At 75.2% G+C, this 228,762-nt stretch carries 188 protein-coding genes and 2 pseudogenes (1 of these 190 only partly in view); 78 read left to right on the top strand and 112 right to left on the bottom strand.

Translation table 11 applies throughout. The features are described from left to right. On the top strand, positions 1-155 hold the final stretch of the coding sequence (locus ACFZBX_RS10580) for a cytochrome P450 (RefSeq protein WP_391532899.1). The gene continues 1,081 nt to the left of window position 1, outside the view; the window shows 155 of its 1,236 coding nt (coding positions 1,082-1,236); its start codon lies off the left edge, out of view; it ends in the stop codon at positions 153-155. 236 nt (positions 156-391) lie between these two features. On the opposite strand, the gene ACFZBX_RS10575 is transcribed toward ACFZBX_RS10580, so the two are convergent. Beyond that, positions 392-817: an organic hydroperoxide resistance protein gene (locus ACFZBX_RS10575; RefSeq protein ID WP_391532897.1), complete on the bottom strand. Its 426-nt coding sequence runs from the start codon at positions 815-817 to the stop codon at positions 392-394. A gap of 217 nt (positions 818-1,034) precedes the next feature. On the opposite strand from ACFZBX_RS10575, the gene ACFZBX_RS10570 reads away from it, so the two are divergent. Further along, entirely contained in the window at positions 1,035-3,839 is a 2,805-nt protein-coding gene (locus tag ACFZBX_RS10570) for an AAA family ATPase (RefSeq protein ID WP_391532895.1), read from the top strand. A 28-nt stretch (positions 3,840-3,867) separates the two neighbouring features. On the opposite strand, the gene ACFZBX_RS10565 is transcribed toward ACFZBX_RS10570, so the two are convergent. Next, positions 3,868-4,722 carry an alpha/beta hydrolase gene (locus ACFZBX_RS10565; RefSeq protein ID WP_391532894.1) on the bottom strand — a complete coding sequence of 285 codons (855 nt, stop codon included), beginning with the start codon at positions 4,720-4,722 and terminating at the stop codon, positions 3,868-3,870. Between the two features lie 159 nt (positions 4,723-4,881). Further along, positions 4,882-7,602 carry an ATP-binding protein gene (locus ACFZBX_RS10560; protein ID WP_391532893.1) on the bottom strand — a complete coding sequence of 907 codons (2,721 nt, stop codon included), beginning with the start codon at positions 7,600-7,602 and terminating at the stop codon, positions 4,882-4,884. Positions 7,603-7,947: 345 nt separating this feature from the next. On the opposite strand from ACFZBX_RS10560, the gene ACFZBX_RS10555 reads away from it, so the two are divergent. The 4 genes from ACFZBX_RS10555 (at position 7,948) to ACFZBX_RS10540 (ending at position 11,708) form a co-directional block, all read left to right on the top strand. Beyond that, the gene (locus tag ACFZBX_RS10555) at positions 7,948-8,754 is read left to right on the top strand and encodes a DUF2182 domain-containing protein (RefSeq protein WP_391532892.1); all 807 of its coding nucleotides are present in this window, start codon (positions 7,948-7,950) and stop codon (positions 8,752-8,754) included. Positions 8,755-8,934: 180 nt separating this feature from the next. Then, a complete protein-coding gene (locus ACFZBX_RS10550; protein ID WP_391532890.1) occupies positions 8,935-9,594 on the top strand; it encodes a DUF1326 domain-containing protein in 660 nt (219 codons plus the stop codon). Positions 9,595-9,879: 285 nt separating this feature from the next. Next, positions 9,880-11,214: a DUF6271 family protein gene (locus ACFZBX_RS10545; protein ID WP_391532888.1), complete on the top strand. Its 1,335-nt coding sequence runs from the start codon at positions 9,880-9,882 to the stop codon at positions 11,212-11,214. Beyond that, positions 11,211-11,708: a GNAT family N-acetyltransferase gene (locus ACFZBX_RS10540; RefSeq protein ID WP_391532886.1), complete on the top strand. Its 498-nt coding sequence runs from the start codon at positions 11,211-11,213 to the stop codon at positions 11,706-11,708. The genes ACFZBX_RS10545 and ACFZBX_RS10540 overlap by 4 nt, the downstream gene beginning before the upstream one ends. Positions 11,709-11,742: 34 nt before the next feature. Here the strand turns inward: ACFZBX_RS10540 and ACFZBX_RS10535 are convergent, their stop codons facing one another. Continuing rightward, on the bottom strand, positions 11,743-12,828 hold the full coding sequence (locus ACFZBX_RS10535; RefSeq protein ID WP_391532884.1) for a substrate-binding domain-containing protein: 1,086 nt from the start codon (positions 12,826-12,828) through the stop codon (positions 11,743-11,745). 129 nt (positions 12,829-12,957) lie between these two features. Beyond that, positions 12,958-14,757, bottom strand: coding sequence for a beta-galactosidase family protein (locus ACFZBX_RS10530; RefSeq protein ID WP_391532882.1), 1,800 nt, complete (start codon positions 14,755-14,757; stop codon positions 12,958-12,960). A gap of 272 nt (positions 14,758-15,029) precedes the next feature. On the opposite strand from ACFZBX_RS10530, the gene ACFZBX_RS10525 reads away from it, so the two are divergent. Continuing rightward, complete coding sequence (locus ACFZBX_RS10525; RefSeq protein WP_391532880.1) at positions 15,030-16,127, top strand: substrate-binding domain-containing protein; 1,098 nt, start codon at positions 15,030-15,032, stop codon at positions 16,125-16,127. A gap of 289 nt (positions 16,128-16,416) precedes the next feature. Further along, positions 16,417-16,695 (top strand): hypothetical protein, encoded by a 279-nt coding sequence (locus ACFZBX_RS10520; protein WP_391532878.1) that lies wholly within the window; start codon positions 16,417-16,419, stop codon positions 16,693-16,695. Between the two features lie 51 nt (positions 16,696-16,746). On the opposite strand, the gene ACFZBX_RS10515 is transcribed toward ACFZBX_RS10520, so the two are convergent. The 3 genes from ACFZBX_RS10515 to ACFZBX_RS10505 all read right to left on the bottom strand — a co-directional run bounded on the left by ACFZBX_RS10515 (position 16,747) and on the right by ACFZBX_RS10505 (position 20,273). Beyond that, the gene (locus ACFZBX_RS10515; RefSeq protein WP_391532876.1) at positions 16,747-17,124 is read right to left on the bottom strand and encodes a hypothetical protein; all 378 of its coding nucleotides are present in this window, start codon (positions 17,122-17,124) and stop codon (positions 16,747-16,749) included. Positions 17,125-17,230: 106 nt separating this feature from the next. Next, positions 17,231-18,043, bottom strand: a complete 813-nt coding sequence (locus ACFZBX_RS10510; protein ID WP_391532874.1) for a sugar phosphate isomerase/epimerase family protein — start codon at positions 18,041-18,043, stop codon at positions 17,231-17,233. Positions 18,044-18,341: 298 nt separating this feature from the next. After that, the gene (locus tag ACFZBX_RS10505; protein ID WP_391532872.1) at positions 18,342-20,273 is read right to left on the bottom strand and encodes a DUF2264 domain-containing protein; all 1,932 of its coding nucleotides are present in this window, start codon (positions 20,271-20,273) and stop codon (positions 18,342-18,344) included. Between the two features lie 329 nt (positions 20,274-20,602). Between ACFZBX_RS10505 and ACFZBX_RS10500 the strand changes: the two genes are divergently transcribed. The 10 genes from ACFZBX_RS10500 to ACFZBX_RS10455 all read left to right on the top strand — a co-directional run bounded on the left by ACFZBX_RS10500 (position 20,603) and on the right by ACFZBX_RS10455 (position 30,438). Continuing rightward, positions 20,603-21,961, top strand: a complete 1,359-nt coding sequence (locus ACFZBX_RS10500; protein WP_391532870.1) for an ABC transporter substrate-binding protein — start codon at positions 20,603-20,605, stop codon at positions 21,959-21,961. After that, positions 21,958-22,899 (top strand): carbohydrate ABC transporter permease, encoded by a 942-nt coding sequence (locus tag ACFZBX_RS10495; protein WP_391532868.1) that lies wholly within the window; start codon positions 21,958-21,960, stop codon positions 22,897-22,899. Before ACFZBX_RS10500 ends, ACFZBX_RS10495 begins: the two co-directional genes overlap by 4 nt. Continuing rightward, on the top strand, positions 22,896-23,801 hold the full coding sequence (locus ACFZBX_RS10490) for a carbohydrate ABC transporter permease (RefSeq protein WP_391532866.1): 906 nt from the start codon (positions 22,896-22,898) through the stop codon (positions 23,799-23,801). The genes ACFZBX_RS10495 and ACFZBX_RS10490 overlap by 4 nt, the downstream gene beginning before the upstream one ends. Positions 23,802-23,920: 119 nt before the next feature. Then, the gene (locus tag ACFZBX_RS10485) at positions 23,921-24,901 is read left to right on the top strand and encodes a hydroxyacid dehydrogenase (RefSeq protein ID WP_391533078.1); all 981 of its coding nucleotides are present in this window, start codon (positions 23,921-23,923) and stop codon (positions 24,899-24,901) included. Between the two features lie 100 nt (positions 24,902-25,001). Then, the gene (locus tag ACFZBX_RS10480; protein ID WP_391532864.1) at positions 25,002-26,153 is read left to right on the top strand and encodes a Gfo/Idh/MocA family protein; all 1,152 of its coding nucleotides are present in this window, start codon (positions 25,002-25,004) and stop codon (positions 26,151-26,153) included. 99 nt (positions 26,154-26,252) lie between these two features. Next, positions 26,253-27,413: a dihydrodipicolinate synthase family protein gene (locus ACFZBX_RS10475; RefSeq protein ID WP_391532862.1), complete on the top strand. Its 1,161-nt coding sequence runs from the start codon at positions 26,253-26,255 to the stop codon at positions 27,411-27,413. Then, positions 27,410-28,276, top strand: a complete 867-nt coding sequence (locus tag ACFZBX_RS10470) for a sugar phosphate isomerase/epimerase family protein (protein ID WP_391532860.1) — start codon at positions 27,410-27,412, stop codon at positions 28,274-28,276. The genes ACFZBX_RS10475 and ACFZBX_RS10470 overlap by 4 nt, the downstream gene beginning before the upstream one ends. Further along, the gene (locus tag ACFZBX_RS10465) at positions 28,273-29,355 is read left to right on the top strand and encodes a glycerate kinase (protein ID WP_391532858.1); all 1,083 of its coding nucleotides are present in this window, start codon (positions 28,273-28,275) and stop codon (positions 29,353-29,355) included. The genes ACFZBX_RS10470 and ACFZBX_RS10465 overlap by 4 nt, the downstream gene beginning before the upstream one ends. A gap of 159 nt (positions 29,356-29,514) precedes the next feature. After that, positions 29,515-29,667: a hypothetical protein gene (locus tag ACFZBX_RS10460; RefSeq protein WP_391532856.1), complete on the top strand. Its 153-nt coding sequence runs from the start codon at positions 29,515-29,517 to the stop codon at positions 29,665-29,667. Positions 29,668-29,868: 201 nt separating this feature from the next. After that, complete coding sequence (locus ACFZBX_RS10455) at positions 29,869-30,438, top strand: SUKH-4 family immunity protein (RefSeq protein WP_391532854.1); 570 nt, start codon at positions 29,869-29,871, stop codon at positions 30,436-30,438. A gap of 58 nt (positions 30,439-30,496) precedes the next feature. On the opposite strand, the gene ACFZBX_RS10450 is transcribed toward ACFZBX_RS10455, so the two are convergent. Together ACFZBX_RS10450 and ACFZBX_RS10445 are read right to left on the bottom strand one after the other, a co-directional pair. Then, a complete protein-coding gene (locus tag ACFZBX_RS10450; protein ID WP_391532852.1) occupies positions 30,497-31,267 on the bottom strand; it encodes a hypothetical protein in 771 nt (256 codons plus the stop codon). Positions 31,268-31,392: 125 nt separating this feature from the next. Continuing rightward, the gene (locus ACFZBX_RS10445) at positions 31,393-33,078 is read right to left on the bottom strand and encodes a serine/threonine-protein kinase (protein WP_391532850.1); all 1,686 of its coding nucleotides are present in this window, start codon (positions 33,076-33,078) and stop codon (positions 31,393-31,395) included. A 344-nt stretch (positions 33,079-33,422) separates the two neighbouring features. Between ACFZBX_RS10445 and ACFZBX_RS10440 the strand changes: the two genes are divergently transcribed. The 21 genes from ACFZBX_RS10440 to ACFZBX_RS10340 all read left to right on the top strand — a co-directional run bounded on the left by ACFZBX_RS10440 (position 33,423) and on the right by ACFZBX_RS10340 (position 65,858). Continuing rightward, positions 33,423-36,404, top strand: a complete 2,982-nt coding sequence (locus ACFZBX_RS10440; protein ID WP_391532848.1) for an N-acetylmuramoyl-L-alanine amidase — start codon at positions 33,423-33,425, stop codon at positions 36,402-36,404. Between the two features lie 424 nt (positions 36,405-36,828). Continuing rightward, positions 36,829-37,122 (top strand): hypothetical protein, encoded by a 294-nt coding sequence (locus ACFZBX_RS10435; protein ID WP_391532846.1) that lies wholly within the window; start codon positions 36,829-36,831, stop codon positions 37,120-37,122. A gap of 216 nt (positions 37,123-37,338) precedes the next feature. After that, positions 37,339-39,186, top strand: coding sequence for a phage tail sheath family protein (locus tag ACFZBX_RS10430; RefSeq protein ID WP_391532844.1), 1,848 nt, complete (start codon positions 37,339-37,341; stop codon positions 39,184-39,186). A gap of 7 nt (positions 39,187-39,193) precedes the next feature. Further along, complete coding sequence (locus tag ACFZBX_RS10425; RefSeq protein ID WP_344345620.1) at positions 39,194-39,718, top strand: phage tail protein; 525 nt, start codon at positions 39,194-39,196, stop codon at positions 39,716-39,718. Between the two features lie 10 nt (positions 39,719-39,728). Next, complete coding sequence (locus tag ACFZBX_RS10420) at positions 39,729-40,460, top strand: hypothetical protein (RefSeq protein ID WP_391532842.1); 732 nt, start codon at positions 39,729-39,731, stop codon at positions 40,458-40,460. Then, on the top strand, positions 40,453-41,166 hold the full coding sequence (locus ACFZBX_RS10415) for a hypothetical protein (RefSeq protein ID WP_391532840.1): 714 nt from the start codon (positions 40,453-40,455) through the stop codon (positions 41,164-41,166). Before ACFZBX_RS10420 ends, ACFZBX_RS10415 begins: the two co-directional genes overlap by 8 nt. Before the next feature lie 16 nt (positions 41,167-41,182). Beyond that, entirely contained in the window at positions 41,183-42,451 is a 1,269-nt protein-coding gene (locus ACFZBX_RS10410) for a DUF4255 domain-containing protein (protein WP_391532838.1), read from the top strand. Positions 42,452-42,470: 19 nt separating this feature from the next. Continuing rightward, positions 42,471-44,423 (top strand): ATP-binding protein, encoded by a 1,953-nt coding sequence (locus tag ACFZBX_RS10405; protein ID WP_391532836.1) that lies wholly within the window; start codon positions 42,471-42,473, stop codon positions 44,421-44,423. Continuing rightward, positions 44,414-44,863 (top strand): hypothetical protein, encoded by a 450-nt coding sequence (locus tag ACFZBX_RS10400; protein ID WP_391532834.1) that lies wholly within the window; start codon positions 44,414-44,416, stop codon positions 44,861-44,863. The genes ACFZBX_RS10405 and ACFZBX_RS10400 overlap by 10 nt, the downstream gene beginning before the upstream one ends. Further along, complete coding sequence (locus ACFZBX_RS10395) at positions 44,860-51,054, top strand: DUF4157 domain-containing protein (protein WP_391532832.1); 6,195 nt, start codon at positions 44,860-44,862, stop codon at positions 51,052-51,054. Before ACFZBX_RS10400 ends, ACFZBX_RS10395 begins: the two co-directional genes overlap by 4 nt. A gap of 30 nt (positions 51,055-51,084) precedes the next feature. Next, the gene (locus ACFZBX_RS10390) at positions 51,085-51,675 is read left to right on the top strand and encodes a HEAT repeat domain-containing protein (protein ID WP_391532830.1); all 591 of its coding nucleotides are present in this window, start codon (positions 51,085-51,087) and stop codon (positions 51,673-51,675) included. Next, a complete protein-coding gene (locus ACFZBX_RS10385) occupies positions 51,668-52,327 on the top strand; it encodes a hypothetical protein (protein WP_391532828.1) in 660 nt (219 codons plus the stop codon). The genes ACFZBX_RS10390 and ACFZBX_RS10385 overlap by 8 nt, the downstream gene beginning before the upstream one ends. Beyond that, entirely contained in the window at positions 52,324-52,692 is a 369-nt protein-coding gene (locus ACFZBX_RS10380) for a hypothetical protein (RefSeq protein WP_391532826.1), read from the top strand. The genes ACFZBX_RS10385 and ACFZBX_RS10380 overlap by 4 nt, the downstream gene beginning before the upstream one ends. Next, entirely contained in the window at positions 52,685-53,842 is a 1,158-nt protein-coding gene (locus ACFZBX_RS10375) for a hypothetical protein (RefSeq protein WP_391532824.1), read from the top strand. Before ACFZBX_RS10380 ends, ACFZBX_RS10375 begins: the two co-directional genes overlap by 8 nt. Positions 53,843-53,873: 31 nt before the next feature. Further along, positions 53,874-54,383, top strand: a complete 510-nt coding sequence (locus tag ACFZBX_RS10370) for a phage baseplate assembly protein V (RefSeq protein WP_391532822.1) — start codon at positions 53,874-53,876, stop codon at positions 54,381-54,383. Between the two features lie 40 nt (positions 54,384-54,423). Further along, positions 54,424-54,756 (top strand): hypothetical protein, encoded by a 333-nt coding sequence (locus ACFZBX_RS10365; RefSeq protein ID WP_380753918.1) that lies wholly within the window; start codon positions 54,424-54,426, stop codon positions 54,754-54,756. Then, on the top strand, positions 54,753-55,160 hold the full coding sequence (locus ACFZBX_RS10360; RefSeq protein WP_391532819.1) for a GPW/gp25 family protein: 408 nt from the start codon (positions 54,753-54,755) through the stop codon (positions 55,158-55,160). Before ACFZBX_RS10365 ends, ACFZBX_RS10360 begins: the two co-directional genes overlap by 4 nt. Continuing rightward, a complete protein-coding gene (locus ACFZBX_RS10355) occupies positions 55,157-58,369 on the top strand; it encodes a putative baseplate assembly protein (protein WP_391532817.1) in 3,213 nt (1,070 codons plus the stop codon). Before ACFZBX_RS10360 ends, ACFZBX_RS10355 begins: the two co-directional genes overlap by 4 nt. Continuing rightward, positions 58,366-62,112 carry a putative baseplate assembly protein gene (locus ACFZBX_RS10350; RefSeq protein WP_391532815.1) on the top strand — a complete coding sequence of 1,249 codons (3,747 nt, stop codon included), beginning with the start codon at positions 58,366-58,368 and terminating at the stop codon, positions 62,110-62,112. Before ACFZBX_RS10355 ends, ACFZBX_RS10350 begins: the two co-directional genes overlap by 4 nt. Then, complete coding sequence (locus ACFZBX_RS10345; protein WP_391532813.1) at positions 62,109-64,340, top strand: hypothetical protein; 2,232 nt, start codon at positions 62,109-62,111, stop codon at positions 64,338-64,340. The genes ACFZBX_RS10350 and ACFZBX_RS10345 overlap by 4 nt, the downstream gene beginning before the upstream one ends. Before the next feature lie 75 nt (positions 64,341-64,415). Continuing rightward, positions 64,416-65,858, top strand: a complete 1,443-nt coding sequence (locus ACFZBX_RS10340) for a DUF6519 domain-containing protein (protein ID WP_391532812.1) — start codon at positions 64,416-64,418, stop codon at positions 65,856-65,858. 65 nt (positions 65,859-65,923) lie between these two features. Here ACFZBX_RS10340 and ACFZBX_RS10335 read toward each other — a convergent pair whose 3' ends face one another. The 9 genes from ACFZBX_RS10335 to ACFZBX_RS10295 all read right to left on the bottom strand — a co-directional run bounded on the left by ACFZBX_RS10335 (position 65,924) and on the right by ACFZBX_RS10295 (position 75,248). Next, complete coding sequence (locus tag ACFZBX_RS10335) at positions 65,924-66,235, bottom strand: hypothetical protein (RefSeq protein WP_391532811.1); 312 nt, start codon at positions 66,233-66,235, stop codon at positions 65,924-65,926. A gap of 125 nt (positions 66,236-66,360) precedes the next feature. Further along, positions 66,361-66,633 (bottom strand): DUF202 domain-containing protein, encoded by a 273-nt coding sequence (locus tag ACFZBX_RS10330; protein ID WP_391532809.1) that lies wholly within the window; start codon positions 66,631-66,633, stop codon positions 66,361-66,363. After that, a complete protein-coding gene (locus ACFZBX_RS10325; RefSeq protein ID WP_391532807.1) occupies positions 66,630-67,010 on the bottom strand; it encodes a YidH family protein in 381 nt (126 codons plus the stop codon). Before ACFZBX_RS10325 ends, ACFZBX_RS10330 begins: the two co-directional genes overlap by 4 nt. Positions 67,011-67,016: 6 nt before the next feature. Then, positions 67,017-68,456: a sulfatase-like hydrolase/transferase gene (locus tag ACFZBX_RS10320; RefSeq protein WP_391532805.1), complete on the bottom strand. Its 1,440-nt coding sequence runs from the start codon at positions 68,454-68,456 to the stop codon at positions 67,017-67,019. 9 nt (positions 68,457-68,465) lie between these two features. Next, on the bottom strand, positions 68,466-69,842 hold the full coding sequence (locus ACFZBX_RS10315) for an MFS transporter (RefSeq protein WP_391532803.1): 1,377 nt from the start codon (positions 69,840-69,842) through the stop codon (positions 68,466-68,468). Positions 69,843-69,869: 27 nt separating this feature from the next. Then, a complete protein-coding gene (locus tag ACFZBX_RS10310) occupies positions 69,870-71,444 on the bottom strand; it encodes a sulfatase (protein WP_391532801.1) in 1,575 nt (524 codons plus the stop codon). Positions 71,445-71,641: 197 nt separating this feature from the next. After that, positions 71,642-72,208 (bottom strand): PadR family transcriptional regulator, encoded by a 567-nt coding sequence (locus ACFZBX_RS10305; protein WP_391532800.1) that lies wholly within the window; start codon positions 72,206-72,208, stop codon positions 71,642-71,644. An 83-nt stretch (positions 72,209-72,291) separates the two neighbouring features. Continuing rightward, positions 72,292-73,254, bottom strand: a complete 963-nt coding sequence (locus tag ACFZBX_RS10300) for a formylglycine-generating enzyme family protein (RefSeq protein WP_391532798.1) — start codon at positions 73,252-73,254, stop codon at positions 72,292-72,294. Positions 73,255-73,382: 128 nt separating this feature from the next. Beyond that, positions 73,383-75,248, bottom strand: a complete 1,866-nt coding sequence (locus tag ACFZBX_RS10295) for a peroxidase family protein (RefSeq protein ID WP_391532797.1) — start codon at positions 75,246-75,248, stop codon at positions 73,383-73,385. 210 nt (positions 75,249-75,458) lie between these two features. Here ACFZBX_RS10295 and ACFZBX_RS10290 point away from each other — a divergent pair, with 210 nt between their 5' ends. Next, positions 75,459-76,661: a CapA family protein gene (locus ACFZBX_RS10290; protein WP_391532795.1), complete on the top strand. Its 1,203-nt coding sequence runs from the start codon at positions 75,459-75,461 to the stop codon at positions 76,659-76,661. A gap of 88 nt (positions 76,662-76,749) precedes the next feature. After that, positions 76,750-77,616, top strand: coding sequence for an alpha/beta fold hydrolase (locus tag ACFZBX_RS10285; RefSeq protein ID WP_391532794.1), 867 nt, complete (start codon positions 76,750-76,752; stop codon positions 77,614-77,616). Between the two features lie 23 nt (positions 77,617-77,639). Here the strand turns inward: ACFZBX_RS10285 and ACFZBX_RS10280 are convergent, their stop codons facing one another. The 17 genes from ACFZBX_RS10280 to ACFZBX_RS10200 form a co-directional block, all read right to left on the bottom strand. After that, on the bottom strand, positions 77,640-78,461 hold the full coding sequence (locus ACFZBX_RS10280; RefSeq protein ID WP_391532793.1) for a lipase family protein: 822 nt from the start codon (positions 78,459-78,461) through the stop codon (positions 77,640-77,642). Between the two features lie 60 nt (positions 78,462-78,521). Further along, a complete protein-coding gene (hypE, locus tag ACFZBX_RS10275) occupies positions 78,522-79,598 on the bottom strand; it encodes a hydrogenase expression/formation protein HypE (RefSeq protein ID WP_391532792.1) in 1,077 nt (358 codons plus the stop codon). Continuing rightward, the gene (hypD, locus tag ACFZBX_RS10270) at positions 79,591-80,715 is read right to left on the bottom strand and encodes a hydrogenase formation protein HypD (protein WP_391532791.1); all 1,125 of its coding nucleotides are present in this window, start codon (positions 80,713-80,715) and stop codon (positions 79,591-79,593) included. Before hypD ends, hypE begins: the two co-directional genes overlap by 8 nt. After that, on the bottom strand, positions 80,712-81,002 hold the full coding sequence (locus ACFZBX_RS10265; protein ID WP_391532790.1) for a HypC/HybG/HupF family hydrogenase formation chaperone: 291 nt from the start codon (positions 81,000-81,002) through the stop codon (positions 80,712-80,714). The genes hypD and ACFZBX_RS10265 overlap by 4 nt, the downstream gene beginning before the upstream one ends. A 13-nt stretch (positions 81,003-81,015) precedes the next feature. After that, the gene (hypF, locus tag ACFZBX_RS10260) at positions 81,016-83,301 is read right to left on the bottom strand and encodes a carbamoyltransferase HypF (protein ID WP_391532789.1); all 2,286 of its coding nucleotides are present in this window, start codon (positions 83,299-83,301) and stop codon (positions 81,016-81,018) included. Next, complete coding sequence (gene hypB, locus ACFZBX_RS10255) at positions 83,298-84,062, bottom strand: hydrogenase nickel incorporation protein HypB (RefSeq protein WP_391532787.1); 765 nt, start codon at positions 84,060-84,062, stop codon at positions 83,298-83,300. The genes hypF and hypB overlap by 4 nt, the downstream gene beginning before the upstream one ends. A 4-nt stretch (positions 84,063-84,066) precedes the next feature. After that, complete coding sequence (hypA, locus tag ACFZBX_RS10250) at positions 84,067-84,453, bottom strand: hydrogenase maturation nickel metallochaperone HypA (protein WP_391532786.1); 387 nt, start codon at positions 84,451-84,453, stop codon at positions 84,067-84,069. A gap of 117 nt (positions 84,454-84,570) precedes the next feature. Beyond that, positions 84,571-84,672 carry a DUF6893 family small protein gene (locus ACFZBX_RS10245; protein ID WP_391532784.1) on the bottom strand — a complete coding sequence of 34 codons (102 nt, stop codon included), beginning with the start codon at positions 84,670-84,672 and terminating at the stop codon, positions 84,571-84,573. Continuing rightward, entirely contained in the window at positions 84,669-85,175 is a 507-nt protein-coding gene (locus ACFZBX_RS10240; protein ID WP_391532782.1) for a hydrogenase maturation protease, read from the bottom strand. Before ACFZBX_RS10240 ends, ACFZBX_RS10245 begins: the two co-directional genes overlap by 4 nt. Further along, positions 85,172-86,539: a hypothetical protein gene (locus ACFZBX_RS10235; protein WP_391532780.1), complete on the bottom strand. Its 1,368-nt coding sequence runs from the start codon at positions 86,537-86,539 to the stop codon at positions 85,172-85,174. Before ACFZBX_RS10235 ends, ACFZBX_RS10240 begins: the two co-directional genes overlap by 4 nt. Beyond that, positions 86,536-87,180: a DUF6084 family protein gene (locus ACFZBX_RS10230; RefSeq protein ID WP_391532779.1), complete on the bottom strand. Its 645-nt coding sequence runs from the start codon at positions 87,178-87,180 to the stop codon at positions 86,536-86,538. The genes ACFZBX_RS10235 and ACFZBX_RS10230 overlap by 4 nt, the downstream gene beginning before the upstream one ends. After that, positions 87,177-87,830, bottom strand: a complete 654-nt coding sequence (locus ACFZBX_RS10225) for a DUF5947 family protein (protein WP_391532778.1) — start codon at positions 87,828-87,830, stop codon at positions 87,177-87,179. Before ACFZBX_RS10225 ends, ACFZBX_RS10230 begins: the two co-directional genes overlap by 4 nt. Then, positions 87,827-88,318, bottom strand: coding sequence for a thioredoxin (locus ACFZBX_RS10220; RefSeq protein ID WP_391532776.1), 492 nt, complete (start codon positions 88,316-88,318; stop codon positions 87,827-87,829). Before ACFZBX_RS10220 ends, ACFZBX_RS10225 begins: the two co-directional genes overlap by 4 nt. Continuing rightward, complete coding sequence (locus ACFZBX_RS10215) at positions 88,315-90,099, bottom strand: nickel-dependent hydrogenase large subunit (protein ID WP_391532775.1); 1,785 nt, start codon at positions 90,097-90,099, stop codon at positions 88,315-88,317. The genes ACFZBX_RS10220 and ACFZBX_RS10215 overlap by 4 nt, the downstream gene beginning before the upstream one ends. A gap of 82 nt (positions 90,100-90,181) precedes the next feature. Further along, positions 90,182-91,237 (bottom strand): hydrogenase expression protein HypE, encoded by a 1,056-nt coding sequence (locus tag ACFZBX_RS10210; RefSeq protein WP_391532774.1) that lies wholly within the window; start codon positions 91,235-91,237, stop codon positions 90,182-90,184. 132 nt (positions 91,238-91,369) lie between these two features. After that, positions 91,370-93,049 carry a hydrogenase maturation protein gene (locus ACFZBX_RS10205; protein ID WP_391532772.1) on the bottom strand — a complete coding sequence of 560 codons (1,680 nt, stop codon included), beginning with the start codon at positions 93,047-93,049 and terminating at the stop codon, positions 91,370-91,372. Positions 93,050-93,164: 115 nt separating this feature from the next. Beyond that, entirely contained in the window at positions 93,165-93,359 is a 195-nt protein-coding gene (locus tag ACFZBX_RS10200) for a hypothetical protein (RefSeq protein WP_391532770.1), read from the bottom strand. Between the two features lie 220 nt (positions 93,360-93,579). Between ACFZBX_RS10200 and ACFZBX_RS10195 the strand changes: the two genes are divergently transcribed. The 5 genes from ACFZBX_RS10195 (at position 93,580) to ACFZBX_RS10175 (ending at position 100,190) form a co-directional block, all read left to right on the top strand. After that, the gene (locus tag ACFZBX_RS10195) at positions 93,580-93,936 is read left to right on the top strand and encodes a hypothetical protein (RefSeq protein WP_391532769.1); all 357 of its coding nucleotides are present in this window, start codon (positions 93,580-93,582) and stop codon (positions 93,934-93,936) included. A gap of 139 nt (positions 93,937-94,075) precedes the next feature. After that, on the top strand, positions 94,076-95,425 hold the full coding sequence (locus tag ACFZBX_RS10190; protein WP_391532767.1) for an amidase family protein: 1,350 nt from the start codon (positions 94,076-94,078) through the stop codon (positions 95,423-95,425). Positions 95,426-95,522: 97 nt separating this feature from the next. Continuing rightward, entirely contained in the window at positions 95,523-96,353 is an 831-nt protein-coding gene (locus ACFZBX_RS10185; RefSeq protein ID WP_391532766.1) for an alpha/beta fold hydrolase, read from the top strand. A gap of 238 nt (positions 96,354-96,591) precedes the next feature. Continuing rightward, positions 96,592-99,360: an AAA family ATPase gene (locus ACFZBX_RS10180; protein WP_391533076.1), complete on the top strand. Its 2,769-nt coding sequence runs from the start codon at positions 96,592-96,594 to the stop codon at positions 99,358-99,360. Positions 99,361-99,722: 362 nt separating this feature from the next. Next, the gene (locus ACFZBX_RS10175) at positions 99,723-100,190 is read left to right on the top strand and encodes an SsgA family sporulation/cell division regulator (protein ID WP_391532765.1); all 468 of its coding nucleotides are present in this window, start codon (positions 99,723-99,725) and stop codon (positions 100,188-100,190) included. A 49-nt stretch (positions 100,191-100,239) separates the two neighbouring features. Here ACFZBX_RS10175 and ACFZBX_RS10170 read toward each other — a convergent pair whose 3' ends face one another. Then, entirely contained in the window at positions 100,240-101,856 is a 1,617-nt protein-coding gene (locus ACFZBX_RS10170) for a tannase/feruloyl esterase family alpha/beta hydrolase (protein WP_391532763.1), read from the bottom strand. Positions 101,857-102,228: 372 nt separating this feature from the next. On the opposite strand from ACFZBX_RS10170, the gene ACFZBX_RS10165 reads away from it, so the two are divergent. The 3 genes from ACFZBX_RS10165 to ACFZBX_RS10155 all read left to right on the top strand — a co-directional run bounded on the left by ACFZBX_RS10165 (position 102,229) and on the right by ACFZBX_RS10155 (position 105,110). After that, positions 102,229-103,869 (top strand): ABC-F family ATP-binding cassette domain-containing protein, encoded by a 1,641-nt coding sequence (locus ACFZBX_RS10165; protein WP_391532762.1) that lies wholly within the window; start codon positions 102,229-102,231, stop codon positions 103,867-103,869. Between the two features lie 42 nt (positions 103,870-103,911). After that, positions 103,912-104,472, top strand: a complete 561-nt coding sequence (locus ACFZBX_RS10160) for a CGNR zinc finger domain-containing protein (protein ID WP_391532761.1) — start codon at positions 103,912-103,914, stop codon at positions 104,470-104,472. 77 nt (positions 104,473-104,549) lie between these two features. Continuing rightward, positions 104,550-105,110 (top strand): hypothetical protein, encoded by a 561-nt coding sequence (locus tag ACFZBX_RS10155; protein WP_391532760.1) that lies wholly within the window; start codon positions 104,550-104,552, stop codon positions 105,108-105,110. A gap of 63 nt (positions 105,111-105,173) precedes the next feature. Here ACFZBX_RS10155 and ACFZBX_RS10150 read toward each other — a convergent pair whose 3' ends face one another. Beyond that, complete coding sequence (locus tag ACFZBX_RS10150) at positions 105,174-105,608, bottom strand: Ohr family peroxiredoxin (protein ID WP_391532759.1); 435 nt, start codon at positions 105,606-105,608, stop codon at positions 105,174-105,176. A 257-nt stretch (positions 105,609-105,865) separates the two neighbouring features. Here ACFZBX_RS10150 and ACFZBX_RS10145 point away from each other — a divergent pair, with 257 nt between their 5' ends. The 3 genes from ACFZBX_RS10145 (at position 105,866) to ACFZBX_RS10135 (ending at position 107,510) form a co-directional block, all read left to right on the top strand. Next, positions 105,866-106,285, top strand: a complete 420-nt coding sequence (locus ACFZBX_RS10145) for an XRE family transcriptional regulator (RefSeq protein ID WP_391532758.1) — start codon at positions 105,866-105,868, stop codon at positions 106,283-106,285. Between the two features lie 144 nt (positions 106,286-106,429). Then, positions 106,430-106,927 (top strand): ParH-like protein, encoded by a 498-nt coding sequence (locus ACFZBX_RS10140; protein ID WP_391532757.1) that lies wholly within the window; start codon positions 106,430-106,432, stop codon positions 106,925-106,927. Then, positions 106,920-107,510 carry an MAB_1171c family putative transporter gene (locus ACFZBX_RS10135; RefSeq protein ID WP_391532756.1) on the top strand — a complete coding sequence of 197 codons (591 nt, stop codon included), beginning with the start codon at positions 106,920-106,922 and terminating at the stop codon, positions 107,508-107,510. Before ACFZBX_RS10140 ends, ACFZBX_RS10135 begins: the two co-directional genes overlap by 8 nt. A gap of 97 nt (positions 107,511-107,607) precedes the next feature. Here the strand turns inward: ACFZBX_RS10135 and ACFZBX_RS10130 are convergent, their stop codons facing one another. The 3 genes from ACFZBX_RS10130 to htpG form a co-directional block, all read right to left on the bottom strand. Next, positions 107,608-109,848, bottom strand: coding sequence for a tetratricopeptide repeat protein (locus tag ACFZBX_RS10130; protein WP_391532755.1), 2,241 nt, complete (start codon positions 109,846-109,848; stop codon positions 107,608-107,610). A 48-nt stretch (positions 109,849-109,896) separates the two neighbouring features. Continuing rightward, complete coding sequence (locus tag ACFZBX_RS10125; RefSeq protein ID WP_391532754.1) at positions 109,897-111,105, bottom strand: hypothetical protein; 1,209 nt, start codon at positions 111,103-111,105, stop codon at positions 109,897-109,899. Between the two features lie 472 nt (positions 111,106-111,577). Continuing rightward, positions 111,578-113,533 carry a molecular chaperone HtpG gene (gene htpG, locus ACFZBX_RS10120; protein ID WP_391532753.1) on the bottom strand — a complete coding sequence of 652 codons (1,956 nt, stop codon included), beginning with the start codon at positions 113,531-113,533 and terminating at the stop codon, positions 111,578-111,580. A 132-nt stretch (positions 113,534-113,665) separates the two neighbouring features. Here htpG and ACFZBX_RS10115 point away from each other — a divergent pair, with 132 nt between their 5' ends. Both ACFZBX_RS10115 and ACFZBX_RS10110 read left to right on the top strand, forming a co-directional pair. After that, positions 113,666-114,526 (top strand): glycerophosphodiester phosphodiesterase, encoded by an 861-nt coding sequence (locus tag ACFZBX_RS10115; RefSeq protein ID WP_391532752.1) that lies wholly within the window; start codon positions 113,666-113,668, stop codon positions 114,524-114,526. Beyond that, positions 114,523-115,911, top strand: coding sequence for an MFS transporter (locus ACFZBX_RS10110; protein WP_391532751.1), 1,389 nt, complete (start codon positions 114,523-114,525; stop codon positions 115,909-115,911). Before ACFZBX_RS10115 ends, ACFZBX_RS10110 begins: the two co-directional genes overlap by 4 nt. A gap of 12 nt (positions 115,912-115,923) precedes the next feature. Here the strand turns inward: ACFZBX_RS10110 and ACFZBX_RS10105 are convergent, their stop codons facing one another. From ACFZBX_RS10105 to ACFZBX_RS10085, 5 genes are all read right to left on the bottom strand, one after another. Next, positions 115,924-116,949: an LLM class flavin-dependent oxidoreductase gene (locus ACFZBX_RS10105; RefSeq protein WP_391532750.1), complete on the bottom strand. Its 1,026-nt coding sequence runs from the start codon at positions 116,947-116,949 to the stop codon at positions 115,924-115,926. A 167-nt stretch (positions 116,950-117,116) separates the two neighbouring features. Then, a complete protein-coding gene (gap, locus tag ACFZBX_RS10100; RefSeq protein WP_391532749.1) occupies positions 117,117-118,115 on the bottom strand; it encodes a type I glyceraldehyde-3-phosphate dehydrogenase in 999 nt (332 codons plus the stop codon). A gap of 207 nt (positions 118,116-118,322) precedes the next feature. Then, positions 118,323-119,282 (bottom strand): GlxA family transcriptional regulator, encoded by a 960-nt coding sequence (locus tag ACFZBX_RS10095; RefSeq protein WP_391532748.1) that lies wholly within the window; start codon positions 119,280-119,282, stop codon positions 118,323-118,325. Between the two features lie 169 nt (positions 119,283-119,451). Beyond that, complete coding sequence (locus ACFZBX_RS10090; protein WP_391532747.1) at positions 119,452-120,153, bottom strand: DUF998 domain-containing protein; 702 nt, start codon at positions 120,151-120,153, stop codon at positions 119,452-119,454. A gap of 148 nt (positions 120,154-120,301) precedes the next feature. After that, the gene (locus ACFZBX_RS10085) at positions 120,302-121,600 is read right to left on the bottom strand and encodes a diaminopimelate decarboxylase (RefSeq protein WP_391532746.1); all 1,299 of its coding nucleotides are present in this window, start codon (positions 121,598-121,600) and stop codon (positions 120,302-120,304) included. A gap of 278 nt (positions 121,601-121,878) precedes the next feature. Here ACFZBX_RS10085 and ACFZBX_RS10080 point away from each other — a divergent pair, with 278 nt between their 5' ends. Beyond that, entirely contained in the window at positions 121,879-122,139 is a 261-nt protein-coding gene (locus tag ACFZBX_RS10080) for a hypothetical protein (protein WP_391532744.1), read from the top strand. Positions 122,140-122,166: 27 nt separating this feature from the next. Here ACFZBX_RS10080 and ACFZBX_RS10075 read toward each other — a convergent pair whose 3' ends face one another. From ACFZBX_RS10075 to ACFZBX_RS10020, 12 genes are all read right to left on the bottom strand, one after another. Beyond that, positions 122,167-122,985, bottom strand: coding sequence for a HEAT repeat domain-containing protein (locus ACFZBX_RS10075; protein ID WP_391532743.1), 819 nt, complete (start codon positions 122,983-122,985; stop codon positions 122,167-122,169). 48 nt (positions 122,986-123,033) lie between these two features. Further along, positions 123,034-124,650 (bottom strand): PucR family transcriptional regulator, encoded by a 1,617-nt coding sequence (locus ACFZBX_RS10070; protein ID WP_391532741.1) that lies wholly within the window; start codon positions 124,648-124,650, stop codon positions 123,034-123,036. 78 nt (positions 124,651-124,728) lie between these two features. Then, a complete protein-coding gene (locus ACFZBX_RS10065; RefSeq protein WP_391532740.1) occupies positions 124,729-125,604 on the bottom strand; it encodes a nitroreductase/quinone reductase family protein in 876 nt (291 codons plus the stop codon). Between the two features lie 133 nt (positions 125,605-125,737). Beyond that, a complete protein-coding gene (locus tag ACFZBX_RS10060; RefSeq protein WP_391532738.1) occupies positions 125,738-127,345 on the bottom strand; it encodes an amylo-alpha-1,6-glucosidase in 1,608 nt (535 codons plus the stop codon). Then, positions 127,345-128,184, bottom strand: coding sequence for a carbohydrate ABC transporter permease (locus tag ACFZBX_RS10055; protein WP_391532737.1), 840 nt, complete (start codon positions 128,182-128,184; stop codon positions 127,345-127,347). The genes ACFZBX_RS10060 and ACFZBX_RS10055 overlap by 1 nt, the downstream gene beginning before the upstream one ends. Positions 128,185-128,193: 9 nt before the next feature. Beyond that, positions 128,194-129,168, bottom strand: a complete 975-nt coding sequence (locus ACFZBX_RS10050) for a carbohydrate ABC transporter permease (RefSeq protein WP_391532736.1) — start codon at positions 129,166-129,168, stop codon at positions 128,194-128,196. Next, positions 129,165-130,481 carry an ABC transporter substrate-binding protein gene (locus ACFZBX_RS10045; protein WP_391532734.1) on the bottom strand — a complete coding sequence of 439 codons (1,317 nt, stop codon included), beginning with the start codon at positions 130,479-130,481 and terminating at the stop codon, positions 129,165-129,167. Before ACFZBX_RS10045 ends, ACFZBX_RS10050 begins: the two co-directional genes overlap by 4 nt. A gap of 64 nt (positions 130,482-130,545) precedes the next feature. Further along, positions 130,546-131,307 (bottom strand): SDR family NAD(P)-dependent oxidoreductase, encoded by a 762-nt coding sequence (locus ACFZBX_RS10040; RefSeq protein WP_391532733.1) that lies wholly within the window; start codon positions 131,305-131,307, stop codon positions 130,546-130,548. Then, entirely contained in the window at positions 131,304-132,407 is a 1,104-nt protein-coding gene (locus ACFZBX_RS10035) for an ATP-NAD kinase family protein (protein WP_391532732.1), read from the bottom strand. Before ACFZBX_RS10035 ends, ACFZBX_RS10040 begins: the two co-directional genes overlap by 4 nt. After that, the gene (gene gcvPB / locus ACFZBX_RS10030) at positions 132,404-133,978 is read right to left on the bottom strand and encodes an aminomethyl-transferring glycine dehydrogenase subunit GcvPB (RefSeq protein ID WP_391532731.1); all 1,575 of its coding nucleotides are present in this window, start codon (positions 133,976-133,978) and stop codon (positions 132,404-132,406) included. Before gcvPB ends, ACFZBX_RS10035 begins: the two co-directional genes overlap by 4 nt. Then, on the bottom strand, positions 133,975-135,324 hold the full coding sequence (gene gcvPA / locus ACFZBX_RS10025) for an aminomethyl-transferring glycine dehydrogenase subunit GcvPA (RefSeq protein WP_391532730.1): 1,350 nt from the start codon (positions 135,322-135,324) through the stop codon (positions 133,975-133,977). The genes gcvPB and gcvPA overlap by 4 nt, the downstream gene beginning before the upstream one ends. Before the next feature lie 9 nt (positions 135,325-135,333). Then, on the bottom strand, positions 135,334-137,325 hold the full coding sequence (locus ACFZBX_RS10020) for a beta-galactosidase (RefSeq protein WP_391532729.1): 1,992 nt from the start codon (positions 137,323-137,325) through the stop codon (positions 135,334-135,336). 144 nt (positions 137,326-137,469) lie between these two features. Here ACFZBX_RS10020 and ACFZBX_RS10015 point away from each other — a divergent pair, with 144 nt between their 5' ends. Beyond that, positions 137,470-138,114, top strand: coding sequence for a GntR family transcriptional regulator (locus tag ACFZBX_RS10015; RefSeq protein ID WP_391532727.1), 645 nt, complete (start codon positions 137,470-137,472; stop codon positions 138,112-138,114). Positions 138,115-138,175: 61 nt separating this feature from the next. Here the strand turns inward: ACFZBX_RS10015 and ACFZBX_RS10010 are convergent, their stop codons facing one another. The 14 genes from ACFZBX_RS10010 to ACFZBX_RS09945 form a co-directional block, all read right to left on the bottom strand. After that, positions 138,176-138,952 carry a peptidoglycan-binding protein gene (locus ACFZBX_RS10010; RefSeq protein WP_391532725.1) on the bottom strand — a complete coding sequence of 259 codons (777 nt, stop codon included), beginning with the start codon at positions 138,950-138,952 and terminating at the stop codon, positions 138,176-138,178. A gap of 119 nt (positions 138,953-139,071) precedes the next feature. Next, positions 139,072-142,893, bottom strand: a complete 3,822-nt coding sequence (locus tag ACFZBX_RS10005) for a hypothetical protein (protein WP_391532724.1) — start codon at positions 142,891-142,893, stop codon at positions 139,072-139,074. Beyond that, the gene (locus ACFZBX_RS10000; RefSeq protein WP_391532722.1) at positions 142,890-143,222 is read right to left on the bottom strand and encodes a hypothetical protein; all 333 of its coding nucleotides are present in this window, start codon (positions 143,220-143,222) and stop codon (positions 142,890-142,892) included. The genes ACFZBX_RS10005 and ACFZBX_RS10000 overlap by 4 nt, the downstream gene beginning before the upstream one ends. Beyond that, positions 143,219-145,033, bottom strand: coding sequence for a hypothetical protein (locus ACFZBX_RS09995; protein ID WP_391532720.1), 1,815 nt, complete (start codon positions 145,031-145,033; stop codon positions 143,219-143,221). Before ACFZBX_RS09995 ends, ACFZBX_RS10000 begins: the two co-directional genes overlap by 4 nt. Continuing rightward, positions 145,030-147,504: a hypothetical protein gene (locus ACFZBX_RS09990; protein ID WP_391532719.1), complete on the bottom strand. Its 2,475-nt coding sequence runs from the start codon at positions 147,502-147,504 to the stop codon at positions 145,030-145,032. The genes ACFZBX_RS09995 and ACFZBX_RS09990 overlap by 4 nt, the downstream gene beginning before the upstream one ends. After that, complete coding sequence (locus ACFZBX_RS09985) at positions 147,501-148,859, bottom strand: hypothetical protein (RefSeq protein ID WP_391532717.1); 1,359 nt, start codon at positions 148,857-148,859, stop codon at positions 147,501-147,503. Before ACFZBX_RS09985 ends, ACFZBX_RS09990 begins: the two co-directional genes overlap by 4 nt. Beyond that, complete coding sequence (locus ACFZBX_RS09980) at positions 148,852-149,277, bottom strand: hypothetical protein (RefSeq protein WP_391532716.1); 426 nt, start codon at positions 149,275-149,277, stop codon at positions 148,852-148,854. Before ACFZBX_RS09980 ends, ACFZBX_RS09985 begins: the two co-directional genes overlap by 8 nt. Further along, positions 149,274-150,929, bottom strand: coding sequence for a hypothetical protein (locus ACFZBX_RS09975; RefSeq protein WP_391532715.1), 1,656 nt, complete (start codon positions 150,927-150,929; stop codon positions 149,274-149,276). Before ACFZBX_RS09975 ends, ACFZBX_RS09980 begins: the two co-directional genes overlap by 4 nt. Next, positions 150,926-151,366 (bottom strand): hypothetical protein, encoded by a 441-nt coding sequence (locus ACFZBX_RS09970; RefSeq protein WP_391532713.1) that lies wholly within the window; start codon positions 151,364-151,366, stop codon positions 150,926-150,928. The genes ACFZBX_RS09975 and ACFZBX_RS09970 overlap by 4 nt, the downstream gene beginning before the upstream one ends. A 61-nt stretch (positions 151,367-151,427) precedes the next feature. Further along, positions 151,428-151,928 (bottom strand): hypothetical protein, encoded by a 501-nt coding sequence (locus tag ACFZBX_RS09965; RefSeq protein ID WP_391532712.1) that lies wholly within the window; start codon positions 151,926-151,928, stop codon positions 151,428-151,430. A gap of 14 nt (positions 151,929-151,942) precedes the next feature. Next, a complete protein-coding gene (locus tag ACFZBX_RS09960; protein ID WP_350547294.1) occupies positions 151,943-152,089 on the bottom strand; it encodes a hypothetical protein in 147 nt (48 codons plus the stop codon). A gap of 86 nt (positions 152,090-152,175) precedes the next feature. After that, a complete protein-coding gene (locus ACFZBX_RS09955) occupies positions 152,176-152,607 on the bottom strand; it encodes a hypothetical protein (protein ID WP_380294759.1) in 432 nt (143 codons plus the stop codon). 45 nt (positions 152,608-152,652) lie between these two features. Further along, positions 152,653-153,792 (bottom strand): hypothetical protein, encoded by a 1,140-nt coding sequence (locus ACFZBX_RS09950; protein ID WP_391532709.1) that lies wholly within the window; start codon positions 153,790-153,792, stop codon positions 152,653-152,655. Positions 153,793-153,861: 69 nt separating this feature from the next. Further along, positions 153,862-154,596 carry a hypothetical protein gene (locus ACFZBX_RS09945; RefSeq protein WP_391532707.1) on the bottom strand — a complete coding sequence of 245 codons (735 nt, stop codon included), beginning with the start codon at positions 154,594-154,596 and terminating at the stop codon, positions 153,862-153,864. 305 nt (positions 154,597-154,901) lie between these two features. Here ACFZBX_RS09945 and ACFZBX_RS09940 point away from each other — a divergent pair, with 305 nt between their 5' ends. Next, positions 154,902-155,780, top strand: coding sequence for a BTAD domain-containing putative transcriptional regulator (locus tag ACFZBX_RS09940; RefSeq protein WP_391532705.1), 879 nt, complete (start codon positions 154,902-154,904; stop codon positions 155,778-155,780). 192 nt (positions 155,781-155,972) lie between these two features. Here ACFZBX_RS09940 and ACFZBX_RS09935 read toward each other — a convergent pair whose 3' ends face one another. The 10 genes from ACFZBX_RS09935 to ACFZBX_RS09890 form a co-directional block, all read right to left on the bottom strand. Further along, a complete protein-coding gene (locus ACFZBX_RS09935; RefSeq protein WP_391532704.1) occupies positions 155,973-156,461 on the bottom strand; it encodes a MarR family winged helix-turn-helix transcriptional regulator in 489 nt (162 codons plus the stop codon). 67 nt (positions 156,462-156,528) lie between these two features. Further along, positions 156,529-157,494 (bottom strand): RICIN domain-containing protein, encoded by a 966-nt coding sequence (locus ACFZBX_RS09930; RefSeq protein WP_391532702.1) that lies wholly within the window; start codon positions 157,492-157,494, stop codon positions 156,529-156,531. A gap of 684 nt (positions 157,495-158,178) precedes the next feature. Further along, positions 158,179-160,047, bottom strand: a complete 1,869-nt coding sequence (locus ACFZBX_RS09925) for a N,N-dimethylformamidase beta subunit family domain-containing protein (protein ID WP_391533075.1) — start codon at positions 160,045-160,047, stop codon at positions 158,179-158,181. 53 nt (positions 160,048-160,100) lie between these two features. Beyond that, the gene (locus tag ACFZBX_RS09920) at positions 160,101-161,528 is read right to left on the bottom strand and encodes a condensation domain-containing protein (protein ID WP_391532701.1); all 1,428 of its coding nucleotides are present in this window, start codon (positions 161,526-161,528) and stop codon (positions 160,101-160,103) included. Next, positions 161,525-161,788, bottom strand: a complete 264-nt coding sequence (locus ACFZBX_RS09915; RefSeq protein ID WP_391532700.1) for a phosphopantetheine-binding protein — start codon at positions 161,786-161,788, stop codon at positions 161,525-161,527. Before ACFZBX_RS09915 ends, ACFZBX_RS09920 begins: the two co-directional genes overlap by 4 nt. Beyond that, positions 161,785-162,024: an MbtH family protein gene (locus ACFZBX_RS09910; RefSeq protein ID WP_391532699.1), complete on the bottom strand. Its 240-nt coding sequence runs from the start codon at positions 162,022-162,024 to the stop codon at positions 161,785-161,787. The genes ACFZBX_RS09915 and ACFZBX_RS09910 overlap by 4 nt, the downstream gene beginning before the upstream one ends. Positions 162,025-162,029: 5 nt before the next feature. Further along, positions 162,030-165,050: an amino acid adenylation domain-containing protein gene (locus tag ACFZBX_RS09905; protein WP_391532697.1), complete on the bottom strand. Its 3,021-nt coding sequence runs from the start codon at positions 165,048-165,050 to the stop codon at positions 162,030-162,032. Continuing rightward, a complete protein-coding gene (locus ACFZBX_RS09900) occupies positions 165,047-166,606 on the bottom strand; it encodes a class I adenylate-forming enzyme family protein (protein ID WP_391532696.1) in 1,560 nt (519 codons plus the stop codon). Before ACFZBX_RS09900 ends, ACFZBX_RS09905 begins: the two co-directional genes overlap by 4 nt. Then, positions 166,603-172,161 carry an amino acid adenylation domain-containing protein gene (locus ACFZBX_RS09895; protein WP_391532695.1) on the bottom strand — a complete coding sequence of 1,853 codons (5,559 nt, stop codon included), beginning with the start codon at positions 172,159-172,161 and terminating at the stop codon, positions 166,603-166,605. Before ACFZBX_RS09895 ends, ACFZBX_RS09900 begins: the two co-directional genes overlap by 4 nt. Continuing rightward, positions 172,158-175,445, bottom strand: coding sequence for an amino acid adenylation domain-containing protein (locus tag ACFZBX_RS09890; RefSeq protein ID WP_391532694.1), 3,288 nt, complete (start codon positions 175,443-175,445; stop codon positions 172,158-172,160). The genes ACFZBX_RS09895 and ACFZBX_RS09890 overlap by 4 nt, the downstream gene beginning before the upstream one ends. A gap of 450 nt (positions 175,446-175,895) precedes the next feature. On the opposite strand from ACFZBX_RS09890, the gene ACFZBX_RS09885 reads away from it, so the two are divergent. Next, entirely contained in the window at positions 175,896-178,424 is a 2,529-nt protein-coding gene (locus tag ACFZBX_RS09885; protein ID WP_391532693.1) for an ABC transporter permease, read from the top strand. A gap of 27 nt (positions 178,425-178,451) precedes the next feature. Then, positions 178,452-179,102, top strand: a complete 651-nt coding sequence (locus ACFZBX_RS09880; protein ID WP_391532691.1) for a tetratricopeptide repeat protein — start codon at positions 178,452-178,454, stop codon at positions 179,100-179,102. A gap of 15 nt (positions 179,103-179,117) precedes the next feature. Here the strand turns inward: ACFZBX_RS09880 and ACFZBX_RS09875 are convergent, their stop codons facing one another. After that, positions 179,118-183,284 (bottom strand): CHAT domain-containing protein, encoded by a 4,167-nt coding sequence (locus ACFZBX_RS09875; RefSeq protein ID WP_391532689.1) that lies wholly within the window; start codon positions 183,282-183,284, stop codon positions 179,118-179,120. Between the two features lie 163 nt (positions 183,285-183,447). Between ACFZBX_RS09875 and ACFZBX_RS09870 the strand changes: the two genes are divergently transcribed. After that, positions 183,448-184,053, top strand: coding sequence for a hypothetical protein (locus ACFZBX_RS09870; RefSeq protein WP_391533073.1), 606 nt, complete (start codon positions 183,448-183,450; stop codon positions 184,051-184,053). Here ACFZBX_RS09870 and ACFZBX_RS09865 read toward each other — a convergent pair. Then, a complete protein-coding gene (locus tag ACFZBX_RS09865; protein ID WP_391532688.1) occupies positions 184,038-184,319 on the bottom strand; it encodes a hypothetical protein in 282 nt (93 codons plus the stop codon). The genes ACFZBX_RS09870 and ACFZBX_RS09865 overlap by 16 nt on opposite strands. Positions 184,320-184,726: 407 nt before the next feature. Here ACFZBX_RS09865 and ACFZBX_RS09860 point away from each other — a divergent pair, with 407 nt between their 5' ends. Together ACFZBX_RS09860 and ACFZBX_RS09855 are read left to right on the top strand one after the other, a co-directional pair. Next, complete coding sequence (locus ACFZBX_RS09860; protein WP_391532686.1) at positions 184,727-185,923, top strand: serine hydrolase domain-containing protein; 1,197 nt, start codon at positions 184,727-184,729, stop codon at positions 185,921-185,923. Between the two features lie 126 nt (positions 185,924-186,049). Next, entirely contained in the window at positions 186,050-187,039 is a 990-nt protein-coding gene (locus ACFZBX_RS09855; RefSeq protein WP_391532684.1) for an alpha/beta hydrolase, read from the top strand. 16 nt (positions 187,040-187,055) lie between these two features. On the opposite strand, the gene ACFZBX_RS09850 is transcribed toward ACFZBX_RS09855, so the two are convergent. Beyond that, the gene (locus ACFZBX_RS09850; RefSeq protein WP_391532683.1) at positions 187,056-187,505 is read right to left on the bottom strand and encodes a nuclear transport factor 2 family protein; all 450 of its coding nucleotides are present in this window, start codon (positions 187,503-187,505) and stop codon (positions 187,056-187,058) included. Positions 187,506-187,637: 132 nt separating this feature from the next. Here ACFZBX_RS09850 and ACFZBX_RS09845 point away from each other — a divergent pair, with 132 nt between their 5' ends. Then, positions 187,638-188,210, top strand: coding sequence for a TetR/AcrR family transcriptional regulator (locus ACFZBX_RS09845; protein WP_391532681.1), 573 nt, complete (start codon positions 187,638-187,640; stop codon positions 188,208-188,210). A gap of 527 nt (positions 188,211-188,737) precedes the next feature. Here the strand turns inward: ACFZBX_RS09845 and ACFZBX_RS09840 are convergent. The 5 genes from ACFZBX_RS09840 to ACFZBX_RS09820 are packed head-to-tail and all read right to left on the bottom strand — an operon-like array spanning position 188,738 to position 196,745. Further along, the gene (locus tag ACFZBX_RS09840) at positions 188,738-191,941 is read right to left on the bottom strand and encodes a hypothetical protein (RefSeq protein WP_391532680.1); all 3,204 of its coding nucleotides are present in this window, start codon (positions 191,939-191,941) and stop codon (positions 188,738-188,740) included. 29 nt (positions 191,942-191,970) lie between these two features. Further along, complete coding sequence (locus ACFZBX_RS09835; protein ID WP_391532678.1) at positions 191,971-192,525, bottom strand: FHA domain-containing protein; 555 nt, start codon at positions 192,523-192,525, stop codon at positions 191,971-191,973. Continuing rightward, positions 192,513-193,199, bottom strand: coding sequence for a 4Fe-4S cluster-binding domain-containing protein (locus tag ACFZBX_RS09830; RefSeq protein WP_391532677.1), 687 nt, complete (start codon positions 193,197-193,199; stop codon positions 192,513-192,515). The genes ACFZBX_RS09835 and ACFZBX_RS09830 overlap by 13 nt, the downstream gene beginning before the upstream one ends. Continuing rightward, entirely contained in the window at positions 193,187-195,361 is a 2,175-nt protein-coding gene (locus ACFZBX_RS09825; RefSeq protein WP_391532676.1) for an AAA family ATPase, read from the bottom strand. The genes ACFZBX_RS09830 and ACFZBX_RS09825 overlap by 13 nt, the downstream gene beginning before the upstream one ends. Then, positions 195,351-196,745, bottom strand: a complete 1,395-nt coding sequence (locus tag ACFZBX_RS09820; RefSeq protein ID WP_391532675.1) for a hypothetical protein — start codon at positions 196,743-196,745, stop codon at positions 195,351-195,353. Before ACFZBX_RS09820 ends, ACFZBX_RS09825 begins: the two co-directional genes overlap by 11 nt. A 300-nt stretch (positions 196,746-197,045) precedes the next feature. On the opposite strand from ACFZBX_RS09820, the gene ACFZBX_RS09815 reads away from it, so the two are divergent. After that, positions 197,046-197,705: a hypothetical protein gene (locus ACFZBX_RS09815; protein WP_391532674.1), complete on the top strand. Its 660-nt coding sequence runs from the start codon at positions 197,046-197,048 to the stop codon at positions 197,703-197,705. A 4-nt stretch (positions 197,706-197,709) separates the two neighbouring features. Next, positions 197,710-198,375, top strand: coding sequence for an RES family NAD+ phosphorylase (locus tag ACFZBX_RS09810; RefSeq protein ID WP_391532673.1), 666 nt, complete (start codon positions 197,710-197,712; stop codon positions 198,373-198,375). 226 nt (positions 198,376-198,601) lie between these two features. On the opposite strand, the gene ACFZBX_RS09805 is transcribed toward ACFZBX_RS09810, so the two are convergent. Continuing rightward, positions 198,602-199,144 carry a hypothetical protein gene (locus tag ACFZBX_RS09805; protein ID WP_391532671.1) on the bottom strand — a complete coding sequence of 181 codons (543 nt, stop codon included), beginning with the start codon at positions 199,142-199,144 and terminating at the stop codon, positions 198,602-198,604. Positions 199,145-199,299: 155 nt separating this feature from the next. Further along, positions 199,300-200,100 carry a siderophore-interacting protein gene (locus ACFZBX_RS09800; protein ID WP_391532670.1) on the bottom strand — a complete coding sequence of 267 codons (801 nt, stop codon included), beginning with the start codon at positions 200,098-200,100 and terminating at the stop codon, positions 199,300-199,302. Between the two features lie 188 nt (positions 200,101-200,288). Between ACFZBX_RS09800 and ACFZBX_RS09795 the strand changes: the two genes are divergently transcribed. The 4 genes from ACFZBX_RS09795 (at position 200,289) to ACFZBX_RS09780 (ending at position 202,265) form a co-directional block, all read left to right on the top strand. After that, entirely contained in the window at positions 200,289-200,687 is a 399-nt protein-coding gene (locus tag ACFZBX_RS09795; protein WP_391532668.1) for an ASCH domain-containing protein, read from the top strand. A gap of 6 nt (positions 200,688-200,693) precedes the next feature. Next, positions 200,694-201,149 (top strand): hypothetical protein, encoded by a 456-nt coding sequence (locus tag ACFZBX_RS09790; RefSeq protein ID WP_391532666.1) that lies wholly within the window; start codon positions 200,694-200,696, stop codon positions 201,147-201,149. A gap of 85 nt (positions 201,150-201,234) precedes the next feature. Beyond that, positions 201,235-202,005 (top strand): hypothetical protein, encoded by a 771-nt coding sequence (locus ACFZBX_RS09785; RefSeq protein ID WP_391532665.1) that lies wholly within the window; start codon positions 201,235-201,237, stop codon positions 202,003-202,005. After that, positions 202,005-202,265, top strand: coding sequence for a DUF397 domain-containing protein (locus tag ACFZBX_RS09780; RefSeq protein ID WP_391532664.1), 261 nt, complete (start codon positions 202,005-202,007; stop codon positions 202,263-202,265). Before ACFZBX_RS09785 ends, ACFZBX_RS09780 begins: the two co-directional genes overlap by 1 nt. On the opposite strand, the gene ACFZBX_RS09775 is transcribed toward ACFZBX_RS09780, so the two are convergent. Beyond that, positions 202,176-203,204, bottom strand: coding sequence for an erythromycin esterase family protein (locus tag ACFZBX_RS09775; RefSeq protein WP_391532663.1), 1,029 nt, complete (start codon positions 203,202-203,204; stop codon positions 202,176-202,178). The two genes, ACFZBX_RS09780 and ACFZBX_RS09775, sit on opposite strands and share 90 nt — an antisense overlap. A gap of 78 nt (positions 203,205-203,282) precedes the next feature. Between ACFZBX_RS09775 and ACFZBX_RS09770 the strand changes: the two genes are divergently transcribed. From ACFZBX_RS09770 to ACFZBX_RS09755, 4 genes and pseudogenes are all read left to right on the top strand, one after another. Beyond that, the gene (locus tag ACFZBX_RS09770) at positions 203,283-204,002 is read left to right on the top strand and encodes a TioE family transcriptional regulator (RefSeq protein WP_391532661.1); all 720 of its coding nucleotides are present in this window, start codon (positions 203,283-203,285) and stop codon (positions 204,000-204,002) included. 17 nt (positions 204,003-204,019) lie between these two features. Then, complete coding sequence (locus ACFZBX_RS09765; protein WP_391532659.1) at positions 204,020-204,496, top strand: hypothetical protein; 477 nt, start codon at positions 204,020-204,022, stop codon at positions 204,494-204,496. Between the two features lie 49 nt (positions 204,497-204,545). After that, positions 204,546-204,692 (top strand): hypothetical protein, encoded by a 147-nt coding sequence (locus ACFZBX_RS09760; RefSeq protein WP_391532657.1) that lies wholly within the window; start codon positions 204,546-204,548, stop codon positions 204,690-204,692. 91 nt (positions 204,693-204,783) lie between these two features. Further along, positions 204,784-205,065: pseudogene (locus ACFZBX_RS09755) on the top strand (ATP-grasp domain-containing protein); the annotation flags it as partial. A gap of 134 nt (positions 205,066-205,199) precedes the next feature. Here ACFZBX_RS09755 and ACFZBX_RS09750 read toward each other — a convergent pair. Further along, a complete protein-coding gene (locus tag ACFZBX_RS09750) occupies positions 205,200-205,742 on the bottom strand; it encodes an MOSC domain-containing protein (RefSeq protein WP_391532656.1) in 543 nt (180 codons plus the stop codon). A gap of 94 nt (positions 205,743-205,836) precedes the next feature. Between ACFZBX_RS09750 and ACFZBX_RS09745 the strand changes: the two genes are divergently transcribed. Continuing rightward, positions 205,837-206,487 (top strand): hypothetical protein, encoded by a 651-nt coding sequence (locus tag ACFZBX_RS09745; RefSeq protein WP_391532655.1) that lies wholly within the window; start codon positions 205,837-205,839, stop codon positions 206,485-206,487. 234 nt (positions 206,488-206,721) lie between these two features. On the opposite strand, the gene ACFZBX_RS09740 is transcribed toward ACFZBX_RS09745, so the two are convergent. The 8 genes from ACFZBX_RS09740 to ACFZBX_RS09705 all read right to left on the bottom strand — a co-directional run bounded on the left by ACFZBX_RS09740 (position 206,722) and on the right by ACFZBX_RS09705 (position 213,228). Further along, the gene (locus tag ACFZBX_RS09740; protein WP_391532653.1) at positions 206,722-207,477 is read right to left on the bottom strand and encodes a class I SAM-dependent methyltransferase; all 756 of its coding nucleotides are present in this window, start codon (positions 207,475-207,477) and stop codon (positions 206,722-206,724) included. Beyond that, on the bottom strand, positions 207,474-208,193 hold the full coding sequence (locus ACFZBX_RS09735) for a hypothetical protein (protein WP_391532652.1): 720 nt from the start codon (positions 208,191-208,193) through the stop codon (positions 207,474-207,476). Before ACFZBX_RS09735 ends, ACFZBX_RS09740 begins: the two co-directional genes overlap by 4 nt. 4 nt (positions 208,194-208,197) lie before the next feature. Then, on the bottom strand, positions 208,198-208,728 hold the full coding sequence (locus ACFZBX_RS09730) for a GNAT family N-acetyltransferase (protein ID WP_391532650.1): 531 nt from the start codon (positions 208,726-208,728) through the stop codon (positions 208,198-208,200). A 298-nt stretch (positions 208,729-209,026) separates the two neighbouring features. Next, positions 209,027-209,524, bottom strand: a complete 498-nt coding sequence (locus ACFZBX_RS09725; RefSeq protein WP_391532649.1) for a hypothetical protein — start codon at positions 209,522-209,524, stop codon at positions 209,027-209,029. 53 nt (positions 209,525-209,577) lie between these two features. Beyond that, the gene (locus tag ACFZBX_RS09720) at positions 209,578-210,966 is read right to left on the bottom strand and encodes a hypothetical protein (protein WP_391532647.1); all 1,389 of its coding nucleotides are present in this window, start codon (positions 210,964-210,966) and stop codon (positions 209,578-209,580) included. Next, positions 210,963-211,799: an ATP-binding cassette domain-containing protein gene (locus tag ACFZBX_RS09715; protein WP_391532646.1), complete on the bottom strand. Its 837-nt coding sequence runs from the start codon at positions 211,797-211,799 to the stop codon at positions 210,963-210,965. Before ACFZBX_RS09715 ends, ACFZBX_RS09720 begins: the two co-directional genes overlap by 4 nt. Beyond that, positions 211,796-212,644, bottom strand: coding sequence for a zf-HC2 domain-containing protein (locus ACFZBX_RS09710; protein WP_391532644.1), 849 nt, complete (start codon positions 212,642-212,644; stop codon positions 211,796-211,798). Before ACFZBX_RS09710 ends, ACFZBX_RS09715 begins: the two co-directional genes overlap by 4 nt. Further along, positions 212,641-213,228, bottom strand: a complete 588-nt coding sequence (locus ACFZBX_RS09705) for an RNA polymerase sigma factor (protein WP_391532642.1) — start codon at positions 213,226-213,228, stop codon at positions 212,641-212,643. Before ACFZBX_RS09705 ends, ACFZBX_RS09710 begins: the two co-directional genes overlap by 4 nt. Positions 213,229-213,355: 127 nt before the next feature. Between ACFZBX_RS09705 and ACFZBX_RS09700 the strand changes: the two genes are divergently transcribed. Genes ACFZBX_RS09700 through ACFZBX_RS09690 form a run of 3 tightly spaced genes read left to right on the top strand, consistent with a single transcriptional unit; the run spans position 213,356 to position 215,022 of the window. Continuing rightward, positions 213,356-213,586: a hypothetical protein gene (locus ACFZBX_RS09700; protein WP_391532640.1), complete on the top strand. Its 231-nt coding sequence runs from the start codon at positions 213,356-213,358 to the stop codon at positions 213,584-213,586. Positions 213,587-213,610: 24 nt separating this feature from the next. Further along, the gene (locus tag ACFZBX_RS09695) at positions 213,611-214,195 is read left to right on the top strand and encodes a MarR family winged helix-turn-helix transcriptional regulator (protein ID WP_391532639.1); all 585 of its coding nucleotides are present in this window, start codon (positions 213,611-213,613) and stop codon (positions 214,193-214,195) included. Continuing rightward, complete coding sequence (locus ACFZBX_RS09690; protein ID WP_391532638.1) at positions 214,192-215,022, top strand: alpha/beta fold hydrolase; 831 nt, start codon at positions 214,192-214,194, stop codon at positions 215,020-215,022. Before ACFZBX_RS09695 ends, ACFZBX_RS09690 begins: the two co-directional genes overlap by 4 nt. Positions 215,023-215,032: 10 nt before the next feature. Here ACFZBX_RS09690 and ACFZBX_RS09685 read toward each other — a convergent pair whose 3' ends face one another. The 10 genes and pseudogenes from ACFZBX_RS09685 to ACFZBX_RS09640 form a co-directional block, all read right to left on the bottom strand. After that, on the bottom strand, positions 215,033-215,695 hold the full coding sequence (locus ACFZBX_RS09685; protein ID WP_391532636.1) for an SGNH/GDSL hydrolase family protein: 663 nt from the start codon (positions 215,693-215,695) through the stop codon (positions 215,033-215,035). Between the two features lie 49 nt (positions 215,696-215,744). Then, positions 215,745-216,167 (bottom strand): hypothetical protein, encoded by a 423-nt coding sequence (locus ACFZBX_RS09680; protein ID WP_391532635.1) that lies wholly within the window; start codon positions 216,165-216,167, stop codon positions 215,745-215,747. Between the two features lie 68 nt (positions 216,168-216,235). Next, entirely contained in the window at positions 216,236-218,041 is a 1,806-nt protein-coding gene (locus ACFZBX_RS09675) for a dynamin family protein (protein ID WP_391532633.1), read from the bottom strand. Then, positions 218,038-220,017 (bottom strand): dynamin family protein, encoded by a 1,980-nt coding sequence (locus tag ACFZBX_RS09670; RefSeq protein ID WP_391532632.1) that lies wholly within the window; start codon positions 220,015-220,017, stop codon positions 218,038-218,040. The genes ACFZBX_RS09675 and ACFZBX_RS09670 overlap by 4 nt, the downstream gene beginning before the upstream one ends. Beyond that, positions 220,014-220,448: a hypothetical protein gene (locus tag ACFZBX_RS09665; RefSeq protein ID WP_391533087.1), complete on the bottom strand. Its 435-nt coding sequence runs from the start codon at positions 220,446-220,448 to the stop codon at positions 220,014-220,016. Before ACFZBX_RS09665 ends, ACFZBX_RS09670 begins: the two co-directional genes overlap by 4 nt. Then, on the bottom strand, positions 220,445-221,332 hold the full coding sequence (locus ACFZBX_RS09660) for an Hsp70 family protein (protein ID WP_391532630.1): 888 nt from the start codon (positions 221,330-221,332) through the stop codon (positions 220,445-220,447). The genes ACFZBX_RS09665 and ACFZBX_RS09660 overlap by 4 nt, the downstream gene beginning before the upstream one ends. Positions 221,333-221,426: 94 nt before the next feature. Next, positions 221,427-221,954, bottom strand: a pseudogene (locus tag ACFZBX_RS09655) (Hsp70 family protein); the annotation flags it as partial. Between the two features lie 508 nt (positions 221,955-222,462). After that, positions 222,463-222,768, bottom strand: coding sequence for a hypothetical protein (locus tag ACFZBX_RS09650; RefSeq protein WP_391532629.1), 306 nt, complete (start codon positions 222,766-222,768; stop codon positions 222,463-222,465). A gap of 232 nt (positions 222,769-223,000) precedes the next feature. Continuing rightward, positions 223,001-223,390: a hypothetical protein gene (locus tag ACFZBX_RS09645; protein ID WP_391532628.1), complete on the bottom strand. Its 390-nt coding sequence runs from the start codon at positions 223,388-223,390 to the stop codon at positions 223,001-223,003. A gap of 21 nt (positions 223,391-223,411) precedes the next feature. Then, complete coding sequence (locus ACFZBX_RS09640) at positions 223,412-224,830, bottom strand: helix-turn-helix domain-containing protein (RefSeq protein WP_391532626.1); 1,419 nt, start codon at positions 224,828-224,830, stop codon at positions 223,412-223,414. A gap of 452 nt (positions 224,831-225,282) precedes the next feature. Between ACFZBX_RS09640 and ACFZBX_RS09635 the strand changes: the two genes are divergently transcribed. Then, positions 225,283-228,474, top strand: coding sequence for a M28 family peptidase (locus tag ACFZBX_RS09635; RefSeq protein ID WP_391532625.1), 3,192 nt, complete (start codon positions 225,283-225,285; stop codon positions 228,472-228,474). Positions 228,475-228,762 lie beyond the last annotated feature (288 nt).

Genomic DNA, 228,762 nt, shown 5'->3' with positions numbered 1-228,762 from the left:
GCGCCCCGCTCGCCCGCGCGGAGACCACCGTCGCGCTGCGCCGCCTCCTCGAACGTCATCCGGCGATCGACTTCGCCACGGACCCGTCCCGGCTGACCTGGCGGACGAGCACGCTGCTGCGGGGCCTTGCGGAACTGCCGGTGCGTCTGGGGTGATCGCCGATCTCTGCCGGCCGGGACGCCGCGGAAGCGGGCCGGCCGTGCGGGGACGGGGGCGGGGCGGGTCAGCAGTCGATCCTCGAACCGTCCACGGCGGCCTCGGCGGAGGTCCGGAACGTTCCGTCAGCCTCCGCTCCCTGTGTGACGAACGTGATCGTCAGCGTCTCCCAGCCCAGTTCCGACTTCCTCGTGAAACACGTCCGCACGACTGTGCGGGACCTCCAGGGCCGCGCTCAGATGGCGGCGGCGGCGAGGGTGACGGGGATGTTGCCCCTGGTCGCCTTGGAGTAGGGGCAGGCCTGGTGGGCGGCCTCGGCGAGTTCGTCGGCGGTGCGCTGGTCGACGCCGCCGACGCGCGGGGCCAGCGTGGCCCGGAGCGAGAACCCGCCGTCGTCGGCGTGCTGGAGGGTGACCTCGGCGGTGACCGCGGTGCTGGTCGGCCTGATCCCGCGCCGGGCGGCGGCGTGGCGGAGGGCGCCGAGGAAGCAGGCGGCCCAGCCCGCGGCCAGGAGCTGTTCCGGGTTGGTGGCGTCGCCCGCTCCGCCCAGTTCCCCGGGGATGGACAGGCGGTGCCGGAGCAGGCCGTCGGTGGAGCGGACGGTGCCGCCGTTGCGGCCCTCGCCGGTGGCTTCGACCGTGGCGGTGTAGTTGACGGCCATGCGGCGCCCTTCCTGCGTGCGGATCGGGGGACGTGTGCTCGATCGCGTTGATCGTCTTCCCCGGCGCCGCCCCGTCGAGCCGGTGCCGGACCCTGGTCACCCCCCGGCCCGGGTACTGGCCAGGGTTCGGCACCGGCTCGACGGGGCGGCGGTCCCGGGATCGTGATCGGTGGACGCGCGGTGAGGGCGGCGTCGGAGGGGAAGGGGAAGGGCGGGCATGGAGTCCATCAGCACGACGATGGTGGGCCGCGAGGACGAGCAGGCCAAGCTGGCGGCGTTCGTGCGGTCCACCACCGGCCAGGCGCTGGTCCTGCGCGGGGAGACCGGGGTCGGCAAGAGCTCGCTGCTCCGCCACGCCGCCGCACTGGCGGAACGGAAGGGACACCTGGTCGTCCGGGCCTCCGGCGTCGAGGCGGAATCCGCGCTGCCCTACGCCGGGCTGCACCAGGCCCTCCACCCGCTGCTCGCCGACGTCGCACGGCTGGAGGACGGGACCAGGGCGGTGTTCGACGCCGTGTTCGGCGGGGTGCGGGGCGATCCGCCGTCGGTCATGGCGCTCGGCATCGCCGTCCTCACCCTGCTGTCGCTCCCCGCCACCGCGCAGCGGTCGCTGCTGCTGGTCCTCGACGACGGGCAGTGGCTGGACGATTCCAGCGCCGACGTCTGCGGCTTCGTGGGCCGACGCCTGAGCGGCGGCCAGGTGAAGCTGCTGGTCGCGGTCCGCACCGACCTCGCCTCGCGCTTCGACACCGCCGCGCTGCCCGAACTGCCGGTCGCCGCCCTCACCGACGAGGACGCGGCGCGCCTGCTGGACCAGCGCTACCCGGACCTCGGCCGGCAGACCCGCCGCATCGTCCTGGAGCAGGCGCAGGGCAACCCGCTGGCCCTGCTGGAGCTGCCCGCCCACTTCGCCGGCCGGTCGGACGACCTCCCGGCCGACGACCTCATCGGCCTCATCGGCCGGCACGGCGTGCCGCTGCCCCGCCGGCTGCAGCGGCTGTTCGGCGCCCGCATCGCCGGCCTCGACGAGCGGCTGCGGGCCGAACTGCTCATGGGCGCGCTCGACGGCGCCGGGACCGCGAGCGGCGCCGACGTTGTCCCCGGCACCCGCTACGCCATGCGCGACGCCGACCCGGCCGTGGCCGCCGGGCTGCTGGAGGTCGAGGCGGCCACCGGTGAGTTCGTCTTCCGCCACCCGCTGGTGCGTTCCGCCGTCGTGCGGACGGCCACGCCCAACCAGCGTCGCGCCGCGCACCTGGCGCTGGCGCGCGTCCACCGGGAGAACCTCGAACGCCGGGCGACGCACCTGGCGGCGGCGACGGTCGACCCCGACGAGGAGGTCGCCGGCGTCCTGGAGGCGGCGGCCGAGTCGGCGACCCGGCGCGGCGGCGCGCTGGCGGCGGTGACCTGGCTGACCCGGGCCGCCGAGCTCAGCGAGAACCGCACCCACCGGTCACGGCGGCTGGCGGACGCGGCCTTCGTCGCCGGTCACGCCGCCCGCCTCGGCCAGGCGCACCGCCTGGTCCGCGCGGACCTCGCGTCCGGATCGACGCAGTCGCCGGCCGCGGTGCTGGCGGCCTCCTACCAGGCGCTCTACCAGGACGGGGACGTCCGCTCCACCCACCGGCAGGTCTCGGCCGCGATCGAGCGGCTGCGGGACGACGGAACCGCCCGGCCCACCGCCGGCGGGACCGAGCGGGAGGACGTCCTCACCCGGCTGGTGGACCTCCTCCTGGCGATCAGCCAGTACGCCGGGGACCAGGCGGCCTGGGAGCGGACGCACGAACTCCTCGCCTCCCTGGGCGGCCTCGTCACCGAGCGCTCACGCCTCTACAGCGGCACCTGGAGCGATGTCACCAGGCACGGAGCCGGCTGGGCCGGGCCGGTGCGGGACGCTGCCGCGAACCTGCCGGGCCTGGAGCCCTGGCACGTCACGCGGTTGGGCGCGTCCGCGTACCACCTCGACATCCTGGGCTACTACCGTCCGCACCTGCAACGCGTGGTGGACCGCGAACTGGAGACCGGGGCCGTGGCCACCGGCATGGTGATGCTGCACCAGATCACGCTCGACCGGATCTCGGTCGGCGAATGGGCCGACGCCGAGGAGACCGGACGGCGCGGCCTGGACCTCGCGACCGAGCACGGCCACCACCTGTTCGCCGCCCAGAGCCGCGCGTACCTGGCCCAACTCGCCGCGCTGCGCGGCGATTGCGGGCGGGCGCGGGACCTCCAGGCCGAGGTGGACGCCTGGGCCCGGCCACGCGGACTGGGGTTCCTGACCCAGGTCGCCGACTCCGCCGGCGCGACCGCCGCGCTGGGCTCCGGCGACTACGAGGCCGCGTACCTCTACGCCATCGGCATCACCCGGCCGGGCACGTTCCGGCCCTACGCGTACCAGGCCTCGCGCACCCTGCTCGACCTCGTCGAGGCCGCCCGGCACACCGGACGCGTCGAGCAGGCCCGGGCGCACGCCCTCGCCGCCCGCGACGCCGGCCTGCCGGACGTCTCACCGCGCCTCGGGCTGGTCACCTACGGCGCGCTGGCGATGACCGCCGAGAGCGAGCGGGAGGCCGCCGGGATGTTCGCACGGGCCGAAGCCCAGCCGGACGCCGCCCGGTTCCCGTTCGAGCTCGCCCGGATCCGGCTGGCGCACGGCGTCCGGGTGCGCCACGTCCAGGGCCGGGCGGCGGCGCGGCAGCACCTGGTCCCGGCGGCCGAGGCGTTCGAACGGCTGGGGGCCGCCGGCTGGACCGAGCGGGCACGGGCCGAACTGCGCGCCACCGGCGCCCCGCCCCGGGCTTCGACGCTGAGCCTGGCCTCGCTGACCTGGCAGGAGCGCCGCATCGCCGATCTGGCCGCCAGCGGCCTGACCAACAAGGAGATCGGCGAGCGGATGCACCTGTCGCCGCGCACCGTCAGCTCGCACCTCTACCGGGTCTTCCCCAAGCTGGGCATCACGGCCCGGGCGGCGCTGCGCGACGCGCTGAGCCGCGCCGAGGAGGTGCCGCAGGCGCAGGCCTGACGTGCGATCAGGACGGCTCGGCGGGCGGTCAGTCCTGTTCCGCGGCCACGGCCTCGACGCCGTTGGCGGCCAGCCAGGCGAGGACGTGGTCGGCGACCGAGTGCCAGCCGCTGTCGAACACCAGGGAGTGCCCCCGGTCGACGAACTGCTTCAGCTCGGTCACGGCGGAGGAGTCGCCGTAGAGCTTGTAGACCGCGCGGGTCACGGCGTCCGGGACCATCCGGTCCTCCTGACCGGACACCAGCAGGAGCGGCCCGCGCGCCGGGTTGGCCGTGTCCACCACCGTGCCGCCCGACCCGGTGCCGGTTGACGCGGTGCCGGTGCCGTCGAGTCCGAGGTCCGCGAGCAGCCGGAACGGGGCCGGGACGGCGTACCGGTCGAAGAGCTTCGCGGACTCCGTCTCGCCGACCGCGTTGGCGACGACGTGCCGGAACCGGGTCCGGGGCAGCGGCTCGCAGGACGGGTACCGGATCGAGCCGGCCGGCAGCGGCGACCACAGCCGGGGACGGGGCCAGGGCCGGGGCCGGTCCTGGTCGTCCAGCGGCACACCGCCCGCCGGCAGCGGCGCGATGGCCACCGCCGCGCGGCCGTGGCCGGCGCCGAGGAGGTGCTGGGCGATCAGGCCGCCGGCCGAGTGCCCGATGAGGACCGGCGGTCGGTCGAAGGAACGCACGATCCGCTCGTAGTGCGCGGTGAGTTCGGCGAGCCCGAGGTCGCGCAGCGGGCCGGGATCGCGGCGGGCCAGGTCGGCGGTGTCGGCCTCGCCCGGCCAGGCCGGGACGGAGACCGCGTAGCCGTGCGAGGTAAACCGTTCGGCCCAGCCCGCCCAGGAGGACAGGTGGAACCACGCACCGTGGATGAGGACGACGGGGGTTTGCTTCACGGTCGGACCTTCCGGTTGCACACGACGAACCGCCGGCGTGGCGGCGCTTCATCGAGGATCGCCGGACGGTGGCGCGGCGGGAACAGTCGGATGACTGCATACGAAGGTGACCGTCACCGTACGGTGCGCCGGTGCGCCGCACGCCCGGCGGCCCCGGGCTCATCGGTCGGGGAGCGCTCCGACGATCTCGCGGCGCGAGGAGATCCCCAACTTGGCGAACACCTTGCGCAGATGCCACTCCACCGTGCGCGGGCTGAGGAACAGCTGCGCGCCGATCTCGGCGTTCGGGTGCCCGGTGGCCGCGAGCCGGGCGATCTGCGCCTCCTGCGGGGTGAGGACCGGCGCGCCGACGGTCCGCCTGCGGACGGTCTCACCGGTGGCGAGCAGCTCCCGGCGGGCCCGCTCGGCGAACGCCTCCATGCCCATCGCCGCGGCCGCCTCGTGCGCCGCGCGCAGCTCGGTGCGGGCCTGGGCCCGCCGGTTCTGGCGGCGCAGCCACTCGCCGAGCAGCAGCCTGGCCCTGGTCTCGAACACGCCGAGCGGGCCCCGGCCGAAGTGGTCGACGGCCTCCCTGAAGTGGTCCTCGGCCCGCTCGGGCGCCCCGGTCAGGGCGTCGGCGACCGCCAGCGCGCCGAGCGCCCAGGGCGTCCCGGCCCGGCCCCAGTCGGCCAGCCGCTCGCGCGCCCGCGCCGCCACCGCCCGGTCGCCGACCCGGGTCGCGGCCTCGACCAGCTCGCTGCACGTCCAGTTGTGGACGACCAGGTCGTGGTACTCCCCTCCCCTGAGCGCCGCCTCCACGGCGAGCGGATAGTTGCCCAGGCCGTTGTTGAGGACGGCCCGCGCGCACGCCGCCATGCCGGTGAGCCGGCCCAGGCCGCGCTGCTCGCCCTCCCGTTCCATCGCCTCGATCAGGTCCAGGGCAGGACGTTCCCGTCCCCGGTACGCGCTGATCAGGACGGTCGAGACCATGCGCGTCGCCACGCCCGCGGCCTCCTCGACGGCCTCGGCCTCGGCCAGCAGGTCCTCGGCCTCGGCGAAGCGCCCCGCGTAGCCGAGCGAGGCCGCCCGGTAGGGCAGCGCCGTCGAGAGGACCGACAGCGCGCCCGTCGTCCGGGCGAAGCGGACCGCCCGGTCGGTGATCTCCAACCAGGCTCCGAGATCGCCCAGCTCCACCGCGGCGTTGGCGGCCGGCCACAGCACGGCCAGGTCCTCGTCGTCGGTGAGGGAGCGCAGCGCCCGTGCCAGCAGGGGGAAGGCGGCGACCGGGCCGTCCGTGGTCCAGGTGACCAGGGCGCGGAGGAAGACGCCCGCCTTCTCGTCCCCGGGCGGCAGGTCGCGAACCGCCTCGGCGACCCGCCGCCGTCCGCCCTCGTCGTACCGGCCGGCCCAGATGGCCGCGCCGAACGCCGCGAGGTAGGTCTCCCGGGCGGCGGCCGGGTCGAGGTCCCTGAGCCGGCCCGCCGCGTCGAGCAACGGCTGCACCGCGCCGAGGCCCGGGTTGGTCATGGACGAGGCCTTCGCCCGCAGGCGGCTGGCGTTGGCCTGCTGCAGCGGGTCCAGCGGCCCGAGTTCGGCGGCGGCGAGCAGGTCGGGAACCCGCGCCGGCGCGCCCGCCGCGACGTGCGCCGCCGCGGCGGCCAGGGCGCGCCGTGCCCGCTCCCCCGGGCTGGGGGTGAGCGCGGCGGCCCGTTCCAGGAAGGAGGCGGCGGCCGCCCGCCCGCCGCGCGCCAGGGCCCGGTCGGCGGAGCGTTCCAGCGTGGCGGCGACCTCCTCGTCCGGGCCGACCGCGGCGTGGGCCAGGTGCCAGGCCCGCCGGTCGGGGTCGCGCCCGGCGTCGGTCGCCTCGGCCAGCGCCTGGTGCGCGGCGCGCAGTGCGGCGCCGTCCGCGCCGCGCCAGACGGCCGAGCGCACCAGCGGGTGCCGGAACCGCACCGGGGCGCCCAGCGTGATCAGGTTCGCGGTCTCGGCCGGTGCCGCGGCCTCGAACCCGATGCCCAGCAGGCGCAGCGCGTGCCACAAGAGCGGCCCGTCGCCGACCGGTTCGACCGCCGCGACCAGCAGCAGCGCGCGGGTGTCGGCGGGCAGCGCCTCGACGCGCCGGCGGAAGCCCTCCTCCACCCTGGTCGCCACCGGTCCCGCGCCGGGCCCCCCGAAGCCGAACGCCAGCTCCGCCGGTGACAGCCCCCGGGGCAGTTCCAGCAGCGCGAGCGGGTTCCCGCCGGTCTCGGCGACGATCCGGTCCCGCACCCGGGCGTCGACCGGCCCCGGCAGGACGCTGTCGAGCAGCGACCGGGCGTCGTCGTCGGCCAACCCGCGCAGCGGAAGGTCCGGCAGGCCGGCGAACCCCTCCTCCGGCTGCCCGTCCGCGACCCGCTCCGCGAACACCAGCGCCACCGATTCGGCGTCCAGCCGGCGCCCGACGAACGCCAGGATCCGCTGGGACATCAGGTCCAGCCACTGCGCGTCGTCGACCAGGCACACCAGCGGGGACTCGGCCGCGGCCTCCGCGAACAGACCGAGGACCGCCATCCCGACCAGCAGCATCTCGGGCGGATTGCCCGCGCTCAGGCCGAACGCGACGCGCAGCGCGTCCTGCTGCACGGGCGGCAGCCGGTCGAGGTGCGACAGCAGCGGGGCGCACAGACGCTGCAGGGCCGAGTAGGCGAAGTCGGACTCCGCCTCCACACCGGCCGCACGCACGGTCTGCAGCCGCGCCGCCCGCCCGGCCAGATGGTCGAGCAGCGCCGACTTCCCGACCCCCGCCTCGCCGCGCAGGACCAGCACCCGGCTGCGCCCGCCACGCACCTCGCGCAGCAGGCGCTCCAGTGCCTCCAGCTCCCGGTTCCGCCCGAGCAGCTGGTGTTTCGCGTGTTGCGGCATGTCCCCTCCGACACCGTCTCCCTCCCGGAGGAGCTGCGCCCATCCTACGAACAGCCAACCCGGTGAGCTGCACGGATTCCGCCCCTGGCTGCCCGTCGTCGACGCGGCGCCGGCCGGCCGGGACGCGTTGGACCCACCGCACGTGGAAGGCCGTGTTCACGACCGGCCGTTCACGTTCGCCGCCGTGGCGGCCAGTGGGCCGGTCCGCCTCGCGCACGCCCGGCGGGAGGGTGCCGGCGGACCTCCGCCGCACCCGTGCCGCAGGGCGGGGGAAGCGGCCCCGGTGCCGCTCGCCCCCGCGGCCGCCGCTGTGCTGTGCTGGAAGGGCCAGCCTGGGAGAGCACCATGCGTACCATCACGGTGGAGAAGCAGCCGCTGCGGACCGGCGTCCTGATGCCCGCGAGAGACCTGACGGTGGCGTGGGGCCTGATCGTGGTGATCGCCGCGCTCGCCTGGACGATCACGGTCGCGCAGGCCGGGGACATGGGGATCGGACCGGGAACGATGGGGATGGCGCTGCCGCTGTTCCTGCTGCTGTGGCTGGCGATGATGGCGGCGATGATGCTGCCCTCGGTCGCTCCGGTGGCGGTGACCTGGGCGAGGAGCATCGCCCGGCAGTCGGGCGGGGCCTCGCGGGCGGTGCGGACCACCGGGTTCCTCGGCGGGTACCTGCTGGTGTGGACGGCCTTCGGGCTGGTCGCGTACGGCGGGCTGACGGTCACCGGGCACTGGGTCGACCGTGAGCCGGAGGCCGGGAAGTGGATCGGCGCGGCGGCGTTCGCCCTGGCAGGGCTCTACCAGCTGGGTCCGCTGAAGTACGTGTGCCTGCGGCACTGCCGCAGCCCGATGGCACAGCTGCTGCACTACGCGAGCTGGCATCCGCCCGCGCGGGACCTGCGGGTGGGACTGCACCACGGCGGGTACTGCCTGGGCTGCTGCTGGGCACTCATGGTGGTGCTGGTGCCACTCGGGGTGATGAACGTGGCGGCGATGGCCGTCATCGCGGTGGTGGTCTTCCTGGAGAAGCTGTGGCAGCGCGGCCCGGCGCTCGCCCGGGTGGCGGGCGTGGTGTTCCTGGCACTGGCGGTCCTCGCGCCGTTCCAGGACTGGCTGTTGCCGGGTCTGACGCCGGACGCGATGGGCCCGATGTGATCGGCGCCGGTGCCGCTCGGGGCGCGTTCCGCCCGAAACCCGCCCGCCGGGGCTTTCGGTAACCGTGCGCGAGCGGCAGGCTGGAAGGGAGGCCGTTCGCGATCCCGGCCGAGGACTCGGGACAGCGGTCTCGCCCGCCGGTCGGCCGCGCGCACGGCCGACGGCAGGAGGTGAAGCGCGATGACTGGACAGACCGCCGCCGGGGACACCCACTGGCACCTGGCGGGCGACTGGTTCGACACCTGCAAGTGCGCCATCCCGTGCCCCTGTACGTTCGCCCAGCCGCCGACCTACGGCGACTGCGAGGGCGTCCTGGCCTGGCGGATACGTGAGGGGAACTACGGCGACGTACGCCTCGACGGCCTCAATGTGCTGATGCTCGGCTCCTTCGTCGGAAACGTGTGGGCCGGCGAGCACACGGAGCCGTACGCCGCCGTCTTCCTCGACGAACGCGCGGACGAACGGCAGCGGGCCGCGCTGGGAACGATCTTCGGCGGAGAGGCCGGCGGGTGGCCGGCGCAGTTCGGCGAGATGTTCGGGGCCGAGATGCGCGGGATGGAGTTCGCACCCGTCCACGTGAGCGTCGACGACGATCTGGCCACCTGGAGCGCCGAGGTGCCCGGACGGGTACGGGCGAGAGCCGAGGCGCTCACCGGCCCGACCACACCCGAGGGCGCACGGGTCCAGGTGCACAACGCACCGGGTTCCGAGGTCGGGCCCGGCCAGATCGCGACCTGGGGGCGGTCCACCGCCGACCACGCGGACGCCTTCGGCTTCAGCTGGGACCGCACGGGACGGTCGAGCAAGCACTTCCCGTTCGACTGGAGCGGCCCCTCCTGACGGGCCGACGGGCTCGGGCACGTGGCGGGGGCTCGGGCACGTGGCGGCCGCGGCGGGCCGTGGCGCCGGCGGTCCGTACGGGGCCGGTCGCGGCTGCCCGATCGGGCAGTGTCGGGGTGCGCCACCCGTTCCCCGAAAGCACACCGTTGACACCGAAGTTGGTCTAGTCCACCGTGAGTGAGATCAAGGTCGTCCGGGGCCGCCAGAGCGCCGTTCAGGATACCACCCGGCCGTCAATTGTACGCCGGTGCAACAAATCTGACGAACAGTTGGAGAATCCCGCACATGCAACGAGTCTGCCTCGCCCTGCCCACCATGCGTTCCTGCCCCGGCACCATCGTGGACCTCGCCGAGGAGGCGGCCTACGCCGTCGCGAACTTCGAGGTCGAGGTGCACCTCCTGATCCTCGACACCACCGACGCCACCGACCCCGCCGGCTTCGCCAGGAACGCGGACGCCGTGGCCTCGCTGACCCTCGCCCCGGGCGTGTTCGTCCACCACCTCGGCGAGGTGCGGCAGCGGGAGTTCTTCCGCCGGGTGGCCGAGCGCTCCGGTGCCGCCGACCCCGAGGTGCTGCTCGACATGATGGTCCCGCAGGAGGTCGCGTACGGCTCCTGCGTCAACCGGATCTTCCTGGGCGCGGCCGCCCTGGGCTGCACCTCGGCGCACCTGCGCAACGACGACGCCGACTTCCAGGTCCTCGACGGCCGGAAGATCTTCCCGATCCACCACGAGCTGCTCTCGATCGGCAAGCCGGCCGGCGAGGCGGTGGCCGGTGTGACCCGCTCCGAGCTCGACCCGGCCGACGCGGAAAAGCCGGTGATGCTGGTCAGCGGCTCCTTCATGGGCGAACTCAACGTGGACATCGGCGAGATCCGCGAGCTGGACCCCGAGGTCTACCGCGACGTGGTGCGGCTGTGGACCCCGCCGGTGTGGCCGGACGAGGACCGGGACGCGATGGTGGAGGTCTCCTTCAGGGGCACCGGCACCGAGCCGTTCACCGCCGACCACTCCGTCCTCGGCGTGCCGGACATCTGGGACGTCTTCATGTGCAACGTCGCCCTGGACCACCGGGGTTACGAGGTGCTGCCGCTGCTGCCCTCGGTCCGGACCCTGGGCTGCGACTACGCCCTGCTGCACTCCCTGGTCCACGCCCGGCTGCCCGGCGTCGTCCACAACCGCCACATCGTCAACTACTACACGCCCGAGCGCCGCACCGGCGCCGGTTTCATCCCCTACCAGATGGGGTTCGTCAAGCTCCTGCTCTCGATGCTGTACCTGTACCCGGTCTACGGCGGGATGATCGACCTCGGCCGCAAGCTGCTGGACGAGCGGCACGGGCTGAAGGCCGAGCCGATCCTCGACCTGGTGCGGGGCAGCGTCGACTGGGACCGGTCCGGCAACGAGCACTGCCTGGACGTCCTGGACCGCTCCTACCGCAAGCTGGGCGGCAAGTACGCCGAGCTCGCCGACGTGGTGGCCGAGCAGCGGCAGCAGCTCCTGGACGAGGCGCAGGAGGACGCCAGGCGCTGGGCGGTGCTGATCGAGGCCTGGGCGCCCCTGGTGGCCGCCGCCCGCGCCGAGGGCCTCCACTCCGGCGCGGCCGGGGACGCCGGGTGAGCGAGGACTTCCTGATCCGGCGGCTGGCCGACGACGACTGGGACGCCGTGGTCGCGCTGGAGCACGACGCCTACGCGGCCGACGGCCTGTCGGAGGGCCGGGAGGCGCTGCAGTCCCGCGCCCTCGGCTCGCCGGAGACCTGCTTCGTGCTGGAGCAGGGCGGCGCGGTCCGCGGCTACCTGCTGAGCCTGCCGTACCCGCCGCTGCGCTGCCCGGACCTCGCCCACGCGGAGGACGCCGCGTACGAGTCGGGCAACCTGCACGTGCACGACCTGGTGATCGCCGAGGACCTGCGCGGCCGGGAGGTCGCGCTGGGGTTCATGCGGTACTTCCGGGCGCGGGCGGAGGAGTTGGGCTTCGAGCGGATCTCGATGGTCGCGGTGCGCGGGGCGGACATCCTGCTGCGGCTCATCGGCTACCGCGCGCACCGGGAGGTGGCCGTGCCCGCGTCCTACGGGCGGCGGGCGGTCTACATGTCGATGCCGCTGAGCTGACTCCCGGGGCCCCGCCGGTGTCCTCCGGACCCGGTCAGCGTCCGGAGGACTCGCGCACCGTCAGGTCCGGCAGCAACTCCAGGTGGTGCACCGGCAGGCCGCCGCTCCCGGTGGCGGCCAGCCGTCGCACCAGGAGGTCCACCGCGGCGGCGCCGACGGCGCGCTTGGGCGGGGCCACCGCGGTCAGTGGCGGGGCGCCGAGGGCGGCGAACACGTCGTCGTAGCTGACCAGGGCGAGGTCCTCGGGGACCCGGACGCCCCGGGCCCGCAGCAGGGGCAGCAGTTGCAGGGCGTCCTGGTCGTTGTGCACGAGCGCGGCCCCGACCCCGTCGGCGACCGCCCCGGCGAGCCGGCCGGCGACGCCGTCGACGTCGGTGGCCGGGGTGCGGATGTCGATGACGGGCTCGGCGGGCAGGCCGAGCGTCCGGCAGGCCTCGGCGTAGCCCAGCCGGACCTGGTGGGCCGTCCAGGTGTCGGCGCGGGCCGCCAGCGCCACCCGCCGGTGGCCGAGGCCGGCGAGGTGGCGCAGCGCGAGCAGGACGCCGTACCGGTGGTCGGAGCCGACCGCGTCGAGGACGGCGGCGGGGCTGCCCGGGGCCGGGAGGCGTTCCAGCAGGACGGCGGGGACGGGGAGTCCGGCCATCCAGGCGTGCTCCTCGGGGCGGTCGTCGGCGGTCCAGTTGGGGGCGAGCAGCAGGCCCTGGACGCCGGAGGCGAGGAGCTGGTCGACCTGGACGCGGTCGGCACTGGCCTCGTAGGAGGAGATGCCGAGGACCAGGTGGACGCCGGCCTCGGCCGCGGCGGTGCGCGCGCCGGCGATCACCTCGTCGAAGTACTGCACCACCGCGGGGACGAGCAGGCCCAGGGTGGCCGCCTCGGCCGGGCGGACCGGCGCCGGGGCGGACGCGGGCGCGGCCGAGGGGCCGGACGCCGCGCCGGCGGACGAGACGGAACCGTGCGTGCGGCGGAGCAGACCGGACTCGGCGAGGGCGGCGACGTCCCGGCGGACCGTCACGGCCGGCAGGCCCAGCCGCTCGGCGAGGTCCACCACCCGGACGGTGCCCAGGCCGCGCACCGTGTCGAGGATGCGGGCGCGGCGATCGTCCGCCGGGATCGGCATGGCACTCCCTGTCGGTGGGCCGGTCTGTCGAAGTGGACAGAACCTACCACCCGGTCACCGGACGGCCGGACGGTGCCGGACCCCGGCGGCAGGAGGGTGCCGACCCCGGCGGAGGCGGACCGGGGTGGATCAGGAGCCGTACCGCTCCTCGGGAACGACCGGGCCCAGGTCGGGGCCCGCCACCAGGTCGACGTGGTCGCCCGGGCGGTGGAGTTCGAGGATCAGCACCTCGTTGGCACCGGCCCGCCAGAGCGGAGCCGGGGCGTAGAGGGTGCGCTGCGGGCCGATGTCCCAGTAGCGGCCGAGCGCGAACCCGTTCAGCCAGACCATGCCCTTGGTGAACCCGGGCAGGGCGAGGAAGCCGTCGGCGGGGGTGTCGACGGTCAGTTCGGCGCGGTGGAAGGCGGGCCCGTCGGCGGTGGAGGGCTCGCCGAGGGCGAGGGCCGTCGGGTCGTCGAGGGGCAGCGGGCGCACCTCCCAGCCGAACTGGTACTGCCGGTCGACCCGCACGCCGCCGGTGATGCCCTTGGGATCGTGCAGCAGCGGGCCGTAGTTGATCCGGCCCTGGTTCTCGACGAGCAGGTCGAGCACGGCGCCGCCCTCGGGCACCCGCACCGGCAGGGCCTGGTCGGGGTGGTCGCGGTCGAGGACGCCGAGGGGTTCGCCGTCGAGGAAGACCTGGGCGCGGTCGGCCAGGCCGTCCACCCGCAGTTCGCCGTGGGCGAGCGGGCCGCGCAGGCGGGTGCGGTAGTGGATGAGGCCGAGGTTCTGGCCGAGTTCCTCCATCGGACGGGGCTCGGGGAGGTGGTGCGCGGTGGAGAGTTCCCCGAGCGCGCCGTCGGCGCCGAGCAGCGGTCGGCTCGCGGTGACCGGGGCGGTGCGGGGGGCGAGGCGGGCGGGCAGCGGCGGCAGCGGGTGGGGGTTGGGGCCGAGGTGGCGTTCGATCACCTCGCGGAAGAGGTGGAACTTCCCGGTGAGTTCGCCGGCCTCGCCGACCGGGGCGTCGTAGTCGTAGCTGGTGACGTCCGGCTGGTAGGTGGTGCCGTCGTGGTTGGCGCCGTTCCACCAGCCGAAGTTGGTGCCGCCGTGGCCCATGTACAGGTTGACCGAGGCGCCGGCGGCGAGCTGGGCGTCGAGCACGGCGGCGGCGTCCGCGGCGTCGCGCACGTGGTGCGGCGTGCCCCAGTGGTCGAACCAGCCGCACCAGTACTCCATGGTGACCAGCGGGCCCACCGGCTGGTGGCGGCGCAGACAGGCGAGGGACTCCTCGGGGCGGGAGCCGAAGGTCCCGGTGGTGAGGAGTCCGGGCACCCGGCCGCCGAGCTGGAAGCCGTCCTCGGCGCCGTCGGCGGTGAACAGCAGGACGTCGACGCCGCGGGCGACCAGGGCGTCCCGCAGGTGTTCGAGGTAGGCGGTGTCGTTGCCGTAGCTGCCGTACTCGTTCTCCACGGCGACGGCGACCACCGGGCCGCCGTTCGAGGAGAGCAGGGGGAGCAGCACGGGCACCAGGTGGTCGAACCAGGCCTCCACGGCGGCGAGGAAGGGCGGGTCCAGGCGGCGCAGCCGCATCGCGGGGTCGGCGAGCAGCCAGCCGGGGAGGCCGCCGAACTCCCACTCGGCGCAGATGTACGGGCCCGGGCGGACGATGACGTCGAGGCCGAGGTCGCCGGCGGCGCGGACGAATCCGGCGAGGTCGCGGTCGCCGGTGAAGTCGGCGCGGTCGGGCGTGGGCTGGTGGAAGTTCCAGGCGACGTAGGTCTCGACGGTGTTGACGCCCATGGCGCGCAGCCGGGTGAGGCGGTCGGTCCACTGTTCGGGGCGGATGCGGAAGTAGTGGACGGCGGCGGAGACGATCCGGTGCGGACGTCCGTCGCGCAGGAAGGTGTCGCCGTCGGTGGTGAGGGCGGGGTGGGGGGCCTGATCGGCCATCGGGTCCTCCGCGGGAAGGGGCGGGAGTGAGGGGGCGGGACCTGGAACGGGTCCGGGCGCACGGCCGCACGGGTGGCTGCGGCAGGCCGGCGGCGGCGGATCGGCGGCGGCCACCGGGGACACCCTAGGAGTTCGGTGATCGCACGGTCAATCGATCGGCGATCATCGGCATTATTGATCAATTTTCGATCGAACGATACTCTTCGATCGGAATATCACCGGGGGACCGCTCCCGGACGACGCTTCGGCGGGCATGACATTGGGAGGCCAGGATGGCCATTTCGGGGGAAGAGCGCCGCAGGCTCATCGTGTCGGCCGTCGGCGAGCTCGGCGGGCGGGTCCGCCTCACCGAGCTGGCCGACCGGCTGGGCATCCCGGCCGTCACGGTCCGCCGCGACATCGCCGCACTCGCCGACGCCGGCCGGCTCTCCCGCTCGCACGGCTTCGTCTCCCTGGAACGCCCCGACGCCGCCGGACCACCGGCCGCCCCCGGCCCCGGAGCGGGCCGCGCCCTCGGCCTGCTGGTGCCCTCGGTCGGCTCCTACTTCGACGAGGTGATCGCTGGGGCCCGGGCCGCCGCCACCGCCGCCGGGGCCCGGCTGGTCCTCGGCATCGCCCCGTACGGGACCGGCGGCGACCGGTTGCAGGCCGAACGCCTGCTGGAGTCCGGCGCCGAGGGCCTGCTGCTGGCCCCGGGCCTGGTCCCCGGCCGGGCGGCCGAGGACTACGCCTGGCTGGACGCCCTGCCGGTGCCCGCCGTCCTGGTGGAACGCCGCTCCCCCGCCCCGGACGGCCCCGGCTCCGGGCTGGACACCGTGGCCTCCGACCACCGCCACGGCGTGCTGAGCGCCCTACGCCACCTGGCCGGACTCGGCCACGGGAGCGTGCTGCTCGCCGCCCGGGGCGACTCCTGGACGGCCGCCGAGGTCCGGGCCGGCTACCTGGAGGGCACCCGGCTGCTCGGGCTGCCCGCCCTCCCGGCACTCGACACCCTCGGGCCCGGCAACGTGCCGGCCGATCCCGAACTGCTGGTGACACGGATCGCCGAGGCCGTACGGTCCGGAACACGGGCGGTACTCGTCCACAACGACCAGGACGCCCTGCGACTGCCTCCCCTGCTGCGCGCGCAGGGCCTCACCGTGCCCGGTGACGTGGCGCTGGTCGCCTACGACGACGTCTTCGCCGCCCTCGCCGCGCCCCCGCTCACGGCCGTCGCCCCGCCCAAGCACGCGGTCGGCGCGGCAGCCGTCGACCTCCTGCTGCGCCGCCTCGCGGCCGGCACCGAGCTCCCGGTGCACCGCACGGCCCTGCTCCCGGCCCTGCACGTCCGCGCCTCCTGCGGCGCCGACCGGGCGACACCCCCGGCCTGACCCGCGCACACGGCCGCGCCGACAGGACGGCGGTCGACGCCCGCCCCCAGATGCAGAACCCATGCACGGGTCCAGGCACCGCGCCCCAGGCCCGCGGGGCGCGGTGGAGTTCCGTGGTCGACCCGTCGCCCGCGGGCGACGGCGCGCCCGCGCCGAGTGCCGGCGGGTCGAGCGAACCGGCCGGCCCCGCCGGGGCACGCGTCGCCACGAAACGGCCCGACCCCGGAGGCCGGGCCGGGCGGCACCGGGAGGCGGCGGCGGTGTCGTGGGGACCGGATAGGTTGCGCGGATGACTGACACGGACCCGCTGGTGCCCGTTCTCGCCGGACTGGTCGTCGACATCGTCCGGTTCCTCGACAGCTGCGGGGACGACGAGGTCGACCCCGACGCCGCGGTGCGGATGACCGAAAGCGTGGGCCGGGTCCTGGGGCGGCTGCCGCGCGACCGGCGCGACCGGTTCCTGACCGTGCTCGCGGACCTGGCCGAGGCGGAGACGGAGCCGGGTCGGCGGGAGTTCCTGGAGGCCTTCCCCTTCGCCTGCGGCCTGGCCGAGGACCAGGCACCCTGAGCGAGTCGGCGGGGGTGAGCCGACCCGCCCCGGCCCGCCCCGGCCCGCCGGCTACCGGGTGACCCAGATCGCCGCGGTTCCGCATACGGCAAGGGACACGAAGACCTGCGCCATCATGGCCGGAGGCCACGTGTTCTGCTCCGTCTCGCCCCGCCGCTCGGCCTCCGCCAGGCGCCGCGCGAACTCCCTGCGGTGGCCGATCATCCCCACCGGGAAGGACACCACCGCGAACGAGTACATGGCGAGCACCACGGCCGTGTCCAGGTGCTTCACGTAGTGGCTGCCGACGCCGAAGAGCGCCATCGCGGCCGGCGCCAGCGCCATGCTGATCCGGTGCGTGCGAGTGGGCATTCCCGGCACCAGGACCGCCCAGAACAACGCCGTCGCCAGGATCGCGATCCACCACCACGACACGACGCCGAGCCCCAACGGATACACCACGCGCCCCCTCGCCCCGGCCGTTGGCCCGTGTCGAACGCGGGCTCCACGGCACCGTTCCGTCGCGGCCGTTCGAACACGGCCGATCCCCCGCAGCCTAGCGGCGACCTTGATCCGGAAGAAGGGCTCGGCGTGGCCGCAGCGCCGACAGGTACCGCGCCCCCGGCCCCAGCCGCGGCGCGAGGGGCGCGGCGTTCGGGTGCCAGGGGGCCTCGTACTCCCAGGCCGCCCAGGCGCCCGGCGGCAGCAGGCGCAGGCAGTCGGCGATCGGCAGCACGCCCGCGCCGAGCGGGAGCGGGGTGAGGTCGTCCGCCGAGGCGACGTCCTTGACCTGCGCGTATCCCAGGTGGGGGCCGAGCGCCCGGTGGGTCTGCGCCGGGGTCTCGCCGGCCAGCCAGGTGTGCAGCAGGTCCCAGAGCGCGCCGACCGCCGGGTGGTCCACCTCGCGCAGCAGCGGCGCCAGTGCGGCGCCGGCGCGGTGCGAGTCGTGGGTCTCGACGAGGATCCGCACGCCGAGGGCCGCCGCCTGCGGGGCCGCCCGGCGCAGCCTGCGGACCGCGCGCCCGTCGGCCTCGGCCACCGGGCCGGGGCCGCCGTGCGGGAAGACCCGCAGGTGGCGGCAGCCCAGGTCGGCGGCCAGCCGCAGGTGGGCGGTCAGCCCGGCGAGCACCGGCGCGTCCGGTCCGGGGGCGGCGACGCCGACGTAGGAGGCGAGGGTCAGCGGGACCACCCCGGCCCGGGACAGCAGCCGGGCGGCGGCCCGGCGTTCGTCCGCGTCCATCCCCAGGCGGACCGGCTGGTCGTCGGCGCAGCGCAGTTCGAGGCCGTGCCAGCCGTACTCGGCGGCGAGGCCGGCGGCGCGGTCGAGCGGCAGCCCGGGCAGGCCGAGGGTGGCGAGGGCGAGGGGCATGACGGTTCAGTCCTGTTCAACGGGTCGGCCGACGACCACGCCCGGCGCCAACCGCCCCCGCAGGCGCCCAGCGGCCGCGAGGGCGAGCGGGCGGGCGGCGGTGCGGTCGGACGGCGGCCTCGGCGGGCCGACGGGGGAAGGGGCACCGCGGGACGGACAGTCAGCACAACAGCCGCCGCGCCCCGCCCGGCCGGCCGGGCCTCCACGGGCGCAGCCGTGCTCGTCGGCGAGGCCGGCGGGTGCGGTCGAGCGGCAGCCCGGGCAGGCCGAGGGTGGCGAGGGCGAGGCGCACGGCGGCTCAGCCCTCCTCCACGGCGCGGACGGTGACCGCGCCGGGCGCGAGCCGGATCCGCCGGCCCGGGGCGCCCGCGAGCCGCACGGTCAGCACGACCGCCCCCGGCTCCTCCTCGTCGGGCCGGGCCTCCAGGGTGACCGCGTCGGCGAGGGCGGACGGCCGGTCGGCGGCGGTGAGCCGGGCGGCGCAGGCGAACAGGGCGGGGCCGGCGGCGGGCAGTTCGCCGGTGAGCCGGGGCAGCGCCGCCTCGGGGCCGAAGGCGGTGCCGCCGGGGACCCGCTCGCTGTCGGCGGCGGTGAAGCCGTGCAGGGCGTGCAGCTCGGAGGCGAGCCGCCCGTCGGCCCGGACGCGCGCGCCGGCCCGGTGCTCGGTGTCCGCGCCCGCGACCGCCCACCCGGTCTGGGTGACCGGGGTGCCGGCCGGCCCGCCGGTGACCAGGTGGGCCCTGACCTCCTCGGCGCCGTGGGCGAGGGTGAGCGAGGTGACGGTGACGCCGGGCAGCTCGCGGCCGCCGGCCCGCGGGTGCCAGCGGGAGGCGGCCCAGCCGGGCCCGGTGCCGAGCGGGTGGACGCGGCCGCGTTCGGTGGGTCCGTCGTCGGTCAGCAGGGCGAGGTGGTTGTCGGCGGGGCCCTCGAAGGCGGGCCCGGTGGCGGTGGAGTGGGCGAGCCGCGCGTAGTACGGATCGTCGGGGCCCACCGCGTCCGCGGGCTGGTCGTCGCTGCCGTGGTTGTGCAGCCGGACCAGGCCGTCGGCGGCGGTGGACTGCACCAGCCAGCCGGGCCCGGGCAGGGCGAGGACGGTGTCGCGCTCCTCGACGGGGGCGGGCTCCTCGGGCGCGGTCCACACCGGGTGGCCGGGCGGGAGCAGCAGGCCGAGGAAGGCGCTGCCGGCCCAGTACGGGGAGGCGGGGCCGGAGTAGCCCTGGACGAGCCGCAGGTCGGGGCCGTGCCAGCCGAGGGTGAGCAGGCCCCGGTCGTCGACGGCGCCGCGGTCGAGGAAGTGGCGCAGGGCGCCGGAGGCGAGCCGGCGGGTGGTGCCGGGCGCGAGCGGGGTGTGGCCGGTGAGGGCTCCGGCCCACAGGGGCGCGGTGGCGGCGAAGCGGTAGGTGAGCGAGCGGCCCTGGTGGACGGGGGCGCCGTCGGCGCCGAAGGTGTGGGCGTAGCCGGCCAGGTGGGCGGCGAGGCGTTCCCCGTACCGGGCGCGCAGCTCCCGGTCGTCGGCGAGGTGGGCGTGCAGGACGGGGTAGAGGTGCAGGGCCCAGCCGTTGTAGTGGTCGAAGGCGCGCGGGCGGCCGTCGGTGTACCAGCCGTCGCCGAGGTACCAGCGGTCGATGTGCTCCAGCCCGCGCCGGACCGCCGCGCGGGCCTCGGCTTCGGCGATGCCGGCCTCGGCGAGGAAGCCGCCGACGGCCAGCGGGAAGAGCCGCCAGTTGTTGTCGTTGGGCGTGCGGCTGAGGGCGTCGGTGAGCCAGCGGCCGACCCGGTCGCGGACGGGTCCGGACAGCCGGTCCCAGAGCCAGGGGCGGGTGAGGCGCAGCGCGAAGGCGATGGAGGCGGCCTCGACCATGGCCTGGCCGCGGTCGGTGATCAGCGGCCAGGACTCGCGGTCGCCGTCGGCGAGGTCGCGTTCGCCGGTGGGGGTGCGGGTGCCGGCGTCGAGTCCGGCGGCGTAGTGCGCGAGCAGGCCGTGCGGGTCGGCGCCGCCCGCGCCGGCCACCCGCAGGGCGGCGGGCAGGAAGGTGCGGGCGAATCCCTCCAGGCCGTCGGAGCGGCGTCCGGAGCGGCTCGGGCGGGGGCCGGGCAGGTCGATCAGCGCCCCGGCGGGACTGGCGTACGGGCGGACCGCGGTCAGCAGGGCGTCGGCGGCCGCCTCCCAGTGCTCCCTGGTCCAGCCGGTGCGCGGGCTGAGGTCGCGGTCCTCCGGGGGCAGGCGCATGAGGTCCTCCGTGATCGGGTGATGAGCCGGAATCTAGGCAGCACCTGATCATTCGTCAAGCTGGAGCGATCAAATGAGCGGCTTGATCTGATTGTGACCTTGCCGCCCCGGCGGCCAGGAGCCCGTATTTTTCGGCATTTCCAGTGGTCAGAGGGGCTAGTCCGAGGGCCCGTCAGACCGATCAGGTCAGATCATTTGATCCAAATCTCTTGACTCCGATCGCCGACCTGCTCAGGATGACAGCCAATCGCCCCCACCCTCTGCGGGTCGCGGTCGAAGCCGACCGCCCCCCCCTGGCCCGCGCACCCTCGCCGTTAAGGAGCCCACCGATGCGCTCGACGACCCCCTTCTCCCGGCGCAGAGCCCTCCGCGTCGCCGCCGCGGCCACCTCGGCCGCGCTCTGTGTCACCGTGCTCGCCGCCTGCGGCAGCAGCGGGGACGGGTCCGGGAACGCCGCCGCCGCGGACGACGGCAAGCCGGTCACCCTGACCTTCTGGGGCTGGGCGAAGGGCACCAAGGACGTGGTCGCCGCGTTCAACGCGAGCCACCCGGACATCCAGGTCACCTTCGAGGAGATCCCGGCGGGCGCCGCCGGCGGCTACGCCAAGCTCTCCAACGCGGTCAAGGCCGGCAACGCGCCCGACGTCTTCAACGTCGAGTACCCGCAGCTGCCGGACTTCGTCAGCCAGGGCGCCGTCCAGGACATCAGCAAGCTCGTCGGCGGCGACCTCAAGGCCAAGTACCTGCCGCAGGCCGTCGAGCTCACCTCGCTCGGCGGCCGCACCTGGGCCCTGCCGCTGGACGCCGCGCCGCAGGTCTTCTACTACCGCAAGGACCTCTTCGCCAAGGCCGGCATCACCGTCCCCAGGACCTGGGACGAGTTCCGCACCGCGGCGCAGCAGCTGAAGGCCGCCCAGCCCGACACCCGGATCGCCACCTTCTTCCCGGACGACCCGACCACCTTCGAGGCGATGGCCTGGCAGAACGGCGCCCACTGGTTCGCCGCCGAGGGCGACGCCTGGAAGTCCGACCTGACCGGGGCGCAGACCCGCCAGGTCTCCGAGTACTGGCAGAAGCTGGCCGACGAGGACCTCGTGCGCGTCATGCCGTCCTTCAGCCAGCAGTGGACCGCGTCGCTCCAGAAGGGCGAGACGGCCGGTTACCTCGGCGCCACCTGGGGCGGCGGCGTCCTCAAGGCCAACGTCGGCACCACCCCCGAGGTGAACGGCACCTGGGCGGCCGCGCCGCTGCCCAGCTGGGACGGCTCCCCCGCCAGCGGCATGCTCGGCGGCACCACCTTCGCCGTCTCCAAGGACAGCAAGAAGGCCAAGGCCGCCGTCGAGTTCGCCACCTGGGCGACCACCACCGCCGACGGCTTCAAGGCCCGGATCTCCTCCGGCACCTCCTCCGCCTACCCGGCCGCAACCGAGCTGGTGCCGGTCGCCAAGCAGGCCTTCAACACCGACTTCTACGGCGGCCAGGACCTCTACGCCCTCTACGCCGACGCCGCCAAGTCGATCAAGCCGGGCTGGACCTGGGGCCCGGCGATGGGCCTCACCAACGGCTCGCTGAAGGACTCCTTCGGCAAGGTCGCCGACAAGAGCGGCACCATCGACCAGGCGCTCGACACCGCGCAGCAGGCCACCCTCGCCGAGTTCAAGAACCGCGGACTGAAGGTCGCCCAGTGACCACCGGCACCCATCCCGGCCGTACCGCCCGCGCCGCCGGCCGGCGGCGCGGGCGGTACGGGGCACCGGCCGTGCTGCTCGCCCCGTTCTTCCTGCTCTTCACCGCCTGCACGCTGATCCCGATCGGCTACGCGATCCGGCTGAGCCTGTTCACCGAACGCCGCGACGGCCTCGGCTTCGGCGACGCCGAGACGGTCTTCACCGGCCTCGGCAACTACACCCGGGCGCTGGGCGACGCGGCGTTCCGCGACGGCTTCCTGACCGCCGCGCAGTACTGCCTGCTCTACATCCCGCTGATGACCGGCCTGGCGCTCGTCCTGGCCCTGCTGCTGGACTCCACGCTGGCCCGCGCCCGGCGCTTCTTCCAGCTGACGCTGTTCATCCCGCACGCCGTGCCCGGCATCATCGCCGCCCTGCTGTGGATGTACCTGTACACCCCGGGCATCAGCCCCGTGCTGGACGCGCTGGAGGCGCTGGGCACCCAGCCCGACCCGCTCGGCCACCCGCTGCCCGCCGTCGTCAACATGGCGCTGTGGCAGTGGACCGGCTACAACCTGGTCATCTTCTACGCCGCCCTCCAGGCGATCGACCGCACCGTGCTGGAGGCCGCCGTGGTCGACGGCGCCGGACCGCTGCGCACCGCCCTGAGCATCAAGGTGCCGCTGATCCGCCCCTCGATCGCCATGGTCGGCCTGTTCACCGTGATCGGCTCGCTCCAGCTGTTCACCGAGCCGATGATCCTCTACGGCACCTCGCCGGGCGTCACCTCCTCCTGGACCCCCAACATGTACGCCTACACGGCCGCCTTCGAGCGCCACGACTACGGGCTCGCCGCCTCCGCCTCGGTGCTGCTGGCGCTCGCCGCGGCGGGACTCTCCTTCGCCGTCACCCGGCTCACCCGGGGCCGTTCCGAACGCCGGCGGGAGGCCGACGCATGACCACCACCGCCACCCGCCCCAGCAGCGCCCCGCCCCGCCGCCCGGCCGGCGGCGGCCGGCCGCGCCGCCCGTGGACGCTCTCCAAGGCCGCCGTCAACGGCACCCTGGTCCTGGCCCCCCTCTACACCCTGTGGCCGCTCGGCTGGCTGCTGACCGCCTCCGCCAAGAACACCGCCGACCTGCTCGGCGGGAACTCCCTGGGCGCCGACAACTTCCGGCTCGGCGAGAACCTGCACGACCTGGCCACCACCGGCGACGGCATCTACTTCCGCTGGTACCTCAACTCACTGCTGTACGCCGGCATCGGCTCCCTGCTCTGCGCGCTGGTGTGCGTCGCGGCCGGCTACGCCTTCCACGTCTACCGCTTCCCCGGCAAGGAGAAGCTGTTCGGCCTGGTGCTGCTGGGCGTGCTGGTGCCGACCACGGCGCTCGCCCTGCCGATGTACCTGCTGGCCTCCGAGCTCGGCATCGTCAACACCTTCTGGGCGGTCTTCCTGCCCTCGCTGGTCAACCCCTTCGGCGTCTACCTCGCCCGGGTGTTCTGCGCCGGCTACGTGCCGGAGGAGGTCCTGGAGGCCGCCCGGATGGACGGCGCCGGGGAGCTGCGGACCTTCTGGTCGATCGGCCTGCGGATGGTGGTGCCCGGCTTCGTCACCATCCTGCTGTTCCAGTTCACCGCGATCTGGAACAACTTCTTCCTGCCGCTGGTGATGCTCTCCGACAGCCGGCTCTTCCCGGTCAGCCTCGGCCTGTTCAGCTGGAACGCCCAGACCAAGGCGTTCCCCGAGTACTACCCGCTGGTCATCACCGGCTCGCTGCTCGCCGTCGTACCGCTGGTGCTCGCGTTCGTGCTGCTCCAGCGGCACTGGAAGGCCGGTCTGACCGCGGGGAGCGTCAAGTGACCCCGAACCCCGACACCGCCGCCGGCACCGCCGGTACCCCCGCCACCGCCCCTACGCCCGACCGGGAGACCACCGTGCCCGACGGCCGGCCCGCCCGCCGCCCCCGCGCCGTCCTCGCCATGCACCGCGAGCTCGCCGGGCGGCTGATCGACCCGCACACCCTGGCCCGGCTCACCGCGCTGGCCGACCTCGACCCCGCGCTCGTCCTGGACGACTTCACCACCCCCGAGGCCCGCGCCGCGCTCGCCGACGCCGAGGTGATCGTCTCCAGCTGGGGCTGCCCGCCGATCGACGAGGAGGTGCTGGCCGCCGCCCCGCGGCTGAGCGCCGTCATCCACGCCGCCGGCTCGGTCAAGCACCACGTCACCGAGGCCTGCTGGCGCCGCGGCCTCCAGGTCACCTCCGCGGCCTGGGCCAACGCCCTGCCGGTCGCCGAGTACACCGTCGCCGTCGTGCTGCTCGCCAACAAGCGGCTGCTGCCGATCCGCGAGGAGTACCGGCGCCGGCGCGCCCCGTACGACTGGCAGCTGGCGTACGCGACGGCCGGCAACTACCGGCGCACCGTCGGCATCGTCGGCGCCTCCCGGATCGGCCGGCGGGTGCTGGAACTGCTGCGCCCGCACGACCTCGACCTGCTGCTGCACGACCCCTACGTCGACCCCGCCGAGGCCGCCCGGCTCGGCGCGCGCTCCGTCGGCATGGACGAGCTCTGCGCGGCGTCCGACGTGGTCAGCGTGCACGCCCCCGAGCTCCCGGCCACCCGGCACCTGATCGACGGCCGCCGGCTCGCCCTGATGCGCGACGGCAGCACCCTGGTCAACACCTCCCGCGGCTCCCTGGTCGACCAGCAGGCGCTGGTGCGCGAGGTCGTCTCCGGGCGGCTCGACGCCGTCATCGACGTCACCGAGCCCGAGGTGCTGCCCGCCGACTCCCCGCTCTACGACCTGCCGAACGTCGTCCTCACCCCCCATGTGGCCGGCTCCCTCGGCGGCGAGCTGCACCGGATGGCGGCCGCCGCCGCGGACGAACTCGCCCGCTACACCGCCGGGCAGCCGTTCGCCCACCCCGTCCTCGCCGAGGACGTCCACCGCACCGCGTGATCCCCGGGGGCGGCCCCTCAGCGCCCCCTTCAACGCGCGCCCCCTTCAGCGCGCTCCCGCACTGCGCGCTCCCGCACCAGCAACGAATCGGAGAACCCCCATGTCCCGCAGGGTGATCGGCATCGTCATGAACGGCGTCACCGGCCGGATGGGCTACCGCCAGCACCTGGTCCGCTCCATCCTCGCCATCCGCGACCAGGGCGGCCTGCCGCTCGGCGACGGCGACACGCTGTGGCCCGAGCCGATCCTGGTCGGCCGCAACGCCGACAAGCTCAAGGAACTCGCTGACCGGCACATCCTCACCCACTGGACCACCTCCCTCGACGAGGCCCTCGCCCACCCGCTCGCCGAGGTCTACTTCGACGCCCAGGTCACCCCCGCCCGCGAGGCCGCGCTGCGCGCGGCGATCGCCGCCGGCAAGCACGTCTACACCGAGAAGCCCACCGCCGAGTCGCTGGAGGCCGCGCTCGACCTCGCCCGCCTCGCCCGCGACGCCGGAGTGTGCAACGGCGCCGTGCAGGACAAGCTCTTCCTCCCCGGCCTGCTCAAGCTCAAGCGGCTGGTGGACGGCGGCTTCTTCGGCAGGATCCTGTCCGTGCGCGGCGAGTTCGGCTACTGGGTCTTCGAGGGCGACTGGCAGCAGGCCCAGCGCCCGTCCTGGAACTACCGCGCCGAGGACGGCGGCGGCATGGTCCTCGACATGTTCCCGCACTGGCGCTACGTGCTGGACGGCATCATCGCCCCCGTCCGCTCGGTGTACGCGCACACCGCCACCCACGTCCCCGAGCGGATCGACGAGCACGGCAAGGCCTACCGGGCCACCGCCGACGACGCCGCGTACGGCGTCTTCGAGCTGGAGGGCGGCATCACCGCCCAGATCAACTCCTCCTGGGCCGTCCGGGTGGACCGCGACGAGCTGGTGGAGTTCCAGGTGGACGGCACCGAGGGCAGCGCCGTCGCCGGGCTGCGCGAGTGCCGCTTCCAGCACCGTGCCGCCACCCCCAAGCCGGTCTGGAACCCCGACCTCCCGGCGACCGAGCCGTTCCGCGCGCAGTGGCAGCGGGTGCCGGACAACGAGGAGTTCGACAACGGCTTCAAGGCGCAGTGGGAGCTGTTCCTGCGCCATGTGGCCACCGGCTCCCCGTACCACTGGGACCTGCTGGAGGGCGCCAAGGGCGTGCAGCTCGCCGAACTCGGCCTGCGCTCCGCACGCGAGGGACGCCGGCTGGACGTCCCCGAGCTGACCCTGTGACGGTCCGCCGGCCGCACCCCGGCCGGCCGCCGAACAGCAGGCCACCACGGACCCGGCCGCCGCGTACCCGGCCGCCGACGAGACGATTGCGCTGACACCATGACCGAGATCGACCTGCCCGGCCACGGCCGGATCCGGCTGCGCGAGCCCGCCGCCGCCCTGTCCGCCCTGCCCGGCTCACCCGGCCCCGCCCGCTCGCGGACGGCCTTCGCCGCCGCCCACGTGGTCGCCGACCCACTGGGCGAGAACGCCCCCGGCGCCCCCGCCGCCGTCGACTGGGACGCCACCCTCGCCTTCCGCCACCACCTGTGGTCGCTGGGCCTCGGCGTGGCCGACGCGATGGACACCGCCCAGCGCGGCATGGGCCTCGACTGGCCGGCCACCCGCGAGCTGATCACCCGCTCCGGGGCCGCCGCCCGCGCCTGCGGCGGCCGGCTGGCCTGCGGCGTCGGCACCGACCAGCTCGCCCCCGGCCCCCACCCGCTGGCCGCCGTCCGGGCCGCCTACCAGGAGCAGCTGGCCGTGGTCCAGGAGGCCGGCGCCCAGCCGATCCTGATGGCCAGCCGCGCCCTGGCCGCCGCCGCCCGCGGTCCGGAGGACTACCTGGAGGTGTACGGCGGACTGATCGCCGAGTCCGAGCGGCCCGTGCTGCTGCACTGGCTCGGCGAGATGTTCGACCCGGCGCTGGCCGGCTACTGGGGCTCCACCGACCTCGACACGGCCGCCGCCACCGTGCTGGAGCTGATCGGCGCGCACGCCGACCGGATCGAGGGCATCAAGGTCTCCCTGCTGGACGCCGACCGGGAGATCGCCCTGCGCCGCGCCCTGCCGGCCGGTGTGCGGATGTACACGGGTGACGACTTCCACTACCCCGAGCTGATCCGCGGCGACGAACTCGGCCACAGCCACGCCCTGCTGGGCGTCTTCGACCCGATCGCGGCCACCGCCGCGGCGGCGCTGCGGGCGCTCGACGAGGGCGACCTCGACCGCTACGACGAACTGTTCGCGCCGACCGTGCCGCTGGCCCGGCACCTGTTCGCCGCGCCGACCTTCCACTACAAGACCGGGGTGGTCCTCCTCGCCTGGCTGGCGGGCCACCAGGACCACTTCACCATGGTCGGCGGTGCGCAGAGCGGGCGCTCGGTGCCCCACCTGGTGGAGCTGTTCCGCCTCGCGGACGCGGCCGGGGTGCTCCCCGACCCGGACCTCGCGGCCGACCGGATGCGCCGGCTGCTCGCGGTCGCGGGGGTGACGGCATGAGCGGCGCCACGGGCACCACCGACACGCCGAACGGCCTCGCGAGGCTGTCCCTCAACCAGATCACCACCCGGGGCTGGAGCCTCCCGGAGGCCGTACGCGGCTGCGTGGACGCCGGCATCCCGGCCATCGGGCTGTGGCGCGACAAGGTCGCCGAGACCGGCCTGGCCCGCTCCGCGAAGCTGTGCCGGGACGCCGGGCTCGCCGTCAGCACCCTCTGCCGGGGCGGCTTCCTCACCGCCGACGGGCCCGAGGAGCGCCGGGCCGCGCTCGCCGACAACCTCCAGGCGATCGAGGAGGCCGCCGAACTCGGCACCGACACCCTGGTGCTGGTCGTCGGCGGTCTGCCGGCCGGCAGCCGCGACCTGGCCGGCGCCCGCGCCGCCGTCGCCGACCTGCTCGGCGAGCTCGCCCCGCACGCCGGTGACTTCGGCGTACGGCTGGCGATCGAGCCGCTGCACCCGATGTTCTGCGCCGACCGGGCGGTGGTCTCCACCCTGGGCCAGGCGCTCGACCTCGCCGCCCCGCACCCCGCCCGGCAGGTCGGCGTCGTGGTGGACAGCTACCACGTCTGGTGGGACCCGGCGCTGCCCGAGCAGATCGCCCGCGCCGGGCGGGAGGGCCGGATCGCCTCCTACCAGGTGTGCGACTGGACCCTGCCGCTGCCCGCCGACGCCCTGCTCGGCCGCGGCCACGTCGGCGACGGCCACATCGACTTCCGCGCCCTCACCGACCTGGTCACCGCCGCCGGGTACGACGGCTGGATCGAGGTCGAGATCTTCAACCAGGAGATCTGGGACACCCCGGGCGAACTGACGCTGCGCACCCTCATCGAGCGCCACCTCACCCACCTGGCCCGGCCGTGAGGGTCGTCGTCGCGCCCGACTCCTTCAAGGGCACCGTCAGCGCCCGGGACGCCGCGCTGGCCCTGGCCGCCGGCTGGCGCTCGGTGCGGCCGGACGACGAACTGCTGATCCGTCCGATGGCCGACGGCGGGGAGGGCACCCTCGACGCGCTCGCGGCGGCCCTCCCCGGCGCGGTCCTGCACCCGGTCCCCGGCTGCACCGGCCCCGACGGGCGGCCGGTCACCGGACGCTACGCGCTGCTGCCGGACGGCACCGCGCTGGTCGAACTGGCCGACACCGGCGGCCTGCCGCTGCTCGGCGGCGACCTCGCCCCGCTCACCGCCGGCACCCGCGGCACCGGCGAGACCATCGCCGCCGCACTGGACGCCGGCGCGCGGCGGGTGACCGTCGCGCTCGGCGGCTCCGCGTCCACCGACGGCGGCGCCGGACTGCTGGCCGCCCTCGGCCTGCGGCTGCTGGACGACACCGGCGCCCCGCTCCCGGACGGCGGCGGCGCCCTGCCCCGGGCCGACCGGCTGGACCGCACCGCCCTGCGCACCGCCCCGCCCGGCGGCGTCCGGCTGCTGACCGACGTCACCAACCCGCTGCTCGGCCCCACCGGAGCGGCCGCGGTCTACGGACCGCAGAAGGGCGCCGACCCGGCCGCGATCGCCCTCCTGGAGGCGGGGCTGCGACGCTTCGCCGGCCTACTCGGCGGCGACCCGTCCCTCCCCGGCTCGGGCGCGGCCGGCGGCACCGCCTACGGCCTGGTGGCCGCCTGGGGCGCCCGGGTGGTCCCCGGCGCGGCGGCCGTCGCCGAGCTGACCGGACTCGACAGCGCCCTCGCCGGCGCCGACCTGGTGATCACCGGCGAGGGCCGTTTCGACACCACCAGCCTGCTCGGCAAGGCGGTCGGCGAGGTCCTCGCCCGTGCCCACCGGGCCGCCGTCGCCACCAGGATCGTCGCAGGTGAGTCCACCGATCCCGGCGCCCTCACCCTCGTACACCTCGCCGGCGACCCCGCCGACGCCCGCGCCCGCGCACCCCACTGGCTCACCACCGCCGGCGCCCGCCTGGCCTGCGCCCATCCCACGGACTGACGATCAAATAGCCTTCAAACAGCAGGCCAACAACCCGCCACGACTGCGATTTGGCGACCACTCCTCAAATATTGATGTAGAATCATAGGCAGAAGGGGGCCTTGGGGCTGATGCTGAAGGCATCGGCAGGCCACCCACCGGCAGGGGGAGACAACCGCCATGGACTACCACCTCGACACCGCCCGCGCCCTCATCAACGAGCGCATGCGCGAGGCCGAGCAGCACCGCCTCGCCCACGCCCTGCGCCTGAAGACCCGCGCCGAAGCCAAGTCCCGCCGCGCCCGCCTCCTCCTCGCCCGCCTCGCCGCCTGACAGCCGCCGGCCCTTCCGGCCGGTGAACCGGCAACCTCCGCGCGAACGGACCGCCCTTGCCCGCCGACGGCCACACCCGGGCGGTCCGCGCGGTGTCCTCCACGACGGGCCTCCGGATCGCCACGGCCGCATGCCGGGCAACCGGCCCTCGGTAGGGTTCGGGGACGTCACCGTCTCCGACGACATGGAGGAACTCCCGGCATGAGCCCGCTGGTCGACCGCAGCATGATGGAGTCCGTGTTCGACGCCGGCGAACTCGTCACGCTCGACGAGGCCGCGCTCGCGGTGATTCCGCACGGGCCCACCCGGGCCTTCCTCCGGGACGTCGGCCTGCCGGACGAATACTGCAGGTGGCTGGAGTTGGACGAGGCACTCGCCGAGGGCGTCGTCACGCTCGTCGGCGAGGCGGGGGCGTCGGAGTTGGCGGCGAAGTACCCGAGGCTCACGGTGGACACGTCGACCTGGATGACGGTCGGCGGCATCGGCTACGACAACGTGGCGCTCGACGTGGTGGACGGCACGGTCTACTGCATCCCCGAGAGCGGTGCTCCCTGCATCCTCAACAGCGGCATCGACGTGTTCGCCCACTTCCTGCACGCGCTGGAGGTGGAGCGGCCCAACTACGACTTCGAGTCCGACGCCGACGGCTTCACGCCCCGCGCGGAGGACCGGCTCCGTACTTTCATGGAGGCCGCCGACCCGGTCGCCCTCGCCCACCCCGACTCCGCCTGGCACATCGTGCTGGAATGCGTCGAACGCAAGCTCCAGTAGTTCTCCGCCGGGATCAGCGGATTCCCGGCCGCCGGGGAACCGGCCCGCGCCGGGGCCCTCAGGACGGGTAGCGGATCGAGCCCAGTGGGGGGCAGGGGCCGAGGGTGGTGCCGGCGCCGGGGCGTTCGACGAAGGCGCGGGCCTCGGAGGCGCGCAGGCGTTGGGAGTCGAGGGCGTCGGCGCTCCAGGCGTCGCGCCTGGCGCGGGCGTAGTCCCAGGTGTCGTCGATGAGGCTGAGGCTGGTGTTGCCGGAGCTGCGCTGGAAGTCGGCCTTCAGGGCGGCCTGCTGGAGGGCGGTCTGGGCGGCCGCGAGGTCGATGCGGGTGATCAGGACGCCGACGGTGTCCGGCTCGCGGGTGGGCAGCGGGGCCTGCGGGAGCAGGGCGACGCCGGTGTCGTAGCGGCCCATGTTGTCGACGCTCGCCTGCTGGGCGTCCCTCATCATGATCTGCATCTCCTGGTGCATCCAGAAGAACTCGTCGAGGTCGGCCTCGGTGACGCGGATCCGCCGGTAGAGCGCCTGGAAGCGGGGGTCGTGGTGCAGCGGGAGCACGGGGGGCGTGTGGAGCGAGACGCAGTCGTTGAAGCCGCCGGACACCGCGGCCTCCAGGTGGAGGATCGCGAGGTCCGCCTGCCCCTGCATGCAGGCCAGCCCGGCGAGGCTCGCGTGGCCCGAGGCGACGAGCCAGTCGCCGTCGGGGCCGAGCGCGGTGGCGCGCGCCATGACGTCGTGGAGGCCCCTGGTCCCGGCCGCGGGGGCTCCCCTGGTCAGGAGATCCACCAGCACCTCGTGAAGACGGGCGGCGAGTGAGCTGACGGTGTCGGCCATGGATCTCCTCGGACCTCGGCGGTGAAGAGCGGAAGGGGTGTCGAGCCGGTGGCGGTCCCCGTGGGGATGACGGGCGGACGGGGTGATCGGTTCCGGATCGTCCGCACGGGGGTTCGAGGACGGCCTCAGCGCAGCTTCCGCAGGACCACGTACTGGTCCGACTTGATCAGGTCCATGTTGTAGTGGAGGGTGCCGTCCGGCTGCATCGTGATCCGGCGGTAGGTCGACCTGTCGGTGATGCACTCGGCGCCGGGCGAGGAGTCCGTCGTCCGGGACGCGTAGGAGACCTCGTCCTCCTCGACCGAACTGAGCTTCCACGCACCCTCGCACCAGATGCCGGTCTTCGGCGTCTCGGCGCGGATCGTGCTCCTCTCCTCGTTCTGCTCCGACTGGTTGATGGTGACGGTGACGGTGGTGACGTCACCGTTGGCGGCCGTGCGCTCGCCGACCCAGGTGCCGAGGAACTTCGCGGGGACGGCACCCCGCGCGGGGTTCGCGCTGCCGCCGTCCTTGTCGCGCAGCCGGTCGACGAGCAGGTAGCCGCCGCCGAGCAGGAGCACGAGGACCAGGACGGCCGCCGGCACGCCGTAGCCCCGGCGGTCGCGCGGCCGCCGGGCGTACGGCCCGTGGCCGGGCGGCGGGAACGCGGACGGGAGCGGGGTCGGGAGCGGGGTCGGGGCGTACGGTCCGGCAGGTCCGGCAGGTCCGGCAGGTCTGACGGGTCCGACAGGTCCGACAGGTCCCGCGAGCGGCGGGCCGAAGCCCTGCGGGGCGGGCGGTCCGAACCCGGGCGCGCCGCCGGCGGGTGCGGGCCTCGCCGCCTCGGCGACCGTCCAGCCCCCGCCGGGTGCCCCGGCCGCCGCCTCCGGGGCGGGCGCGGCCACCGCCGCCCGTTCCTCCTCCAGGTCCAGCAACTGCACGGCGCTGCGCCCGACCGCCGCCGCCAGCGGCGTCGGCAGCCAGTCCCCGCGCCCCGGCCGGGCCGCGGCCGTGCCGTCGCCGTCGCCGTCGCCGTCCAGCAGTTCCCGCAGCCGGGCGGGCGTCGGGCGGGCGGACGGGTCCTTGGCCAGGCAGTCGCGGACGACGGACTCCAGCGGGCCGGACAGCCCGGCGAGGTCGGGCTCCTCGTGCAGCACCCGGTAGAGCAGCACGGGCGCGCTCACCCCGGAGCCGAACGGCATGGTGCCCGTCGCCGCGTACGCGAGCACCGCGCCCAGCGAGAAGACGTCGCTGGCCGGCCCGGCGGGCAGCCCGTGCGCCTGCTCCGGCGACATGAAGCCCGGCGACCCGAACACCTGGCCGGACCGGGTGAGCCCGGTGGTGGTGTCCAGCGCCCGGGCGATGCCGAAGTCGATCAGCCGCGGTCCGTCCAGGGTCAGCAGCACGTTCGACGGCTTGACGTCCCGGTGCACCAGCCCGAGGCCGTGCAGATGGGCGAGCGCCTCGGCAAGGCCGACGCCGAGGGTCCGGACGGCCGGCCCGGGCAGCGGCCCGAAGTCCCGTACGGCGGTGGTGAGCGCGGGCCCGGCGACGTAGCCGGTGGCCACCCAGGGCTGTCCGCCCTCGGTGTCCGCGTCCAGGACCGGCGCCGTCCAGGCACCGCCGACCCGCCGGGCGGCCGCCACCTCCTGGCGGAACCGGGCGCGGAACTCCGGGTCCCCGGCGAGGTCGTGACGGACCACCTTGACCGCGACGGTCCGCCCGCCCGTGGTCCGGCCGAGGTAGACCCGGCCCATCCCGCCGGCTCCGAGCCGCCGCAGCAACCGGTACTCGCCCACCTGCCGCGGATCGTCCGCCGCCAACGGTTGCATGCCCCACTCCCCTCCGCGCCGGGCGCGGCCGTCCCCGCCGCACGCCCCTGAGCAGACGTTATCGGTCCGGGAGCGGCCGCGGTACGGGATCTCGATCACGGAACGCTTCTTGATCCACCCGGTTCCCGGCCCCGTCCCCGGCCCGTCCCCGGAGCGGCCCCGGTCGGACACCGCCGGAGGACGAGGGCGATGAGCGCCGAACGGCGGTCCGGCCCGGGTACGCTCCTGTCGGTCACCGCTGATACGTTCCCGATCGATCAGATCCGGTCCAACAGGGAAGGTCGGGACAACTCTTGACCCATCGATCTCGTATAAAGCGACCACGTTCGCCGCTCCGCGCGACCGTGGCCGTGGCCGCGGCGGCCTCGGCGGCCGCGTTCGGCATGGCGGCGGGCGGTGCCACCCTCGCCGTGGCGGCCCCGCCCGCCCCGGTCGCGCCGGCCACCGGGCTCCAGGCCCAGTTCGCCGCGGCCGCCAAGGAGTTCAAGGTCCCCGAGAGCATCCTGCTGGCGGTCTCCTACCAGCAGACACGCTGGGAGTCGCACCAGGGCCGTCCGAGCACCACCGGCAACTACAACGTCATGGGCCTCACCCAGGTCGACCTGGCGGCGGTCGCGGCGGCCCAGGCCGCCGCCCAGCCGGAGGTCGACCAGCGCGGTGAGGGCACCCCGTCGGCGGCGCGCAAGCCGGTGCCCGCACCGGCGCCCCCGGTCGACAGCCCCGCGCTGCACACCCTCGACGCCGCGGCCAGGCTGATCGGCCGGCCGGCGGCGGAGCTGCGCGAGAACACCCTGCAGAGCATCCGCGGCGGCGCCGCGCTCCTCGCCGAACAGCAGCGCGGGGCGAAGGCGTCGCAGTCCGCCGATCCGGCCGCCTGGTACGGAGCGGTGGTCCGCTTCAGCAACGGCGGTTCGGAGGGCCAGGGCTCCGCCGAGGGACGGGAGTTCGCGGACCGGGTGTTCGGCACCCTCAAGGTCGGCGCCACCCGGACCACCTCCGAGGGCCAGCGGCTGACGCTCGCCGCGGACCCGGCCGCGGCCGCGCACAGCCCGGCGGTCGACCGCGGGGTGGGGCGCGCGCCCGCGACGCAGGACTCCGCCCGTACCGCCCCCCTCAGCGCCGAAACCGCCGGTGCCGCCCCGGCGGCCGGGAACCCCGAAGCCGCCGGTGCTGCCGTGGCGGCCGCCGCGGCCGCCGACCCGATCGAGTGCCCGGCCACGCTGGGCTGCGACTTCCGCCCGGCCGCGTACGCGCAGAACAGCACCGACGTGAGCGACTTCGGCAACTACTCGATCGCCAACCGCAGCGGCGTGGACATCGACTACATCGTCATCCACGACACCGAGGGCGGCTACAACGGCTCGCTGGCCACCTTCCAGAACCCGGCCACCCTGGCGAGCGCGCACTACCTGCTGCGTTCCAGCGACGGGCACGTCACCCAGATGGTGGCGAACAAGAACATCGCCTGGCACGCCGGCAACAAGAGCCTCAACATGCACAGCGTGGGCATCGAGCACGAGGGCTTCGCGCTGAGCGGGGCCAGTTGGTACTCGGAGCAGCTGTACCAGTCCTCGGCGACCCTCACCCGCTACCTGGCCGACCGCTTCGGCGTCCCGCTCGACCGCGAGCACATCATCGGCCACGACGACGTTCCGGGACCGGTCCAGAGCTCGGTGAACGGCATGCACTGGGACCCGGGCACCTTCTGGGACTGGAACCACTACATGGACCTGGTCGGCGGGCACGTGTCGCCGGACCAGGGCTATGTGATCGGCGGCCGGATCACCATCAACCCGCCGTTCTCCAACGCCTACCGGCCGCCGATCAACAACGTCGCGTCCCAGCCGGCGAACTTCGTCTACCTGCACGCCTCCCCCGCCGGCCCGCTGATCGGAAACGCCACCCTGAACGCCTCCGACTGGAGCGACAAGGCGGCGGCCGGCACCAGCTACGTGGTGGCCGACATCCAGGGGCAGTGGACCGCCATCTGGTACAACGGCCGCAAGGCCTGGTTCTGGAACGACGGCACCATGGCCGCCGCCGACAACCGCCCCGGCCAGTACGTGCTGACGCCCAAGGCCGGACTGAGCAGCGTCGCGGTCTACGGCCGCTCCTACCCGGAGTACGGCGCCTACGCGGCGCTCGGCGTCCCGGCGCCGAACCCGAACATCGTCGCGCTGAACTACACCCTGCCCGCCGGCCAGCAGTACGTGCCGGCCTCCACCACCCCGGTGGCGGGCGCCTTCTACTACAACCCGACCATCAACGGCAGCGCACCGGGAGACCGCAGCTGGGTCCAGGGCGGCGTCACGTACTACCCGATCCGGTACAACCACCGGCTCGCCTTCGTCTCGTCCGCCGACGTCGACCTGGTGCCGGCGAAGACCGACGTGCTGGCCAGCGGTGAGCGGGTGCAGCTGCTGGCGCAGACCAGCAGCGGCCCGGTCAACGCGGGCGCCAACTACACCCGCGGCGTCTGGGAGAAGTACCACGCGGCCCCGGCCGTCGGTGGCCCGGCGGACCCGAACCAGAGCTTCGCCATGCTGTACATGGGCAGCCAGCTGCACGCGGTGACGGTCGCCAACGGGCATGTCTACACCGCCGACCGGAACCTCTACACGGGTGAGTGGACCCCCTGGTACGACCTCCAGGTCAACGGCGCGGCCGGTCCGCTGTCCTCGCCCGTGACCGAGGTGACGGTCGCGGCCACCGGCACCAGGATGCACGTGGTCGTGGTCTCCGGGGGCCGCCTGCTGGAGGCCGCCGCGGACTACTCGGAGGGCCGCTGGTACCCCTGGGGTGACATCTCCGGCGTGCTCGGCCTGTCCCCCGGCGCACTGAACCGGATCACGGCGACCGCCAATGGCAACGTGATGCACATCAACGGTGTCGGGGCCGACGGCAAGATCTACAGCGCCGACGCCGACTACAACCGCGGCGTCTGGGGCTACGGCGACATCAACGGCGCGGTCGGCCCGCTGAACGGGACCATCACCGGCCTGTCCGCCGTCGCCGTCGGCTCGCAGCAGCACGTGCTGGCCCTGGTCGACGGCAGGATCAAGCAGGCCACCGCCGACTACGCGGCCGGCACCTGGAACGGCTGGGGCGACGTCTCGGCCGTCACCGGGCAGACCGCGCCGCTGACCAGGCTCGCCGTCACCTACACCGGCAACAGCCTGCGGCTGTTCGGCGTCTCCGGCGGGCGGGTCTACAACGCCAACGGCGACTACGCCCTCGGCCGCTGGTCGGGCTGGATGGACACCCAGGCCCCGGGTGCGGCCGGCCCGATCGACCCGGTCACCACCGTGGCGGTGACCGGCGTCTGACCGACCGGTTCCACCCGCTCCGCCGCCCCCGACGGGCGTTCCCGTCGGGGGCGGCGGCGTGTCGCCCGCCGACGGCCGGTGCTCCGGGGGCGCGCGGGCCGGGGGCGGGCCGGGGGGCGCGCGGGCCGGGGATGGGGCCGCCCGCTCGATTCCGCACGCCGGTCCGCGCGCCGGGTCGGCGGTGCGGCGGCCCGCGGAGGCGGTGCGCGGGGGCCGTGGCAACGGCCGCGCGGCGCCCCGGCGGGGCGCATCGGGGGTGTGCGGACGGCCCGCTCCGCCGGGGCGGCCGGACGGAGGTGCCGTGCGGCGGGCGGGACGGGCGCGGACGGGGTGTACCCGGTGGTTGCGCCGGGCAGCAGGTCGGCGGCATACCCGGCATCAACTCGCCGACCCGGTCCGGCCGGTGTCGGCCGAGGAGGACCGCATGTACCAACTCACCCTCTCCCTGTGGCGCACGTGCGTGCCGTACGTCGTCGCGTTCCTCGTGGTGCAGGGGGCGCGGCTCGGCATCCGGCTGGACGACGCCTCCGTCACCGCCGCCCTGGTCACCGGCTTCGGCACGGTCTACTACGCGGCGTTCCGGTACCTGGAGCACCGGTTCGGCACGTCCTGGGGCTGGTTCCTGGGGGCCGCCCGGCCGCCGTCCTACCGGCCGCCGGCGCCCTCGGGTGCCACGGCGGCCCCGAGCGACCACCGGAACGTGCCCGAAGGCGGCTGACCGGCCGCACGCCGGGCACCGGCGCGGGGTTGCGGACCATTTCGCTCCGCAACCCCGGGCAATGAGATTCAACGGCTCCGGTAATACAATTACTCTTTTAAATTCCAGTTGACGGACCGCCGGCCGAATATGAAACTTACCCTGCCGACCACGCATCAAGAAGTCGGGGGCCGTCAATTCCGAGACCCTTGACGCACGAAGTGAACGGAGGGGGAATTGCCGACGACACCGACCTATCCCGGCGTCTACATCGAAGAGCTTCCCAGTGGTGTCCGCACCATCACCACGGTGAGCACCTCGGTCACCGCCTTCGTCGGGGCCACCCGGCGCGGCCCGCTGAACCAGCCCGTCACCATCACCAGTTTCGCGGACTTCGAACGCCGCTTCGGCGGGCTCGCGAGCCAGAGCCCGGTCAGCTACGCCGTCCAGCAGTTCTTCCTCAACGGGGGCTCGATCGGGGTCGTGGTGCGGGTCGCGGCGGCCGGCACCGGCGCCGCCGCGGGCGTCACGCTGGACTCGACGCAGACCTCCACCGCCACGCCGGCGCTGCAGGTCACGGCCGTCGAGCCGGGACTCTGGGGCACGGCGCTGCGGGTCGCCGTGGACTACCGGACGCCGACCCCCGGCGAGACCTTCAACCTCCAGGTGTTCGACACCTCGGGCGCGGTCCGGGAGTCCTACGCGGACCTCTCGGTCCGGCCCGCCGACCCCCGGTTCGCCGAGACGGTGGTGAACGGCGGCTCGGCGGTCGTCCGGGTGAAGGTCCTGGCGGAGAGCCGGCCGGACCCGGTGGGCACCGTCTCCAAGCCGTTCGCGGCGACGCTGCCGGACCTCACCCAGGAGATCCAGGTCAAGATCGGCGACGTCTCGCGGACCCTCAGGATCCACGAGCCGGCCGTGGACGGCGCCGCCCCGGCCACCGTCGCCGAACTCGCCCTGCTGCTGGAGCGCAAGCTGCGCGCCCTGCCCGACGCCCCGGGCCGGCGGGCCTTCGCGGGCACCAGGGTGAGCGTGTTCGGCCGGCGGATCCAGGTCGTCGCGGGCTCCACCGACCCGGCCGACGTGGTGCGCTTCCTCGGCGAGGCGGCCAACAACCTCGGGCTGGAGGGCTCGGTCAACCCGCCGGTGCTCGCCCTCGCCGGCGGCCAGGACGGCGGGGCGCCCGGGCTGACCGACCTGATCGGCAGCGAGGCGGCCAAGACCGGCATCCAGGCCCTGCGCGACGTGCAGGACGTCAATCTGCTGGTGCTGCCGGAACTGGCCGGCTACGCCGACGTCGACGACGCCGTCACGGTCGTCTCGGCCGCCCAGGCGCTCTGTGTGGAGAAGCGGATGTTCCTGATCGTCGACTCGCCGCAGGCGTGGACGACGCTGGACGCCGCCCGGGCCGGACTGTCCGCCTTCGACTCGGTGCGCAGCGACCACGCGGCGCTCTACTTCCCGCACCTGGAGCTGGTCGACCCGCTCACCGGCCGGCTGCGCGCCTTCCCGCCGTCGGGCACCCTCGCCGGGGTGATGGCGCGCACCGACGCCCAGCGCGGCGTGTGGAAGGCTCCGGCGGGCACCGAGGCCGTCCTTCCGGGGGTGCGGGCGCTGACCGTCCCGCTGACGGACCGGGAGAACGGGCTGCTGAACCCGCTCGCGGTGAACTGCCTGCGGACCTTCCCGGTGGTGGGCCCGGTGGCGTGGGGCGCCCGGACCATGGCCGGCGCCGACGCGCTCGGCTCGCAGTGGAAGTACGTCCCGGTGCGGCGTCTCGCGCTGATGCTGGAGGAGAGCCTCTACCGGGGCACCAAGTGGGTCGTGTTCGAGCCCAACGACGAGCGGCTGTGGGCGCAGATCCGGTTGAACGTGGGCGCGTTCCTGCACTCCCTGTTCCAGCAGGGCGCGTTCCAGGGCACCTCCGCGCGCTCGGCCTATTTCGTCAAGTGCGACAAGGACACCACCACGCAGGACGACATCAATCGCGGGGTGGTGAACGTCGTGGTCGGATTCGCACCGCTGAAACCCGCGGAATTCGTGATCGTCAAGATCGAGCAGCTCGCCGGACAGTTCGAGGTTTAGGATCTCCATGGTCGAGTTCACCGTTAATCCGCAGCGATTCGATCCGTACAAGAACTTCAAGTTCCTGGTCGTCTGGGACGGCCGGGTGGTCGCCGGAATCAGCAAGGTCAGCCCGCTGAAGCGCACCACCGAGGTGGTGAAGCACCGCAGCGGGGGCGATCCGAGCGCGCCGCGGAAGTCGCCGGGGCGCACCGACTTCGAGGCGGTCACCCTGGAGCGCGGCGTCACCCACGACCCGGAGTTCGACCGCTGGGCCAACAAGGTCTGGATGGTCGGCGCGGGCCGCGGGGCGGAGGTCTCGCTGCGGGACTTCCGCAAGGACCTGGTCATCCAGGTGCTCAACGAGGCCGGCCAGGTGGCGGTCGCCCATAAGCTGTACCGGGCCTGGCCGAGCGAGTACCAGGTGCTCGGCGAACTCGACGCCAACGCCAACGCGGTGGCGATCCAGAGCCTCAAGCTGGAGGTGGAGGGCTGGGAACGGGACGAGGAGACGCCCGAGCCGGAAGAACCGTCGTTCCAGCAGCCGGCCTGAGCGGTGCGCCATGGAACCCACCGGACAGGCCGCGCTGTTGGCCACCTGGGAGGCCGGACTGGCGGCCGGCCGCACCGGGCGGGCACTGCTGCTGCACACCGTCGCCCGGCCCGGCGCCGGGGCGGAGGAGCTGCTGGCCGTGCCGCTCGGACAGCGGGACGCCGAACTGTTCGGTCTGCGGGCCGAGTTGTTCGGCGAGCGGCTCGCCGTGCGGATCGGCTGTCCGGGCTGCCGGGAGGAGATGGAGTTCGCCTTCGACGCCGGGCAGGTGGCCGGTGCCGCGCCGCCGGTCACCGGGCCGCTGCGGGTGGAGCTGGACGGCTGGCTGGTCGGCTTCCGGCCCGCCACCCCCGGGGACCTCGCCGCCGCCGAACAGGCCCCCGAGGGCCTGGCCAGGGCCGTTCTCCTGGAGCGGTGCGTGCTGACCGCCGAGCACGACGGGCGGCCGGTGAGCGCCCGTCAACTCCCCGAACCGGTCCAGCGGCGCATGGCCGAGGCCGCCTCCGCCGCCGACCCCTGCGCCGACGTCCGGCTGAACCTCAGCTGCCCCGCGTGCGGCGGGCAGGCCCTCGCCGAGCTGGACATCGCCTCCTACCTCTGGGAGGAGCTGGACGACTGGGCCCGGGCCACCCTGCTCGACGTCCATCTGCTGGCCGCCGCCTACGGCTGGAGCGAGACGGAGATCCTGGCGCTCACCCCGCTGCGGCGCCGCTACTACCTGGAGCTGTGTGCAGATGCCTGACCACTTCGACCGCCTGCTGAACAAGGGCGACCCGGTCCGGGACCGGGCCGGGACCGGGGTACGGGTGCGCCCGCGTCTGCCGGGGCCGTTCGAACGGATCGAGACGCTCGGGCCGGCGCGGACGCCCATGACCGTCGGCGAGGAGCCGGTCGTCCCCGGCCGGCCGCCCGTTCCCGGGCCGCTCCCCCGACCTGCGCCACCGGCCACGGCCCCGACCGGCGGGACGCCCCGGGTGGCGGTCGGCGACCACCGGCCGGCCGCCGTGCCCGTCCTTCCGCTGCCGCGCACGCCGCTGCTGGTCGCGCCACCGATCGCCCCCGCCGCCACCGCGCCGGCCGTCGAGCCACCGGCGCGGACGGCGGCCGCCCGTCCGACGGCCGCACCGCCGGTCAACGCCGCCCCCCTCACCGCACCGCCCCGGACGGCCGCCCCCGAGCCGTCCGCCGGGGCGCCGTCCGCCGCGCCACGGCCCGCCGTCGCACCGTCACCCGGACGGCTGGCCACCGCGGCGGCCTCCCCGGGCAGCACCGACGGCGGGCGTGGCCGCCGTCGGCAACGGCCGGTCGAGCGGGTGGTGCGGGTCCAGATCGGGCGGGTCGAGGTCAGGGCCGCCGAGCGCGCCCCCGCCGCCCCGCGCCGGCCGGAGGCGAGCCGGCCGGCCCCGGCCCTCGCCCTCGACCGGTACCTCGACCGGGAGCCCTCATGACCGGACGGGCGGGCCCATGAGCAACCACCTCGCGATCGCGACCGTGAGCGAGGCGCTGCGGCTGCTCATCACCCGCGCGCTCTCGCCCGACATCCCGTTCGCCGTCGAGGTCGGCGCCCGCAAACCGCCGACCGAGCCGCCGAGCGACCCGGCCATCACCGTCTTCCTCTACCAGGTCACGCCCAACGCCTCGCTGCGCAACCTCGACGCGCCCACCCGCGCGAGCGACGGCACCCTGCTGACCCGGCCGGCCGCCGCCCTCGACCTGCACTACCTGATCAGCTGCTACGGCGAGGAGTCCCAGCTGGTCGGCCAGCGGCTGCTCGGCTGCGTGGTCCGGGCGCTGGCCGAACAGCCGGTGCTGTCCCGGCAGCTGATCGACGAGGCGGCCGCCCAGCCGTACCTGGTGGGGACGGACCTGGCCGCCTCGCCGCAGCGGGTGCGCTTCACGCCCTCGCCGATGGACGTCGACGAGATGTCCAAGCTCTGGACCACGCTGTTCCAGACGCCGTACGCGCTGTCCGTCGTCTACCAGGCCACCGCCGTCCTGGTGGAGGGCAAGGCCGATCCGGTGGCCGGCAAGCCCGTGCTGCGCCGCACCGTGCGGGCCGTACCGTCCCGAGGTCCGGTCGTCCAACGGGTGCTCTCCCGGCCGGCCGGGTCCCAGGGCCCGCCCGTGGAAGGGCCGGTGACCAAGGACCGCGAGCTGGTGGTGGACGGCTCCGGGCTGCGCGCGGACCTGGTCGTGGCCCGGCTGGGCGAGCGGCGGGTGACGGTCGCCCCGGGCGGCGTCCGGGACGACCGCCTGGTGGTCGCCGTCCCGGAGGACCTGCCGCCCGGCGTGTACCAGGTGCAGGTGCTGCACGGACTGGCGCTGGACGGCCGGCCCGCCGCCGACCACCTCGCGGTGGAGTCCAACGCGCAGACCTTCGCCCGGCAGCCGAGGATCGTCGCGCCGATCGGCACGGCGGACCGCGGCCACGGCCCGGCCGGGGTCTCGGCCCGGCTGAACGTCCGGCTGGACCTGCCGCTCCGGGACGACCAGCAGGTCCTGCTGCTGCTGGACGAGCTGCACCCGCCCGCCGGGCGGCCCGGGGCGAGCCACCAGTTCCGGGTACCCGCGCCGAGGCGGCCGCGCACCGATCCGTTCGAGGTCCGGGTGCCGGTCGTCGGCGTACGCCCGACCGCGTACCTGGCCCGGGTCCAGGTGGACGGCGTGCCCAGCGAGTTGACGGTGTCCGGCGACGGGTCCTTCACCGGGCCCGTCGTGGACCTGACCCACTGACCGCAGGACGGGGGGAGAGATGAGCACGCGCCGAGGGCCGAGCAGCGAGGCTCCGACGGACGAGCCGCACCGGCGGGCGCTGTCGGCCGCGGTCGCGGCCGTGCTCCAACGGATCGACGCACACGCGGCCGGCCGCACCGACGGGCCGCCGCCGTCCGGTGAGCCCGCGCGCGCCGCCACCGCCCTGGACACGCTCACGGCCTCCTTCGCGCTCACCCCGTTCGAGCGCGACATCCTCGTCCTGGCGGCCGCCCCCTCGGTCGACCCCACCGCCGCCTCCCGGTGTGCGGCGGCGGGCGGCGACCCCGGACACGGCTACCCCACCTTCTCGCTCGCCCTCGCCGCCCTCGACCGACCGCACTGGAGCGCGCTCACCCCGGTCGGCCCGCTGCGCCGCTTCCGACTGGTCGAGCCGGACGACGAGACCGCGCTCACCACCTCCCGGCTGCGGATCGACGAGCGGGTTCTGCACTACCTGGTCGGCGTGCCCTACCTGGACGTGCGGCTGCACGGCCTGCTCACCCGGGTCGGGCCGCCGGGTGAGCTGCCCGGCCCGCACGAGCGGTGCGCGGCCGGACTGGCGCGCGAGTGGACCGAGAGCGGACCGGCCGAACCGTCCGGACCGCCGCACGCCGAACTGACCGGAGCCGACCGCCGCACCCGCTGGGACATCGCGGCGACGGCGGCCCGCCACGCCGGCCTCGGCCTCTACGCCGCGCACCGCGAGGACCTGCCCACCGACCCCGCCGAGCGCGAGCGACTCGCCCGGCTGTGGCAGCGCGAGGCGATCCTGATCCCGGCCGCCCTGCTGGTGGAGAGCGGCGACCGCCCGTCCGCCCCGAACGGCACCGAGTCCTTCCTCGCGAGCCTCGCGGTACCGCTGGTCGTCTCCGGCGACGATCCCCCACCGGCCGGGGCCTCGGACCGCACCCGGCTGACCGTGCCCCCGCTCGGCCCCGAGGAGCAGCTCGCGGTCTGGACGGCGGCGCTGGACGGCGCGCCGGGGATCACCAAGGACGGACTCCGCTCGCTGGCCGCCCAGTTCTCGCTGCCCTCCCATCTGATCCGCTCCGCCGCGACGACCGCCCGGCGGGCGGCCGAGGACGGCCGCGACATCGGCCCGCTGGCCTGGCACGCCGGACTGGCGGAGGCCCGGATGTCCCTGGACGAGCTGGGCCGGCGGGTCGAGCCGCGCGCCGGCTGGGAGGACCTGGTGCTGGCGGAGCGCCAACGCGCGACGCTGCGCGAGATCGTCGCCCACGTCCGCCGGCGCGGCACGGTCTACCAGGAGTGGGGCTTCGAGTCGGTCCTGCGCCGAGGCCTCGGCGTCACCGCACTCTTCGCCGGCGGGTCGGGCACCGGGAAGACACTGGCGGCCGAGGTGGTCGCCGGGCAGCTCGGGGTGGACCTGTTCGTCATCGACCTCTCCCAGGTCGTCAGCAAGTACATCGGCGAGACCGAGAAGAACCTCCGGCGGGTCTTCGACGCGGCCGAACGCGGCGGCGCCCTGCTGCTGTTCGACGAGGCCGACGCGCTGTTCGGCAAACGCAGCGAGATCAAGGACAGCCACGACCGCTACGCCAACCTGGAGGTCAGCTACCTGCTGATGCGGATGGAGGCCTACCGGGGCCTGGCCGTGCTCACCACCAACATGAAGAAGGCACTGGACCCGGCGTTCATGCGGCGGATCAGATTCGTGGTCGACTTCCCGTTCCCCGGCGTCCCCGAGCGCGCCGAGATCTGGCGGCGAGTCATCCCCGAACGGACCCCCCGCCAGGACCTCGATCCGCAGCGCCTCGCCCAGCTCACCGTGACCGGCGGCTCCATCCGCAACATCGCCCTGTCCGCCGCCTTCCAGGCCGCCGACGAGGACTGCCCCTTGCAGATGCGGCACCTGCTGGCGGCCGCACGCACCGAGTACCTGAAGCTCGAACGCTCACTGACGCCCTCGGAGGTCTGCGGATGGACCTGACCGCCGACCAGATCCTCAGCACCGACCACGACCGGCCACCGCCGACCCGGCACCCGGTCGCCCTGACCGCCACGACCGCCCTGACCGCCACGACAACCGGGCGCCCGGAGCCGGAGCCCTGGCGGGTGGACCTGACCGGGGGGCGGCGGGATGCCGGGGGTGGACGGATCGAGGTCGAGATCGGCGAGTTGGTCCTCGACGGGTTCGCGCGGGTCGACCGGGACCGGCTGGTGGTGGCGTTCCGGGGCGAGCTGGCGCGTCTGGTCGAGGCGCGCGGTGTGGCGCTCGCGGACGGTGGTGACCGGGAGTTGGATCTGCTCGCCGGGCTGCCGCCGCTGCCGGCCGACGCCTCGCCGCAGCGGCTCGGGGCGGCGCTCGCCCGGGCCGTGCACGCCGGGTTGTCCGGTGGTGGCCGGCCGCCGGAACGGGGGCGGGCGTGACCCGGATCGCGACCGGTAGGGAGTCCGCGCAGGAGGCGGCCAAGCGGAGGACGCGGACGCCGAGGGCCCGTACGCCCGAGCCGAAGGAGATCGTCTCCGGCGCAGGCCAGCCGCTCGATCCCGGCCTGCGCCGGGAGTTGGAGGAGCGGCTCGGGCACGACCTCGGCCGGGTCCGGGTGCACACCGACCGGGACTCCGCCGCGCTGACCGAGCTGATCGGCGCGGACGCCGTCGCCGTCGGCCCCGACCTCTTCTTCGGCGAGGGCAAGTACCGGCCGGCCGCCGAGGACGGCCGACGGCTGCTCACCCATGAGTTGCTGCACACCGTCCAGGCCCCCAACCCGCTCGGCGCGCTGCGGGCCGGTCGGGACCTGGGCGCGGTCAGCCTCCCGCAGGACGCGATCGAACAGGAGGCCGAGCACGCTACGCGCGACGACCGGACGGCGGCGGCGACGCCCGCCGCCACGCCGGGCTGGCTCCGCTACGCGACCGTCGACGCCGACCGGTTCCGCACCGAGCGGCTCGATCCGGCCACGCTGGTCGACCGGCTGGCAGCCGGAATCCTGCGCTCGCTGCGTGGTGACCCGACCGACTCCTCCGGCCGGGTCCGGCTTCAACTCGCACGCTTCGCCCCGGAGTTGCAGGCCTCCGTGCTCGAACGGCTGGCGGACCGGCTGCCCTCCTCGGACTACGCCCGCCTGTTGGAGCTGGTCGAGGCCGCCGAGCACCGCCCGGCCGACGTGGACGGCGCGCAGACGCCCGAGCCGGTCACCGAGGCCGCCGACCGTCCGGAGGAGGAACGCGAGCCGGACGACAACGAACCGGACGACAACGAACCGGACGACAACGAGCCGGACCACGACGAGCCGGACCACGACGAGGAGGCCCGGCCACCGGACCAGGAGGCGGACCGGCCGGACGAGCAGCAAGACGAGCAGCAGGACGCGGCCCAGGACACGGAGCAGCAACCGCCCCCGGAGGGCGGGACCGGCCGACAGGCGCCGCCGGACGCTCCGCCGACGGAGCAACCCACGCCCGAGCCGGAGGCGCCCGCCCCCGTCGCCAACACGCCGGTGGCTGGGCAACCGGACACCGCCGCCCAGCCCTCGGCGGGTACGACGCCGCAGGAGCCCGCCGCCGGGCCTCCCCCGCAGCCCGCGCCGGTCCGGCCCGCGCGCCTGGATTCGATCGCGCAGGCCCCGGACAGCCCGCTCACCCGGCACGGGCTGGCGGAGGGCGGTCTCCCGCAGGACCAGGCCCGCGACGAAGAACGGCCGTTGGGTCTGGAGCCCGGCGCGGACGCCGAGGTCCACGACTCCCCCGGCGCGGAGCGGGAACAGCCGCCGCCGACGGCCGCCGACGAGCCGCAGTTGGGACCGGCGGACTTCCTGCCCTCGTCGGACCCCGAGGTGTCCGCCGTCCCGACCGTCGACCGGATTCCGACGGCGGCGGAGGGCGTGCCCGCCGCGAACGCCGACGAGCCGGCGCTTCCCGAACCGCCCGCGACCAGGGCCGACAAGGTCCAGGAGGAGCGCGAGAGCCGGCCCGAGGCCGACGAGGAGCCTGCGCCACCCCCCGGGCCCGCTCCCGCCACGGAGGAGGCCGCACAGCCCGCGCAGCCCGAGGGGAGCGAGGAGACCGAGGACCGGGGCGGCCCCGGCCTCCAGCCGGAGCGTCCGGTCGAGCAGGAGATCGGCCCCGATCCGGCCCAGGACCGGAGGCCCCGCGCGCCCGAACCCACCACCCCGGAACCGCCGGACCAGGAGCCGGCCCAGGAGCCGGGCCGAGAGCCGGACCAGGGGCCGGAAGCACCCGCCGAGGAGGCACGGGAGCCCGGACGGGACGCCCCGGAGCGCACCGCCGCCGCCCGCACGACCGCAGGCCCGGTCGGCGGCGAGGCCCCCGGCGGACCCCCCGACGTCCCGGACACCGCGCCCGGAGCCGCACCCGAAACCGCAGCACCCGAAACCGCAGCGCCCGACGCCGCCCCCGGCCCGGCCACCGAGCAGGCCGACACCCCGGCCGGACTCGCCGCCCGCCCCGCCCCGGACGCCTCCCTGGAAGCCGGCGGCGGCGCCTGCGCGGGCCCGCAGCAGCCCACCACCGAGGCGGAGCCGGACGCCGCCGGCGGCGGCTGCGCGGCCGGCGGCGGAACCGGCGCGGGCGCCCCCGCCAAGCAGGAGGAGCAACCCGCCCCGCCCGACGTCTCCGGCCAGGACCCGCAGAGCGCCCTCGCCACCGCCGCGAGCCTGCCGCCCGACCGGATGGCCGCCACGCTGGACGGCGTGGACGGGTCGGTGGACCGCACGGTCGCCGAGCAGCACGCCCGGCTGGAAGCCGCCCCGCCGACCGTCCGGCGGCCCTCCGGAGCGCCGCAGACCCGGAGCCGGTCCGGCCCGCCCGAGGCCGCGCCGCCCGCCGAGGCGGTGACGGAGCGGCTGGAGCGGGTCGGCCCCCCGGGCGCGGACGGCGCGCAGCAGGAGGTCGAGCGGAGGAAGGTCGAGGGCCGAAACCCCGGCGACCGGGTCGCCGCGCCGCACGTCGCCGACGACGCCGGCAGCCAGGTCTCGCCGCAGGAGGTGCAGCGGCTCCAGGGCGCGGTCGACGGCGTGCCCTCGACCGATCCGGCGCTGAACACCACGGTCGGCCGGGCGCCCAGGGTCGAACTGACCGGGGAGAGCGACCCGGAGCGGACCGACGCGCAGGCGGCGCGGCTCAAGGAGGGCTCCGCGAGGATCCTCGGCGTCGGCCGACAGGACGCCGCCAAGCCGATGGGCGAGGACCGCGTCTACCCGGACGTGCCGCAGGAGACCCTCACCGCCTCCGTGCCGGGTGGCGGGGGCGGCCCCGGGGGCACCGGCGCCGGCCGCGCGGTCGGCACCGGGTCGGCCGCCGAGCCCGGCATCGGCCTCGTGGCGCGGCAGGAGCGCGGCCCGCAGATCCAGGCCGCGGTCGCCCAGGGCCAGGGACACCTGGGCTCCGCCCAGACGGAGCAGCGGCAGGGCGAGACCGAGGCGCGTCGGCGGAACCAGGCCGAGATCGACCAGGCGGTGGCCGACAACGCCCAGGCCCAGGCGGGCGAACGCGGCGAGGCGGCGGCCAACGTCCGGGCCGAGCGCGAGCAGTGGCGCACCGAGCAGGACCGGGAGGTCTCCGACGCGGACCGGGACGCGGGCGCGGAGCACCAGGACACGACCGGCCGGATCGACCGCAAGCGCACGGAGGCCGACCAGGACGTCGAGGACCGCCGTAAGGAGGACAACCAGAAGATCCAGGACAAGCGGAGGGAGGCCGAGGAGAAGGCGCAGAAGGAGAAGGACCGCAAGAAGGAGGAGTCCGAGGGCTGGTGGGGCTGGGTCAAGTCCAAGGTCAAGGCGGCCTTCGACGCGCTGGTCGAGGCGGTCACCAAGGTCTTCGACTTCTTCCGCGGCCTGATCAACGGCATCATCGACGGTTTCCGCGCGTTCGCGAACTGGGCGATCGACCAGGCGCGGAAGTTCGCCGTCGACCTGATCAACAGGCTCGCGGACGCGTTGATCAAGATCTGCGACGTCCTGCTGGCGGCCTTCCCCGAACTGCGCGACCGGTTCCGCCGGCGGATCGAGGAGTGGCGGGACAAGGCCGTCGCCAAGGTCAACGCGTGGGCGGACCGGCTCAAGAGCGCCGTCAACCGGCTGCTCGACGCGCTGGCGGCCGGGCTGAACGCGCTGCTGAACGCACTTGAGGCGAGGCTGAAGGCCGCGATCGAGTCGGTCCGCAAGGCCGTGCTGGACGCGATCGACTTCGTGCGGAAGGCGATCGCGGTCTTCGGCGAGTTCGCGGTGCTGATCGGCGACATCGCCTCCGACCCGGGCGGGTGGCTGAAGAAGCTCGGCACCGCGGCGGTCGACGGCATCCGGAACCACCTGTGGGGTGCGATCAGGAGTGCGGTGCGGCAGTGGTTCGACGAGAAGGTGGAGTCGGTCGTCGGTCTGACCTCCACCCTGGTCAACGTGCTGGTCAAGGGCTGCATCTCGATGGCTCAGATCGGCCGGATGGCCTGGCAGGCGATCGTGGCCTCGCTGCCCGGGATCATCGTCTCGATCGTCGTCGAGAAGCTGGTGTCGCTGATCGTGCCGGCCGCGGGCGCGATCATGACGATCATCCAGGGCCTGGTCGCGGCGTGGAACACCGTCAGCAGGATCGTCGCGGCGATCGGGAAGTTCGTCGCCTTCCTCAAGGCGGTCAAGTCCGGGGCGGCCGCCTGCCTGTTCGCCGACGCGGTCGCGGCGGGCGTGGTCGCGCTGCTGGACTTCATCTCCAACTTCCTGCTCAGTCGGCTCAAGGGGGCCGGCAAGGCGGTCGGCACCCGGCTCAAGGGGATCGCCCAGAAGATCCTGAAGGGCCTGGCCAGGGCCGGCCGGGGCGCCCGCAAGGCGGCCGGAAGCGCCGTCAACAAGGCCCGGGCGAGCCTGCGCCGGGCCACTCGAACGCTCCGCCGACGCCCCTCCCCCGGCCGGCCGAGCCCCTCCCGAACCGCGGCCACCCGAACCGCGGCCACCCGCACCGGACCCGCCCGCCACACCCTCCAGCGCGCCGGCCGCAGGCCCGGGCAGCGCCCGGCCCCCGCCGCCGGACGCCCCCGCCGCCCCGCCTCCCCCGTCGGCCGCGCGCTCAACGCCTCCCGGCAGACTGTCAAGGCCGCCCTCAACCGCGTCCGGGGCGCCGCCCGCGCCCTCGGCCGCAGGCTGCTCGGCAGCAGGCTCGGCCGCGCCCTCACCAACGGCGCCCACCGGATCCGCGACGCCTACCGCCGACAGCGCGACCGCCTGCGCGACTGGCAGCGCAAGCGCCGGCAGCAGCGCGCCGAACGCCGCGCGCGGGAGAACTCGCCGCAGGCCAAGGACCAGCGGCTCGACCTGATCGTGGCCCGCGTGCGGCCCCGGCTGGAACGGCTGCTCGGCAAGGGGGTCCGCCGCCAGGTCCTGCGGGCGGTGCTGCGGGCCCTGCGCGCCTGGTACCGGCTGACCGGGCTGGAACTGAGCGGGCTGCCGCGGTTCGTGGTCCGCGCGCTGCTGAACCCGGAGAAGGTCGCCGTCGCGGGGGTGGAACTCGACCGCACGGAACTCCTGGAGTTCATCCGCCGGGTGGCGGACGAGGTTCGGGGCTCGGCCCGGCACGTCGAGCGGACGGAGGGCATCGGGTACGACGACCAGGACCGGCGGATCTCCACCGGTGACCGGATCGACTCGGTGTCGCTGGCGAACAGGTTCCGCACGCTGGCCTTCCCGGACGGGAGCTACCAGCGGGTCGAGGGCCCGAACGGCGCCGCCGCGGGACTCAAACAGGGGTTCAACAGTCCACGCAATCAGGTGGTTTCGCCACAGGGAAGCGCCGAGCAGAGGCTCGCCCACGACTACCCGAGCATGTTCGCCGGAATGCCGCGAGCGGAACAGGAGAGGATCGCCCGCGCGATGCTCGCCGATCTGGGCGGCGGGCCCGTGCCGCAGGGCGCGGACGCCGTCCCGGACAGCAGGAGGGTGTTCCTGCACACCCTGGGCGCCGTGGAGCACAACCGGGCGCCCAGCGACGTGGTCTACCGGGCCATGGCCTACAAGATCGCGACGGAGGACGCCCGCAAGTTCGACAAGAAGCAGATCGCCGCCGGAATGACCGACCTGGACAAAGCCGTCAACAAGCTGCCGCTGGCACCGAAGGGGGCCCAGGCCGGGGGCCGGCAGCTCGATCTCGCCCTCAAGTTCAAGGAGCTGAAGTCGACCACCGACGATCCGGACGTGCTCGCCCGGCGGATGCAGGCGCTCGCGGCGCGGGAGGGGCTGCGACCGGCCGAACTCCAGAAGCTGACCGGGGTCAGCGAGGCCCGCTACCTCACGGCCCAGGGCATCCCGGCCAAGGAGCGCAAGGCCGTCCGGACCGTGATGAACGACAAGAACGCGACCGCGGAGAGCCGGGAGGAGGCGCGCGCCAAGGTGGAGTCGTGGAAGCAGGCCTACGTCCAGCACGCCTGGGGGGAGGCCGCCCGCAAGGGTGAGGTGCGCACCACGCGCGAGGCCGATGCCATGGCCGAACGCGAGGTGGCGTTCCTCCAGGCCTGGGCCGCGACGCTCGAACTCGACTTCGCCGACCAGGGCGGCAAGGACGCCCTGTTCGCCCACATCCGCAACCACATCCGCACCATCTACGGCCTCTGAGGCCTGGAGCAGACAGAAAGGGGAGGCCGCATGGCCGTCGGACCGCACACGGGTCGTCGTCTGATTCTTCGCGACTCCGTGGACAACGCCGGGATCCGGGCCTTCGCCGAGGCCGAGGGATGGACCTACCAGGGGGACATCGCGCGCGATCCGGCGAGCCACGCCTTCTACGAGGCGAAGTGGTCGCTGCCCGGCGGGCTGTCGGCCCACTTCGTCGCGGACGAGTTCATCGACGCCCGGTACCTGGTGGTCGCGGGTGACGACCAGGCCCGGGTCCAGGAGGCGTCGGCACGCGTGGAGGCCGCGCTCGACGTGTGGAGCGTCGCGGACCTGGAGACCAACTTCGACGTCTGCGTCTACCCGTTCGAGCAGGCGAGGTCGGTGCTCCTGCTGGGCGCCGGCTCCCCGGAGCGGGCGGTGGACCCGGTGGTGATGCGCGTCCTGGAGGCGCTCCGGCACAAGGACCCCCGGGTGCGGCGGGCCGCCGTCCAGGCCATGGTGTACGCCGAGTGGCCCGAGTACCGGCAGCCGCTGGCGGAGCTGGCCGCCCACGAGGCGGACCCGGAGGTGCTCCGCGAGGCGGAGATCGCCCTCCGGGTGCTGGCGGAGCGTCATGAGTAGCCCGTCCCCGCGCTACACCGACGCGCCCAGGCCCGTGCGGTCCGGGCTGGTCGTCGTCGACCCGCAGCGCGGCACCCCGCAGCGGATCGTCGTGCTGCAGTTCAACCCGGACAGCCTGGAGCGCTCGCTGGCCCCGCAGGCGGCGGGCGCGGACGGTGGCGGGGACCGGACGGAGGCGCTGCGGCTGAAGGGGCCGGCCGTGGAGACCTGGAAGTTCACGGCGGAGCTGGACGCCACCGACCAGCTGGAGGTGCCGGCCCCGAACGGCGTCCATCCGCAGCTGGCCACGCTGGAGTCGCTGGTGCAGCCGGCCAGTGCGCAGCTGCGGGCCAATCAGGCGCTCGCCGCGCTCGGCACCCTGGAGATCACTCCGGTCGAGGCCCCGCTCACCCTGTTCACCTGGGGCGGCAAGCGGATCCTGCCGGTACGGCTGACCGAGCTCACCATCACCGAGGAGGCGTTCGACATCGATCTCAACCCGATCAGGGCCGCCGTCGCGATCGGCCTGCGGGTCCTGACCGTCAGTGACCTGCCGACCGGCCACCGCGGGGCCGAGCTGTACCTCGCGCACCTGGCGCAGAAGGAGCGGCTGGTCGGCGCCGCGGGGGACGGCCGGCTGGGCTCGCTCGGCCTGGGAGGGGGGTTCCAGTGACCGTCGACCCGTCGGCCGCGCTGCCCGCGCCCTCGCCCTACCCGCTGACCAGCCGGTACCACGGTGTTCCGGTCGCGGTGCACACGGAGCCGGACGGACGGCAGGTGCCGTACCTGGCGCGGCGGCTGCTGCCGCGTCCGGACGGTCCGGCGCCGCTCGCCGAGCACGTCGTCGGCACGGGCGACCGCCTCGATCTGCTCGCCCACCACTACCTCGGCAGCGCCGACCAGTGGTGGCGGATCGCCGACGCCAACCCGGTGCTCGATCCACGGGAGCTGACCGCGACGCCGGGCCGGCGGATCATCATCGCGCTGCCCGGAGCACTGCCCGGATCGGCGCCGGGCGCTGGGGCGGTCCATGCCTGACGCCTCGGCCGTCACGGGCGGCGGACCGGTCGGCTCGATCCACCTCGGCCTGCTGATGGGCCCCCACCTCCCGGTGCCGGTGCCGCAGCCGGTCACCGACGCCCTGCTGTCGGCGCAGGTCACGGTGGCCTCGGGGCAGCGCAGCGGGTTCCAGCTCGCCTTCGACCTGTCGAAGCGGGGGCTGATCAACACCGCCCTGCTGCCGGGCGGCTTCTTCGACCCCAAGATCAGGGTCGTGCTGACGGCGACCGTCACGGGCACCCCGAGCGTGCTCATGGACGGTGTGATCATCCGCCAGGAGGTCGGCATCAGCAACCAGCCGGGCCAGTCCACGCTCACCGTCACCGGCGAGGACCTGACGGTGCTGATGGACCTGGAGGAGCAGGCCGGGGTGCCGTTCCCGGCGATGTCCCCGGCGGCCCGGGTCGCCGCGATCATCGGCAAGTACGGGCAGTACGGCATCGCGCCGCTGGTCATCCCCGAGCTGGTGCCGCAGACGCCGATGCCGACCCGGCGGATCGACTTCCAGAAGGGCACCGACCTCGGGTACGTCAACGAGCTGGCGAAGGCCAACGGTTACGTGTTCTACCTCGACCCCGGCCCGGTGCCCGGGGTGAGCCGCGCCTACTGGGGGCCGGAGATCCGGATCGGCGTGCCGCAGCACGCGCTGAGCGTGAACATGGACGCGCTGTCCAACGTCGACCAGCTCACCTTCGCCTTCGACGGGACCGCCCGGGAGGAGCCGGAGGCCCGGATCCAGCTCCCGGCGACCAAGGTGTCCTCCGTGCTGCCGGTGCCGGAGGTGAGCATCCTGCGCCCGCCGCTGGCGCTGCGGCCGGCGCCGGCGCTGAAGAAGAAGGTCGTCGCGGACACCGCCAAGAAGGACACCACCCAGGCCGTGGCCGAGATCATCGCCAAGGCCATGCAGTCGGCGGACGCCGTCTCGGGCTCCGGCCAGCTCGACGTCGTCCGGTACGGCCATGTGCTGCGGCCGCGCGAACTGGTCGGCGTGCGCGGCGCCGGGATCACCTACGACGGCCTGTACTTCGTCAAGAGCGTCACCCACAACCTCAAGCGCGGCTCGTACACCCAGAACTTCACGCTGACCCGCGAGGGCCTGATCGCCCTCCAGCCGGCCGTCGTCCCGTAGCAGCAGCCACCCCCAGTCAGGAGTCACCGGCATGGCCGAACCGACCCGCTACCTCGGCAAGTTCCGGGGGACGGTGGTGAACAACACCGATCCGCTCGGGATCGGCCGCATCCAGGCCCAGGTGCCCGATGTGCTGGGCGAGGCCGTGTCCACCTGGGCGATGCCGTGCTTCCCGGTGGCCGGTCCTGGCATGGGGCACTACGCCGTCCCGCCGGTCGGGGCGGGCGTCTGGCTGGAGTTCGAGCAGGGCGACCAGAGCTACCCGGTCTGGACGGGCTGCTGGTACGGCTCCGTCTCGGAGGTCCCGGTGGAGGCGGCGACCGGGCCGCCGGGCGCGCCGAACATGGTGCTGGAGACCTCCGGTCGTCGGGTGATCGTGCTGTCCGACGATCCGACCACCGGGATCACCCTCCGTACGCCCAGCGGGGCCTCGATCGTGGTCAACGACTCGGGGATCCGGATCAGCAACGGCCAGGGCGCCACCATCTCGCTCGTCGGCGCCACCGTCTCCATCAACCAGGACGCCTTCAGCGTGACCTGAGCGCGCCCCATCCGACACCCGACCCGACGGGAAGAGTCTCGTGCCCGGAAATCTGCTGCACGTCAACGCGACGGTGACCTGCCCGCACGGCGCCCAGGCGACCGCCCGGCCCGCCCAGGCCCGGGTGCTGGTCACCGGCCAGGCCGTCACCAGCACGGCCGACCCCTACACGGTGACCGGCTGCCCGTTCACCGTGGCCGGCAAGCCGCAGCCCTGCGTCACGGTCCGCTGGGTGGTGCCGTCCGCCCGGATCAGGGTGAACGGCTCCCCCGCGCTGCCGCGCTCCGCCGTCGGGCTGTGCCAGAGCGCCGAGCAGGTCCCACAGGGCCCGCCGGTCGTGACCGTCGTCCAGCAGCGGGCGGAGGGGGCATGAGCACCGCGGGGTACCCCGGACACCGCGCCGGTCCGGTCCGGACCGACCTGGCCTTCCCGTTCCGGATCGACAGCCGCGGGCGCACCGCCGAGGCGGCGTACGACGACCACGTCCGCGACCTGATCGAGCAGTTGCTGTTCACCAGCCCCGGCGAGCGGGTCATGCACCCGGACCTCGGCTGCGGGCTGCTCGACCTGGTCTTCGCCCCGAACAGCCCGGAACTGGCGGCCACCCTGCGGCTGTCGGTGCACGCGGCGCTGCAACGGTGGCTCGGCGATGTGATCGAGGTCGCCTCGCTCGACGTGACGAGCGAGGACAACGTGGTGCGGGTCGAGCTGGCGTACCTGGTCCGCCGGACCGGCTCGCGGCGCAGCGACGTCTTCGAGGGCGGGGTGGCGGCATGACCGGCGGATCCGAACGACCGACGGCCCGGTGCGGGACGCACACGCGGCGCGCCGATGTGCGCGCGGCGCACCTGCTGGGCCTGGACGGCGCCGAGGTGGGCGACGACGGGCGCACGCTGAGCGTGACCTTCCTCGGCCGGGCGCCGGACGAGCTGGGCCCGGAGAACCTCCGGGTCGACGGCGGCCGGCGGATCACCGGGCTGCGCGCCCTGACGGTCGAGATCGAGCGCGCCGACGACCCGGAGCTGGACGACCGGATGCACATCGTCCTCGACCGGCCCGGCGACACCTCCCGCTACCGGCTGACGGTGGTCGAGGCGGACGCCTACGGCCGGCCGGGCAGCCGCCCGTACCCGGGCTTCGACCCGAGGTACGCGCACACCGCGTTCTCCTTCGGCCCGGACTGCCCCTCCCCCTTCGACTGCCGTACCGAGGAGGGCTGCCCGCCCGCCGTCCGGCCGGCCCCCGTCATCGACTACACCGCCCGCGACTACGAGAGCCTGCGGCGGCTCGTGCTGGACCGGATGAGCCTCACCACCCCCGGCTGGACCGAGCGGCACCTGCCCGACCTCGGCATCACCCTGGTCGAGCTGCTCGCCCACACCGCCGACCGACTCTCCTACCAGCAGGACGCGGTGGCCACCGAGGCGTACCTCGACACGGCCCGCCGCCGGGTGTCGGTGCGCCGGCACGTGCGGCTGGTCGACTACGCGATGCACGACGGCTGCAACGCCCGGGCGTTCGTCGCGCTGACGGCGGACCGCCCGCTCACCCTGCGGCACGGCACCTTCCGCTTCGCGGCCGTCGACGTCGGCCGGCTCGGCCCGCAGGACCGCCCGGAGCTGTCCACGGTGATCCTGGACGAGGAGCTGGACGCGCTCGCCGGGACCGCCGCCGTCGAGGTGTTCGAGCCGCTCGGCGGGGCCGACCTGGTGCTGCGCCCCGCGCACAACACCATCCGGTTCTGGACCTGGGGCGACCAGGACTGCGTCCTGCCCGGGGGCGCGACCTCCGCCACCCTGCGCGACGACTGGCACCACGCCGCCGGGCACGACGACGGCCGGCCCGGCCCGCCCCGCACCCGGCGGCTGGCGCTGCGCCCCGGCGACCTGCTGGTGATCGAGGAGGTGCTCGGCCCGCGCACCGGCGCCGCCGCCGACGCCGACCCCACGCACCGCCAGGCGGTCCGCCTCACCTCGGTCACCCCGCTGGTCGACGAGCTGTACGAGCAGCCCCTGGTCGAGGTCGGCTGGGCGCCGGAGGACGCGCTCGCCTTCCCGGTCTGCCTGTCCGCGCACGGCGGGAGCGACTGCGGCCCGATCGAGGACGTGAGCGTCGCCCGGGGCAACGTCGTCCTGGTCGACCACGGCCGCTCCCTCACCTTCTGCGGCGGCGCCCCGGAGGCCTTCACGGTGCCGCCCGAGCCGGTCCTCGTGCCGCCGTGCGGACCAAGCGCCCGCGGCTGCGCGGACCGCGCCGAGGGCAGTCCCGCCGCCGAGGCGATCCACGCCCTGCTCGACCGGACCAGGAGCGGCCGCCACCTCGGCCCGGCGCAGGTCCGCGAGCTGGACGCGCTGCTCGGCGAGGCGGCGGTGCGGCGCGCCGGGCTGAGCGTCCGGCTGGCGCCCGGCGCGGGCGCGGAGGGCGAGGACGGCGAGGGCGCCGTGGTCGAGCCGCCGACCGCCGACGCCCAGGCGGCGGCACTGGAGACGCTGCTCGACCAGACCCGCTACCCCGTCCTGCCGCAGCCCTTCCGCCCGCTGCTGCGCCACACCCCGGTCACCCAGGCGGCCGCCCACCCGGACCCGGCGCACGTCTGCGCCGGCCAGGCCGTCCTGCTGGCCGCCGTCCCCGAGCAGGTCCGGCGGCGGCTGGAGGAGCTGTGGCACCGGGCGAGCCGCGGCCACGACCCGTCCCGCGCCGAACTCGCCGAGCTGACCCTGCTGTTCGGCGCCCGGGTGGTGCGCGAGCTGCGCCTCGCCGAGCGGCCCGCCGCCGGGCTGCGCGAACTGCTGGCCCGCCGCACCCGCCTGCTCGCGGCCAAGCTGCGCCGCCTGGAGGTGCTCACCGCCCGGGCGCGCGCCGGCACGGTGCTCCGGCCCTCCGGCGTCTGGGAGGTGGCCCAGACCTGGGGGCCCCGCTACGCCGCCGGGCTCGACCCCGACTCCCCCGCGCTGGCCGGCCCGGCGAGCGCGATCGCCGTCCAGGACCCGCGCGCCGCGCTGCCCGCGGTCCGTGCCACCGCCGACGGACTGGAGTGGACGCCCCGCCGGGACCTGCTCTCCGACGGCCGGCGGGACCGGCACTTCGTGGGCGAGGTGGAGGACGACGGCCGGCTCGCGCTGCGCTTCGGCGACGGCCGCCACGGCCTGCCGCCCCGGCCCGGCGCGGAACTGCGGGTCGCCTATCGGACCGGCAACGGCGCGGCAGGGAACGTCGGCGCGGAGGCCGTCAACCACCTGGTGGTCTGCCAGGACGGGCCCGACCCCGCGCGGCCCCGGCCGCAGGACGCCGTGCTCCGGGTCCGCAACCCGCTGCCCGCCACCGGCGGTACCGAGCCCGAACCGCTCGACCAGGTCCGCCAGTCGGCCCCGCTCGCGCTCGGCCGCACCCGGCTGCGCGCCGTCACCGCCGCGGACTACGCGGAGCTGGCCGCCACCCTGCCGGGCGTGCGGCGGGCCGCCGCCGAACTCCGCTGGACCGGCAGCGCCCAGGAGGTCCATGTCGCCGTCGAGCCGTACGGGCGGGCCACCGCGGACACCGCCCTGCTGGAGGCGGTCGGACACGGCCTGGAGGCCTACCGCCGGATCGGCCACGACCTGGTGGTGCGCCCCGCCCTGCTGGTGCCGCTCGACCTCGAACTGCGGATCTGCGCCCTCCCCGGCCACCAGCGCGGCCATGTGCTCGCCGAGCTGCGGCGGGTGCTGGGCAACCGCGCCCTGCCGGACGGCCGCCTCGGCTTCTTCCACCCCGACGCGCTGGGCTTCGGCGACCCGGTGCGGGCCTCCCGGCTGGTCGCTGCGGCGGCGGCCGTGCCGGGCGTGCTCAGTGCCCAGGTCACCCGGCTGCGGCGGCAGTTCGGGCGGGACGACGGCGAACCGGCGGCCGGGCTGCTGCGGATCGGCCCGCTGGAGATCGCCGGTTGCGACAGCGACCCCGACCGGCCGGAGAACGGCCGGCTCTCGATCGTGATCGGAGGCGGCCGATGAACGGCCAGTGCACCTGCGGCTGCTCGGGCACCGCGACGGCGACCCCGGCGCCGCTGTTCAACCCGCCCGGGCTGGACGCCATCGGCTACCGCGTGGGCCGCTACGGACAGTTCCTCGACAGCCTGCTCGCGCGGCTGTCGGGGCCCGCCCACCCGGCGCTGCGCGGCCTGACGGTCCGCACCCCGGACGACCCGGCGATCGCGCTGCTGGACTCCTGGGCCGTGCTCGCCGACGTGCTCACCTTCTACTCGGAGCGGATCGCCAACGAGGGCTATCTGCGCACCGCCACCGAGGAGGCCTCGCTCACCCTGCTCGGCCGGCTGGTCGGCCACCGGCCCCGGCCCGGCGTCGCCGCCGACACCTACCTCGCCTACACCCTCGACCGCGATCCGCGGGCCGCCGAGGACCCGACCGTGATCGTCCCGCGCGGCGCCCGCAGCCAGAGCGTCCCCGGCCCCGGCGAGGACCCGCAGTCCTTCGAGACCGCCGAGGACCTCGCCGCCCGCTCGGACTGGAACGAACTGGCCGTGCTGCGCCGCCGCCCCTACCAGCTGACGCCCGGCCAGCTGAACCCCGGCGGGCGGGCCGAACTGTTCGCCGCCGGCACCGCCAACAACATCAGGCCCGGCGACCGGCTGCTGTTCGTCTTCAGCGCCGACCGGGCCGCCGACGCGGTCCACCGGGTGCTGCGGCTGGTGCCCGAGGTGCGGATCGACCGCGAGAACGACGTCACCGTGATCGGACTGCCCCGGGACCTGCGCACCCTCAAGGACCTGCGCGCCGAACTGGCGGACTGGATCACGGTCTCAGCGAACGCCCCGAACCCCAGGCCCGGGCGGAGCCGGATCGTCCGGGACTTCGACACGCAGGTGCTGGCCCCGCTGCGCGCCGACCTCGACCTGCCGGCCGGCCCGCTGAGCACCCCGGCCGGCTTCGCCGAGCGGCTCGCCCCGGTGGTCGACCGGGCCGCCGAGGCCGCCGAACTGGCCCGCTCCCAGCGGCCGGTGGCCGACTGGTTCGGCCGGCTCGGGGAGGAGCTGACCACCCTGCGGGGCCGCGCCCACCAACTGGAGCCGCCGCAGGCCGCCGAGGAGCCCGGGCCCCACCCGCCCGGTGCCGGGGCCGCCGACCCGGCTGTGCGCGGACTCGGCCCGCTGCTGGCCGCGCTGCGCACCACCCCCGCCCGGCCCCCGCTCAGCGCCCGGGACCTCGCCCGCGACCCGCGGCGCCTGTTCGCGCCCGGCTCGGACCTCGGGGTGCGGCTGCTGTCCGCCCTCGACCCCCGGCTGCGCGACGACCTCTACCCCGCCTGGCGCCGGGTCGACCTGACGGCGCCGCTCGCCGTGCACGAGATCCAGGCGATGCGGGTGGTGGCCACCCCGTTCGGCGCCACCGCGCCGCTCAAGCCCGTGTACGGCGCCGACGGCCGGATCGAGCGCTACGTGGACTGGCCGCTCTCCGGCAGCACGCTGATCGGCGTCCGGGTCACCTTCGACGCCGCCGGCACCGTGCCCGCCACCGCCGACTTCACCTACGTCGAGGCCGGCAGCCTGCTGCACAGCGGCTTCTCGCTGCCGTGGGACCACACCTTCCCGTTCGGGCCGGGCCAGGTCGAGGTGGTCACCACCGAGCCGCCGCCCGACCCTCCCGCCGCACCCGGGCGGGAACCCGGCGTCACCGCCCGGTTCCTGGCCGGGCTGCCCGAGCGCACCGTCCTGGTGTCCCGCCCCCAGGCCGACGGCCGCGTGCACGTGCGGATCGAGGGCGGACCCGGCCCCGCGCTCGACCACCACCTCGAACCGGGCCAGGAGACCACCGGCGACTCCGGCGAGCTGAACGTCCGGATGCACCGCCACGCCGCCACCGACCAGTCCCCGCCCGCCGTCGAGGTGGTGTTCACCACCAGACTGCAGCCGGTCTCCGGCACCGTCCTCACCCTCGACGCCGTCTACGACCAGATCGCGCCCGGCAGCTGGGTGGTCGTCCAGCGCCCGCGCAAGGGGCTCGACGGCGGCGTTCCGGGCAGCCGCGACCTCGCCGAGGTGATCACCCGGGTGACCGATGTGCGGGTGATCTCCCGCGCCGACTTCGGCATCACCGGCAAGGTCACCGAACTCTCCCTCCAGCAGCCCTGGCTGGACGACCAGGACACCCAGCTCTCGCACATCCGGGACGCCACCGTCTACGCCCGCGGCGAGTCGCTGCGGCTCGCCGACGAGCCCGTCACCGAGGACGTGCACGGCGCCCGGATCGAACTCGCCCGGCTCCACGACGGGCTGGCCCCCGGCCGGCTGATCGCGGTCGGCGGTGAGCGGACCGACATCCCGCACACCACCGGAGTCCGGGGCACCGAGCTCGCCATGATCGCCGGCGTCGAGCAGAGCGTCGACCCCCGGCTGCCCGGCGACACCGTCCGCACCGTGATCACCCTCAGCGCCCCGCTCACCCACCGCTACCGGCGCGACACCGTCCAGGTCCTCGGCAACGTGGTCCGCGCCACCCAGGGCGCCACCCGCGACGAGGCCGTCGGCAGCGGCGACGCCGGCGTCCCGGGCCAGCGCTTCACGCTCTGGCAGTCGCCGCTCACCTGGCTTGCCGCCGACACCCCCGGGGGCGCGCGCAGCACCCTGGAGGTGCGGGTCGACGGGGTGCGCTGGCACGAGGTCGACAGCCTCGCCGGGCGCGGCGCCACCGAGCGGGTGTACGTCACCGCGACCGCCTCCGACGGCCGCACCATCGTCACCTTCGGCGACGGCGTGCACGGTTCGCGCCTGCCCACCGGCCGGGAGAACGTGCGCGCCCGCTACCGGATCGGCATCGGCGAGTCGGGCAACGTCGGCGCCGGCCGGATCACCCAGCTCACCACCCGCCCGCTCGGCGTCTCCGCCGTCGTCAACCCGCTGCCCGCCACCGGCGGCGCCGGGCCGGACGGCCCCGGCCTCGCCAGGCGCACCATCCCGCTCGCCGTCACCGCCCTGGACCGGCTGGTCTCGGTCCGCGACTACGAGGACTTCACCCGCTCGCGGGCCGGCATCGGACTCGCCGCCGCGACCCGGCTCTCCGACGGCGGGCGCGAACTCGTCCACGTCACGGTGGCCGGGGTGGACGACATCCCGCTCACCGGCGACTCCGACCTGATCCGCACCCTGCGCTCCGCGCTCACCGCGCACGGCGACCCGCGGCTGCCGGTCCAGGTGGCGCTGCGCGAACTCGTGCTGCTGATCGTCGCGGTGAGCGTCGAGGTCGCCCCGGACCACTCCTGGGAGCTGGTCGAACCGGCTCTGCGCCGCGCCCTGCTCTACCGCCTCGGCTTCGCCGGACGCCGACTCGGGCAGAGCGCCCACCTGTCCGAGGTGCTCGCCACCGCGCAGGCCGTCCCCGGGGTGGACCGGGTCGACGTGGACGCCTTCACCGGCGTGCCCGGCGGCATCACCCCCGAGGGCCTGGAGCAGCTCTCCGAGCAGCTCGCCCGGCCGCGGCCGCTGGTCCCCGCCCGGCTCGCCCGCTTCGAGGAACAGCGCCACCGGGTGCGGAACCCCGCCGGGGAGACCCTCACCGAGATCGCCGCCCGCCACGGCATCCCGGTCGCGGAACTGCTGCGGCTCAACCCGTCCGTCACCGACACCCGCCCGCTGCCGCCCGGCCGGGTGCTGACCGTCTTCCGCGGCGTCCGCCCGGCCCAACTCGCCGTGCTGGCACCGAACCTGCCCGACACGCTCATCCTCAAGGAGGCCCGCGCATGACCGAGCACGACGGGCGGGACCCGGACGGCCTGCTGGAGCTGCTCCCGCAGTGGCACCGGCTGCGGGACGCCGACGCGGGCGAACCGCTGCGCGCCCTGCTGGCCGTCGTCGCCGAGCAGGTGGACGTCGTCCGCGCCGGCATCGACCAGGGCTACCGGGACTGGTTCGTGGAGACCGCCGCCGACTGGGCCGTCGCGTACCTCGGCGACCTGGTCGGCCACCGGATCCTGCCCGGCTACGAGGAGGTCCTCGCCACCGGCCTGCACGGCGGGGCCGACCCGGAGCGGACGGCGGCCCGCGACCGGCTGGCCGCCCGGCTGGCGCCGCGGCGGGACGTCGCGAACACCGTCGCCCACCGCCGGCGCAAGGGCACGCTCGCCCTGCTGGAGGAGCTGTCCGCCGCGGTCGCCGACTGGCCGGCCCGGGCCGTGGAGCTGTCCCGGCTGCTCGGCGGGACCCAGCCGATCCGGCTGCTGCGCCCGGACGAGGAGCCGGCCGACCGCCTGCGGCTGAGCCGGGGCCGGCTGGTCGACGTGCGGCGCGGCGCCGCGCTGGACCTGCTCGGCGGGCCGTTCGACGAGCAGGCGCACACCGCCGACGTCCGCCGGGCCGCCTCCACCCGCCGCCAGGGCGGCCGCACCCCGGCCGGGGTGGCGCTGTACGTCTGGCGGCTGAAGCCGTACCCGGTCACCCGGGCGCCCGCCTACTGCATCGACCGGGCCAGGAACCTGTTCACCTTCTCGGTCCTCGGGAACGACGCGCCGCTGGTCACCCGGCCCGAGCCGGAGCCGTCGGCCGGCCACCTCGCGGCGCTCGACAACGTGCCGGCCCCGATCCGGCGCCGGCAGCTGGCCGAGCGCCCGGCCGACCACTACGGGCCCGGCAAGAGCTTCGCCATCTGGCGCGACGGCGCCACGGAGCCGGTCCCGCCCGCCGAGATCACGGTGGCCGACCTGACCGGCTGGACCTACCGGCCCGGCCGCGGCCAGGTCGCCGTCGACCCGGTGCTCGGCCGGATCGCCTTCGGTGCCCGCACCGCCCCGCGCCGCGGCGTCTGGGTCGACTACCACTACGCGTTCGCCGACGACACCGGTGGCGGGGAGTACCCGCGCGACCGCCCGCGGGAGCGGCAGCGGACGGTCTACCGGGTCGGCCCCGGGCGGCCGTTCGACCGGATCAACGACGCTTACCGGCAGTGGCGAGCCGACCAGCAGGACGGCCGGGCGGGCGGCGCCGCCGTCATCGAGATCACCCACAGCGGCGCCTACCAGGAGCAGTTGGACTTCGACCTGGCGGCCGACGACCGCCTGGAACTGCGCGCCGCCGAGGGCGCCCGGCCGGTGATCCGGCTGCTCGACTGGTACAGCAACCGGCCGGACGCGCTCAACGTCCGGGGCGTGTGCCCGGGCGGGCGGCTGGTCCTGGACGGCCTGCTGATCAGCGGTCGCGGCGTCAACGTCACCGGCCCGCTCGCCTCCGTCACCCTGCGGCACTGCACCCTGGTGCCGGGCTGGTCGCTGGAGCCGCACTGCGAGCCGCACGCGCCGCAGGAGCCCAGCCTGGTGCTGGACCACACCACGGCCTGTATCCGGATCGAGCGCACGATCCTGGGCGCGATCCAGGTGGTCGGCGACGAGGTGGACGCCGAGCCGCTGGAGATCCACCTGAGCGACAGCGTCCTGGACGCCACCGGGCCCGGGCGGCCGGCCCTCGCCGGGCCCGACTGCGTACCCGCCCACGCGCTGCTGCACGCGCACCGTTCCACCGTGGCCGGCGAGGTGCACACCCACGCGGTGACCGTCGCCGAGGACTGCGTGTTCACCGGACGGCTGCGGGTGGCCCGCCGTGCGCTCGGCTGCCTGCGCTTCTGCTACGTGCCGCCGGGCTCGCGCACCCCGCGCCGCTACGCCTGCCAGCCCGACCTGGTGCGCTCGGCGGTGACCGGGCTGGTCGAGCGCGGCGAGCTGGACCCGGCGGCGGCCGCCCGGCTGCGCGAGGTGGAGACCGCGCGGGTCCGCCCGGTGTTCAGCAGCCTCCGCTACGGCACGCCCGACTACGGCCGGTTCGCCGCCGGGTGTGCGCCGGAGATCACCCGGGGCGCCGAGGACCGCTCCGAACTCGGCGCCTTCCACGACCTGTTCCAGCCCCAGCGCGAGGACAACCTGCGGGCGCGGCTGGCCGAGTACACGCCGGCCGGCACCGACGCCGGCGTCTTCTTCGTCACCTGACCCGCTCCTGACCTGCCCCTGACCCGCCGCTCCTGACCCGCTCCCGCCCCCGTCATCTCCTGTGAGAGGGAAACCGTGCACGCAGACTTCTCGCGCCTGACCTTCCGGCCCGGCAAGCACTACTCCGCGGTGCTGACCCAGCAGGGCCGGGTCCAGCTCGACGCCGACGCCAACGAGCAGGCCGCGATCGAGCGGTACCAGTTGCGCACGCTCGCCGCCGACCTGATCGGCCGTCACGGCGGGCCGGCGGCGGCCGCCGGGTTCGCGATCGGCCATGTGCCGGGCAACCACGACGTGGACGACCTCGTCATCGGCGACGGCCGGTACTACGTGGACGGCATCCTGTGCGAGGCCCGCCGGCCCGAGCCCGGCCTCGCCGCCCCCGACGAGGACGGAGGCGACGGCGGAGACCACCTCGACCGGGGCGACCTCCCCCAGGAGCCCGCCGGCTGGACGTACTGGGACCAGCCGGACGCCTACCGGGACCAGGAGCGCCCCGGCGACCGGCTGCCCGGCGAGTTCCCGTTCCTGGTCTACCTGAAGGTCTGGGAGCGCAGCGTCACCGCGGTCGAGGACCCGGAGATCCGCGAGGTCGCGCTCGGTGCGGCGATGCCCGACACGGCGGCCAGGGCGAAGGTCGTCTGGCAGGTACTCGCCCTGCCCGGCGCCGAGTTGGGCCACTCCGGCGACGGCGCGTCGCGGGTGCGGGAGGCCTTCGACGCCTGGGCCGAACCCCGCGAGCGGCCCACCGCCCGGCTGGCGGCGCGCGCCCGTCGGCCGGAGCGGGCGAGCGAGGACCCCTGCCTGGCCCATCCCGAGGCCGCCTACCGGGGCCCGGAGAACCAGCTGTACCGGGTGGAGGTCCACCACGGCGGTTCGGCCGGGTGCGACGCCACGTTCAAGTGGTCCCGGGAGAACGGCTCGGTGGTCCTGCCGATCACCTCGATCGAGGGCGTCTGGGTCGACCTCACCACGCTGGGCGACGACGACAGGTCCGGCCTCACGGTCGGCGACTGGGTCGAGGTCACGGACAGCGCGTCGGTCAGCCGGGGCGGGCCGGCGGACCCGCTCCAGGACCTCTTCCAGGTGGAGGAGACCGACCTGCCGGGCCGCCGGGTGCGGCTGTCCGCCGAACCGGGGCCGGAGGCCGGGCGGCTGCCCGAGCGTCACCCCTACCTGCGCCGGTGGGACCACCGGGCGCCCCGCGGCCGCGACGCCCTGCCGCTGTCCGGCGGCGCGCTGCGGCTCCGGGAGGGGGTCTGGCTCGACCTGGAGGACGGCGTCCAGGTGTACTTCGGGCCGGGCGGCGCGTACACCCGGGGCGACTACTGGCTCGTCCCGGCCCGCACCGCGACCGGGGAGGCGGAGTGGCCGCGCAACCCGGCGGGCGAGGCCCTGCTCCAACCCCCGGCCGGAATCCGGCTCCACCACGCCCCGCTCGCCTGGGTGACCGGCCCGGCCTCGGCGACCGACCTCCGGCGGACCTTCGGCCCGCTGACGGCCCCCACCCCTTCCTGAACCCGAGCGCGAGCACACGCCCGGGCCCGAGCCGCCGTCGGCGGTCCCGGCCCGGCCCGGTCCGGCTAACAGGCGGACAGGTGCAGCTTGAACGGCGACCCGTCGGAACCGGGTGTCCAGCCCGCCGACCGCGCGGCCCGGATGCCCGCGGCGACCTCGCCCGGCAGGATCACCTCCTCCGGCACCCGTTCCGGGTCGAGCACGGCCCGCCGCCCGGTCTCCACCACCAGCGTCGTCCCCGGGCGCAGCGCGTCCTCCGCCGCGTACCCCAGGGTGGCGCCCTCGTAGTCGCAGCACAGGTGCGGCCTGCTCACCCGCCAGCGGTACTCGACCCCGTCGACGACGATGCGGCGCGATCCCTTCCTGGGGAGGGCCACGGTCTGTCCTTCCTTCGGGAACGTTCGGGAACGTTCGGGTGCGGACCTGGGGCCGGGTGGCGGGCGGCGCGTCGCCGGCCCGGCGACGGTCCCGGGACGAAGGAGGATAGCCGGACCGGGGTCCGTCAGACGCGCGGTGCGTACTGCGCGGCGATCAGCAGGCCGGCGGCGGCCGCGCAGGCCGCCATCGCGAGCTGCCTGACCCGGATGCCCGCCCTCGTGGTGACGGACAGCGCCGCCACCACGAGGAGCAGGACGCCCGCCGCCGCCTCGGCCACGCTCCGGTGGGCGAGGGCGCCGCGCAGCGCCAGGACGGCCGCGACCACCGCCGACAGGGCGGTCCGCCGCCCGGCGAGCGCGGTGCGTTCGGGCTGCAGCCCGGGATCGCGCGGCGTCATGACGTCCGGACGATCAGCAGGAGCAGGCCGAGACCGGCCACCGCCGCGCCGACGGCCAGCACCGGCAGCATCCGGCTCTGCGGCAGGGGCCGCTGGTGGCGCATCGCCCGCTGGACGGCGCGCCACCGGAACCAGGCCGTCGCGCAGAGCAGGGAGCCGACCACCGCCAGCACGGCGCCGAGCACCGCCCCCGCCGTCCCCCGCGCGTGCGGCGGGACGAACTGGGCCACGGCGAGCGCCGCCGCGATCAGGGCGAGTCCGGTCCTGAACCAGGCCAGGAACGTCCGTTCGTTGGCCAGCGAGAACCGGTAGTCCGGTTCCTCGCCCTGCTCGTACCACGGGGTGGCACGACGGCCGTCGCGGGGCGTGCCGGGCACCGCGGGCTACCGGTTGCCGGGCGCGGGCAGGGCCACCTGCGGGAGGCGGGGGTCCGGCGTGGGCGGGATGATGTCGGCGGTCTCGACCATCCAGCGCAGCACGGCGTCGTGCAGCCGCCGTTCGGTCCCGGCGTGCTCCGCCCGGCCCGCCAGGTTGACCCGCTCCTGCGGGTCCTGCGCACGGTGGTAGAGCTCCGGCGCCTCGTAGAGCCGCCAGACGTACGTCCACTCCCGGTCGCGGACGGCGACGGCCTTGCCGACCAGTTCCGGGTCCTCGTGCTGGAGGGCGCCCTTGAGGTCGTAGGGGAAGCCCGGACGCTCCATCTGCGGCTCCTCCTCGACGGTGAAGCCGCCCTCGGTGAAGGCGTACTCGCGGTGCGGGGCGGCGGGGTCGCGCAGCAGCGGGACCAGGCTGCGCCCGAAGTGGCGGTGCGGGGCCTCGACCCCGGCCAGCTCCAGCACGGTGGGCAGCACGTCGACCATCTCCACCATGGCGTCGCTGGCCCGTCCGCCCTCGAAGCCGCCGCCGCTGATGATCAGGGGGTCGCGGGTGATGCAGTCGTGCATCGCGGAGGGCCACTTCTCGATCAGCCCGTAGTCGCCGAGGTATTCGCCGTGGTCGGCGAAGAACAGCGTCACGGTGCTGTCGGCGGCGCCGGCGTCCGCGACCGCGCCCATCACCCGGCCGAGCTGGTCGTCGAGGCGGGCGATCATCCCGTAGTAGGTGGCCATCACCTCGCGCCACTGCTCCGGGGTGACCTCGCCGATGCCGTAGCGCTCGCGGATGGCCCGCATGTAGCGCGGCTCGCCGGACGGGTCGCCGGGGGCGGCGGGGTCGGGGAGGGCGTCCCGGTCGGCCTGGGAGAACCAGGGCTCCTCGATCTGGAACGGGCAGTGCGGCGCCACCAGCGGCACGAACAGCACCCAGGGCTCCTCGGGCGGGACCGCCAGCCACCGCTCGGCGGAGCGGATCGCGGCCTCGTCCGGGTCGATCCGCCCGTCGTCGGGGACCAGGCCCCGGTAGAACAGCCGGGACCAGACGCCCTCGGGGTAGTCGCCGCCGTAGCCGATGGTGGGCATGGTCGAGAAGCCGTACTCGTGGACGCTCGCCTCGGTGACGCCCGGGGCGAAGGTGTCGCCGCGGGCGCCGGCCCAGGTGACGTGGTAGCCGGCGTCCTTGAGGATGCGCAGCAGGTTGGGCTCGTGCTCCTTGAGCAGGTGGGTGAGGGTGCGGTGGCCGGCGGTGTGCGGGTACCAGCCGGTGAGGATGGACGCCCGGCTCGGCGAGCAGACCGGGTGCTGGACGTAGGCCTGGTTGAAGGTGGTGCCGCGGGCCGCGAGGGCGTCCAGGTGGGGGGTGCTGACGTACGGGTTGCCGAACGCGCCGACGGCGTCGGCCCGCAACTGGTCGGGCATGAAGATCACGAAGTTGGGACGCTGGGTCATGTGCGGTTCCTAGTTCTGCGTTCCGTCGGAGGGCTGCCGGTTGTCGCCGGCGCGGCGGTCCAGCTCGGCCTGGACGGCGGCGACGTCCCGGGCGTAGGTCCGGTAGAGCGGGGTGGCGAGGATTCCGTTCACCAGGAGGACCACGACGACCATCCACAGGAAGGCGCCCTGCAGTCCGATGGTGTCCCCGAGGAAGCCGACCATCAGGGTGATCGCGGCCCAGCCGACCCCTTCGAGGCCGAGGAAGAAGGCGAAGGCGGCGCCGCGCAGTTCCGGCGGCGTGATGGCCATGACGACCGGCCGGTTGACCGACGGCTGGAGGCCCTGGAGGACACCCAGCACCGAGAGCAGGAGGGCGTAGACCCCGAGCTGGGTCCAGGCGATCTGGGTGGCGACGTAGGCGACCACCGCGTAGCCCAGGAGCGCGATCTGCAGGACGGCGACGCGGCCGGTGCGGGGGAAGCGGCGCTGCACGTGGTCCGCGGCCAGTCCGCCGCCGAGGGTGCCGAGCAGGTAGGACAGCGCGGCGGGGAGGATCACCAGCGAGGCGTCCGCGTTGCTGAACCCGCGGGCGTCGACCAGGAACACCACACCGAAGGCGACCATCACGAACTGGGCGCTGAGCAGGCGCTGGAGGCACATCAGCGGGAAACTGCGGATGGCGGCCAGCCGGCGCAGGCTCGCCCGGTCGAAGGCACGGCGGCGCGGGGTGCCGGCCGCGGTCCTCAGCGCGGCCAGCTGGTGCTCCGACCCGCCGACACCCGGGTCCTTGAAGAACAGCAGGATGGCGCAGCCCGCCAGCAGTTGCATGGTGCCGAGCACGAAGAACCCGTAGCGCCAGCCGTTGCCGAGCCGGGAGAGCTGGCCGAACAGCGGGCCGAGGACGGCGGTGAACAGGGCGATGGAGCCGAAGAGGACGCCGGACGCCCGGCCGCGGGTCTTGTCGTCGAAGAGGTCGGCGAGGACGCCGTTGACCAGCGGGCCGCTGCCGGCGATGCCGATGGAGGCGATGCCGAACAGCACCACCAGTTGCAGATAGCTCTGGGCGAAGCCGGTGGCGATGGTCCACACGCCCCACAGGCCGGAGCAGCCGGCCAGGATGTACTTGCGGGGGAAGCGCTGCGCGAGGCTGACCCACATCGGGGCGAAGACCACCCCGGTGATCTTGCCCAGGGCGATCAGCAGGCTGAGGGCCGACAGCGGCAGGTTCAGGGCGGAGCGCATCGCGGGGAACAGCACCGACACGGCGCTGTGCTCGCCGCTGTCGGTGGCCATCGCTCCGCTGAGCAGGCCGAGTTGGCGCCAGCGGCCCGGTGTGCCCTTTCCGGCGGTGGCGGAGGGGGAGGGCGCGGTCACCGTGGTGGGCGGCGAGGATTCGGCGGTCATGTGGTCTCCCTTGGCGTGGCGCGCGCGTCAGTTCGGCCGGACGGACCGCTGGTCCCGGGTCTGGAGCAGGGTCGCCCAGCGGGCCGCGATCTCGGCGACGCGCGGGCGGTCGGGGGCGTGCCAGGAGACCGGCACATTCAGGGAGGTGAGGCGGGCTTCGAGGTCCTCGGCGAGGTGCTCGCGGCCGGTGTCCCGCAGGTGGCGGGCGTAGCGGACGGGGTCGTTGTAGTACGTCGGACCGGTCTGGAGGGTCGCCTGCATCGGGTCGGGCAGGCTGCCTGGGCGGCCGGCGTACTCGTTCCACCATTCGGCGAGGTGGGAGCGCATGGTCGCGGCGAGTTCGGGCTCGTCGGCGAGCAGGTCGCGGGTGAGGTGGGGGTCCTCGGTGACGTGGAAGAGCTGCTCCCACTCGGCCCGGAAGGCCCCGGGGTGGTAGGTGCGGATGTAGAGGTGGTCGCGGGTGCGCACCGCGCGCTGGTAGGTGTGGGCGCCGTGGCCGAGGACCAGGTAGGGGCGCGACTCGATGGTCTCGCCGCGCACCGCGGGGGCGAAGGAGGTGCCCTGCCAGCCGGCCGGGAGGGGCAGGCCGAGCAGGTCGCAGAGGGTGGGGGCGAGGTCGATGTTGTAGAGCAGCGCGTCGTTGCGCCGGGCCTCGGCGGGCAGCCGGTCGGTGACGCCGGGCCAGTACACGACCAGCGGCAGCCGGTGGGTGGGCTCGTTGGCGAGGCCGTGCTCGGCGTAGGAGCCCTGTTCGCCGAAGGACTCGCCGTGGTCGGCGCTGACGATCACCGCGGTCTCCTCCGCGATGCCCAGCTCCTCCAGGGTGGCCATCAGTTGGCCGAAGTAGTGGTCCCAGTAGTGGACCGCGCCGTCGTAGCCGTTGATCAGGTGCTCGAAGTCGGCGCGGGAGCGGATGGCCTCGGGCATGTTGTGCGGGACCGGGGAGGTGCCGTCGCCGGTCAGCGAGTAGTGCAGGTCGAGGGCGCTGCGCGGGCCGTAGATCTCGGCGTGGGCGGCGATGGTCTCCTCGTCGGGCCACTCCTGGACGGGCCCGGAGGCGGCCATCTTCTCGGTCCACTCGGCGGGCTGGGTGTAGTTGGTGTGCGGGTCCCAGTAGGTGAGGTGCAGGTACCAGTTCTCGTCCTCGGCGTGCCGGCGGATCCAGTCGACGGCGGCGCGGTTGACGTCCTGGGCCTCCTCGTCGCCGTAGCGGGCGGTGGCGCGGATGGACTCGCGGAAGTTGGCGTGGAAGAAGTAGGCGCGGTGGCGTTCGGCGAACACCGAGACGGCGGCGGTGTAGTGGCCGCCGAAGCCGAGCACCTGGCCGAGCAGGAGGCGGTCGGGCTCGGGGCCGTGGCCGGAGTCGACGCGGAACTGGGCGGCGGGGCCGAAGTGGCCGATCACACCGTTGGTGATGCCGAACTGACTGCTCGTCAGGGCGGTGCGGGAGGGCAGGCAGGGCGAGTCGGAGCAGTAGTAGCGGTCGAAGACGACCGACTTCTCGGCGAGCGCCTGGAGGTTGGGGGTGGTGGGGCGGTGGTAGCCGTAGGGGGTGGTGTGGTCGGCGCGGAGGGTGTCCACGTCGATGTAGATGATGCGCATGAGGGGACTCCGGGGAAGGGAAGGAGCGGGGCAGGGGTCCGCACCGGTGCGGCCGGCGGGGGGCGCCGGACGACCGGTGGGTGCGAAGGGGGTGCGGGGGGCGGCCGGAGGAGGGTGTGCCGACCGGAGGGGGTGGCCGCGCGGGGGTACCGCGACCGGGGGGAGGGTGGCCGCGCGGGGGCGCGGCGGGCCGCGGTTCAGCGGCCGAGCCGGGCCTCCAGGCGGGCCTTGGTGAGCTGGAGCCAGGCGATGTGGGCGGCCCCGAAGGCGAAGCCGTGCTCGTGGGCCATGGTGTGGACCTCACGGGCCCAGGCGCCGTCGAGCTCGGGGATCTGGGGGTCGTAGGCGTCGGGCAGCGGCATGGCACCCGCCTCGGCGTGCTGCTTGAGCCGGTACTCCAGCTCGGTGTTGACCACGTCCAGGGCGATCTCGGGGCCGAGCTGGCCCGCGAAGAAGAAGCGCAGGGTGAAGTCGGGGTCCTTGGCGCGCGGGGACGGCACGAAGGGGGAGCGCGCCCACTCCAGGAGGGCCGCGCGGCCCTCCTCCGTCAGCCGGTACACCTTGGCGTCGGGCCGGCCCTCGCGCGGGTCGACCTCGAAGTCCGCCCAGCCGCGCTCGACGAGCTTGGCCAGCCGGCGGTAGATGTGCGGGAGTTGGACCCCGTAGCCGATGAAGCGGCCCGGCCCGTCCATCCAGCGACGCAGGTCATAGCCGGACAGCCGGCGCAGGGTCAGCACCCCGAGAATCACATAGTCGAGCTGCATGGGCGGCACCTATGTTCTAAGGAACTTATGCCCCACAGGTTTACCCGGCGGTAGCCGGATGTCAAGACTCCGGTCCGCACTCGTCACGCGTCCGCCGCGCAGCGGAAGCCCGAGTGCCCGCTGGAGCTGTCCGGGGTGTTGGCGGTGCGCGCGGCCACCCGGTAGCGGTTGCAGTAGGAGCGGTGGCACATGTGGGAGCCGCCCCGGATGACCTTGTCGGTGCCGGCCGCGGGGCCGGCGGGGTCGACCAGCGGGCGCTCGGCCGGGTGGTCGGTGGTCCACCAGTCGGCACACCACTCCCAGACGTTGCCGGACACGTTGTACAGCCCGAAGCCGTTGGGCTCGAAGGCGTCGACGGGCGCGGTGCCGCGGTGGCCGTCGGCGGCGGTGTTCCTCGCCGGGAAGGTGCCGCGCCAGATGTTGCAGCGGTACTCCCCCGCCGGGTCCAGCTCGTCGCCCCACGGGTAGCGCGCCTGCTCCAGGCCGCCGCGCGCCGCGTACTCCCACTCCGCCTCGGTGGGCAGCCGCTTGCCGGCCCAGGCCGCGTACGCCGCCGCGTCGTTCCAGGAGATGTGCACCACCGGGTGGTCGCCGCGCTCCCCTACGTCGCTGCCCGGGCCCTCCGGCCGGTTCCAGGCGGCGCCCTCCACCCCGCACCACCAGGGCGTCCGCCCGGGGCGCGGGGCCCCGCGGCGCAGCGCGGCGGGCAGGAAGGACGCGAAGACGTAGGACCAGCCGATCCGCTCGGCCTCGGTGCGGTACCCGGTGTCGGCGACGAACGCGGCGAACCGCCCGTTGGTGACGGCGCGGGTGTCGATGCGGAACGCCTTCAGCCTGACCGGGCGCACCGGCCCCTCCCCGTCGCCGGGGAACCCCTCGGCGTCCTCGGTGCCCATCAGGAACTCGCCGCCGGGCAGCAGCACCATCCCGTCGTCGCCGCCCGCGGCGCCCGCCCGCGGCGACGGCAGGGGCGGCGGGACGGCCAGCGCCGCCGTGCCCCCTCCGGACGGCATGCAGCAGCGGGCGGGCGCGGTGGATTCGGTCATGCTCGGGTCCTTTTCTGCGGGCCTGGCCCTGTCGCCTCGGGCACCTATGTTCTAACGTACATAGGCCGGTGACCCGAGCCAAGGAAGACCGAGCCAAGGAAACCCGAGCCCCCGCCGCCGGTCCGTCCTCAGTGCGCCGTCGTGGTGGCGGGGTGCCACGGGACGAAGGCGTTGGTCAGGCCGGCCAGGGCCGTGCGCAGCTCCGGGTGGTGGCGGAGCAGGACGGTGACCATCGTGTTGTCGTCGATCCAGGCCAGGCCGGCCTTGGAGTAGACCTCGGGGGTGTAGTACTCGGTGAAGAACCGGTCGCTGTTCAGGCGGCGGGACGCCATCAGGACGAAGATCCGGAACGCGGTGTCGCTGAAGGCGAATCCGGCGGGGAGCTTCTCCGCGTACATGCCGACGGTCAGATCGACCTTCTCGATGTCGCCCTCGTAGAGCCGCTCGATCTCCTCGGCCCACTCCGGGTTGCCGGTCAGCTCCCGGAAGGTCCGGGCGGGCCGCAGCCTCAGCAGCCGGCGGAACTCGTTGTAGCGGGGGACCCCGAGTTCCCTGCTGCGCAGGATGTCGGTGGCGGCGAGGTCCTGGAGGTTGCCGTCCGGGCGCTGGTACTCCTGGAGGAAGCGCGGGAAGTTGTGCAGGGTGACCAGGCCGGGCGGGAGGGTGCCGAAGCTGTAGAGGAGGTCCGCCGGGCCGACGGCGGCCAGCACCTTCAGGGCGTCGGGGCCGGCCAGGTCGCGGAAGGTGCACTGCCGCAGGGTGGCGTCGTCGGTGGCGGAGCGCAGGTGCCAGTCGTCGCGGATCAGCGGGTGCATCCGGTAGACGGCGACGAACTCCTCGGTGAGCGAGTACGGCACGCCGTAGTGGTCCGTTTCGCCGCCGGGGATGCCGCTGAGGACCTCGCTGCCGCTGATCCGGCCGAAGAGCCGGTGCACCCGCTCGCCCGCGAGGCCCCACCAGTTGGCGCGCAGGGCCGCGACGGTCGTGGGGTGGCTGATCACGGCGGGTGTCCACTCCACCGTGTGGATCTTGGCGAGCAGCGCGGCGTTGACCAGCCTGGCCCGCTGGAACAGCTCCTCGTCGCCCCAGCCCGGGTAGGCGCGGTGCAGGTGGTCGCAGATCGCGTTGTGCTCCCGGGCGAACAGCTGCTGCATCATGGCCAGGCCCAGCCAGAAGCCGGGGACACGGGACGGGTCGCGGGCCGGGTCCGCGGACGGCGGGAGCCGCCCGTCGTCCCACACGTGCAGCCGGCCCGACTCCCCGGTGCGCAGCAACCGCTGCTCCTCCTCGCTGCTCCCGTAGACCTGGGAGGCGTCCCACCAGTGGGAGGAGACGTTGACCCGGGTGTCGGGGGTCCCGGCGGGCGCCTGCGGGTCCCGGGTCGGGTCGTCCGGGGTCCGCATGATCCGCATCGGCCGCTCGGGCCAGGGGTCGTCGTCCAGGAGCGGCACCTCCCAGGGGCGCTCCACGGGACTCGTGCCGTGGCTGAACCAGTCGCGGATCATGAACTGCAGCCAGGCGGCGACCAGCGAGTTGACCGTCTCGGCCGCGACCAGCTCGTGGCGGGTGAGCAGCGCGCGGCTGACCTCGCGGGGGCTGGGCCGGGAGAGCACGTCCTCGGCGGTGGCCGGGGCGATCCGGTCCAGCGGGATGTTGCGGCCGAAGCGGGTGCCCGCCATGCCCATGGCCGGGTCGCCGAGGTCGTTGTGGCTGCCGTCGGCGGTCCGGTTGACCCGGTGGCCCGCCGACGGCGGCCCGGCGGTGGGCGGGTCGACGGAGGGCAGCTGCCCGGTGTCGTACAGGTTCCGCTGCCGCAGTCTGATCCGCAGTCCGAGGAGGGTCAGCAGGCCCGGCAGGACCGGCAGCCTGTCCCACCCGAAGCGCCGGTCGACGTACTCTGCGGCGTCGGTGAGGAGCCGCCAGGGAAGTGACGTGCGGTATCCGCCGCCGTTCGGGGCGGGCGCGGAACGGCGCGCGTTGCGGGGCGTGGCCATGGCGACCCTCCGGAGGTGCGGTGACGCACGGTGATGATGCTCTGTAAACGAGTGACTTCCACGATAGGAGCGCGCCCGCCCGCCCGCGCGCCGTGCGGCAGTCGGGTGCGGCCCCCGGGTGACGTCGGAGTGTGGGACCGAAGGGGAGGCTTCGGCGCGGCGCATAGTCGGAAGGTCGGTCACACTTTCCGATCATGAGATGAGTCGACCATGCGCCTGCCCCGCCGACCGGTCATCGCGGCGGCCGTCCCGCTGCTCCTCGCCGCCGCCGGCTGCGGCTCCCCCGCCGCTCCGCCGCCGGCGGGCGAGGAACCGAGCCCCACCGTCACCGCGTCCCCGACCGGGCCGCGGGCGTTCACCCTGGTCGCCACCGGTGACGTGCTGCCGCACACCGAGATCATCCGGCAGGCCGCGGAGGACGCCGGCGGGGACGGCTACGACTTCGGCCGGATGTTCGCCGGCGTCGCGCCGCTGATCAGCGGCGCCGACCTCGCCATCTGTCACATGGAGACCGTCTACGGCCCGGACGGCGGCCCGTTCACCGGCTACCCGGCGTTCAAGTCGCCGCCGCAGGTCGCCCGGGCCCTCAAGGACGCCGGGTACACCTCCTGCGACACCGCCTCCAACCACACCCTCGACGACGGCGCCGCCGGCATCCGGCGCACGCTCGACGCCATGGACGCCGTCGGCCTGGCGCACACCGGCTCCGCCCGCGACGAGGCCGAGGCCGGCCGGCCGGCGCTGCTGCGGGCCGGCGGCGCCACCGTGGCCCACCTCGCCTACACCTACGGCACCAACGGCATCCCGCTGCCGGCGGACCGCCCCTGGGCGGTGAACCTGATCGACCGGGACCGGATCCTCGCCGACGCCCGCGCCGCCCGCGCGGCCGGTGCGGACGTCGTGGCGGTGAGCCTGCACTGGGGCACCGAGTGGCAGGACACCCCGAACGACCAACAGGTGACGCTCGCCCGCGAGCTGACCGCCGGGCCGGACACCGGGCAGGCCGGGGGCGGACCGGACATCGACCTGATCCTCGGCACCCACGCCCACATCCCGCAGGCCTACGAGAAGATCAACGGCACCTGGACCGTGTACGGCCTCGGCGACCAGCTCGCCGGCCACATGTTCACCTACGACGGCGCCGAGGATCCACGCGGCAACTGGAGCTCGATCGCCCGGTTCACCTTCGCCCCGCCCGCCGCTCCCGGGCAGCGGTGGACGGTCGCCAAAGCCGAGTTCATCCCCCAGGTGACCGACCTCGGCCCGCCCTACCGCGTCCTCGACCTCCGGGAGGCCGCCCGCCGCGACCCCGGCCGCGCGGACTACGCCCGCGCCCTGGAGCACATCCGCACGGTGGTGCTCAGCCGCGGCGCCGCCTCGGCCGGGCTGACCATGGCCCCCCAGGAGAAATGACGATCGGATAACGACAAAGACGCCGGAATCAGCTGATTGGACGAGGATTCGGCGGGCGGTCCGACGGGGCCGTGGAAGGCTGGCGATCATGCCGAGCTTCCGGTCCTACGACGACTGCCCGATCTGGTACGAAGTGCGCGGCGAGGGCGAGCCGTTGGTGGTGCTGCCGGGCGGACCGGGGACGGACCTGCGCTACCTCGGCGACCTCGGCGGCCTCGACCGGCGGCGTCGCCTGGTGCCGGCGGACGCCAGGGCGGCCGGGCGGTCCGGGGTCCCGGCGGACCGGCGGACGGTGTCGTTCGTCGAACAGGCCCGCGACCTGGAGGCGCTCCGCCTCCACCTGGGGCTGGAGCGCTTCGACCTGCTGGCGCACTCGGCCGGCTGCCTCACCGCCCAGGAGTACCTGGCGGCCTTCCCCGGCCGGGCGCGTCGCGCCGTGCTGGTCGCCCCGGTCGGCCGGGCCGGGCGCGAGGTCGACGAAGCGGAACTCGCGCGACTGCGGGCCGCCCGGTCCGCCGAGCCCTGGTACGCCGACGCCGCGGAGGCGGACCGGCTGCTGGCGTGCGGCGGCCGGACGGGCGGTGAACTCGCGGCGCTGCAACGCCGGGTGCTGCCGTTCTTCTGGCACCGCTGGAGCGAGGAGCGCCTCGCCGAGTACCCGCCGCACTACGCGTCCCCCCACCCGTGGCTGCGGGAGGCCTTCTACGCCGGATCGGCCGGTCCGGGGACCCTCGCCGGACGGGTCGCGCGGCTGGGCGCCGCCCGGACGCCCGTCCTGGTGGTGGCCGGCGCCTCGGACGGCATGGTCGGCACGGCACCGGCCCGCGCGGCGGCGTCCGCCCATCCCGGCAGCCGGCTGGAGGTCCTCGCGGAGTCCGGCCACCGCCCGTGGGTGGAGGAGCCCGGGCGCTTCGTGGCGCTGGTCGACGGCTTCCTGACCCCTGACGTCACGTAGGTCCCACGCCGTCCGGGAGGGGGTCAGCCCAGTGCCTTCTCCAGGGCCGCGAGGTAGTTGCGCATCAGGTGGTCGCGGACGCCCTCGCCGTCCGGCGAGAAGGCGGCGGCGCCCAGGCCCTTGGCGCGGTCGGTCAGGCCCGCGGCCAGCCCGGCCCGCTCCCGGACGCGGCCGGCCGAGTCGATGTGGTGCAGCATCTCCACATGGGTGAAGGCCGGCTCCGGGGGCAGTTGGGGCACGATGTCGTTGTCGTGGACGAAGCGGTGGGTGCGGCCCTGGAGGCCCTTGTTGTACGCGGCGGCGAGCAGGCGGTCGCAGGTCCGGGGCTGGCCGAAGGTGTAGACGCCGTCGGCCTGGAGCCGGGGGTCCTCCAGGCTCAGCCGGGCGGCGGTGAGCATCGCGAGCGCCCCGCCGAGGCTGTGGCCGGTGAACCAGACGCTCTGCCCGCCGGTGCGCAGGTCGGCGAGGGTCTTGGCGACGTCGGGGAAGACGGAGTCCAGGGCCTCCGCGAAGCCGTAGTGGACGTAGCCGGTGCCGGCGGGCCCGGGCCACGGCGGGGTGGTGCCGTCGGTGAGCCAGTCGCGGATCTGCTGGGCCTCGGTGCCGCGGAACGCGGTGACGATCATGTGCTCCCCGGCCATCGTGTAGGCCTGGGTGTCCTGGAGCGGAAACGGCGGGGTGAAGCCCGTGCGGTGGTGGCGAACGGTCTCGAAGCCCCAGTCGCGGGCCTGCGCCTCGATGGTGGCCTCGTCCTTGTAGGCGAGGTCGGCGGCCTTGGCCAGGTTGTAGGCGAGCGGGAGGCCGAAGCCGGTCGCGCGCTGGTCGAAGGTGGTGGGTACGGCCACGGGGGACGCTCCTGTCGGGTTGAAGGGTGGGACGGGGACCACGGGGGCCTCGGGTGCGGGCTAGCAGATCCTCGGCAGCTGCTCCCCCATCGGCAGGTCCACCACCCGGGTGCCGCCGAACGCCGTCCGGGCGACGACCGCGCCGGGGTGGTCGGCCACGCATTCGCCGATCACCGCCGCGCCCGCGCCCAGCGGATGCGCCCGCATCGCCGCGAGCACCGCGTCCGCCTCCCCGCGCGGCACGAAGGCGACCAGCTTGCCCTCGTTGGCGACGTACATCGGGTCGAGGCCCAGCACGGCGCAGGCGTTGGCCACTTCGGGCGGCACCGGCACCGACCGCTCGCGCACCACCACGCCCACCCCGGCAGCCGCCGCGATCTCGTTGAGCGCCGCGCCCAGCCCGCCCCGGGTGGGATCGCGCAGCACGTGCAGGTCGGGGGTGACCGCGAGCATCGCCTCGACCAGGCCGCCGAGCGCGGCGCAGTCGCTCTCGATCGCGACCCCGAACTCCAGGCCCTCGCGGACGCTCATGACGGCGACACCGTGCACCCCGATGTCCCCGCTGACGATCACCACATCGCCCGGCACGGCCCGTTGCGGCCTGATGTCCACGCCCGCCGGGACCAGCCCGATACCGGCGGTGTTCAGGTAGACGCCGTCGCCGCGGCCCGCCTCCACCACCTTGGTGTCCCCGGTGACCACCTCCACCCCGGCCGTCCGGGCGGCGGCGCCGAGGGCCCGGGCCACCCGGTCCACCACCGCCAGCTCCACCCCCTCCTCCAGGATGAAGCCGCAGGACAGGTAGGCGGGCCGCGCCCCGCTCATCGCGAGGTCGTTGACCGTCCCGTTGACGGCGAGGTCGCCGATGCTGCCGCCGGGGAAGAACAGCGGCCGCACCACGAAGGAGTCGGTGGAGAACGCCAGCCTGGCGCCGCCGAGTTCGAGCACGGCGGAGTCCGCGAGGCCGGCCAGCGTCCGGCCGCCGAAGGCCGGGGCGAACAGGCCCGCGACCAGCTCGGCGGACAGCGCCCCGCCGCCGCCGTGCCCCATCACCACCCGGGGGTGGTCGCGCAGCGGCAGCGGGCAGCTCCAGCCGGAGAGGTCCGGCCCGGTGGCAAGGGTCCCGGTGTCAGCCAACGGGGCTCGCCTCCCTGGAGGCGCCCGGCACGCCCAGCCGCCGGTAGAGGTAGTACGCGGCGCAGGCTCCCTCGCTGGACACCATGGTCGCGCCGAGCGGGGTACGCGGGGTGCAGACGGTGCCGAAGGCCTCGCACCGGTCGGGCTTGAGCAGGCCCTGCAACACCTCGCCGCTGCGGCACTGCGCCGGCTCCCGGGTGGTGATGCCGGAGACGTCGAAGCGGTACTCGGCGTCGTGGTCGCGGTAGCGCGGCGAGAGCCGCCAGCCGCTCCGCGGGATGACACCGATCCCCCGCCAGGCCCGGTCGGTCACCTCGAAGACGTCCGCCAGCATGGCCCGGGCCGCCGGGTTGCCCTCGGGGCGGACGGCCCTCGGGTAGGCGTTGTCGACGGCGTGCTCGCCGCGCTCCAACTGCCGTACGGCGCGCCGGATCCCCTCCAGGATGTCCAGCGGCTCGAAACCGGTGACCACGATCGGCACCCGGTGGCGCTCGGCCAGTTCCGGGTACTCCTCGACGCCCATCACGCTGCACACGTGCCCGGCGGCGAGGAAGGCCTGCACCCGGCATTCCGGCGCGTTCATGATCGCCTCGACGGCCGGGGGCACCCGTACGTGCGAGACCAGCATGCTGAAGTTGCGCACGCCCTGCTTCCTCGCCTGGTGCACGGCCATCGCGTTCGGCGGGGCGGTGGTCTCGAAGCCGATGCCGAAGAACACCACCTCGCGGTCCGGGTTCTCCCTGGCGATCCGCAGCGCGTCCAGCGGCGAGTAGACCACCCGCACGTCCCCGCCCTCGCTCCGCACCCGGAACAGGTCGCGGTCGGTGCCCGGCACCCGCAGCATGTCGCCGAAGGAGCAGAAGACCACCCCGGGCCGGGCGGCGATCGCCAGCGCCCGGTCGATCACCTCCAGCGGGGTCACGCACACCGGGCAGCCCGGCCCGTGGATCAACTCCAATCCCTCGGGCAGCAGTTGGTCGATTCCGTGCCGGATGATGCTGTGCGTCTGCCCGCCGCACACCTCCATCAGCGCCCACGGCCTGGTCACCGTCGCCCGGATGTCCGCGAGCAGCCCGCCCGCCAACTCCGGGTTCTGGAACTCCTCCAGGTACCTCAACTCCGCTCCTCCGTTCCGGCCTGCCCGGCCGCCGCCTCCCACGGGTCGCCGAACTCCTCCTGCAACAGGCCGAGTTCGGCGAAGAGGTCGAGGGTCCGCCGGGCCGACTCCTCGTCCAGCCGCTGCAACGCGAACCCCACGTGCACGATGGCGTACTCACCCACCGCCAGATCGGGGAGGTACTCCAGGCAGACGTCCTTGACGACGCCGCCGAAGTCGACGACCGCCATCCGGGTCCCGTCCCGCTCCTCGATCTCCATCACCCTGCCGGGCACCGCCAGGCACATCGGGCCTCTCCTCTCAACCGGCGCCCGGGCCGCTGGCCCGGGCGGCCACCATCAGCTGGCCGAGTGCCAGTCCGCCGTCGTTGGGCGGCACCCGGCGGTGCCGCAGCACGGTGAAGCCGTCGGCCCGCAGGCGGCGCCCGCAGTCGGCGGAGAGCAGCGCGTTGGCGAAGACCCCGCCGGTCAGCGCGACCGTCTCCAGGCCGCACTCCGCGCGGGCGGCCCGGCACAGCGCGCTGACCAGGCCGGCCACCGCGCCGTGGAAGCGGGCGGCGACCAGTCCGGCCGGCGCCCCGGCGGCGAGGTCCGCGACCAGCGCCGCCAGCACCGGTCCGGGATCGCCGACCAGCACGCCGCCCTCGCGGCGGAGCGCGAAGGCGTACCCGTCGGCCGGTCCGTGCTCCAGCGCCGCCGCCTCCAGTTCGACCGCCGCCTGCGCCTCGTACCCGGCCAGCTGGCAGACCCCGGCCAGTGCGGAGACCGCGTCGAACAGCCGCCCCATGCTGGAGGTCGGCACGCAGTTCAGCGAGCGCTCCAACTGCCGCTCCAGCACTCTCAGTTCATCGTCCGGACAGGCCCGGACGGCGGGCAGGCCGGCACTCCACGGCAGGCCCGCCGCCCAGAGGTGGGCAAGCGCCATCCGGTACGGGCGCCGCACCGCCGCGTCGCCGCCCGGCAGCGGCACGCAGGCCAGGTGGCCGAACCGGCGGAAGCCGTCGTAGTCGGCGAGCAGCACCTCGCCGCCCCACACGGCGCCGTCGTCGCCGTAGCCGGTGCCGTCGAAGGCGACCCCGATGACGGGCCGGCTGCCGTCGAGGCCGTGTTCCGCCATCGCCGAGGCGATGTGCGCGTGGTGGTGCTGCACCGTCCGCGTCTCGGCCGCCGGGACGGTGCGCCGGGCGTGCCGGGCCGAGCGGTAGCCGGGGTGGCGGTCCACCACCAGCACCTCCGGCCGCACCCCGGTGACGGCCCCCAACTGGGCCACCGCGCGGTCGAAGGCGCCCAGGGTGGCGAGGTCGTCCATGTCCCCGATGTGCCCGGACAGCCAGGCGTAGCCGCCCGCCGCCAGCGCGAAGGCGTTCTTGAGGTCCCCGCCGGCGGCCAGCGCGGGCCGCACCGGCACCGGGAGCGGCAACGGCAGCGGGGCGTAGCCGCGCGAGCGCCGCAGCGGCAGCCGCTCCCCGTCCACGACCCGGACCACCGAGTCCTCACAGGGGACGTGGATCACCCGGTCGTGCGTCAGCCAGCCGTCGACCAGCGGGGCGAGCCGGGTGAGGGCCTCCCGGTCGTCCGTCACGATGGGCTCGCCGGAGAGGTTGGCGCTGGTCATCACCAGCAGGGCGGGCCCGGGCGGGGCGAGCAGCAGGTGGTGCAGCGGGGTGTAGGGCAGCATCACCCCGAGGTCGGGGCTGCCGGGCGCCACCGCCTCCGGGCCCGGGCCCGAGCGGCGCAGCAGCACGATCGGCCGGGCCGGGCCGGTCAGCAGCTCCTCCTCGACCGGTCCGGTCCGGACCAGGGCGGCGAGCTCCCCGAGGTCCCGGGCCATCAGGGCGAAGGGTTTGGCGCCGCGCCGTTTGCGCTCGCGCAGCCGGGTGACGCTCCGCGGGTTCCGCGCGTCGCAGGCCAGGTGGTAGCCGCCGATGCCCTTGACGGCGAGGACGGCGCCCTCGCGCAGCAGCCGGCGGGCGCCGTCGAGGGCGGCCTCCCGCTCGACGACGGGCCGGCCGGGGACGGTGAGGGCGAGCCGGGGACCGCAGGCGTGGCAGCAGAGCGGCTGGGCGTGGAAGCGCCGGTCGGCGGGGTCGGTGTACTCCCGGGCGCAGTCCGGGCAGAGCGGGAAGCCGGCCATGGTGGTGTTGACGCGGTCGTAGGGCAGGCCGGTGACGATGGTGTGGCGCGGTCCGCAGTTGGTGCAGCTGATGAACGGGTGCCGGTGGCGGCGGTCGGCCGGGTCGGCGAGTTCGGCGAGGCAGTCGGCGCAGGTGGCGGCGTCCGGCGGGACCAGGGTGCGGCGGGGTCCGCCGTCCCGGGAGGGCGTGATGGCGAAGCCGTGCTCGCCGGTCGCCGGCAGCGGCGCGTGCTCCACGGCGGCGACCAGGGCGAGCGGCGGCGCGTCGCCGGCGATCCGGCGGCAGAACGCCTCCACGGCCTCCCGCCCGCCCTCGACCTCGGCCAGCACGCCTTCGCCGGTGTTGGTGACGGTGCCGGCGAGTCCCAGTTCGGTGGCGAGCGCGTGGACGAAGGGCCGGAAGCCGACGCCCTGGACGACGCCGCTGACGGCCACCCGGCGCCGTACCGTCACGCCCGCTCCGCCGCCGCACCCGCGTGCGAGTGCCCGTGCCCGTGAGTGTGGGTGTGGGTGTGCCCGTGCTGCGGCGCGCCCGCCATCACGGGCCGGTGGACGCCCGCGCCGTCCAGCACCGCGAGGGCCCGGGTCAGCAGCTCCCCCGCGCCCTGTCCGGTCCTGGCGGAGGTGAACACCACCTCCACCCCCGGGTTGACCCGCTCGACGGCGGCCAGGAAGGCGGCCTCGTCGAACTCCACCGCCGCCGCCAGGTCGGCCTTGGTCACCAGCACCAGGTTGGCGAGCCCGAACGCCGTCGGGTACTTCAGCGGCTTGTCCTCCCCCTCGGTGACCGAGGCGAGCACCACCCGCAGCGACTCGCCGAGGTCGTAGGAGGCCGGGCAGACCAGGTTGCCGACGTTCTCCACGAACAGCAGCCTGGTCCCCTCCGGGAGCCAGCCGGCCAGCTGCCCGCTGAGCATGGCGGTCTCCAGGTGGCAGAGCCCGTCGGTGAGCACCTGCTTCACCGGCACGCCCGAACGGGCCAGGCGCACCGCGTCGTTCTCGGTCGCGAGGTCGGCGGTGAGCGCGGCGACCGCGATCCCGCGCTCCCTGGCGAGCCCGAGTTCGGCCTCCAGCAGCGCGGTCTTGCCGCTGCCGGGGCTGGAGAGCAGGTTCACCGCGACGGTGCCGCGGGCGAGCAGCCGGGCGCGCAGTTCGCGGGCCCCGTCGTCGTTCCGGGCGAGGACCGCCTGCCGGAGTTCCACCGAGCGACACATGGGTTCAGCCTTCCTGTCCGGCACCGGCCACGGCGCCCGGCGGGCGTCCGGCCCACTCAACGCCGAGGATCTGCAGTTCGCGGCCCGCCAGCAGTTCGACCCGGCCGCCGGAGCAGTGCGGGCAGCCGAGGTCGGGCGGCATGCCGACGGCCCACTCGGCCGCGCACGGCAGGCACCTGGCCCGCGCCGCCACCGCCTCGGTCTCCAGCACGGCGCCCGCCACCAGCGTTCCGGCGCAGGCCAGTTCGAAGCAGAAGTCGAGAGCCTCGGGCACCACCCCGGCCAGCTCGCCGACCTGCAGCCGCACCCGCGCGACCGCCTGCGCCCCGTGCTCGCGCGCCGCGGCGTCCACCTGCTCGACGACGGCCGTCGCGATCGACATCTCGTGCATGGGGCCCCGTTCCCGGCTGGGAGGCAACGGGCCCCATTACAGGCCGCGGCGGCGGCGACGGCCCGGAGCCGCGCCGCCGCCGCACCCGGGACTACGCCGGACGCACCAACGCCCCGCTCACATCCGGCGGATGCGCAGATAGCGCTTCAGGTCGTCCAGGTTCTGCACGACCAGGGCGACGGCGGCGGCGAGCACGGCGGCGCACAGCAGCTTCCTCATGACGGTGTGACCTCTCTCTTGGCTTGCGCGGGCGCGCCGACGGTCCGCAGGACCAGCCGGACCGCCTCCTCGACGGCGGCGGCCACCGGCGCGCTCAGTCCGATCCCCTCCTCCAGCGACTGCGGCTCGCACCCCACCACGAGGACCCGGTCCGGCGGTGAGCCGCCGGTCCCGGCGGCCAGCGTGCCGAGCAGCGCGAGCACGGCGTCCGGGCCCATCCGGTGCCCGTCCAGCACCGGTGCCTCCAGCGGCCCGGCGTCCGCCTCGATCAGGTACACGGTGCCCGGCTCGCCACCGCGCGAGGTCGCGTCCACCAGCACCAGCGTCCGGTAGCCGTCGAGGAGCCGGTACGCCAGGTGGACGCCGCGCACACCGACGTCGAGCAGTTCGACGTCGGGCGGCAGCGGGTGCTCCCGCAGTCTGCGCACGGTCTCCACCCCGAAGCCGTCGTCACCGAGGAAGATGTTGCCCACCCCGGCGACCAGCACCTTTCCCGCCGTCACGGCCCCTCCAGCGGGGTGATCTCGTCCGGCTGGAAGTAGCGGAAGCGGCCCTGGGCGCGCCACAGGTCCGCGCCCGGGTCGTCCTCCAGGGTCACCGCCAGGTGCACCGAGCCGTCGACGTCGTGCAGCACGGCCTCCACCACGGCGGTGCGGCCGGCCAGGAAGAGGTCCTGGGCGTCGGTGCGCCGCCGGCCGGGCCGCAGCAGGACCCGGCTGCCGGCGCCGACCTCGCGGCCGTCGACCAGGACGCGGTCCCGCTCGGGGTCCACCCCGGGGTCGTCGCCCGGGTCCCACCAGGGCTGCCCGGGCGCGTTGCCGGTGATCTCGCGCAGGCCCCGGACGGCGCCGTGCAGGCGCTCCAGTACCTCCGGGGGCATCGAGTCGGCGAGGTCGATCACCGCGCCGGCCCGCTCGTCGGTGCCCCGGGCCTCCCGCTTCTCGCGGTCGGTCAGGGCGGCGGTGCGCAGGGCGAGGATCTCGTCGATCTCGGTGGCGTCGTAGAGCGCGCCGGGGCTCTCGGGGGCGACGGCCGGGTGGTCCTCCAGGATGATCGGCGAGGAGAGCACCACCCGGTCGGGACCGGGCGGGCCGGCCAGCACCGGCCAGGTGTGCTCGTTGCGGCACTCCGCGGCGGCGTCCTTCGCCCACTCGGGCGGGTCGGTCGGCGACAGGAAGGTGCCGCGTTCGAGCCCGAGCAGCAGGTGCGCCGAGACCAGCGAGCGGGCCAGCGCCGCCTCCCGTCCGTCGTCCGGCCGCGGCGCCCAGTCGGTGGTGTTCTCCACCACCGCGGTCAGCAGCCGCACCCCGTACGGGCCGGGGACCTCCCGGGCGCTCAGCCGCAGCAGGCCGTCGGCCCGCTCCCAGCGGCGCAGCAGCCGGCCGACGACGGCGCCGTCGGCGCGCAGCGGCTCGGTCCACCGGCCGGCCGGAAGGTGGAACGGGCGGACCAGCTCCTCGCCCAACTCCTCCACCGGAACGTCGAGTTCGATGCGCTGCTCGACGCCCTCGTCCCATGGCTGCAGGACCCGGTCGGCGAGTTCGAGCGCGTCGGTCTCCTCGTAGCCGCCGCCGGGCAGGGCCTGTTCGACGGTGCGCCGCCGGGCCCGCAGGAAGCGCAGTTCGACGGCCAGCCGGTCGCCGGGGCGCGGCTCCATCAGGCATTCGGTGCGCTGGTGGAAGTGCTCGCCGCTGTCGGCGCCGTAGCCCGGCGGGACGAGCACGCCGAACTGCCAGCGCAGCCGGTTCTTGGCGGCGGACGCCCGGTAGGGGTAGAGGACGTAGCCCTCGAACAGGACGGCGTCGGCGATCTGCCGGGCGTGGGCGAAGGCGGCCTCGGTGGCGGAGGGGAGGGCGGAGGCGCTCACCGGGCCGTCTCCTCGACCGGGGCGCCGGCCAGCAGTTCGCGCACGGTCGCCTCCCAGGAGGGCAGGGCTCGGCGCGAGCGGTAGGCGAGCAGCGCGTCCATCAGCTCCTCGGGCAGCCGCAGCCAGCCGCAGCCGGGGAAGTGCCGGTCGATCGCCTCGCGCCAGACCCGGACGGGCATCCGCACCGTGGCCTCCCGGTCCCAGGGCACCGGGGAGACCTGGAAGCCGCCGGGGCCGGCGAAGGCGGTGCCGGAGAACAGCAGCAGCAGCGGCACGTCGCCGTCCTCCAGCGCCCTGAGGTAGCGGGGGGCGGCGACGTCCTGGTCGTAGGTGCAGGGGACGGGCAGGTCCAGCTCGGTCTCGCCGGTGAAGCCGGGGACCATCAGCGGCACCTGGGCGAACTCGACCGGGTTGAGGGTGGTGGCCCAGCGGGCGCGTTCGCCGAACAGGTCGGTGAGCCGCCCGGCCTCCGCCGCGCCGTAGCCGCGCCGGGCGGGCTCGATGCGCAGTTGGCAGCGGAGCGCCAGGGCGTGCACCAGGGTGCCGGGCGGGGCGGTGATCCGCAGCCGGAAGAGCAGGGTGGGGCCGGCGGCGTGTTCGGCGGCGCGGACGGCGGTGCAGGAGAAGGCGAGCGGGGTCACCGGGGGGCGTCCTCTCGCAGCGGGCGGGCCCGTTCGGCGAGCCGGGCGAAGAAGGCGTCGACCTCGGCCCTGGCCTCGGCCCCGCCGTCGAACCCCTTCCAGCAGCGCCGCAGCCGGCCGACCAGTTCGTAGCAGGCGTCGATCGGCACCAGCAGGCAGTGGACGCCGGTGCCGGTGCGGCGCAGCAGCAGCGCCTCGACGTCGGGTTCCAGGGCGGCGGCGAGCCGGCTGCCGCCGAGGGCGGTGTGCCAGGCGGCCTCGTCGGGTTCGCTCTCGGTGGCGCCGCCGGGGCCGGGGTAGAGCAGCACGAGGCGGTCCTGCCGGGCGTTGCGGAACAGGAAGGCGGTGCCGACCGGGATGCCGAGGGCACTACAGGCCTGTTCGTCGATCCGGTGCTCCGGGTCGGGGTCGGTGAGGTGGCGGTCGGGGACGTGGCGGTAGCGGCCGCCGGCCGCGGCGGGCTGCCGGAACAGCAGGCCGCAGGCGGTGCAGACGCAGGTGAGGGTCTGCTCCTCGGTGTCGACCAGGTGCCGGTGCGACGGGGGGACGCCCTGGCCGCAGAAGGCGCAGCGCTCGGGCTGCGGGGGTGCGGGCTCGCGCAGCCGGTGCAGCAGGGCGGTGCCGGGCCGGGCAGGTTGGCGGGTGTTCACCGGGCGGCCTCCGCCGGGGTGTCCGGGCGGGTGGCGATCTGGAGCAGCTGCGGCGCGCGTTCGAACACCGTGGCCGCCACCTCGGGCGCGTGGCAGGCGAGGGCGGCCTCGACGTCCTCCTCGGAGCAGCCGCAGCCGGCGCGGACGCGGCGCAGCCGGGCGGTGCCGGTGGCGGGGTCGAAGCCGGTCAGCTCGACCGGTTCGGGGAGTGCGGCGAGCGCCCGGTGGATCCGCGCGGTGGTGTCCTCGGGGTGCAGTTCGTGCAGGACGAGCAGGGCGGCCACCGCCGGGTCGTCCAGCAGCGCGGTGAGGGCGGGGCCGGGCAGCGCCGTGACGATCCGGGTGAGGCCCTCGTGGTAGAAGTCCATGAGGTCGCGCACCAGTTGCTCGCCGGCCTGCTGGGCGGCCCCGGCGCCGCCGGGCCCGTCGATGCCGTCGAGCCGGTCGAGGGCCTCCTGGATCCGCAGTCCGGTCTGTTCCGCCGTCATGCGGTGAGCCCGCTCAGGCCGGTGGGCACGTGCATCTTCTGCACGGTGCGTCCGCCGCCGACGTACATGTGCACGCCGCAGGGCAGGCAGGGGTCGAAGCTGCGGACGGCGCGCATGATGTCGATGCCCTTGAACTCGTCCGGCGGGTTCTCCTCGAAGATCGGGGTGTTCTGGACGGCGTCCTCGTAGGGCCCGGGGGTGCCCAGGCTGTCGCGCACGCTGGCGTTCCACGGGGTGGGCGGGTACGGGTGGTAGTTGGCGATCTTGCCGTCCCGGATCACCATGTGGTGCGACAGGACGCCGCGCACGGCCTCGGTGAAGCCGCAGCCGATGGACTCGTCCGGCACCTCGAAGCGCTCCCAGGTGCGGCTGCGCCCGGCCCGGACCTCGTCCAGCGCCTTCTCGGCGAAGTGCAGGGCGCAGGCGGCCGCGTAGGCCTGGAAGTAGGTGCGGGCGCGGTTGCGTTCCAGGGCGTTGCTCCACTGCGGGATCTTCCACTCGAAGGTGGTCTCCGGCTTGGTCATCGAGCGCGGCAGGTTGATCAGCACGCTGTGGCCGGTGGCCTTGACGTAGCCGATGTCCACCAGCCCGGACAGGGCGGTGGACCACAGGCGGGCGATCGGGCCGCCGCCGGTGTCCAGGGCGAGGTGGTCGGTGCCGTCGAACCAGCGCGGGGACATCACCCAGCTGTACTTGTCGTCGAAGTCGCGCTTCTGCGGGGCGGGGATGGTGTGCTGGTTCCAGGGGTGGCGGGGGTCGACGGGGTTGCCGAGCGGGTCGTGGGTGACGAACTGCTCCTGGCCCTCCCAGTCCTGGTAGTAGGAGCTGCCGAGCAGGATGCGGATGCCGAGGTTGATCCGGGTGAGGTCGTTGGTGACCAGCTTGCCGTCGACGACGACGCCGGGGGTGACGAACATCCGCCGGCCCCAGTCGGTCATGTTGCGGTAGGTGAAGTCGCAGTGGTCGGGGTCGTTGAGGCTGCCCCAGCAGCCGAGCAGGACGCGCCGGCGGCCGACCTCCTCGTAGCCGGGCAGGGCCTGGTAGAAGAAGTCGAAGAGGTCGTCGTGGAGCGGTACGACCTTCTTCATGAACTCGACGTAGCGCATCAGCCGGGTGAGGTAGTCGGTGAACAGCTGGACGGTGGCCACCGTGCCGACCCCGCCGGGGTAGAGCGTGGAGGGGTGCACGTGGCGGCCCTCCATCAGGCAGAACATCTCCCGGGTGTAGCGGCTGACCTGGAGCGCCTCGCGGTAGAACTCCCCCTCGATGGGGTTGAGCGAGCGCATGATGTCGGCGATGGTGCGGTAGCCGTGGTCGCCGGCGTGCGGCGCCTCGGTGCGCTCGGCGAGGTCCAGCACGCCGGGGTTGGTCTCGCGGACCATCTTCTCGCAGTAGTCGACCCCGACCAGGTTCTCCTGGAAGATGTTGTGGTCGAACATGTACTCGGCGGCCTCGCCGAGGTTGATGATCCACTCGCCGAGGTGCGGGGGCTTCACCCCGTAGGCCATGTTCTGCGCGTAGACCGAACAGGTGGCGTGGTTGTCGCCGCAGATGCCGCAGATCCGGCTGGTGATGAAGTGGGCGTCGCGGGGGTCCTTGCCCCGCATGAAGACGCTGTAGCCGCGGAAGACCGAGGAGGTGCTGTAGCACTCCGCGACCTTCTTCTGCTTGAAGTCGATCTTCGTGTGGATGCCCAGGCTGCCCACGATCCGGGTGATCGGGTCCCAGGACATCTCCACCAGGCCGTTGCCGTCCCCGGCCGCCCTGCTCGTCGTCGTCATCGTGTCTGTCGTGCCCTTCTGGAGGCGGGGAGGGGGAGGCGGCGGCGGGGCCGCCGCGCCCGGGGCGCGGCGGCCCTTCCGGTCACCGCGGCGGGCGGTAGCCGGTGGTCAGGGTGTGCCCGGGATGGCGCCACCTGGGTTCCTTGTCGAGCGTGCGGAGGGTGATGGCGCGCAGCCTGCGGACCACCGCGCCGTACGTCCGGCTGGCCTTGCTGGAGACCCCCGAGCCGGGCGGCGGGTCCATGAACGGCATGAACTTGTCGGGGAAGCCGGGCATCGTGCAGGCGATGCAGATGCCGCCGACGTTGGGGCAGCCGCCGATGCCGTTGATCCAGCCGCGCTTGGTGACGTTGCACTTGACGACCGGGCCCCAGCAGCCGAGCCGCACCAGGCACTCCGGCGTGCCGTAGTCGGTGGCGAACTGCCCCTGCTCGTAGTAGCCGCCGCGGTCGCAGCCCTCGTGCACGGTGGCGCCGAACAGCCAGGCCGGGCGCAGCTTGTCGTCCAGCGGGATCATCGGCGCGGAGCCGGCCAGCTGGTAGAGCAGGTAGGTCAGGGTCTCGGCGAAGTTGTCGGGCTGGATGGGGCAGCCGGGCACGCAGACGATCGGCAGGCCGGCCTTGGACTTCCAGTCCCAGCCGAGGTGGTCGGGCACGCCCATGGCGCCGGTCGGGTTGCCCTCCATCGCGTGGATGCCGCCGTAGGTGGCGCAGGTGCCGATCGCGACGACCGCGGTGGCCTTGGGGGCGAGGCGGTCCAGCCATTCACTGGTGGTGATCGGCTGGCCGGTGGCGGGGTCGTCGCCGAAGCCGCACCAGTAGCCCTCCTCCTTGATCCGCTCGTTGGGGATGGACCCCTCGACGACCAGGACGAACGGGTCGAGTTCGCCGCGGTCGGCCTTGAAGAACCACTCGACGAAGTTGTCGGCGCCCTGGACCGGGCCGCACTCGAAGTCGATCAGCGGCCAGTGCACGGCGACCTTCGGCAGGCCGGGCAGGGCCCCGGTGACGATCTCCTCGATGCTCGGCTGCATGGCGGCGGTCAGGGCGACCGAGTCGCCGTCGCAGCTCAGGCCCGCGTTGATCCAGAGAATGTGCACCACGTCGGTGTCGGTGGCGTTCGTTGTTGCAGCACCCATGAGGATGCCTCCTCGGAACCGGGAGCCGGACGAAATGGCTCAGAACCGTCATAACAGTCCCCGGCCCGTCCCGCCGGTCCACGGAGCCGCCCGGGGCGCCCGGACAGCCGCGATCCGGGTGGGCCGTCCGGGTCACGCCCGCGCGGCGGGGGCTGGCGACTTCCGGACGAAGGCGGCGCGCAGCGCGTGGTACGGCGCGCGCGGGTCGAAGAACTGGCCGTGCATCACGGCCAGCTCCGCCGCCCGGTGGTCGGCGAGCGGCCGGACGCGCTCGTCGGCCTCCCGGGCGGCCTTCTTGGCGGCGATCCGGCCGTGCACCGTCGGCGAGGCGGCGGTCAGCCGGGCCAACCGGGCGGCCTCGGCCTCGAACTCCCGCGGCGCGCAGGGCAGCACCCGGTCGACCAGCCCGGTCCGCAGGGCCCCCGCGGCGCTCACCGGCAGCGCCCGTTCGGTGAGCCGGCGGGCCTGCTCCGCGCCCACCTTGCGCGGCAGGCTGTACGTCCAGTACTCGGAGCCGTGCAGGCCCATCAGCCGGTAGTGCGGGTTGAGCACGGCGCCCCGGCGGCACCAGACCTCGTCGGCGGCCAGCGCCAGCATCACGCCGCCGGCCGCCGCGTTGCCGCCGAGGGCGGCGACCACCAGGCGGTCGGCGGTGGTGAGGACGGCCTCGGCCAGGTCGTCGATGGCGTTGATGTTGGCCCAGGACTCGGCCGCCGGGTCGCCGGCCGCCTCGATCACGTTCAGATGGATGCCGTTGGAGAAGAAGTCGCGGCCGCCGCCGAGCACCAGCACGGTGGTCGGCCGGGTCAGCGCGAAGCGGTAGGCGTCGAGCAGGCGGCGGCAGTGGGCGGTGCTCATCGCACCGCCGGGGAAGGAGAAGCGCAGCAGGCCGACCGGCCCGTCCTCGCGGTAGCGGATGTCCGACCAGACCGGGTCGTCCCCGGCGGGCATCAGCGGCGCCGGAAGCTCCGGCAGACGGGGCAGCGCGTCGCCGAGGGCGGTGACGGCCGGCAGCTTGACGGTGGCGGGGCCGCCGGGCGGGCGGCGCCGGCGCAGCTCCGGGATCCACACCGCGCCGTCGGCGGTCGCCCGGCACAGCGCCCCGGCCCTGGTGGCCAGCGGCTCGCCGGGGCGTCCGCGCAGCGTCCGCTCGGGGTGGCCGCCGTGCAGGTACCACTCGCCGCCGAGCAGTTCGTCCAGGACGCCGGGCCGGGAGTCGGCGGCCCGGAGCCTTCGCACCACGGTGTCGGTGGTGTCGCGCTCCCAGTCGATCCGCCGCTGCTCCTGGCGCAGGTAGGGGCGGGTGTGGTCCGGTGCCCGCCAGTCGGGGCCGCTCTGCGGGCGGGGGGTGAAGGTGCCGGAGGCGAACCGCCGCACGGCCAGCAGCACCGCGTCGAGGGCGGCGTCGGAGACCTCGCCCCGGTAGAGGTCGCTCTTGGCGGCGGGCGGCAGCGGGCAGGGCGCCGAGGCCCAGACGGGGCCGGCGTCCATCACCTCGTCGGCCTGGAGGACCGTCACGCCCCACTCGGTGGCGCCCTCGTGGATCGCCCAGTCGAGGGCGGACGGGCCCCGGTCGCCGGGCGGGCCGGGGTGCACGATCAGGCAGGTGACGGCCGACCAGACGTCGCGCGGCAGCGCCGTGGTGAGCATCGGTGCGATCACCAGCTCCGGGGCGTGGTCCCGCACCGCCGTGCGCAGCGCCCCGTCGTCGCCCGCCAGGTGGACGTCCACCCGGTGGCGCCGGTCGCGCAGTTCGGCGTGGACCCGCTGGGTGAGGCTGTTGAACGCGCTCGCGACGAGCAGGATCCGCATGTGCGCCTCCGGCGGCGTGGGCACCCGTGAACCCGGCGATCATCTCCCCGGGCCGCACGGGCCGCGCCGCGCCGCTCCGCCGGTTCACCCAGGCGGCGGCCCGACCGCGGCCCGGCTACAGGCCGAAGTCGACGGCCAGGCAGTTGTAGAACCTGAAGGCGCCGTCGGGGTGGTAGGTGTCGCCCGGCGCGTCCCCCGGTCCGGCGGGCCTCTCCTGCGTCATGTCCTCGAAGCGGATGCGCTCGGGGAGCCTGCCGAAGCGGGCGAGCCTCGCTTCGGCGGCGGGATCGTCGGTGCGTTCGCTGCTCATGACCACCCTCCGGACTGCGGACGGACTCAGGATGCGCCCCCGTTTCATCACCTGTCAAGACGGTGACGAGACGGGTGTTTGACCGGTTCTGCACTCACTTCGGCCTGATCGCCCGTGCCAGGCTCTGCTGCCACCGGCCCGGTTGGGCTGGTGCGAGGCCCGGTCGCTCGGTGAGCACGGCGGTCCCGCGTCACCTGTGTGAAGGGAAGAGTGATTGCCCATGATCAGCCTCCGGACGACACTGCGCACGGCGGCCGCGGCCGCGACGGCGGCCCTGGTCGGCCTCGGCGCCGGGACGGCGAACGCCGCGGCCGGGTGGCCCCCGCTGCAGGAGGGCGGGTACCTCTACGCGGGCGCCAACGGCACGGGGGCGGTGAGCGCGGTCGACCTCGGCGACCTCGGCACCTGCCACACTCTGACGAAGCCCGTCCGCTCCGTCCAGATCGTCAACGGGTCCGCCTCGGTGCTGCTCTTCACCGGGGCCGACTGCACCGGCGTCCACCCGTGGGCCTCGGGCTCGCTGGCCCAGTCCGACCTCCCGGCGGCGGCGCTGAGCTACCGGGTGATCCCCGCCTGACGGCACCCCCGACCCGCCGTGGCCCGTCCGGGAGGCATCACCCGGACGGGCCACGGCGGCCGTGTGCCGACCCCGGCCGCCGCACCGACGCCCGAGGCCGGGACGTCCCGACCGGACCACCATGAAGGAGACCTCCGCCATGACCGAACCCGATCCCGCCCGCACCACCGTCCCGGCGGCGCTCGACCGGGCCGCCGCCACCGCGCACCTCAACGCCTTCATCACCCTGGACGCCGAGGGCGCGCTCGCCGAGGCGGCCCGCCGCGACGCCCGGGGCGGCCCAGCGGGCTGGTGCCTGGTGGTCAAGGACAACATCCACGTCGCCGGCCTGCCCAACACCGCGGGCACCCCCGCCCTGCGCGGCTTCGTCCCCCGTGCCGACGCGCCCGTGGTGGCCGCCCTGCGCGCGGCGGGGGCGATCGTGCTGGGCAAGACCAACATGCACGAACTGTCGATGGGCGCCACCTCCTGCAACCGGACCTTCGGCGCCGTCGGCAACGCCGCCGACCCGGCACTGTTCGCGGGCGGCAGCAGCGGCGGTACGGCCGCCGCGGTGGCGGCCGGTGTCGCGGACGCCGGACTCGGCACCGACACCGGCGGCTCGGTCACCGTCCCGGCCGCGCTGTGCGGCGTCTACGGCCTGCGGCCCAGCGCCGGACGCTACCCCGCCGGCGGCATCACCCCGCTGTCCACCACCCGGGACACCCCGGGGCCGATCGCCCGCACCCTGGAGCGGCTCACCGCACTGGACGCCCTGGTCACCGGGGAGAACGGGAGCACGCCGCTCCCGGACCGCCCGCTGCGGCTCGGCCTGCCCCGGCAGGTGCTCGCCGAGGACCTCGACGGCCCGGTCCGGGCGGCCTGGGAGGCGGGCGTCGACCGGCTGACCGCCGCAGGGGCCGTCTGGGTGCCCGTCGACACCGCCCACCTGGCCGAGTTCGACGAGCGGATCGGCTTCCCCCTGGTCTTCGGCGAGTTCAACGCCGCGCTGGCCCGCTACCTCGACGCCCACGGCACCGGGCTCACCCCAGAGGCCGTGCTGGACGCGGCGGGCGATCCCGACCTCGCCGAAGTGCTGAAGGCCTGCGCCCTGCCCGCCGGCCCGGGGTACCCGGGGCCCACCGCGCTGGCGGCGGCGGTCGCGGAGCGCCGGGCGATGCAGGCCGCGTACGCCGGACTCCTCGCCGCCGACGGGCTGGACGCGCTGGCCGCACCCACCGTCCCGGTCTGCGCCCGGCCGCTGCACCGCCACGAGGACACCCTCCCGCTGAACGGCCGCAACGCGCCCACCTTCGCCACGCTGGTCCGCAACACCTCCCCCGCCGCCACCGCGGGCCTGCCCTCGGTGACGGTCCCGCTGCCGGTCACCGACTCGCCGCCGGTCGGCCTGCAACTGATCGGACGGCGTACGGGCGACCGGGAGCTGCTGGCGGTGGCCGCCCGGGTCGACGCCCTGCTGCGCGGCGACCGTCACCGCCTTGACAGGTGATGAGGCGCTCTGGCACCTTCGTCACCAGTCATGGCGGTGACGGCGTCGGAGTGGCCGGCGCCCCGCCCAGGACCGGAACATCCGGGAGGGATTCTTCGTGGTGAGCATCAAGGGCGGGCGCAGGCGACTGGTGACCGGGGCGTTCGCGGCACTCGCGGCGGGGCTGCTGCTCGCCGGCACCGCCAGCGGCGCGACCGGGGACACCGCCGGCCGCGCCCGGCCGACCATCGTCCTGGAGCACGGCGCCTTCGCCGACGCCTCCAGCTGGAACGGCGTCATCGCCGAACTGCGCGCCGACGGCTACCCCGTGGTCGCCGCCGCCAACCCGCTGCGCGGCCCGGCCGCCGACGCCGCCGCGCTGCGCACCGTGCTCGACCACATCCCGGGACCCAAGATCCTGGTCGGCCACTCCTACGGCGGCAACGTCATCAGCCAGGCCGGCGCCGGCGACCCCGAGGTCAAGGGCCTGGTCTACGTCGCCGCCTTCCTGCCCGCCCCCGGCGAGAGCGCGCTGGAGCTCACCGGCAGGTTCCCCGGCTCCACCCTCCCCGACGCCCTGGACCCGGTCACCTACCGGCAGGCCGACGGCACCACCGCCACCGACCTGTACATCCGTCAGGACCGGTTCCGTCAGCAGTTCGCCGCCGACGTCCCCGCCGACCGGGCCGCGCTGATGGCCGCCGGACAGCGCCCCGTCGCCCAGTCCGCACTGGAGGAGAAGGCCACCGCCGCCGCCTGGGAGACCAAGCCCAGCTGGGCCGTCGTCACCACCCGCGACCTCAACATCCCGGCCGCCGCCCAGCGGTTCATGGCCGAGCGCGCCCACGCCCGCACCACCGAGGTCGCCGCCTCGCACTCCGTCGCCGTCTCCCGCCCCGGGCTGGTCGCCGGCGTCATCGAGCAGGCGGCCCGTACCACCGCCCGCTGACACCCTGGCATTCGAGACACGTGTCCGACCGCGGGGCGCAAAGGTGTGAGTGACGACCACCCGCCCAGCTCCGGGAATCCGCAGGTGGGAGCGGTTCCACCGGAACACGTTTCGGCCAAGGCGAGGTGACGAACCGCCCGGGAAACATCTAGTCTCTAGCGCCGGGGCCACCCAGGGGGGCCGCCGGGGGTGTCACCGAGACGGGTGTGGGGGACGGGTGGAACCACTCAACGCGGCGATGATCGGCCGGGACCGCGAGCAGGCCGCGCTGTCCGGCTTCCTGACCGCCGACGGGGGCCGGGCCCTCGTCCTGGGCGGCGACACCGGGGTGGGCAAGAGCACCCTGCTGGAGCACGCCGCCGGCCTCGCCGCCGCCGACGGGCACCGGGTGGTCAGGGCCGCCGGGACGGAGGCCGAACGCGAGCTGCCCTACGCCGGGCTGCACCAACTGCTGTACCAGCTGCTCCCCGACATCGACCGGCTGGACGACGGCCACCGCGGCGTGCTCGACGTCGTGTTCGGCCTCAGCGCGGGCCCGGCCCCGTCGGTGATGACCCTCGGCATCACCGTCCTCGACCTGCTGGCCCTCGCCGCGTCCCGGCAGCCCCTGCTGCTGGTGCTCGACGACGGCCAGTGGCTCGACGCCTCGACCACCGAGGTCTTCGGCTTCGTCGGGCGGCGGCTCACCGGCACCCCGATGAAGCTCCTGATCGGCCTGCGCGACGACGTGCCCTCCGGCTTCGACACCGCCGCCCTGCCCCGGCTGGCCGTCGCCCCGCTCGCCGAGCGGGCCTCCGAACGGCTGCTGGACCGGCGCCACCCCGGCCTCGACCCCCGGCTGCGCCGGCTGGTCCTGGACGAGGCCCGGGGCAATCCGCTGGCCCTGCTGGAGCTGCCGCCGCACGTGCGGTACGGCGGCCGGGCGGCCGACCACCGGGCGGAGGCAGCGGACTTCGCCGGCGTCCCGCTCCCCCGGCGCCTGCACCAGGTGTACGGGACGCGGATCGCCGCGCTCGGCGCCGCCGTACGCGCCGAACTGCTGCGCGGCGCGCTGGACGGCGTCGGGGCGGGCACCGCCGCCGGGCCTGCCGACCGGCCGCGCTACCGGATGACGGACGTCGACGAGGCCGAGGCGCACGGCCTGCTGGAGACCGACCCGCTGACCGGCGACTTCGTGTTCCGCCACCCCCTGGTGCGCTCGGCCGTCGTCCAGCTGGCGACCGCCGAGGAGCGGCGCGCGGCGCACGCCGTCCTGGCCCGCACGCACCGGGCCGACGTCCAGCGGCGCGCCGTGCACCTGGCGGCCGCCGCCACCGAGCCGGACGAACGGGTCGCGGCCGCGCTGGAGGCGGCCGCCGAGTCCGCCACCCGGCGCGGCGCCGCCGTGGCCGCCGTGGCCTGGCTGACCCGGGCGGCGGAGCTGAGCACCGACCGCGCCGAGCGCTCCCGGCGGCTGGGCGACGCCGTGTTCGTCGCCGGCCACGCCGGCCTGGCCGACCGGGCCCGGCAGCTGGTCACCTCGGACCCGGCGGCGGGGGCGGGCGAGTCCCCGAGCGCGGTGCTCGCCTCGGCCTACGCCGCGTTCTACGAGGACGGCGACGTGCGCTCCTCGCTGTGCCGGGTGGCGACGGCGATCGAGGACATCCGGGCCGGCGGGCCGCGCGAGCCCGACGAGGTGCTGACCCGGCTGGTCAACCTGCTGCTGGCGATCAGCCAGTACGCCGGGGACGCCCGTTACTGGGAACAGGCCCATGGCCTGCTCGGCTCGCTCGGCGGCCTGGTGCCGGCGACCTCGCGGATCTACCAGGACGCCTGGGGCGACGTGGTGCGGCGCGGCGCCGGGGTGCGGGAGCGGGTGCACGAGGCCTTCGCGGACCCGGCCGCGCTCGAACCCTGGGACCTCAGCCGGCTGGCCGTCGCCGCCTACCACGTGGACACCGTCAGCCGGTACCGGCCGTACCTCCAGCGCACCGTGGAGCGCGAGGTGGCGACCGGGGCGATGGTCTCCGGTGTGATCATGCTGCACGTGATCATGCTCGACCAGCTGGCCGTCGGCGAGTGGGACGAGGCCGAACGGACCGGGCGGCGGCTGCTGGAGCTGACGACGGCGCACCGGCACGCGCTGTTCGCCCACCACACCCAGGCCTACCTGGGATTGCTGGCCGCGATGCGCGGCCGCACCGACCACGCCCGGGAGCTGCGGGCCGAGGTCGACGGCTGGGCACGGCCGCGCGGCATCGGCTTCCTGACCCAGATCACCGAGGCCACCGGCACCGCCGCCGCCCTGGCCGAGGGCGACTACGAGGCCGCCTACCTGCACGCCACCGGCATCACCGCGCCCGGCACCTTCACGCCCTACGCCCACCAGGCCTCCCGGACGCTGCTCGACCTCGTCGAGGCCGCGCTGCACACCGGCCGCGCCGAGCAGGCCCGCCGGCACGCCCTGGCCGCCGAGGCCGCCGGGCTGCCGGACCTCTCCCCCCGCCTCGCCGTGATCACCTACGGCGCGCTGGCGATGACCGCGACCGACCCCGGCGAGACCGACGCCCTGTACCACCGCGCCGAGACCCACCCGGCCGCCGCGGCCTTCCCGTTCGAGCTGGCCCGGATCCGCCTGGCCCACGGCATCCACCTGCGCCACACCCGGGGACGCAAGGAGGCCCGGCCGGCCCTGAACCTCGCGGCCGCGGCCTTCGAGCAACTCGGCGCCGCCACCTGGGCCGAGCGGGCCCGGGCCGAACTGCGCGCGGCCGGGGCGCAGCCGCGCACCCCCGCGGCCGGCGCCACCCCGCTGACCTGGCAGGAGCGCCGGATCGCCGAACTCGCCGCGGGCGGGCTGACCAACAAGGAGATCGGCGCGCAGACCCACCTGTCACCGCGCACGGTCAGCTCCCACCTCTACCGGGTGTTCCCCAAACTCGGCATCACCTCCCGGGCCGCCCTGCGCGACGCCCTGGGCCGGCTGCCGGCCGACGGCGGACCCGGGACCGCCGTCGCACCGGAGTGACGGTCGTTCCTCGGGTCACATGACTGAGGGACGGCGCCGCCGGGTGGGAGTGGGCCGGGCCGGCGCCCTCCGGCGAAGGGCCCGCCCGCGGTGAACGGCCACCGGCCACCACCGGCCCTGACGATCGGGCGCGGGCGGGGCGCCGACGGGCTGCGGCCGTCGGCCGAGCGGGCGCGGGCCGGCTGCGGCTGGTCTCCGCCGGCAGGACGGCCCTGCTCGAACTGCCTGTCCCGCCCCCGGGCGCGGCCGGCGAATCGCGTCGGACGGCACCGATTGACCGTCAAGTGACCGATGCGCGCGCGGTGTCCCCGGGCGAAGAGTGGGAGCCGCACCTTCCGCCACCATCAAGGGGGACGCGATCCATGGACCGTGACACTTCGCCGCGCCGGGCGCACCCGGCGTCCGGGGCGGTGCCCGCGCTGCTCCTGGCCGTCGACCAGCTGCTCGACGAGTTCACCCGCCTGCCCGGGCAGGCGCAGTTCCGGTTCGATCCGGCCACGCCGGCCGTGGTCACCGTGGAGTTCCTGGCGGAGCGCGGGCCGGGCCTGGTCTGGCGGCTCGGGCGCGAACTGCTGTACCGGGGCCTGGCGACGATGAGCGGCTGCGGGGACGTCCGGATGTGGCCGACGCAGCGCGAGGAGCAGCCGTCGTCCTGGCTGCTCCTCGAATCGCCGGAGCTGGAGGCGCTGTTCGAACTGCCGACCGCGCCGCTGGCGGTCTGGCTCGACGCCACCTACCGGGCGGTCCCGGCCGGAGCGGAGCTGGACGGCCTGGACTGGGACGACTTCCTGCTGGAGCTGCTGGAGAGTCCCGGAGTGCCGTCCGAATGAGCCCTGGCGGCCCGCATCCCCGCGCCGCCGGGGGTGCGGGCCGTCGCGGTCAGGAGCGGGGCGGCGGCACGCAGCGGAAGCTCGACGCGGCGGCCGGGTCGCCGTGGCCCGAGTAGCGGGAGACCTGCGGGTAGCGGCACAGGTCGCGGGCGACGCTCCTCCCGGCGGCGTCGACCAGGGTGGCCGGCAGGGTCGCCGGGGCCTTGCCCTGCTCGACCCAGGCCCGCAGCGCGCCGAGGTCGTCGGTCGTGCCGGCGCCCTTGTTGAGGCCGCAGTGCGGGGTGCCCGGGGCGAGGAAGAGGCGGTAGAAGTCGTCGACCTTCCCGGCGCCGCCCATGGTCCGCTCCACCTGCCGGCGGTAGTCGACGGTGCCCCGGGCGGGGATGAACTCGTCGGCCTGGCCGTGCCAGCTCAGCAGCTTGCCGCCGGAGGCGCGGAAGGCGGACAGGTCGGGGTCGTCGCTGCCGATGATCCGGCCGTACTCGGCCCGGGACTGCCGGAAGAGCCGCTCGAACCGCTCGTAGGTCAGCGTGGCGACGTCGAAGGCGGGCCGCTTCTCCAGCCAGTTGGCGACCCAGGCCTGCGGCACCGGGAACGGCGCGCCCTTGACCTGGCCGCCGGCGTCGGGCGGGGTGGTGCCGGCCAGGCCGCTCAGCCGGGCGACGACCGGGACGCCGGCCCACAGGCTCCGGCCGGAGGAGGTGCGCGGACCGTCCCAGATCTTGCGCACCACGGCCGCGTCGGCGGCGCTGATGGTCAGCTCCCGGCCGTCGCACACCACCTTGGTGCCGATCAGCCGGCGCGGGTCGAAGTCGCACCGCCCGGCGTCGTTGACCAGGCCGTCCACCGCGCCGTCCAACGGGTCGCAGGCCTTGACGGCGGCGTCGGTGAAGGCCTTGAACGCGCAGGCGGAGGGGTAGGTCCGCTCGTTGTTCATGACCACCTGCGGCCAGAGGGTGGCGACCTCGAACTCGTCCCAGTCGACGGCGGGCGCGTTGGCGAGGATGCCGTCGAAGTCGTCGGGGTACTGCTGGGCCTCCTGGTAGCCCTGGCGGCCGCCGGTGGAACAGCCGTTGAAGTAGGAGTAGGCGGCGCGTTCGCCGTACCCGGCGGCGACCACCTGCTTGCCGACCACCGCGGCCTCGTGCTGGGAGCGGGAGGCGAGGTTCTCCAGCAGCGCGCCGTTGACCCGGCCCTCGGCGTCCAGCGCCCAGGAGACGTCGAGGACATCGCCCAGACCGGCGTCGGTGGTGGTCGCGGCGTAGCCGTCGCGGACCGCCGTGGCCAGGCCGACGCCGTTGTCCCCGGCGGCGTAGGCGCTGCCGCCGAGCGCCTGGAAGCGACCGTTCCAGCCGGTGACGGGCAGCCAGGTACGGATCTTCGCGTGGTCGTCGTCCCCGGGGTGGGTGAGGGTGACGACCACCTCGCAGAAGGCGGGGACCCCGGCGACCGTGCCGCCCAGGATGCCGCCGCCCTGGATGGTGCCGCCCTCCCGGCGGTCCGCCGTCACCGACTCCACCCGGGTACCGGCGGGCGCCCGCACCGCGGACGGCGCGCAGGCGAAGGTCGCCGGGACACCGCTCGCGGCCTGCGCCGGCGCCATCGGCAGGTTCACCGCCGCGGCCAGCGGCACGCCGGCGGCGAGCACGGTCAGGAAGCGCTTCATGGATTCCTCCAGGGAAGGGGCGCGGGGGTGTCCGCACGGGCGGTCGCGGCCGGACCGACCCGACCCGCGTCACCGGTTCAAGTGGTGACGATGCTGGCACGGCCGCCGCCGGACTGTCAACGAGAGGGCGCGGCACCTCCGTTGGCCGCCGCCGTCCGGCGCACCTGTTACGCTCCGAAGGACCAGGACCGGTGATCGGGGAGCGGCGAACGTGGCGGGTGACGACGACATCTCCGGGTGAGACCCGGAGTTGACGGCCACCGGCCGGCGCGTGGAAGCGCCGGCGGCGTGGTCCGTTTCGTCATGCCCCCTCCACGCCCCCCAGGGCGGCGGTGAACCGACCCGCCGCCCGTTGCCGCCCCGAGGCCCGCCATGTCCCGACCCGCCCTGCTCGCCCATGACCTCGTCCGCAACCTGGCCGGCCGACGCGTCCTCGACGGCGTCCGGCTGACCGCCGCCCCCGGCCACCGCATCGGCCTGATCGGGGAGAACGGCACCGGCAAGTCCACCCTGCTGCGGGTGCTGGCCGGGGTGGACGAACCCGACGCGGGCACCGTCTCGCGCCCCGCCGACCTCGGCTTCCTGCACCAGGAGCTGCCGTTCGACGCCGGCTCCACCGTCACCGCCGTGCTCGACGACGCCCTGCGCGAGGCCCGCGCCGACCTCGCCGAACTCGAACGGCTCGGCACGGAACTCGCCCGCGTCCCGGAGGACTCCCCCGGCCACCGGGACCTCCTCGACGCCTACGGCCGCCGCCTGGAGCAGGCCCAGTACCGCGAGTCCTGGGACGCCGACCGGCGCGCCGCCCTGGTCCTGGAGGGCCTCGGCCTCGGCGCGCTCCCCCACGACCGCACCCTCGGCTCGCTCTCCGGCGGCCAGCGCGGCCGGCTCGCCCTGGCCGCGCTGCTCGTCCGCCGCCCGTCCGCCCTGCTGCTGGACGAGCCGACCAACCACCTCGACGACGAGGCCGCCGCCTTCCTGGAGGAGCAACTGCGCGCCCTGCCCGGGACGGTGGTCGCGGCCAGCCACGACCGGGCGTTCCTCGACGCGGTCTGCACCCACCTGGTCGACCTGGACCCGGCGGTGGACGGTCCGGTCCGCCACGGCGGCGACTACAGCTCCTACCTGGCGGCCAAGCGCGCCGAGCGGGAGCGCTGGGAGCGCCGGTACGCCGAGGAGCAGCTGGAACTGGCCGAGCTGCGGGAGTCGGCGGGCGTCACCGCACACCGGGTGGCGCCGGACCGGGGGCGGCGCGACAACGAGAAGATGGGCTACGGCCACCGGGCCGGCCGGGTGCAGAACCAGATCTCCCGGCGGGTGCGCGATGCCACGCGGCGGCTGGAGGAGCTGGAGCGCACCCGGGTCGCCGAGCCGCCGCGCCCGCTGCGGTTCGCCGCCCCGGCGCTCGCCGCGGACCTCCCCGCCGAGCGGACCGGCGCCCCGGAGCCGCTGGTGGCGCTGCGGGAGGTCCGGGTCCCGGGGCGGCTCGCGCCGGCCACACTGGAGCTGCCGGCGGGCGAGCGGCTGCTGGTCAGCGGCGGCAACGGCGCGGGCAAGTCGACGCTGCTCGCCGTGCTCGCCGGACGGGTCGCCGCCGAGGGCGAGGTGCGCCGGCGGCCCGGGCTCACGGTGGGGCTGCTCACCCAGGACACCGTGTTCGGGCGGCCGGACCGCACCGTCCGCGACACCTACCGGCTGACCCTGGGCGCGGCCCGGGCCGAGCGGGTGCCGCTGGACGCGCTCGGCCTGCTGCACCCGGCAGACCTGGACAAGCCGGTCGGCCTGCTCTCCGTCGGCCAGCGGCGGCGGCTCGCCCTGGCGCTGCTGATGGCCCGCCCGCCGCAGTTGCTGCTGCTGGACGAGCCGACCAACCACCTCTCGCCGCGGCTGTGCGACGAATTGGAGGAGGCGCTGGGCGGCGGCCCCGGGGCGGTGGTGCTGGCCAGCCACGACCGCTGGCTGCGCCGGCGGTGGCGGGGCCGTGAACTCCGGCTGGCGCCGGGGGTGCACTGACGCGTCCTTGCGCCGGCCACAGTCACCTGTCAGCATGGTGATGTGAATCTTGACCATGTCTTCGTATGCGGACATCCGGCCCTGGACTTCGCGGCCACCCTCCGCGCCCGGCGCACCACCCGCTTCGAGATGTTCGTGACGCCGGAGCGGCTGAACGCCTGGTACCTCGACTGCGGACTCGTGGACACGATCACGCCCGGCGACGAACGCGACGTCCGGGAGGCGAAGACGGTGCGCGAGGCCGTCTACCGGCTGGTCACCAACCGGGTCGCCGGGGAGGACTTCGACCGCGAGGCGCTGGCCGTGCTCAACGCGGCCGCCCGCAAGACCCCGGTGACGCCGCAGCTCACGGTGGCGGGACGGCACAACGAGGCGACCCCCGAGCAGGCGCTGGCGACCGTCGCCCGGCACGCCGTCGAACTCCTCAGCGGCCCGGACGTCCCGCTGATGAAGGAGTGCGGCAACCCGGAGTGCACCCGGATCTACATCGACCGCTCCCGGGGCATGCGGCGCCAGTGGTGCGGCATGGAGTCCTGCGGGAACCGGATCAAGGCCGCCGCCTACCGCGCGCGGAAGAAGACCGCACCGGCCGGCCTGCACTGAGACCGGCCGGAACGGCGGCGCACCTCGGCGTGGGTACCATGCGCAGCACCGTCCATGTCGAGGAGTGTGAAACGGTTGTGACCCGCCAGCCAGCCTCCGCGCTGCGGTCCCGCTACGTGGAGCAGGCCGCGTCGGACCTGCAGCTGAACCATCAGCGCCAGCGCGAACTGGCCGAGGAGCTGCGGGTGTTGCGGCAGGAGGAGGCCCTCCTGGCGGAGATCCTGAACCTGGCCGAGCGGTACGAGGGCTCCAGCGGCCCGGCTCGGCCGCCCGAGCAGCCGCCGGGCCCGGCCGCCGCGGCGCGGCCCGGGCCGCGCCCGCCGCTGCTCGGCGACCTGCTGGCGGAACTGCTGGGCGGCCATGGCGAGCCGCGCCCGGCCAAGGAGTTGCGGGCCGAGCTGATGGCGAAACACCCGAAGCGCAACCCCACGCCCCAGGTGGTGCGGAACACCCTGGAGGCCCTGGTCGCCAAGGGCCGGATCCGGCGCCACAAGCAGGAGCGCTCGGTGCTGTACGCGCTCGCGGAGACGGGGCCGGGGCCGGGGCCGGGGCCGGCGCCACAGTCGGGGCCACAGTCGGGGCCACAGTCGGGGCCGGATGCGGCGACAGGACCGCCGGCGGCCGGCCGGGCCTGCTGAACGCGGTGCGGGTCCCGCGCCGGGGGATGGGCGCGGGACCCGCGGTCAGATGGTCCGGTTCGCTCAGGCGGCGTCGGCGGCCCGGGCGTTGATGACGACCGGGATGTTGTCGCGGGTCGCCTTGGAGTAGGGGCAGGTCCGGTGGGCGGCCTGCGCGAGCTCCTCGGCGGTGGCCTGGTCCACCCCGCCGAGCACCGGGCTGAGGACGGCGGAGAGGCCGAACTCGCCGTCGTCGCCGTGGGTGAGCGTGACCTCGGCGGTGATCGCCGTGCTGGTGAGCCGGATCCCGCGGCCGCCGGCGGCCAGGCGCAGGGCGCCGAGGAAGCAGGCGGCCCAGCCGGCGGCGAGCAGCTGCTCGGGGTTGGTCGCGGTGCCGGCGCCGCCGAACTCCTTGGGGATGGCGAGGCCGGTCTCCAGCAGACCGTCCAAGGAGCGGACCCGACCGCCGTTGCGGCCCTCCCCGTCGACGTCGACAACGGCGGTGTAGCTGACTGCCATGAGTGGTGCTCCCCATCCGATCGGAGGTGTCCGGCCACCCCTTCGGCCCCGACGAGGCCTTCACCGTCACCGGTTGGAGTGGTGACGCCAGCATGGCAGCCGGGTGAGTCACCCGTCAAGGTGGTGACGACAGTGGATCGGCGGCCCTCCGGAGCCCTCCGCGACCGGGCGCGGGGCCTCTACAATGGGCGACCGTCGCGAGTGGTCGATCCGCACACGCACCGCGCGTGTGCACGGGGTGAGGGGAGAGGTGTGCCGTGCCCGGCGCAGATTCCGGTACGTCCACGCTCGCAGGGAAGATCGACCGGCTGTTCGACGTGGTCCGCCGTCCCGACCGCGAGCCCTACACCCACGAGGAGGTCGCCCGCGCCTGCCGGGAGGCGACCGGCGAGAGCTTCTCGGCGACCTACCTGTGGCAACTGCGCACCGGCCGCCGGGACAACCCGACGAAGCGCCACCTCGAAGCCCTAGCCCAGTTCTTCCAGGTGCCGCCGGTGTACTTCTTCGACGACCGGCAGAGCGCCCGGATCACCGAGGAGCTCGCCCTGCTCGGCGCGCTGCGGGACGCGGGCGTGCGCGACGTGGCGCTCCGCGCGGTGACCCTGTCGCCCGAGGGGCTCGGCACGATCCGCGACATGATCGAGGCGATCGCCCGCCGCGAGGCCGGCGGCAGGTAGCGGAAATCGGCGTCGAAGCGGTTCTCCCGACGCCGCCCCGTCCGTAGGATCGCCTCCCGGCTGAGGGCGGGTCGAACTCCAGGGGGAATGGACGTGGGGCATCCGGGTGGGACCGAACGCGGACTCTGGCAGCGATGTCGCAGCGTGGCGGAGGCGGTGCCGCTCCCGGAGCCCTTCGGCATCCCGGCGCTGGCCGAGGCGCTCGCCCGGCGGCGCGGCAGGCCGATCGAGCTGATCCCGCTCTCCGGGCCCGTCCACGCGCCCTGCGGCGCGCTGGTCAGCACCGACCGCGCGGACTACATCGGCTACCCGGTCGACACCACCGCGCTGCACCAGCAGCACATCGTGCTGCACGAGATCGGCCACCTGCTCTGCGGGCACACCGGCGGCGCCGGGCTGAGCTCGGCGGCCGCGGACGCCCTGCTCCCCCGGCTGCCCGGCGAGCTGGTCCACCGGGTGCTCGGCCGCTCGGCGTACTCGGAGCGGCAGGAGCAGGAGGCCGAACTGGTCGCCTCGCTGGCCCTGCACCGGGCGCTGCAACGGCCGCGGGCGACGCCGACCGCGCGGCTCGCCGAGCGGATCCTGCGACTCGGGTACGCACTGGACCGCCCACGGCCGCGCGGTGCGGCCCGGCGTGGCTGACCGGGGACGCCGCCGCACCCGTGCCGACCGGCTCCGGCGCGCCGTGCGCGGCGCCGTCCGCGGCGGCGTCCTGCGGGCCGATCCGGGCGGACGGGCCCGGGCGTGGCGCGACCACCGCCGGCTCGGACCGCTCTGGTCGGTGCTGCGCTCGGAGCTTCCGGAGATCGAACTCGTCACCCCGGAGCGGGAGTTCGGTCCGGCGGGCGGGCGGCGGGAGATCCGTTTCGCGCTGTACCGGCGGATCATCGAGATCCGCGACGGCCAGCTGTGCCTGCGCCCCCATCTGCATCCCGGGGTGGCGCTCTGGGTGCGCGAGGTCGCCGGGCCCGCCGATCCGGAGGAGTTCGCGGTCGTGGTGGAGGCCGCCGCGATCGCCGCCGCGCTGGAGGCGGCCCGGGCCGGGCACCGCTTCCCCGCCGGACCCGGCGAGGGGTGGGTGCCGCACCCGGTGGCGGCCGGGCTGCGCGAGGAGGCCGCCTGGCTGGTGAAGGTGGCCGCCGCGTACCGGAGTTCACCGGTGATGGCGCACGTCCGACGGCGGGTGCGCGCGGAACTCGCGGAGCGGGACGGCGGGCCGGGCTGAGGTCCGCCCCCCGGTCCCGGGGACGCCGGGAACGAGGACCGGGGGCGGACCGGCTCGGAGCCGACGGATCAGGGGCCGGGATCAGGAGCCGGCCGGATCAGGCGCCGGCCAGCTCCGGCATCAGGGCGTAGACCTGCTTGGCGGAGTCCGGGTCGGCCTCCAGGCAGGCCAGCAGGTCCGCCCTGGCGGGCTCGGCCCGGTCCAGGCCGAGCAGGCAACGCGCCCGCTGCAACCGGGCGTCCACGTCCTCGGTGGAGTCCACCACCTCGTCCAGCAGCCGGACGGCCTCGCCGTAGCGTCCGGCGTCGTGGTGGACCACGGCCAGGTTGAACCGCAGCCCGGGCTCGGCGGACAGTTCGACGGCACGCGCCAGATTGCGGCCCGCGCCGTCCAGATCGCCCTGCTGGTAGCGGAGTTCGCCGAGCAGGGCCCAGGCCTGCGCGTACTCCGGGTCGGCGGCGAGCGCGGCCGCGTAGGCGTCGGCGGCGGCCCCGGGCTCCTCCCCGGCGGCCAGCAACTGCCCTTGCAGGCAGAGCAGTCGGGCGTCGTCCGGGGTGCGGGCCAGCCCGGCCCGGACGTCCGCGCCGGCGGCCTCGTACTCCCCTGTCTCGAACAGCAGCGAGGCCCGGTTGATCCGGGCGTCGTCGAACTCCGGGTCGAGCTGGAGGACGTAGCCGAAGTCCGCCACCGCCGCCTCGGTGTCGCCGAGTTCGGCCAGGACGTCGGCCCGGTTGAAGTACGCCTCGGGGAACGGCGGCGAGAGCCGGACGGCCCGGTCGTAGTCGGCCAGCGCCCGCTCCGGCTCGCCGAGGTCGCGCCAGATCATGCCCCGGTCGAAGTGGTACTCGGCGTAGTTGGGGTCGCACTCGATCACGGCGTCGTAGTCGGCGACGGCCTCCGCGTGCCGGCCGAGGGCCGTGTACACCTGGGCGCGGTTGTAGCGCAGCACCGAGCGGTGCAGCGCGTGCTCGTGCGGCTCCAGGGTCTCGTCGAGCTGGGCGATGCAGCGGTCCAGCAGCTCCAACGCGGCCTGCGGGCGGCCCTGGTGGATCTCGATCAGCGCCAGCCCGTTGCGGTTGAACACCACCCGCGCCTCGCGCTCCTTGGGGTCCGGGTGCCAGCGGGCGAAGGCGATCGCCTGGTTGACCCAGGCACGGGCCAGCCCGTGGTCGCGCCGGCCGGCCTCGAAGTGCCGGGTGTGCAGCATCGCGGTCGCGTACGCGGCCTGCATGTGGACCTCGGGCGAGGTGCTGAGCGTGCGGGCCTCGTCGTAGAGCGGCAGGGCGCGGTCGGCGAGGCCGAGCGCGGCGAAGGAGGTGGTCATCTTGGTGGTGAAGGCCCACCAGTGGGTGGGGTGGCTCTCGTGGGTGACCAGCCGGCGGCCGCGCTCGCCGAGGTCGACGACGGCGTGGTAGTAGCCGAGGTCCATGCAGTGGTCGAGGGCGTGGCGCAGGACGTCGGCGCCGACGCCGGACGGGTCGCCGCCGTGCTCGGCGTGCCAGGCGATGGCACCCAGCCGCAGCGAGGACTCGCCGGCCGTCTCCAGTTCGGCGCGCCGCAGGTCGTGCAGGCGGGCGCGTTCGTCGGCCGGCAGGGCGAGGTAGCCGGCCAGCGCGGCGGGGTCGTCGCCGGTGCCGTCGGCGGCGATGTGGGCGCGGCCGAGCGCGGCGTCCGGCGCGCCCGTCCCCAGCCGGCCGGCGTCGGGCGACTCGGCGCCGGGCGTCTCGGCGGCGGGCGTCTCGGCGGCGGGAACGTCGAGCAGCGCGCAGTGCGCGGCGAGCGCGTCCGGCAGGGTCTCGCGACCGGGGCCGTCCGGGCGCTCCAGGGCCTCGGTTCCGGTGGTGACCACCACGGTGAGCAGCGCGGGGTCGATCCGCCGCAGCAGGACGGCGAGGAACTCCCCGTCGGTGGGGTCGGCCCGGTGGGCGTCCTCGACGACCAGGGCGCGCGGGCCCTCGCCGGCCGCGCGCAGGTAGGCCTCCAGGAACTCGACCAGGCCGTGGGCGATCCGCAGGGTGCGCAGCGCGGAGTAGAAGCGGGTGCGTTCCTTGGGCACGGCGAGCGAGGTGAGCGTCTCGCGGGTGGCGGGCACCAGGTCGCGCAGTTCCGGGGTGGTCGAGAGGAGTTCGATGTCGTGCCCGGTGACGGCCTCGGGGCAGCGGGCCAGCACGTCGGGCACGATCGCCCGCAGGATCGACCCGACGGCGGTGTAGGGCCCGCGCAGCCGGCGGTCGGCGTTCACCACGGCGAGCACGGGCGGCAGGCCGAGCCCGTCGAGGGCCTCGACGCGGGCGGGGCGCCGGGCGGCGCGGACCCAGTGGTGGCGGTGGTCGGCCATGGCACAGCTGCCTTTCGTGCGGTGACGTGGGATCAGGGGGGCGCGGTGTCAGACCGCGCGGGCGGCACGCCGCTCGCGCAGGGCGATGACCACGACGACGCCGGTCTGGGCGAGGGTCAGCACCATCAGCAGCAGCGAGTCGAGGCGCCCTGCCAGGGACGCCTCGCCGGTCAGCCGCAGCCACATGTCGCGCAGCAGCCGGTAGGCGGTCGGTACGACGACGCCGGCGAACATGGTGAGTGTGAAGGCGTAGCCGGTCACCATCAGCCAGGCGTACCAGCGCGCGACCCGCCGGTCGACCGGATGGTGTGCCGACAGGTCCGCCGGCGGGCGTCCGGTGACCCGCCGGGCGGCGTTGCGCAGCACGTCCTTCGCGGCGGCGTGCAGGTTGACGCAGCCCAGGGCGGTGCAGAGCAGGACGTAGAGGTCGGTGCGCAGGTAGAAGAAGCCCTGCCAGGCGAGCCGCAGCACGGTGGCGTAGGCGACCGCGAGGCAGAGCCGGGCGGCGCCCGCGTCGATCCCGCGCAGCAGGTCGGCGGCCAGGGTGAGGGCGGCGATCGCCAGGACGTCGGCCAGCATGCCCGCCAGGATGGGCAGGTAGCGCTTCCGGCGCGGCACGCTGACCAGCCCGTCGAGCGAGGTCTCCAGCACCAGGTAGACCAGCCGGTGGCCGACCGAGAGCCGCGAGCGCAGTCCGAGCCGTCGGCCGGCCAGCGCGTGGAAGGCCTCGTGCAGGGCGAGCAGCGGCGCCTGGCCGAAGAACAGCAGCAGCACGACCAGGGTGTAGGAGGGGCTGAAGAACAGGTTGTCCATGCTCGGGACCAGGGCGGGCACCCGGATCATCTCGGCGGCGGCGAGCGCGGTGAGCAGCGCGTAGCCGATCAGCGCGGGCCGGCTGAAGACCGCCCGCCCCAGGCGCTGCCAGCGCACGGGCGCGGCCTCGGGGGCCGCCGCGGCCGGCTCGCCGGCGGGGCGCAGCAGATCGAGGTCAGCGAGGACCTCGACCAGGTCGGCGATGTCGACGCTCTCGCCGTGCGCCTGCCGGTAGCGCTCGGCGGCCTCGCGGGGCGTGGCGCCGTCGGCGAGCAGCCGGACCAGTTCGGCGCCGTCGGCCGGGAAGACGGCGTAGGTGTCGTTCTCCGGGCTGCCGATGGTGACCTCGTCGCCCTCCTCCAGGTAGACGAGCCGGCGCAGGGGCAGCGGACGGTCCAGGTCGAGGCCCGGGGCGTTGGAGCTGCTGTCCACGGAGGAGTGCACGGATCCTCCTGTAGGAGGTGGGCGGAGGGCGGGGCGGACGGTGCCGGGAGGGGGGACGGAGCGGTGCCGGCCGTGACGCACCCGGCCGGCACCGCGTTTCCCCGTGCCCGGGGTGCGGATCAGAGCTGCTGGGCCACGATGCAGTCCCACGGCAGGTACAGCGCACGAGCCGTGCTGGTCAGACGGACCGGACCGGCCTTGCGGACGACGATCTTCTTCATGACGGACATCTCCTTCCATGACGGACGGTCAACAGGATCGACCTATGAGCTGAAATGAATTGGCTTTTGACACCCAGTCACCTCAGCTCGGCCAGGCACCAAGGTTGGTGAACCTGAGCGGCCCGCGTCAAGGGATGCGCACCGCGCCGGACGGGGTGACGCCCGGGCAATGAATAAACTGAAATGAATGGCGGACCATGCACGACGACCCCGACCGCAGGACTGCGGCCGGGGTCGCGGGGCGGGTGCGGTCAGAGGCCGCGGGCCAGCCGGTCGGTGAGCAGCCGGGTGAAGCGGGCCGGATCCGGCAGGTCACCGCCCTCGGCGAGCAGCGCGCCGCCGTGGACCAGTTCGGCGACCTCCGCCAGGGAGGCGTCCCCGGGGTCGGCCTCGTGCGCCGCGCGCAGCGCGGTGATCAGCGGGTGCCCGGGGTTCAGTTCCAGGATCCGCTTGACCGGGGGCAGTTCCTGCCCCATGGCGCGGTACATCTTCTCCAGGGTCGGCGTCATGTCCTGGGCGTCGCCGACGATGCACGCCGCCGAGGTGGTCAGCCGCGAGGAGAGCCGGACCTCCTTCACCTGCCCGGACAGCGCCGTGGTCAGCCACGGCAGCAGCGCGGCGAACTCCTGCTCGCGCCTGGCCTTCTCGGCCCCGGCCGCCTCGTCGCCGTCGGCCGGCTCGTCCAGGTCGACCTGGCCCTTGGCGATGGACTGCAGGCGGTGGCCGTCGAAGTCCGGCACCCGCTCGACCCAGACCTCGTCCACCGGGTCGGTGAGGATCAGCACCTCGTACCCCTTGGCGGCGAAGGCCTCCATGTGCGGGGAGTTCTCCACCGTGGCGCGGTCCTCGCCGGTCAGGTAGTAGATCGCCTCCTGGCCGTCCTTCATCCGCCCGACGTACTCGCGCAGGGTGGTGGGCCGCTCCGCGTCGTGGGTGGAGGCGGCCGCCACCAGTTCCAGCAGGGCCGCGGTGCTGTCGGCGTCCTCCAGCAGGCCCTCCTTGAGCACCCGGCCGAACTGCTCCCACAGCTTCAGGTAGCGCTCGGAGTCCTTGGTCTGGACGTCCTTCAGCGCGCCGAGCACCTTCTTGACCAGGCGCCGGCGCACGCCGCGGATCTGGCGGTCGTGCTGGAGGATCTCGCGGGAGATGTTCAGCGACAGGTCGTGGGCGTCCACCACGCCCTTGACGAAGCGCAGGTAGTCCGGCATCAGCGCTTCGCAGTCGTCCATGATGAACACCCGCTTGACGTACAGCTGCACGCCGCGCTTGGCGTCGCGGGAGAACAGGTCGAACGGCGCCTGCGCGGGGATGAACAGCAGCGCCTCGTACTCGAAGGTGCCCTCGGCGCGCATGTGGACGGTCTCAGCCGGGGGGAGCCAGTCGTGGCTGATCTGCTGGTAGAACTCGGTGTACTCGGCCTCGGTCACCTCGCTGCGCGGCCGGGCCCACAGGGCCTTCATCGAGTTGAGGGTCTCGACCTGCGGCGCGCCGGCGCCCTCGGCGCCTTCCGCACCCTCGGCGCTCTCGGCACCCTCGGCGGCGGCGGTGCGCTCGCTCGCCATCCGGATCGGCCAGCGGATGAAGTCCGAGTACTGCTTGACGATCTGGCGGATCTTCCACCCCGCCAGGTAGTCGGCCAGGCCGTCCTCGCCGTCGGCGGGCTTGAGGTGCAGGGTGACCGAGGTGCCGACGGGCAGGCCGTCGACGGCCTGGATCTCGTAGGTGCCCTCGCCGTCGGACTCCCACCGGGTGCCGGCCTCGGTGCCGGCCCGGCGGGTCCGCAGGGTGACCCGGTCGGCGACCATGAACGCCGAGTAGAAGCCGACGCCGAACTGCCCGATCAGGCTCTGCGCCGCGGCGGCGTCCTCGGTCTCCTTGATCTTCTCCAGCAGGCCGGCCGTGCCGGACTTGGCGATGGTGCCGATCAACTCCACGATGTCCTCGCGGCTCATGCCGATCCCGTTGTCGCGGACGGTCAGCGTCCGCGCCTCCCGGTCGACCTCCAGGGCGATGTGGAGGTCGGAGGTGTCGGCGTCGAGGCCGGAGTCGATCAGTGATTCCAGCCGCAGCTTGTCCAGGGCGTCGGAGGCGTTCGAGATCAGCTCGCGCAGGAAGATGTCCTTGTTCGAGTAGATCGAGTGAATCACCAACCGGAGCAACTGGCGCGTCTCGGCCTGGAATTCCAGCGTCTCGACAGTGCTACCCACTCGGGGGTCTCCTCTCAGGGGCGGTGCGTGAGCGACGGACGCGGCGGGGCACCGGACGGCCCCCCTCCGCACCCGCATGATAGGCGGCCGCGCGGACTCCGTGGGCGTTACAGCTTGACATGAGGTGTAACAATGTCACGCAGGACGGAGCACAGCACGGAGAGCACGGAGCACCGCATGCACCCCTTCCTCGACCACCCGGGGCCGCTCGCCTTCGCGCACCGGGGCGGCGACCTCGGCCGCCCGGAGAACTCGCTCGCCGCCTTCGGGGCCGCCGTCGCCCTCGGGTACCGGTACCTGGAGACGGACGTGCACGCCACCGCCGACGGCGTGCTGGTGGCGTTCCACGACCACCGGCTCGACCGGGTCACCGACCGCACCGGGGCGCTCGCCGAACTGCCCTGGCGCACCGTCCGGCAGGCCCGGATCGGCGGCACCGAGCCGGTGCCGCTGCTGGAGGACCTGCTCGGCGCGTTCCCCGACGCCCGGTTCAACATCGACGTCAAGGCGGCGCCGGCCGTCGGGCCGCTGGTCGAGGCGGTCCGCCGGACCGGCGCCTGGGACCGGGTCTGCGTCGGCGGCTTCTCCGACACCCGGCTCGCCGCCGTCCGCGCCGCCGCCGGGCCCCGGCTGGCCACCTCGCTCGGCCCGCGCGAGGTCGCCCGGCTGCGGCTGCGCTCACTGGCCGGACCGCTCGCCGGAGCGCTCGCCCGGCGCGGCGGGGCGCCGTGGCCCGGCCTCTGCGCGCAGGTGCCCGAACGGCACCGGGGCGTCCGGGTGGTGGACCGCGCCTTCGTGCGCGCCGCGCACCGCCTCGGCCTCCAGGTCCACGTCTGGACCGTGGACGACGCCGCACGCATCCGCTCGCTGCTCGACCTGGGCGTGGATGGCATCATGGCCGATCGCATCGACGTCCTGCGAGACGTCCTCCGCGAGCGCGGCCGCTGGGTCCCCGGCGGCACGGGCTCCAGCACGGGGATGGGAACAGCATGAGCACCACCGCCGAACGGTCCGGGCACCCGCCGACCGCCACCGACGACGACGGCCGCGCACTGCGCCGGATACAGGTCGGCTGGTACATCAACGACTGGGCCAACGCGGCCTTCTCCGCCACCGTCCTGACGGTGTTCCTCGGGCCCTACCTGACCTCGGTCGCCAAGGAGGCCGCCGACGCCGACGGCGATGTGCACCCCTTCGGCCTGTCGATCCGCGCGGGCTCGTTCTTCCCGTACACGGTCTCCTTCTCGGTGCTGCTCTCGGTCGGCGCGATGCTGCTGGCCGGGACGGTCGCGGACCGCACCGGGCGGCACAAGGAGCTGATGTGCGGCTTCGCGTACCTCGGCGCGACCGCCACCATGGGCATGTTCTTCCTCGGCGGGGACCGCTACCTGCTCGGTGGCGGCCTGCTGGTCGTCGCCAACCTCGCGTACGCGGTGTCGGTCGCGCTCTCCTACGCCTACCTGCCGGGCCTGGCCTCGCCCGACGAGCGCGACGCGGTGTCCTCCAAGGGCTGGGCGTACGGGTACGCGGGCGGCGGGCTGCTGCTGATCGCCAACCTGGTGCTGTTCCAGGGGCACGACGCGTTCGGGCTCTCCTCCGGCACCGCCGTGCGGATCTGCCTGGCGTCGGCGGGGCTGTGGTGGGCGCTGTTCACCATCGTGCCGATGCTCCGGCTGCCGTCCCGGGCCGGGGTGCTGCCCGGGCACACCGCCGAGGCGGTCGAGGACAAGCCCGCCGCCGGCAGCCTGCGGGAGCTCGGCCGCACCCTGCGCGGCATGCGGCGCCACCCGCTCACCCTGCTCTACCTGGCAGCCTTCCTCTGCTACAACGACGGCATCCAGACCGTGGTCTCGCAGGCCTCGCTCTACGGCAGCGAGGAACTGGGGATGGACCAGACCTCGCTGGTCACCGCCGTGCTGCTGGTGCAGGTGGTGGCGATCGGCGGCGCGCTGCTGCTCGGCCGGATCGCCCACCGGTACGGCGCCAAGCGGACCATCCTGGGCTCGCTGGTGGGCTGGGTGGTCACGCTCGCGCTCGGGTACGTCATGCCGGCCCACCAGCCGGCCTGGTTCTACGTCCTGGCGTGCATGATCGGCCTGGTGCTCGGCGGCAGCCAGGCGCTGTCGCGCTCGCTGTTCTCGCACCTGATCCCGGCCGGCAAGGAGGCCGAGTACTTCAGCGTGTACAAGGTCAGCGACCGCGGCACCAGCTGGATGGGGCCGCTGCTCTTCGGCCTCGCCTACCAGGTCACCGGCAGCTACCGCTCGGCGATCATCTCGCTGCTGGTGTTCTTCGTCATCGGCTTCGCCGTGCTGCTGAAGGTCCCGGTGCGGCGGGCGATCGAGGCCGTCGGCAACCCGGTGCCCGAGCGCCTCTGAGAACCCGGTGGCTCAGGCCCCGGTGGCGGGCTTCCAGCCGAGCAACGGGGCGAGCACGGTGGCGATGTCGGTGAGGATCTGCACGTAGTCTTCGTGGCCGAAGGTGAACGGCAGCGCGAACACCACCTCGTCCACCTCCCGGAACCCGGCGTGGGCGTAGAGCTGCTCGGCGATCTCGGCGGAGCCGCCGACGAGGTCGCGGGCGAACATGATCCGCGACGGGCCCTGCGGCGTGGCGGTGCGGGGCGTGCGGTCGCGGGCGTACGCGTGGTAGCGGGCCCGCTGGTCGGCGGTGGCGCTGTCGGTGGGGATCACCACCAGGCCCTGCGAGACCCGGGCCCGGGCACCCAGCGGGTGGTGCGCGCGGAAGGCGGCGATCTGCGAGCGCTGGATCTCGGCGAAGTCCTCCGACTCCTCCGCCCGCACCACGTTGCTGGTGAGCAGGCCGAGCCCCTGCTCACCGGCCCAGCGGGCGGAGCGCAGGCTCCCGCCGCCGTACCAGAGGCGGTCCGCCAGGCCGGGCGAGACCGGCTGCACCCGGTCCGAGTAGACCTCGATGCCCTCGACCCCGCTGAAGTCGGTGGCCGGATCGCCGCGCAGGAAGCCCAGCAGCCGGCCCACCCGCCGGTAGCCGAAGTCCTCGGCGTCGGCGGTGTCCGGGTAGAGCGCGCCGGAGACCTGCTCCCAGTGGCCGGGGCGGCCGACGCTCACGCCCGGGTTGAGCCGCCCGCCGGAGAGCAGGTCGACGGTGGCGAGGTCCTCGGCCAGCCGCAGCGGGTTCTCCCAGCCGACCGGGATGACCGCCGTGCCGAGCTGGATCCGGCTGGTGCGCTGGGTGGCCGCCGCCAGCACGGCGACCGGGGAGGAGATGCCGTGCTGCAGGTGGCGGTGGCGCACCCAGGCGCTGTCGAAGCCGAGTTGCTCGCCGAGCTCGACCAGCCGCAGGGTCGACTCGTGGCCGCGGGCCGGGTCGGCCGGGTCGAACAGCCCGATGGTCAGGAATCCCAGCTTCCGCAGGGGCTGCTCGTGCAACGGCACCGGTGGTCCTCTTTCCTCGGCTCTCCCCGTCCGGCGGGTGAGCGGCCGGGCGGCGTGCCGTCCACCGTCACACAGCGGCCGGGGCCGCTCAAGGGCCGCCGGGGAATCGCCACGGGGCGCAACGTCCGTGTCACGTCCCCGCAGTGTTCCGGCGGCCCCGGGGGGCGTCAGCCCCGGGAGAGCAGCTCCAGGGTGTCGATCACCCGGTTGGAGAAGCCCCACTCGTTGTCGTACCAGGCGACCACCTTGACGTGCCTGCCGTCGACCCGGGTGAGGGCGGCGTCGAAGATCGAGGAGGCGGGCTCGCCGGTGATGTCGCCGGAGACCAGCGGCTCGTCGGCGTAGTCGAGGATGCCCTTGAGCGGGCCGTCGGCGGCGGCGCGGTAGGCGGCGAGCACCTCCTCGCGGGTGACCTCGCGCTCGACCGTGGTGTTCAGCTCGACGATCGAGCCGACCGGGACCGGCACCCGGATGGAGTCGCCCGAGAGCTTGCCGTCCAGGTTCGGCAGGACCAGGCCGATGGCCTTGGCGGCGCCGGTGGTGGTCGGCACGATGTTGACGCCGGCGGCGCGGGCGCGGCGCAGGTCGCGGTGCGGGCCGTCCTGGAGGTTCTGCTCCTGGGTGTAGGCGTGCACGGTGGTCATGAAGCCGTGCTCGATGCCGGCCAGCTCGTCCAGCACGGAGGCCAGCGGGGCCAGCGCGTTGGTGGTGCAGGAGGCGTTGGAGACGATCACGTGCCCGGCCGGGTCGTAGGCGTCGGTGTTCACGCCGTAGGCCAGGGTGACGTCGGCGCCGTCGGACGGGGCGCTCACCAGGACCTTCCGCGCACCCGCGGTGAGGTGGGCGCGGGCGGCCTCGGCGGAGGTGAAGCGGCCGGTGGCCTCCAGCACGATGTCCACGCCGAGTTCGGCCCACGGCAGGTCGGCGGGGTCGCGCTCGGCGAGCACCTTGATCCGGCGGCCGTCGACGACCAGCACGTCACCCTCGACCCGCACCGGGTGGCGGAAGCGGCCGAGCGAGCTGTCGAAACGGAGCAGGTGGGCGAGCGAGTCGATGGAGGCGAGGTCGTTGACGGCGACCACCTCCAGCTCGCTGCCGCGCTCCACCAGGGCGCGCAGGCTGTTGCGGCCGATGCGGCCGAAGCCGTTGATGGCGATGCGGGTCATGAGGGCTCCCTGGGTCGGGCCGGGCGTTCCGGGTGCTCCGGGCGGTCCGTTCGTTTGATGACGGTTCAATCATCGGACGATCGGAACGGGCCGGACAGGGGCCGGATCGACATGGTGCGCAAGGATCCCGCCAGACTCCTCGCCAACGACCGCAAGGATCCCGCCACGGCCTCGGTTCGCCCCCTCAGTCCGCGCCGCGGACGGCCGTCAGCCCTCGGCGCGGGCCGCGAAGGTGTGGCGGTACTCGGTGGGCGAGGTGCCGAGGACGCGCTGGAAGTGCAGCCGCAGGTTCGCCCCGGTGCCGAGTCCGACCCGGTCGGCGATCTGCTCCACCCCCAGGTCGCTGCGCTCCAGCAGCTCGCGCGCCAGGTCGACGCGGGCCCGCAGCACCCACTGCATCGGGGTGTAGCCGGTGTCCTCGACGAACCGGCGGGAGAAGGTGCGCGCCGAGACCCGGGCGTGCCGGGCGAGCCCCTCCAGCGTCAGCGGCTCGGCGAGGTGCGCCAGCGCCCACTCCCGGGTGTCGGCGAACAGGTCGCCGAGCGGCTCGGGCACACTGCGCGGCACGTACTGGGCCTGGCCGCCGCTGCGGTAGGGCGCGGCGACCAGCCGGCGCGCCACGTGGTTGGACAGGCCCACCCCGTGGTCGCGCCGCACCAGGTGCAGGCAGAGGTCGATGCCGGAGGCGGCGCCGGCCGAGGTGAGCACGGCGCCCTCGTCGACGAACAGCACGTTCTCGTCGACCCTGATCCGCGGGTGGCGCTCCGCCAGGGCCTTGGCGTAGTGCCAGTGGGTGGTCGCCCGCTTGCCGTCGAGCAGCCCGGTGGCCGCCAGCGCGAACGCCCCGGTGGAGATCGCGGCCAGCCGGGCGCCGCGCCGGTGCGCGGCCACCAGGGCCTCGACGACGGCCGCCGGGGGCTCGGTGGTGGCCGGGTCGCGGTAGCCGGGCACGAAGACGGTGTCGGCGTGCTCGACCGCCTCCAGGCCCTCGGCGACGTGGTAGGAGAGGCCGTCGCCGCCGGTCACCAGCCCGGGTGCCGGGCCGCAGACCCGGACGGTGTAGGGCATGCTCGGGCGGCTGGAGAACACCTGGGCGGGGATGCCGACGTCCAGCGGCTTCGCCCCCTCCAGGACCAGGACGGCCACGTGGTGCTTCCTTCGGCCCATCGGACCTCCCTCGCTCCCCCGCGGTGCCGGCGGGCGCCGCGGCGCGCCCCGGCCGGTACGACACCGGCCGCAAGCATCCTGCCATCGGCGGACGCCCGCGGCCCGTGCCGGGGTGGCCGGGGCCCGGCGGGGTGCGCCGGGGCGCGTCGGGGCCCGGACGGGCGACGTCCTACGGACCGGCGGGCGCGGCCCGGGCCGGGCGCGGGGCGAGGCCGGTGAGGGCCTCGCTCTTCACCAGCCAGGCCACGCCGAAGGCCAGCACGGAGACCGCCTCGCCCAGGTAGGGCAGGGTCAGCGGCCAGTCCCGGGCCAGGTGGAGCAGCCCGGCCACGGCGACCGTCGCCACCCCGGCCACGATCACCCAGCCGCAGACCAGGTAGACCCAGTCGCGCGCCGGGCGCCGGCCACCGCCGGCCGGGGAGTCCGCGAACAGCCGCAGGCAGAAGTACGCGAGCACGCCGAACAGGCCCGCCGCGCAGGCGAGATGGACCATGCCGACGATCTTCTCGACGCCACTGGGGTCCGCGGTGACGGAGGCCGGCGGCTCGGTGGGGAAGAGCGCGACCCCGATCGCCAGCACCCCGGCGGCCGAGCTCAGCCGGTCCTCCCGGCGGTCGTGGCGGTAGCAGATGAGGAAGACGCCGATGGCGCACAGGCCACCGACGAAGACATTGCGCATGTCGGTGTAGTAGGACGCGCTCATCGAGTCGAGCAGCGCGATCCGGGCGGAGGTGAGGCTGTTGCCGACGGGCAGCACGATCGGCAGCAGGAAGCCGAGCACACCGATCCCGAGGCGCAGCCGGCGCACCGTGCGCACGTCCTGGGCCTGGGGATCGACGGGGGGACGGACATCGGCGGGGGTTCGGGACATGACGAGGCCTCCTTCGACGAGCTGAGGCTGTCGCACCGCGGCCGGGAGCGGCGGTCGCGGCAGGGTGATACCCGCGCCGGGCCGCCCGGCAACCCCCTCCGGCCAGCCGTTCTGACCGTCCGTCACCGAATCGTGACGCGTCGCCGGATCAGCCGGCCGGCCGGAGCAGCTCGTCGATCCGCTGGGCCCGGCGCAGCGGCACGAACCGCACGCCGCCGTCGGCGTTCACCGTGAACCCGTGTACGGCCGGCTCGGGCAGGCTGTTGTACTGGAAGTGGGTCGTCGCGTAGTACGCGCCGGTGTCGAGCAGCGCGACCAGGTCGCCGGGTTCCAGCGGCGGCAGCGGACGGGCCCTGGCGAGCAGGTCGCCGGCGAAGCAGCAGGGGCCGGCGACGTCCTGCGGCAGCGGCGCGCCGTCCTTGGCGGCGCCCGAGGGGTGGTGGGCGGTGATCCGCAGCGGCCAGGAGTCCGGCATGAACACCGTCCGGGTGGCGACCTGGGCGCCGGCGTGGGTGACGGCGATCCGCCGGCCCCCGGAGTCCTTGGTGTACTCGACGTAGGCGGCGGTGAAGCCGTTCTTGGCGAGCAGTGAGCGGCCGAACTCGGTGGCCAGCCGGTACCGGCCGTCGAACAGCTCCGGGGCGTGCGTGCGCAGCCGCTCGACGTAGTCGGCGAAGGTGGGCGCGGTGGTGTCGTCGGCGAAGTTGACGGGCAGTCCGCCGCCGAGGTCGACGCCCACCACCTGGCGGCGGCCGAGTTCGGCGTTGACCCGTTCCGCGAAGGCGACGGCCTGGCCGACGCCCTCGGCCATGAGGTCCAGCGGGCAGCCCTGCGAGCCGACGTGCACATGGATCCAGGTGAGCCAGGGGCGCGCGCGGAACGCCTCCACCAGGCGCCGCGCGTTCCCCTCGTCGGCGAGGGCGATGCCGAACTTGGAGGTCGCGGTGGCGGTGCTCATCGCCCCGATCGCCCCGGCGCCGACCTGCGGGTTGACCCGCACGCCGATCCGGGAGGCGCAGGCCCCGGCCCGCAGCAGGTCGTCCACCCGCTCCAACTCCTGCCAGTTGTCGATGTTGACGGCGGCGCCCAGCTCCAGCGCCCGGACCAGCTCCCGGCGGGTCTTGGCGGGCGAGTCGAAGACGATCCGCCCGGGGTCGAAGCCGGCCGCGAGGGCCTGGGCGAACTCTCCGGGGCTCGCCACCTCGCAACCCATGCCCAGCTCGCGCAGCCGGGCCAGCAGCGGGACCAGGCAGTTCGCCTTCGCCGCGAAGGTGTGCAGCACCTCGACGCCGTCCGGGAAGGCGCGGTGCAGCGCGGTGACGCTCGCGGCCACGCCGTCGAGGTCGACGAAGGCGGCGAGCAGCGCGTCCTCGGGGTCGAGCAGCCGGCGGTGCACGGCCTCGCGCAGCACGAGTTCGCGGCGGGCGGCGGGCTGAAGAGGGGTCATGGTGTCGCGCTCCCGGGCTCGTCGGGCGGTCGGACACCCGGGGCGGGGGACGGTGTCGCCCCGGGTGTGCCTCCAGGCTGCCGGTCGCACGGCGGGCTCGTCTTCGTCCCACGACGCGGATTTCCCGTGCGGGTTCCGCGTCACCCGACCGGACGGCGACGCCGGGTGCCGCCGTTGCCGCCGGGTTCGCGCCCGGCGGCGAACCCGGCGCCGGATCACCGCCGTACGCGGCGGACCGGCCCATAGTTGAACGCGTTCAAAGGTGTGCGCCACGATGGATGCCGACGGCCGACCGGGCCGCCCTGTTCGCCGAGGCGGCGCGGGTGCTGCGGCCGGGTGGATCGCTGGTTCCGGTGGAGCACCTGCGCGACGCCGCCAGCACCGCCCTCTACGGTCCGGCCGCATCGCACTTCCGGCCGCGGGCCACCTGGCTCCGCCACGCCGCCGCCGCGGGTCTGCGTCCGGCGGCCGAACGGCGGATCGCCGGGCTGGTCACCGCGTTCGTCCTCCGGAGCGCCGGGCCGCACGCCGGGCGGTGACCGGGCACCGGGCCGCCCCTTCGCCGCTCATCGCGCGGCGCGCGCCTCCTTCGCCTCCGCCACGGCCTCGCGGACGGCGGGGTGCGGATCGTCGGCGAGCCGGTCCAGCAGTTCGGCGACTCCCGGGGTGGACCAGGGGGCGACCGTCATCACCAACTCCTCCCGGACGTCGGGGTCGGGGTGGCCGGCGAGGCGGGCGAGCCCGTCGAGCGGGCCCCGCCGTCGCCGCAGCACCCGGAACCAGTACAGGGCGTCCCGCACCGCCGCCGGGTCGCCCGGCTCGCCCGCGGCCGCGATCCTGGCGAGCAGCACCCGGGCCGGCGGCGGGGGGCCGTCCAGCGGATGCGGAAGCCGCTCGCGCAGCCGCCGTGCCCCGTACTCGCCGCGAACCCGGCATCCGGAACAGGTGCAGGGGCGGGTGCCGTGCGCGTCCGGCCGGTAGCGCCAGCCCACCACCCGCGGCGCGGCGCGGACCCGGTGCACCTCCCCCGCACGGATCGCCCGCGGTACGAACACCTCCCATCCGCGCGGGTCCTCCAGCGCCGCGATCCGCCGCACCGCCTCCGCCGCCGTGACGGTCCGCTGCCGCTGCCGCCACCGGTCGCCGTAGGGCCCGGCCTGCACCGGCTGCGCGTCGTCCACCCGGACGTGGACGGCCACCCACCCGCCCCTGCCCTCGAACCGGCCCAGCTCGCGCATCCACTGGTGGGTGAGGGTGTACGACGGCAGCACCGGGAAGCAGTACACCCCCCGGGTCCCGTCCTGGCCGTGGCTCACCGCCCGGATCCCGGACCGCCGGATGCGCGCCGCGTTCGCCGTGGACGTCAAGTGCACCAACATCACCATGGTTGCGGATGCTAGTACGGCGACGCTGCGCCGCCCGCCCCGGGTGGATCACTCGCGCTCGGCGGCGGCCAGGGCGAGCAGGCGCAGTTGCAGCTGGGCGAGCAGGCGGGCGTCCGGGTCGTCCAGGTCGATCCCGCACAGCTTCTCGGCCTTCTGCCTGCGGTAGCGGAAGGTGCTGGCGGGCACGCCCAGGGCGGTGGCGGCCCGGGCGCTGTCGCCCGCGTGCTCCAGATAGGCGCGCAGGGTGTCGAGCAGCACCTCCTCCCCCGGTTTCGCCGCGTGCGCCGCCAGCCGGGTCACCGAGCAGTCCTGAGCGGGTGCCGGGTGCTCCCGCAGGGTGTCCAGGACGGACAGCAGGGCGACGGTGTCGGCGAGTTCGCCGACCCGGGCGGCCGGGGGCGTGCGCGGTGAGCGGCCGAGGCGCAGGGCGCGCAGCGCCTGGCCGGCGGTGCGGGCGGACTCCGCCGCCCGGTCGAGGCCGGGCCGGATCTCGCCGACGCCGATCCGCACCGGGCGGCCGAACTCCTCCGTCAGTTCCGCCGCGAGCGCGTCGGCCAGGCGGGAGAGCCGGCCGGCGGCGCGTCGCGGATCGTGCTCCAGGCCGCCGAGCAGCACCCGGGCGCCGTCCCCGGCGGCCACCGCCACCGCCGGGTGGCCGCGCCGGGCGCAGCCGGCGCGCGCCGAGCGGGCCAGCCGCCCGCCGCCGACCGGAGCGGGGACGACGGCGACGGCCGGGGCGGGGACGACGGCGGGGGCGACGGCGACGGCCAGCACCGCGCACGGCTCCCCCGGCGGCAGTCCGGTACGAGCGGCCGACAGGTCCACCGAGCCGCGCCCCGCCAGCAGGGCGCGGACCGCCTCCAGCACCAGTTCGTGCTGCCCGGCGCGGCGGGCCCGGTCGTGCAGCAGGTGCGGCGCCGCGATCCGGGCCGCCACCCGCAGCGCCTCGGCGACGGTCGGCGCCAGCGGGCACCCGGTCGGCGCGACCCACAGCGAGCCGAGCACCTCCTCGCCGGCCCGCACCGCGACGGCCGCGCGTTCGGGGGCGGTGCCGTCGGCCCGGCGGTGCAGCGCGCCCGGGGTGCGGCGCAGCAGTGCGAGGAAGCCGTCCTCGCGCATCGCCGCCCGGCGCTCGGGCGGCACCCGGCGGGCCAGGATGGTGGAGCGGCGGATGTCGTCGACGTCCCGGTTGTTGGAGGAGTAGGCGAGCACCCGGGAGTCCGGGCTCTCGATCGTGACCGCGCCGCCCACCAGCGCGGCGAGCGCCTCGGCCAGTGCCTCCAGGTCGCCGAGCGGCACATTGGCCACCTCGGCCTCCTCGGCCACCGCCAGTCCGGCCCGCAGGGTGCCGATCAGCTGGGCCCAGTCGGCCCAGCTCCGGCGGAACAGCAGCGCCGTGCCGGCCCCGCCCGCCGCGTCCCGCAGCGCCCCGTTCGGCGGACCGGCGCCCTCCTCGCGGAACACCACCGCGGCCGCCCGGTCGCGCCCCGCCGCGCGCACCAGCGCCACCGCGTGCTCCGAGCGCGGGTCGACGCCGACGGCCACCACCAGGGCGCCCTGGTCGGTGCCGGGCTCCGGACGGTCGAACACGTCCAGTCCCGTCACCGGCACGTCCAGGCCCAGGGGCGCGAGGCCCACCTCGACGACGGCCTCCGCGAGTGCCACGACCCCCCGCAACGTCCGTTCGACCATCCGCGCCTCCCCGGGTCCGGCGCCCAGTATGACCGCCGATCCGGCCGGCCGTCAGGACGGGTGCGGGGCGCCGAGGGCCGGGAGCAGGTGCTCCTCCTCGTAGGCGAAGTGCTCCTCCAGGCCGTCGAGCACCCGGTCGAGTTCGGCGCCGACTGCGGCGAGGTCCTCGTCCGGGGCCTGGAGGACCTGCTCCAGGCGGGCGAGCGCCCCTTCGACCACCTTGTGCTCCTCGCGGAGGCGGGTGATGACCGGTGCCAGGTGCGGGAAGTGCTGTTCGAAGGCGGTGAAGGAGCCGTCCTCGCGGGTGTGGTGCAGTTGCAGGCCGTAGCAGAACGTGAGGCAGCGGCGGTGCAGTTGCCGGGCGAGGCCGGCGGTCGGGCGGGGGGCGGCGGCGCCGGCCCGGGCGGCCGCGACGGCGGCCCGGACCTCGGCGAGTTCGACCCTGAGCTCGTCGTGGTGGACGACCAGCTGGCGGCCGATCATCCGGTTGCGCTCGCTGTCGGCGGCGAGGTCCAGCGGGTACAGGGCGACCACCGGGATGACCCGGTCGCTCTTCTCCCGGTAGTCCCGGAAGGCCGGGTTCACCAGGCACTGCCGCTCGTACTGCCGGTCGCGCTCCTCGCCCTCCAGGACGACCGCGCGGGTGGCGAAGGGCTTCACGTGCCCCTCGTCGGTGCCGGTCTCCATGGTGACCTGGGGCGAGGCGAGCAGGTTGTGGTACCACTCGGGGTGCTTCGGGCCGCCGCCGTTGGAGGCGAAGACCAGGTGGCGGCGGCCGTCGAGCAGTCGGACCACCGGTGTGGTGTGCGGTCTGCCCGTACGGCGGCCGGCGGTGGTGAGGAGCACCAGCGGGACGCCTTCGAACATCCCTCCCACCTTGCCGTTGTTCTCCCGGAACTCCTTGATGATCCGTTCGTTCCCGCTCACGAGGGCACTCCAATCGTTTGCTTTGAAAGCAAAGGCAAACTAACCGGGCCGCCGTCGCCCGTCAACTCCCGCTGGTGCCGGGGGTTCAGACGGCGCGCCACGCGCACCGGGAGGACGTCCCGTTCGAGGCGGGTTACCGGACCGCGCGGGCGAGGTCCAGGAAGAGCGCCGCCGACCAGCCGAAGCCGGAGGTCGCGCGCCGCGCCCGGGCGCCGGTCAGCGGGTTCCAGTACTCGTAGAGGCCGCCCCCGTCCCGGACCATGGCGAGCGTCCGTTCGCGCAGCTCGGCGGCGGTGCCGGGGAAGCCGGAGCGTTCCAGGCCCTCGGCGAGCAGGTAGTTGACGTTGAGCCAGACCGGCCCGCGCCACATCGCCTCCGGGTCGAACGCCGGATCGTCGAAGGCCACCGTCGGCACCGGCCGCTCACCCCAGTAGGCGGGCGAGCGCAGGGTCCGTTCCAGGGCGGCGGCGATCCCGGCGGGCAGCCGGCCGGTGAACAGCGGCATCAGGTCGAGCGCGGTGCGCACCGGCACGGGCGCGCCGCCCGCCAGGGTGGTGAAGCGGGTGCCGTCCCAGCGCCGGGCGACCAGCAGCCGGGCGTGGGCGGCGGCGCGCTCGCGCCAGCGGGCGGCCTCGGCGGGGCGGCCGAGGGCGCCGGCGATGTCGGCCAGCCGGTCGGCCTCCAGGACCAGGTAGGAGTTGAGGTCCGGCGGCTCGGCGCGCGGCCCGTAGTCCCAGACCGGGCTGTCGTCCAGGCCGGAGGAGTAGGGGTGCAGGTACTCGGGCAGGCCGTCGCCGTCGGGGTCGGAGGCGGTGAACCACCACCGGTGGGCGCGCACCAGCCGCGGGTAGGCGGCGGCGAGGAAGGGGAGGTCGGGGTCGGTCTCGTGGACCTTCCAGACGGCCCAGGCGGCGAGGGGCGGTTTGGTGACCGGGACCGGCGCGCGTTCGGGGCGCGCGCCGTTGGCGCTGCCGACGTGCTCGGCCAGGCGGGCGTGGTCGGCGCGCGGCAGGTCGGTGGTGTCGGCCAGCACGCCGTGGTCGTGCACCACGTCGGGGAGCCGGCCGTCCGGCAGCTGGTGGTCGAGGAAGAGCAGGATCTGGTCGCGGGCGAGCGCCGGGTCGCCGTGGCGCAGCGCGACGGCGTGGAACAGGGCGTCCCAGTTCCAGACGCCGACGTAGCCGTACTTGGAGGGGACCAGGCCCTCGCGGCCGGCGAACGGCAGCAGGTTGACGGCCAGGGTCCACCAGGCCGTCCGGGCGCGTTCGGCGAGGTCGGGGCGGACGGGCGGCATCCGGGCGAACCAGTCGGCCCAGCGGGCCCCGGCGGCGGCGCGCAGGGCCGGGGCGGACCACGCGGACCGCTCCCCCGGCGGGCCGGCCAGGACGTGGCAGCCGTCCAGGGCGAGGGTCCCTTCGGTGCCGTCGGACCGCCGCCAGGAGGCCCGCGCGCCGTGCCCGGCGAGCACCAGGGTGTCCGGGTCGGCGAACAGCAGCGACACCCCGCCGGCGAAGGCGACCTCGACGGGGGTGGCCGAGACGACGGGCAGCGGGCGCCCGTCGGCGTCGCGCAGCAGCAGGCCGGTGAGTTCGGTGGTCGCGGCGAGCGGGGTCTCGTACTCGGCCCGGGCGATGCGCAGGCCGTCGGCCGGGTCCGCGCCCGCGGTGACCAGCAGCCGGGCGCCGCGTTCGGTGAACGGCCGCTCCACCAGGTCGAGTTCGAATCCGTACGAGGTGGACATCAGCGTCCTCCCAGGCCCGATGAGGCCATGCTGTTGAGGATCTTGCGCTGCCCGACCAGGAAGGCGATCAGCATCGGCACCACGGTCATCGCGGACAGCGCCGCGGTGAGCCCGTAGTCGATGCCGCCGCGCTGGGAGTTGAAGGAGTCGAGCAGCAGCGGGACGGTGAACAGTTCCGAGGTGTTGAGGAACACCAGCGGGAAGAAGTAGCTGTTCCAGCTGGCCAGGAAGACGATGATGCCGAGCGTCCACAGGCCGGGCCGGATGTTGGGCAGCACGATCCGCCAGAAGATCGTCCAGCGGCCGGCGCCGTCGATCCGGGCCGCCTCCTCCAGTTCGACCGGGACGGCCCGGATGAACTGGCGCAGCAGGAACACCGCGAAGGGGTTGGCGACGGCGGGCAGGATCAGCGCCAGGTGGGAGTCGATCAGCTGGAGCTTGGCCAGCATGATGTAGAGCGGCACGATGGTGACCTGGGCCGGGACCATCTGGGTGGCCAGGAAGAGGCCGAACAGCGGGCCCGAGCCGCGGAACGGGATGCGGGCGAAGGCGTAGGCGGCCATCGCGCCGGTGAACAGGGTGGCGGCGACGGTGACCGCCGCGATGTACATGCTGTTCCAGTAGGCCCGGCCGATCGGCACCTCGCGCAGCACGTCGGGGTAGTTGCCGGCGCGCCAGGGCGAGGGCAGCCAGGACAGCGGTTCGTTGATCATCTGGCTGACGCCCTTGAAGGAGGTCAGCACCATCCAGACGAACGGGAACAGCATCAGCAGGCCGCCGAGGACGAGCGCGCCGTGCAGGAGGAGCTGCCGGGGGGCGGTGGTGTGACGGACAGTCATGGCGGCGCCTCAGGACTCGTAGTGGACGAAACGCTTCTGCGCCTGGAACTGGACCGCGGTGACGACCAGGGTGAGCAGCAGCAGGAGCAGCGCGGCGGCGCTGGAGAGGCCGAAGTGGAACTCCCGGAAGCCCTGCTGGTAGACCTTGTAGACGATGGTCTGGGCGCCCTCGTTGTGGTCCGGGTTGACCAGCACGTAGACGAGGTCGAAGGCCTGGAAGGAGCTGATCACCGACACCACCACGGTGAAGAAGACGGTGGGCGACAGCAGCGGCAGGGTGACCGAGCGCAGGGTCTGCCAGGGCCCGGCGCCGTCGATCCGGGCGGCCTCCAGCAGGTTGGCGGGGACGGTGGCGAGGCCGGCCAGGAAGATGACGACGTTGAGCCCCAGCGAGGACCAGACGGTCACCACCGCGACGGCGACCACCACCCAGTCGGGGTCGGCCAGCCAGTCGGGCAGGGTGAGGCCGAACAGGTCGTGGACGGTGCCGTTGAGGATGCCGTCGGCGCCGCCGCCGAGGATCATCTGCCAGATCACCGAGACCGCGACCGAACTGGTCACCACGGGCAGGAAGTAGACCACCCGGTAGGCGGTCCGCCCGCGCACGCCGTGCAGGGCGAGCGCGATCAGCAGCGCGAGGGCGAGGCCGCCGGGCACGGTGAGCAGGCCGATCTTGAGGGTGTTCCACACCGCGCGGCCGAACTCGGGGTCGGTGAGCTGGGTGCGGAAGTTGTCCAGACCGACCCAGGTGGCGTCACCGAGGCCGTCCCAGCGCATGAAGGACAGGACGACGGCGAAGCCGAGCGGGCCGACCAGGAAGACCAGCAGCCCGAGCAGTTGGGGGGCGAGGAAGACCAGGGCCCACCGGCGGTCGCGGCGGCGCCAGAGCGGTTCGCGGCCGCCGCGCGCGGCGGGGGCGGCCGGGGCGGGCCCGGCGGCGGAGTTCTTGCGCCGCCGGGCCGCCTGCGGGGTGACGGCGCTCACCCCTGCTTGCCCGTCATGCCGTCGACCAGCTTCTGCAGCTGGGCCATGCCCTCGTCGAAGCCGCTCTTGCCCTCCCAGATCTTCATCAGCTGGTCGTTGATCGCCTTGGTCAGGCCGGGGACGGCGACCTCGTCGGGGTAGTTGGCGAAGCCCCGGTCGCGCACGTCCAGGAAGGTCTTGGCGTGCGGCGGATAGTTGGCGTCGGTCACCACGTTCTCGGCGCCGCGCACGGACGGGACGCCGCTGCCGGTCTTGAGCCGCAGCTGCTGGCCCTCCTTGCTGACGAACTCGGTCAGGAAGGTGAAGGCCTCCTTGGGGTGCTTGCTGTCCTTGTTGATCGCCAGGTAGGAGGCGGCGACGGCGCCCGGGATGGGCTGCCCGGACTCGGAGGGGAACGGCACGATGTCGTAGCCGGTGCGGTCGCCGCCCTTGTCGATGCCCTCGATCACCCAGCGGCCGCCGGCGTAGAAGCCGGCCTTGTGCTTGACGAACTGGGTGGCCGCGCCGTTGCCCTCGGGCAGCAGGTCGGCGGAGGCGAAGGTCTTGTCCCGGTAGCCGTCGGCGAGGGTCTTGAGGGCCTGGCGGGCCTTCGGGTCGATGGTCGCGACGAACTTCCCGCCGTCCCAGACCTTGCCGCCGAAGCCGTTGACCATGCTGTAGTTGGCGCCGTACCAGTTCCAGAAGATCGAGCCGGTCCTGCCCGCCGCCTTGAGCCTGGCGTTCATCTCCAGGAACTTGGCCATGGTCCACTGTCCGGCCTCGTTGAGCGCGGCCGGGTCCTCGGTGATGCCGGCCTCGGTCAGCGCCTTCCTGTCGAACCAGAGCACCTCGGGGTTGGTGTCGTTGGGGACGCCGTAGGTGACGCCGTCCTTCTTGGCGCCGCCGTAGATGCCCTCGAAGAAGTCGGCCGGCCTGCTGCGGCTGTCCGGTCCCGAGAGCTGGGCGTCCAGCGGGGCGAGCACGCCGTCCGCGACCAGCTTGCCGATGTAGTCGTCGCCGACGTAGAAGACGTCGGGGGCGGTCTTCGAGGTGAGCTGGGTGAGCAGCTTGGGCTGGTAGTCGTCGTAGGAGGCGACCTGCTCCAGCTTGAGGGTGATGTTCGGGTGCTGCTTGGCGAACTCGTCGGTGAAGGCCTTGAAGACCGCCGTGTCCTCGGCCGAGCCCCAGGTCGACCAGCGCAGGGTGACCTTGCCGCCGTCGGCCGAGTCGCCGCCGGCGCCGCCCGCACCGTTGGTGCCGCTGCACGCGGTGACGGTGGCGGCCAGCGCGGTCGCCGCGGCGACCAGGGCTGTCCTTCTGGTGAAAGCGGACATCGGATGCCTCCTGGACTTTCGTGAGGGTGGGTGAGGGTGGGGGGTGGAGCAGGGTGCGGGCGGGTCAGGCGAGGCCGCCGCCGTCGACGACGAGGGCCGAGCCGGTCATGTAGCTGCTGGCGTCGCCGGCCAGGAACAGCACGGCGGCGGCGATCTCCTCCGGCGAGCCGGCCCGGCCCATCGGCCGGTCGGCGGCGTCCTTCTCGAAGGCCGCCCACTCCTCCTGGAGCTGGCGCGCCTCGTCGCGCAGCATCGGCGTCATGGTGTCGCCCGGGTTGACGGAGTTGACCCGGATGCCGGCGGCGGCGTGGTCGATCGCCAGGGCGCGCGTCATGTTGACGACCGCGGCCTTGGACGCGCAGTACGAGAGCGCGTTTCCGCCGCCCTTCAACCCCCAGCCGGAGCCGGTGTTGATGATCGAGCCGCCCTCCGTCATCGCCGGGACGGCGAAGCGGCACATCAGGTAGACGGAGCGGACGTTGACGGCCATCACCCGGTCCCAGTCGTCGGCGGAGATCTCCAGCGCCGTCTGCCGGCGGATGATCCCGGCGTTGTTGAACAGGACGTGCAGGGCGCCGTAGGCCTCGACGGCGGTGGTGACGATCCGTTCGCAGTCGGCCTCGGAGGAGACGTCGGCGCGCACCGCGAGCGCCCGGCCGCCCGCCGCCTCGATCTCGCGGACCACCTCGCCGGCGTCCGCGAGGTCGGCGACGACCACGGCGGCGCCCTCGGCAGCGAACAGCCTGGCGGTGGCCCGGCCGATGCCGGAGGCCCCGCCGGTGACGATGGCGACCTTGTCGCGAAGGGTTGCGCTCTGGTGGTTCATGGGAGTTCCTCACTCGCGGACTGGATGCGGTAGAGCACGGATTCACGGTGTCCGGTGACCACCCGGACGTGGCCGGCCAGCGCGGCGTCGGCCAGCGGGTCACCGCTGTCCACCAGCAGCGGCCGGCCGCCGAGCGCGGCGAGCTTCTGCCGGGTGGCGAGCACGACGATCCCGGCGAGCGCGTCCAGCACCCGGGGGCTGAACTGCTGGTTGCCGCGCCCGATCACGAAGCCCTGCCCGCCGATCACCGACAACACGCCATGCGTCACCTGTGACATGGCAAGGGTGAGCAGCCGCTGCTCCGTGACGTCACGGGCGAGCACGGCGCCGTCCCGCACGACGTCCACGCCCAGCGGCGTCAGCTCCAGGCCGAGCGCCCGCCCGACGGCGAGCGTGGTCGCGCCGGGCCCGAGCGCGTAGGCCGTGCCGGGCGCCATGGACGCCACCACCGCCCGGGCGATGGACTCCGCCGAGCCCGGCGGCGCCGCCGAGGAGCCGGTCTTGCGCCCGCTCAGCCGGACCCGCGCGGCGGGCACCCGCACGGTCCCGTACAGCCGGGCGCCGACGCCGCCCGCCCGGTGGGCCTCCTCGTCGAGGTCGACGACCTCCGCCTCGGTGGTCCGCCCGTCGAAGCCGGCGGCGCCCGCGCCGGCCGCGGCGGGGCTGACCGCGAAGCAGCCCGAGTAGACCTTCACCCCGGCCGGCACTCCGAGCACCGGCGGGCGCGGCCCGGCGTCCAGGACGTCGCGCGCCGTCCCGTCGCCGCCGGCGAACAGCAGCAGGTCCACGTCGCGCAGCGCCGCCACCGCCGCCCGGGTGTCGGCCGCGCCCGTGTTCGGCGCCGCCGGCCGGTGGGCGATCTCGTGGCGCACGCCCGCCGCGAGCGCGCTGTCCTCCCCCATCGGCCCGGCCACCGTGCGGACCAGGACCTCGGGGCGGCGCAGGTGCAGGGCGCGCAGCGCGACGGCGGCGCGGGCCCTGGCCCGGGGGACGGCGCCCAGCGCGAGCGCCCTGGCCTGGACGTCCGGCCCGTCGCTGCCCTTGAGGGCGACGGCGCCGCCGAGGCCCGCGACCGGGTTCACGATCAGGCCGACGATCATCCCGGCCGCTTCGCGCCGTGCTTGCGCAGGTAGGCGCGCCAGCTGGGCGACCACTGGGCCGGGTCGTCCAGCGCCACCGGGTCGGTCCTGTGCACGGACTGCCGGTAGGGCGCGCCCCGGACGAACTCCGGGTCCTTGCGGGCCTCGTCGGCGACGTGGGCGAGGATCGCCGCGTACTCGTCGAGGTCCTCCCGGGAGTAGGACTCGGTCGGCTCCAGGGTGAACGGCTCGGGCACCACGTACGGGTGGTGGCTGGTCCAGTAGTGGACGCCGAAGTCGGCCGCCCGGATGCCGATCTCCTCGGAGTGCACCCCGGTCTCCTCGGCGAGCTCCTGCCAGGAGTAGCGGACCTGCTCGACCCGGCGGCGCCCGGCCCAGGGGACGGAGGCGCCGGGGATGCGGGCGACCTTGGCCAGCAGGTAGTTGTTGTTGAGCACGGCCGTCTCGGCGACCTCGCGCAGGCCCTGCGCGCCGAGCGCCATCACCCAGGCGTAGGCGCGCACCACATTGGGCGTGACGCCGAGGAAGGGGCGGATCTTGCCGACCGAGCGCTCGGGGACGGTGAGCGTGAACGCCTCGCCGGCGCGGTCGACCACCGGCCCGGGCAGGAACGGCATGAGCGCCTCGGAGACTCCGCACGCGCCGGCCGCCGGACCGCCGCAGGCGTGCGGGGTGGAGAAGGTCTTGTGCAGGTTGAAGTGGCACAGGTCGAAGCCGGCGTCCCTGGCCCGGGTGATGCCGAGGATGCCGTTGGCGTTGGCCTGGTCGTAGCAGGCCAGGCCGCCGGCGGCGTGCACCAGGTCGACGAACTCGCGGATCCGCGGGTTGAAGATGCCGGTGTCCTCCGGATTGGTGATCAGCAGGGCGGCGGTGCGCGGGCCGACGGCGGCGCGCAGCGCCTCGATGTCGGGGTTGCCCTCGGCGTCCGGCATCAGGGTGATCACCTCGTACCCGGCGACCTTGGCGCAGGCGGCGTTCGAGGGGTGGGAGAACATCGTGGTGATCACCTGGTCGCGCCGCTCCCCCTCGCCGCGGGCGGCGTGGTAGGCGCGGATCATCGCGATGTTGGCGTAGATCGCCGCCGAGCCGGCGCCGGGCTGCAACGAGACCCGGGCCATCCCGGAGATCTCCTTGAGGATCTGCTCCAGCCGCCAGTAGATCTCCAGCACGCCCTGCACGGTGTCCTCGGGCTGCAAGGGGTGCAGGGCGGCCACCCTGGGGTCGCGGGCGAAGGAGTCGTTGACCTTGGGGCTGTACTTCATGGTGCAGGTGCCCTGGCCGACGTCGATGTTGAGGTCGGCGCCGAGGGTCTCCTGGGAGAGCCGCAGGTAGTGCCGCACCACCTGGTTCTGGGAGAGCTCGGGCAGCGCGGGCGGGGTGCGGCGGGCGACGCCCTCGGGCAGTTCGACCAGGGGCGCGTCCGGGGCGGGCACGCCCATGCCGCGCCGGCCGGGGCGGGACAGCTCGAAGACGATCTCCTCGTCCCAGCGGGCCTGGTGGAAGCGGCGCAGGGCGGGCTTGGGCTCCACCGGCAGGGTGGCGAAGGGTTCGGGTGCGTCGTGGGTGCTCACTCGGTGTCTCCGGGCGTGGAAAGGGCGTCCTGGACGGCCGCCGCGAGGGTGTCGATGTCGGCGATGGAGTGCTGTTCGGTGACGCAGACCAGCACCTCGCGGGGCCCGAGCCGCACCCCGCCGAGGATGCCGCGCCCGCGCAGGGCGGCGAGCAGCGCGTCGGCGTCCGGCACCTCGACGGCGAACTCCCGGAAGTGCACCGCCTCCTGGTGGCGCACCACGGCCCCGGCGGCGGCCAGCGCGCGCATCGCGTAGCGGGTGCGGGCGAGGATCGTCTCGCCGATCTCGCGCATGCCCTGCGGGCCCATCAGCGCGAGGTAGACGCCGGCGGTGATACCCCACAGGGCGGCGGCGGTGCCCACCCACTCCTTGCCCTCCTCGCGCAGCGCGAAGGAGGTGCGGTCGTAGAAGACGTCGCCGAAGCCGTACTCGCCGGGGACGGCGGTCGGGGCGATGCCGAACAGCCGGGACGGGAACTCGGCGACCAGCCGCTCGTCGTCGTGGCTCGCGATGAACCCGGCCTGGCCGCCGCCGTACTGGGGGTGCATGCCGAGCGACTGGATGTCCCCGCAGACCAGGTCGGCGCCCCAGGAGGCGGGCGGGGCGAGCACGCCGAGCGTGATCGGGTCGGTGCCGACCACCATCAGGGCGCCCACCGCGTGGGCCAGGTCGGCGAGTTCACGGCCGCGGGTCTCGATGACGCCGTGCACGGTGGGCGTCTCCAGGTAGAGGGCGGCGTAGCTGTCGTCGAGGCGGACGTCGCCCATCCCGCCGGACTCCGCGACCGGGGCGAGCAGCACCTCGACGTCCGGGGCGAGGTAGTCGCGGATCTTGGCCAGCTTGTCGGCGGCGAGCGCCCCGCTGACCATCACCCGGGACCGGCCGGTGCGGCGGGCGGCCATCCGCAGCGCCGTTCCGGCGGCCTGGTAGCCGTCGTAGACGGGGACGTTGACGACGTCCATCTCCAGCAGTTCGGCCATCATCGAGACGTACTCGAAGAGCGCCTGGAAGCGGCCGTGGTCCTCGTAGGGCTCGCCGGCGTAGGCGGTGAGGAACTCGCCGCGGCCGTTGACCTCGTCGCAGACGGCCGGGACGTGGTGCGGGTAGCAGCCGTGCCCGAGGAAGCCGAGCAGCGCGGCCGGGTCGGTGTTGCGCGCCAGCAGGCCGCGGACGTGCCGGGCCAGGCCCAGCTCGTCGGGGAACGGCGCGGGAAGGTCGAGCGGGCGGTCCAGGCGCAGCTCGGCGGGGATGTCGCGGTAGAACTCCGCGACGTCGGGGGCGCCGATCTCGGCGAGCATCGCCGCCCGGGTCTCGGGTCCCGCGTTGGGGATGTAGGGGTGGGCCACGGACTCTCCTCAGGGCGTGGTCGGTCGGGGCTTGAGGACCACGGCGTCGCGCGGTCCGACGGTCACGGGGCCGCCGGGCAGCGGGCGGCCGGTCAGCAGGTCGGTGAAACCCGTGCCGGCCGGCAGCGGGACGGTGGCGGGGTCCGTGCCGTGGTTGAGCAGGAAGAGGTAGGGGCCGCGGCGGCAGGCCTCGACGTCCGCGGGCAGGCCGGGGCCGGTGACGCCGGTGACACCGGCGGCGGCGAGCAGGTCGTCCAGCAGCGGGGACGGGTCCTCGGGCAGGCAGCTCAGGTAGGTGGCGGCGCCGCGCCGGGTGACGGCCGGGCGTCCGTGCAGCGGGCCGCCCCGGTAGCGGGCCAGCACCTCGGTGTCCCCGCAGGTGTCGAGCCATTCGGTCCAGGTGCGGGCGGTCAGCAGGGCGCCGGTCGTGGTGAGGACCTCCTGGGTGACGCCGTCGGGCAGCGGGCGCCATTCCTCGACGCGCACTCCGAGCAGCTCGCGCAGCGGCCCGGGCGCGCCGCCGTCGTGGACCTGGTCGGCGGCGTCCACCACGCCGCTGAACGGGCCGACCAGCAGCTGCCCGGGGAAGGCGGCCAGCGCGGCGGCGTGCCCGGCGGTGCACAGGTAGAGGTTGGGGGCGATCACCAGCCGGTAGCCGGAGAGGTCGCGCCCCGGCGGGGCCAGGTCGACGGCGACGCCCCGGGAGTGCAGCGGCGCGTACCAGGAGAGCAGCAGGTCGTGCAGCCGCAGCCGGTCGGAGGGCATCGACTCGGGCGCCTCCAGCCCCCACCAGCTGTCCCAGTCGAGCAGCAGCGCGACCTCGGCCGCGGTGGTGGTGCCGGCCACCTCGGCCAGCCGTCGGACGTCCGCGCCCAGGGCGAGCGTCTCGCGCCACTGGCGGGTGCCGGTGCCGCCGTGCGGGAGCATCGCCGAGTGGAACTTCTCCGGCCCGTACCTGGCCTGGCGCCACTGGAAGAACATCACGCCGTCCGAGCCGTGGGCGAGCGCCTGGAGGCTGTGCAGCCGCATCACGCCCGGGTCCTTGGGGACGTTGACCGCGCGCCAGCTGACCGCGCTCGGCGCGGACTCCAGGAGCAGCCAGGGCTGCCGCTTCAGCGAGCGCATCAGGTCGTAGCTGAGCGCGGCCTTCACCTCGGCGCGCGGGTCGGCCGGGTCGGGGTAGGCGTCGTCGGTGACGACGTCCTCGGCCGCGGCCCAGCTCCAGTAGTCGAGGTCGCGCAGCACGCTCATGAAGTTGGTGGTCACCGGGACGTCCGGGGTGACCTCCTTGAGGACGGCGCGCTCGGCCTCGAAGCAGGCGAGCAGCGCGTCGCTGGAGAACCGCCGCCAGTCCAGCAGCTGGGCCGGGTTGACCGGTCCTGGGGCCTTGCGGGGCGGTTCGACCTGCGTCCAGTCGGTGTAGTGCTGGCCCCAGCAGGACGTCCCCCAGGCGGCGTTGAGGCCGTCGAGGGAGCGGTGGCGGGCCTGCAGCCAGCGGCGGAAGTCGCGGGCGGACTCCGCGCAGTAGCACTCGGCGGTGTGGTCGGCGTACTCGTTGCTGATGTGCCACATCGCCAGCGCCGGGTGGGCGCGGTAGCGCTCGGCCATCGCGCGGGCCAGCCGGACGGTGGCGGCGCGGAACACCGGGGAGGAGGGGCAGTACCCCTGGCGGGAGCCGAACTCCAGCCGGGTGCCGCCGGCGTCGACCGGCTGGACCTCGGGGTGGGTGCGCACCAGCCAGGGCGGCGGGGTCGCGGTGGCGGTGGCGAGGTCGACGGCGATGCCGTGCGCGTGCAGCAGGTCGAGCACCCGGTCGAGCCAGCCGAAGTCGTAGACCCCGGGCGCGGGTTCGAGCCGGGACCAGGAGAAGACCGCGACCGTGACCAGGTTGACGCCGGCCTCGGCCATCAGCCGGACGTCCTCCTGCCAGACCTCCTCGGGCCACTGCTCGGGGTTGTAGTCACCGCCGAACAGCAGACCCGGTATCCGTGTCAGCCCCATGCCGCGCCGCCCTCCTCCCCCGGGGTCCGCAGAGCCCCGGAAAACCAGTCTTCACGCCGTCCCGCATTTTGTATTCAAAATGCATAGTGCAGTACACTGGGGCGGGTCAAGAGGTATGGTTCAAATCCGAGTCAGGGGGACGCGATGGCGATCGAGCGCCGTCCGCTGCGCGAGCAGATCCGCGACGAGCTGATGGACCGGCTCACCCGCGGCGAGTTCGCGGCGGGCACCGATGTCAACGAGGCCGTGCTGGCCGCCGAACTCGGCGTCAGCCGCACCCCGCTGCGCGAGGCCCTGATCGCGCTGGCGGGCGAGGGCGTGCTGGAGAGCAGCCAGGGCCGCGGCTTCCGCTTCGCGCCGGTCAGCCGCAAGGAGTTCCGCGAACTGGTCGCCATCGTCGCGGCCCTGGAGGCGCTGGCGCTGGAGTCCTCCGACCCGGAGCACCTGCGCACGATCGCCCCCCGGCTGCTGGAGCTCGCCCAGGGCTTCCCCGACCAGGTGGCCGCGCACGCCACGGTCGACCGGCGCGACGACGAATGGCACGGCCTGCTGCTCAGCGGCTGCTCCAACGAGCGCCTGCTGGACCTGCTCACCCGGGTCAAGGCCGGGATGCGGCGCTACGAGAACCTGGTGGTCGCCGAGGACGAGCCGGTGGCCCGCGAGTCGGCGGAGCACTGCGAGATCGCCCGCCGGCTGCTGGCGGACGACCTGCCGGGCGCCATCACCGCGCTGCGGGCCAACTGGATCGGCGGCATGGAGCGGATGCTGGCGCACCTGCCGGAGGACTGACCGTCCACGCCGAGCGGCCCGCCGCCCGACAGACGGGCGGCGGGCCTTGAGTGACGGCTCATCAGGCCTTCGGCACGTGCAGGCGCGCCCAGGAGGAGGCGCCGGGCCAGCCGTCCGCATCGCCGCCCGCGTAGCCGAGTTTGCGCTGCCAGCGGGCGTAGCTCCGGCGGTCGGCCTCGCCCCACTGCGGGCCCGGGCCCTGCTGGTAGGCGCCGCAGCCCTCCTCCACCAGACGGCGGCCCATCGCGGCGACCAGCGGGCTGCGGGGGCCGGTGCGGAACCACTCCGAGCCCGGGAACGGCGCCCAGCCGCCGGCCGTACCGGTGTCCGCGCCGGAGCCTGCGCCCGGCTCCAGCGCGCCGGAGGTGACCAGCCGGTAGAGCGCCCCGCCGGGGCACTCGGTGGCGTAGCCGTCCCGGTGGCCGCGGATCTCCCGGCCGGCGCCGTTGGCGCGCAGATAGGCGATGGCGTCCCGCAGGCCGGCGGTCTGCTCGGCGGTCGGGCCGGTGTGGCCGCTGTCGCCGACGAAGGCGAGGACGGCGAAGTGGTCGCGGTTGAGCGTGGTGTTGCCGTTGGCCGCGTTCTGCGCGTTGCGACCGCGGCCCTCGAAGACGTAGCCGTGCTCGCAGACCGCGAGGTTGTACGCGAAGTCCGACCAGCCGTTGCCGTCCATGTGGCTGTTCTGGACCTTGCGCATGTACCCCGCGCAGGTGCCGTGCTCGTCCGCACTGTACGGGCCGCCCAGGTAGTGCACCTTGACGCCCCGGTTGGCCGCCACGGCCTGGTGGCCGTTGCGGGCCGCCCGGGCGCCCCACTCGGCGCGGCTGACGAACCTCATCGCCGTTCCCCCTTCGTTCCTGCCGCGCGGGCCGTCCCCCGGCCCGCGTCCGTGCAGCTCCGAGCGTTGCGCGCGGCGCGTGCAGTCCGCGTGCACCCCGCGTGAAGCGGGCCCGGCGGTCAGCTCCCGGTGACGCCGCCGTGCACCCGCGCCTCGTAGTCCGCCCGCAGCTTCTCGATCCGGCGCAGGATGGCGGCCAGCGCCGCGTCCTCCAGCGCCCGCATCGCGTTCACCTGCTTCGGGGTGTAGCCGTAGCGGGCCGCTTCGTCGTAGCCGATGTCGTGCCAACTGCGGTTGTTCTTGCTGCGGTTGGCCGGGCCGTCCATCCGGCGCAGGTTGTCCTCGTGGTCGCCGAGGTTCTTGAGGTGCTCGTACAGCTCCGCCCGGACCCCGCGCGAGGCCGCCAGGTAGAGCCGCAGCACCGGGACGAGTTCGTCCAGCTTGGTGATCCGGTCGAGGGCCACCAGGTGGTCGGTGTCCAGCGTCGGCGGCTCGGTCTTCTCCGCGACCGCCCGGGCCACCCTGGCCTCCCAGGCCTCGCGGCCCGTCACCTCGTCGAAGTCGATCCGGCTCCGGTTGCGGTAGTTCTCCCCCTTGATCCGCATCACCTCGATCAGGGGCCGGCTCTTCTCCCGTACCTCCCCCTCCCCCGCCTCGCGCGCGGTGGTGAGATTGGCCTTCTCTCCCCCGCCGGCCCGGACCGCGCCGCCGGCCTCGTCGGCCTCGTGCCGCAGCGCCCAGGAGTCCCGGAGCCAGGCGAGGTACTCCAACTCCTGCGGGGAGCGGACGCCTTGCGCCACGAAGGCGTCGAGTGCGGCGATCCGGTCCTCGTCCGGGAGCCGGCCGACCCGGCCGAACCACGCGTCCAGCGCGGCCGGGCGCGGCGGGCGGCCCTGGATCCGGCCGGCCAGTTCGAGGCCGGCCGCGCCGGCGGCGGCCGTCTGCGCCGCGGTGGCGGCCGCCGAGCGGGCCAGCTCCCGGTCGGTGCGCTGCACCTTCTCCGCCGCCCGGGCCTGGCCGGCCGGGTCCAGCCGCACCGGGCCCTCGCCGCGCTTGCGGCGGCGCCCGCCCTCGGCGGCGATCACGCCGCCCTGCTCGGTGCTCCGCTCGGCCAGGGTGCGGCGGTGCCCGGCGAGTTGCCGCTTCAGGTCGGCGATCCTCGCCCGGTCCCGGCGGCTCCCGCCCCGCAGGGCATTGATCATCGACGTCAGCTTCTCGATCTCCCGCGCGGCGTCCCAGGCCCTGGTGCCGGGCACCGGGACGTACGCGCCGTCCAGCAGGGCGCCCGTCTGCTCGACCAGGGTCCGCAGGCCCCCGCGCAGACCCTGGGCGTCCTGCACGGCGCGGATCGCGGCCAGGTGGTGCGCCGCGTCCTCGGCGGTGGCGTCGGGACCTGCGGCGATCCACATCCGGCCCCGGCCCAGCCGGTCGTAGTCGTGCCGGACCTGGACGGTGCGCCCACCGTCCTCCAACACCTCGACGGTGTCCCGCAGTTCGGCGGGCAGCGCCGCGATGAAGCGCGGGTCGACGGTGGCGTGCCGCAGCACCACCGGGGCGCCGGTGGCGACGGCGGCGCCGTCCTCCGCCGCGTCCTCGGCCAGCGCGCCCAGCTTCAGCAGGGCGCCCGACGCCGCCGCCTCCCCCAGCACACCGAGGATCTCCCGCTGCTCGCCGCGCGCCACCGCGGCGTCCAGGCGGTAGGCCAGATCCACGTTGGAGACGACCAGTTGGACGTTCCCGAGGACGCCGTCCACCTCGCCGACGAAGGCCAGCGCCCCGGCCCCCTTGGTGATCCGCAGCACCTTCGCGCCCTTGCCGACGGCCCCGGTGACATTGCCGCCGAGGTCCAGCGCGTCCAGCAGGGTCTGCTCGTCCGCCCTCAGGTCCCCGGACAGCGCGCGGTCACGCAGCCGGACCACGGCCGCCGCCGCCCCGCCGGCCTGCGACAGCGCGATCAGCGGCGCGCCCACGTACGGGGCGCCGGCGATCGACAGGACGGCGCCGCCGACGAACAGGAAGGTCGAGGAGGCGGCCAGGAACGAGGCGAGCGGGATCTCGCCCGAGCAGCGCAGCACGACGGCGCGCGCCGGGAACGCCCGCCCGGCCAGCGTGAAGCCGTCGGTCTCGGCGAGCACGACGCCCTTGGGGTAGGGCACCCGGGCGAGGTCGGCGAGCGCCCGGTCCAGGGCCTCCTGAGGGGTGTCGCCGCCGCCCTCGTAGGAGCGGCGGCGCCCGGACGGCGAGTGGTCCCAGATCCGCAGCCGCACCCCGCCGGCCGGGGCGTCGGGGGCGGTGGTGACGTAGAGCTGGAGGGGGACGCCGGTCGGCTCGCCCTCGCCCGCCACCCAGGCGGCGCGCAGCGGCACCGCCTCGCCGCGGGCGAGGGTGCGGTCGACGAAGGCTAGGTCCTCGGTCAGCTGCCGGTGCGCCGCGTGCGGGCCGTCCGGCGCGGACCCCGGGCGGCTGCCGGGTTCGACCGCGACCCGCTGCTCCAGCACCGCGTGGCGCACGCCCCCGCTCCAGGTCAGCTCGCAGCCGATCTCGTAGCGCCCGGGCTGGTCGGCCCAGCGGACCTTCCAGAAGTCGTTGAAGGCGCGCCCGGGGGCGAGCCGTCCAGTGGGGATCTCGGGCCGCAGCAGGCCCGGGGAGACGGCCGCCACGCCCCGGCCGAGCTCGCCGCGGTACTCGCCGGGCGGCGGCGGGTCGAGGGCGCGGACCTGCCAGCGCAGCCGGACCTCCTCCTCCGGGCGGTCGGGCCAGACGAGTTGGTAGCGGACCTCGCTGCCCGGCGTCGCCGGGCCGTCCGGCTCGGCGACCAGGTACGGGCCGCCGCCGTGCCGCGCGCGGGGCGCGGCGAGGCCGCGCATCCGCTCCTCGTACGCGGTCAGCAGTCCGGCGCGGAGCTCGGCCGGGCCGGCCGGTGCGGCGGCGCCGGAGCGGAGCACGATCCGGGCGAGGTCCTCGGGGTTGAGCACCAGCAGGGAGGTCCAGAGCTCCTGCCAGAACTCGCCGTCCCGGAACAGCCGGCAGGAGACGATGTGCAGTCCGGCGGCGTCGGCGGGCAGGTCCCAGCGGTGGGGCTCGGTGTTCTCCGCCCCGGTCAGGCGGCCGGAGGGCCCGTTGCGGACGGCGTCCACCAGGCCGCCGCCGAGCGCCCGGTGGACGGGGTCGGGGCGCAGCCGCCACTCGACGCCGACGGGGTAGACGTCCTCGGGCAGGCGCAGTCCGATCCGCACGGTGCTGCCGCGCGGGACCGTGCCGCTCTGGTCGGATCCCTCGACGACGAGCCGGGCGCCGCCGGTCTGGTCGAGTTCACCGGACTGGCGGCGGGCGGCGGCCAACCGCACCTGGGCGCGCAGCTGTTCGGGCAGCAGGCCGGGTTCGACGCGCAGGCGCCGGCCGACCGGCAGCGGGCGGTCGGCGATGTCGGGCAGGCCGTGGGCGAGGTCGTGCTCGGCGGCCCAGAGGTCGCGGTTGTACCAGTAGACGAGCAGGCGCCAGTCGTCCGGGCGGCCGTAGAGGCGGCGGGCCGCCTCGCGGACGGTCATCGGCTCGGTGAGCCAGACGGCGGGGCGGCCCTCCTCGGCGATGTCGTAGGCGGAGCGCGGGCGCAGGGTGAACCCGGCCGGGACGGCGTCGAGTCGGGCCGGCCTGGCGGCGGGTCCGGCGGGTCCGGCGGGCAGGGCCGGTGTCGCCGTCAACTCCTGGATCAGCGCGGCGACTTCGCCTTCGAGGCGCTCGCGGGCCCCGGCCGGGAGCTCGGCGACGCCGGGCCCGGACCAGCGGAACGCGGGCGCGGTCACCGCCCCGACCGGCGCGTTGGCGGCGGCCCTGGCCAGGGCGCGGGTGAGCGCGGCCCGCAGCCGGGGGCGGTAGGAGCCCTCGGCCGCGGCGGTCGCGTCGAGGCGCAGCCGGACCGGGACGGTGACCTGGGGGATCATGCGGGGCGCCGTTCCGTCCGCAGGCGGCCGGGGTCGGCCGCGGTGAGGGTGTTGCCGTAGCCGTCGGACGCGGCATCGCCGGCCAGCAGCACCGGCCGGCCGTCGCAGCGCAGCCGGGCGCCGGCGCCTTCCAGGCCGACGGTGGCGTCCAGCGCGCCGCTGTTGGAGGTGAAGTGGAAGGAGCCGCTCGCCGTGAGCAGCAACGGCTTGCCGTCGACCCGCAGCCTGGACGCCGCGGTGGTGGTGACCGTGACGGCGGCCCAGGCGCCGTTGGCCGGCGTGGTACCGGGGGTGGCGGTGACGGAGCGCGCCCCGGGGGCGGCGGTCATCCCGCCTCCCCGACGGGCGCGGTGGCCGGTGCGGTGATCGGTGCGGTGGCCGGTGCCTCGTGCCGGCGGTCGAACTCGGCCTTGTCGACCTCGGTCGTCAGCGGTTCGATGTCGGCGCGCACGGCCTTGACCTCCCAGTGGAAGGCGTGCGCCGCCGGGGAGCCGTCGACCGTGCGAACGGTGAAGCGGCCGTCCCGCACCCGGGAGGCGGCGAGCGCGCAGAGCGGCTCGTCGTCGTCCTCGAAGACCGGGGTGAGCTGCACGGTCCGCCCCTCGGCCAGGGTCAACGCCTCGAAGTAGTCCGGGAGTTCGACCACGGCACGGCCGCCGGCGAGCCGGCCCTCGCCGCGCTGGTAGACGCCGTTCTCCGGCCCCTCCAGCGCGGTGTGCAGAAGGTACTTCCGCTCGGTGTCGAGCGGGTGGTCGATGAGGAACTTCTTCTCCTTGGCGTAGACGATCCCGGCGCAGCGGATGTCGCCGTTGTTGTACATCCGGACGGTGGCGGTGCCGAAGTCGCCGATCGTTCCGCCGAGGTAGATGCCGCCCCCGAAGTTGGCGTCCCAGGAGGTGATCCGGTTGAGCGCCGGCTCGTAGTCGCCGATCGACAGGCCGCCCTGGACGTGCAGCAGGCCGCTGCTGCCGAAGTACTGGTTGCTGATGACCGTCTTTCCGGGCCCGGCGAGGTGCAGGTTGCCGGCGCCGACCAGGGTCTTGTCCCGGCCCAGGTACACGTCGCCGGTGGATCGGACGTCGTTGACGGCCAGGTTGCGGGCGGTCACGTCGTTGACGGCCAGGTTGCGGGCGGTCACGTCGTTGACGGTGAGGTTGCGGGCGTAGACGTCGGCGTAGGGCTTGCTGTCGGCGGCGTACTCCAGCGACGGCCAGTCGGCGCTGCGGTCGACGAACTCGAAGCCCCGGCCGGCCCGGAAGGAGAACTGGGCGTGCTGGACGCCGTGGCCGTGGAAGCCGAGGGCGCCGAGCACCTCGCCGGCGACGGCGGTGTCGCCGTCCAGCCTGCCCGTGTGCAGCATGCCGCCGCCGAGCCGCAGCCGGGTCCTGGCCGCCTGGTAGAAGTCGATCAGGTCGTCGGGGTCGTTGCCGGTGCCGAGCACCAGCTGGGTGCGCTCCCCGTTGTACGGGAAGTACCGGATGAAGGCCTCGTCGCCGGAGCCGCCGCCGGGGTCGCGGGGGAACATGATGCCGTTGGCGGCGGTGGCGCCCACCGAGGGGACGATCGCACCGGTGGCCCGGACGTCCTTGGCGGTGAGGTTGGCGCCGGTGAGGTCGCCCTCGGCCGTCAGACTTCCCTTCACGGTGTACTGGCCGGGGATCACCAGGCCGGCCGCGACCCGTCCGGCGGTGGTGACCGTGCCCTTGCCGGCGGACCGGCGGAAGGTGCCGAGCACCAGGTGGTCGGAGGTGACCACGCCGACCAGCTCGACCTTGGGCTCCTCGGTCCACCGGGTCTCGCCGGGCACGCCGGTCTCGTCGCTGGGGTCGGTGGCCCGCTCGCTGTAGCGGACGGCGACCGTCAGCGTCAGGTCGCCGGCGCCCGGGGCGGGCACCGGGGTCGCGGCGGGCAGCACGACCAGCCGGCCGAGCCGGTCGACGGCGTAGCCCGCGGCGACCGTGACGCTGGTGTCGGTGCAGGTCACGGTGAGGCCGGAGACCACGCCGGGGCTGTAGAACAGCGCGGTGAGCAGCTCGCGGCGGGAGCGGTGGTAGCGCTGCTCGGTGTCGAAGTCGTCGGCGCGCAGGAACTGGTAGTCGAAGTAGCGGGGCCGCTGCATCGGCGGTACGGGCTGGGTCACGGCTTCTCCCCCTTGCGAGGCTTGAGGTAGGTGTCGACGCGGACGGTGGCACGGACGCCGACCTGGAGGCCCGCGGTGACGGGCTTGAACACCCGGTCGGCGAGGTGGCCCCGGCTCGGCCGGTAGTCCCGGTAGAGCCGGGACTGCTCGGGGGTGAGCGGGGTCGGGTCGGGACCCGTGCCCAGCACCACCCGGGCGCGCCGGATCGGTGAGGTGTCGACCGCGGTGCCCGCCGGGTGGACCCGGTCGAGCAGGTTCATCAGCGCCTCGTACTGCCGGTGGTCGAGGGTGCCGGCGGGCAGGTCGACGCTGAACTCGTACGGGTCGGTGCGCCGCCGACGGGCGTAGCCGAGGGCGAGGACGACGCCCACGCCCCCGTCCGGGCTGCCGACCGTGGTGGCGGCGCCGGTGGTGGCGGACAGCGCCAGCGCGCCGCGCATCCGCACGGTCTGCCAGCGGAAGCCCACCGCGCGGCGGCGGTTGAGGTTGGTGCCGACCTGCGGCAGCGGTACGGCGCCCACGACGAGGGCGAGCGTGCGGGTGCCGGTGCCGCCGGCCGGGGCGAGCACCACCGGCAGGGCGGAGACCAGCCACTGGTCGCGCAGCAGGCCGACCAGCCGGCGGACCTGGGCGACGGCCTCGGCCTGGCGGGCGAGGAAGTCGGTGCCGAGCTGCCCGGGCAGGGTGATCACCGTGTACAGCTCGGCGGGCAGCGGCGGCAGCTGGTCGATCGCCGGGAGCGGGTTGGACACCGCGGGCAGGCCGGCGGCCCGGAACGCGGCGGTCACCGGGTCGGCGGCGGTCAGCTGCTGGGCCTCGGCGCGCAGCCGCTGCACGGCGGCGGGCCGGTCGGTGAGGACGGTCGTCGCCGCGCCGTGCGGGGTCCAGGCGCGCAGGGCGGCGGTGAGGCCGTCGCCGAGCACGGCGTGGGTGCGCTCGTCCTGGCGGGCGGTGTAGCGGGCGCGCAGCTGGTCGGCGTCGCGGTCCAGGACCATTCCGTGCAGGGGCAGGTGCGAGACGAACAGCCGGTCCGCCGCGAGCCGGTGCACGGTGGTCAGGCCGCAGGGGGCCAGCAGCCAGCGGCCGTCCGGGTCGTCGGCCGGGTCGGCGGGCGGGCGCAGTTCGGCGATCAGCGCGCGGATCTCCGGGTGGATCTCCGGGGGGACTTCCAGGGGCACGGACGGCTCGGGGGTGCGCACCCGGGCGGCGAGCGCGGTGAGTTCGGCGGCGCTGAGCGGGGTCAGGTCGGCGCCGATGCCGAGCTCGTAGCGGCTGCCGCCGTCCCGGTCCTGGACCCGCAGCAGGGTGCCGCGGGCGGTGGCGCCCAGGGCCTTGCGGCAGGCCGCCAGCCGGACCAGGGCGGCGGCCAGGCCGCGGGCCAGCGCGGGCTGCACGGCCGCCCGGTCGGCGAAGGTCCAGCCGGTGCGCAGGGCGGCGCGCAGGTGCTCGTCGCGGGCCCGGCGGTCGGCCGGCAGCGGCCGGGCGGCGTGCACCGCGTCACCGTCCGGGCCGGGGTGCACCAGGTGGACGGCGCGGACCTGGTCGAGCACGGTGAGCCGGTCGAGTTCGCCGCCGCCGCCCGGGGCGGTGACCAGGAAGGCCATGGCCAGGCCGTTGGCGCTGTCCTCGACGGTGAACGGCGCGGGGACCGCGAAGCGGGCCAGCGCACCGCCGTTCGGCGCACCGCCTTCGGGCCCTCCGCCGCCGTCCGGTGCCGCACCGTTGAGCAGCCCGGCCAGGCCCTGTGGCGAGGGGACCGCCCACGGGCGCAGCACGGCGAGCCGGGCGCGGTACTCCTGGTCGCTCTCGCGGGCCGGCTGGACGTCCGCGCCGTCCGGGCGCACGGTGAGGCGTTCGGCGAAGCGGGGCGCCTCCAGTTCGGCGCCGAGCTCGTCGAGGGCGCCGGAGCGCGCGCCGGCCAGCGTGCGGGAGGCCGCGATCTGCCGGGCGGTGCGGCGGATCTCGGCCTTCGGTGCACCCAGCACGTACAGCAGCCGGGCCGTGGTGCCGGACAGCTGCCGCACCCGCAGCAGGCCGGCGGCCTCGGCGGCGGTCAGCGGGTGGGCGGCGCCGTCGCCGTCGAGCCAGGCGGCGGCCAGCTCGAACGGGGCGCCGGCCGGCTGCTCCGGGCCGAGCGGCAGCGGGTGCAGCGCGTCGGCCTCGGTGAACGGGGGGACCAGCAGCGGTGGTTGGGCCACGCCCGCCACGGTGGCGGTGAGCCGCAGGGCCCGCTCGGCGAGGTCGCGGCCCGGGCCGGCCAGGATCAGCGGGCGGCCGGTGCTGGTGCCCGTACCGGGTCCGGTGCCCGTGCCGGGTCCGGGGATCGCCGGAAGCCGCCCGGTGAGGCGGCCGTCCGCCGCGGTGAGCGGGACGGGCTCGTCGTGCACGGCGGCGCGCAGCGGTGCGGGCAGGTGGTCGGCCATCGCCCGGTGGGCGGCGGCCGGGGTCTCGACGGTCGCGGGGGCGGTCACTGGGTGAGCCCCTTCGGGTCCTCGACGAGCACGGCGATCTCATTGGCCGCCAGCCGCACGTTCGGCCCGGCGGGTGGCACCGCCCCGGCGTGCAGGGCGGAGGGGAACTTCGTCAGCTTGAGGTCGACGACGTCGGCGATGCCGGGCTCGGCCATCATCGCGGCGAGCACCGCCGCGTGCCGGACCTCCTCGCCGAGGCCGAGCCCGTCGACGTACTCGGCGACCCGGGCCAGCAGCCGGGCCTTCAACTGGTCGGGCGGGGTGGTGGATCCGCGCAGCACCAGCCGGGCGGAGAGCACCACGCCGACCTCCACGGCGGGCCGGATGCGCGGCACCACGCCGAGCGGGCGCAGGTCGTCGATCGCCCGGCGGACGGCGTCGTGCAGCCCGCCGCCTCCGGGGCCGCCCCAGATCGCGGCCGGGGTCGGCGCCACCAGGACGTCGAGTCCGAACGGGCTCGCCGCGGTGGCCTCGTCGCCGAACAGCCGGTCGATGAAGTTGCCGTCGAGGGTGCCGAAGATCGACTGGTGGATGTCCAGGCCGCCGTAGACGTCGCTGACCTGGACCTGGCGCACGCCGGGCACCATGGCGGCGGCCAGCCGGATCGCCTCGGCGTTCCACAGCGAGCGCGGCGCGCGCAGCAGCAGCCGGCGGTAGCGGGCGTCGGGCCAGCGCCGTTCGCCGCCGGTGAGCCGGGCGGCGGCGCCGTCGATCTCGATCTCGACGCCGGCCTTGCCCGGGCCGACGGCCAGGAACTCGGCGCGCCAGGGGTCCTGCGGATTCCAGGCGGTGATCCGCTGCTCGGGCCGGGCCGAGTCGAGGTTGCCCCCGGGCCCGGGGTGGAAGGCGACCACCGGGACGGTGGCCTGCGGCTGCTGGACGGAGAGCTCCACCCGGGCGTCGGTGGCGGCGTCGTCGCCGCGCGGGGTCAGCAGGCGCACGCCGCGCGGCACCACGACCGGCAGGGACGGCGTGCCGCGCAGCGTCAGCCTCAGCTCGCCGGACGCCTCCAAGTAGGGTCGGGGCAGGCCGAGTTCGGCTCCGAGGGCGGTGAGCGCCGCACCACCGGCGGTGGACACGAAGGTGTCGTCGTAGGCGCCGGCCAGGGCCGACCAGGTGCGGGCGTCCTCCAGCGCGGTGACCTCCAGCAGGCGGCGGATCACCGAGCCGGGGCCGAGGTCGAGGTCGGCGCCGAACACCTCGCGGGCCAGCTCGAAGCGCTCCGTCACCAGCCGGGCGTAGGGCTTGGGCACGAAGCCGTGGTCGGTGACCCCGTACGCGGCCTCGGTGGTCGGGCCGGTCGGGCTCGGGGTGATCGGGGTGGTCGGGGTGATCGGGGAGGACTGGTCAGGCACGCTGCACTCCGGTGGTGAGGGTCACCGGCAGCACCGCGCCGGTGTCGGTTTCCAGGACCGCGCCGACCACCAGGGCGCGGTCGGCGCCGGACGGGTCGTCGACCCGGACGTCGAGGACGCGCCGCACCCGGGGGTCGCGCCGCAGGGCGGCGAGGACGGCGAGCCGGATCCGCTCGCGGACCAACTCGGGGGTGCGCTCCTCGGCGATCACCCGCAGGCCGTCGAAGCCGAAGCCGCGGTCCAGCGGATCGGTGCCGAGCGCGGTGGTCAGCGCGAGGCGCACCGACTGGAGGACGGCGTCCGGGCCGGTGACGACGGCGAGGTCGCCGTCGCGCAGCAGCAGGTCGGCGGCGAGCGGGTCGGTGGCGGGCACCGGCTCGGCGGACGGCCCGACCGCGAGGTTCCAGGCGGCGGTCATCCGGTCACGTCCATGTGCCCGGTGACGGCGACCTTGACGTTCTCCGCCTTCATCGCGATGGTCTCCTGTGCCTCGAATCGCAGGTTCTTGCCGGTGAGCGTGATGGTGCCGTCGGCGGCGATCACCACGGACGCCCCGCCGTCGGCGTGCTCGATGGTGACGGCGTGTTCGGCGCGGGCGCGCTCGGGGCGGACGCCGGCGCCGTGCAGCGCCTTGCGCCCGACCCGGACGGTGAGTTCGCCGACCTCGATGACGCGGTTGCCGTCGGCGTCGGTGAGGTCGTTGCTGGCGCGGTCGCCCGGGTCGGCACCGGGCCGGTCGTCGCCGACCGCGCCCCGCTGGCCGGCCGGCACCGCGGCGGGCAGGTGCAGCCACCAGTCACCGGACCGGGCCGCCGGGCCCTCACCGTCCCGCCAGAGCGCGCCGACGTCCACCGCGTCGTCGGCCCGGCCCCGCCGGGGCACCAGCAGCACCCGGGTGCCGGGGTAGCGCGGCAGCACCAGGCCGTAGCGGCCCCAGGCGAACGGGGTGGCGTAGCCGACACCGGGCAGCCGGTCCGGCTCGCCGCGGGCGGTGTCCAGCCGCCGGTGCTGCATCGGCTCGCCGTCGCCGGGGGCGAGCCCGCGCCAGACCGTGGCGGTGGGCCCGTCCGCGCCGCGCACCTCGGCGACCTCCGGCACGGCGGCGCGGGCGGCGGCGGCGCGGCCGAGGCCGGCGACGGCCCGGGCGGCCGCGGCGGCCGGGTCGGCGGCCGGCTCGGAGCGGACGGTGACCCGGTCTGCGGCGCCCGGCCGCCCGTCCCATGCCTCGTCGGGCCCGGTGACGGCGACGGCGGCGACGACGGTGGTGAAGCCGTGCGCCCGGTCGAGGGTGTGCCGCACCGCCGTGACGTACAGCGGCCGCGCCCCGGCGGCGGGCCGCACCAGGTCGCCGGGCAGCAGCCGGGCGTCTCCGGGCAGCCCGAGCCGGACGGCGGGACGGTCGGCGCGGGCGCCGCCCAACTCCTCGGTCCAGCGCGGCCGGACGTCGTACGCGGCGACCAGGGCGGCCGGGCGGGCGCCGAGGTGCAGCACCCCGTCGCGGAACAGCGCGAGGGCGCGCCCGCCGCGGCCGTCGTGCTCGGCCAGCGCCCGTTCCAGGCCGGCCAGGTGCTCCAGGTGGCTGGGCCCGGCGGCCAGCGGTCCGCTGCGCACGGGCGCGCCGTGCGCCTGAACGGCCACGCCCGCCCGGCGGCCCAGCTCGGCGGCCTGGGTGCGGTGGTCGCCGGCCGGCACCGGGGTGCGGACGGCGGCCGACAGCCGGTGGTAGGCCTCGTCGATCCCGTCAAGCCGCAACTCAGGCCCGTACCGGCCCCGTTGGCGCACCGCCCGCTCGACGACGGCCGCCGCCACCCGGGCCGCCGGGTCGAACGGCTGGACGGCCGCGGCCGTCGAACCGTGCAGGTACAGCTCGGCGACCAGCGGGCCGGGGCCCGCGAGCAGCCGGTCGGCGACGGCGTCGGCCAGCCCGCGCACGGTCAGCCGTACGGTGGCGGCGGCCAGACCGGACGGCAGCGCCGCCTCGGCCCGCAGGGTGACCACGCCGCGGGTCTGCGCTCCGGAGAGCTCCAACGGCGCCGCGCCGCCGGTGATCCGCAGGGCCCAGTCGCTCACGGCGCACCTCCGAGGTCCCACCAGGCGAGCCGGATCCGGGAGCCGTGGCGGCCCGCGCCGCGCACCGACCCGGCGCGCAACTCCCAGTCGAGCACCGCGATTTCGGTGGCGAGGCGGGGCGAGCCCGGCAGTTCGACGGTGCGCCGGGCCCCGGCGGTCAGCGGCAGCGCGCCGGCGTGGGCGCCGCCGGCCCGCAGCATCAGCCGGAACGTCCGGCCCGGGTCGGCGGGGGTGCTGACCACGGCGGCAGGGTCGGCGTCGTACCAGGTGTCGGCGCGGCCGAGCACGGCCACCACGAAGACGCCGAGGTCGGCGTGGAGCGGCAGGTACTCGGGCAGGCCGCCGTCCAGCGCGGCGTCGACCACGGTGGCGCCGGGCGGCAGCGGGTCGGGCTCGGCGGGGGTGAGCAGCCGGAGGATCGGTGCGGTGGGTCTCAACGGTGTCCCTCCCTCGTCGGGTTGCTTGTGGAACGGCTTGTGGAACGGCTCGTGGAACGGTTCATCGGCGGCCGTCCCGGCCGCGGCGGCCCTCCCAGTCGGCGAGCGCCGACAGGCCCGCCACCGCCGCGTCGGCCAAGGCGTCCGCGCCGCCCCGCCACTCGGGCGCGTGGGCGAGGGTCAGCGTGACCTCGACGACCTCCCGGCGTTCGGCCCGCTCGGCGAAGGAGAGCGCGACGATCCGCAGATCGGTGCGGATGGTGGACTCGGCCAGCAGCGTCAACTGCCGGACGGGGTCCGCCGCGCCGACGGACCGGCCCGAGAACGCGCCGGTCCCGGTCTCGTGCTCGGCCAGCGCCTCCAGCGCCGCCCGCCAGGCGAATCGCTCGGCACCGACCAGCAGCCCGGAGACCACCACGGTCTCCCGCACCTCGGCGGGCCCGATCCGCTCGTACTGGTACTGGCGGCTCAGGTCCAGGCTGGTCACCGCCCACAGGGGAACGGTCACCAGCCCGTCCGACAGGACCAGGGACGGCGGCCCGTAGCGCTGGAAACTGGACACGATCGGACTCCCCCTCAGTCCCGGCGCGGGGCGGGGTCGAGCGCCTCCAACTGGGCGGTGAGCCGCTCCAGCACGAGGTCGGCGATGGCCTGGTGGTCGACCTGGGGCGCGTGCGCGACCTCGATCTCCACCGGGAAGTGGTAGTGCGCGGCCTCGGGCACGTGCGCTCCTCGGTTCGTGGCGGGTTCGTCGGGCTTGGGGGGCCGGCGGCCGGGGAGGCCGCCGGCGCCGGGTGCGGCGCTGCGGATCAGGGGATCGAGACCGCCGGCCCGGACTTGCCCTCGACCTTCGCCGCGAGCGAGAAGCCCGAGAAGGTCACGGTCGGCGCGCCGGCGACGGTCGCCGACTGCGCGGAGGCGGTGATCACGCAGTCCGACATGACCACGGTCCGGTAGGACCAGTCGGTGCCCGACTGCTCCTGGAGGACGATGTCGAAGCGGCCACCGCGCAGCGCGATCGCGGTCAGCTCGGCGGCGGCGGGCCCGATGGCCTTCACCGTCATCGAGAAGTTGACCTGCGACGGCTGGTAGACGACGCCGATGTGCGTCGCGCCCAGCGAGTGCAGCGGCTCGGCGTTGAGGTTGAAGGTGGTCGACATCGAGTCGATCGGGGCGATCTCGGCGCTCTTGCCGGCGTCGTCGATGTACGCGACGGCCAGGCGGGTGTTCCAGTCGGCCATGGTGGCGGGCTCCCAGAGTCCTCGGCGGGCGGGTTTGACGGGCTGCTAGTAGGTGACGGCGAGCTTGACGTGCAGGCGGTGCACGGCCGGGCCGTAGGTGATCGAGGTCTGGACGTCGACCGCCCGCTGCTCGCGCGCGACGCGCACGGCGTCCCGGTCCGCCTGCGTCCACTCCGCCTCCGGGCGGCCGAGGACCTCCAGCACCGGGAGCCGCACCTCGAAGCCGGCGATCACCGACTCGCGCAGCAGGCCGCCGAGGATGCCCTCGGTGCGCTGCTTGAGCACGGTCAGGCCGGTACGGGTGATCCGGGCGTCGCCGACGCTGCCGATCAGCCCTGCGCGGAGCAGGAACTCCACGTGGTCCACGACCCGCCGCAGGTCGATGTAGCCGTACGCGGGGTCGGTGGTGAAGGTCTGGCCCTCCGCCAGGTGCAGGCCCTCCCCCGCGATCAGCGCCGGGTCGATCACCGGGTTCAGGCCGGCCTTGGAGAGCTCGATGATCTCCGACGGCCCGTACTGCTTCTCCTTCGGGATCCGCACCCCCTTGACCTGCTTGAGCAGCAGCGAGGCGTGCGGCGGGTGCGCGGCGATCACCGCGGCGGTGGCGGCGGCGACGTCGGCGTCCGCGCCCCGGGCCGCGACCAGGACCATCCGGCCGCTGTCGCTGCGCAGCTTGAGCAGCGCCGGGGTGACCACCTTGGCGACGTAGTCCGGCGCCTTCTCCACCTTGGGGTCGATCATGGCGACGCCGATCCGGCGCAGGCCCTTCGCGGAGATCTCCTCGACGTGCGCGCGCAGCGCGTGCAGGCCGGCCGGAGGGGTCTCGGTGCCGATGTCGGTCACGCCGGCCAGGCAGACCACGGACACGTCGTCGACCGCCTCCAGGGCGGCCAGTCCGGCGGCGTGGTCGGTGCCCTTGACGCGCACGCCGTAGACCTTCTGCGGCACCCGGTCCTGGGTGAGGGCGAGCAGCAGGGCCTTCTGCAGCACGCTGTCCTGGCCGAACAGGGCGCGCGCCTCGTCCGGGGTGGTGACGACGTACGGGACGTTGGCGGCGGCGGTCCCGCCGCTCGCGCCGTCCGGGGTGGCGCCGACGACGGCGATCACGCCGGTGGACGGCTGGACGCGGGGCGTCAGGCCGGACTTGTCGATCTCGATGTCGACAAAGGGGTAGGCAGTGGGCATGGCGTTCCTCTCCTGCAATCCGGTCGGCTGACCGGTCGGTGGAAGCGGTCGGTTGTGGAGGTCACGACGTCAGGCGGCCATCGCGTCGGGCACGACCAGGAGGGCGATCCCCTGGGCGGCCAGCAGCCGCCCGGCCGTGGCCGCGCGGGCGGCGCGCTGCTCGGCAGGCCCCGCGGCGGTGGCGCCGCCCGGCCAGTCCGGGTCGTCGAACACGGCCGGCGGCACCAGCCAGCCGACCTGCGCCCGGCCGCGCGGTGCCAGCGGCACCGTGCCCGGCGCCGCCGCCACGCCGAGCGCGCCCAGCACGTCGGCCAGCGCCCGGCTCTCGGCCAGCAGGTCGGCGGGCCGGACGCTCTCCCGGACGAGCAGCGCCGCCAGCACCGGCAGGGCCACCGGGCGCGGCGTCCCGGCGCCCGGTGCGTAGTGGACGGTCAACTCCGGCCCGTCGGCCCGGCCGAGGGGCGCGGCGTCCACCGCGTCCACCCGGTCGGCGCCGGCTCCGGTGCGCACCGTCACGCTGCCGCGCCACAGCACGTCGGCGGCGGGCCCGCCGAGGCCGGTGAGGGTGAACCGCCCCTCCTGCCGGGTGCCGCCCGGCGCGGACCAGCCGCCCTCGGCGGTGACCGGCCGGTCCAGCCGGACGCCGAGCCGCAGTTCGGCGAAGTCCGCCCGGTAGGGCCCCGTCACGCCGGGCGCCGTCTCGTAGCCGGCCGCCACCAGGTTCTCCAGCGACCGCTGGTCGAACAGCCGGTCCCGCTGCTCCGGATCGGCCAGTCGCACCAGGGTGCGGTCGCGGAAGTCCATCTCGTCCCTCTCGGTCTGCCCCGACTGCGTCGTCGACGTTGTCGGTGTTGTCGGTGTCGTCGCCGTCGTCGCCGTCGTCCGCAACAGAGCGTGTCCGTCGACGCGTGCAAACCGCGTGCAAAACACGTGCATGACGCGCATGGGCGACAGGGAAGCCGGGTAGGGCAGCGGTGGATCGCCGACGAAGTCTGCACACGGTCAAATCGTTTAGTCGCTGTTGAGTGGCCGTCTACGCGCAGAGAGCACGCTGCTCGCTCACCGGGCCTGAAGCACCGGGACACGAACGACAGGGAAGGTGGCTCAGCGTGATCGGCAGCGCGGACGGCGGAGCAGGCAGAGCGGGCGGAGTCCACGGCGCGTGGGAGCTGTGCGCGCTCGGTCCGCTGGAGATCCGGTTCGACGGCGAGGCCCTGCCGGTGGGCGGCGCCCGGCAGCGGGCGGTGCTCGCCACCCTGCTGCTCTCCCCCGGCCGCCCCGTGCCGGTCGGCCCGCTGATCGACAACGTCTGGGGCGGGCGGGAGCCCGCGAGCGCGCTCAACACCCTGCAGAGCTACGTCTCCCGCCTGCGCACCGTCCTGGCCCGCCCCAAAGACACCGGCGGCTCGGCGCCCCGTCTGCTCGGCGGCCCGTCCGGCTACGTGCTCACCGTCCAGGACGAGCAGCTCGACTACCGGCGCGCCGAACGGCTCCTCGACACCGCCCGGGCCGCGCTCGCCGCCGACCCGGTGGCCGCCCACGCCTCGGCCCGGCAGGCGCTGGCGCTCTGGCGGGGCCCGGCGCTCGGCGAACTCCAGAACCTGCCCGCCTTCCAGTGGGAGGCCGCCCGGCTGGACGAGGTCCGGCTCGGCGCCGAACAGCTGGTGGCCGAGGCGGACCTCGCGCTCGGCCGATCGGAGGAGGCGGTCGCCCGGCTGTGGCGGCTGGCCACCGGCCACCCGCTGTGGGAGCAGCCGCAGGCCCTGCTGATGCGGGCGCTGTACCGCACCGGCCGTCAGGCGGACGCCCTCGCCCTCTACCAGCGGACCCGCCGCCGGCTCGTCGACGAACTCGGCATCGAGCCCGGCGCGGAGCTCGCCGGCGTCCACGGCGCCATCCTGCGCCAGGACCCGCTGCTCGGGCGGGTCCGGCACGGCGACGGGCACCGGCGGTTGCCCGTTCGGGTAGTGCGGGGCGACGCGCGTTGACACCCCGAGTGGTCTGGTCCACGGTAGTCGCAAGGCCGGGCCTCGACCCGACAGAGGCCCGGTGAACGCGCGCGTCAGCAGCGCGACTTCACCGCGCCCCGGGTCCGCGTCCCCCGGCGGACCCGGGGCGCGGTGTTGTGGGGGCGGTCCGGAACCGCCGTGGACCGGCGGCTCTCGGGGCCCGGCGCCCGCTCAGTCCTGGTGCTGCGGACGGGCGGGGCCGGAGGCGCCCTGTTCGTAGGCCTCGATGGTGCGGACGAACAGCGCGCGCTCCTCGGGCGCGAGCGGCTCGAAGGCGCTGCGCCAGGCGGTCGCGCCATTGGCCAGCCAGCCTTCGATGGCCGCCCTGGTCTCGGGCTCCTCGGTGATCGTGACGATGGTGCGACGGCGGTCCGCCGGATCCGACTTCCGCTCCACCACGCCCTGCCGGCTGAGGTCGCTCACCATCAGGCTCACCGTGGTGGGCGCCACCTGGAGACGTGCCGCCAACTGGTTGACCGGCATCGGCCCGTCGAACACCAGGTAGGAGAGCATCGACAGGTGCCGGGGCGCCAGGTTCGCCGACCGGAGCCGCTCGGGCACCGGCGTGCGCTTGAGCCGTGCCGCCACCCTCGGCATGAACAGCAGCATCGCGCGGACCGCCTCGTCGGCGCTCAGACCGCCCCCGGTTGCTGTGGACATCCGTTCCGCCCCTCCTCTCGAAGGTTCACACCGTACCGGAGCGGCCCTGGTCAGCGCCGCGCGCGGGCTACGGGTTGGTGGTGATGTCCGGGACGGCCGACGGGGACGGCACCGCGTCGAAGCGGAACACCTGGCCGGACTCGGCCGGATCACAGGCGAGTTGGACCACCGGCGTGCGCGGTGTGGTGGCGGATCCGCCCGACACCGTCAGGCAGGCGCCGCTGTGCTGCGGCACGATCCGGAAGCCGCCGCCCGCGACCGCCTCCAGGCGGAAGCGCTCCGAGGTGCCGCGGTGGCCGCAGTAGTCGTCCCCCGCCGGCGCGGCCGGCCGGGTGCTGCCGTTCTCCACCCCCAGGCAGCCGTAGCCGAACACCGGGTGCAGCGAACGCAGTCGGAACATCCCGCCGTCCAGCGGCTCCAGGGAGTACACCGGGACGGCCTCGGCGCAGTCGGCCTGGAAGACGTGGCCCGCGCCCTCGTCCTCGCGCTCGGAGAAGCAGAGGCCCGAGTCGTCCGAACGGATCCGGTAGGTGCCGGACGGCGGCGAGCCCCGGTGGGCCTCGTCCGCGTCCCCGCCCGAGGTCGCCAGCAGGTAGCCGCCGACGCCGAGCAGGCCGGCCGCCGCGACGGCGGCGAGGCCGAACAGCCAGGCGCGGGGACGGCGCGCGGGGACCGCTTCCGGCTCCTTGTCCTGTTCCTTGTCCTGTTCGTTGTCCGGCCCCGCCGCGATCCGGTGCCGCGCCGCGAGCCAGGCGTCGGCGTCGGCGTCCTCCCCGCAGGCGTGCAGGAAGGCCAGCAGGACCTCCGGCCTCGGCAGCGCGTCACGCCGCAGCAGATCGGCCGCCGTACTGCGCGGCAGCACCTCGCCGCGCTCGGCCGCCCGTTCCTCCAACTGCCGGAACGACAGCCCCGACCGTTCCTTCAATCCGCGCAGCAGCGCCGCGAACTCCCCAGCGTCCCGGGCATCCTGAGGCTTCGCCCCGCCCTGCCCGGGATCGCTCCCCTGTGACCCGTCCCGGTCCTGCTCCCGCATGCGGCAGATCCTCCCCGAGCCCCGCCCGGCCCGGCAAGTGCACGTCCGGCCGATCCGACCCCCGCGTCCCGGACACCCCGCCCGACCTGCCGGGACGACTCCCGGGCTGTCCGGGACGGTCCGACTCCCTGGCGCCGCCCCTCGCCATCCGGCATCGTCCGGACCATGCGCCGGGCGAACGCCGTCACGGGGGCGGTCGACCGCCCGGCGCATGGGCGGATCGGCGCGCTTTCCACTCCCACCACCAGCCGGAAGCGCGACAGGAGACATGGGGAAACGTTTCTGCCACCCTGATCTCCCCCTCGCCGGCACAGGAAGTCGGCCTGCCCGACTTTCCACTCCCACCCGCACCCCAGGGAGTGGGACAACTACAGGAACGCCAACTCGCCCCACCCCTCCCCTCCGGAGCAGGAAGTCGGCCCACCCGACTTCCCACTCCGACCACACGCCGGAAGCGCGACAGGTGGAATGAAGAAACGCTTCTTCCGCCCTGTACTCACCCTCGCCGGCACAGGAAGTCGGCCTGGCCGACTTTCCACTCCCACCCCGACCCGGGAAGCGGGGCGACTACTGGCACGCCGAGTCGCCCCGGCCCTCCCCTCCGGAGCAGGAAGTCGGCCTGGCCGACTTCCCACGCCCGCCCGCAGGCCGGGAGGGTGGCAGGGGGGCTGGTCGGCTTTCTGTTCAGGTGGGGTGGGTGAGGAGGTGGCCGGTGGGGGTGGTGGTGAGGAGGTGGCCGGTGTGGGAGGTGAGGGTGGTGGTTGGGGGGAAGGGGGTGGTGGGGGTGAAGGGAGGGTGGGGGGTGGTGGTCGGGGGGCGGGTGGTCAGGCCGGTGGGGGTGGTGGCGTGGAGGCGTCCGCCCAGGACGGTGAGGGTGGTGGCGCCGGCGGCGGGGCAGAGGGGGCGCCAGGGGGCATCAGGGTCGGTGGCGGGGCGGTGGTGGAGGGTGTCGTCGTGCGGGGTGACGGCGAAGAGGGTGCCGTCGCACATCGCGAGGGCGGCCGTGCCGGGCGGGGTGCGGCCGATCGGGGTCCAGGGGGCCGGGCCGGGGATGGGGTCGCGCACGAGGAGACGGTCGTCCTCGGTGACGGCGAGCAGGGCGAGCGGGACCGGACCGGCGGCCTCGCGCGGGGCGGTGAGGCAGCGGATCCGCGGGGCCGGGCCGGGCGTCGGCGGGCACGGCGTCCACGGGAGGTTCTGGTCCGACGGCTCACGGTGCAGCAGGGTGGTGCCGTCGGCGGCCACCGCGAACAGCAGCCCCTCGCAGGCGGCGAGCGCCCGCACGCCGTCCGCCCGGCCGACGACGTGCCGGCGCGGCACGGGCCCGGCGCCGCCGAGGCGGTCCAGCACATTGCGGGTGATCCGCTCGACCACCGGATCACCCAGCGCCCGGCCCCAGTTGATGGTGGCGGCGTTGAAGACGGTGCCGGCGCCGAGCCGGAAGACGCCCATCGTCGCCCAGCCGCCCTGCCCGTAGCGGCGCCAGTGCCGAAGGTCGGCGGTGGCGAGCACGGCGAAGGAGCGCGGTGTGCCGTCCCGGCCGGTGGCGCGGGGCACGCCGGCGGACCAGTCGAGTTCGGCGGCGTCGGTCTCGTAGCCGAGCGAGCCCCGCGCGAAGGCGTCGCCGTCCGCGAGCCCGGTGCCCTCGAAGACCCAGTGCTCGGCGAACCGGACGGTGTAGGACTCGCGGCCGATGACGGCCATGCCGTCGCCCCAGGCGCCCGCGCCGTTGCGGAAGCTGACGCCGGTCATGGCGTTCTCGGGCCGGTCCACCGGGGAGCTGGACCACTCGACGGTGGTCCGGCGCGGGTCGGTGGCGGTGACCGGGTCGGCGGCGGCGTCGCGGTGGCAGACCATCGAGCGGCCGCCGTCCGGCTCGTCCTCGATCCGGATCTGCCACCACGCCGTGTTGGCCGCGAAGAACGCCAGATTGCCGCCCCGGCGGGCGAACTCCTCGACGCTGTCGCGCATGCCTGCGGACCAGTACTCGTCGTGTCCGTTGACCACCAACAGCCGGTAGCGGGACAGGGATTCGGCGAAGGACCGGTCGTCCAGGTCGAAGCCGGAGCAGTACTCGACGGGGTACCCGGCCCGGGGCAGCCAGCGCAGCAGCGGCTCCTCCCAGCGCTCGGGCGGCGGCCCGCCGCCGGGCGCGTCGAGCCGGACGCGGGCGGCGCGGCCGGGCTGCTCGGCGTAGTAGAGGCCCCGCCCGGGCTGGCCGGCCCGGTGGTAGGCGCGCCAGGTGGCGAACGGGATCGGGACGAGAATCCCGGAGCCGACGCCGGGACAGGCGGCGCGCACGGCGAACCACACCTCGTGCTCGGCGTCGCGCTCGGGCGCGTGCTGCTCCGGGCGCTCGTCGTGGAAGCTCGCCCGGTAGAGCGAACTCGGCCAGTGTGACGGGACGTTGAGCTCCCACTTGGTGACGCCGGCCAGGCCCGCCTTCAGCCGCAGCTCCCCGCTCACCTCGTCGGTGACGACGACCCGGCCGCGCAGCGGACGGCCCTCGACGCCCCGGCCGCCGAGGCGGAAGCGCAGCCGGCCGCCCTGCACGCAGGAGGTCGCCCCGGCACTCGCCAGCGGACGCGGCACGAGGTCGGCCGCCGTCACGAGAGCCGTTCCAGCAGGCCGGGAAGCGACGCGAGCCGGGGCGGGGCACCGGCGGCGGAGGCGACCACCAGTTCCTCGATCGCCCGCAGATGGGCGTGGATCGCCGCCGGCGGCAGGTAGGCGGTGTCGGCGGTGAGGGTGACGGTGAGCGCGGAGTCGTCGCCGGTGAGGTGGAGGCAGTACCGGCAGGCGACCAGCTCCTGGGTGGCCGGGAAGTCCAGCACGGTGCGGCGGCGGAGTCCGGCCAACTCCTCGGCGGTCGGCAACTCCGAGGCCGACAGCGGACGTTCGACGAGCCGCATGTCGTTGAAGCAGCAGTACGGGTGCACCTCGGCGCCGCGCTCGCGGGCGATCCGCGCGAGCAGCGCGTCCCACTCCACCGGGTCGTAGGCGGCCGCCCGGTAGCCGGCCAGGGCGGCCCGCCAGGCGGTCGGCAGCAGGTCGGTGAACACGGCGCCGCCGTCGAGGTCCTCGGGCAGGTCGAGGACGACCAGGGCGTCCTGGGAGAGGGTGCTGACCAGGTCGCGGTGGTCCGTCGCGGTCCGGTTCCCGGCGATCGGCATCACGGCCGCCGCCGGGTGGCCCCGGTCGGCGGCGACCAGGGCCGCGCTGGCGGCGAGCAGCACGGTGGAGCCGCTGACCCGGTGGACGGCCGCCAGCGCGTCCACCGCCCGGGGCAGCGCCGCCGACACCAGCCGGCCCGTCCAGAACCGCGGCGAGCACGGCTCGGCGACCCGGTCGGCGAACATCGTCGGCGGCATCCGCCGCAGGTCGGCCTCCCAGCGGGCGAGCGCCGCCGCCCCCCGGCGGCGCCCGGCCGGGCCGTGCTGCTGGTGCGCGAGGTCGTACGGGGTGACGGCGGCGGGCCGGCCCGCCGAACCCCGGCGGACCAGCAGCCGAAGATCGCGGACCAGTACCTCGGCGCCGTGCCCGTCCGAGGCGAGGTGGCACAGGGCGAACACCGCGTGGGTGATCCGCCCGCCGCACCGCACCGCGCCGAACCGGACGGGCCACTCCCCCGTGTAGTCGAAGCGCCGCCCGGTGAGGCCGGCCAGCAGTTCCCGGGCGGCCTCACCGGTCCGGGCGGGGTCGAACTCGTCCCGCACCTCGACGACGATCTCCCCCTCCGCGAAGAGGAGTTGGCCGGGTTCGCCGTCCTCCCCCAAGGCGAGCCGGGTGCGCAGCGCCTCGTGCCGGGCGACCAGCGCGGCGACGGCGACGGCGAGCCCGGGCTCGTCGACGGGCGCGCCGCGGTCGGCGAGCGGGAGGACCCGGCCGAGGTTGAAGTAGTGGTCGTTGGGCGCGGTGCGGCCGATGGCGTGCCAGATGGCGCGCTGGCCCCAGGTGAGCGGGGCACGCCCGGACCGGGTGCCCGTGAAGGGGACGGTGAGGCCCGGGCGTACGGCGGTGGTCGCTCCGTTCATCCGGCGTGCTCGTGCAGTCGGGCGGCGAGGGCGGTCAGGCCGGCGGCGTGCAGGGCGGGGTCGCCGAGGTCGATCAGCACCTCGAACTCCTCCTCCAGGCTGTCGGCGAGCCGCAACAGGGCGAGCGAGGAGACGCCGAGGGCGGTCAACGAATCCTCCGAGGCGAGGAGTTCGGCGACGGAGAGCTGCCCGTCGGTGGCGGCGGAGACCAGTTCGGCGAGTCGGCCGCGGACGGAGACGAGGTCGACGGAGGTGGTCATCGGGCGCTCCCGTCCGCCTGCTCGGCGAGGCGGCGGCGCAGGCTGAGCGGGCGGATGTCCGGCCAGACGCGGTCGACGTGCTCGCCGCACTCCTCCTCGGTACCGGCGAACCCTTCCGCGCGCCAGCCGGCGGGAAGCGGGGCGGCGGCGGGCCAGAGGGCGTGCTGCTCCTCGTCGTTGACGACCACCAGGTACGGGGCTTCAGCGCTGACGGCGTTGCTCACGGCGTTGCTCACGGGGTTCACTCCTGACGCAGGTCGGACACGGCGGCGGCGACGCCGCGGGCGGTGGGGGTGTCGAAGAAGACGTCCAACGGGACGGCCACACCGAGCTGTTGGCGGATCCGGGCGGCGATCGCGGTGATCAGCAGCGAGTGGCCGCCGAGGTCGAAGAAGTCCTCGTCGGGTCCGAGATCGTCCAGCCGCAGCACCTCGCGCCAGATGGCGAGGACGGCGGTGGTGGTCCCGTCGGGCTCGGCCTCCTCCGCCACCACGACCGGCTCGGCCCGCTCCACGGCCGGTTCGGGCAGGGCCGCGCGGTCCAGCTTGCCGTTGGGCGTGAGCGGGAAGGCGTCGAGGACGGTGTAGCCGCCCGGCAGGACGGCGGCCGGGAGGGTGGCGGCGAGGTGCGCGCGCAGTTCCTCGGCCGTGGGCGCGGCCGGCCCGGCGGGGACGACGTAGGCGGCGAGGCGGTGGTCCCCGTCGGCGCCGGACAGGATGGCGGCGGCCTGGGCGACGGCCGGGTGCTCGGCCAACCGGGCCTCGATCTCGCCGAGTTCGATCCGGTGGCCGCGCAGCTTGACCTGGGTGTCGGCGCGGCCGACGAACTCCAGGCCGCCGCCGGGCCGCCGCCGCACCAGGTCGCCGGTGCGGTAGAGGCGGGAGCCGGGCGGCCCGTACGGGTCGGGCAGGAAGCGGCGGGCGGTCAGGCCGGGACGCCCCCGGTAGCCGTGCGCGACGCCCGCGCCGCCGAGGAAGAGCTCGCCGGGGAGCCCGTACGGCACGGGCTGGAGGCGCTCGTCGAGGACGTAGGCGCGGGTGTTGGCGAGCGGTTCGCCGATGCTCACCCGGCCTTCGGGGGCGGCGGGTTCGGCGAGGGTGGACCAGACGGTGGTCTCGGTGGGGCCGTAGACGTTGACCAGCCGGGCGGTGGCGGCGGCGAGGTCGGCGGCGAGCGGGGCGGGCAGGGCCTCGCCGCCGGTGAGCGCGGTCAGGCCGCCACCGGACGACGCCAGGCCCGCGTCCAGCAGTACCCGCCAGCCGCTGGGCGTGGCCTGGACGTGGCTGACCCCCTGGCCGGCGACGAGGTCGAGCAGCGCGGGCCCGTCCCGGTGGGCGCCCTCGGGGGCGAGGACGACGCGGCCGCCGGTGATCAGCGGCAGCAGCAGTTCGACGGTGGAGATGTCGAAGGAGAGCGAGGTCAGGCCGAGCCAGCGGTCCTCGGGGCGGGCGCCGAGGTGGTCGCGCAGGCTGCCGAGCAGGTTGGCGAGCGCTCCGTGCGGCACCTCGACGCCCTTGGGGGTGCCGGTGGAGCCGGAGGTGTAGAGCACGTACGCGGGGTGGTCCGGCGAGGGCCCGACGGGCAGGTCGGCGGCGGACGAGGAGCCCACGAGGTCGCCCGGCGCGAGGTCGCCCGGCGCGGACGGCTCACGGGTGATCCGCAGCGCGAGGCCGGAGTCGGCGCGCAGGAAGGCGAGCCGGTCGGCGGGGTACTCCGGGTCGAGCGGCAGATAGGCCGCACCGGCCGCCAACACGCCGAGCACGGCGATGAGTTGGTCCCGGCCTCGCGGCAGGGCGATGCCGACCAGGGCGCCGGGCCCGGCCCCGTGCCGGGTGAGCGCGGCGGCGGCGTCGGCGACCAGCCGGGCCAACTCCCGGTAGCGGTACTCGACACCGTCGGCGACCAGCGCGACGGCCTCCGGGGTGGCGGCCGCACGGGCGGCGAAGAGCGCGGGGACGGTCGCCTCGGCGAGGCCGGGTTCCGGCGCGGGCGAGGCGAGTTGGGCCTCGCGCTCGTCGGCGCCGAGCAGCGGCAGGCGGCCGACCGGGGTGGCGGGGTCGGCCAGGGCGCCGTCCAGCAGGGTGGCGAAGTGAGCGGCGATCCGCTCGGGGGCGCCGGGCCCGAAGGCCTCCGTCCGGTACTGCAGGCCGACGTCCAACGAATCGTCGGCGTCGACGAGTTGGAGGTGGACGAGGTTGCGGGCGGTGCCCGCGAAGCCGATCCAGCGGACGGCGGCGGCGAGGCCGGGGCCGAAGTCGGGCTCCGGCGTGCCGGAGGGGCGGCGGCGGTAGCTGACGGAGAGCGGGGTGAGCGCCGTGCGCGGGGTGAGGCCGCGCACGGCCTGCCCGAGCGGCACGTCCCGGTGCGGGTAGAGCCCCCGCAGTTCGGCGCGCGCCGCGAGCGCGAGTTCGGCGAACGACTCCTCCGCCACCGGCGCGGTGAACAGCGGGAGTTCGTTGACGGCCAGCCCGACCGCGACCGGCTCCCCGGGGCGGCGCACGGACAGCTCGACGGCGGTGGCCGGCACCGGGTTGCCGTAGCGCAGCAGCAGCGCGTGCCAGGCGGCGGTGAGCAGTTCGAAGCGGGTGACGCCCAGCCGCCCGGCGGTCGCGACCAGCGCGGCGTGCCGGTCGCCGTCGATCCGGAGCCCGACGCAGGCCCCGGGCCCGGGCAGGGTGCCGGGGGCGGCGCCCGGGTCGGCGACGGTCCGCAGCCCGGGCAGGACCGGCAGGCCCGGCTCGCGCCACCGCCCGTCCCAGTAGGCGGTGGCCGCGGCGGACGGCCCGCCGCTCGCCGCCGCACCGCCGGCCGGAACGAGCGCCTCGCCCCGGTGGGCGGCGGCGAGGTCGGCGACCAGCCGGTCCTTGGACTCACCGTCGAAGGCCAGGTGGTGGGCGGTGACCAGCAGGACGTGCCGCTCGGCGCCGGTCCGGTACAGGGTGAACCGGGCGAGCGGCCCGGCCGCCAGGTCGAAGCGGGCGGCGCTCTCGTCGGCGAGCAGCTTGTCGAGGTCCTCGTCCGGGCACTCGACGGTCCGCAGGCCGGGCGCGGGGCCGGGCCGCACGCCGGGGCCCTCGGGGTCGATCCGGCCGGAAAGCACGGGGTGGTGCCGGACCACCCGGGCGCAGGACTCGGCGAGGGCGGCGGCGTCGAGCGGTCCGGTGAACTCGACGGTGACGGCCAGGTGGTAGGCGGCGCCGGCGTCGAGGGTCTGCTCGGTGAGCCAGATGCCGTGCTGGGCGGGGCTGAGGGCGGTGGTCATCGGGTGGCCTCGCTGGTGGTGGGGAGGGTCTGGCCGGCCGTGGGTGGCACGTCCTGGGTCACCAGGCCGCGCAGCTCGCGCTTGAGCACCTTGCCGCCCTCGTTGCGCGGCAGCGCCTCGCGGTACAGCACGGTGGCCGGCAGTTCGTGCGCGGCGAGGTGGCCGAGCAGGAAGGTCCGCAGTTCGGCGGCGGTCGGCGGCTCGGCGCCCGGCGCGGCCACCAGCACGGCGGCGACCACGGAGCCGAGCACGGGGTGCGGGATGCCGAACGCGGCGGCGTCGGCGATCAGCGGATGGGCGTGCAGGGCGTTCTCGACCTGGAGCGTGGAGACCTTGTGGGCACCGGACTTGACGACGTCCTTCTCCCGGTCGAGCAGGTGCAGGAAGCCGTCGGCGTCGATCCGCCCGAGGTCGCCCATCCGCACCCAGGCGCCCTGGAAGGTCGCCCGGTCCCGCTCGCCGAGGTAGCCGCGCGGCGCGGTGGGCGAGCGCAGCCACAGCTCGCCCGGCTCGCCGGCCGGCAGCGGGCGGCCGTCGGCGTCGGTGATCCGCAGGTCGGCGAGCGAGGCCGGCTGGCCGGGCGACTCGGGGTGCTCGGGGTCGAACAGCAGGGTGATCTGCGCGGGGGCGGCCTCGGTGGAGGTGTAGTAGTTGGTGATCTGGGCGCGCGGGAAGGCCCGGCTGAGCGCCAGCGCGACCGGTTGGGGCAGCGCCGCGGCCGTGGAGCCGACCAGTCGGACGCCGCTCAGGTCGGCCTTGGCCAGGGCGGCGGAGGCGAGCAGCTCGATGGCCATGGCGGGGACCAGGAAGACGCTGCCGATGCCGTGTTCGGCGATCAGCCGGACGAACCGCAGCGGGGTGAACTGCGGGGCGGCGACGCAGGTGGCGTGCGCGTTGAGCGCGTTGACCAGCATGGTCTGCCCGGCGTTGGTGCCGACCGGGAAGGCGTGCAGGAACGCCTCCGAGTGCCGCAGCGGGCGCCGGCGCTCGTCCAGGGTGCAGCCGTACGCCAGGTTGGCGTGGGTGGCGGTGACGCCCTTGGGGGTACCGGTGGTGCCGGAGGTGTAGAGGATCTGGGCGGGTGCGCCGGGGTCGACGGGCGGCAGGTCCGGCTCGGCGGGGTGGCCGGCCGCGTCGGCCTCGGTGAGCGTCCGCACGCCGGCGACGTCCGGGGCCTCGCCGGTGTGCAGCAGGAGCGCCGCGCCCGAGTCGGCGAGGGCGTGGGCGGTGACAGCGGGGGCGAGCCGGTCGGAGAGCGGGACGGCGACGCCGCCGGCCCGCAGCACGGCGAGGTGGGCGACGGCGTAGGCCGCCCAGTCGGCGGTGCCGTGGCGCAGGGCGACCCGGTCGCCGGACCGCAGTCCGGCGGCGCGCAGGGCGGCGGCGAGGGCGCCGGAGCGGGCCTGCCAGGCGCCGAAGGAGAGCCGGTCGGCGCCGTTGACGACGGCGGTCCGCTCGGGGTGGGCGGCGGCCCGGTGAGCGAGCAGCCCGGGCAGGCCGGCGGGGACGGCGCGGCTCGCACGGCCTCCCGGTCTTCCGGGGACGGCGCGGTTCACACGGCCTCCCGGTCTTCCGAGGCGCGGCGGGCGGCGGCGGCCCGGGCGCGCTCGCGCAGGCCGACCAGGTCGTCCGGCTCGGCGTCCGGCACCTCCCGGTCGAAGCGGGCGAGCGAGGGCAGCCGCAGTCCGACGGCGACCAGCACCAGCATGGCGAGCCCGAACAGCACGTACATCAGGGCGATGCCGCGCCCGGGCCCGGTGCCGATCAGCGGACCGAAGACGGGGGCGAGCGCGCCGTCCGGCTCCATCAGCGGGCCGAACACGGCCGAGCCGAGCGGGGCGATCACGCCGTGGCCGAGCGGCAGGGTGGACCAGGCGACCAGGGTGTTCAGCGCGAACACCCGGCCGTGGAACCGCTGCGGCACCTTGACCTGGACGATCGTCGAGTAGACGCCGTTGACCAGGGAGAGCGCGAAGGACATCCCGAACGCGCCGGCGGCGATCACCCAGAGTCCGGCGTGCAGGCCGGTGGCGGCACCGGCCAGGGCGAGCACGGCGGCCAGGGCGAGCATGCCGCGCAGCCGGTGGCGGCGCGGTCCGCCCCAGAAGCCCATCGCGATGCCGCCGAGCAGTGCCCCGGCGCCGCCGGCCACGGCGACCCGGGCGGCGCCGTCCAGGTCGGAGAAGGCGAGCACCATCGGGGTGGTGAGCAGGAACAGCGGGGAGAGGAAGACGTTCAGGCCGGCGAACCAGAGCAGCATGGAGCGGAAGCCCCGCTGGCGCCAGGAGTAGCCGAAGCCCTGCTTGATCTCCTCGACCAGCGGTTCGCGCCTGGTCCACGGCAGGGTGCGCGGGAAGCGCACCGCGAGCAGGATGCCGACGGCGATGGTGTAGCTGACCACGTCGATGATCAGGATGCCGCGCAGACCGATCCCGGCGAGCAGCGCGACCGCGACCAGCGGGACGACGAACTGGGCTGCGCCGAAGGCGAGTTGGACGACACCGTTGGCGTGGCCGAGGTACTGCTTGGGGACGATCTGGGGCACCGCCGAGGCGTACGCGAGGCGTTGGAAGGTGAGCGCGACGGAGAGCACGCCGAGCAGGACGTAGACCTGCCAGGAGTGCAGTTGCCCGGCCAGCAGCAGCGCCAGCATGGCGGCCTGGGTGCCCCCGGCGGCGACGTCCCCGGCGAGCATCACCTTGCGCCGGTCCAGCCGGTCGACCAGGGCGCCGGCCACCGGGCCGACGAGGATGCCGGGCAGCATCGCGATGACGGCGTACAGCGCGTAGCGGGTCATCGACCCGGTCTCCAGCAGGATCCAGATCGGCAGCGCGAACTCGGTGAGCGCCGATCCGGTGATGGAGACCAACTGCCCGGCGGCGACGGCCAGGAAGCGGCCCATGCTGGGCTGCGGCCCCTCGTCCGCCGCGGGCTCGGCCGCCGTCTTCTCCTCGGCGGGAGCAGCCGGGCCGGTCTCGCCGTGGAACCACCAGGAGCTGTCCGGTCCGCGCGCGGGCAGGGTGTCGGTGCGCCCGTCGAGGACGGCGCGGTGCACGGTGGTGACGGCCTCGACGACCTCCGCCGCACGGTACTTGACGAAGAAGTGCCCGCCCTGGTCGAGCACCGCGACGGCGGAGCGCTCGGCGAGCAGCAGCCATTCGCGGTACCGCTCCTGGTAGAAGTCGGCGGCCGGGTCGTGGTCGCCGACCAGCGAGACCAGCGGGGCGCGCAGCCGGGGAGCGCCGGCGGCGACCTCCTCGATCGCCCGGGTGAAGTACGCCTCGGCGGCCTTGGAGTCCTGGCGCATGTTGCCGACGATGAACCGGATCTGCTCCTGGTCGAGTTCGGAGGTGTCGACACCCATGCCGGTGAGCCAGTTGAGGTAGACCCGGTCGCCGAGCAGCGGTTCCAGGGCGGCGATGCCGCTGAGCGCGGTGAGCACCTTGCTGCGCGGCTTGGCGAACGGGAACTGGGCGCCGGCGTAGACGGCTTCGAGCTCCCGGCCGGAGGCCTCCAGCAGCCGGGCGGTGGCGACGGCGAGGGCGGTGCCGACTCCGCAGTGGCCGTAGACGACGACCGGGCCGTCGACCCGCTCGCGCACCTCGGCGGCCAGCTGTTCGGCCAACTCGTCGAAGGCCAGGTGCTGTTCGGTGACGCCGATGTCATGGCCGGGGATCGCGACGGCCCACAGTTCGGTGTCGGCGGGCAGCAGGTCGGCGACCGGCTGGTAGACGACGGCGCTGCCGCCGCCGTAGGGGACGCAGACCAGGGTGAGCCGGCGGCGGTCGGCCGGGACGGGCCGGGTGAGCCGGTGCAGCAGGCGGCGCGGGCCGCGGTCCTGTTCGTCGAGCGTGGCGAGGGCCGCGAGGTCGTGGACGGTGCGGCAGGTGAAGAGGTCCATCACGCTGACCGGGCGGGCGCCGGCTTCGGTGAGCCGTTTGCGGGCCTTGGCGACGACCTGGGTGGCGAGCAGCGAGTGGCCGCCGAGGTCGAAGAAGTCCTCGTCGGTGCCGACCTCGGGCAGGCCGAGCACCTCGGCCCAGATCTCGGCGAGCACCCGCTCGGCCTTGGTGGCGGGCTTGGCGGCGCCGGCGTCGCGGCGGACCTGCGGGGCGGGCAGGGCGCGCCGGTCGAGCTTGCCGTTGGGCGTGAGCGGCAGGGCGGGCAGCACGGCGAAGGCGGCGGGGACCTGGTGGTCGGGCAGGGTGCGCTTGAGGGTGGCGCGCAGCGCGGCCGGGTCGGGCTCGTCGGCGCCGGGGGCGGGGACGAGGTAGCCGGTGAGCCGCTTGTCGCCGGGCCGGTCCTCGCGGACGACGACGGCGGCGTCGGCGATGCCGGGCTGGGCGCGCAGGGCGGCCTCGGTCTCGCCGGGTTCGATCCGCAGGCCGCGGATCTTGACCTGCTGGTCGATCCGGCCGAGGTGTTCGAGGGTGCCGTCGGGACGGCGGCGGGCGAGGTCGCCGGTGCGGTAGAGCCGGGCGCCGGGCGGGCCGTAGGGGTCGGGGACGAAGCGGGCGGCGGTGAGGCCGGGGCGGCGGTGGTAGCCGAGGGCGACGGCGGTGCCGCCGATGTGGAGTTCGCCGGGGGCGCCGGGCGGGACCGGCCGCATCGAGGAATCCAGCACGTACAGGCGGGTGTTGTCGATCGGCAGGCCGATCGGGACGGTCCGCAGCGGGCCTTCGCACTCCCAGGAGGAGACGTCGACGGCGGCCTCGGTGGGCCCGTACAGGTTGGCGAGCGCGCAGCCGGGCAGGCGGGTGGTGAACTCCCTTGCGGTGTCCGGTGGCAGGGCCTCGCCGCTGCACACCACGCGGCGCAGGGTGGTGCAGCGTTCGACGCCGTCCTCGGCGAGGAAGACGGTGAGCATGGCGGGCACGAAGTGGGCGACGGTGACGCCCGCGCGCACCATGAGGTCGCGCAGGTAGCCGGCGTCCTTCTGGCCGCCGGGCTTGGCGAGGACGATCCGGGCGCCGGTGATCAGCGGCCAGAAGAACTCCCAGACGGAGACGTCGAATCCGGCCGGGGTCTTCTGCAGGACGCGGTCCTCGGGGCCGATCCGGTAGGTGTCCTGCATCCACTGGAGGCGGTTGGCGATGGCCCGGTGGGTGTTGGGCACGCCCTTGGGGCGGCCGGTGGAGCCGGAGGTGTAGATCAGGTAGGCGGTGTCGTCGGGGGCGGGCCCGGCGGGCAGCGGGGTGCGGGCGCGGACCTTGGGCCACTCGCCGGGGTCGTCGAGGAGCAGGACGCGGGCGGTGCAGCCGTCCGGGATGGGCAGCCGGCGCTGGGTGAGCAGGACGGGCGCGGCGCTGTCGGCGAGCAGGAAGGCGAGCCGTTCGGCGGGGTAGTCGGGCTCCAGCGGGGTGTAGCCGGCGCCGGTGCGCAGTACGCCGAGCAGGCCGGCGACGAGTTCGGGCGAGCGTTCGGCGCTGATCGCGACCAGGCTGCCGGGGCCGACGCCCTCGGCGGCCAGCCGGACGGCGATCCGGTCGGCGGCGGCGTCGAGTTGACGGTACGTCAGGGACGCGCCGTCCTCGAAGGCGACGGCGACGGCGTCGGGGGTGCGGGCGATCTGCTCGGCGACCAGCGCCGTCAGGGTGGTGGCCGGTCGGGGGTTCGCGGTGTCGTTGAACCGCTCGACCTCGAAGGCCCGTTCATCCTCGGGGAGGTCGTCGAGGGCGGACAGCGGGACGTCCGGCTGGTCGGCGATCGCGGTCAGCAGCCGGCCCAGGTGCTCGGCGAGGCGGGCGACGTCGGCCTCGGCGAAGAGGTCGGTGTTGTAGTTGAAGGAGCCGAGCAGGCCCTGCGGCCACTCCTGGAGGAAGAGTTCGAGATCGAACCGGGTACCGCTGGCGCGCACTCCGAACGGTTCGACGTCGATGGGCAGTTCGCCGACGGCCTCGCGCTGGACTGCGTAGTTCTGCACGGCGAGGACGGCCTGGAAGACCGGCGGGCGGCTGACGTCGCGGGCCACCTTGAGCTCGGTGACCAGCTGGGCGAAGGGCAGTTCCTGGTGGGCGTAGGCCTCCAGGCAGGTGTCCCGGGTGCGGCGCAGCAGTTCGGTGAAGGCGGGGTCGCCCTCCAGCCGGGCGGGCAGCGCCAGCACGTTGACGAACATGCCGACCAGCGGTTCGAGTTCGGGCTCGGGGCGGCCGGCGATGGGCGAGCCGACGGCGAAGTCGCGCTGGCCGCTGAACCGGGCGAGCAGGGCCTGGAAGGCGGCGAGCAGCACCATGTAGACGGTGGCGTCGTGGCGCTTGCCGAGTTCGGTCAGCCGGTCGAGCAGCGCGCGGTCGACCTCGAAGCCGTAGCCGGCGCCGTCGAAGGTCTGGCGCGGCGGGCGCGGGGCGGCGCAGGCGAGTTCGAGGGGTTCGACGCCGGCCAGTTCGCCGGCCCAGTGGGCGACCTCGGCGGCCAGCCGGTCACCGCTCAGCCGCTCACGCTGCCAGATGGCGAAGTCGCCGTACTGGACGGCGAGTTCGGGCAGCGGGTCAGGGCGTCCTGCGGTGTACGCCGCGTAGCCTCGCAGGACCTCGCCGAGCAGCACCTCGCTGGACCAGCCGTCGCTGACGCTGTGGTGGACGACGAGCAGCAGCACGTGGTCGTCGTCGGCGAGCCGCAGCAGGTGGGCGCGCAGCAGCGGGCCGTGCTCCAGGTCGAAGGGCACGGCGGCGGCCTCGTCGACCAGCCGTTCGGCGTGCGCGGGGTCGCCGGCGTCGGCCAGGGTGAGGTCGGCGGGGCCCGGCGGGTCGATGACCAGCAGCGGGCGGCCGTCGTCGGTGGCGGGGTAGCGCGAGCGCAGGGTCTCGTGCCGGGCGAGGGAGGCGTCCAGGGCGCGGCGCAGGGCGGGGACGTCGAGCGGGCCGCGCAGCCGGCGCACCACCGGGATGTTGTAGGCGGCGGTGCCGGGGGCGAACTGCTCCATGAACCAGAGCCGTTCCTGGGCGTAGGAGAGCGGCACGGGCGCGTCGGCGGCGCGGCGGGCGATGGTCTGCCGGGGGGCGGTGCGGCTGCGGAGGCGGCGGCTGAGCAGTTCGCGCTTGGCGGCGGTGAGCCCGGCGGAGGAGCCGGCGGGCCCGGAAGGGGTGGGCGTGGGGGCGGTTTCGGTGCTCATGACGGCGTTGCGGTCCCTTCCAGGGCGTCCTGCGCGGCGAGCAGTTCCTCGGCGGCGGCGTCGGACAGCGCGTCGAGTTCGGCGACCAGGGCGGCTTCGACGGCTTCGGCGAAGGCGGCCACCGTGCGGTGGGTGAAGAGGGTGCGCAGCGGCACCGCGAGGTCGGCCGTGGCGCGGATGCGGGCGACGACCCGGGTGGCGAGCAGGGAGTGGCCGCCGAGGTCGAAGAAGTCGTCGTGGACGCCGACCCGGTCGAGGCCGAGGACCTCCTGCCAGACCTCGGCGACCAGGTCCTCGGCCTCGGTGCGCGGGGCGAGGTAGGCCGCGCGCAGCTCGGGGCGGGTGTCGGGGTCGGGCAGCGCGCGGTGGTCGAGCTTGCCGTTGGGCGTGAGCGGCAGCGCGTCGAGGACGAGGACGGCGTTGGGGACGAGGTGGGCGGGCAGGGTGGCGGCGAGCGCGGCGCGCAGCGCGGCGGGATCGGGCACGGCCGGCGCCGAGGCGTCCGGCACGACGTAGCCGAGCAGCCGGTCCGCGCGGGCGAGGACGGCGGCCTGGCCGACGCCGGGCCGGGCGAGCAGCGCGGACTCGACCTCGCCGGGTTCGACCCGGTAGCCGCGCACCTTCACCTGGGTGTCGATCCGGCCGAGGAACTCCAGCGCGCCGTCCCCGCGTCGGCGCACCAGGTCGCCGGTGCGGTAGCGGCGGGCGCCGGGCGGGCCGTCCGGGTCGGGCACGAAGGCCCGGGCGGTGGCGCCGGGCCGGCCGAGGTAGCCGTCGGTGACGCCGGCGCCGCCGACGACCAGTTCGCCGGGGGTGCCGGGCGGCACGGGCCGGCCGTGGCGGTCGAGCACGGCGACGGTGGTACCGCCGATGGGCCGGCCGATCGGCGGGCGCCGGGCGGTGTCGGCGGCGCCGAGCTCGGCGGTGGTGGCGATGACGGTGGTCTCGGTGGGCCCGTAGGAGTTGACCAGCCGGACGGTGTCGCCGAACCGGGCGCGCCAGGCGGCGACGGCCTCCGGGCGGACCTGGTCGGCGCCGAGGATGAGCAGCCGCAGGCTCGCCGGCCAGGGCGTGGCGTCGAGGTCGGCGACCAACTGGTGCCAGTACGGGGTGGGCAGGTCGAGCACGGTGAGGCCGGCGGCGCCGGGCTCGGCCAGCTGGTCGGGCAGGGCGGCGCCCGCCTCCGCGACGACCAGGGTGGCGCCGGCGGCGAGGGCCGGGAACACCTCCTCGGCGCAGGTGTCGAAGGAGAGCGAGGCGTACTGCAGGACGCGGTCGGCGGCGGTGAGGCGGTAGCCCTCGCGCATCCAGGCCACCCGGGCGGCGAGCGCGCGGTGCGGGACGAGCACGCCCTTGGGGGTGCCGGTGGAGCCGGAGGTGTAGACGACGTACGCGGGGTCGTCCGCTCCCGCGGCGGCGCCGGCGGGCGGGGCGTCCGCTACCCCGGTAGCCGCTACCCCGGTGACCGCTTCCCCCGCGGCCGTTCCCCCGGTGGCCGCGAGCACCGGCACGGCGGCCGGCAGTCCGTCGACGGGCGCACCGTCGGCCGTGATCAGCGCGGTGGCGCCGCTGTCGGCCAGCATGAAGGCGAGCCGGGCGGCCGGGTACTCCGGGTCCAGCGGCAGGTATCCGGCGCCGGCCCGCCAGGCGGCGAGCATGGCGACCACGGCGTGCGGCCCGCGCGGCAGGCAGAACGCCACCAGGTCGCCGCGCCGCACGCCGGCGGCCGCCAGTCGCGCGGCCAGCGCGCCCGAGGCCCCGGCGAGTTCGCCCCGGCTGAGGCGCGTGTCCCGGCCCTCGACGGCGGGCGCGTCCGGCTGCTCGGCGGCCGCCAGGTCGATCGCGTCGAGCACGGTGGCCGGGTGCGGCGCCGGCGCGGGCCCGGCCGCGCCGGCCGCCGCGTCGGCGCGTTCCTCCGCGTCGAGCAGCGGCAGCAGGTGGACCGGAGTGTCCGGGGCGGCGAGGGCGGCGCGCAGCAGGGTGTCGAAGCGGCGGCCGAGCCGGACGGTCCACGGCTCGTCCAGCAGGTCGGTGCGGTAGCCGAAGACGGCGTGCAGGTCGTCGCCGTCCGGGCGGACGTCCAGGGCGAGTTCGAACTTGGCGGCGGTGTGGCCGCCGTCGATCTCGGTGCAGCGCAGGTCGGCGAAGGCGTGCTCGCCGAGGGCTCCGCCGCTCTGGGTGTGCACGGTGAGCAGGGTCTGGAAGAGCGGGGTGCGCCCGGGGTCGCGGTCGGGGCGCAGGTCCTCGGCGAGCTGCTCGAACGGCACCCGGGCGTGGCCGAGCGCGCCGAGCCAGTCGGTGCGCACCCGGCGCAGCAGGGTGTCGAAGGTGGGGTCGCCGGCGAGGTCGGCGCGCATCACCAGGGCGGAGGAGAAGTAGCCGACGGTGCGTTCGCTGTCGACGGTGGTGCGGGCGGCGGTGGGCACGCCGACGCAGAAGTCGTCCTGGCCGGTGCAGCGGTGCAGCAGGGCCTGGTAGGCGGCGGCCAGCACCATGAACGGGGTGAGCCGGCGGGCGCGGGCGAAGGCTTCGAGTTCGGGGCCGAGGCCGCACAGGATCCGGGTGTGGAAGGCGCCCGCGCTGCCCGGTTCGGCGGGCCGGGGCCGGTCCAGCGGCAGGTCGAGGGCGGGTGCGCCGGCGAGCTTTTCGCGCCAGTGGGCGAGCGCGTCGACGGCCTCGGGACCGGCGAGCCAGGCGCGTTCGGCGGCGGCGTGGGCGGCCCAGGAGGGCGGGGCGGGCAGCTCGGGCTGCCGGCCGTCGGCGCGGTGGGCGGCGTAGCGCTCGGCGAGTTCGGTGCGCAGCAGCCCGAGGCTCCAGCCGTCGGCGACGATGTGGTGCAGCACCAGGCAGAGCACGTGCTCCTGCTCGCCGGTGCGCAGCAGGGCGGCGCGCAGCAGCGGTCCGGTGGCGAGGTCGAAGCCGCGGTTGACGCGTTCGGCGAGGGCGGCGGCCACCTCGGCCTCGGGCCGTCCGCGCAGGTCGGCGAGGTCGAGCGGGACGGGCGCCGGTCCGTCGACGACGGCGGTGGGCCGGCCGTCCTCGGCGGGGAAGCGGGTGCGCAGCGCCTCGTGCCGGGCCACCACGCCGTCGAGGGCGGCGCGCAGCGACGGCGTCGACGGCTCGCCGGTGAGGCGCAGCACCAGCGGGATGTTGTAGGAGGGGTCGCCCGGGTCGAGCTGGTCGAGGAACCAGAGCCGTTCCTGGCCGACGGTGAGGGCGGTGGGCGGCGCGGGCTCGGCGGTCCGGCCCGGCTCGTGGACGGACTCCTGGGCGGTCGTGGGCATGACACTCCTCGGCACTCGCCTCACGGCGGGGCGGACGGTTCTCGGACATGGTCCGGCCGCATGCCCCGTGGGGTGGGAGGGAGTAGCGCGCTCGGCTGATCGGCGGCGGGCCCCCGTATGGCCGCCGCGGCGCGATCATGCTAGGTAGCCGCAACGGCGAGCGTCAATGGTCTGGACCAGCTTCACCGGTGGGACCACGGTGACCAATGGGACGAGTGGGGACGCCCCGGGGCAACCGGTTCCTTCGTGCCCGGCCCTCGGGGTCGGTGTACGTCCCGAGGAGGAGACCCGGGGGTTCCGCCGTCCACCGCCGGGATGATCATGAACAGACCCTGGCACCTACCAGCCGGTACGACCGGCCTCCTACGCTCGAAGCCGGTCACCGGGCACACCGCCGGTGACCAGCACCGACGCGCCGGACGCCGGCTACGCCACGACAGACCGGGAACGATGACCACCTACCGCCACACCCTCGCCGAACTCCGCGGGCAGCTGCGCCAACTCCTCCTCAGCGGAGCGGCCGTCGCCCTCGGTGTGGCCTTCCTCATCGCCTCGGTCGGCGGCAGCGGCGCCCTCGTCGACTCCTTCAGCCAGAGCGCCGCCGCCGAGGTCGGCCCCGGGGACGTCCAGATCACCCGCCCGGTCGGCGGCGGACTCGACGCCGCCACCGCCGACCGGGCCCGGCAGGTGCCCGGGGTCGCCGCGCTCGCCCCGCGGCTCACCGGCCGCGGCGCAGTGCTGACCGCCGACGGCCGCCCGCTCGACGCGGACGCCGTCGTCAGCGCCGTCGCCACCGACCCCGAACTGCGCTGGCACCTGCTCGACGACGGGCGCTGGCCCACCGGCCCGGACGAGGTGCTGCTCGACACCGACACCGCGCGGCGCCTCGGCGTCCGCCCCGGCGCGGACGTCCGGCTCACCCGGGCCGACGGCACCCCCGCCACCGCCCGGCTCACCGGCACCCTCGACGGCCGCGGCGCGCCCAGCCTCTCCGGACACCCCGTCATCGGCGTCCCGGAGAGCGCCGTCGCCCGGTACGCCGCCGGCGCCGTCACCGAACGGCTCGACGTCCGCCTCTCCCCCGGCGCCTCCGCGACCCGCGCCGTCGACGCCCTGCGCGCAGCGCTCGCCGCCCCCGGCCCCGCCCCCGAGGTGCACACCCGGGAGGCCTCCGTGCGCGAGGCGACCCGGCAGAGCGGCACCCTGTACGGCGTGGTGCTGATCGCCGCGCTCTCCTTCGTCCTGATCGCACTCGCGGTCGCCCGGATGGTCGTCGGCAACACCTTCACCGTCGTACTCGCCCAGCGCACCCGCCAGTTGGCGCTGCTGCGCTGCGTCGGCGCCGACCGCGCCGGGATCCGGCGGATGGTCCGCCGTCAGGGCCTGCTGCTCGGCGCGGGCGCCTCCGCCGCCGGTGTCCTGCTCGGCCTCGGCATCTGCGCGGCCGGCCAGGCCGTCGCCGCCACCGCCGACCTCGGCCCGGTCCGCCTCTCGTTCGCCCCCTCGCCGCTGGTCTGCGCCCTCGCCGCGCTGTTCGGCGTCCTGCTCACCCTGCTCGCCGTCCGCGGACCCGCCAAGGCCGCATCCGGCGTCCCGCCGATCGCCGCGCTCGACGGCGCGGGTCTCGACGGCTCGGGCTTCAACGGCTCCGGACACGGCGCGGCCGCCGGCCCCGCCGCACGCCGGCGGGCCACCGTGTGGGCGGCGTTCCTGCTGGTCGGCGGTGGCGCGCTGGTCGTGCTCGGCGCGCTCGCCGCGCCGCCGCTCTCCCTGCTCGCCGTCACCGTGGGCGCCATCGCGAGCTTCTTCGGCGTGCTGCGGCTCGCCCACCGGCTGCTGCCCGCCACCGTCGCCCTGCTCGGCGCCCCGGCCCGCCGCCTCGGCGCCGCCGCCGGCCGGCTCGCCGCCCAGCAGTTGCGCCGCAACCCGCTGCGCACCGGCGCCACCGGCTCCGCGCTGCTGCTCGGGGTGACCGTGATGGTCGGCGCGGTCACCACGCTGGACATCACCTCCAACTCGCTGGTGCCCGCCGTCTCCGCCCGTCAGCCCGGCGTGTTCTCGGTGACGGGCGCCGCCGACGGCGCCCTGCCCGCCGAGGCGCTCACGGCGCTCGCAGGGGAGCGCGAACTGTCCATCACGCCGGTGCGCTCGGCCACCGTCCGCGTCGACAACCGCGACACCCTGGTCGCCGCCGCCGACCCCGCGCGGCTCAACCCCACCACCGAGGACCTCGACCGCGCCCGCGCCCTGACCGACGGCACCGCGCTCGGCGGTCTCGACGACGGCCGCACCCTCACCGCGGCCGGCGCCACCGGCCGCCCCGACACCCCCCTGCGCGTCGAACCGGGCCGCAGCGCCCTCCCGTTCACCCTCCAGAGCGGCGCGACCGTGCTGGTCACCCCGGCCACCCTCGACCGGATCGCCCCCGGCGCCCCCGCCACCACCGTCTGGGTCACCCCCGCCGCCGGCACCGACCGGCCCACCGCCCGCCGCGCCATGGACCGCGCCCTCGCCGCCCACCCCCGGCTCCACGTCACCGACACCGCCGCCCAGGCCGAGACCCTGCGCACGCTGCTCGACCGGATGACGCTGATCTCGATGGCCCTGCTCGGCTTCTCCGTCGTCATCGCCGGCCTCGGCGTCGCCGCCGCGCTCGTCCTCGGCATCAGCGAACGCTCCCGGGAGATCGGCATGCTGCGGGCCATCGGAATGTCCCGCACCCAACTGCGCCGGATGCTCACCCTGGAGGCCCTGCTGCTCTCCCTCGCCACCGCCCTGCTCGGCACCGCGCTCGGCATCGGCTACGGCTGGGCGGCCGCCCGGTCCGTCACCTCCACCCTCGGCACCCTCGGCGGCCCGCCGCTCCTGCCCGTGCTCGGCGCGCTCGCCCTCACCGTCCTCACCGGCCTCGCCGCCGCCGTCCTCCCCGCCCGCCGCGTCGCCCGGATGACCGCCGTCGAGGCCATGCGCACCGCCTGAGCCCTGGCACCCGCCTAGGATCGGCGCATGACCAGGGACATACGCATCGAACAGGCCGAAATCCGCTACGAGAGCGCCGTGTTCGGCGGGGACGGCAGCGGGCTGGCAGCGGCGGAGCGGGGGTTGGACGGCATCGAGGCGGAACTCGCGCTGGCCCGTGGCCGGCTGCGGCACGCCCGGTTCCTGGCGGACCGGGTCGAGGACCCTCGCGAGCTGGAGCTGTTCGAACACGCTGCGGCGCTGTACCGGGAACTCGGCGACGCCCGGGGCGAGGGCGAGGCGCTGTTCTGGGCCGGAACGTTCCACCAGGTTGTCCGGGACGACGCCGCCACCGCGCTCCCCGCCCTGGAGCACGCGCTCGCCCTCGCCACCCGCACCGGCGACCTGCTGACCATGTCCTACGCGCTGCGACACCTCGGCATCGCCGCGCACACCGCCGGACGCCTGGAGGAGGCCCGCGAACGGCTGGAGGAGTCGACCCGCCTGCGCTGGGAACTGGGCTTCCTGCCCGGTGTGGCCGCCAACCTGGTCGGCCTCGGGTACCTGGCCGCCCAGCAGGACCGGCGTGAGGACGCCGCCGCCCTGCTCGCCGAGGCCGCCGACCTGGCCGGGACCGCCGGGGCCGACGGCGTCCTGCGCCAGGTCGCCGACGCCCGCAAGGCCCTCGACCTCCCCTGACGGCCCGTCCGCCGGTCAGCCGCCCTGGTAGGCGAAGGCCGCCCAGACGTCCAGGGCGTCCGGGGAGCGACGGGCGAGGGAGAGGAGTTCGGGCGGCGCGTCCGGCGGCAGCCGGCGGTCCGGGTCGAGCGCCCACAGCTGGGTGCGGCGCAGCGCCTCGGCGGGCGGGTCACCGGCGGCGAGGCGGCCGTGGAAGACGTACATCAGCACGCACACCATCTCGTCCACCACCTCCCACCGCGAGCCCACCACCCCCGTCGCCCCGGCCGCGAGGAAGGCGCTGGAGAGGGTGAGCGCCTCGTCGAGGTCACCGCCGGTGTGGTCGCTGACGCAGGCGTCGAGCACGACCAGGCCGCCCGGCGAGCCCGGCGGGCGGCCCTGGGCCTGGCGCAGGATGTCGCCGACCGGCAGCCGCCCCCGCCGGTCGCCGGCGCGCGGGTCCGGCGCCAGGCCGAGGTGGGCGTCCAGCGGCGAGGCCCCGGACGGCAGCGCGTGGCAGGCCAGGTGGAGGACGGACGCCCCGGCCCGCCCGGGCGCGGGCAGCGCGGCCAGCACCTCGGCCGGGGTGCCCGCCCCCTCGGCGCCCTCGACGTAGCCCAGCAGCGTGCCGTGCGGGTAGTAGTCGGCGTGCAGGTACTCGGCCTCGGCCTCGGCGAACATCAGCTCCCCGGTCGGGTCGCCGACGATCACCGGCCGCTCCCCGAGCGGCAGCCGGGGCCGCCGCACCACTTCGCAGAACTGCCGCGCCGAGGCCGCGTACGAGATCACCGCCCGCTCCACGGCCCGCACCGGCCGGCCGCCGCCGCGCAGCCCGCTGCTGAGCAGCGCCGCGTGCCAGGGGATGCCGCCGAGCTCGCCGAACGGCACCAGGACCAGCCGCGGCGGCGCGTCCGGACCGCGCCGGGCGGCCGACCGCAGGGCGGGGTGGTTCAGCAGCGGGCGCAGCGCCGCGGTGCCCGCCCAGTCGCAGAGTTCGGCCAGGGTGGCCCGCCAGCGGCGGCGGGCCGCGACCCGGTCCGGGTGCCGGGGCGGCAGGTCGGCCAGGGTGGCCTGCCGGTCGAGGTGCGCCCGCCGGTAGGCGGCGAGCGGCCCCCGGTCCTCGGAGCGGACCGCGTCCACGCTGACGAGGGTGAACGGCAGCAGGTGGAGGTCGCCGGCGCCGTCCTCGCCGGGCGTGACCAGCACCGCCGCGCCGCTGTGCCCCGCGCCGGGCGGCAGCAGGTAGACCAGGGCGTCGACGCCGGCCGCGCCCAGCGCGCGGGCGATCTCCGCCACCGCCGGCGGGGCCATCAGCGCCTCCCCGGCCGGGGAGGCGGCGACCGCGGTGAGCGCGCGACGGCGCAGGTCGTCCGGCACGGGGATCTCGGCGCCGCCGGGCAGGGAGGCGAGCAGGCCGCCGGGCAGTCCGAGCACCGCGTCGAGGTCGAAGGAGCCGGCGGCCGGGCCGTCCTGGGCGGCGCCGGACAGCCAGGCGTCGGCGAGGTCCGGATGTCCGGTGGAGCTCAGCAGGTCCGGGACGTCGGTGGTGGCGGTGGAGGCGTGCAGCACCAGGCCGCGGCCCAGCTCCAGGGCCGCGACGGCGGCCCGCAGGTACGGCTCGTGCCCGCCGCCGGGCCCGGGGGCGTCGGCCGGTGCCTCGTCCCGGTCGGCGAGGTGCCAGCGGGCGATCATCAGCGCCCGGTCCGCGTTCTCCCGGGCCACCAGGAGGGCCGGGGCCGCCGCCGCCTGGAGCAGGGTGGCGGCGGCCGTCTGGCGCAGCGTCGCCAGCCCGGCCTCGCGCCCGGCCCGCCGGTCGCCCGGCCCGAGCCGCGCGCGGCAGGCCCGGGCGATGATCCAGTTCACCGCCGCCAGCATCTGGGTGGGCGTCCCGTGCCGCATCCGTTCGCGGACCGCTTCGGCGGAGGCCAGCGCCCCGGCGATGTCCTCGGGCCGCCGCGCGTGCTCGTAGCGCGCCATCAGCAGCACCGCCCGCATCAGATGGGCCCGGGACCCCTCCATGCCCGCCGGGTCGGTGTCGGCGATGAGGAGGTCGAGGTACTTGAGCGCCTCCTCGGCACGCCTCTCGGAGAACGGGGGCCCCATCGCCAGATGGCTCACCACGCCCGCCGCCCGCATGGTCAGCACGGCCTTGTACAGGTGGCCGGGCGGTGTCCGGTCCGCCGCGTCCAGTACCAGGAGGATGCCCGCCGTCGCCCGCTCCGGCGTCCCTCCTCCGTGGAAGGCGTGCACGAACATCACCAGGCCGAGGTCCCCGCGGGCCACCTGCCGCAGCGGGTCGTCCTCGGACATCGCGTCGACCAGCGGTTCCAGCGCGGTCACCGTCCGCGCCATCCACGGCACGTCACCGGCCGTCAGGGCGGCCTGGAACTCCAGCATCAGCCTGGTCCGTTCGAGGATCGGCCGGTGGACGGCCAGCAGCCGGTCCGCACCCGCGTGTTCGCAGTGCGCGAGGAAGGCGATCACCTCCTCGGTGTAGTGGCGGGAGGCCTCCAGGTCCTGGTGGTCGCCGGCGAGGCGGAAGCGCTGGTAGAGGTTGACGGCGAGGTTCTCCAGGTAGACCACCCGGTTGAGGTCGTCCGGGGCCGCGCGGCGGAACGCGGCGCGCTGGTGGCGGATCGCCGCGTCGAGGTCGCCCACGGCGTTGGTGAGCGCGAACCGCTTGCTCATCGCCGCCCCCAGCGAGCCGTGCAGGTGCTCGTCCGACCACAGCGTGCCGGTGGACCGGGCGCCGGCGGCGTCGAGCAGGCCGATCACCCGGTCGAGTTCGGCCCGGTCGGCGGAGTACTGACTCTTCGCGATGGAGGCGTCGGCGAGGTGTCGGATGATGTCGCCGCGCCGGACCCCGTGGTCCTCCTCCTGCATGGTGTCCACGGCCAGGGTGAGGTGGTGCACGGCGTCCTCGGTGCGGTACGTCTGCGGGTCGTGCTGGTGCAGCGCGTTGACGAGCGTGCCGAGCACCGCGTGCGAGGGCGGCCGGCACGGGTCGTCCGCCGCCATGCCCGCCAGGCCCTCGCGCAGCACCTCGACCGCCTCGTGGACCTCGGCGCTCACGCCGTGGCGCTGGAGTTCGGCCATGCCGGCGAGGGTGCAGCCGAGCAGCCAGCGCACGGTGCCGCCGAACGGCCCGCCGGGCGGGATCAGCCGGCGCAGGTCGCACAGGCGGGCGAGGCGGTGGGCGGCGTCGTCCGGGCGGATGTGCGTGCCGTCGCCGCGCGCCCAGTACAGGTCGAGCAGGTGCAGGCCGGCGCGCATCCGGAAGGGGGAGTCGGCGCCCGTGGTGGCCGCGACCGCCTCCAGGTGGGCGACGGCCCGGTCGGTGCGCTCCGTGTCCGGGCCACCGTCCCGCTCGTCCAGCAGCAGCCGCACGAGGCACTCGCGGACCGCCGACTCGACCGGGTCGGCGAGTTCGGCCGGCCCCGGCTCGGCGTCGGGGGCCGGGCGGTACGGCTCACCGCCGGGGCCGGCGGGCGGTGCCGGGCTCAGCCGGTCGACCAGGCCCTCCAGGACGGCTTCGGCCGCGGCCCGGTCGGCGGCCACCCGTGCGGCCGGGGCGCCGTCGCGTTCGGAGCGGTCGGCGAGGGCGCAGCCGAGGTTGGCAAGCGCCCCGGGGTCCTGCGCGTCGTACGCGTCGGACGCCTCGTGCGCGGCCTGCGCCCCTTCGGCCATGCCGCGCCAGGGGCCGGGCGGCACCGGGACGGGGCAGGCGAGCCGCAGCGCCTCGATCGCCCGGTCCAGGTCGTCCGGGCGGGCCGCCGGGTCCGGGACACCGGCGGTCGCCCCGTCCTCGTAGCGCGCGTGCAGCAGCAGCCCGAGCCGGAACGCCGCCTCCACCCGGTCCGGCGCGTCCTGGTCGAGCGCGGCCATCGTGAGCGTCAACAGCCGGGCGGCGGCGTCCCGTTCGGCGAGCACAGCGGCGCGGATCCCGTCGTCCTCGGCGAACTCCGGCTGTTCGACGGCCCGCCAGTAGCGCACCGAGAGCGTCAGCCCGACCAGGAACCGCGCCTCCGCGAGCGCCCCCGCCGGCGCCTCCGGACCCGCGTCCTCCAGCAGCGTGCGCGCCGCCGAGAACGCGGTGAGCGCCCCGGACAGCGCCATCCCGGCCGCCCGCGGATCGGGCGCCGCGTCATGTTCCGCCAGCAGCCGCCGCCCCCGCGCGACCAGCACCCGCACCTCGTCCGCCACCGGCTCTCCCCCCTCGCCCCCACGACCTCGCGCGGGCAGACAACCGCACACCCCGCACGCCGTCAATCCCGACCGGCGGTGAGCGGCGGAAATCCCGTTGAACCGACGCCCGGCCGGCCACTACGGTGCGGAGACGATCCAAGGAGGTGCGCAGGTGCGGCCGCTGCTGCTGCTGGACGTCGACGGCCCGCTGAACCCGTACGCGGCGAAGCCCCACCGCCGCCCCGAGGGCTACGGGACGCACCGGCTGCTGACCCCGCGCTGGGAGGCGGCCGAACGCCGCCGGCTGCGCGCGTACGGGCTGCCGAACAAGCAGCCCAAGCCCCTGCGCGTCTGGCTCAACCCCGACCACGGCCCGGCGCTCACCGCCCTCCCGTTCGACGCCGTCTGGGCGACCACCTGGGAACACGAAGCCAACGACTTCCTCGCGCCCCTGCTGGGCCTGCCCACACTCCCCGTCATCGCCTGGTCCGTCCCCCGGCCGCGGCCGGAGGGCGGGGTGTTCTGGAAGACACCCGACATCGTCGCGTGGGCGGACGGCCGCCCGTTCGCCTGGGTCGACGACCTCATCACCGACGCGGACCGCGCGTGGGTCGCCGCCCACCACCCCGGCCCGGCGCTCCTACGCCGGGTGGACCCGCGGACCGGCCTGACCCCCGCCGACTTCACCGCCCTGGCGTCCTGGGCGGCCACCCTGGCGTCCGGCCCTGCCGGGCGGGTCCGGTCGCCAGGGGGCGAGGGCGGCGTGAGTGGTCAGTTGACGAAGTAGCTGAATCCGACCGTCGCCGCGGACATCCCGGGTGCGATCACCCGCGTGAGCACCCCCTGACAGTTCGCCGCAGAATACACATCGACCGTCGAGTCGGTGAGGTTCTGGACGATGACCGGTGACAGCGTCGGGTAGCACCCCCGCGCCGGGTTCTGACGCGCCACGCCGTTCACCATCAGTACCCCCGTGGCCGCCTGTGCGGGCACGGCGGAAACGAGCACTCCGACCACGGCCAGCATTCCGACCGCGGCGATCCGACGACTCATGACTGCTCTCCCTTCCGAGGGCGTACAACCGGTAGACGCCCCTTCTGTGCCATGGATCCCCCGGCCACCCCGCCCGTGTCGGAATCCCGGCCGCTGTCCCCCGAAGCGACGACACGGATGCGAGCGGCCGGGTTGCAGCACCCCCACTCACACCCCCACTCGCACCACCTGAGGCTGCCCGCCCGGCAGGCTTCCGGTCGGAGGAGCCGCCACAAGCGCCATGAGTGCGGCACGGCCTTCGCCCGCCTCTCCCGGACCGGCTGCCGGCTGACGTGCCACGGGGCTGATCGGATGGATCATCAGCTCTTTCATCCGGCCCCCGCATCGGGCGGACGGCCTGCCGCGCCCCGGTCGCCGACGATCGGCTCAGCAGCCCCCTCCACCGAACCGCAGGAAGGCCCCGCACCATGAGAAGACGCTTCCCCGCCCGCACGCTCGCCGCGACGGCGCTCGCCGTCGCCGGACTGCTGCCGATGACGCTCGGCGCCGCGCCGGCCGCCGCCCCGGTGACCGGCTCCGCCGCCACCGCCGCCACCGCCGCCGAGGCCCGCGAGCTGAGCCCTGAGCTCCAGGCCAGGCTCGACGAGGCGATCCGGCAGGTGATGCGGCAGGCCGGCATCCCCGGCGTGCAGGTCGGCCTCTGGATCCCCGGCCAGGGCCGCTACCTGCGCGCCTTCGGCGTCGCCGACAAGGAGACCGGCGAGCCCATGACGGACCGGATGCACATGCGGATCGGCAGCGAGACCAAGACCTTCACTGCCACCGCCGTGCTGCAACTGGTGGACGAGGGCCTGGTCGGCCTCGACGCCCCGATCGCGACCTACCTCGACGGCGTTCCGGGCGGCGCGGAGATCCGGGTGCGCGACCTGCTCGACATGCGCAGCGGCCTGTTCAACTACACCGAGGACGAGGACTTCATCGACGCGTTCCTCGACGACCCCCACCGGGTCTTCACCCCCGAGGAACTGCTCGCCTACGGCTACCGCCACCCCATCGAGTTCGAGCCGGGCGCGCGCTTCCGGTACTCGAACACCAACTACATCCTGCTCGGCCAACTGGTCGAACGGGTGAGCGGCCGGAGCATCGAGGCCTTCGTCCAGGACCGGATCACCGGACCCAGCGGCCTGCGGCACACCCTCTTCCCGCAGGGCAGCGAGCTGCCCGAGCCGTACGCCCACGGCTACACCGACCGGACTCCCACCGGTACGGTCACCGACTCCACCCACTGGAGCCCCTCGTCGTCCTGGGCGGCGGGCGCGCTGGTCTCCGACCTGCACGACCTCGCCCGGTGGGCGAGGGACCTCGCCACCGGCACCCTGCTGTCGCCCGGGACCCAGGCACAGCGCCTGGACGTCCTGCCCACCGGCGTCCCCGGCGCCGGATACGGCCTCGGGATCTTCGACATCAACGGCTGGACCGGCCACACCGGCGCGCTGTTCGGCTACGAGAGCCTCGCCGTCTACCTGCCGGAGCAGCGCGCGACCCTGGTCGTGCTGCTCAACTCCGACATCGTCGCCGAGAACGCCGAACCCAGCACCCTGCTCGGCCGGGCGATCACCGGCATCGTCACGCCCGACCACGTCTACGACATCCCGCTGGGCTGAGAGCCCCGGGTGTCGGAGTGGGAAGTCGGACCGGCCGACTTCCCACTCCGGCGCCGCCCCACGTGGCGTAGCCTGACAAGCTCGACGGACCGGGGTGCCGGCGAGGCATCCGGCGAGGGGGCGTTGATGGAGGCCGGGAACCACGGGGTGGCCGTTCCCCCGCCGTTCGACCCGGAGCTGCGCGCCGCGCTGACGGCCGTCGGGGCGGTGGCGCGCGAGCCGGTCACCCCGGAGAACCTCGCCGCCTGGCAGGCGCGGGACGCCGCCACCCGCCCCCGGCCCACCGTCGAGGCGCTGCGCGACGGCGGGCGGTTCGAGGTGGCGGAGCTGGACGCGGCCGGCGTGCGGCTGGTGAGCGCGCGGCCCGCCGGGTCGCACGGGCCGCTGCCACTGCTCTACTACCTGCACGGCGGCGGGCTGGTCACCGGCAACGCCTGGTCCGTACTCCCCCGACTGCTGCGGGAGTTGGCGCAGCCGCTGGGCATCGCCGTGGTCTCCGTCGAGTACCGGCCGGCCCCGGCCGCGCCGTACCCGGCCGCGGTGGAGGACTGCTTCACCGGGCTCCGCTGGACGGCCGGCCACGCGAAGCGGCTCGGCGTCGACGCCGGGCGCGTCGTCGCCGGGGGCAAGAGCGCGGGCGCCGGACTCGCGGCCGCACTGGCCCTGCTGACCCGCGACCGGGGCGACCCGGTCCCCGCCGGCCAGCTGCTGCTGAGCCCGATGCTCGACGACCGCAACGACACCTTCTCCGCCCACCAGTTGGCCGGCCACGACACCTGGGACCGGACCTCCAACGCGACCGCCTGGCAGGCCGCGCTGGGCGACCGCCGGGGCGACCGCCGGGGCGCCCCCGACCTGCCGCCGTACGCGGCCCCCGCGCGGGCGGCGGACCTCGCGGGGCTGCCCGCGGCCTACATCGAGGTGGGGTCCGCCGAGACGTTCCGCGACGAGGCCGTGGCCTACGCCGACGCGATCTGGCGCGCGGGCCGCGAGGCCGAACTGCACGTCTGGCCGGGCGCGTTCCACGGCTTCGACACCTTCGCCCCCGACGCGGCCCTCAGCCGGGACGCCCTCGGCGCCCGCCTCCGCCGGCTCCGCCGGACCCTCGCGCGCTGAGCGCCCGCCGCACCCGCTACCGCGCGTCCAGGGCCGCCTCCCGCTGCGCCACCAGCTGCGGCAGGGTGCCGAGCAGGTGGGCGAGGGCGAGGTGGTCGTGGACGTCCCGGCTGTGCACGATCAGACCGTCGCGCACCCGCATCACCTGGAGGTTGGCGACCGTCAACTCCCGCCCGGTGTCCCGGTGGCGGACGCGGTAGTCCCATTCGCCGACGACCACCTCGGGGTCGTCGGTCGCCCGGACCACGACGTTGCGGGCGGCCAGTTCCAGCGGCGTGTGCTCGCCGAGGGCGAGGAACCGTTCCCGCAGCGCCGCCCGCCCCTCCACCCAACGCGGTTCCGTCTCGAACACCCGCTCCACCACGGCGTCCTCGGCGTAGAAGGCGTCCAGCTCCGCGAACCGCCCGGCCGTGATGCCGTCGAGCAGCGCGTGGAAGACCTCGCGCGGCGACCGTGTTTCGGACATGATCAACCCCCGAATGATGTGCGCCGCCAGAACCGGACCAGCGACTCCGTTTAGAACATACGGACTCGCCACTCCGGTTGTCCAGAGGCGGGAACCTGTCGATTCCACCGACGAGAAGAGGGAGTTGGAGAGTTGAGCGGCCATCAGGAACGCCCGCTCCGGGCGGACGCGGCCCGCAACCGGGCCAAGCTGCTGGACGCCGCGACCGAGGTGTTCACCACCCGCGGCGTCGGCGTGCCGACCGAGGAGATCGCCCGCGCCGCCGGGGTCGGCGTCGGCACCCTGTTCCGGCACTTCCCCACCAAGGAGGCACTGCTGGAGGCGGTGATGGTGCGCCGGCTGGAGACGATCGCGGCCGGGGTGGCCCGGGTCGCCGCCGAGTCCGATCCCGCCGACGCCCTGTTCGCCTGCTTCCGGCTGATCGCCGAACAGTCGGTCGGCAAGACCGCGCTCACCCAGGCCCTCGCGGCGGCCGGCGTGGACGTCCACACCTCACTGCGCACCCCCTCGGCGGCCATCCACACCCTGCTGGCCGACCTCCTGCACCGCGCCCAACAGGCCGGCACCGCCCGCCCCGACCTTACCCACCCCGAACTCATCGCCCTCCTCATCGGCGCCAACGCCGCCCTGGAACAACTCGCCCCCGACCCCACCGCCCGCCAACGCGTCCTGGAAGTCCTCCTCACCGGCCTGCGCCCCCGGTGACGGGCGGCCGGTCCCGGTCCGCCCGGGATGTCGGTGGCGGCTCGTAGGGCGCCCGGGTGAGCTTCGCCGACCTCTCCTGGCAGGCACACGCCCTCGGCGGCGTCTGTCCGCGGCCGGTACGCGACCTCCTCGACCTGGGACAGGTGGAGCCGCATCCACACGCAGTTCCACCTCGGTCGTGTCGACCAGACCTACGCGGACCTGCTGCTCACCGGTATGGGCCGCTTCCAGGCGCACGCAACGGTCACCGTCGCCGACGGCGGGGTCACCGCCGAGGCCGACACCCGGTGCCTGCCCAAGCTCTGACGGCCCCGGTCCGGTGGCTACCACCATGTCGTCAGGTGCCGGCTATGGTAGTTCAGCCCGTTGCAGGGGATGGCACGGAGGCCGTAGCCGAAGCTGTCGTCGAGGCAGCGGATCGTGTTCTGGTTGGCGCGTTGGTAGGCGCCGCCGTCCCTCAGGGAGGCGTACGCGGTCAGCTCCTCCGGGGCCGCCCCCTCCTGTTCACGCGGTGCCGAATACGGGGGCTACGGGGTGGGGGTGGTGAGGTGGCGGCGGGTGGTCCAGAGGGCGAGGTGGGCGGCGAGGGGGAGCATGATCAGGAGGGCGGCCCAGAAGGCGCAGTGGCCCCAGAGGGTGGCGAGGTTGCGGAAGAGGGGGGACAGGACCGGGATGCGGAGGGCTTCGAGGGGGCCGAGGGGTGGCGGCCAGGCGGCGAGGGCGGTCGTGGCCACGGCGGCGGCGGCCAGGAGGCGGCGGGCCGCGCGGGGGGTGGCGCAGGCGGCGAGGAGGGCGAGGAAGGCCAGGAGGAGCAGGTAGTCGGCCTGGTAGGCGGCGCCGGCCTGGCCGGTCCCCCAGGACTCGGGGGTGGGGTGGTGGTCTCGGTCGACGACGGCGAGCCGGACCTCGACGGCCGCCCACAGCAGCAGGGTCAGCGTGAGCGTCCCGCCGAGGCCGAACAGCAGCCGGTCGCGCAGCCCCGTGGTCGCGCGGGCGGTGCGGCGGCGGGCGGCGAGGCGGCGGCGGTCGCCCGCCGCGCGTTCCGACGCGGCGTGGGCGGGCGCGAGCAGCCATTGCGCCGAGCGCCCGTTGAGCACCAGCGCGAGCACGACCGCCCCCACCGCGCCGACACCCGCCCAACTCCCGAGGCCGCCCTCGAACATGACCACCCGGTCGACCACCGCCTGCGGCGTCCTGAGCACCGTCATCGGCGGTCCGAGGCGCAGATACCCGATGGCGAAGGAGGCGGTGACGGTCAGGAACAGCACCCGCGGTCCGATCCGGGCGGGGAACGCAGTCACCACCACGGCCGCGACCAGCGCCGCCCCGAGTTGGCCGGCCGTCGCCCGCGCCGCCGTCTCGCCGGCCGTCCGCAGCGGGCCGCCGAACGGGCCGTCGGGCAGCACCTGCGCGCCGGTCCCGAAGTCGACGGCGAGCCGCCAGACCGCCCCCGACCAGAGCGTGAGGCCGAGCGCGAGGAACAGCAGCACGGCCGCCACCGCGCGCCGGGGCATTGCACTGCGTGCGCCGCTCCACCAGGCGCGCAGGTCAGCCTTCCACTCCCCCCGGTTGCGTCCGCGCCGCGCACCGCCCGCCCGGACGCTGCGCACCTGGAGCACGGCCGCCGCGGCGAGCACGCCCCGGCCGTCGGCCGTGGCCGGATCGGCGGCGAACGCCCGCCGGCTCAGCTCCGCCCAGCTGCGGCGGAACCGTTCACGCCCGCCCCCGCGCATCCGCGCCACCACGGCGCCCACCACCGCGCCGACGCCGGCCACCGCGGCGTGGGCGGGCGCGGGCAGCCCGGCGAGCGGGCCCGGCAGCACGGAGAGCCGCCCGACGACGGCGCGCCGCTGCTGCTCCGGCTGGACGGTGAGCAGCAGAACCCAGCGCCGGGCGGTCTTGCGTTCGCTCGCGGTGAGCCGGCCGTCGCCGTTGCCACCGCCGCGCCCGCCGAGGGCGCGGGCCTCGCGCTCGACGCCGGCCAGCACCGCCGCGAGCTCGGTGAGCCCGAGCAGCCGGGCGCAGGACCGGTCCGGGCAGGCGGCGTGCCCGCACTCGAAGCGGGCGGCGAGCGCGGGCAGACCGGCGGCGACCAGCTCGTCGACGAACGCCAACCCGTCCGCTTCCCCCGCCAGTCGGGCCAGCCCGGTCGCGTCCACCCGGCGGTCCCGGACATACGGGACGGCGCCGGGCGTGAACGCCGCGCCGAGCGCCAGCACGGCCCGGGAGGCCGCCGCCGACTTCTCGGCCGGGGTGCCGCGTTCGGCGTCCTTGAGGTAGTGCAGGTCGAGGGCGGTGTCCTTGACCTCGTCCCGCAGCCAGTCGCGCAGCCGCCGCGCCCCGCCGCTGACCAGCCACGCCGCCGCGTCCGCCGACCGTCCGAGCATCGCCCCGGCGAGCGCGGCCGGGTCGTGGAAGTCCTGGCCGCGGAAGCCGATCGGACGGTGCGCGGGCCCGGTCGGGGCAGGCCCGGACACCGGCGGGTCGACCCGGGCGCGGACCACCTCCGGGCTGCCGCCGGCCAGCCACGCGCGGACCTGCTCCGCCGTCCAGCGGTCGGCCGGGTCCTTGGTGAACAGGCCCTGGAGCAGCAGCCGGCGGCGCTCGTCGGCGACCGCGGCGACGTCCACCTCGGCGTCCATCACCAGCCGGATCTGCAGCGCCTCGTCGCTGATCAGCCCGCCGTCCGCGCGCCGGTAGCGGCCGGCGCCGGTGAACACCTCGTGGAGGATGGTGCCGAGCGCCCACCACGGCCCGGCCGGGTGGTTGTGGCCGGCGAGCTGTTCGGGGGCCATGTAGGCGACGGTGACCTGCATGTCGGTGGAGAAGCGGCGGCTGGCGGTGAGTTTGGCGACGCCGCCGAAGTCGGCCACCACGAACTGGGCGGCGGAGCGGCCGCCCTTCCCGGGCGGGCGGACCAGGATGTTGGCGGGTTTGAAGTCGACCGGGTTGCGGGCGATGGTGGTCTGCCAGAAGGCCAGCAGGTCGACCAGCTCGCGGATGATCCGTTCGCTCTCGCCGGGCCGGTCCAGGCGGCGCCGGTCGCGCAGTTCGGCGACGTGGTCGGCGAGGGTGACCGGGAGGTACTCCATCGCCATCCAGTCGCAGAGCGCGCCCGCGTGCTCGACCCGGCCGTGGCCGAGGATCTCGGGGACGTGCCGACGGAAGGCCGGGTCGCCGGCGAGGTGGGCGAGGAGTTCGGCGTCGGCCCGGACGCCCGGGTTGCCGACCTTCACGGCCGCGTCGCCGCCGCCGTCGGCGCGGCGCACGTGCCAGACGGTGCCCTCGCTGCCGGAGCCGACGGGGCGCAGGGGGCGGTAGCGGTCGGTGAGGGCGGCGGGGAAGGCGTCGGCCGGGTCGGTGGACGGCGCGGCGGGGGGCGCGGCGGGGGCTTCGGGGGTGGCGGGGGCTTCGGTGGGGGGCACGGGGCCGCCCGGGCGCTGGACGCGGGTGCGGGCGTCGCGCTGCACCCGGGTGCGCGGGCCCGGGACGGCAGGGGCGGCGGGGCCGACCCCGGTGTTCCCGTCGTTCGGAGGTTCACGCTGCACCCGGGTACGCGGGCTCGCCGCGCTGTCGGCGGCGCCGGCCCCGCCGTTCGGGCGTTCACGCTGGACACGCGTGCGCGGGCTCTCGGCAGGGGTGTCACCGGTCCCCGCAGTCCCCGGCGCGCGGCCCTGCTTGCGCCCCTGCTTGCGGGTGGGCGGGCTCGGCTCCGGCGGTGTGTCGGCCATCGCGCCGTTCTCCTCCTCGCGCCCCCGGCTCACCGGGGAGCGCCGAACTCGTCGATCTCGATCAGCTGGGCGTCCAGGTCCATCGCGAACCGCAGCCGCTGCCCCGGCCCGATCCGGGTCGGGCCGGTGATCCGGCGGCCGTCGACGAACGTGCCGTTGGTCGAGTCCAGGTCCTCGACGTGCAGCGCGCCGTCGATCCAGCGCAGCCGCGCGTGGTGCCGGGAGAGCTGGTCGAGGCCGGCCAGGCCGGGGACGGCCGCGCAGTCGGGCTCGTCGCGGCCGACGGCCAGTCCGCCGCCCCCGCGCCGGTGTTCGGCGCGGACGGGCAGCATCGCCCCCGCGATTACCAGCGCCAGCCGGGCGGCCGGCGGCCGGGACGGGCGCGCCGGGCGCGCCGGGCGGGTCACCGGCTCGGGGGTGACGACCGCGTCGGCCGCGGGGGTGGGCGCGGGCGGTGGCGCGTCCTCGGCCGGGTCGTACCGCTCCAGTTGCTGGAACATGTGCACCTGGCAGTACCCCCGGGTGGCGGAGGTCGGACACTCCCCCGGCGCGCCCATCGGGCAGCGGTAGATCACGGTCGCCACGAGGTCTCCCGAAGGGTCACGCCGCGCCGGACCAGGTCCCGTTCGATCCGACCCAGGTCCCCGGGGCGCGGCACCCCGATCACCCGGACCTCGCCCTCGCTCACCCGGACCTGGAGTTCGGGCCGCTCCGGCCGGTGCTCCAGGTAGGGCGCGTACCGCTCGCGGCCGAGCGCCGTCCGGGTGACCATCCGCTGGTTGGCCGAGCCCCGCCAGGCGAGCCGGGTGGGCAGCCCGGCGCGGTAGCGGCCGGTGATCACCGCGTCGGCGCCGTCCAGCGCGGCGGCGGTGGCCGGGTCGGCGGCCAGTTCCTCCGGTTCCCAGCCGGTGTACACCAGCAGGTCGGCGGTGGCGCCGGCCCGGCGGCGCTCGGCGTCGGCGGCGGCGAGCAGCGCGGCGAGGGCGGCGGGCTGCTCCAGGGGTTCGCCGCCGCTGACGGTGAGCCCGTCGAGGCCGTCCGCGAGCGCGGCCCGCCACAGCGCGGCGAACCGCTCGACCGTCAACTCCCTTCCACCGGAGGAATCCCAGGTGTGCCGCGACATGCAGCCGGGGCAGGCCAGCGTGCACCCCTGGAACCAGACGCCGAGCCGCCGGCCGGGGCCGAGCGCGGTCACCGGCCGGGAGACCTGGGCGACCACGGCTGTGGTGGAGGCGGCCCCGCCGTTCAGCCCGGCCACCGTTCGACCTCCAGCCGGTAGCCCTCGCCGTCCCCGTCGCCCTCCACGGCGACCACCTCGATGCGCTCGCCGCGCCGGGGCGGGGTCCGGAAGACCTCCTTGGCGAGCGGGTTGACCAGTGCCGACTCCACGGCGGTCAGCACGCCGCGGCCGCCGTGGTCGAGCCGGCGGGTGGCCTCGACCCGCAGCACCTCCCAGGCGTCGTCGGAGAGGGTGAGCGCGGCGCCGTGGACCTCCTGGACGCGGGCCGCCACCGAGGCGATGGCCTTGTCGAGGATGCGCGGCACCCACTTCTCCTGCATGAAGTCCATCGGGATGAAGTTGTCGCCGAAGCGGTTGCGCAGCTCGGGCCGCTTGATCTGGTCGTTGAAGAAATCGTCGAAGGCTTCGCGCAGACCCTGACGGACCAGCGCCGACTCGTCGTGACGGTTGAACTCGCGTTTGGTGGTGCGCGGGGCGGTTGCGCCCGTCCCTCCTGCCCTGGTCCCCCCTGCCCCGGTCCCTCCTGCCCCGGTCCCTCCCGCGCCGTCCCCGGCCGCTTCGGTCGCGCCCGTTCCTTCGCCGGCCGCGCCGTTCGCCGGGTCGTCCGCCACGACGGCCTTGACACCGAGGTTGGAGGTGAAGATCAGCACGCACTCGGTGAAGTAGACGGTGGCGCCGCGCCCGTCGGTGAGGCGGCCGTCCTCCAGGATCTGCAGGAAGAGGTCGAAGAGCCGGGGGTTCGCCTTGTCGATCTCGTCGAAGAGCAGCACGCTCATCGGGTTGGCCCGCACGGCGTTGGTGAGTTCGCCGCCCGCGTCGTGGCCGACGAACCCGGGCGGGGCGCCGATCAGGCGGTCCCGGGCGTGCTCCTCGGCGAACTCGCTCATGTCGAAGCGGATCGGCCGGGCGTCCTTGCCGAGGATCATCTCGGCGACGCCCTTCGCGAGTTCGGTCTTCCCGACGCCGGTCGGACCGGAGAGGAAGAGCGTGCCGCGCGGCCGGCTGGGCGAGCTGGACGCCTGGGCGCCGTTGAGCCCGGCCGCCGAGCGCATGAAGATCTCCAGCGTGCGGCGGACGGCGTGCGGCTGTCCGATCACCCTGCTGTTGAGGAACTCCTCGCCGCCGGCGATGCGTTCGCGCAGTGCGGCGGTCGCCCACGGGTTGTCGAGCACGCCGATCCGGTACAGGCGGGCGGCCTCGTCGAGCCGTTGCACCGGAATGCTGCGGTCGAGGGCCATCCGGCCGATCGCCATGACCTCCGAACTTCCCATCCCGTGCGAGGAGTCGGCGAGCGCCTTGGCCGCCACCTCGGTCTCGTCGTCGGTGAGCGACGGCCCGCCGGTCGCCGCCTGATAGCGGGCGAGCCCGCCGACCACGTGCCGGGCGGCGGCCAGCCGCTGGTCGTGCGGCGGCTGCGGCACGTTGATCACCCGCAGGGCGCGGCTGCCGACCGCGAACTCCCTCGGCAGCTCCTCCTGCCGCTCGACCACCCAGAACACCGTGTTGTACGGCGTGACCGCGGTCGCGCCCTGCACCGGACGGGCTACGTGGCCCAACTCCTCGGCGGCGGCGAGGAGCCGGGCGACCTCCCCGGCGGCGGGCGCCTGCGGCGAGCCGATCCGGCCGGCGTACGGGACGACCAAGGCGATCGGCGGCCCGGGGTGCTGGACGACGCCGACCATCGTGTCGCGCAGGCGGTCCATCATGTCCGGCTCGCCGTCGTCCTCGCCGGAGCCGTCCGCCCCGTCCGCCCCATCCGCCCCTTGCCCCCCGCCGCGCCGCCACCGCTCGTCGCGCTCCACGAAGTCCCGGATCACCCGGGGAACCTGCTCCGGAGTGGCGGTCAGCCGCAGCAGGGCGATGTGGTCGTTGACCTGGTCGACGAAGGCGATCGCACCGTAGCCGCGGGCGGCGCACATCGACTCGATGACCCCGCCGAGGCTGTACGGCGCGAGCGTCCCGCTGCTGCCGGCGGCGTGGTCGTCGGGCAGCAGGTACTGGTCCCGGACGTTGCCGGTGAGCAGCACCTGCGGGTAGACGGTGAGCGCCATGTCCAGTTCGCGGATCCAGCTGGGGGTGGTGGGGCCGGGGTTGTCCTCGGCGGCATGCGGCGGGGCGTCCTTGCGCAGGTCCGCGAGGTCCGCGTGGTCCGCGGGCGGGGGCGGGGGCTCAGCGGTCACGGTGGCGCTCCTGCGGCTTGTTGCGGACGGCGGCCGACTCCTGCCTGGTGCCGCCCGCCTTCCTGCGGCGGCGCGGCGGAGCGGCCTCGGACGGCGGCTGCGGCCACCACCCGCCGGGGGCGAGCCCGGCGGCCAGCACGCCCGGCGGCATCGCCGACGTCCGCTCCAGCCGTACGCCGCGCTCGCGGACGCCGTCCTCGATGGCGGGCAACTGTTCGTCGCAGAACCACTGCTGGACGGCCTCGTCCTGCTCCTCGTCCTGCTCCGGGTCACCGGTGCCGGTGTCGTCGCGGCGGACCACGGCCGTGGACAGGGTCGCCCGGTCCGGCGACAGCACCAGCCGCAACCCGTACCCGGAGGCGGGCGGTTCGCCGTCGGTGTCCCCCGCGCCGGCCGCCGCCTGTCCGGCGCCTGGGTCCGGGTCGCCGAACGGCACCACCGCCTCGCCCTCCTCGGCGAGCAGGTCCGCGAAGCCGTCGCCGACCTGGTAGTCCCGGGCGCGCAGCACCTCGGCGAGCGCCTCCGCCACCGGCGCGCGGTTGCGGCGCGCGTCGGCCCGGGCGACGGCCGCCTCCACGGCGGGCCGCAGGTACGCCGGGTCGTCGGCGGCGGCGAGGTCGTCGACCAGCCGGTCCCGGTCGGCCGGCTCCGCGTCCTGGGCCAGTTCCACCAGGGCGGCGCGCAGCTCGGCGTACTCCTCCTCGCGGGCGCGGCGCTGGACCGAGTGCTGGACGAGCGCGGCGAGGTCGGTGAGCGTCGTCCGCACGTCGGAGACGGTGCCGGCGGCCTTCAGGGAGCGCACCAGGCCCGCGACGCGTTCGAGGTCGGCCGGGTCGCAGCGGGGCACGTCGCGGTCGAGGATCGCCTGCGCCTCGGCGAGGGCGCCGGCGCGGACCCGCTCGGTCCGTTCGGCCCGCTCGTGCTCGGCGGCCCCGGTGGCCCCGGTGGCCTCGGCGGTGACACCGTTGTTCACCTTTCGGGCCTGACGCGGGCGCTCGGGTTCGGCCACCGCCTCCGGCAGCACCGCCGACCAGACGTCCTGCACCGCCTCCGCCAGCTCCCGCGCCGCACGGGCGTTGGCCGCACGTGCCCGCTCGATCGCCCGCGCCAGCTCGGCCTCGTCCGCCCCCGCCCCGACGGTGACCTTCTCCACCGTGACCCGGGCCGTCCGGTACGCGCGCCGCAGCTGCCTGGCCTCGCCGCGCAGCCCCTGGGCCTGCTCGCTCAACTCGCCGAGCCGGGCGCGCAGCTCCGACCGCCGCTCCTCGGCCCGCCGGAGGTTCTCGGCGCGCTGGGCCTCGGCGGCCAGCCGGGCCCGCAACTGGCGGCGGCGCTCGGCCTCCTGGTCGACATAGGACCACCCGTATCCCGCGGAACTGCTCACCGGCCGCCTTCCGAGCGCGAGTTCGTGACCTGCGGCACGGATTGGGGGCACACCGACGGTCCGGACCCCGCGCGCGCCGCCGGGGCCGGTGCGGGTCGTGAGTGACGACACGCGACGGTCGACCGCGCGCGAACCGGCACCGCCCCCGAGCTGCTGCTGAGGCACCATCATGCCGCAGACGCACACGAGCCGTTCAGCCTTTGCGAATCCGAGATCACGGCCCGGGCGGCGCCCCCGGCACGCTACCCTGGCGCACAGCCGACGGGCAGAGGATCGGGTTCGGGCGGGGAGGTGGGGGCCATGGAGCCGGAGGACGTGCTGGCGACGCTGCGCGCGCACTGGGACGAGATCCGGTCGATCATCGACCTGAGACTGCTGGACCAGATCAGGGCGCTCGCCGAGGAAACCACCGGCGACCCGGTGCGCATCGCGCGCAAGATGGTCCGGCTGGTGCGCGCCGCCCTCCCGGAGGGGCACCCGGTGAGCGAGCTGTTCGACGACAACGTGCGCTTCACCCGGGACGGCGACGCCTCCCAGCCCGTCACCAGGACCCCGGCCGACGGGCACGCCGCCCTCGTGGCGGGGTTCGCCAACCTGCTCCACCCCGCCTCGACGCCCCCGGACGACGCCGACGACTGGCTGCTCGCCGCGGACTCCGTCACCGCGGCCGACTACCGGGCCGGCGGACGCGACCCCGGCGACCCCGACCTCATCAGGCTGACCGACCACCAGGGCACGGTCCGGCTCCCGGCGTTCCAGTTCGACGGCGCCTCCGGCCGTCCGCTGCCCGTCGTCGTCGCCGTCAACCGCCTGCTCGACGCCGCCGACGACCCCTGGGGCGTGGCCGACTGGTGGCTCGGCGCCAACGCCTGGCTGGACACCGTCCCCGCCCGCCTGCTGGGCACCGACGGCGAGCGCACGCTGCTCGCCGCCGCCCGCGCCGAGATCGCGGAGTGGTGAGGACATGCCCGACGTGAAGGTCCCCGCCTCGGCCGTGCGCGCCGAGCCGTGCCGTGAGGTGGTGCCCGCCGGCACCGTCATGTACCGCGTGCACTCCGCCGCGTACCCGGCCACCTCGTTCAACCCGAACCCGTCCGACACCCACTACGAGGGCGGCCGGTTCTGCTCCTACGAGGGCGACGGCACCCACCTGCCGTACCTGTACGCCGGGTTCTCGGAGCGGACGGCGGTGATGGAGACGCTGGTCCGCGGGGTCCCGTTCGACGAGCGCGGCTGGCGGCGGATCCGGCGCGCCTCGGTGCGGGGCCGGGTGCTGTCGCGGATCGAGACCACGTGCGACATCCCGCTGGTCGCCCTGATGACGCTCGACCAGCTCGCGGCCGTCCACCAGGACGAGTGGCTCATCCACTCCACGCCCGAGGCGTACCCGCGCACGCGCCGCTGGGCGGCCTGGATCCGCGGCCAGGCGCCGTGGGCGGCCGGCCTGCGCTGGCCGTCCAAGCGGGACGTCGGGAGCAGCGCCTGCATCCTCTACGAGCGCGACGCCGCCACCCCGCTCGTCAAGCCGGCCGGCAGCGCGCCCGTCCCCCTGGACACCGCCGAGGGCGCGGAGCTGCTGGACCGTCTCCTCGCCCCGGCCCGCACCCGGATCGACCGCCCGCGCGGGTAGCGCACCACACAGCACTTTGCAAAGTCACACTTTGCAAAGTGCTGTGTCCATAACCCCAGTTCACAGCCCTTAGACGCCTCCTTCCCCGGACTTTGCAAAGTGTCACTTTGCAAAGTCCGGGGAAGGGCCGACCGGAAAGGAACGCCCCGCCCGGACGGGGGCCGGGCGGGGCGGGATCACGGGGGGTGCGGGATTGCGGGGGTGCGGGACTACCCGCGCAACCGGGTCACGGGCAGAGGCGGCCCGGGCGGCACTCGGGGTCGACCGGGCCGGTGCCGCCGGGGCGGTAGTTGGACCACCAGATCGGGGTGCTGCCCGCGTAGATGACCAGGTTGCCGCTGTTCTGGACGGCGAGGTAGGCGCCCGGGCTGTACGCGGTGCGGCTGTTCCACACCGCGCGCATGGCGGCGTCGTACGCGACGAGGTTCCCGTCGGCCTGCATGTAGAGGTAGGTGCCGACGCCGTGCGTGCCGACGGCCGTCCAGATGGCGACGTTGTTCTTGTAGAGCACCACGTGCCCGTCCCACTGCTGGTACAGCACGGTGCTGCCGTCGGGCGAGGACCAGCTCTCGCCGCGGTTCAGGCCCGCGGTGCCGTAGATGACGGTCTGGTTGGCGTCCGACACCGCGGTGGCCGCGGCAGCGGCGGGGGCGCTCGCGGCCGGGGCGCCGTCGGCGGCCTGGGCGGGACCGCCCAGCAGCCCGGCCGCCATCAGCACGGCACCGGCGGCGACACCGGCGCGGGGAACGAGGAAACGCGCGATTCTCATGACGGGCACTCTCCTGAAGCCTGGAGTCGCTGCTGCGTGGGACGGGTACCGTGCCGCCGCGCCCGCTCGGGACCGCGTCGGCCCGGCCAGTCTCGCCGTGCGCGAGCCGGCCGGGCCAGGCCTTTCGACGTCCCTCGAATCCGGACTCCCCGCCGTCAGTCCGCGTCCGTCTCCACCGGCTCGTCGGTGCGCTGGTCCTCGGTGCGGCCGAGGCGCCAGTAGCCCATGAAGCAGACGGCCCGCCGGTCGTAGCCGCGCTCGCCGACCAGGTGGCGGCGCAGTTCGCGAACGCCCGCCGCCTCGCCCGCGATCCACGCGTACGGCGTGCCGTCCGGCAGGTCGGCGGCGCGGACGGCGTCCGGGAGCGCGGGCGTTCCCGGGGTGCCCCGGTGCAGCCAGGTGATCTCGGTGCCGGGGCGTCCGGCGGGGAGGTAGGCGTGCTCCTGCGGCCCCTCGACCTCGGCGAACACCCTCACCGGGAGGCTCTCGGGCAGTTCGTCGAGGATCGCGGCGACGGCGGGCAGGGTGGACTCGTCCCCCGCGAGCAGCACCCAGTCCGCCCCGTCGGGCAACTGGAACTCGACGCCGCCGGCCTCCTCGATCGCCGGTCCGCAGACGATCACGCGGTCCCCGGGCGCCGCCGTCCCCGCCCAGCGCGAGCCGGGCCCGTGGTCGCCGTGGACGGCGATGTCGATGTCGACCTCGTCGGGGTCGTGGCGCTGCGCGCGGACGGTGTAGGTGCGCAGCACCGGGCGGACGGCGGGGTCCATGGCGCGCCAGCTCTGGTACCAGCCGAACTCCTCCTCGCCCTCGGGCATCAGGGGTTCGGTCTGCCCGGGGAGCGGCAGCAGGAGCTTGACCCGCTGGTCGAGGCCGCCGTTGACGAACCCGGCGAGGGCGGGGCCGCCGAGGGTGATCCGGGCCATGTGCGGGGTGACCCGGGTGGCCCGGACCACCTGGAGCGGGAAGAGCAGGAAGCGCGCGGGGGCGGTGGTGCTGGTCAGGGCCGTCTCCTCTCACATCAATTTAGGTAAGGCTAACCTACCTGATGGGGTGTTCGCCCCCGCACGGCCGCCTCGCTCCCCTATCGTCTGTGCTCAGGACGATCGGCCGGTCGGCGGCGCTCGGAAGGGGCGATGAGGGAATGTGGCCACGGGTCAACGGCATGCGCTCGATGGAACTCGGCACCCCGGGCGGAATCCGGGCCGAGCTGAACTCCCTGGCGCTGGCCGGCCGCAAGACCGCCACCACCGGCCTGCTGGCCGAGTACGCCGAGGAGGCCGAGGGCCTGGAGTACCCCGGTGAACGGCTGGTGCTACTGGACGACGACGGCCGGTCCGTCGGCGTCATCGAGATCACCGGCGTGGAGGTGAAGCCGTTCGCCGAGGTGACCTGGGAGCACGCCCGGGCGGAGGGGGAGGGCGACGCCTCCCTGGAGGAGTGGCGCACCGGCCACCGCGGCTACTGGGAGCGGCTGGGCACCCGGGTGGCGGACGACACCGCCGTGGTCTGCCTGGCCTTCCGCCTCGTCGAGGCCCCCTGACCGCCGATGGAACCGGATCACGTTCCCGCTTGGTTCTGGGACGTCCTGGAGGCGACCCGGCCACGCCTGTCGGCCCTGGAGTCGTGGCTGGGCTCCCAACCGCGGGAGGTCCTCGAAGCGTTCGCGCTCGCGTACGAGTCCGCGGCGGACTCGCTGGCCGACTTCGCGGAGGGCGTGAGCGTGGACGGGGACGTCTGGTCCGAGGACAGCACCGAGGACCTGTGCCTGTGGGTGGTCGGCCAGGGCCGCGGGCTGTGGGGCGCGGTGATCGCGGGGGACCTGGGCCTTGAGGCGGCAGCGCAGCTGTACCTGGGGCGGGCGGCGCCGGACCAGGTGGCGCCGTGGGACGGGGAGGTCTCGAACCCGGAGCACCGGGGCTACCAGTCCCCCGGGGCCATCGCCCACGGCGTCCACCGCTCGCGCTTCGGCGAGGACCTCCATGAACGGCTCGCGGACGCCTGAGGGTCTCGTTCACCGGAAGCAAGGTCCACTCGACCGGTTCGGGTGGGAGACTCTGCGGAACGTGACGACCCAAGGAGTTCAAGGCATGGCAGCAGGTGCTCCCGACGAACCGGATCCGGCAGCAGCGTCCTCTGGGGGGCGAGTCCTCGACCTCCTGGACAAGGCCATCGAGATACAGAGCCAACTGGTGCGCAAGAACATCGCCCGGGCCCGCCAGCGGAACCCGGAGGCGACGCCGGCAGAGGTGATCCGCAATCTGGAGCGGATGTTCGTCAGCGCCTTGACCGGGACGGGTGCGGCAGTCGGCGGAACCGCGGCGGCGCCCGGCGTCGGCACGGGTGTCGCGCTGGCGCTGTCGGCGGGCGAGGCGTTCTCGTCTCTTGAACTGAGCGCCCTCTTCGCGCTCTCGCTCGCCGAGGTCCACGGAGTCCCCATCGACGAACTCGAGCGCCGCCGAACGATCGTGATGGGAGTCATGCTCGGCGGGAGCGGATCCGCCACCATCAGCAAGGTCGCCGAGCGGACGGGGCAGTACTGGGGGCGTCAGGTGGTCGCCAAGGTGCCGATGGAGACGTTGCGTCAGATCAACAGGATCCTGGGGAGGAACTTCGTCACGAAGTACGGGACCAAGCAGGGGATCATCGTTCTCGGCCGAGTGGCACCGTTCGGCATCGGCGCGGTGATCGGCGGTGGCGCCAACGCCGCCATCGCCACCCTGACCGTACGGGCCGGCCGCCGCGCCTTCGGCCCGCCCCCGGAGTCCTGGCCCTGGGAGACGCACGGCATCCCGTCGCCGTCACCGGAGCCGGCCGCGGCGGCCAGTGCACCGAGGTGGCCGACGGACACCCCGGCCTGATGCCCGTCCGCGACTCCAAGGACCCCGACGGCCCCGCCCTCCTCTTCCCCTCCGACGCCTGGCAGTCCTTCGTGACCGCCGTCCGTACCGGGGAGTTCGACCGCCGCTGCCCCGGCCGACCCCCCGAGTGGGAGGTCGGCGGCGCCGACTTCCCACTCCGGGCGTTCACCTCAGTCCGCCTCCGGGACCTGCATGACGAGGTCGGCATCGACGAGCGGGGGCTTCTCCCGCCGAGGGACCTCATCCACCGGGGTCAGTGACCACTGACCGGGGCCGCCAAACGCCCCCGCCACGAAGAAGTAGTCCTTCCCGCCCACCAGCGCCGCCACGATCCGACCCGCGCCGTTCCAGGTCACGTCCTTCTCCCCCATCCGCCACACACTCTCGCTCCGCTGGAGGTGGCTGTTGTGGGCGAACACCAACGTCCCTCCCCTCCCCGCCTCCGCACTGCGGATCGCGAGCAGGTTCCGGGCCATGATCTCGTCCCGCGTGCCGAGCAGCCCCGCGAGCCGTTCGCCCGCCTCCATCGGCCGTGCCGCCTGCCGGTGGTACCGCAGCAGCCCCGCTCCCGCCGTCAGGTACGTCCGCGCCGTCTCCCACTCCTCCCTCGACGTGGCCGCGATCAGTTCCGCCGCCCGCGCGTACAGCACCCCCAGCAGATCGTCCGCGACCGCCCGCAGCCCGTCCGCCTCCGCCGACGCGCCCGGCGACATCGCCGCGTCCAGCACCGCCTCCGCCCGGCTCCACCGCTCGTCGTCCCCCGCCAGGGCCGCCACGTCCACCTCCGCCCCCAGGTAGTCGCGGACGTGTTCCAGGTACGGGCGCGGGCTCGGGGCCGTCGTGTTCTCGGTCGGGGCGTCGAAGCCGTGGAACGCCAGGCGCTCCTCCCTGTGCCGGTTCCGGTTGTACTCGCGCATCCACGCCACCAACTCCCGGTTGGGCTCCTGCGCACCCCAGCCGTGCGTGAAGCCCTCGCGCATCACGCCCTCCAGCGACCCCGCCCCCTCCCGGACGAAGGCGTTCACGGCCAGAGCCGCCACCCGGTCCGTCTCCAGGGCGATCGACCGGAAGCCCCGCTCGACCAGCGCGCCGAACAGCTCGTTGCGGGCCCGCCCGAAGGCCGGTTCCTCGTGGGTCGGTTCGCCGAGCGCCACCAGGCCGCACGACGAGGGCAGGAAGTCTCCGATGTCCTGTGTCATGAGCCTCAATCGTATCTTTGAAAGAGCGGTTGAGACTTTTGCGGTCTCGGCCCGAGGAATCCCCTGTAAAGTCTCAAAGTGGCCAGCAACCCCGACAGGCCGAGGAACCTCCGGCCGGCCGACCTCGCACGCGAGCACGGCCTCTCCGCCCAGGCCGTCCGCAACTACGAGCAGGACGGCTTCCTCCCGCCCGCCGAGCGGACCCCCACCGGGTACCGGATCTACACCGAACTGCACGCGGCGGCGCTGCGCACCTTCCTCGCACTCGTCCGCGCGTACGGCCACCGCACCGCCGGCGCGATCATGAACGCCCTCCACGACGGCCGGACCGACGACGCCCTGACCGCCGTCCACCGCGGCCACGGCCAGTTGCTCCGCGACCGCGAGACCCTCACCGCGGTCCGCGCCGCCGTCGGCCACCTGACGGCGGCGACCGCCCCCGGGGACCCCGGCGACCCCCTCCCCCGCACCATCGGCGAACTCGCCCACCGCCTGCGGCTCACCCCCGCCACCCTGCGCGCCTGGGAGGCGGCCGGCATCCTGCGCCCCGCGCGCGACCCCGCCACCGGCTACCGCCTCTTCGACGCGAGCGACGTCCGCGACGCAGACCTCGCCCACCTGCTGCGCCGCGGCGGCTACCGGCTGGCGGACATCGCGGCCGTCGTCGAACAGATCCGCACGGCGGGCGGGACGAGCGCCCTCGCCGCCGCGCTCGCCGGCTGGCAGCAGCGGCTCACGGACCGCGGCCTGGCGATGCTGAAGGCGTCGGCGCATCTCCACAACTACCTTGCACTGTAAGGGCTACCATCGTTCGCATGCCCAAGCGGAAGCGCCGCCCCGCCCCCGCACCCGCCCCGACGCTCCTCGACGCCCCGGAGAACCGCGCGCTGGTCGCCCATCTCCGCGAGCAGGCGACCCCGCCCAGCGGCCCGGGCGACTACACGCTCGGCCCCTGGCAGCTCCACACCCACCCGGACCTCTGCGACCGGCTCTCCGATCTGGCGCCGCGTCACCCCGTGGAAGGCCTCTACGGCATGCCGGTCCTGGCGTTCGAGGGCGTGGCCGCCGTCGTCGCGGCCGGTCTCGGCACCCTCCTGGTCCGCCTGCCCGCCCTCCCCGAGAGCATCGAACCCGGGAGGCCGATGCCACCGCTCACCGACGGCGAGTGGCGTTCCGTCGACGCCTTCCCACAGCACTGCACCCTTCCCGAAGGCATCGCCCGCCTCTCCGCCCTGGTCCGCGAGGCCCTGGTGCACGCCCGCGACCTGAGCCGCAACCGGCCCCGGTACTGACCGAAATCCGCTGGCCAGGGCCGCGCGTGGTGGACCACCATGGCGACCCATGACGCTCCTGATGCTCGCGCCCCGGATCAACGAGACCGGCCTCCAGCTGCTCACCCGCGCCCGCCGTCGCGGGCTGCGGGCGCACACCGCCGTGCGCTGGGAGGTCCCGGCCGAGCTCGCCGGGCTGCGGCCCGCGCACCTGTAGGGCGGGCCGCTGTTCGCGGACGTCGCCGCCGGCGTGCTCGACGTCGTGCCGCTGGAGCCGCCCGGCGTTCCTCAAGCCGCCGGCCGACAAGCTGTTCCCGGCGCGGGTCCACCCCGACGGCAGCGGCCTGCCCGGCCCGGACGCCCTTGACGACGACACCCTCGTGCTGGTCAGCGACGCGGTCACGTTCGCGAGCGAGTACCGGCTGTTCGTGCTGGACGGCGAGGTGCGGGCGGCGAGCCGCTACGCCGTGGCGGGCTCGCTCGCGGTCTCGCCGAACATCGGACCGGACGTCCTGGCGGCGGGCGGCCTGCCGAGCGCCGCCGTGGTCGACGTCGGCCGGCTCGACGGCGGCGGCTGGCCAGTCGTCGAGGCCAACCCGGCCTGGGCGAGCGGCGGTTACGCCTGCGACCAGGACCAGGTGCTCGACGTCGTGCTGCGCGCGGCCGGTGCCGGAGGCGGTCCGCTAGGCCCGGATCCGGCAGGACCGGGTCAGGCAGGACCGGCTCAGACGCGGTCGAGGGGGCGGTGCGGTTCGGCCGGCAGTTCGACCTCGATCGCGTCGCCGGGCCGGATCGCCCCGCCCGTGCGGACCACGCCCATGATCCCGGCCTTGCGCACCACGTTCCCGGCCTCGTCCCGCCCGACGACCTCCTTCAGCAGACCGCCCTTGAAGCGGTCGATCTGCAGGCACGGGTTGCGCAGCCCGGTGACCTCCACCACCGCCTCCGCCCCGATCCGCAGCAGCGTGCCGACCGGCAGGGCGAGCAGGTCGATCCCGCGCGTGGTGACGTTCTCGCCCAGTTGCCCCGGCGCCACCGCGAATCCGCGCTCCCCGACCTCGGCGAACAGCTCCTCGTGGATGAGGTGGACCTGCCGCAGGTTCGGCTGCGTCGGGTCCTGCGCGACGCGCGACCGGTGCTTGACGGTCACCCCCGCGTGCACGTCCCCCTCCACGCCGAGCCCGGCGAGCAGCGTGATGCTCTCCCGGTTCGGCTTGGTGAAGGAGTACTCCCCGTTGCTGCTGACCGCGGCGACCGTCCCACTCATCCGTACAAACCTCCCGTTGGGGGTGGTGATCCACCCGACACCCTATGCCTGCCGCCCCGCAACCGTCCGCCCCGCCGTCGGCGTGGAAGAGTCCGTGGAGGAGATCACGGACGAGATCACGGACGGAACGGCCCTCGCCGATGAGCGGGACACCGAGGAGCGGCTGCGGGCCGTGCTGGCGCGGCACAGGCGGACCGGGGACACCGCCGAACTGCGGCTTTCGTACGAGGATTTGGGTCGGCCGCGGGTGGAGGTGCCCGGGCTTGCCGAGGACGTGCGCGCGGCCGTCGTGCACGCGTACGCACCCCGGCGGGCCGCGGCGACCAGCGATCCGCGCTGGCAGGTCGAAGCGCTCTGCACCGAGCCGCCCGCGCCGGTCGACGCCGTCGAACTGCGCGGCCGCGCGATGATCGCGCTCGCCACCGCCGGCCGCACCCCGCAACGGCCGATGCCCTGCGACCTGTACCCCGACGAGGTCGACGGCCACTTCGACGTGATCCTCTACACCGGCGGCCTGCGCAACCATCGACGGCCCGGCGAACTGTTCCTCTCGCCCCTCGGCCCCTTCGTGGGCGGCAGCGACCAGGACCGCCACGTCCGGAGGGCCTTCGCCGCAGCGGGCTTCCACTGGATCGACGAGCCCACCGGCGCCATCCGCCTCCCCGGCCTCGACCTCCACCACCGCGACCGGCGGAAGGTCCTGTGCGTCGAGGACCTCCTGCTGGTCCACTGGCACGACCGGTGACCTCGGAGATCGCGGACCTGGACATTCCCTCGGACGGCCACGGCCGGTCGTGAGTGCACGTACTCAGGCCGGGCCATGGGCGCGACCACAGGACGGTCAGCGCGGCGACGAAGGGAGGTCACCGGAGGCAGAGAGCCGGCGGCGGTTCGGTGAGGACGAGGACGAGGACGAGGACGACGTTCGATACTCCGGTCGGCACGGGCCTGCTCGGGCCGACTCGGTCGGCTGCGGCCGTCAGGGCTCCGGGACCTCCACGACGAAGAAGAGGAAGCTCATCTTGGTCGAGAGGTGCTGGAAGTCCTTGGGGAACAACTCGCGGGCGGCCGGGTCGGGCTGGGGTTCGCTGAGGGTGGTGAGGCGGAAGCCGGCGGCGGTGAAGGCGTCGGTCATCGCGTGCAGGGGGCGGCGCCAGAAGGTCACCGGGTAGGACTGACCGTTGAACGACCACTCGTCGGTGTAGCTGGTGGTGGCGAAGTAGTCGGGCCGGGGGTTCTGGATCGCGTAGTCGACGAACGGGTGCTGGACGGAGGCGATCAGGCGGCCGCCGGGCCTGAGCACCCGGCGCATCTCGGCGAGCGTCGGCCCCCAGTCCTCCAGGTAGTGCAGCACCAGCGACGCCACCACGTCGTCGAAGGCCCCGTCCTCGAACGGCAGGCTCTCGCCCAGGTCGCCCACGTGCAGGTCGGCGTCCTCGCCGAGACGGCGGCGGGCCAGCGCCAGCATGCCGGCGCTGGAGTCGATGCCGGTGACGGTGGCACCGGCGTCGTGCAGGTCGGCGGACAGGGCGCCCGAGCCGCAGCCGGCGTCCAGGATGCGACGGCCGGTCACATCACCGGCGAGGGCGAGGATCGCGGGCCGGGCGTGGTAGGCGTTGAGCAGGTTGTTCTCGGTCTCCGCCGAGAACTCCTCGGCGAAGCCGTCGTAGTCGTTCACCCGAACCGGGGGCGCGGGCGGGAGGGGGATCTCGGCATCGCCGGTGGAACGCGTCATCGCCGCAGCCTAGCCCGGTCGGCGACCTGCCGGAGCAGGAACGTGGAGGAGGGGCCGACCGCGCACCAGGTGTTCTCGGTCTCGTCGTCGGCCAACCCCGAGGCGGCCACCACCGGGAGTTCGCAGTGCTCGCCGGCCTCCAGCGGCGGCAGGGTCCACGTCATGCCGTGGTGGTCGCCGAAGTCGACGCCCCAGCCGTTGAACGACCGGGCGTAGACGTCGTCGAGCAGGGCGGCCCAGCGCCGCGGCCGTTCACGTGTCTCGCCCTCCCAGCACATCGCCTCCTCGTCGTGGCCGCCGACGGTGAGGCGGGTCCGCTCGTCCTCGACGGTGACCGCGGCCAGCGCCTGCCCGCCGTCCCACACGGCGTCGGCACCCTCGGGGAGCTCCGGCGGCAGCGACGCCTCGAACCGCACCCGCGTGAGTGCGGCCAGGGCGTCGATCCGCCAGACCGCCGCCTGACAGCCGGTCAGCGGCCCCCAGGTCTCCGGGTCGAGCTCGGGATCGTACGCGGCCAGCAGCAGTTCGACGCGGGCCGAGGGGTGGCTCCACCGGGCGATCAGGCCGCCGCCCGGAAGCTCGAACAGCTCGCCGGGAAGCGGCGGAAGAGCGGCGCCCCCGAGGGTCGTCGTGAAGGTGAGCGGGCCGAACGGCGTGGTGATCGCGGGCCGTTCGACGGGCTTCAGGGGCGTGCGCGGGAAGGCGGGGAGCAGCACCGTGTCAGCCGGCCGGGGTGAGGCGGTACAGGACGCTCGGGCGCAGCGGGCCGGGGGCGTGGGGGTCCTCGAAGTCGTCCGCCGGGTCGGTGGTCATGCCGAGCCGGCGCATCACCGCCTGGGAGCGGAGGTTGCGGACCGTGGTGACGGCGAGGATCTCGGGCAGGGCGAGCGTCTCGAAGCCGAACGCGAGGACCGCCCGGGCGGCCTCGGTGGCGTAGCCGTGGCCCCAGGCCGACCGGGCGAGCCGCCAGCCGATCTCGACGCCGGTGAACGGCAGGCCGTCGTCGATGTCGTCGAGGCCCGCGAAGCCGATGAACTCCCCCGTGGCCCGGACCTCGACGGCCCACCATCCGTAGTCGCGTCGCGCGAAGTCGGCTTCGTAGCGGGCGACGGACACATGGCTCTCCGCGCGGGTGAGGACATCCCCGAGGTGTTCGCGGACCTCGGGGTCGGCGTTCATCGCCGCCCAGGGTTCGAGGTCGGAGTCGCGCCAGCGGCGCAGCAGGAGGCGGTCGGTGTGCAGGTCGGTCATGGCGTCCAGCCAAGGTGATCGCGTGCTCGGGGGCAAGCGGGTTTCGCCGGGCCGGGGCGGTGGAGGTCGGTGGCGACGACGCGCCGGTCGTGGACGCCGACGGCGGGCGGGGAGGCGGGCCGGACGGCGGGCGGGCGCATGGCGGCGGGGTCGAGGACGCGGCGAGCCCGAGCCGGCCGGTTCCGCCGGTCACCAATGCCTTCGGCATGGCCGAGAGGCTGGGGGGTGGAGCGCACCCGAAGTCAAGGGACCCGAGGGGAAGGGACGTCGGGCCGGCGGGGCCGGTGACCGTGGGTGTTCATTCACCGAGCCTTCGCCGAGGCCCCGCGAGGGCGTACGCGGCGGTGCCGGAGGTGACGAGGGTGAGGGCGGTGAGGGTGGCGGTGGTGGTGCCGGGTGGGTGGAGGGGCCAGGTGAGGAGCCGGGTGGCGAGGTCCGGGGCGGGTGGGAGGACGAAGGCGACGGCGAGGCAGGCGAAGGGGGGCAGCCAGGCGTAAGGGCGGCCGAAGCAGGTGGCGCCGAGGGCCGCGAGGCCGGTGAGGCCGGCGCTGTCGCGGAGGGTGAGGGCGAGGGGGCCGGGTGGCAGGAGGGCGGCGACGAGGGCGGTGCCGAGCAGGAGGTGGGCGGCTCGGCGGGGTGGCCAGCGGAGGGCGGCGGTGCGGTCCAGGGCGGGGTCCGGGCTGCCGAGGCCGGCGGAGAGTGCCATCGCCCCGGCGGCGAGGACGAGGGCGGACAGGCGCGGGCTGCCCCCGAGGCGCCCGTCGGCGAGCCGGGTGAGCGCCGCGAGGAATGCCAACGCGCCGAATACGAACGGAAGTCGGCGCGAGCGCGCGTACAGGAGAAGCCACCTCACCGGGCCGCACCGCCCGCCAGCGCGTCCAGCGGGTCGTCCGTGCAGGAGACGGCGGCGGTGTGCAGGGCGGCGATCCGCTGCCGCTGTTCGGCGGGCGGCAGCGCGCTGAACGCCTGCCAGGTTGGGGCGGCGAGGTCGGTCTGGTCCTGCGCGCTGTGCATGGTCCCGTCGAGCGGCCGCAGGTCGCCGAGGACCCAGGCGGCGGCGATGCTCTGGGCGACCGTCCCCTGCAGCGTCCCGCTCTCGCGGTCGCTGCGGGGGTGGCAGAGCGGGGCGATGCCCTGGCCGACCAGGGCCCGGGTCAGCGCCTCTCCCCCGGCGGCGGCGAGCACCGGGTCGTCGAAGTCGACGAGCAGCGCGTCGCGCGGGCGTTCCGGCGTGGCGCTGATGGCGCGCGGGGCGGTGGTCTCGCGGACGGCGGTCGGCGCCCGGTCGCCGAGGGCGGTGCGCAGCAGGCCCAGCGCGTCCCGTCCGGGGCCGGCGAGTTCGTCGAGGCGGGAGCGGTGGGCCGCCGTCACGCAGACCGGGCCGTCGCAGACCTGGGCGGTCTCGGCGCGGTCGAGGACGTAGGTGTCGCGGGGGTCGGCGGGGAGCACGAGCAGCGCGAGCGCCCCGCCCGCGAGGAGCGGGGTGAGGGCGAGCAGCCGGGCGCGGCGGGTGGCGGCGGCCAGCAGGGCGAGGCCCGTCGCGGCCAGGCCGAGCAGCCAGAGGGCCTGTCCGAGGTGGACGGGGGCGGAGAGGGTCAGGAAGGTCTGGCGGACGTCTGCGGTGGCCGGCGAGAGGAGGGAGAGCCGGTTCGGGACGGCGGAGGTCGGCACGGCGGCGTCGGTGGTCTGGCGCAGGGCGTTGGTGAGCGCGAAGGCGGCGACGGCCAGGGCGGGCGGGGTGAGGACGGAGGGCAGGACGCGGGCGACCCCCATGCCGAGGACGGCGCCGGCGGCGAGGGCGAGCGCGCCGACGAGCGGGATCGGCAGCCAGCCGGCGCCGGTGGTCGCGGTGCCTCCGGCGAGCGCCCGGACCGCGCCGAGGAGGACGAGCAGCAGGAAGGCCCCGGCAAGGGCGAGGGCGGTCGGGCCGGCGAGGGCTGCGGCGCGGTGGCGGGCCGGTCGCGGGGTGGCGGCGAGCAGTTCGGCGGTGCCGGAGCGGTGGTCGCGCAGGCCCTGCAGCGCGCCGAGGCCGAGGGCGAGCGGCCACAGGAGGATCAGCAGGTGGCGGGTCCACAGGGCCATGGACGTCCACTGGGCCGTCCACAGGGTGGCGCCCTTCGACCATGGCCCGGAGCCGAGTTCGAGGAGGGCCAGCGAGACGGCCAGGACGGTGGCGCCGGCCCAGGGGGCGACGGAGCGCCGGAGTTCGGTGCGCAGCACGCCGGTCGGGAGGCTCACCAGGCACCCCCGGTGCGTGCGGGGGCGGCGAGCAGGGCGGAGTAGCCGCGTTCCAACGGGGTGTCGCCCTCGTGTTCCGGGCCGCCGGCGGCGGCGAGTCGGCCGGGTGTGCCGTGGAAGACCAGCCGCCCTTCGGCGAGCAGCAGCACGTCGGTGCAGGCGGCGGCGACGTCCTCGACCAGGTGGGTGGAGACGAGGACGCAGGCGTCCGTGCCCAGTTCCTGGAGCAGTTGGCGCAGGCGCAGCCGCTGGGCCGGGTCCAGGCCGACGGTCGGTTCGTCGAGCAGCAGGACGGCCGGGTCGTTGACGATGGCCTGGGCGATGCCGGCGCGCCGGACCATGCCGCCGGAGAGGGCTTTCATGCGCTCGTCGGCGCGGTCGGCGAGGCCGACGCGTTCGACGGCGCGTTGCACGGCGGCGGGGATGTCGGCGGCGGGCACCTCCTTCAGCCAGGCCATGTACTCGACGAACTCCCTCACGGTGAACCGTTTGTAGTAGCCGAACTCCTGCGGCAGGTAGCCGATCCGGCGGCGCAGTGCGCGGTGGTCGCCCGGTCCGCCGAGGGGGTGGCCGAGGAGTTCCAGTTCGCCGCCGGCGGGGCGCAGGACGGTGGCGAGGGCGCGGATGAGGGTGGTCTTTCCGGCGCCGTTGGGGCCGAGCAGGCCGTGGACGCCGGGGCCGAGGGCGAGGTCGAGGCCGTCGACGGCGAGCCGTTTGCGGCCGGCCCTGACCTGGAGTCCGCTCGCCCGGATCTCCCAGGCGTAGGTGGTGGGGGCGAGGTCCGCCGGGTTCACTGCGCGCATCGTGCGCTGTCGCTCCTTCCGGATGTTCATCGGTGGTCCGCCCGGGTGGCGTAGGCGCGGCGGCGGGCGGCCACGACGGCGGCGCCGAGCGCGAGCAGCAGGCCCCAGGCGGGCAGGGCCTCGGCCCGCAGGACGACGGGGGTGCGGTCGGCGGCCAGGGCAGGGGCCACGACCGCAGCGGCCCAGGCGAGGACGAGGGCGAGGGCGGCGCGGGCGGTTCCGATCAGTCCGCCGAGGGCCAGGGTGGTGGTGGTGAACGCCAGGCAGGGCAGCAGCCATTGCGCGGCCGTCAGGCCGGTCGCCCAGCCGGCCGCGAACAGGGCGGGGATCACCACGGCGAGCACGGCGACGGTGCGGCGCAGCACCAGTGCGAGGCCGGCGCGCGGGGTGGCGGCGGTGAGTTCGTGGGCGGGGTCGAGGGCGGGTGACCAGGAGAGCGCCACGCCGCCGACCGGCAGGACGGGGGCGAGCAGCAGCAGGAGGGGGACCTGGCCGGGGCCGGTGGCGGGGCCGGCGAGGTCCAGCAGGAGGGCGAGCAGGGTGACGGCCAGGAGCATGGCCAGCCACGGGGTCATGGCGGGTGTCGTCCAGGTGGCGAGGCGGGCGGCGAGCCGGCGGCGCGGGGGTGCGGGGGTGGCCTGGGCCAGGTGGGGTGCGAGGCCGGCCCAGACGGCGTCGGTGAGTGCCGTGACGGCGGGGGCGGTGGCGGTGACGGCGGCGGACAGCCGGTCGCGGCAGGTCCGGCAGGTCTCCAGGTGCGCTTCCAGGGCCCACACCTCGTCGGCGGCGAGGCCGGCGGCGGGGCTGGTGGCGGGGCCGGCGGCGCCGCGCGCGTAGGCGTCGATGAGCCGTGCCGATGCGTGGTCCGCGCTCATGCCAGTTCCTCCCGCATCGCGATCCGGGCCCGGCGGGCGCGGGTCTTGACCGTGCCCTCGGGCAGTCCGAGGACCACGGCGGTCTCCCGGACGGACAGTCCGTCGAGCACCATCGCCTGGAGCACGTCCCGGAGTTCGGGCGCGAGGCGGCGCAGGGCGTCCCCGACGTCGCCGCCGACGGTCGTCACCAGCGCCTCCTCCTCGGCGGCGGGCGCCACGGGGTGCGGGGCGGCTGCGGGCGGGGGCTCGGCGTGGTGGGCGCGGCGGCGGAACGCGTCGACGAGGCGGCGGGCGGCGATCGTCCACAGCCAGCCGACGGCGGTACCGCCGGTGCCGCCGACGCCGACGCCGACGGTACGGCTGCCGGCGAAGGAGCCGGCGGCCCGCCACACCGCCAGGTAGGTCTCCTGCATGACCTCGGCGACGAGCTGCTCGTCGGCACAGCGGCGCCGCAGCCGCACGGCCAGCCAGGGCGAGGTGCGACGGTACAGCTCCTCGAAGGCGGCCCGGTCCCCCCGGGCGACCCGGTGGAGGAGGGCTTCCTCGTCCAGTTCCTGCGGCGGTGCCGCCTTGGCGCGTTTCACACCTGTTAGACGCCGGGCCGGACCTGCGGGTTTTCGGTTCGGCGTGATCCCGGTCACACGGGGAGGCGGGGCGCCCGGTTCGGAAATGCGGTGGACCCGCGGGCAGGCGGGCCGGTTCACTGCCGCCATGGAGAACACCGTGGAGCACCTGCTGTGGGAGCGGATTCCGGCCGAGGGTCGCGCCGAGGTGGACCGGCTGATCACGGCGGGGCGCAACATTCCGGCGCTCAAGGCGATGCGGCAGCACGCGGGGGCGCCGACGCCCGAGTTCCGCGACTGCATCGACCTGCTCGACCTGCGGTTCCGCGTGCTGGGCCGGAATCGGGAGGACGACGCGATCGCACGGGTTCCCAAATGACACTTCAGGTGTCATGATGACACCATGAGTGTCAGTCGAGGTGACGGGGCGGACGGGCCCGCGGTGGCCGGGCTGCTGCACGACGTGATCCGTCGGCTGTGGCCGGTGCACCGGGTGATCGTGCGGGCGGTCGAGCGCGGGCTGGCCGGGACCGGTATGACCGCCGGTCAGCACGCGGCCCTGGACGCGCTGCGGCGCGGCGGGCCGCGGACCGTGCCGCAACTGGCGCGGGCGCTGGACCTGGACCGCCAGCCCGTGCAGCGGCTGGTGAACGACGCCAAAGCGCTCGGGCTCGCCGAGACCGTCGCCAACCCGGAGCACCGGCGCTCCTCGCTGGTTCGGCTCACCGCGCACGGGGAGGCCGTGCTCGCCCGGGTGCAGGGCGCCGAGCAGGAGGCGCTGCGGCGCCACCTCGGGGACCTGGACCCGGCCGACGTCGCCACCGCGCTGCGGGTGCTCGACCGGCTCGGCGAGGTGTTCCACGAGCTGGAGCGGGCGGCCGACGAGCGCGAGCGAGGCGGCCTCGGCAACGGGGACGACCGGCACAACCGGCATGACCGGGACGACCGGCATGACCGCGACGACGATCGAGGAACGGACGGAACATGACCGAAGCGCGCACCGGCACCGCCCCCGTCACCGGCGGCGAGCTGTTCTACGAAGTCGCGGAGGGCGCCGGGCCCACCGTCGTCCTGCTGCACGGCGGCCTGCTGGACCGGCACAGCTGGGACGAGCAGTTCGCCCGGCTCGCCGCCCTCGGCCGGCACGTCGTCCGCTACGACGCCCGCGGCCACGGCCACTCCTCCAGCGTCAGCGGCGACTACGCCCACCACGACGACCTGCGGGCCCTGCTCGCACACCTCGACGTGCCGCGAGCCGTGCTCGTCGGCCTCTCGCTCGGCTCGCGCATCGCGCTGGACACCGCGCTCACCCACCCCGACCGTGTGGCGGGCCTGGTCCTCACCGCGCCGGGCGTCAGCGGACGGCCGTTCACCGACCCCTTCGTGACCCACCACACGGAGCAGCAGATCGCCGCGCTGGGCGCCGGCGGCGAGGAGGGGGTCGGCCGGTTCGTGGAGCACTTCCTGCGGATGTGGGCGGACGGCCCGCACCGCTCCCCCGCCGAGGTGGACGGCGCGCTGCGGGAGCGGCTGCGCGCGTCGGTGACCGCCAACGTGCTGCGCCACGCCGCCGGCTTCGGCGCCGGGCGGCCCCTGGAGGCGGGCGCGGCCGACCGGCTCGGCGAGCCGGAAGCGCCGACCCTGGTGCTGACCGGTGAGCTGGACGGCGCCGACATCCTGGCCAACGCCCGTGCCCTCGCCGACGCCGCCCCGCGCGCGCGGGAGGTGGTGCTGCCGGGCGCCGCGCACATGGTCCCGCTGGAGCGCCCGGACCTGTTCGAGCGCGAGCTGGACGCGTTCCTCGCCTCCCTCTGACGTCCTCCGGCTACGCCACCAGGCGCAGCCAGGCCGCCGCGAGCGCGTCGTGCCCGGCCGACGTCGGGTGGACGCCGTCCAGGGACCAGTGCTCGGGTCCGTCCGTCGCCGCGAGTTCGGCGAACATGCCGTCGGCGGCGAGCAGATGGGCGCCGTAGCGGCGGGCGAGCCTGCGCACGGCCTCGATCTTCGGGTCCAGGTCGGCGCGCCACTCCTCGCGCTGCTCCGGTCCGACGAGCGCAGAGCCGGCCTCGATGACGCCGCTGACGGGCAGCAGGAACGGCTCGATGAGGATCAGTTCCGTGCCCGCCTCGGCGAGGGGTTCGAGGAGGCGGTCGTAGCCCGCCTCGAAGTCCCGGGCCGGGATCACGTACCCCTCGGGGTCGAGGGTGTGCCAGCCCATGTCATTGGCCCCGACCAGGATCGACACCACGTCCGGGCGCGCGTCGAGCACGTCCCGCCGCCAGCGGGCTTCGAGGTCCATCACCTTGTCACCGGCGTTGCCGGTGTTCAGCCAGGCCACCGGCCGGTCCGGGTGCCGGCGCCCCCACTCCTCCGCGACACGCAGCACATACCCGACCCCGAGGCCGTGTCCGACGACCCGCCGCAGGCCGTCGGTGATCGAGTCGCCGGTGAACATCACGGTGCTTCCGGAGCGGATCGTGATCGTCATGTGCACTCCCGTGGGCTCGGGTTCGGAGGAGGCGGGGGGGTGGATCCGGTCAGGGCTTCAGCAGCCCGTGGGTGCCGTTCTGGAAGGTGAAGACGATCGGCGCGGCGTCGCACTCCTCGCGGAAGTATCCGCCGTAGCCGGGCTCTTCGACATGAGGGGCGAGCAGGTCGAGGACCGTGACCAGCCCGCCCAGGTCGTCGTCGAGCCAGTAGGTGCGGCTGAACAGTCCCCATGGGTGGGGCTCGCGGCCGGCCGTGGAGCCCCGGGACCGACGCCGGAGGGAGGCGCAGTCCCCGCCGGGCAGCCGGCTGTCCGGGTCCGGTGCGAGCAGCGGGTAGGCGTGCTCGTCCGGGTCGAGCCCGCTCGGGCGCTCGGGAATCATGCCGAGGTGCCAGCGCAGGGCTTCCAGGACCGTGTCAGGCGTGTCGTCCCGGAGGAAGCAGGTGAAGACGACTTCGAAGTGGAGGCTCACGGGGCCGCATTCTGCCCGGAGCGACTGACAGTCGCGGGTCGCCGTGGCGCTGCGCGCGGTGCGGGTGGTCAGAGGGTGGCGGCGAGGCGTTCGTAGGTGCGGCGCAGGACCTGGCAGGCGCGGCGGGTGGGACCGGCGAAGGTGGGATCGGTGGTGAGGGTGGACCAGTGGGCGAGGCGGGCCAGGGCGGTGCGGCGCTGGTCGAGGCGGGGGGTGTGTTCGGGGAGGCCGAGGCGGGCGGCCGTGGTGGTGCCGAACTCGCCGATGGAGCGGCGCAGTTCCAGCAGGTCGGGGCCGACGAGACCGGTCAGGCGGCCGTCGTAGCAGTCGCGCAGCACGGTCAGCTCGCGGAAGGCGTGCTGTTGCACCTCCAGGTCGACGAAGCGGCCCACCGCGCGGTCGACGGCGGCGCGGAGCCGGGCGGCGGACGGCGGGTCGGCGGGCAGCAGGTCGGCCGGGAGGGTGTCGGGCAGGGTGCGGGCACGGTCGACGATGCGGCGCAGCTTGATCAGGTCGGCCCGGGCGCCGAAGTGGTCGGCGAGCAGGCTGCGGAAGTCGGCGAGGCCGCTGCGCCGGTCGAGTTCGGCGCGCAGGGTGGGCAGGTCGTCGACGCCGTCGCGGATCAGTCCGCAGGCGAGGGTGAGGCCGTAGCCGGCGAGCAGGCCGAAGAGGCGGGCGCGGCGGTCGGCCGGCACGGGGAGGTCGGGGTAGGGGCGGGTGGTGAAGTACGGGCCGCGGGCGGCGCGGCGGGCGAGCAGGGCGGGTTCGACGGTGGCCAGTTCGGCGAGATCGGCGTGGTCCGCCTCGGTGAGCAGGGCGGCGGCGGCGCCGACCAGGCTGCAGAGCGGGCGCAGGTCGTACATCAGCCGGACGCCACCGGCGGCGCTCATCACCCGGTCGGCGACCCGGCGGCCCTCGGCCAGCGGGTCGGGGTGCTCGGGCCAGTACAGCTCGACCTTGGTGAGGGCGCCGACGGTGGTGAGTGCGCCACCGGGGGCACCCGGCCCACCGGGTCCACCGGGTCCACTGGGGGCACCCGTTCCACCGGGTCCACCGGGGGCGCCCGGGCCGAGGCCGGCGCCGGTGAAGTCGGCGAGCAGTTCCTCCTCACCCCGGGCGAGGCCGCGGGCGAAGACCAGGACCAGGGCGTCGGCGCTGCCCGCGTGGCCGATCGAGTCGGCGCGCACCTCGTCCGGTGAACGGCCCAGGAAGCGCAGGGTGTTGGCGGAGTCGGCGCCGAGCACCGAGTCCAGCCCGGGGGTGTCGACCAGATCGAAGGAGCGCAGGTACGGGCTGGGGTCGGTGACCACCAGGTGGTCGACCGCCCGCAGGCGGGCGCGTCCGGCCTCGTCGTCGTCGCGGGCCCGGACGGTGAGTGCGCGCAGGTCGTCGGGGTGGTGCCGCTCGGCGGGGCGGCCGTCCTTGTAGTGGACGGTGACGGTGCGCTCGGGGCCGTGGGTGAGGCGGCTGACGTTGAAGGTCAGCTCCTCGGCCCCGGTCTCCACCCGGTGGGCGCCGAGCAGGGCGTTGACCAGGGTGGACTTTCCCGCGCTGACCCGGCCGACCAGGGCGACCCGCATCGGGCGCAGGGCCAGCTCGCGGTAGCCGTCGAGCGCGTCGAGGGCGGGCAGGAGGGCCGCCGGGGCGCGGTGGCGGGGGCCGAGCAGGGCGGCGGCCTCGGCGACGGCGCGTTCGGTGGCCTCGCGCACACCCGGCTCGGGCTCGGGATGGGGCCCGGGATGCGGCGAGGGGTCCGACGAGGGTGCGGCGGCGGGCCCGGGCACCGGCGGCGGCCCCGGGACGTGCGGCGGCGCGGGCGGCTGCTCGCCGCCGCCCCGCCCGAACCGCCACCAGCGGCCGCCTCCCGGGCTCACCGCGGCTCCGCCAGCAGGGCCGCCAGCCGGGCGCCGAGCTGCTCCACCCCCGCCCGGACCTCCGTCAACGGGCGGCGCTCCAGCCCGAGTTCGGCGGCCCGCCGGGTGGCCTGCTCCCGGGTGGCGCTGCGGGTGGATTCGAGGCGGGCCAGGGTGTCCCGGGCGGCGGCCTGCTCGCGGGCGATCCGGCTCTCCAGCTCGGCCCGCACCGCCTCCGCCAACGTCCGGGTCAAGTCCCGCACCGCGTTGGCGAGATGGGCGTACTGCCCGGCCCGCATCGCCTCCAGTTCGGTGCGCAGGCTGGTCCGGCGGGCGAGCCGGTCGGCGATCTGCTGGTCCCGGACGGCGCCCCGGTAGCCGGTGACCCCGCCGAACAGCGCGCCGACCACCGAGCCGATCGAGGTGCCGATCTGGGCGCCGACCGCCGTCCCCGCGCCCGGCAGCACCAGCGTCCCGATGATCGCGCCGATCGCGCCCGCCGCCAGACCGCCCGCCGTCGTCCCCATGCCGGAGCCGGCGGACACCGCGCGCAGCCGGCCCCCGCCGCCGGCCTGCCGCTCCCCCTCCCCCAGCCGGCCGGTCACGTTCAGCGGCGGGACGGGCGGCTCGGGCAGCCGCCCGGTCGGGCGGGCGTCCAGCTCCAGGCCGTTGCGGCGGGCGAACTCGGCCTGGAGGTCCGCCGCCCGCAGTCCGGCCAGCTCGCCGACGGTTCCGGTGACCAGCGCCGCGTCGGCGGCCAACTGGCCCACCAACCGGTCGGGTTCGGCGAGCATCGCGTCGTCGTACAGGTACTCGGTGCGGAACCGGTGCCAGACCTGGTCCAGCTCCTGCTGCGCCCGCACGCCCAGGGTGCGGCCCAGATCGGCCACGGCGTCGACGAGTTCGCGGCGCCAGCGGGCCTGGGAGGAGGCCAGTTCGGCGATCCGGCGTTCGCGTTCCTCGGTGTCGGCCTGGAGTTCGGCCAGCCTGGTGCGGGTGTCGTCGAGCAGGGCCTGCAACTCGGCCTCCACCGGTTCGAGCATCGTCCGCGCCGACGCCTCCAGTTCGGCCAGCGCGCCGCCGACCAGCAGCGAGGCCCGGCGGCGGGCGAGCGCCGACCAGAGCACCCGCTCGAACTCCTCGAAGTTGGTGATCTCCAGGTCCTCCGGGTCGCCGTCCGCGAGGTGGTCGAGCTTGGCGCGGGCGGAGACCGGCACCAGCGGGACGTCCTGCGGCGCGAGGCCGGTGGCGGTGGCGAGCTTGGCGAGGGTGTTGGCGTGGAGCGCGGTGTAGTCGCCGACGGTGTCGATCTTGGTGAGGGCGAAGACCAGCCCGTCGGTGCCGTCGAGCGCCCGGGAGGCGGCGGCCGCGCGGGAGAGGAAGCGCAGTTCGCTCTCGGTCAGCGGCTGGGTGGCGTCGGCGACGAACACCAGCGCGTCGGCCTGTGGCAGGAAGCCCGCCGTGACGGCGGTGTGCGCCTGGTAGACCGCGCCGACACCCGGGGTGTCCACCAGGACCAGGCCGGAGGCGAGCCGCGGGTTCGGCAGGTGGACGGAGATCAGCCGCACCCGTTTGACGTTGCCCGGGTTGCCGGACTCGGTGGCGAACTCGGCGATCCGCCCGCGCGGGATCTCCACCTGCTCCGGCTCGCCGCCGGGCCGGTCCTCCGGCGGGTCGAGGGTGACCACCACCCGCTCGACGGGGCCGAAGGCGGCGGTGGTGACCAGGCTGGTGGCGAAGTAGGTGTCCCGGGGGAAGAGGTCGGGCTCCTCCAGCAGGGCGTTCAGCAGGCTGGACTTGCCTCGCTTGAACTCCCCGCACACCACCACGGTCAACGTCCCCTCGCGCAGCCGCCGTTCGGCTGCCGCCAGCCGTTCGGCGGTGAGCGCGTGGCGGGCGCCGCCGGCGGCCGGGAGCAGCGTGGCGTAGAGCGCGAGCGTGTCGGCGCGCAGCGCGTCGAGGGTGCGGGGCCCGGAGGGCGGGGTGCCGGGGGTCATGCGGGTCCTCGGAGGTCGGGCGGCAGGTGCGGCGGAACGTCGGGCGGCAGGTGGGGGCCGAAGTCGCCCTGCTCGGCGATGCCGCGCAACTGCTCCTCCATGGCGGCGAGTCGGTCGGCGTCGGCGGTGAGGATGTCGTGGATGAAGTCGGCGGGGTCGACGGCCGCGGCGGGGTCGACCGGCGCGGCCTCGGTCTCCATCGGCTCGTCGGACCCCGCCGGGTCGGCGGCGTCCGGGTCGTCCTCGGCGGGGGCGGCCTCGTCGGCCTGTTCGTCGATCAGGTCGATCGCCTCGGCGAGGTCCTCGACCAGGTTGCCGACGAACTCGGCGACCTCGCCCACGAATTCGGCGAAGCCCTCGACGGCGTCGTGCTGGTCGGGCAGGTGCAGCGGGTCTCCGCCGTCGGGGTCGAACATCCTGTCGTCCTTCATCGTCGGCTCCGGGTTCTCCACACGCCGTCCCGCCGCGCCGTCCGGCGGACGAACAGCCCCAGCAGCCAGAGTCCGAGGAGCCACAGGAGCGACACCGAGATGATCCCCGGCGGAATGTCGTGGGCGTCGGCCAGCACCCCGATCACGGCCACGACGGCGCCCCCTCCGAGGAGCACCGTCACGATCACCCGTCCCAGTGGGCTGCGCTTGGTGGCCCAGCGCGCCAGGAGCAGGATCAGCAGGAGCGCCAGTTCGACGACCAACTGGTTCCCCAGGTCGGGGAGCCAGTCCTCGTAGGTGTCGTCGCATTCGTATCCGGTGCAGTGGCCGAACAGCACCATCTGGAGGAAGCCGAGGCCGATGGCCAGCGGCCCGGCGGCGCCCAGCAGCCACAGCCGCGCGGGCACCGAGGCCAGGCCCGGTTGCGGTGCCGGTGCCGCCGCCTGTGGCGGCGCCTCCTCCTGCTCCACCGCGAGCAGCCACTCCCCCGCGCCCACCGTCTCGCCGGGGGTGCGGAGGTGGCGGACGACCCGGCCGGGGGCGGCGGCGGCCAGTTCCAGCAGGGCGCCCTCGGGGGTGCGCAGGGTGCCGAGGGCGGCGCCGGCCTCGTACCCGGCGCCGGGCGGGACGTTCCAGGCGGTGAGTTCGGCCGGTGCGCCGAGGTCCCAGGCGAGCGGCACGGCGTCCGGTTCGGCGGCGACCGCCAGCAGCCGTCGGTCGGCGGAGCGGGCGGCCCAGGCGGCGGCGCCGTGCACCACGGCCAGGTCCGGGTCCTCGACCACCCGCAGCGGGCGGTTCAGCCGGTCCGCGAGCAGGGCCCGCACGGCCGGGACGCGGGTGGTGCCGCCGACCAGCAGGACGGAGTCGACGGCGCGCGCCCGCACCCCGCAGTCGGCGAGCAGCCGACGGCAGCAGCGGCACCGTCCGGTCGAGCAACGGGCCGATCAGCGCTTCGAGTTCGTCGCGGGCGACCCGGCTGGACGGGCCGAGCGGGGTGAGGTAGTCCTCGACCAGCGGGGACTCGGTCAGCTGGTGCTTGATCCGGCGCACGAAGTCGCCGAGTTCCAGCTGCGCCCGCAGCGCTCCGGCGCCGCCCGCGCCGAGCAGGGGCTCCAGCCAGTCGCGGCCGCGCTCGCGGATCCGGCCGGTGAGCAGGGCGTCGATGTCCCGGCCGCCGCAGTCGTCCAGGGCCGCGTGGCCGAGCACGGTGTGCGAGGCGCCGTCCGCGCCGATCCGCACCAGGGCCGTGTCGAAGGTGCCGCCGCCGAAGTCGTAGACCAGCACCGGCTCACCGGGCGCGAACGGCTCCCCGGCGACGGTGGCGTGCGCGGCGGCCACCGGCTCCGCCAGCAGCTCGACACTGCGGAAGCCCGCCACCGCACCGGCCTCCAGCATCGCCTCCCGCCGCGGGTCCACCGGCCCGTAGGAGGCGGGCACCGTCACCACCAGCCGGTCGACGTCCCGGCCGACGACGGCCCGCGCCTGCCCCCGGAACTCGGCCAGCACGGCCGCCACCAGGGCGACGGCGGTGAAGGAGCGCCCGCCCAGGACGACGGGCGCGCGCTCGCCGAGGTCACGCTTGAACTCGGCCCGGTAGGAGTCCGGTTCGGCCCGCTTGCGGCGCTCGGCCGCCGAGCCGACGAGCAGCCGCCCGTCCGCGCCGACGGACACCGCCGACGGCCAGGAGAGCAGCCCGCTGGACGGTTCCTTCAGCGGGCGCTCACGCCCGTCCAGGACGACGGCCGCCGCCGAGGAGGAGGTGCCGAAGTCGACGACGAGCACCGGCTCGCTCACGCTCCACCCCCCGAACGGACCCGGCCGTCGGTAAGGGTTCCGGCCCGGGACCGCGGCGAGGATAGCAGCGGCGGATCCGCCCGTTCCGCCGCTTCGGCACCGGCCAGGAAGACCGATGTGATGTCGTGATCGACGGTCCACAGAAGGATATTGATGGACCGTCAGTTCCGTGAGCGAACCGCGCCGGGCCGACGGAGGCAGGTCCCCGGCGCGGCGGTCGTCACGCCGCGGCGGACCGGGCCAGCACGCCGACGGCCAGGATCGCTCCGCCGAGCAGCAGGCCGATCGAGCCGAGGACGCCGGCGGGCTGCCAGCCCTCGCCGGTCCTCGCGTCGGCGGCGAAGGCGCCGGCGATCAGCAGCAGGGACGCGAGGACGGTGAGGGCGCCGACGCCGAACGTCCCCCGGACCAGGGCGCTCCCGGAGCGGCTGGGGCCCGTCCTCGGACCCCCGTCGTCCGCCCGGAGGGCGGGGGTTCGAAGACGGGCCCCAGGGCGGGCGGGGGCCGCGGTCTCGGTCGTGTTCACGGTGATCTCCTTCTGCGGTGCCGAGCGGTGCACTTCGAAGGGTGTCCGGGCAACGTATCGGTCCTCCCGGCGGTCGTGTATCGGTCCCCGCACCGATCTGCGACGGTTTCGCAACGGACGGCGCCGGGGACGCCTCGGCCCGGCGGGCGCAGGGTGGCGACGGCGCCGCCGTCCGGGGCGTCGGCGAAGCGCGGTTCGGCGCCGGGCAGCCAGGCCCGGCCCGCGGCGATGGTCAGGCCGGGCCGTGGCCGGCCGCGTTCGGCGGCGCCGGTACGGAAGCGGCGGGGGCCGTGGCGCGGCAGGCCGGACGGGAGGCCCGGCCCGTGGTCGCGTACGACGACGGTGCGGCCCTCGACGGTGACCCGCACCGGGGCGGCGCCGTGCCGGTGGGCGTTGACGACGCGTTGCCGACGGTCCGCTCCAGCCGGCACGGGTCGGTCCCCACGGTCTGCGTGCCCGCCGCCGGGAACCCGGCCTCGTACCCGGTGCGCGCGACGGCCTCCCGGACGGCTCCGCCGAGCGGCACCCGCACGCGCACCGGCTGCTCCGCCCCGGCGTCCAGGCGGGAGACCTCCAGCAGGTCCTCGACCAGGTGGAGCGTCCGCCGCCGCCCGGCGGACACCCGGGGCGGTGCCGGGGCCGCTCAGCCGGCGAGGCCGTGTCCGATCAGGCGGCTGCGCAGCCCCGCCAGTTCGCGCCGGACCAGGGGGGGCAGGCCGTCCTCGCCGTCGCCCGCCGCCAGGACCGACCCGAGCAGTTCGGCGGCGGCCCGCGGGTCGTGCGCGAGCAGGTGGCAGTCGGCCACCCGGACGGTGAACAGCAGGCGGGCCGAAGGCAGTTGGTCGGGGGCGAGCAGGGCGAGCGCGGTCTCGGCGGCGTCGACGGCGCGCCGGGCGAGGCGGGGGTCGTCGACGGCGGCGGCGGCGTCGCGCAGCGCGGCGGCGGCGCCGGCCTCGACCCGCAGCCGCATCGAGGCGATGGAGAGCCAGGCGGCGTCGGACTCGTCGTGCACGCCGATGTGGTCGAGGTGGTGGCGGGCTCGGGCGATGTGGCGGACGGTGGCGCGCACGTCGCCGGTCATGGCGTGGGCGCGGGCCAGGCCGATCTGGCCCATGGCGCCGGCCCAGTGCCGGGCGGGGGCGACCCGGGCGATCTCGTGGGCGTAGCCGAGGGCGGCGGCGGGGTCGCCGTCGAGGCGGGCGAGGAAGCTCATGTCGCTGAGCGCGGCGACCTGGGTGGCGGCGTCCTCGGCGAGTTCGGCCCAGCCGAGGGCGCGGGAGAAGCAGGCCATCGCGGTGGCGTTGCGGCCGTCCTGCATGCGCAGCGCGCCGGCGGCGTGGGCGTACTCGCCGGCGAGCCGGGCGAGCGGGCGGCGGGCGGGGCCGTCGGGGTGGGCGGACAGCCGGCGCAGGACGACGCGCAGGGTGTCCTCGACGGCCTCGGTGCCGGGGCCGCCGGGGCTGTCGCCGGCCCGCAGGTGGGCGGCGAGCAGGCCGGCCAGGGCGTGCGCGGTATCGGGGTCCAGGGGCGGGGCGGCGGCCGGGTCGGCGGCGCGGAAGGCGGCGTGCAGGACGGCGAGGTCGGCGGGCGGGGGGACGTCGCAGCCCGCGGCGTCGTGGAGCGGGCAGAGCAGGCCGTAGTCGGGGAGGCGGACCGGCAGCTGGGTCGCGAGGCCGGGCGGCAGGGCGGGTGCCAGGGCCGCGACGGGCGGGCCGGGCAGCGGGGCGCGGGTCCAGTCGCCCGGCGCGGGCGGCGGGCCGGCGGGGGCCGGGGCGGTCGGGGGCGCGGCCGCGGCGGGCAGGGCGCCCTCCTCGGCGAGGCGGCAGGCGGCGCGCAGTTCGCCGCCCGCGAGCAGGAGGTCGTCGAGGCGGTCGGCGATCCGGGGGCTGGTGCGGCGGGTGCCGTGTTCGAGCTTGCTGACGGCGGTGTGGTCGTAGCCGATCTCGGCGCCGAGCTGGGCCTGGGTGAGGCCGGCGCGGCGGCGCCACTGGCGCAGGCGGAGCCCGAAGGCCCGCCAGGCCTCGTCCTCGGCCGGCTTGTGCGCCGCCCGGTTCCGGTGCACGGGGCTGCCCTCCCGAGTGCGGTCCGGGCCTTCCGGTGGGGAGGTCCGTTCAGGAGGACGGTACTGGACGACGGCCACCTGCGTACATGCGGTGGTCTCAACCACTTTTGGTATCTGGTCTCTACCTCTCCTCTCTTTGGTCTCAACCTGTTCAACCGGCCGGCCCGGTCCGCCGCCGGCGCCGGGCCCGGCCGCGACCACCCCCGGCGACCTGCCCGGACGCCCCGTCAACTGCCAATTCTCCGTCCAAATACGAGTTCTGACGGCACTTGACGGAACTTGCCAACCGCCCCGTCGGCACGTCCTGGCCGTTGACCGGGCCATGACGGCGTGTGAGGGTTCCGGCACCCGAGCGCGGACACCCGCACGGCCGTCCCCCACGGCCCCAACGGTGAGCGCCCTGACGGCACGCCGTCCGCGATCGAGCACCCCCACGTTCGAGGAGCCTCGGAATGAAACGCAGATTGCTGACGGCGGGGACCACCCTGGCCGTCCTGGCCGGCATGCTGACCGCCACCGCGGTCGGCCAGGCCGCCGCCGACCCCGGCCCGGTCGCCCCGACACCCCCCAGCGCGCTGGCCGCCGCCGTGAACGCCGCCGACGCCGCGGCCGCGGCCGGCCTGGACGCCCTGGCCAAGGGCCCCGACGAGGCCTACGAGCGCCAGTCGGTCACCCCCTGGCTGGGCGGCCTCTACTCGGTCGCCTACGAGCGCACCTACAAGGGCCTGCCGGTGGTCGGCGGCGACGCCGTCGTCCTCGCCGACGGCCAGGGCCAGGTGCGCGGGCTGCAGTCCGCCACCTCCGGCCCGGTCGGCGTGCCGACCACCGCGCTGATCAGCGCCGCCGCCGCGGAGAAGACCGCCCGCACCAAGCTGGCCCAGGTGGACGGCGTGCAGTCCCGCCGCCTGGTCGTCCGGGTCCAGGACGGCGCCGGCCGGCTCGCCTGGGAGACCGTGCTCACCGGCCGCACCGCGACCGCCCCGAGCACCCTGCACGTCTTCGTCGACGCCCGCAGCGGCGAGGTGATCGACAGCTACGACGACGTGCGGGCGGGCACCCTCAACAGCAAGTGGAACGGTCCGTCGCCGACCATCAGCACCACCGGCTCCGGCAGCTCCTACTCGCTGCGCGACCCGAGCCGCCCCGGCCTGAGCTGCGCCGACAACGCCACCGGCCAGGTGTTCAGCAAGTCCTCCGACACCTGGGGCAACGGCAGCGCCACCAGCAAGGAGACCGGCTGCGGCGACGTGTTCTTCGCGGCGCAGAAGGAATGGGACATGCTCCGCGACTGGCTGGGTCGCAACGGGCACAACGGCAACGGCGGCAGCTGGCCGGTCAAGGTCGGCCTCAACGACGTCAACGCCTACTGGGACGGCTCCTCCGTCTCCATCGGCCACAACAACGCCAATGAGTGGATCTCCTCGATCGACGTCGTCGGCCACGAGTTCGGCCACGGCATCGACCAGTTCACCCCCGGCGGCGCCAACAACGAGAACGGCCTGGGCGAGGCCACCGGCGACATCTTCGGCGCGCTGACCGAGGCCTACGCCAACCAGTCCTCGCCGTACGACGACCCGGACTACCTGGTCGGCGAGATGATCAACCTGGTCGGCCGAGGCCCGATCCGCAACATGTACAACCCCTCGCTCGTCAGCAACAACCCCAACTGTTACTCCGCCTCGATCCCGAGCACCGAGGTGCACGCGGCCGCCGGCCCGCTGAACCACTGGTTCTACCTGCTCTCCGAGGGCTCCAACCCGGGCGGCGGCAAGCCCACCAGCCCGACCTGCAACAGCTCCACCGTCACCGGCGTCGGCATCAAGGACGCGGGCCGGATCTTCTACGGCGGCATGCTGCTCAAGACCAGCGGCATGACCCACAAGAAGTACCGCACCACCACCCTGACCGCCGCCAAGAGCCTCGACCCGAGCTGCAACCTGTGGACCCGCACCAAGGCCGCCTGGGACGCCATCAGCGTCCCCGCGCAGCCCGGCGACCCGACCTGCACCGGCGGCCAGACCAACGAGTTCTCGCTCTCGCTGAACCCGTCGGCCGGCCAGGTCCAGCCCGGCGCCTCGGCCACCTCGACGGTGAGCACCGCCGTCACCTCGGGCGGCGCGCAGTCGGTCAACCTGAGCGCCTCCGGCGCCCCGAGCGGCGCGAGCGTCAGCTTCAGCCCGTCCTCGGTGCAGACCGGCGCGTCCTCCACGATGACCGTCCTCACCAGCGCGAACACCGCGCCCGGCAGCTACGTGATCACCGTCACCGCGAGCGGCCAGGTCAGCCACACCGCGCAGTACACGCTGACGGTCGGCGGTGGCAACCCGGGCGGCAGCGCCCCTGACATCAGCGTCGCCAACGTCCAGGCGCACCTGAGCCAGTTCAACACCATCGCCTCGCAGAACGGCGGCAACCGGCGCACCGGCACGGCCGGGTACAGCCAGTCGCTCGCCTACGTGAAGGCCAAGCTCCAGGCGGCCGGCTACCAGGTCTCCGAGCAGACCTGCACCACCTGCACCTACCAGGCCAACAACCTGATCGCCGACTGGCCGGGCGGCCCCGCCGACCAGGTCACCATGTTCGGCGCGCACCTGGACGGCGTCAGCGCCGGCCCGGGCATCAACGACAACGGCTCCGGCTCGGCCGTGCTGCTGGAGAACGCGCTCGCCCTCGCCCAGGCGAACCCGACCCTGACCCGCCACGTGCGCTTCGCCTGGTGGACCGGCGAGGAGCAGGGCCTCCAGGGCTCCAAGCACTACGTGAGCCAGCTGAGCTCCACCGCCCGCAGCGCGATCAAGGGCTACTACAACTTCGACATGGTCGGCTCGACCAACGGCGGCTACTTCATCAACAACGTCAACTCCGCCACCTCGGCGCCGATGAAGGCGTACTGGGACTCGCTGAACCTCCAGCCGGAGGAGAACGTCGAGGGCCAGGGCCGCTCGGACGACGCCTCGTTCCAGTCGGCCGGCATCCCGACCTCGGGCTACGCGGCGGGCGCCAGCGCCACCAAGACCTCGTCCCAGGCGGCGAAGTGGGGCGGCACGGCGGGCCGCGCCTACGACTCCTGCTACCACTCCTCCTGCGACACCACCAGCAACATCAACGCCACGGTGCTGGACCGCAGCGCCGACGGTGTCGCCTACACCCTGTGGAAGACCTCGGTGGGCAGCGGCCCGATCCCGACCAACGACTTCTCGGTCGCGGTCAACCCGGCCACCGGCAACGTCAAGCCGGGCCAGTCCACCACCGCCACGGTGAGCACCCAGACCACCTCCGGCTCCGCCCAGACGGTGAACCTCTCCGTCTCCGGCGCGCCGGCCGGGGTGACCGCCTCGGTCAGCCCGTCCTCGGTCCAGTCCGGCGGCTCCGCGACGCTCTCCGTCGCGGTCGGCTCGTCGGTCCCGAACGGGACGTACAACCTGACCGTGACCGGCACCGGTTCGGTCAGCCACACCAGCAGCTACTCGCTGGTGGTCAGCTCCGACCCGGGCCCCGGTGGCGGCAGCTGGACCCCCGGCACCACGTACCAGGCGGGTGACGTCGTCACCTTCAACGGTGCCAGCTACCGGTGCCTCCAGGGCCACACGGCCCAGGTGGGCTGGGAGCCCAACATCGTCCCGGCCCTCTGGCAGGCGATCTGAGCGGACCGGATCGTCTCCGGGACGGGATAAGGGCGGTGCCGCGGTTCGTCGAGGGGGACGGACCGCGGCACCGCCGCGTCCAGGGCGTGTCCGACAATTCGCGTCGCACGCCCGGCGGGAACTGTCGGACACGCCCTAGTGTCCTGCGCCGGAGATCCGTCGTTAGATCTTGCATGAGTGATTCTTCGGATGCGCCGGTGCGTCGTCGTGGTCCTGCTTTGGAGCCGTTGTTGTTGTCCGGCGAGGAGCGGGCGGTGCTGACGCGATGGGCCCGGCGGGCGACGTCCG

Source organism: Kitasatospora sp. NPDC008115 (assembly GCF_042957205.1).
Classification (GTDB): Bacteria; Actinomycetota; Actinomycetes; order Streptomycetales; family Streptomycetaceae; genus Kitasatospora.
The sequence above is the reverse complement of the archived record's forward strand: the minus strand, read 5'-3'. Positions and strand labels throughout refer to the sequence as shown.

Coding starts and splice junctions, on each gene's coding strand:
- ACFZBX_RS10095 (WP_391532748.1), bottom strand. CDS start 119,282: ATGGGCCGAAGGAAGCACCACGTGGCCGTCCTGGTCCTGGAGGGGGCG.
- ACFZBX_RS10410 (WP_391532838.1), top strand. CDS start 41,183: ATGAGCAACCACCTCGCGATCGCGACCGTGAGCGAGGCGCTGCGGCTG.
- ACFZBX_RS10085 (WP_391532746.1), bottom strand. CDS start 121,600: ATGACCCCTCTTCAGCCCGCCGCCCGCCGCGAACTCGTGCTGCGCGAG.
- ACFZBX_RS09670 (WP_391532632.1), bottom strand. CDS start 220,017: ATGACCCCCGGCACCCCGCCCTCCGGGCCCCGCACCCTCGACGCGCTG.
- ACFZBX_RS10360 (WP_391532819.1), top strand. CDS start 54,753: ATGAGCACCGCGGGGTACCCCGGACACCGCGCCGGTCCGGTCCGGACC.
- ACFZBX_RS10415 (WP_391532840.1), top strand. CDS start 40,453: ATGCCTGACCACTTCGACCGCCTGCTGAACAAGGGCGACCCGGTCCGG.
- ACFZBX_RS10090 (WP_391532747.1), bottom strand. CDS start 120,153: ATGTCCCGAACCCCCGCCGATGTCCGTCCCCCCGTCGATCCCCAGGCC.
- ACFZBX_RS10290 (WP_391532795.1), top strand. CDS start 75,459: ATGCGCCTGCCCCGCCGACCGGTCATCGCGGCGGCCGTCCCGCTGCTC.
- ACFZBX_RS10080 (WP_391532744.1), top strand. CDS start 121,879: ATGCCGACGGCCGACCGGGCCGCCCTGTTCGCCGAGGCGGCGCGGGTG.
- ACFZBX_RS10285 (WP_391532794.1), top strand. CDS start 76,750: ATGCCGAGCTTCCGGTCCTACGACGACTGCCCGATCTGGTACGAAGTG.
- ACFZBX_RS10510 (WP_391532874.1), bottom strand. CDS start 18,043: ATGCCCCTCGCCCTCGCCACCCTCGGCCTGCCCGGGCTGCCGCTCGAC.
- ACFZBX_RS10110 (WP_391532751.1), top strand. CDS start 114,523: ATGAGCACCACCGCCGAACGGTCCGGGCACCCGCCGACCGCCACCGAC.
- ACFZBX_RS09855 (WP_391532684.1), top strand. CDS start 186,050: ATGGAGGCCGGGAACCACGGGGTGGCCGTTCCCCCGCCGTTCGACCCG.
- ACFZBX_RS10035 (WP_391532732.1), bottom strand. CDS start 132,407: ATGATCGTCGGCCTGATCGTGAACCCGGTCGCGGGCCTCGGCGGCGCC.
- ACFZBX_RS10530 (WP_391532882.1), bottom strand. CDS start 14,757: ATGGCCGATCAGGCCCCCCACCCCGCCCTCACCACCGACGGCGACACC.
- ACFZBX_RS10420 (WP_391532842.1), top strand. CDS start 39,729: ATGGAACCCACCGGACAGGCCGCGCTGTTGGCCACCTGGGAGGCCGGA.
- ACFZBX_RS10015 (WP_391532727.1), top strand. CDS start 137,470: ATGGCGATCGAGCGCCGTCCGCTGCGCGAGCAGATCCGCGACGAGCTG.
- ACFZBX_RS10045 (WP_391532734.1), bottom strand. CDS start 130,481: ATGTCCGCTTTCACCAGAAGGACAGCCCTGGTCGCCGCGGCGACCGCG.
- ACFZBX_RS10480 (WP_391532864.1), top strand. CDS start 25,002: ATGTCCCGCAGGGTGATCGGCATCGTCATGAACGGCGTCACCGGCCGG.
- ACFZBX_RS09955 (WP_380294759.1), bottom strand. CDS start 152,607: ATGGCCGACTGGAACACCCGCCTGGCCGTCGCGTACATCGACGACGCC.
- ACFZBX_RS09790 (WP_391532666.1), top strand. CDS start 200,694: ATGGAACCGGATCACGTTCCCGCTTGGTTCTGGGACGTCCTGGAGGCG.
- ACFZBX_RS10460 (WP_391532856.1), top strand. CDS start 29,515: ATGGACTACCACCTCGACACCGCCCGCGCCCTCATCAACGAGCGCATG.
- ACFZBX_RS09865 (WP_391532688.1), bottom strand. CDS start 184,319: ATGAGTCGTCGGATCGCCGCGGTCGGAATGCTGGCCGTGGTCGGAGTG.
- ACFZBX_RS10535 (WP_391532884.1), bottom strand. CDS start 12,828: ATGCCGATCCCGGCGGACGATCGCCGCGCCCGCATCCTCGACACGGTG.
- ACFZBX_RS10245 (WP_391532784.1), bottom strand. CDS start 84,672: ATGAGGAAGCTGCTGTGCGCCGCCGTGCTCGCCGCCGCCGTCGCCCTG.
- ACFZBX_RS10315 (WP_391532803.1), bottom strand. CDS start 69,842: ATGACCGCCGAATCCTCGCCGCCCACCACGGTGACCGCGCCCTCCCCC.
- ACFZBX_RS10195 (WP_391532769.1), top strand. CDS start 93,580: ATGATCAGCCTCCGGACGACACTGCGCACGGCGGCCGCGGCCGCGACG.
- ACFZBX_RS10055 (WP_391532737.1), bottom strand. CDS start 128,184: ATGACTGTCCGTCACACCACCGCCCCCCGGCAGCTCCTCCTGCACGGC.
- ACFZBX_RS10170 (WP_391532763.1), bottom strand. CDS start 101,856: ATGAAGCGCTTCCTGACCGTGCTCGCCGCCGGCGTGCCGCTGGCCGCG.
- ACFZBX_RS10165 (WP_391532762.1), top strand. CDS start 102,229: ATGTCCCGACCCGCCCTGCTCGCCCATGACCTCGTCCGCAACCTGGCC.
- ACFZBX_RS09730 (WP_391532650.1), bottom strand. CDS start 208,728: ATGACCGACCTGCACACCGACCGCCTCCTGCTGCGCCGCTGGCGCGAC.
- ACFZBX_RS09815 (WP_391532674.1), top strand. CDS start 197,046: ATGGAGCCGGAGGACGTGCTGGCGACGCTGCGCGCGCACTGGGACGAG.
- ACFZBX_RS10220 (WP_391532776.1), bottom strand. CDS start 88,318: ATGACGGCGGAACAGACCGGACTGCGGATCCAGGAGGCCCTCGACCGG.
- ACFZBX_RS10490 (WP_391532866.1), top strand. CDS start 22,896: ATGACCACCACCGCCACCCGCCCCAGCAGCGCCCCGCCCCGCCGCCCG.
- ACFZBX_RS10350 (WP_391532815.1), top strand. CDS start 58,366: ATGAACGGCCAGTGCACCTGCGGCTGCTCGGGCACCGCGACGGCGACC.
- ACFZBX_RS10295 (WP_391532797.1), bottom strand. CDS start 75,248: ATGGCCACGCCCCGCAACGCGCGCCGTTCCGCGCCCGCCCCGAACGGC.
- ACFZBX_RS10265 (WP_391532790.1), bottom strand. CDS start 81,002: ATGTGCCTGGCGGTGCCCGGCAGGGTGATGGAGATCGAGGAGCGGGAC.
- ACFZBX_RS10075 (WP_391532743.1), bottom strand. CDS start 122,985: ATGGTGATGTTGGTGCACTTGACGTCCACGGCGAACGCGGCGCGCATC.
- ACFZBX_RS10470 (WP_391532860.1), top strand. CDS start 27,410: ATGAGCGGCGCCACGGGCACCACCGACACGCCGAACGGCCTCGCGAGG.
- ACFZBX_RS10370 (WP_391532822.1), top strand. CDS start 53,874: ATGGCCGAACCGACCCGCTACCTCGGCAAGTTCCGGGGGACGGTGGTG.
- ACFZBX_RS10205 (WP_391532772.1), bottom strand. CDS start 93,049: ATGCGGATCCTGCTCGTCGCGAGCGCGTTCAACAGCCTCACCCAGCGG.
- ACFZBX_RS10545 (WP_391532888.1), top strand. CDS start 9,880: ATGCAACGAGTCTGCCTCGCCCTGCCCACCATGCGTTCCTGCCCCGGC.
- ACFZBX_RS09840 (WP_391532680.1), bottom strand. CDS start 191,941: ATGGCCGACACACCGCCGGAGCCGAGCCCGCCCACCCGCAAGCAGGGG.
- ACFZBX_RS09850 (WP_391532683.1), bottom strand. CDS start 187,505: ATGTCCGAAACACGGTCGCCGCGCGAGGTCTTCCACGCGCTGCTCGAC.
- ACFZBX_RS09690 (WP_391532638.1), top strand. CDS start 214,192: ATGACCGAAGCGCGCACCGGCACCGCCCCCGTCACCGGCGGCGAGCTG.
- ACFZBX_RS10320 (WP_391532805.1), bottom strand. CDS start 68,456: ATGACCCAGCGTCCCAACTTCGTGATCTTCATGCCCGACCAGTTGCGG.
- ACFZBX_RS10180 (WP_391533076.1), top strand. CDS start 96,592: ATGATCGGCCGGGACCGCGAGCAGGCCGCGCTGTCCGGCTTCCTGACC.
- ACFZBX_RS10000 (WP_391532722.1), bottom strand. CDS start 143,222: ATGACCGCCGCCCCCGGGGCGCGCTCCGTCACCGCCACCCCCGGTACC.
- ACFZBX_RS09665 (WP_391533087.1), bottom strand. CDS start 220,448: ATGAAGGACGACAGGATGTTCGACCCCGACGGCGGAGACCCGCTGCAC.
- ACFZBX_RS10475 (WP_391532862.1), top strand. CDS start 26,253: ATGACCGAGATCGACCTGCCCGGCCACGGCCGGATCCGGCTGCGCGAG.
- ACFZBX_RS10405 (WP_391532836.1), top strand. CDS start 42,471: ATGAGCACGCGCCGAGGGCCGAGCAGCGAGGCTCCGACGGACGAGCCG.
- ACFZBX_RS09945 (WP_391532707.1), bottom strand. CDS start 154,596: ATGGACTTCCGCGACCGCACCCTGGTGCGACTGGCCGATCCGGAGCAG.
- ACFZBX_RS09760 (WP_391532657.1), top strand. CDS start 204,546: ATGACGCTCCTGATGCTCGCGCCCCGGATCAACGAGACCGGCCTCCAG.
- ACFZBX_RS10400 (WP_391532834.1), top strand. CDS start 44,414: ATGGACCTGACCGCCGACCAGATCCTCAGCACCGACCACGACCGGCCA.
- hypB (WP_391532787.1), bottom strand. CDS start 84,062: ATGTGTCGCTCGGTGGAACTCCGGCAGGCGGTCCTCGCCCGGAACGAC.
- ACFZBX_RS10390 (WP_391532830.1), top strand. CDS start 51,085: ATGGCCGTCGGACCGCACACGGGTCGTCGTCTGATTCTTCGCGACTCC.
- ACFZBX_RS10115 (WP_391532752.1), top strand. CDS start 113,666: ATGTCACGCAGGACGGAGCACAGCACGGAGAGCACGGAGCACCGCATG.
- ACFZBX_RS10305 (WP_391532800.1), bottom strand. CDS start 72,208: ATGCAGCTCGACTATGTGATTCTCGGGGTGCTGACCCTGCGCCGGCTG.
- ACFZBX_RS10005 (WP_391532724.1), bottom strand. CDS start 142,893: ATGATCCCCCAGGTCACCGTCCCGGTCCGGCTGCGCCTCGACGCGACC.
- ACFZBX_RS10010 (WP_391532725.1), bottom strand. CDS start 138,952: ATGAGGTTCGTCAGCCGCGCCGAGTGGGGCGCCCGGGCGGCCCGCAAC.
- ACFZBX_RS10300 (WP_391532798.1), bottom strand. CDS start 73,254: ATGACCGAATCCACCGCGCCCGCCCGCTGCTGCATGCCGTCCGGAGGG.
- ACFZBX_RS10560 (WP_391532893.1), bottom strand. CDS start 7,602: ATGCCGCAACACGCGAAACACCAGCTGCTCGGGCGGAACCGGGAGCTG.
- ACFZBX_RS09915 (WP_391532700.1), bottom strand. CDS start 161,788: ATGACCACCTCCGTCGACCTCGTCTCCGTCCGCGGCCGACTCGCCGAA.
- ACFZBX_RS10455 (WP_391532854.1), top strand. CDS start 29,869: ATGAGCCCGCTGGTCGACCGCAGCATGATGGAGTCCGTGTTCGACGCC.
- ACFZBX_RS10200 (WP_391532770.1), bottom strand. CDS start 93,359: ATGAGCAGCGAACGCACCGACGATCCCGCCGCCGAAGCGAGGCTCGCC.
- ACFZBX_RS10190 (WP_391532767.1), top strand. CDS start 94,076: ATGACCGAACCCGATCCCGCCCGCACCACCGTCCCGGCGGCGCTCGAC.
- ACFZBX_RS10310 (WP_391532801.1), bottom strand. CDS start 71,444: ATGCGCATCATCTACATCGACGTGGACACCCTCCGCGCCGACCACACC.
- ACFZBX_RS10215 (WP_391532775.1), bottom strand. CDS start 90,099: ATGACGACGACGAGCAGGGCGGCCGGGGACGGCAACGGCCTGGTGGAG.
- ACFZBX_RS09750 (WP_391532656.1), bottom strand. CDS start 205,742: ATGAGTGGGACGGTCGCCGCGGTCAGCAGCAACGGGGAGTACTCCTTC.
- ACFZBX_RS10435 (WP_391532846.1), top strand. CDS start 36,829: ATGTACCAACTCACCCTCTCCCTGTGGCGCACGTGCGTGCCGTACGTC.
- ACFZBX_RS09710 (WP_391532644.1), bottom strand. CDS start 212,644: ATGAGCGCGGACCACGCATCGGCACGGCTCATCGACGCCTACGCGCGC.
- ACFZBX_RS09880 (WP_391532691.1), top strand. CDS start 178,452: ATGACCAGGGACATACGCATCGAACAGGCCGAAATCCGCTACGAGAGC.
- ACFZBX_RS10175 (WP_391532765.1), top strand. CDS start 99,723: ATGGACCGTGACACTTCGCCGCGCCGGGCGCACCCGGCGTCCGGGGCG.
- ACFZBX_RS10555 (WP_391532892.1), top strand. CDS start 7,948: ATGCGTACCATCACGGTGGAGAAGCAGCCGCTGCGGACCGGCGTCCTG.
- ACFZBX_RS09740 (WP_391532653.1), bottom strand. CDS start 207,477: ATGACGCGTTCCACCGGCGATGCCGAGATCCCCCTCCCGCCCGCGCCC.
- ACFZBX_RS09780 (WP_391532664.1), top strand. CDS start 202,005: ATGCCCGTCCGCGACTCCAAGGACCCCGACGGCCCCGCCCTCCTCTTC.
- hypA (WP_391532786.1), bottom strand. CDS start 84,453: ATGCACGAGATGTCGATCGCGACGGCCGTCGTCGAGCAGGTGGACGCC.
- ACFZBX_RS09685 (WP_391532636.1), bottom strand. CDS start 215,695: ATGACGATCACGATCCGCTCCGGAAGCACCGTGATGTTCACCGGCGAC.
- ACFZBX_RS09635 (WP_391532625.1), top strand. CDS start 225,283: ATGAAACGCAGATTGCTGACGGCGGGGACCACCCTGGCCGTCCTGGCC.
- ACFZBX_RS10485 (WP_391533078.1), top strand. CDS start 23,921: ATGCACCGCGAGCTCGCCGGGCGGCTGATCGACCCGCACACCCTGGCC.
- ACFZBX_RS10450 (WP_391532852.1), bottom strand. CDS start 31,267: ATGGCCGACACCGTCAGCTCACTCGCCGCCCGTCTTCACGAGGTGCTG.
- ACFZBX_RS10355 (WP_391532817.1), top strand. CDS start 55,157: ATGACCGGCGGATCCGAACGACCGACGGCCCGGTGCGGGACGCACACG.
- ACFZBX_RS10525 (WP_391532880.1), top strand. CDS start 15,030: ATGGCCATTTCGGGGGAAGAGCGCCGCAGGCTCATCGTGTCGGCCGTC.
- ACFZBX_RS09700 (WP_391532640.1), top strand. CDS start 213,356: ATGGAGAACACCGTGGAGCACCTGCTGTGGGAGCGGATTCCGGCCGAG.
- ACFZBX_RS09695 (WP_391532639.1), top strand. CDS start 213,611: ATGAGTGTCAGTCGAGGTGACGGGGCGGACGGGCCCGCGGTGGCCGGG.
- ACFZBX_RS09765 (WP_391532659.1), top strand. CDS start 204,020: ATGCCCAAGCGGAAGCGCCGCCCCGCCCCCGCACCCGCCCCGACGCTC.
- ACFZBX_RS10550 (WP_391532890.1), top strand. CDS start 8,935: ATGACTGGACAGACCGCCGCCGGGGACACCCACTGGCACCTGGCGGGC.
- ACFZBX_RS09950 (WP_391532709.1), bottom strand. CDS start 153,792: ATGCCCACTGCCTACCCCTTTGTCGACATCGAGATCGACAAGTCCGGC.
- ACFZBX_RS10385 (WP_391532828.1), top strand. CDS start 51,668: ATGAGTAGCCCGTCCCCGCGCTACACCGACGCGCCCAGGCCCGTGCGG.
- ACFZBX_RS10445 (WP_391532850.1), bottom strand. CDS start 33,078: ATGCAACCGTTGGCGGCGGACGATCCGCGGCAGGTGGGCGAGTACCGG.
- ACFZBX_RS09885 (WP_391532693.1), top strand. CDS start 175,896: ATGACCACCTACCGCCACACCCTCGCCGAACTCCGCGGGCAGCTGCGC.
- ACFZBX_RS09895 (WP_391532695.1), bottom strand. CDS start 172,161: ATGAGCACCGAAACCGCCCCCACGCCCACCCCTTCCGGGCCCGCCGGC.
- ACFZBX_RS09980 (WP_391532716.1), bottom strand. CDS start 149,277: ATGACCGCCGCCTGGAACCTCGCGGTCGGGCCGTCCGCCGAGCCGGTG.
- ACFZBX_RS09905 (WP_391532697.1), bottom strand. CDS start 165,050: ATGACCACCGCCCTCAGCCCCGCCCAGCACGGCATCTGGCTCACCGAG.
- ACFZBX_RS09935 (WP_391532704.1), bottom strand. CDS start 156,461: ATGTCCACAGCAACCGGGGGCGGTCTGAGCGCCGACGAGGCGGTCCGC.
- ACFZBX_RS10425 (WP_344345620.1), top strand. CDS start 39,194: ATGGTCGAGTTCACCGTTAATCCGCAGCGATTCGATCCGTACAAGAAC.
- ACFZBX_RS09805 (WP_391532671.1), bottom strand. CDS start 199,144: ATGAGAATCGCGCGTTTCCTCGTTCCCCGCGCCGGTGTCGCCGCCGGT.
- ACFZBX_RS10505 (WP_391532872.1), bottom strand. CDS start 20,273: ATGCGCCTGCCCCCGGAGGACCGCGACCTCAGCCCGCGCACCGGCTGG.
- ACFZBX_RS09890 (WP_391532694.1), bottom strand. CDS start 175,445: ATGCCCACGACCGCCCAGGAGTCCGTCCACGAGCCGGGCCGGACCGCC.
- ACFZBX_RS10210 (WP_391532774.1), bottom strand. CDS start 91,237: ATGGGTGCTGCAACAACGAACGCCACCGACACCGACGTGGTGCACATT.
- ACFZBX_RS09795 (WP_391532668.1), top strand. CDS start 200,289: ATGTGGCCACGGGTCAACGGCATGCGCTCGATGGAACTCGGCACCCCG.
- ACFZBX_RS09920 (WP_391532701.1), bottom strand. CDS start 161,528: ATGAACGGAGCGACCACCGCCGTACGCCCGGGCCTCACCGTCCCCTTC.
- ACFZBX_RS10330 (WP_391532809.1), bottom strand. CDS start 66,633: ATGACGCCGCGCGATCCCGGGCTGCAGCCCGAACGCACCGCGCTCGCC.
- ACFZBX_RS09810 (WP_391532673.1), top strand. CDS start 197,710: ATGCCCGACGTGAAGGTCCCCGCCTCGGCCGTGCGCGCCGAGCCGTGC.
- ACFZBX_RS10570 (WP_391532895.1), top strand. CDS start 1,035: ATGGAGTCCATCAGCACGACGATGGTGGGCCGCGAGGACGAGCAGGCC.
- gap (WP_391532749.1), bottom strand. CDS start 118,115: ATGACCCGCATCGCCATCAACGGCTTCGGCCGCATCGGCCGCAACAGC.
- ACFZBX_RS10575 (WP_391532897.1), bottom strand. CDS start 817: ATGGCCGTCAACTACACCGCCACGGTCGAAGCCACCGGCGAGGGCCGC.
- ACFZBX_RS09775 (WP_391532663.1), bottom strand. CDS start 203,204: ATGACACAGGACATCGGAGACTTCCTGCCCTCGTCGTGCGGCCTGGTG.
- ACFZBX_RS10150 (WP_391532759.1), bottom strand. CDS start 105,608: ATGGCAGTCAGCTACACCGCCGTTGTCGACGTCGACGGGGAGGGCCGC.
- ACFZBX_RS10520 (WP_391532878.1), top strand. CDS start 16,417: ATGACTGACACGGACCCGCTGGTGCCCGTTCTCGCCGGACTGGTCGTC.
- ACFZBX_RS10130 (WP_391532755.1), bottom strand. CDS start 109,848: ATGGCCGACCACCGCCACCACTGGGTCCGCGCCGCCCGGCGCCCCGCC.
- ACFZBX_RS10345 (WP_391532813.1), top strand. CDS start 62,109: ATGACCGAGCACGACGGGCGGGACCCGGACGGCCTGCTGGAGCTGCTC.
- ACFZBX_RS10020 (WP_391532729.1), bottom strand. CDS start 137,325: ATGGGGCTGACACGGATACCGGGTCTGCTGTTCGGCGGTGACTACAAC.
- ACFZBX_RS09930 (WP_391532702.1), bottom strand. CDS start 157,494: ATGCGGGAGCAGGACCGGGACGGGTCACAGGGGAGCGATCCCGGGCAG.
- ACFZBX_RS09860 (WP_391532686.1), top strand. CDS start 184,727: ATGAGAAGACGCTTCCCCGCCCGCACGCTCGCCGCGACGGCGCTCGCC.
- ACFZBX_RS10060 (WP_391532738.1), bottom strand. CDS start 127,345: ATGTCCACCTCGTACGGATTCGAACTCGACCTGGTGGAGCGGCCGTTC.
- ACFZBX_RS09715 (WP_391532646.1), bottom strand. CDS start 211,799: ATGAACATCCGGAAGGAGCGACAGCGCACGATGCGCGCAGTGAACCCG.
- ACFZBX_RS10375 (WP_391532824.1), top strand. CDS start 52,685: ATGCCTGACGCCTCGGCCGTCACGGGCGGCGGACCGGTCGGCTCGATC.
- ACFZBX_RS09785 (WP_391532665.1), top strand. CDS start 201,235: ATGGCAGCAGGTGCTCCCGACGAACCGGATCCGGCAGCAGCGTCCTCT.
- ACFZBX_RS10040 (WP_391532733.1), bottom strand. CDS start 131,307: ATGAACCACCAGAGCGCAACCCTTCGCGACAAGGTCGCCATCGTCACC.
- ACFZBX_RS10500 (WP_391532870.1), top strand. CDS start 20,603: ATGCGCTCGACGACCCCCTTCTCCCGGCGCAGAGCCCTCCGCGTCGCC.